Genomic DNA, 230,686 nt, shown 5'->3' with positions numbered 1-230,686 from the left:
TTTTTGGTGAAAACAAAATTGACACGCAAGCATTGAAAAGCTTCTCAACCATTACGAATATATATGGAGAAAGTAAGATTAAACTTAGCACACAAGACGAGCTTCGTGTAAATTCCTTTGGAGAGTCACGGGTTTCTTACAACGGAGATGCTCAGGTGAGCAGAGGATTGATCTTCGGAAAAACTCACATCGATAAAATCAATTAATGTTTACTGTCCTACACCTGTTTTCTGTAGACAACCGGTGTAGGACAAGTAAAACTAAATCTTCTTCATCCCCAGCTTCTCGACAGCAAATTTTTCTATTGCTTGGTATATTTCCTCATAATGCTTATTCGTAAGTGATGAGCCTATCACGTGACCACCTGCATCGGGGAAAGGTATAGCTTGCTTGAGATCAGCAGGCGTACTCAGTTTATCATTCATATCCAGCATCGCGCTCACCTTCACCTGAGGGTCCTGCTCCTGTTCATTCTTAAAATAATACAGCGTGAGGCAAGGTTGCTTGATCTTTTCAAAAGTCTCCTTCACCATTGTACTCTCTACCAATTCTTCTAATTGTGGTGTAGCCTCGAGTCGGTATTTGCTATACCAGTATTTCGATTCCTCTTCAGTGTCTTCCGTGGATATACTGTATTTCCCGCCTTTCACCAATCGTACGATATATAGTCCCCAGGGATCGTTCAGTAAAAACGCGGCACCATTGTTAATAGCAACGTTAGGTGACATATTGATCAGCGCATGCACATCGTCAGGATACTCTGCGGCCAGCTTCAACGCCAACGTACCGCCTGTAGATGTACTTACCAGAATTACCTTATTGCCAAGCTGCTTGCCGATGGCCAACGCTTGCTTGGCGCTCTCCCAGAGTCTGTCAGGGGTGAAGTTCACCAACGCATCCGTTGTATCGATACCGTGATCGGCCAACCGCGATAAATATAGATTACAGCCAAAGGTCTTCGCGAATTTCTGGTGTGTCGGAAACCCCTCCATTTTGCTGGCAGAAAATCCGTGCAGGTATACTATAGCATATTCAGTTTTTTGACGGGTACTGTCATGCCACACGATCTCTGCTTCGTTGCCAGGTTTTATTTTATGCTGTGCTTCAGCCGTTGCCACATACTGCTCTAATGCCAGAGGGCTGGCAGGTGCCTGTGGCAGCGTAAGGTTAAACACAGGAGTTTTAGGCTCGGGGCCGAGAAAATAAAGGGCCAACAACAGCAGGATCGGGAAGGTGATTCTTATAATGCGCTTCGAGTTCATAAGGGTAGATTTAAGTAAAGATACTGAAATGCATGTATCATGCTATCCGCCCCCTGTATTACATTTATGTGAATTGCCGCTCATGAATCCGAAGCGAATTATAGCATTTAGAATTTGAAAGCCACGTCCACCATGAAATTGGCAGTCTTCCTGCGTACCAATAAAACCATCGCTTACCAGTACATTTCTTCCGCAAGGTTATAATGTCTACACCCAAAAAAAACAGTACCTATCCCGTTGTAACTGGTTTCACTTACCGAAGGTTGCCACTTTAGTACACACATACACGGAGCAACACTAAACCAGGTACAACAGTCATTCTCCAAATTAAAATTATACGTTTTAAAAGAATACAATAAGATACTTTCGCAGATAGGACTTTGAGTGAGTAAATATATAGTTCACGCAAAATTATCAGGTCTACTCCATGCGATTCAACATACCAGGCGATACCCTTGAGAGATTGGACGATCATCAGCTGGGAGTTGTTAATCATTCAATGGGTGTTGATGACACTTGAAACATATCCGACAAAAATATATTTCGCGCTTCACACGATTTCGATTGTCAGGTGTAATAAAATGTTAAAAGTTTCACTGCACAATGCGAACCTTAAGTGTTTTCTTTGCGTATGGTTAAGTGTAGGGATTTTTTAACCGATGTTACTAACAGAGAGATATATACCCCGCACAAAAGATTGTAGTGAACTTGGACCAAGCGCCAAACAATCTTTTAAACTTAAACGCTGTGTACAATTTTATCACTAAGAAAATGAACTGGACAACATTATATATCACAGGAAAGTCAGACTTCAGAAATGAAGTCATGAAAAAGCTTGAGCACTCACGTCTCAACTTTATGCCAGGCTACACCGGTGGTACTTCCGACAAGGATGTACATGACATGTATTGGGTTGATGACGAAATCGATGTTCGGGAATTTAAAGAAGCTATCGGCAGCAAGCTGATCTGGAAATACAGACTCAGATTCTACGTTTGCCTGGAAGACTTCATCGAATCAAAGAACATGAAGGATCAAGATAAATTCACTCCGGACGAAATTGATCTGATCAATTACATGCAGGAACACGAAGTGTAAAGTCACTCCACCCGGCTTTGCATTTCGCGTTCGCTGATCATCCAATACCTCGCTTCACTTACGATATACATTTGTATATCAATCTATAGAATTCTTAGCTTTCCATTTATCGTATCTTTTCCGAAGCAATATCACTGCGTTAGGACCACCTTTATACTGCCCGAATGTATTTAAATTCAGAGAAGGTTTCTTTGCGTGATCATCCTTTTTATATACCGTGATAAATGCACTCGTAGCACGTTGTTCACCACATCGTTTATCGCCTCCGGCATTTGATCCGGCCTCCAACGCCTGCATCAAGATCAAATCGATACTCAGCGATTCCTTTTGACCAGCAATCACTGCTGCCATTACATCTTTCAAAACCTGTTCACCGGTTAATGTATTGCCTTGCACAGATATACCGGGAGCGGTCAATGCACCACCATACGCATGCGTAGAATCGCCCGTATAGGTTGCAGGGTTTATAATGTCCATCGTAACAACAGCATATTGTTGTCTCTCCGGATCAAAGGAAGGATCGCGCAACGCTTGTATGATTTCTTCAGGTGATGCATTCGCCAACATCATTTGTATACCCTTTGCCCTAGCCTCATTATTACTCATGGCCTGAACAATGATAGCACCCTTGCCGGGAATGATCCTCCCTATACCATAACAGTTTGGAGAACACGATGCACCCGCTGTACCAATGGTTCCTGTTTTTGAATCTATAATGATGATAGACCATGTTGCCTGTGCCTGAACAGACATGAAGACTATAAAAAAAACTGTGATGAAAGATCGAAGTAACACCATATATATATATTGTAAATGACCTTCAAGATACAGTTTAAATCTTTAGTCAATGTATAAAAATCGTTTTCACTGCACTATATACTTTCGATCCGGGCATCGGTGCTATACTTAAAAGCCTAACTTCAAACCCTGCTTCATAGCGCGTTCATATTTCTTTTTATCAAAACGATATAGATAGGGCGCCTTGTGTGCGCCTCCGGTCTTGCGTTCCTTTAACCGTTCGAGTATACCCAGACTCAACATCTTCTTTTGAAAATTCCTCCGGTCGAGTGGTTGATCGAGAATCGTTTCATATAGCCGCTGAAGTTCAGGCATTGTAAACTTCTCGTGGAGTAAATTATATCCTACAGGGTAATCATTCAGGCGGATGCGCAATGTTTCAAGTGCCTTTTCCACCATTTCATTATGGTCATATATCAACGCGGGTACTTTATGGATATCGTACCACTTACATTCATCACTAAGCCAATCGGGTCGCGGACTCACCTTCGAGAATTCTACAAGGGCATAATATCCTACGGAGACAAACCGCTCGCGCATCCAGCTTTTTTTTGTGTCCGGTATATCTTTAAATTTTTTACCACGCTCACGATTCGGTGCTCCAAATGTATGAAACTGCTGCAGGTATATATTGCGTAATGCTGTACGCTCCTGTAACGTGCGCACCGCAGATTCGTCTACGGATTCATCCCACTTTACAAATCCACCGGGTAAACACCAACGGCCATCTTTCCACCGGAGCAGCAACACCTTCAGTTGATCTTCATGAAATCCGAAGATCACACAATCTACTGAAACGCGTGGCACGTAGATCTTATCACCGTTTAGCAAGAAATCCCGAAGTTGCTTTTCTCTATCCATAGTCGCCCAAATATCGCGATTAGCCATCATTTTTTTTGCGATGCTCTGAAATCTTTCATTAAACGGTTCAATGTGTATTGAAAACACATTGAATATTGTATATCATTGTGTACGCATAACACAATAACCAGACGCTATGATAAACCCTTTAAAACTGTTTTACAGTTCGGCAATAGCCTTTACGGTGATGTCGGCCTGCTCTGATAATACGCCCTTCCGGGACTTGAACAAGAATGGTAAACTTGATGTGTATGAAGATTCGCACGAATCTGTCGATAACCGTATTGATGATTTGCTGAAACAGATGACGCTGGAAGAAAAAGCTGGCATGCTGTTCATCAATGGAACACGGATCAATAGCGATGGATCGCTGGATGACAGACCGGGAGAAGGTATGTTTGCCTTCGCTCCTATAGCACCCAAGCTGATGACAGAAAAGTATATGACGCACTTCAACGTGTGGGCTGTGCCGGAGAAGAGAGCGCTGGCCACCTGGTATAACAACCTTCAGAAATTTGCAGAGGAAAAAACACGACTGGGTATACCCGTGACAATTGCCTCTGATCCACGCAATGCTTTCAGCAACAATATATTTTCAATGACCGCCAATGACTTTTCACAATGGCCTGAGCAGCTTGGTTTTGCCGCTATAGGAGATGAAAAGCTAATGGAGCAACATGCAGATATAGCGCGGCAGGAATATATAGCAGTGGGTATACGCGAAGCTTTACATCCCATGGCCGACCTTGCGACAGAGCCGCGGTGGCCACGCATCAGCGGTACCTTTGGTGAAGATGCGCAGTTGTCGGCCAAACTTATCAAGGCCTATATCAAGGGTTTTCAAGGTACTACACTGGATTCAAATGGTGTTGCCTGCATGACAAAACATTTCTCGGGTGGTGGTCCCCAGAAAGAAGGTCTTGATCCGCATTTCGAATTTCAAAAAGGACAGGTATATCCGGGAAAGAATTTCAATTATCATTTGATTCCCTTTGAAGCAGCGTTCGAAGCTAAAACCGCTGCGATCATGCCGTACTATGGTGTGCCGGTTGACCAGACAAACGAGAATGTTGCGTTCTCTTTCAACAAAGATATTATTACGGGATTGCTACGTGACAAGTATAAATTTGATGGTGTGGTTTGCACAGACTGGGGATTGATCACGGATGCAAAGATGGGCGATATAGTATGGCCTGCTCGTGCATGGGGTGTTGAAAAATTATCGGAAGAAGAAAGAGTATTAAAGGTTCTCAATGCCGGCGTTGATCAGTTCGGTGGCGAGAATTGTCCCGAGCATGTTATCAAGCTTGTAAAAGATGGCAAACTTACAGAAGCTCGAATCGATCAATCTGTGAGACGCTTGCTTCGCCAGAAATTTGAATTGGGACTTTTTGAAGATCCCTATATAGATGTTGAGAACGCTATGGCTGTAGTCGGTAAAGATGAGTTTAAAAAAGCGGGTGAAGACGCCCAACGCAGGGCCATCACATTGCTAAAAAATTCAGCGGCGAAGGGCAAGAATATTCTTCCACTCGAAGCGGGTAAACTTAAAATATATATTAAGAATATAAATCCAACGGTAGCGGCGCAATACGGTGAAGTCGTTTCAAAACCTGAACAAGCAGATATAGCGATTGTAAGGCTGAATACTCCATGGTATCCTGTGGAGACAAAAAATTTCTTTGCGCGTGGTTTTCACCATGGTGATCTCGATTTTAAAGGGACACAGAAGGACAGTATATTGATGTTACTGAAAACAGTTCCTACCATTGTTGATATTTACCTTGATCGTCCTGCAGTGATTCCCGAGATCAGCGAGAAAGCAAAAGGTTTAGTAGCAGATTTTGGAGCGAGTGATAATGCTGTGCTGGATGTTCTGTTTGGAAAAGCAAAACCCGAAGGCAAGTTACCTTTCGAATTACCTTCTTCCATGGACGCTGTTCGCAATCAGAAGGAAGATGTTCCATACGATTCCAAAGATCCGCTATATAAGTTCGGACATGGACTTCATTATTAAATATAATAGTTTACAGGTTGTTAGGGCCCGGGTTGTTCCGGGCTTTAATTTTATACTATGCTTTACATAAAAAAGATTGATAGTAGTGGTATAAATGTGTAACATTCAATAACAAATCAACCAACCCAGAAAATGCAATGAAAACAATGCGTTTAATTTTACTGCTCTTCGTGGCAACAGCAATGACAGCAACTGCACAGAAACTTAAAAGTGGTCCTCAGGTATTAACATTCTTTTCAGATGTAGATGATACAGAACAACCTTACGGATTATATCTTCCAAAAAATTATGATGAAAACAAAAAATATCCATTAGTAGTAATGCTGCATGGTGCAGGCTCGAATCACAGGCTATCGTTGCGCAGAGTATTTGGAAAAAGTAATGCGAATGGAGAAAACGATGTTGAAGCAACGCGCTATTTTCCCGAATGGAAAGATGTAGAATATATAGTGGCATCACCGTATGTGAGAGGTACCATGGGCTATCAAGGTGTGGCAGAGAAAGATGTATATGATGTACTCGCCGATGTAAAAAGCCGTTTCTCTATTGATGAAGATCGTATATATCTGACGGGTTTATCCATGGGCGGTGGTGGCACATTGTGGATTGGCCTCACGCGTCCTGATATATGGGCAGCTTTATTTCCGGTATGTCCCGCGCCTCCGAAGGGTACAGATGAACTCGCTCCCAATGCGTTAAACCTTCCGATGTTTTTTCATCATGGTGATCAGGACGCTGCAGTTCCGGTTACAGTATCCCGTGACTGGACGAAACGTTTGAAAGAGATTGGTGTGAATGTATCCTATACGGAGTATCCCGGTGTAAATCACAACAGCTGGGAAAATGCTTATAAAGATGAAGCAGTCTTTGAATGGTTCGGTAAGTTCAAGCGTAATAAATTTCCGGATCGTGTTCTCTTCAATTCAAAGAACTATAAATATAGCAGTGCCTATTGGGTACATTTTGATCAGCTGACTCCGGGTACACTGGCGACTATAGATGCAAAGTTTACAGCACCAAATCAGTTGGAGATTAAAACAACAAATCTTACAGCTTTCACATTACAACTGAAAGGTCATCCGAAATTCAATGCAGCACAAGCATTGCAAGTCACCATCAATGGAAAGAAAGTAAAAACATCTGCCGCTGAAACTGTTTCCTTTACGGAACAACAAGGCAAGTGGGCAGCAACAAAATATGAATTACCTGCCACCGCTAAAAAACCAGGAGCAGAAGGACCGATTGGTGCTGTGTTTTCACAACGGCATGTCTATGTGTACGGCACTGCGGGCAATCCTTCCGAGGCAGAGTTAAAGCTTCGTTCAGAGATCGCTACACAAGCTGCGAACTGGTCTTTCTATCGCAATGCTTTTCTCGGACGCATCATGGTTTTCCCAAGGGTGATGTCGGATAAAGAAGTAAGACCCAGTGATCTTAAAGACGCTAACCTCGTTTTGTTTGGCACGAAAGAAACCAACACAGTCATTGAGAAATATAGCGATCGTCTTCCTTTACAATTGAATGCAGCCTCGGCAAATGATTTTGGATTGCTCTATGTATTTCCGATCGATGGACACTATGTTGCCGTGAGTTCAGGGTTAACCTGGTGGACCGGTGCTCAACCGGGAGCATTGCCTTTCTTGCCTCCTGCATTACTAGCGCTGAATCAATTCAAGGACTATATACTTTTCAAAGGGACTACGGGTGGTGTTATATCGGAAGGTTACTTTGATCAGAACTGGAAGTTACCGGCAGAAGCGAATCAGGCGATGAAGGCTTCAGGGGCTGTGACAGTCAAATAGTTTTTATCCCGCAGAGTTCGCAGATTAACGCAGATTTAAAATACACACTTGTATTTCGTCTACGCTAATCTGTGCGTTCTGCGGATATATTTTCGTTATTTCACAAATATAGCTTCGCTCATTTTTGAAACACCATTCTCATTGAATGCTTCTATCGCAAAGTAATAACTAACGTCTTTCGTCAGCGCCCGAATCTCCAGTGACTCCGGTTGATCTGCAAAAACCTGGTATGTCTGGTATAGTTTATCTTTTGCAATGCCCCAAAGTATATTATAGCCTACGGCACCAGGAACCTTCTGCCATTTGGTAAAAGCATTGCGGGTGTCAAGATCGCGCACTGCCGAAAACTTGAGTGGTGTCTTCGGTATTTTTCCATCCCCATTTCCAAATACACGTATATCGCTGATGGCGAGGTTGGGCGAGGCTACATATACATGCTCATACTTTATATACCGCGCCTGCACTGCATTTGGAAGTTCCAGGTATGCATTGGGGCGATCACGTTTTTCATTGGTAAGATCAACAACTTTGTTCCATTGCTTTCCGTCACGTGAGGTATAAATCCTGAACTGGGTATAGATCTTTTGATCAAAGCCATCGTAGATATTTGATTTATAGTCTGTAAAGTTAACCTGCACCGCCCGCACCTGTTGTTCACGCTGTAAATCAACGATTACAGATTCTCCTTCTTTATTTTGCTTTGCCACCCAGAATGTACGTGGGTTCTCATCCGTAATGTTTGCAACCTTAAACGTATCAAGTAAAGAAGATGCTATAGCAGGTTTCTTATAAGACAGTAACATCCAACCTGTGAAGAGTTCATCTTTATTTTGCCACTTCTTCACCGGCAGATAATGCGGCAGGTCACCAAACCGTGTGTTGGCAAACATCTGTCCGTCCTTATCAAAGCCGGTTGGGAACATCGCGATCCTTCTCTCAAAATTCCAGTTCACAGCAACCCAGGGTGTGCCGGTGTTCCAGTAATTACCATAGTTGTCCTGAAATGTATTACCATGACCCGCCCCGGTTACAAATCCACCTGGCTTGTATGAGATAGGATTATAGGGTGCATATGTAAAAGGGCCGAGCGGATGATCACCTATATATGCACCATTCGCATATACATTATATTCCGTGCCGGGTGCTCCGTATTGCAAATAGTATTTTCCATTGTGTTTTGTCATCCAGGCGCCTTCTGTAAACGGCGTGATCGTAGAGCGATGATCGCGACCGAAGCGCTCCCATCCATGTTCCTCAGGATGCAGATATATAAGTTCTTTATAGCTGCCTTTATACCTGAGGCGGTACTTCTTATCCAACTCACTACCAAAAATGGGATATACGTTGGAAGATCCCCAATACATATACCACTTGTCGAGTTCTTCATCGTAAAACAATGCAGGGTCCCAAGGCCCAATGTCTTTTGGCAAACGTGGCAACCAGCGGTTATAGAAATATAGCTTCCCGGTTTCTGGTGTTGTTGTAAATAAAATTGGTCGCTGTTCAAATGTAGACTGAAACAGATATAGCGTATCACGAACGGAGATTGCAGCCGGGGCGCACATGTCTTCCATCGGCCACTTATCCGGCACTATATATTTCCAGTTCACCAGGTCTTTCGAATGCCAGTAACCTCCGGAGATCGTAACGAATAAAAAGTATTCACCTTTGTGGTTTACGATAACCGGATCTGCTCCGGAGCGATAGGATATACTATCATTCAACTGCTCATAGTTGTAGCGATAATTTATATCCATCGGGTTGCAATACGTCTTTTGTGCGGGCTGTGCACGCAGTATAAAAGCCCCTGCAACTATTAAAAGTGTGATGCTATATTTCATACGTTAAAAACAGGCTAGCAGTCGCGAAATGCGATTTGAAAATCAAAAAAAGAAAAATCAAAAGTAGCAAAAAAGAAAAAGGGGTATACAAAAAAAGGGTATACGGTATAAACTAATGATTAGCGCAATAGATCTTTTCGTAATCATCTTGCTCGTAAATTTCCTTGCGTAACATTTTACCTTCGCTGCTGTAGTAGATCACAACAAAAATAGAAGCCTCCTCCACATGCTTCTCAGTGAAATACATGGGCCGCTCTGCCGAGCCTACATTTACAATATCACTAAAGTTTAACGGGATCACCATACCACGTTTACTATGAATCACACCATAGCTATTGTCTTGCTGGATGATCGCGAGTTTGTCATCTGCCTTGTCTAAAATAAACTTGATACTTCTAATTTTATCAAGCTCCGTTTTTTTTGTTTTCAGATTGTAAAGCTGCCACTGAAAATTTTTCTTTACCCAAGCGAGCGTATCATTCCAGGGTTGTATTTCGATGAACTCAAATTCACTTAAAGGTTTGTTGTCCCAACCTATAAAACCATACGCGCCAGTCTTAAGTGCTATGAGCACGGAACGATTATAAAGCGAAAGATTTTTGCTATACTCTGGCTTGATCAGTTTTTTCTGATGTACATCAAATAGTCCGAATTTTTTTGCTTTTAATAAGGAGACCGTGCCTTCACTCAGTGTACCGATAGCATTATACTCGGTAGTAAGCAGCACTTTACCATCTGAAGAAACGAGGCCTTTTTTATCCTTGCGTGTAACAATAAATATATCTTTACCTGCATGCTGAATCCGATCATAAAGCACAGCAAAAAGTTTTTGTCCTGAATGATTGAACAATGTTTTCTTATCGCCTTGCTCGAGCAGAAAGAAAGATGAAGAATCCTGTGCCGGTATAAATTCAATTTTAGCGGGTTGCTTTACTTTCAATAAAGGCTTCGCGGATGCGCTGCCATGCACAAACAAACTATCATTTCGCGTGCCTATAGCAAAAGTCCCTACGAAGGAAATGGAATCATAGGTGGCTGTAGCCAATAGATTATACAACGGTCTGAACAGGCGCCACGTGGCTGAAGACTTTGCTGCAACCCAAGGTTTACTGATAAGTATAGTATCATACGAATCGGTTGTATTTCCTGCGTGATTAAAAAAAGCTGATTGAGAATTGGCAAACGCTACTCCACCAAAAAAAGAAGATGACAGCGTTTGTTCTTTGAAGGGAACGACAACATCAAGATGCTGATCGAAGATGCCTTCAAATTTTCCGGCCCGTGCCCACACTTTTCCATTGGGCCAAGATTTTACCTCCTCAAAAGTATCTTTCAGTTTAAACGTCTGGCCATCCGCAATGGCGGATATGGCATCCGTTGTGGCCAACCAAAAATTTTTATCACGTTGAAAAATAATTACGTCTCCGGCAAACGAAATATTATCCCATTCGGAAGCAATCAGTAGTCTTCCTGCAAGAGTCCGTATTGACCAGTGCTCATCATTTTTTATAGCTAAAAGTTTTCCATTCAGAACTTTTGCATCCTGTACACAAAGCTCTCCAGGATTGAAACCGATTTTGTGAATCACTTTCGTGCAATGTTGATTTTCGATCAGCAGAAATCCCGATCCTAAATCATCGACCGAAGCAACTTCACCTTTATATACCAGCGTGCCTTTGCGACTTACTATTTTACCCGGCAACACCAAAACATCCTCATCGATGTTGCCACATTTATATTCTGCATTCAGATCTGCAGCCTCCGCAGAAATTATTTCATTTCCCTCAGAGTCCATAAATCCAAAAAAATTCTTCTCCAGAAAAGGAACAAGATATCGTCTGGGTGAGGGATCATCGTTGGTCAGCGAATCATTTTGTATAGCACCATACAACGGTCGGGCTTGTTGTTCGTCTGCCTGCAAGTAATATAGCAGTCCATGTGCTTGCGAGTAAAAATTACTTTGAGGATATCGCTGCAAATACTCTTTAAAACTTTCAATAGTACCGGGTGCTGTTGAAATCTCGAAAATATTTCGCTCTGCTTCTTTCCTATAGGTTGTCTGCGGATAGTCTTTCAGAAATGCTTCATAACTCGCCAACCGTTTGTCACGCGTCTTATCTTCAAATAATAATTTTTCATATAGCGACTTTGCATCTTCAAGTTCGCGCGCTTCCGGATATCGGATGATGAAAGAAGAAAATGCCTGATATGTATTCATCGTCACGGCGTCAGCAAATGCAGCTTTACTTCGAAGTTCAATTGCCTGTGAGCGTTGCTTAGCGGCAGGAAATTTTTCTATAAAATTGGTATAGGCGGTTTCTGAATTCGATTGTTGTGTGCGGTTAAAGGCTGCACTATCAATCTGTTCAAGCAGACGTATGATAATCATACTGTCTAGTGGAAAACGTTTTATTTTCTCACGTTGCTTCGCCGACAGCTTGCTATAATCGCGAAGTGAAGCCTCCGTATAGTAGTGTGCGGAGTCCAAATGAAAATCCGGGTTGCCCGGAGAAAAAAAATAGCGAGCCATAACATACTGACCTGTAGTATTTATGCTGTCTTTAGTCAGAATTTTTCTTAGTTGTTCATGTGCCCGCGCCCATTTCTGCTTTGCAAGGTTGCTCAATGCATTTCGCTCTTGCGAGATCTGTGCTTTGAGGTATCCTGATAACAGCATGACAACGCATAGTATGGTAAGTTTCCTGATCAATGTGCTAATGTGCTTCGACTCTGGGTAAAACTACAAACCTTCAACGTAAGATTTATTCGTGACAAAGCTTGTCAATATTGGAACATGTAATAAATTTTGTAAATTTTCAGGATGTTAACTGTCCGACATGGCCAAACTTAAGAATATTATCAAGCAATTATCAGAGAAGGACTTTAAAGCAATTCATGATTCGCTCATTGAAAGTAATGCTGAAAAATCCGCGTACCTGCTGAAGTCACTCCGTGAACGACAACTTTCAGACAACAAGATTATGTCGGAGTTGGAGGTAAACGCTAATGCGTATTATACTTTACGCTCACGACTAAATTTGAAGATCGAAGAATATCTGATGGGGCAACTGGAGAGTCCTCGTACAGATGTACTTCGTAAAGTAGCCAACATTACCGAAGTTCTCTTCACTAAAAAGAAAGCGATCTCGGTTGCTACTCTTAAAAAGTTAGAGAAAGAACTTCTCGACTATGATCTTGCCAACGAGCTGACTGTCATTTACAAATCTCTCAAGAAGCTCAACATCAATTCACCAGATTACTTTCAATACTCGCAATTGTATAACCGACATGTTGCCTATATGCTGGCGGTTGACAAAGCAGAAGATCTGTTAGCCGACTATTTTAAAAAGTATGGTGACTATATGTTGAATGGTGGTGATGTTGAAAAGCTCGGCCTTGGCCTCTTGATGAAAGAGATGCAGAATGTTGCCAAGCTCTACGAGTCTCACCGCTTGTACGTTTATCAGAGTTGCATGTATATCTTCCACCGCTTGTTTGTTGAAGTGGATGATAACATGAACCAGGAAGGCGAATCGATCGAAGATATTTTTGACAAAGTTCAGAAGATCTTTGAGAGCTACCACCTCGACTCTATTTATTATCACATCAACCTGGTGTTCGAATTTTTGAAACTCGAATACTATAATCACTACAAAGTATATCGCCAGGCTGAAAAATATTACGAAGAAGTAAACGATGCGTGTGCTAACCTGATGGTGAACTACTCCACGTATACGTTCCCTTCGCAGTTCCTGCTTTCAAAGCTTGATCGCCACTTGCGTACCAACACAGAAGCTGAACTCTATTCTGAAAATGAAAGTATATTCATTGACTACGAAGTAGATACAATGGATATTCCCAAGCATATTGTTTACACAGTATATCGCGCGCTGTCGTCTTACTATATCGGTAAGTTCGAAGAATCGGCACGATTGATCAATGGATTATTGAACGATGTGAGCTTGAAGAAGTATCCGTATGCTCAGCTGGAAATCAAATCTTTACTCGCACTGCAGTATACGCTGATGCGTGATGTTGAACTTTTCAATCAGCTATCGAACAGTATTCAACGTCAGATCCGTTTATTCGGAAAAGACAGCTGCGAGAATATTCAACTCTTTTTAAAGATCCTGAAAATTTCTACGAGTGAGGCGAAGAAAGAAAAAGCCAAGAAGATCACGGCTGTTATTCCAAGACTTAACTCGTTGACAGTTTCTTACTTCGCTCCTACCAAGCTTGTAAAACTGGACGACCGATTTGTAAACTTGCTGACGGAGTTATAAGACAGAAAATATATTCAAGACAAAAGCCCTTTCCGAGATCTCGGAAAGGGCTTTGCTTTTTTGGTGGAATTAAAATATTTGCAAGCTATACCTCAAGCTTCACTATGCTTTCATGTGAAAGCGGCTTGTTCAGGTATAGTTTTACGTTGTCGTATTTTTTTGAGCGATTGAAATCCTGCGGGTTGATAGACGATGTCAGCATTACAATCTTGCACTTCTTCTTTGCCGTGTTCGAAAGTTTCTCGAATTCATCCAGGAATTGGAAGCCATCCATCAGCGGCATATCGATATCGAGGAAAATCACATCTGGCAAAACCTGATCCGCTACATCGAGTTTCTCCATGTTTTTTAAAAACTCAATGGCACTTTTCGCACCGGTATGCGTGTAAATATTTTCAGTTACAGAAGCCGCTTCAATCATCTTCTGATTAATGAGGTTGTCTATCTCATTATCATCAATGAGCATGACGGTACGATATTTTTTTCCTGCCATAATTTTTTAATGCTTTATAAAAATAAGGTATTGATCCTTATTTGCAAAAGGCTCTAAATATCAAATTTGATTCCTTGTGCCAATGGAAGGCTATTTCCGAAATTGATTGTGTTCGTTTGCCTGCGCATGTACACTTTCCAGGCGTCAGAGCCGGACTCTCTTCCTCCACCAGTTTCTTTCTCTCCACCAAATGCTCCACCAATTTCAGCGCCTGATGTTCCGATGTTTACATTCGCAATACCGCAATCAGAACCTTCATTGGACAGGAATCGCTCCATATCATACATACTTGATGTAATTATAGCTGACGACAGACCTTGCTTTACACCATTCTGTAACTCGATGGCTTCCTCTAATGTTTTGTATTTGATGAGATAAAGTATCGGAGCAAAAGTTTCCTGCTGCACAATATCAAGATCATTGCTTACTTCTGCTACTGCTGGTTTTACATAGCAGCCCGATTCATATCCTTTTCCACTAAGGACGCCTCCTTTAATCACAAAAGTACCGCCTTCTTTTTTAATTTTCTTCAATGCATCTTCATAAGACTTCACAGCTTGCTTGTCGATAAGCGGACCAACATGATTTTGTGTATCCAGCGGATTACCGATGTTGAGTTGCGCGTATGCTTTCGACAGACGTTCCTTCACTTCATTATATACACTTTCGTGGATGATCAACCTGCGTGTAGTTGTACAACGTTGTCCTGCAGTACCTACAGCTCCGAAGAGTGAACCACGAATCGCTATATCCAGATTTGCATTTTCCGTTACGATGATGGCGTTGTTACCTCCGAGCTCAAGCAACGCTCTGCCAAGACGCCCGCTCACTGCACTCGCTACTGCTTTACCCATACGCGTAGAACCGGTAGCCGATACCAATGGAATATTTTCATTCTGTGCGAGCCACTGTCCAACGGTATAATCTCCATTTACCAAACCTGAAACACCTTCAGGCACTTCATTCTTTTCGAACACGCGCTGTACTATAAGTTGGCAGGCTACACTGCACAATGGTGTTTTTTCTGAAGGCTTCCAGATACAAACATCACCGCATACCCAGGCAAGCATAGAGTTCCATGACCATACAGCCACCGGAAAATTGAAAGCAGAAATAATTCCTACGGTTCCAATAGGATGCCATTGCTCATACATGCGATGATTAGGACGTTCCGAGTGCATGGTAAGTCCATGAAGCTGACGGGAAAGTCCTACCGCGAAATCGCAGATGTCAATCATCTCTTGTACTTCGCCTAAACCTTCCTGGTATGATTTACCCATCTCGTACGAGACAAGTTTACCCAATGGTTCTTTATACTCGCGCAGCGCTTCTCCGATCTGCCGCACGACTTCACCACGTTTCGGTGCTGGCCATTTACGCCATTCACGAAATGCTATTTGCGATTGCTCTACTACTTTGTTAAATGATTTTTCATCGGTGGTATATACCGAGCCAATGAGTTTGCCATCCGCAGGAGAATATGATTCTATGGATTCACCGGATGCCTTATACCATTTCTTTCCTGTAGAAGTACCCGGATTGTTTTTCTTTAAACCAAGTGTATCGAGTGCTTCTTTGATGCCGAAGTTTTTCATCTGTTAATGATTAATTGTGTTGACAGATGGAATGCCCTGCCATCGTATTTTTTTAAGATCATAGTAGTACAAGTGCTTGGGCATTTCATGTGGTTAATGAGATGAGCGCACAAAGCTAAAAAACTAAATTGAAAATGACTTACATCGTTTTTGCTACCATTCCATGCCGTATGTTCCTTTTTCACCACCAGGATAAAACCCTTCGATGAGGATACCACCTTTTTTGAAATCGAGAATGCGATTGAGATCCTCCACGTTGTCCACCGGAACCTTATCTATATAGGCAATGATAAAATTATCTTTGATGCCGGCTTCTTTCCATTTACCAGCACTAACATTTTTTACGCGAACGCCACCTTCCAATTGAAGGGTTGTTAATTCCTTGTAGGGAACATCTTCAACTGTAAGACCTGTGAGTTCATAAAGTACTTCCTTCTTGGCTACTTCCAGGCTACCATTATTATTCTTGAGTTTGGCTTTCACTTCACTGCGTTCGCCATGGCGCAAATAGATTACGTTTATTTCTTTACCTGGTCTGTTGCGCGCTACCCACTCCTGTAACTCGGAAACGGAATTAACGGCATGACCATCTATACCTATAATAACATCTCCTGTAAGAATACCACTTTGCTCTGCAGCACTTCCTTCGTTAACACGATTTACCAGCACACCCTGGTTTACTTTCAGGTCAAAGTCTTCGGCTACATTTGCATTTACATCTGTGATTACAATTCCTAACAGTCCACGTTGTACTTGTCCGAATTCTAGCAGATCGTCCATCACCTTTTTTACAAGACTCACCGGAATTGCAAATGAATATCCCTGGTAACTTCCGGAAGAAGTAGCAATGGCAGTGTTCACACCAATCAATTCTCCTTTGAGATTTACCAATGCACCTCCGCTGTTACCCGGATTTACTGCGGCATCCGTTTGTATAAAAGATTCTACCTGAAGATTATTACGATCACGAAGTATACCAATGTTACGCGCTTTGGCACTTACTATACCTGCTGTAACAGTAGAGTTAAGATCAAATGGATTTCCCACGGCCAATACCCATTCGCCCGGAGTGATGGCATCTGAATTTCCATATTTTATAAACGGAAGATGATTGCCGCGAATTTTTAACAAGGCAAGGTCTGTGGTTGGATCTGCACCGATAAGCTTAGCATAGTAGCGCTGATTGTTGTTCATCACAATCTCGATGCTACTCGCATCTTCGATCACGTGATTGTTCGTAACAATATAGCCATCATCTGAAATAATTACACCTGAACCTGATGACCTTACCGGAGATTCAAAACGTTGCTGAAGCGGGTTGATACTAAAGTCGCCAGGACCATACGATGTCTGAATATGTACAACTGAAGACGTTACCTTCTTGGCAGTTGCCAGAAAATCCAATTCCTTCGGAACACGATACGCTGTATCGGATGAGTATCCTGCCAACACAAGTTGTTGTCTTCCTTCTATAGATTGATACGAGGCGTTTGAAAAATCAAGAAACCGGATCGTAAAAATTGAACCGATAATGCCTCCTGCACATGCAGCAAAAACAACAATAAGTATCAGAATAGATCTTTTCATAACCCAACAATTTTTAATTCAACAGATATTCTCCCCGGAAAGTTGGCGGCTTACAGAAAGTTAATATTTTCTTTTCGGATCACAGAGGTCTGTGGATCAAAGATGATCCTATTTTCTATTGATAAAGTATGGGAACGATGAAACGTTTAAAAAAATGTATCAACGTGACAACAACACTAAACTTCACAATGAGATACACCTACGATTTATATACCTATAATAAAAAATGACTCCCGGGAAGCCGGGAGTCATAACCACCTAATCTAACCTCAACCCTAATCTTAATTAACCTTGATGGTTGTCTTTAAAGTTTTCTTCTCATCCTTCGGTACATTGATTTCCAGTATACCGTTTTCATATTTCGCTGTGATGTTGCTTGAATCAACATTTTCAGGCAATGTGAACGAACGGCTGAAAGTACCATATTGTGTTTCTATTGAATGGAAGTTATTTTCTTTTTTCTCTTTTGTGAACTTGCGCTCACCACTGATGGTCAACAAGCTGTCATTCAAATCCAGTTTGAAATCTTCTTTTTTCATACCTGGAACCGCCACATGAATTTCGAAAGCTTTCTCAGCTTCAATGATGTCTACACGTGGTACAAAACTGTAGGCAGAACCACCCGAACGACTTACCGATTCGTTGAAGAAACGATCGATCAGATTGCTGAACGATGTAGGTACAAAATCATTCAGTGCGGAGTTATAACGTACGATGCTCATAGTATTTTAATTTTTAGTTGTTTTAAAATCTTTGATAAGCCTATCTGTAAAAAATGTACCGATCCATTTTTTCGGCAAAACCAAGCCATATTGACTTGTTTTTGAAGTAAAAACGACAAAACAAAGACAAAATGTCTTTGTTTTAAATGAAAACTTGTCTCGGATCACTGATTCTCAAGCTTCTTCCAATGTTCATCTGCTTTCAGTATTAGCTTCTCGCGTTGCGGATTCCATTGCTTTTGCACATCGCTGTTATAGTTGAGGTAAAGCTTTCCATCAACAATCGTCCATGCATCGGGTTGCGTGTTGGCTTTGTAGCCATTCGATGTTCCATAAGCACAATAACCTCCGTACTGAGGAGCGTATTGCTGCGGCTTTGCTTTGAACAGATCGAGATTTTTTTGTGATGCGAAGTACCAGGTAGCATCGTTCCACTGAAAGGTATATTTAGCGTTACCTCTCACCGGCTTTGCTTCTGTAAAGTAGGCTACGGGATCGTATCCGTGAATAGCACCTTCATTGGTGGTGAATACTTTCTGCGCCAGCGACATCTGGCTTACCAGCAAGAACAAAGAAAACAAAATTGATTTCATATACATATTCATGATCGTTTAGGAAAGAAAGATGCTTATTACGAGTGACCTGGAATGTCGGCCAACCGTCATTGACATAAATTCTCACAAGCTTTTTTAATGATACAGACCGCCAAATGTGAAATCTTTTATAAGTTTATTTATGCCGCTCTGAGCACACAACTTTATATTCATCCGTGCCAAATCTTCGAGACAGCTATACCTATGGAGAAGGTATATAAAGAAGCGTCTTTATGTTTGAAGAATTCAATTTCACAGACTCGTTTTTAAACACTCATCTTTTTAAAGTATATACTAAAAAAAATTACCGTAGAGTCCAATAATATATCGAACGCTACGGTAACTTAAATAAATGTAAAATTGAATAGCCGTTTACTATCGGATAGCAGTAATGGCCTTCCACATCTGTTCGGCAACAAATTGATTTCCCTTCTCATTGAGGTGAACGCGATCGGAAGTAAGTATACCGGATTCCTTATTCTCTTTGTTGTACTGCTTGTTATACTCCAAAAATGCAGTACGCAGGTCTACCAATGGAAGCGCATTCTTTTTAGCAATGCCACGAATGATATTGCTATATAGATTCAGGTCGCCATCGAGCTCGTTACTCGAATCTGTTCGCTCTCCGATTACAGCCGGTGTACAGATAATAACTTTAGCACCCTGTGCCTGGATTTTTTTAATCAGCGCATTATAGAAGCCTTCAAACTTGTTGGCGTCTGTGCCGGTACCATACGTACGCTTATGCCACACATCGTTTACGCCAATATATAGTATCACTACATCAGGCTTTTTACTCAACACATCATCCTCTAAACGTAAATACAAATCATATACTTTGTTACCACCAATACCTGCACCTATAAAATCATACTGCGCAGCAGTGCCATCTTTAGCAGCCAACTCGCTGATGCGTGTGATATAGCCGCCAGGTTTTACACCAGCTTCGGTAATGGAATCACCAAAAAATATAACTTTCTTTTTTTGAACAGGCATAAACGAAGTCAACGTAAAAAATGCCAGCATGATCATAAAGGTTGTAGTCTGTTTCATGTTCGTGGGTGTTATAGACCTAAATATACATGAATACAAATTAAAGGAACGACCGTTTAAAAAAGCAAAGACATCAAAATACAATCTATACTTTGATGTCTTTGCAGAATTACAAAAAGTGAATGTTACCCTTCTACCAGTTTTATAGAAGCAGAGTTTATACAAAAACGCAGGCCGCTAGGCGGAGGTCCATCCGGAAATACGTGGCCCAGATGTCCATCACATACATTGCACATAACTTCGACACGATGCATGCCATGGCTGCGATCACTTTCATACTTGATCACGTTGTCTTTCACAGATTCTGTAAAACTTGGCCAGCCTGTACCCGACTCAAACTTCTGGCGCGAGTCGAACAAGGGAGTGCCACAGCACCGGCAAGCATATAGTCCCGGGTCGTGTGCCTCACAATATTCCCCGGAAAATGCAAACTCGGTACCCTTTTGCCGGGTGATCCTGAATTCTTCGGCTGTTAACTCCTTCTTCCATTCTTCATTGGTTTTCTCTACCCGTCTGTCGGGAGTAAGGTTGCCTTTCGTGGCATAATTTAAAACGTCAGACCAATTCATACTGTATAGATTTATGCGGATGGTGGTAGCTCCCTGCTACCCGATGTGTAAAAATATATCCTGCCATAATTTTACAGGATATATTCCCATTAGTAACATATTTTTCAGGAATTAGTTTATCCTGACCAATTTATACCTGCGCCATACTATAACTGAAGATAAACAAAAAAGGCCTGGCAAGAAATTCTCACCAGGCCAGCCTTACCAAAACCAAATTAATCCTACGGCTATTTTACAGTGACAGTAGTTCGTATTACCTGGGGATACTCTTTTTGTGAAGTAATCACCATATCGAATACTATAGCAGTACCGGCTGCTGCCGATACGCTATATTGAACTTCGTGCGTAATCTTCTTTTCTTTTGCTGCGCTACTCTCGTCGAAAGATTGTACATCTATATACGCTTCAGAACCTACCTTGGCTTTCAGCACTACGGATTTAACCGGATCATCGGAAGGATTTACAAATGAAACGGTGGTCGTTATCGTCTCTGATACAACCGGTTTAGTATTGGACACCGTTATACTGGCAACGGTAGAGGTAGACGTCCCTTTCATTTCATAATCGGGGACAATCTCATTATCATCGCACGACATGAACGCAACCAGCAAGATTAAGATGCTTAGATTTTTTAAACTATATATTTTCATACTGCAATGCTTTTAATTTTGAACATCCCACCACATCCTGTCTAACTGCGTAACCGGAGGAACATTGGCAACGTTTCGTCCCGTTTCAGAATCGGGATATACCAGGCGCCTTGCAAAATTACCATTCAGATCAGGATTGAGATTTGCAGGAACGGTCATGTCCTTATATTGAAAGTTATACCGTCTTGCATCCGTCCACGCTTCAGGGTGCAGGAACATCGCTATATACTTTTCCTTCATAATCAAGTCGATGGATATATTGTCGCTGCCTACGCTAACGGACTCATCATTTATATAATCATCACGGTCTTCGTCTGCAACGCCTACCATATCCATGTGTGCCTCTATACCTTCCAGGTACGCCTGGTAGGCACGCGGCTTGTTGTCGGCAGCCAACGCAGCTTCCGCTTCTATAAATTTCAACTCGGCATAGGTAATGATCAGCATTGGAGATGTATCACTGGCATAATATGTTCCCCGCTCCAGTACAGAACGTTCGCCACTCACGTCAGCTCCGCCTCTTCCTGCTCCGTTGGGTACCCCTACAAATGTACCTTCATCGGTATCTCCAAACATAAAACCCATGCGTGGATCTGTCACACCATAACTTGTGCCGTCCATGGCTTGCACAAGTTGCTCTGAAATCCATCCATCCAGAATGAGAGACTCCTGATTACGGGCTACAGAGGCCCAGGGATTAAACTCAGTATCAAAATATACTATATCTGCATTATCAGCATTGCTTGAAAAGGAATTGTCCACAGCAGCCAGTACTTCTTCCGGATCATAACCCGGTGTTTTGCTCAAATGCAGCAAGGTGCGCGCCTTCAACGCATATCCCATCTTTATCCATGCCGAAACCTGTGCTGCTTCATCGGGTCTGTCGCCATATATAAAATCCTGTGCGCCCAGCGCGTACGTTGACTCTGCTTTACTTAATTCAGCTATACCATCCGAGATCAACGTAAGAATTACAGGGTATAGATCGCTATCTTCATCATACGCGGGTGTAACGGTTTCAGCAAAAAGCGCTTCGGTATAGGGCACATCTCCCCAGGCATCCACGATCAATTGAAGATGCATAGCTTTCAATAATTTCGCTGCCCCGGTATAATGCGATGCTCCGGATTCTATCGCCTGCTTTTCCATATCTGCAATGTCGCCCAGTGTATGGTATAATAAGAACCAGGCATTGTCATAAGCAACAGGCTCTTGTATATCCGTTGATCCGGAAGGATTCGGTGAGGCCAGGTACTGCACATAATACGAGGTTATCCCTCCTATGGCCTGTATATTTTCACCGGTAGCAAAAGAAGCGGTCGCCATCAGAGAACTCAGCGGTACAGTGGTGGGTTCATTGGGATTATCATTGACATCCAGGTAATCGGAACACCCTGCTATACCAATCGTTGAAAGAATTATGAATATATACTTTGTTATTTTTCTCATACCCATCGCATTAAAGTGTAAGATTCAAAGAGAACACAGTCGTAGCGACACCCGGATAATCAAGTCCTGAAAAACCAGTAACATTTGTACCAGCACCTCCACTAAAGGATTCAGGATCGTATCCGCTCCACGGTGTCCAAAGAATTATATTGTTTACACTGGCTGAAAACGTGACAGCCTGGAACGGTGACTTCGTTAAAATTTTAGCAGGCAGGCTATAGGACAAACTCGCACTGCGAAGCTTTACAAAAGATGCATCCTGTACAAAAGGCTCTGATAATCTTCGTAGTGTATTCCGGTAGAAGCCATCACCATAGCTAACGCCATCAGGTCCTATACCTTGTCCCATCCAAACTGCTTTGGTATTCTTCGTGCCATCTGCTAAATATCCATCGAACACAACAACATCGTTTCGGTTGGAAGTATACTCTTCTTTACCAAACGCAGTGAGGAAATTACCATATTGATTATACTGATCTATATCCCATCGTACATCCAGTACCACAGCGAGATTGAAACCTTTATACCTGAAATTATTACGAAGGCCAGCAAGCCACTTCGGTTGCGCATTGCCCACCACTAACTGCGATGTATTGCGTACCGGAAATCCATCGGCTCCGATCAACAACGGCTTATCGCGATCAAGATACTCAAGTCCTTCAGGTGTACCCTCTGCTCCATAGTAGCGTTGAAAACTTGTTCCATATAAGTTACCATACGGAGCACCTTCCGTCAACGCCATCGTCACTGTACTTCCGGAATAACCGAATTGTGTTCCAATGGTAAAGCCACCTTCAAAACCTTCTGCGAGATCGATCACTTTGTTTCTGTTGCGCGTAAAGTTCAGCGTAACATCCCACGAAAAATCGGTTGTGCGTACGGGTGTTCCGGTCAACGTCAATTCTATACCTCTGTTTTCAATCTCGCCTGCATTGGCAACAAAGCGCGTATAGCCTGTAGTGTTGGATACAGGAACACTAAAGATCTGGTCGCGACTGTTTGCTTTATACCATGTAAACTCAAAGCCGACTCGTTTATCCAGGAACTTCATCTCTGCACCAACTTCAACGTTCGTGGTTCGTTCAGGCTTCAACGTTTCACTTCCTTTTACCTGGCTGCGTGTAAAACCTACTTGTCCATTTAGCGGAAAGCCTTCTGTTTTAGAGTACGTGGTAGAAGTGAGGTATGGATCTGTATCTTTTCCAACTTCACCAAATGATCCTCTGATCTTTCCATAACTTACGAGAGCCGGAAGTTGAAGCGCATCACTAAATACAAAGCTTACGTTTACAGAAGGATAAAAGAAAGAGTTGTTGCCCTTCGGTAATGTTGAAGTCCAATCGTTTCTGCCGGTTACGTTCAGGTATAGATAATCTTTATAGTTCAACACTAAATCACCATATACCCCGATGAGGCGTCTCTGCCTGATCTCTTGCTCTGTCAATACTTCCGTTACGTTGTTAAACTGGTAGTACTCCGGTATCACAAAATTATTACCGGTGTTGATCAACTTGTTCTTGTCTTCCTGGAACAACTCCTGCCCTACGCGAACCGTTGCTTTCAAGTCCGGTATAATTTGCTTATTGATCTCTGCAAAGAAGTTTGAATTAAGAATACGATTTGTAATTCGCGTATGCTCTATATACCCGGTTGTACTCAGTGGCGTTTCCCCTTCTATACCTTTTGGACCGGGGAGTATTTCTTCTCTGAAATCAGAATAGAAATCGGAACCAACCCGATAATTTAAACTGATCCATGAAGCTGGCTTATACGAGAAGAAGAGATTACCCAGCGTTCTGTCCACATCATCTTCGTATGTCCAGAATTTGGCAGCATATATAGGGTTATCCGAGAGTCCTATATACTTCTGCGTTCCATCTTCGTTGATATAGTCAGTTGCATCGCTGGATGTAGGATAGTACATCAACGTTTCTCCAAAGCGATCTCCGGGAACACGGTCTCCTCCTGAATTCGAATACGTAAAAGATCCGGTAACGGTAAATTTATTTTTAAAATTCAGCGTGCCCGAAAGCTTGGCAGAAGTTCTGTCCCATGAGCTGGAAGGTATAACACCAGTTTGTTTTGTATTGGAGACTGAAGTATAAAATGTTGCAAACTCATTTCCACCCGATACACTCAAATAATTATCGAACGACTTACCAGTCTCCATTACATTTCTATAATTATCATAGTATTTATAGGTTGGATCTTGTGATGTCGCAGACTGAAAGGGGGCACCCCATGCAGGGAAAACGCTGGTGCGATCAGCAACACCATACCAGCCTTGACCATATTCTGTTTGAAAATCAGGATAGCGGTTTACCTTTTGAAAGCCGAAAGAACTATTGAGATCAATGCGCACAGCTCCGGCCTTGCCTCTCTTCGTGGTGATCACGATTGCTCCTGCTGCTGCACGTACCCCATACAACGCAGTGGCTGCTGCTCCCTTGAGTATATTTACAGATTCTATATCGTTCGGATTTATATCGGCTGCGCGATTACTCAAACCGCGTGACGTATTCGGAGACTCATCCGTACTGTTGTCCATCGGTATACCATCGATAACAAAAAGTGGTTGATTGTTTCCGGATGTATTCAGCGAAGTTAAACCACGGATAACAATGCGGGCACTCGTACCCGGTGCACCACCGGCATTGGTGATCTGAACACCGGATACCTGGCCTTGCAAGGCGCTGACGACATTGGGCTGACGTGTTTGAATCAAATTCTCTCCTTTTACCGCTTGTGCAGAAAAACCAACAGATCTTTTTTCCTGCTCTATACCAAAGGATGTAACCACTACCTCGGTGAGTTGCGTGACATCGGTTTGCAACGATACGTCTACCGTACTTCTTCCTTCGACTGCCACTTCCGTAGATTTATACCCTATAAACGAGAATACCAGTATAGCATCGCTTCCGGTTGTCGATAAGGAATAATTACCCTGCACATCGGTCACCGTTCCGGTTTGTGTTCCTTTAATCAATACGCTTACACCCGGTAACGGGCTTCCATCTTCAGCAGATGTTGCTTTGCCTGTAACACTTTGTTGTATAGGTGCACCGCTTTCACTTGCCAGCTCGCTTTGGACCGCTATATCTTCTTTGCGCTCAATCAAAATGTTATTATTGATCTGACGAAATGTAAGAGACTTGTTTGCGAGTAAAAGATCGAGTGTCTCCGATACGCTGCGTGTACCCTCGGGTAATGAAAGATGATCGGCCGATTTAATTTCCTTGTTCCGGTATACAAAACGGAACGGAGTTTTGAGTTCAATTTTTTTAAGCGCAGACACCAACGTTTCATCGTTGAGTTCCAGTGTAACCTGCGTGGTCTCCGCGCCTTGCCCTTTGCCTGGCGTGGCCAGAAGCATCGTGAGACACGTAAGTGAAAAAGCCATCAGAAGCAAACTAATGCGCATAAGCTGACGAATAAATGGTTGATGGATCAGCCATGCAAGGTTTGCCGTATGGATAAAACACGGCCTCCCTTCTGCATGAGACACAGAAAAATTCATATTTTTGATATGTTTTAAGTGATTGAGGAATTATTTAAAACACACCTGCTGCCGATGCCAGTCGTGCAACAGGAGCTTTCTGAAGAAGCTCCCTGCCCTTGGCGGGGAGTCTTCGGGATGCTTCAGGTCTCAGCGTATAGTCTTTTCATAGGTTTGGGTTTTGGTCTATCCGTTTAGGTAATCTATATATCTTGATATATCAGCATCCGGCTCCTCCCTGTATAAGAATGTTGCCTGCTGCATCACGGGTAAAATGCGAACCGTTGAATTCACAGATCACCGTTAGTATCTGGTTCAGGTCTTCACCGCGCACAAACGTTGCTGTAAAGCGGCAAGCCTTAATCGCTTCATTATCAAAAGCTATCGCTATATGAAAGCGTTGCTCCAACGCCAGGGCTACATCTGCGAGGGTGTTGTCATCAAAGAAAATATCGTTGTCAGACCACGCTATGGCTACACGACTATCCACCTGTTGTTGCTGTGACTTTTGCTGAAGTTTATCGAATTTTATCTGCTGATCTGGTGTGATGATACCGATCACTTTCTTTTCATCGCTCACTTTTACTTTACCACGTGTTACCGTTACCGTTATATCATTTGCCTGCGGATATGCTTTAATATTAAAGGCTGTACCCAGCACCGTTGTACTCAAATTACCTGTATGTACAATGAAGGGTTGAGAGAGATCATGGATGATATCAAAATATCCTTCGCCCGTAAGTGTAACTTCACGGTTGAGCTTGCCTTTAAAAGATTCCGGAAATTGAAGTGTACTGCCCGCATTAAGCACTACTATACTTCCATCAGGAAGCTTGATAATCTGGTGCTCTGCCGGAGCAGAAGACTGTGCGGCAAGAGCCTTCGTATCCTCCGGACGTAATATATAGTACCCTATAACTGCACTGCATACCATCAGCGTCAGCATCGCTGCTACCTTACTCCAGGCAGGAAAAACAAACCTTCTGCTGTCCAAAGTTTTTTGTTCACCAGCACTCCAGATCTCTTCCAACATTTTTTCAGTCCGCATCAGCGGAATTCCCTCTTCTTGCGGAACTGTATTCCAGAGATTTTTCATAAGATCTTTTACCTGGACTTCATAGTCAGGCTGACTGATCAACAGCAAAAATTCATTTCGCTCATCCTCCGTACAGGTCTGATTTATATAACGGTGAAAAAGATAGGTCAAACGGGCACTGTCCATAGCATGCTGGTTTATAGTATGACAATTGAAAGAGCGGAAAGGAGTAGTGCCGGTGAAAATATTTTTTTTTACGAACGGATCGTGGCGTTAGGTTCCGGCCTTTAGTAGTCAATCTAACTCGTATAGTATACGATTTTCGCTCGTAGTTGAACTGGTACTATTCCCCTGTGAAGTGAGATTTAATCGTGCGGAGCGCCTGCTGCATATGTGTTTTTACGGTGAGGCGTGAGATGTTGAGACGCTGCGCTACTTCTTCGTATTTAAGTCCTTCGTTGTGACAAAGACTATAGACCAGCTTTTGTTGAGGTGGCAGATTGCTCACAACCTGGTTTAGTATCTGTTGTGATTCGCGGTATAATATAGTCTCTTCGGTTTCACGATGTGCTTCTGATAGCTCTTTACTCAAACGGTTTTTAGCCGTTGCTTCGGTAGCGACTTTCTTCAACAGGTTAAAAATATGATTCCGGGTAATGGTAAACAGGTATGCCGAGAACTGCTCAATGGTTACTGCTGATTCGCGGTTGATCCAGATTTTCAAAAATATATCCTGCACTACTTCCTCCGCCATACTATCGGAGCGTGTAAGCCGGAGCGCGAAACTATATACTTTAGGAGAGTACGCGCAGAAGAGGATACGAAAAGCAAGCTGATCGCCAGAAGAGATACGGAATAAAAGGTTTCTGACATCAGCGTGTTCCTGCATCATCATCAGTTTAGGTGGTGATAACCTTTTGTTAATCTAAACTTAATGAAAAGCACGTAATGAAAAAAATTCCACTGAACACTTTTATATTCTTTGCCTTCCGAACTCGTTAACGGAAAATATTATTTGTCCGTCGGGGATATCTTTGTGCATGGAAGAAATCCAATAGTATAAACTTTCTTTGCTGACTTTGTTCCTTTCTGGAATCGTTGTGGTCTTTAATTTTAAGCCGCGTTATCGACTGCAGATATGAAATATGAAAAACCTCCTACACTAGGGTTATCTTATCACACGCCTCAGGCGCAGGCCAGCTAGACATCTAATTATAGAACTTCTTGCCTTGAAACACCTCTTTTATTTCACCGCTCGGATAAAAAATAAAGTGATATATATCTGAGGATCCCTGCCAATTCTTGTCTAAATTATATGAAGTACAAAATTCTTTCTCCTCTGCGGATAAAGTATTCTCAAATACAGATGAGAAAAATATCACTAAACCGATCTCCTTGGTACTAGCAATGCTCTTAACATACGAATGAGCATCATTAGTTTTATCAAACTCAAGCTGCCTGTCAATTTGAACATTTACTGAGTCACGTATCCTCTTAACAAAAAAACTATTTCCTGCCAACAGCTCTCCGCAGCTATCTGATTTATAGATTCTTTTAATCACATCACAAAGTACAAGCCCTGAGCTATTACCGATTGTGGTGTTACTTATTTGAAAGCCTTTAAAATTCTTGACATTTACTCGGTTTGTTAACTTCTCACAATCGGTCCGAAGAGTCTGAAGATAACCTTTCGGATATTTTGACTTCAAGTAGATAATTGCAGTATCATAAAATATTTTTTCATGACCTGGCCTATTCTTCAAACCGAGAAAAAGGAATATTAAAAGGGAAAAGAATATATATCTAAACGAGTTCATTGTGATTTTAAGGACTGTTTTTTTGCGGTGCATATGTGGGGATTCGTCTATAGAATTTTTGTATCGGATCCATCTTGATCATATTTATTTGCTTGCCCTGGATAGGGAAGGAAATAAGATTGTGCTACATGCGGAAGCGTGATATCTACCGATGGACTTGTGGGGAGCTCCGATACTATATCGTAAACACTCACGAGTCCACTCAAATATAGTTGACTTTAAACTCAAATATTTTGTCTTCTGCCAAGCAACAGAACTCCCATAGATTGGAACTTGATAACTTTATCCATTGAGCTATTCCATAGTTGAAATGTGTCTTTTCCTAACAAATCTTTAATTACACCCATGATGGCTTTGGTTTGGTAGCTTCCGGAGTTTCCACGGTTATACACAAAATTCAAATGGTCATCCATCAAAAAATTATTTATTACTTCCGTTACCAACGTAAGATTGACTTCCTGACCTGTACCAAAATGTATTCATTCCTTATCCCATACTACCGTTTCGCTTAAACGCCTTGCCATTATATATAGCAGTCGCGAATCCATTGATTTCTCCATCTGATCACTCCAACGCATCGCTCGCCATTACAGTTTCACAAGGGGTTGTTTCTTCCAATACGTCAGGCTTCGCCAGAGCCACTCTGCCGGGCCATATAAAAAGTAACGCATCCAGAATGTACAGAATATAATTTGAAAGACCCAGATAGCAATGACTATAGTATATATTTCATAACGCTGAAGTTCACCATACAATCCTAAAGCAAATCCATTAAAAATCAAGCAACATATAAACGACTGCGTCAGATAGTTCGTCAGCGCCATTTGCCCGACAGGCTGTAGCATCCTGAAGAACCAGTTGAATACGCCTGATTTATAGAGCAACATCACCAGACCGAGTATGCCTAATGACCGGGCTATCCGGTCCAATTGGTAAAACTGAACATGTACATTCTTTGTATACTCAAACCAGTTAAACGCATATTCAATTTGCGTCTGTATACGCCAGTAAGAAAGTGTAAGCCCTATACCAAGCCCGACAATCGCCATCCAGGTATATACCTTTACAGAAGCTTTGCCCATGAGTATACCGGTTTTAAAGAACGCCATCCCCAACAGGAAACAAATGAATACATCCCACGCCTGGAAATACATGTAGTGTATGAGGCTGTCGAGGTAACTACTGGTCCGTTCCTCATATACACTAGCGTAGTCACCCTGTATTTTTCTTTTCACTTCGTCAGCCCGCTTGAGTTTACCTTCGGGTGAAGTTCTTTTTTTAAAGGCAACCATTTCCTCCAACGCATCTTTTTGTTCCAGGGTAAGTTTCGTCTTCGTAGTATCTATAGCGGCAACCGCTTCACCCTCGGAGATCATACTTTTCCGCTGATAGAAATCTCTATTCTCGCGAACCAACATTAACGCCAGGCAAATAGCAGCACCGATCATTAATTTGCGTGGTGAAAGCTGTCGGAATGTAAACAACATCATTCCATAACAAGCATAATCGAATAGGATATCACCATTCCACAACAAAATAAAAACATCAAACAAGGAGAAGACCATCAGCCAAAGCTGACGTCTGAAAAAATAATCGGCAGGTTGAAGTCCTGTGGTTCTGTCCTCTTGCCGGCCAACAAACAGTATAATGCCTGCACCAAACAACATCGAAAACAATGCCCGCTGTGTACCATCAAAGAACCACGTGACGATATACCACCAGTAATAGTTAATACCTGATTCATTGAGAACAGAAGGATCGTATCCTACCGGGCCAGGTAATGCAAAGAAAGGAATGTTCATCAGCAAGATGCCGAGTATAGCAATACCACGAAGACTGTCAAGCACAATGATCCGTTCCGATTGGCTTACAGGTGCTCCGTTCAAAGATGCGGTAGTAGGTATAGTCATGATGATCGGTTAGTCGTGATCCGTGTGTTTTAAAGAGACAATGTGCAGATGTGTTCACACCCAACGGCCAGCCAGTCTATCGCATCTGAAAATAAATATCGTGATTTTCAAGTATATACAGATTCACATTTATATGCGATGGTATTATTGCGAAACTATACCGTTGGTTTCCGTGTCGTCCCGGGACGGTTCCCGCGGCTATAGTTCATCATGACAGATTTACGATTCCATTTTTTTTGATTGCGCATTCGCGGATAATGATATTTATCAACAGACTATACTTCGTCTTCGCGCAAGAAAAGTTCTATATCGATAAAGTATAAACCCAATATTTCCTTAACTTTAACTAAATGTTACCCGGGAGGCTGATTACTTGTCCTCCTATACTTGTACAAATATTTTTTATTGTAAGCACTATACCGTGTGCACGCAAAACACAGTCTGTGATCGTGAGGGGTGTTGTGACGTAATATTGGGTAATTCACCTTCTGATTTCTTTTGCGGAATCGATACCAATGAAGAATGGTATAGTAAATTAATGCTATAAATCATGTTTAATATATACCGCCCGGCAGATGTATATATATTTAAAGAACACCGGGTATGCTTGCATGCGGCATATCGGGTATAGTTTGAAGCTTAATAGAACGGTAACAATAAAATCCGGGATACACCGATTAGAAGTACTTATTTGGCGCAAAATTTCAGGAGCCTCAGACCCCGCAAAGAACCTAACCATCTATTTATACATATCAATAACTAAAAACGCCTATGCTAAAAATCTATCTTGTTTATCTGCGGAACAATCTTTTGCCCTCCGGGTATAAAAGATTTTTCGTTTCACTCTTATGTATCCTCCTGGCCGGGCCTGTATCACAACATGTTATGGCAACACCTTCCATAGCGTCTATTCAGGCCGTTACAGTATCAGGAAAAATAGTTGACGATACCGGATCAGCCCTTCCGGGTGTGAACGTATTGGAAAAAGGAACTACCAATGGTGCAGTGAGTGACTCGGAAGGTCGCTATACTCTGCAAGTGTCTTCAGGACAGTCTGTTCTTACCTTCAGCTTTGTGGGTATGGAATCGCAAAGTATAGTAGTAGGCACACAGTCTGAGGTAAATGTGACCATGCTATCCGATGCTTCTACACTTTCTGAAGTAATCGTTGTTGGTTATGGAACACAGGAGAAACGCGATGTTACCGGTGCTATGGTGTCTGTAAAAAGCGAAGACTTCAACCGCGGTATCATGAACTCTCCGGAGCAACTTGTACAAGGAAAAGTAGCTGGTGTAAATGTTACTTCTGCCAGTGGTGAACCCGGTGGTACACAATCCATCACGATTCGTGGACCGGGTGGTGTTCGCACCGGTAGCACACCATTGTTTGTGGTTGATGGACTTCCTCTTGACAACTCAAGCACCGGTGGAACTACTAACCCGTTGAATTTTATCAACCCTCAAGATATAGAGTCTATCGATGTTTTGAAAGATGCATCTGCTACCGCGATCTACGGATCCCGTGGTGCAAATGGTGTTGTATTGATTACAACGAAGCGTGGTAAATCCGGAAGCTCAAACCTTACATACTCCGGAAGTATAGGTATATCCAAGATGGCTCGTCCGATCGATGTATTCTCTGCTGATGCATACCGCGAACAAGTAACATCTCTTGGCGGAACACTGGTAGACGGTGGTGCTAATACTGACTGGCAAAAAGAAATCAGCCGCACTGCACTTACAAAAAATCACAACCTTTCATTGAGTGGCGGAGCTGAAAAACTTTCTTACTATGCTTCGTTGGGTATGCAAAACCAGGAAGGTATCATTAAGAACAGCAACATGAAACGCTACAACGGCCGTATCAATGTAACGCAAAAGTTTTTGAATGACCGCTTGTCAGTCGATCTTAACCTGAGTGCTGCCAGCACTACGAATACTCGCCCTCCTTCATCCGGTAATAATGGTTCATCCATTACTATTCTGGGTGGAGCGCTTACAGCGAACCCTACACTTCCAGCCTATGATGAAACGGGGGCACCATACAAGTATCCGGGCAGTGGTACCAATCCATTACGCTCACTACAGTTATGGGAAGATGTCACTACGATTAACCGTATCGTAGGAAATATATCGCCTTCCCTGGAGATTGTTAAGGGACTGGTATATAAATTAAATTTCGGTATCGATAATTCAAATGCGGTTCGCGACCAGGTATCGTTCCCTAGTCTGGAGCCTGCACAGGATGGCTATCTGCAGACCACCTATAATCACAATAATAACAGTCTGATTGAGAACTATCTTACCTATACTATAACGAAAGGCAGCCATACTATATCTGCCTTGGCAGGACAGTCGTATCAGAAATTTTTCATTCAGGAACGTTCCTATAGCATTAATAAATTTGCAATATCAGACATTGATCCACGCTATAATCCAGGGCTCGGACAAGATTTGACGTTGACTAACAACAGGCCTACGGGTTCTGCAACGAAAAATGAACTACAATCTTTCTTCGGAAGAATTAACTATTCACTGAAAGATAAATACCTCCTTACTGCTACTGTGCGTGCCGATGGTTCATCTAAATTCGGAGCCAATAATAAATACGGAACGTTTCCTTCTTTCTCGTTGGGATGGAGAATTTCAGAAGAAGAATTCATGAAGAGTCTTCCGGTGAGTAATTTAAAATTACGCGCAGGTTGGGGACGAACCGGAAATCAGGAGATACCTTCAAAATATACCAAAGCATTATTCACATCACAAGTTACTGCAGGGGCAACATACCCGCTGGACGGAACCAGTGTATATCCTGCGGGAACCACTTTTGTCAGATTGGCTAATCCTGATCTTCAATGGGAAGTTTCTTCACAGACAAACGTAGGCGTTGACTTTGGTTTCCTGGGCGGAGCATTGAGTGGATCGGTTGATTACTTTAATAAAGTATCCAGCCATATTCTGTTGGTAGTATATCCGACTGATCCCATTCAACCGGCTCAAACAACCTATAGAAACGTGGAGGACATGAAGATTAAAAACTCAGGCGTTGAAGTAGCCTTGAACTATGAGTATAGAGCTACGAGTGGCTTTACTGCATCTATAGGTGGTAACGTAACGTTTATCCATAACAAAGTTACCGGCTCACCTTATTCTGTAATTACCTCGGGTACTGCGGAAGGATCAGGCATTACCGGTACGACTGTTAACGGCTATATCAACGGACAGCCTATTGGAACGTTCTTCATGCGCGAGTTCCTTGGCATTAATGAAGCCGGTATAGCGACCTATACAGACCTTAATGGCGATGGAAATACTACGGATGCTGACCGTGTAAAATTAGGAAGTGCTTTACCAACAACGATGTATAACTTCAACCTGGGAAGTTCCTTTAAAGGTTTTGATTTAACAGCAAACTTCAATGGTGTTTCGGGTAACAAGATATTTAACAATACCGCGAACTCTAACTTCATTAAGAATAACATCGCCAATGGTGTGAACACCTCACCGGAAGCTGTGAAATATCCAAACGAAAGCGTAGCCAATGAAAAACCGGTATCATCACGATACCTTGAAAATGGTGCATTCCTGCGATTGAACAACCTCTCCCTCGGCTATAGCATCAGCACATCGAAGCTGGGTATAGATCGTTGGATATCCAAAGTACGGATATCGGTTACCGGGCAGAATCTGTTCGTGATCACCAAATATACCGGCTACGATCCGGAGGTTAATACCGACCGGTCTACCTTTACTAGTTCATCTTCTGGGGTAACATCCCTGGGGATTGATTACCTGAGCTATCCGAAAGCAAAAACTGTGTTGTTCGGACTGAATGTTACATTTTAACAGAATTGATCCATGAAAAGAAAACTATATATATTACTACTATTCCTTGGCTTTATCATTATTGAGGGATGTACCGATCTTGAAGAAGAAATATTGGACGAAACTTCTTCTACAGGTTTGACGGATAAGCAAGTAGCCGATGGAATTATAGCTCCGGTATACGCGCCTATGTTCGATTTGTTACTGCACACCACATACTTTACACTTCAGGAAATTTCTACTGACGAAGCTATACTTCCATTTCGAGGTGGTAAAGATTGGGGTGATAATGGAATTTATGTAGGCATGCATCAACATACGCATGGTGCTACGGACCCAAACATCGCCACCACATTTAATACTCTAAACAGAGCCATTTCAAGATCACTTACGGCATTGAATTCTCTTCCTGAAATACAAGATGAAGTGAAGAATGTATACTTAGCCGAAGCTCGTGGTATGAGAGCATTCTATTCCATGGTATCCCTTGATTTATTTGGTTTGATCTTCGTGAAGGAAGATCCTAAAGCAATCTCTACTATCTTGCGTGGCTCAGAAGCAGTCGAGTATATAAAAAGTGAATTGCTGGCAGCGGAGCCTCTGCTATCTACAACTGCAGGACCTGGCCGATTGACGAAAGCTGCCGCCTGGGGACTCCTCGCTCGGCTATATTTGAATTCTGCTGTATATCGTGATCGCTACGCAGCAAACTTCAGCTTTACATCCGATGATATGGATCAAGCTATACTATATTGTGATAAGATCATCAACTCCGGGCAGTATACATTGTCAACTGACTATTTCGCTGTATTCGGCAATGACAACCATACTAATAAAGAATTAATCTTTGCACTTGATCAACGTTTTGATCTACCCGGAAGCCACAATCGTCTGGCATACTTCTCTATCTCTGGCGATATGTTCCCTTTAGCGAATGCGCCCAGCGCCAATGGTACAGATGGTCCTGCTATCACCCCTGACTTCTATCACTCCTGGACGGATGCTTACGGTGCTACCGATCCTGCAGATATAGATCCACGGTTCTATCAGAAGAACCTAGATCCAACTGTAGGCTGTATCTCCGCCGATGCCTATAAAATTGATCGCGGCATTTTACGTGGACAGCAATATGGTTTAGTTAAAGTAAACGGTGCTTTTGTAAAATGTGAAAATGGCAATTACAAGATCGATAAACTTTACAACGTAACCCGTAGCCGTGCAGACTTAGCCGTTGACTTTAAAGAGTTTGTGGATTACTCTGCCGATGGCCGCGATTATGATAAAGGCTATCGCGTTGAAAAATATGAATTCTGCAAAAAGACAACGGACGGTCGCAAGATCGGTGATGCCGACATTTCCATCCTTCGTCTGGCAGATATATACCTGATGCGTGCCGAAGCAAAGTTGCGCAAGAACAACGATGTGTCCAATGCTTTGATAGATGTTAACACAGTGCGTGCTGCACGTACTTCAAGCAATGGCGTAGCGGTAACACCTGCACCTCCCCTGGGAGATATGAACCTCGATATTCTTTTCCGCGAACGCGGCTTTGAACTCTATTGGGAAATGGTGCGCCGTACAGATATGATCCGCTTCGGAAAATATGAAGGTACATGGACAGAGAAAACAGACACGAACCCACAAAAAAGAATTTTCCCAATTCCTCAGACGGCTATCGATGCAGCATCAAATGCTCCTGGATACCTGATACAGAATCAAGGATATTAATTTAAAATTATAGTGTAACACTATACCGCAGCTGACTTTGTTGGCTGCGGTATTTTTTTGCTATTATTATAGTATACGTGCTATGGGCCTGTAGATTCCAATATATACCACTCAGGATATATTTAAAGACTTATATCGACAATATATTCGGCACCACAATGACAAGAAAATGGGTCAAAAAAATCTTGATCTATTCAGTAAAAATACGGAGACTCCATTCCGTGGTTTCATGGATTTAATATTAAATAACTGATCGTAGTTTTAGGGGATAAATTAAAAATTAAAGATACCTATGATTGACTTTATTCGCGACTATGTAAAAATCATTCACAACGCTCAAGCTGCTTGTCTGGAAGTAACGTTCAAAGGTTTTGTGTCTTACGATGAACTTGTCGAAGCTGTGGAATATGAAATTAAATTGATCCAACACTATAAACTAAAAAAATGCCTGATTAACCTTCGTGATATGCGCGTTTACCCAGAGGGCGGAGAGGAGTATATTAAAGCGGTATGGTTTCCTGGAGTGATCAAAAGTGGAATCCGGGCAACTGCATTTATAGTACCTGACGATCTCTTTGGAAAGATGTCAATGCAGGAGGCACACTCCTATACTTTAGAATCTGAGGTTATGAACTATGACCATTTTAACGATCAGGATACTGCCATGAAATGGCTTGAATCTGTAACAATGGCAATGAGTAGTAGTATATAGAACTACATTATCTCAATAAAAAGACTGCATCAAAGCAGTCTTTTTTTATTTAAATGTTTTTATATCAAGGGGCTAATTATCGAAAGTAACCATGTCTATCAGATCACCTATACATTCTTTCGATATCGCTATTTCGCCAGTCGCTTTCCGCACCATGGACAGTGTTCAATACCTATATACGATTGTCCGCCATCATGAACAGGAATTCCATAATCTTTTGACTTCTTATTAAACCTGATCACTGCGTCAGGATTAACATCTTTTGTTTTTTTATCGAAGGTTAAATAGTAAGTCATTTTCGTGCAGCAGTGTTTACCGACTTTAACTTTTGATTTTTTTATTTGCTGCTTCAAATACCAATCTGCGATCACTTCGTTATTGCCGATCGCATCACAATAGTCCGCATACGCCTGGGTCTGCCAGAGAGATCTGTCCAACTTAGGAGAAGTAAATTTCTTATAGAGGACTTTGAATTTTTGTAATTCCATTTTCTATCAGGGATGCTACAGAGATGATGTTTAGTTGTTATCAGCAAGCACACGTGAAATCCCCAATTCCAGCCCGCGCAATTCCGCCAATCCGCGTAAGCGTCCTATAGCAGAGTAGCCTGGATAGGTTTTCTTATTCAGGTCGTCCAGCATCTGGTGACCATGATCAGGGCGCATCGGTAAAGATATACCTCTGCGTTTCATCAGCAATACAATTTCTCTTACCACACTATACATATCGGCATCACCTTCAAGATGGTTTGCTTCGTAGAAATCTCCTTTATAGTCACGCTTCGTACTACGCAAATGTAAAAAGTGGATTCTGTCACCTAACCGCTTAACCATACCAGACAAATCATTATCAGCTCGAGCTCCATACGAACCAGTGCAGAAACAAAGTCCGTTTGCAGGAGACGGCACTGCTGTCAATAGCTCCGTTGCATCCTTCTCTGTGCTCATGATTCTTGGCAATCCTAATATAGAATATGGAGGATCGTCCGGATGGATCGCCAGGTTTACTCCCGCTGCCTCAGCGGTAGGTACAACCGCGTTTAGAAAATAGAACAAATGTTCCTTAAGTTTCTTTGCATCTATACCTTCATATCCTTTCAAGGCGGAAAGAATTTCCGGTGCTGTAAAAGGCTCATCACTGCCCGGTAGCCCTAACGTTGCATTATGAAAAAGACGTTTGCGTTCTTCTTCCGACATGCTGTCCAGTCGTTTTTTTGCCAGCGAAATTTCCTCAGCTGTATAGTCCTTCTCTGCGTTGGGTCTTTTCAACAAGTATAGATCAAACGCCACAAACGCTGACTTCTCAAAGTAAAGCGCCTTGCTACCATCGGGCATGGAGTATGTTATATCGGTACGCATCCAGTCGAGGATTGGCATAAAGTTATAGGTAACAACTTTTAACCCGCAGCGGCCTACATTTACTAAACTCTGTTTATAGTTCTCAATGTATAGTTTATAATTTCCACTTTGCCTTTTGATGTCTTCATGTACCGGTAAACTTTCTATTACCGTCCACGTCATGCCTGCTTTTTCAATAGCAGCTTTCCTTTTCTCAATCTCTTCCACGGTCCATACATCCCCTACAGGTATATGATGTAAAGCCGTTACTACACCGGTGCATCCAGCCTGCAAAAGATCCGATAAACTTACCGCATCATTCGGACCATACCAGCGCATTGTTTGTTCCATTGCCATGTGTATTCTGCTTTATATTTAAAGTTCGTTACAGACTTTTACGAGCCGTTCTTTCCGGCCTGCCATCTCACGTATTGTTGGCTGCAAGCTACTGGCAACGCTCCATATGTGAAAGTATATTTACGCAAAACATATTTCGACCGAAGATTTACACAATCAAAACTTAACCACTTCCCAGTATGCCTTCTTCGGCTTTAAGTTCTGATCGAAGAGCAGTGGGTAGTTTTTTCTTCCTGCCACGGGATACTCATCGAGCCAGCTACGTCTGTCTGATATATTCCAGAATGTGATGCCGGTGATTACGTTCTTATAGTCCCGGAAAACCTTGAAAATCATTTTATAGTGCCCCATCTGCTTGTTCTCTAGCTCAGACGTAAAAACATCCGTCTCACCCTGTCTCCGTTGACGTTTAAATTTTTCCCACTTGTATAGCGACACATCCAGTTCAGTGATCTGTATATCCAGTTTCAAGGACGAATACTTGTCCAGGGTTTCACGAAGCTCTTTTTCAGTAGGTTCGAAGATTGACCAATGGCCCTGGAGCCCGATGCCGTGAATGGGTACATTAGCATCCACCAGTTTCTTCAAAAGGGTATATATACGCTCTCTTTTTTCAGATCGCTCGGTGTTATAGTCATTGTAAAACAGTTTGGCATCCGGATCTGCCGCGTGAGCATATTCGAAAGCCTTGATGATAAAATCCACACCGCAGATCTTATACCATGGTGAGTTGCGCAGCAATCTGGAAGGTTCATCGGCTATCGCCTCGTTCACAACATCCCATGCATATACTTTACCTTTATAGCGCGTTACTACCGCAGTGATATGATCTTTCAGCCGACTCAGCAAAACCTCTTTTGTAACGGTATCACCTTTGGCATCGGTGAAGATCCATGGAGGAGTTTGTTCGTGCCAGCAAAGCGCATGACCCCGAACCTTTATACCGTGTTGTTGCGCAAAGTTTACGATCTGATCAGCGTCATCCCAGAAGTACCGATTCTCTTCCGGATGTATCGGCCCCATCTTCATCGCATTCTCCGGAGTCATACTGTTGAATTGCTGAATAATCAACTCTGCTTCCACACTTTTCAACGCCCGCGGAGATACTGCCACGCCAATGGGAAAGTAATTTTTATAGTAATCCTTTAAACCTTTAGTCTCCGCTTGTTGCCCGTGTACTTTACTTCCTAATGCTATAAGTATAAAGATCGCAGTAAGGTATATCTGTGTTAATGTAATTGATTGTTTCATGATATAGTTAGAGTTTTTTTACTTTTTTGCTATTCTATTTTTTCAAGTAGTAACTTTCCGGTGGCCCCAGATAACTGGGTTTAGTCTCTTTTGTTTCGATGACGATTTTTTGTAACACTACTCCCGGGTCGATGCGCCAGAACTTCAGTGTGTGGTAACCTTGTCGTTGCAAGCTATGTCTCGATACTTTTACGATCACGTTATCACTTACCCATTGCTCCCACGCCTTGAGCGACTTATCTTCATGAAGGTTTATGATCTGTGGAGTTTCATCATCGAATGAGACACCAAAACGAAGCCCGGTGGTATTGTGAAAATTCAGGGTTGGTGACAAGTATACTTTAAGATTTACACTGCCACTGTCTGCTAAATATACTCCGTACTCCAGACGAGGACTTGAAGAGGTGATCGGCTCGGACTTTTCAGTTACCGGAAAAGTTGTTACCGCTGAAAGCGTTCTTCCCAGGTTCGGTATCGTCTTCCATTGTACGCGCTGAGATGGTATAGCGCGGGCATAGTGCTCTGCTTCAATAGAAATATACCCGTTACTCTCAACAAAAGTTTTAGGCTGCGTTATCTTTGGCTTTATATTGTCAATGATGGCCATAACCGTGATACTACTTTTTGCACCGGTTATTGTAATAGGAACCTGGTGCTTGCCGGGGGGTACATTTTTCCAATTCACCAAAATCCATACACGCTGCTCATTATTGACACGACCGCCTTTAGTACTCAACGTTATATAGGGTGCAGTGGCCTGAATCTTAAAATCAAAAAACGTTTGTCCACGATTGAATATATCTATATAATAGAATTGCTGATGAAGCGCATCAAACACCGGGAGAACGGCTTGCTTCCTTTCCTGCGGCCACCATGAATCTGAACCATCTATAGCAACGCCGAGGGAAGCTGCTACCGGGAGTGTAATCGTTTTTACTGTTGGCATCACGTTCTTCTCAGGTTGTTGCCACCCGGTATACCCGATGTGCGTCTGGTCCATCATATGATTCCATTTACCACTTGCCATCTCCTTATTGTAATAATGCGACAATACAGAATCCTGCTGATACAATATCTTCGCGCGCTCAGCCAGTCCGTTGGTCCCTGCGCGACCTTGTGTTGCGTACCAGCGATTCTTCGCTACTGTTACATAAAGCTCATTCAAAACAGCTGATGCTTTTACGGGGTGCAATACAAGCTGATAAAAAGCATCTTTATACTCAGCAGGCATTGCTTCATCGATACGTTCCGCTTCTTTCAACAACTTGTTATACTCTTCTACCACTCTCTCGGCCTCCCGGTAATGAATGATGCTATAGGTTTCTGGTGATAACAACTCCGGTTTCCTGCGTGCATTATACCGTGTATAGTCTGTGAGAATGGAAGCTATAGCAGCAGCATGCTCGCTACCGAATTGCCGTTCTGCCCATAAGTATACATAGGCATCCAGGTTGTCCTGGTTCCATAGCTTTGGGTTCCATGCATAGTCCAGGAAGAACTCGATCGGAAATTCCATAGGTTTTATATCGCCAACATTTACAATCCAGATTTGATTGGCGCCATACTGGTATGCGAGATTCATTTGTTCCCATGTACGTTCAATCTGATTTGTGTTGAGCCATTTATAGTTTCGAGGCCCGCCTACATAATCAAAGTGATAATATATACCATATCCACCTGCTCGTGGTTTGTCTCCGGGTTTGGGAAGCTTTCGGATGTTGCCCCAATTATCATCACACAAGAGTAACGTTACATCATCCGGCACGCGCATGCCTTTATCGTAGTAGTCCTGCACTTCTTTATAGAGTGCCCATAGCTGTGGTGTAGCAGTTGGTTCCTTGCCGGTTACCGACTGAATTATAGCGCGCTGGTCTTTTACGATTTTTTCGAGCAAGGCTATATTTGTATCGTCACTCATCGCCATATCACCATCACCACGCATACCGAGCGATATAATACTTTCCCGGGAGGCCATCCGTTGAATACCTTCTTTCCAAAATTGCTGCAGTACAGCTTCATTCTTTTCATAATTCCAAGGGCCGGTTCCGCTCTTCCTCCATTCTGCATGTGCACGCATCATCGGTTCATGATGCGTTGTGCCCATCACGATTCCATATTCGTCTGCGAGTATAGGATTAAGCGGATCATCACTATTGAAACTTGCCCACCACATCGCAGGCCAGAGATAATTGCCTTTCATCCGCAAAATCAACTCAAAAACCTTTTCATAGAAGACATGGTTAAAGCCGCCATACTTCTCCACCGCCCAGCGGCCCAATGCAGGTTCTTCATCATTGAGAAATATACCTCTATATTTTACTGGTGGTTCGCCTTGTATATATCGCCCTGGTAAAACATACAGACTGCTACTCCTTCTGGGAGGAACGTCCGCCCACCAATGCCAGGGTGATACACCGATCTGCTTTGATAAATCATAAATGCCGAAGATCGTGCCACGCTTGTCGCTTCCCGCTATAACCAATGCCTGATCTACACCTTTCATTGGTTTCTCTACAACCTGGATAAGAAACGTTTCCCATTTGCCAGCTATAGCTGCAACATTCAATTTCTGTGTGCTTATGAGTTTATCAATTAAGATACTCTTCCCGATTGTTCCGATGATGACAATCTCCTTGGCCGATGGCGCTTTATCGTCAAGTAGCGTTACGTTCGCACCAGAAACGTTCTTTATATCAACCTGAAGATTGCGCACGGCACGAATAACACCAGGATAATCAGAATCACTTACATATACCGGTGCCGTCTTTCCAGAAAAGGCCAGGACAAAATTCTTTGCCGTCTTTTTTGTGGTGATATAGGATGCCTGCGCGTTTACGGTATATACTGACACGACACTTCCGCCTGACAACAGGAGGATCATATAGACGAGGTATATACCTTTCAACCTTAAAGTCTTACTTATACGCATATAACTTTAATTTCTGAATTCCACACTCGCCTACCGCAAAGCGCAAGTGTCGCCCCTGATGACTTTGATCACCATTCATTCTTCTGCCAGGTGTCCATTGTCCATCATATACTTTCCTTCATCAATATATGCTATACCAGCTAAAGGTGCATCGGTGAGATTGGACGTAAACGTCACAACAATTCCATTGCCGCAGTTTGTATGATCAGACCTCCCATAAATGACCACTGTTCATCTTTTGACTGTGGCAACCCAATATATAGTCATGCGTAAAGGTGAATGTATAGTTTGCAAGCTTAACAACTTGCCCGGTTAATGTTTATCCAGCAATGAAACTGCCTTAACCATTCGAATTATCCCTCAAAAGAATGTAGCCGCCTGGAAATCATCAATGTTATGACTAAGGTGTGAGATTGAATTAAAAAATACAACCGATTGCAAATATTTATTTAAAGAACATGCATTTTAAATTAATAATGCAGATAATTGCAGTGCAACCGATTTAATTAGTAAGTCCGGATGTTTAGGTTATGAGAATGAGTTTGAACCAATTAGTAATTATAATTTGCGCTCTTCAAAATAGTCTGCTTAAAACCTCATGAGTACTCAAAAGGAAATAACTATATATGATATAGCTGAGGCGCTGGACCTCTCGCCCGCTACGATAAGCCGCGGATTAAAAGATCATCCGACTATACGGAAGGATACGCGCAAAAGAATTTTTGATAAGGCCAAGGAGATGGGTTATCAGCAAAATCTTTTTGCCAGTAATCTCAGACGAAGCAGAAGTAATACGATTGGTGTGATTGTACCCAGATTGAACAGTTATTTTATGTCGGCCGTGATCGCGGGTATGGAAAAGGTGGCGAACGCTGCGGGATACAATTTGATCATCAGTCAATCAACAGAGTCAAAAGAAAAAGAGCTTGCCAACATCAAGACTCTATATAATAGTCGCGTTGACGGTTTACTTGTTTCGCTTGCGTACGATTCAGAAAATATAGATCACTTCGATCTGTTCCTGAATAAAGGTATACCGCTCATTTTCTTTGATCGTGTTTTCGATCATCCACAATGTACCAGCATTGTAATCGACAACTATAAAGCGGGATATGAAATTACCAGTCACCTCATCCGGCAAGGAAGTAAACGCATCGCGCACATTACTGCAAGCATCAAACGAAATGTATACGCTGACCGGTTGAGAGGCTATCGCGATGCATTGGCAGATCATGGTATACTATATGACGAGAAACTCATTTTCTTCTGCAACCTGAGCGAGCAGGCTGGCGCTGAAGCAACGCAACGTATACTAGAGATGGACGAACTACCGGATGGTATATTTGCTGCCAACGATACAACTGCCGTAAGCTGCATTCGTACACTGAAGCAGGCTGGTATAAAAATACCGGAACAAATTACCGTTGCCGGATTCAACAACGATCCTTTATCGAAGGTGATCGAGCCGAATCTCACCACAATGAATTACCCCGGACAGGAAATGGGCGAACTTGCCGCTGCTACGCTGATCCGGAAACTGGATACAAAAGAAGGCACAAGTCTCAATACGATTGTGCTTCATCATAACCTGATCGTACGTGAGTCGTCTCAACGAAAAGGAGCCGATTCGTAATACATTTAAAGCCCCTCTATATAATATGATTTTTACCCGATATTTCCTTCGCGTGTTCCTGATAGCACTGTTTTGCACCAGCGCTTCCGTTGTATATAGCGAAGATGGTTATCGGCTTTGGATGCGGTACGATAAGATCACAACAGTAGCGGTTGCAAAAAAATATCAATCGCTTGCTACTTCAGTGTTACTGGAAAAAGAATCAGCGACATTTGTGATCGCTCAAAAGGAACTTCAACTGGCTTTACAGGGACTTCTGCAAACAACAATCCCGGTTACTAAAACTATTCAGCCGGGCGCTATAGTTTTGGGAACCGCTTCCTCTTCGTCCATCATTTCATCGCTGGGTATATCTGAAAAACTAAAAGCTTTGGGTAAGGAAGGCTTCGTAATTTTTAGCGTTGTTATAAAGAATAAGCCTTGTACCGTGATCGCAGCCAACCATGATATAGGTGTATTATATGGTACATTTCATTTTATACGGCTGCTCCAAACACAACAGTCTATTGAAAAACTATCCGTTGTAAGTAAACCGGCTATCGGTCATCGCCTCCTGAATCATTGGGACAATCTCGACCGAACGGTTGAGCGCGGTTATGCTGGTTTTTCTTTGTGGGATTGGCATAAGCTCCCTGACTATATTGATCCTCGGTATATAGCGTATGCGCGCGCCAATGCATCCATTGGTATAAATGGTACTGTACTTACAAACGTGAATGCAAATGCACAAGTTTTAACAGTGCCCTATCTGAAAAAAGTAGCAGCCCTCGCAAATGTATTCCGGCCGTACGGCATTAAAGTATACCTGACAGCGCGGTTTAGCGCACCGGTAGAAATCGGTGGGCTCACCACGGCTGATCCATTGGACAGTGCCGTACAGGCATGGTGGAAAAAGAAGGTTGATGAAATATATACCTATATACCGGACTTTGGTGGTTTCCTGGTAAAGGCCAACTCAGAAGGACAGCCTGGTCCACAGAATTATGATCGCAATCATGCGGATGGTGCGAATGTTCTGGCCAAGGCACTTGCACCTCACAACGGTATCGTTATGTGGCGCGCTTTTGTATATAGCAATGAAGTTCCGGAAGACCGTGCAAAGCAAGCTTACAACGAATTCAAACCATTGGACGGCACTTTTGAAAAAAATGTATTGGTACAAGTAAAGAACGGCCCTATTGATTTTCAACCCCGCGAACCTTTTCATCCACTCTTTGGCGCTATGCCGAAAACTCCGCTCATGATGGAGTTTCAACTTACACAAGAGTATCTCGGCTTTGCAACGCACCTGGTATATCTTGCTCCGCTGTTTAAAGAATGTCTCGATGCTGATACCTATGCGAAAGGCAAAGGCTCGACAGTCTCACGTGTAATTGACGGTTCCCTTGAAAATCATACGCTCACGGGTATAGCCGGAGTTGCTAACATTGGCAATGATCGTAACTGGACGGGCCATCCTTTTGCACAAGCAAACTGGTATGCCTTAGGAAGATTAGCGTGGAACCCATCGCTGTCTTCTGAAACCATTGCTGAAGAATGGATCCGCGCTACGTTTTCCAATAACGAAAATGTAGTCAGCACATTGAAAAATGTTATGCTCGCTTCACGCGAAGTAACAGTACGCTATATGACACCCTTGGGGTTACATCACATTATGGGATGGAATCATCACTACGGCCCGGGGCCATGGATCAAAGACAAGCCACGCGCGGATTGGACATCGGTATATTACCACCAGGCAGACAGTCTCGGTATAGGATTCAACCGTACAGCTACTGGCAGCAAGGCGTTACTACAATATACACCCGAAGTGCAAAAGATATATAGCACACCGGCTGATTGTCCTGAAGAATATCTATTGTGGTTCAATCATGTCGGGTGGAATCATCGTATGAAATCAGGAAGAACGTTGTGGGATGAACTCTGCCATCATTATTATGCCGGTGCAGATTCTGTGCAGTGGATACAACAACAATGGGATTCTATACATAATCATATCGATGAAGAAAGATATCAGCAGGTTAAAGCACTGCTTGCCATCCAATACCAGGAAGCAATCTGGTGGCGGAATGCGTGTGTACTATACTTTCAGACTTTCTCTAAAAGAGATATACCTACCGGGTTACCCAAACCGGATCAATCACTAGATTATTATCAAAGCCTTGAATTTCCATTTGCACCGGGTATAAAACCGAAGTGGTAGAGGTGGTTATTCATACATCCCAATAACATTCATGAACACAACTACAGCTAAAATTGCTATCGTAACGGGCGGGGGCTCTGGTCTTGGCCTAGCGATTGCCCTTAAATTTGTTCAGCAAAACATTCGCACCATCATCACCGGACGCAATGAAGATAAGTTAAATCATGCAGCAAAAGAGCTTGGAGACCTATGTATACCGCTACCTTTCGATATGAACGATCTTTCACTGATTCCGCAAAAAGTAAAGTATATACAGGAGACGTATGGAACTATTGATGTATTGGTGAACAATGCCGGAATCAATCTAAAAAAAGATTTGATAGACGTTACGGATGAAGAATTCCAAAATATACTTCAAACCAATGTGTTGGGTGTATTTGCAATAAGCCGTGAAGTCGCGAAAATCATGTCAACACAATCTCATGGCTCTATTATCAACATCAGTTCAATGGCATCGCAGTACGGTATACCCAAAGTGATTGCCTATACAGCATCCAAAAGTGCTATAGAAGGAATGACGCGCGCCATGGCTGTTGAACTTTCACCGGCAGGCATTCGCGTCAATTGTATAGCACCCGGTTTTATAGCGACAAAGATGTCGGCCACAGCACTCAACAACGATCCGGAAAGAAAAGATCGTGTATTAAAGCGAACCCCCATGGGCAAACTCGGTATACCTGAAGATATAGCAAACACTGCATTCTTCCTCGCCTCCGATGCATCTGCATTTATTACCGGCACGGTGATACCGGTGGATGGAGGAAATTCAATTGGGTTTTAAGATCTATAGCTTTTTAAATCATAAGCTTTGAGCTGTGAATTTACAGGCAGCTTCTCCTGCCTGCTGATTAGTAATCTATATACCTATATGTATAGCTCGTGAACCTCGCTCCTATGTCCAAAAGTCTATCCTAATTAGGTACAGAGAATTCGTAATCCGTAACTCACAGCTCGTAGCTCAAAGTACGTAACGCGCTACTGATAAACACGCACATAATCTACCACCATGCGCTGCGGCCAGATGTTTGGATCTATACCTTCTTTTCCACCCCAGTTTCCACCAACTGCAATATTCATGATGAGGTAAAAGGGTTGATCGAATGGCCATCCTTTGTAGTCATCCTTCGGATTGCGGGGCACGGAATGATATACTCTATTGTCTATGAGAAAATCCATTTTATTCTCACTCCAATCAACGGCATATACATGAAACGCATCCTGTGCATCTGGTATAGTAATCTTGCCTTCCTTCTGCGTTTGTTTAATGTGATTATAGGCTTCCGTATGAATTGTACCATGGATAACGCCAGGGTCATATCCTACATGCTCCATGATATCGACTTCTCCGCTTGCCGGCCATCCACCATATTTCCAATCGGTAGACAGCATCCATATAGCGGGCCAGGTTCCTTTACCTTTTGGTAACTTCGCTTTTACCTCAATGCGAGCATACTTCCAATCACCTTTTTTCTTTGAAATAATGCGTGAAGATGTATAGGGTTTATTTCCTAAAGAATCACGATGCGCTTCAAGGATGAGCTGCCCGTTTTCTACGCGTACGTTCTTAGATTCTTTCGTATAGTATTGTTGCTCATTATTTCCCCAGCCATCTTTGTCACCTATATCATAGGACCATTTAGTTGTATCCGGGGCACCGGTATATTCGAACTCATCACTCCAGACAAGTTTCCGTCTGCTTTTACTTGCTGACACTAATAGCAGCAGGCAAACTGATAAGGTTAAAATCAAACGCATAGTATTATGGTTAAAATGAGTCTTTACTTATACCTATATAGGCAATCGGATAAAGACATATAGTTTTTATTTGATCCGGCTATTGAAATATCCGGATATAGTCTACAACCATGTGTTGAGGAAAAGATGTGGACGCATCCGGATTTCCGGGCCATTTTCCTCCTACAGCTACATTAAAGATAAAGAAGAATTTCTCTTGAAACTCACTTAGTCCTGCTGGTGTGGTATCGATAACATTGAATTGTACATCATCTACATACCAGGTAATTTTTGAAGCTGTCCAGACAATTGAGAATACATGAAATTGATCGTTAAAAATTCCACTGCTCAATTTATAGGATTTACCATAATCAGCATGGTTGCCACCTTCATCCCAATGGACTGTACCATATACTGTATTATCTTTACCTGTGCCACCTACCAATTCCATAATATCAATCTCACCGCACTTCGGCCAGCTTACCGTATTTATATTCTCGCCTAACATCCACAGTGCAGGCCATATACCTTGTCCTTTTGGCAAGGCTGCACGAATGTCCACTCTGCCATACTTGAATGTTTTCTTTCCATTTGTGATAATGCGTGACGATGTATAGTTACTGCCTTGAAACGATTCCTTCTTGGCCGTGATAATCAGATGACCATCTTTTACGGTAGTATTTTCGGGGCGATAGTATTGCAATTCATTATTTCCCCAACCGTTCGTGCCGTTTCCGATTTCGTGTGTCCAGTCCGTTGTATTGAGCGTTGCTCCGTCAAACTCATCTCGCCATACCAGGGTCATACCATTATAGGTTTCCGGTGTGCTATAACCTGTAGTGGGAATGATAACCTCACCACTATTCGATCCAACGACAACAGTCACCTGCTTCGTCTGTGAAACAAAATCTGAGTTTGTAACGTGTGCCTGAACCAACACTGTGTACGTTCCGGATGATGCATAGGTATGCGTTGCTTTACCATCGGTCACTTTCAAAGGTGTTTCCGAAGTACTTTCACCGAAATATATAGTATAAAAGTTAACATTAGTGGCCGATGCAGCAACCGATACAAGCCCTGAGCCGTTGTCACTTACGGTAACACTCACCTGAAGATTCGATGGCAATGTTAACTGCTGATCTTCATTATCTCCTCCACACCCCATACATACCACCATAGCGATGAGTATATATGTGAATGATGCTTTCAGTCTTTTTATCATTTGATCTACTTTTCAATGTTTAAAAATATCCTGGAGAACAAATTCATTCTCCAGGATAGTATACCCAGCTTACTCTGGCAATAATGAGAAATCGTCTATGAAGAAGATACCACCTGTAAAGATTGCTTCTCCGCCAATCTGTACCACTACTTTATCGAAATCCTCGCGTGCAGCAAATGCACTGAAGTCGAATGTCAGTTCAAGCCATTTATCGGTTTGCAGGTTTTTCTGAATCACCTCTGCCTGCGTTGTATATGCGTTCCCACCCAGTTCCGAGTTCTGTAATTTTACAGAAACTTGTTTTTGCAGTGTATTATACGTCTGCCATGATTCACCTCCTGTAGTGGTATAATCATTATAGCTTGGAATAAACACTTTCAATTTGAATACATGCCGTGTACGGATATCCATTTTGTAATCCAGCTCTACTTGTACGTTAGCGTATTCACCCTCGGGCCCATTGGCCTTCGTATACTTTCCAACTTTTGCAGATTCGTTAATGGGTACAGGCGCGGGGTTATCGTACGTTACGATCGATCCATTACCATTGTTCACAAAGGTAAAGTTGCCGGTGCCATCAAAATTCTGATATATATCTTCGATTTTATACTCTGGTGGATCAACAGGTTCGGTATACCCCTCCGGTATCAGGCGAAGATACCATGCAAAAGCGGCATTCGCAGCATCCGTATAGCGAAGGAAAAGTTGGTTCTCTTCAATGACCAGGATTTCATATGTTGTTGTTCCTGTATAATAACCAATGAATCCTCCGGTAGAGATATTCAGGAATTGTTTTCCATTCGTTTCAGAAACTGACCATGTCAAATCCGTTGGTGCCGTGAACGGAGCAGTGAAATCACCTTTATTCGCGTATGAACCTGGAAAATTACTGGCCTGTTGTGTATTGATGAATACATCGCCATTTGTAGTTTGCGTATAGGAGAAAGCTGCAAGCTTGAAAGTATATTTATCATCATACAAACCCGCACCCTCCTTTTCATTAGCACCGGCCTTATACCAATCCGGGGCGCTAGACTCAACGGGACCTAATCCAAGGTGTGCCGCTTTGAGGGCGTCCACTACCCATGTCTTTCCGCCCGGAGCACTATTGCCACCCGTTAACATATTATATACCGGTATATCCAATAATGTTGGGTCTGTTTCCGCAATGTCTACAGTTTGGGAATAAGATATACTCCCACCGGCCGTATACACTGTAAGTGTAACATCATACGTACCTTTCACTGGAAAAGTACCTTTTACGTTATCACCTTGAGCCGTTGTACCATTGCCAAAGTCCCACTTCTTTAAAAAAGCAGAAGATGTAGCTGTGAAATTTAAGATGTTGTCATTTTCAGTGCTGGGTGAAAATGTGAAGGCTGCATCCGCTTCGGTCGGTACCTGCCCGAGCTCGGCATCGTCTTCCTTACAGGCAAACAGGAATACTTGTATACTCAGTATCCACAGAATGTTATATATTAATTTCTTCATAACTATATTTTCAAAGGTCTGTATTAATAACCATCATTTTGAATCCATCCTGCTCCGGCCAAGTCAATCTCGTCTTGTGGAAGCGGGAACAACTCATTCTTACCCGTCTGAAATCCCTGAATCTCAGTCGCTGCTCTGCCTGTGCGCACGAGGTCAAAGAAGTGAAGGCCTTCGCCTGCAAACTCAACTCTGCGCTCATGATATATAGCTTGCGTCAATGCTGCGCCTGAAAGATTTACCGGATCCATATCAACACGGTCTCTTACTTCATTCAGATATTGTCTGGCCAACGCATCGTTGGGAGATGCTTTACGGTTGTGTGCTTCTGCCGCCATCAGCAATACGTCTGCATAGCGAATCACCTTATGATTCACTGGACTGGTAAGATCATCATCACCAGCACCTAGCTCATCGGCACGCTTGATATATTTATTATTATAGAAGCCGGTATGACCACCACCACCAATAACATATTTTACGGAAGCAGGATCTTCCTGACTATTTTTAAAAGCCTCTATATCCAGGATCGAAGCTGCGAGTCTTGGATCACCTGTTTCAAATTCATTTACCAAATCCTGTGTCGGTAAATTATAGCTGTTACCATCACGGTATATAGGGCCTTCGTATCCACGGATTCCATGAAAACCCACGGCCGCAAAACCTTCGAGGCAAACAAAGCATCCATACCCTCCGCCTTCTATACCTACATATTCAATATCGAATACTGTTTCGCTATTGCCTTCATTCACGACTCTGAAAAGTGTGCTGAAATCACTGAACAATTCATAAGGACCTTCGTTGATCACGCGATCCAATACTTCTGCTGATTCTGTGAATTTATTCTGGTATAGATATACTTTTCCGAGTAATGCCAAAGCTGCACCTTTCGTGATTCTTCCTTTTACAGTAGTTGTCCACGCAAGTGTCTCAGCCGCAGCGGTCAGATCTTTTTCAATCTGTGCATATACTTCTGCTGCAGGTGTACGTTGCTGTGAAGCAATTTCACTTGATGAAAGTCGCTTGTCGATGATCAACGGTACATCGCCAAAGAATTTTACAAGTTCAAAGTAATAATACGCGCGAAGAAATGCAGCTTCTGCCAGAATTCTTTCTTTACCTTCAAATTCCAGTTTGTCTTTATTCTCGTAGATATAGTTTACGCGTGTGATACCGGTATACATCCAACGGAAAATGCTTCGTAACTCGTTGCTTACACCACCGTGTGTCATCGCATCGATTTGGTGAAGTCCTTCGCTATCCGTAACACTTTCACCACCTGCTATAGAATTATCTGAAGCGATCTCGCCGATCCAGATATCAAGATAGGATGTCTGCATCAGGTCGTATGCACCGGTAAGGGCGCGTTCATAATCGCTGGCACTCTTAAAGAAGTTATCTGCATCGATTGAATACTCAGGATCAATGTCTACATAGTTATCGCAGCTCAACGACATCGAGGTAATCGCTGCAATTAATATTGATGTTTTAAAGAAATTCTTCATGGTTTAGAAATTAAGATTTAAACCTGCCATAAACGTTTTTGCCTGTGGATAGAAACCATAGTCTATACCCGAAACGACTGGACTGGATGTTGAGAAATCCGGATCGTATCCTCTATACTTCGTAAAGGTTGCCAGGTTGTTTACGGCTACATATACACGCAGCTTACGCGCACCTATTTTATCGGTTAATGTACCCGGCAAGGTATAGCCCAATTGTATATTCTTGATTCTTGCGAATGACCCGTCTTCAACAAAGTAATCGGAGATTACACCGTTGTTGTTGGCAGCTGTTGTCAACCGTGGGTTTTCATTGGTGGAACCCGGGCCTGTCCAACGCTCCATTTTATAGGACAGTAAATTTGCCAAAGGCTGTTGACGCTCGTAGTTACGAAGTATATCATTGCCAATAGATGCATATAGTGTGGCCGAGAAATCTATTCCCTTGAAGCTCATGCCCACATTTATTCCCATGATCACATCCGGAATCGGAGAACCAATTATAGTCTTATCGCTATCATTGCTGAAGTTGATTGTTCCACTATTATCATTATCAACAAAGCGAAGATCACCGGCTTGCGCACCGGCTTGTGTTATCCCACGTTCCGTAACTTCCTGCGCTGATTGGTATACGCCATCTGTTTTATAGCCGAAGAAATATCCCATTGGGTATCCTACCTGCATACGTGTAGCCGTTCCACCGCCCACACCGAAAGCACCAAATTCATAGAAGTCAACACCTGCAGGCAACGCCGTTACCTTGTTGCGTATAGTAGTAAGGTTGTAACCGATGTTAAAGCGGAAGTCGTCTCCTATAACATCGTTGTAGTTGATTAAAAACTCGAAGCCTGAGTTCTGAACATCACCACCGTTAACCCATGGCGGGCTGCTTCCTGCACCATACGCTCCTGATATAGCAGATATATCTGGCTGGAACAGCAGGTCGTTTGTTTTCTTTATATAGTAGTCCGTAGTGATCTCTACTTTACCATTCAGTAAATTCAGATCTATACCAAAGTTGGTTTGCTTTGTAGTTTCCCATTTCAGATCCTGGTTACCCAATGTACCAATGGCTACACCATTCACGAGTTGGTTATTGAATGGATATACACCTTCGCCTCCAAGCAATGCTCTATAGCGGAACAAGCCGATCTTGTCGTTACCGGAAACACCGTAGCTCGCTCTCACTTTCATAAATTCGATGAGGCCGGTATTGAAGAATGATTCTTCTGATACTACCCACGCTGCAGATACTGCCGGGAAATAACCAAAGCGATTATTCTTACCGAAGTTTGAAGAACCGTCTCTGCGGATAAGCGCTGATAAAAGATATTTACTTCCATATCCGTATTCAGCACGAGCGAAATATGATTGCAGTCTGCTTTCATTCTGCCACGAAGATGTACTGTTCAATAAATTGGTACCATCTGTTGCAGATATATCTGCGAAGTCATTTGAATTATAGGGCACATTATATCCTGTACCGGTAAGGCTCTTGTTTACATCCGCGAATACCGATGCACCAAGTGTAGCTTTCACTTTGTGAAATTCCTGGAATGTTCTGTTATAATTGAGGAACGCTTCCAGGTTATAGTTAAAATATGAGGTGCGTGTTTCTGTAACGTTATTATATATAGGTATACTTACACCCGTGGCGATTTCAGTAGTGCGTGGATCGAGGGCTGCGTTCAACGCTGTATTCTGTGCTTTGCCTGATCCGTAATATACCAGCGGGCTAAACGTCTTATCGTCTACAATCGCATAGTTATATCCTGCACGACCTGATAGTTCAAAATTATTGTTGATCTTATAGGTAAGCTCTTCTTTTCCTACGATCTTGTTTACGTTCGACTCATTAAAGGTGTTGGAGATCTGTGCCAACGGGTTAATCACTTCAGCAACGTCTTCGAGGAATGCATAATCGCCAGAACTGGTATACGGTGTTGCTACCGGAGAAGCATTTATAGTATTGAACAGAACGGAAGATATACCATTCTCAGCAAGCGTCTTTCTCCTCTCATTTGTATAGAGCATAACGCTTTGCAACGTTACTTTGGGAGCAAGCTCTGTAGTAAAATTCAACCGCGCATTGTAGCGTCTATAGCCTGCCTTTGTACCGCCTACTATGCCTTCCTGATTCAGAAATGAACCACCTATGGAGTATGTACTTTTTTCAGAACCACCATTTAAATTCAAATTATAGTTCTGGATCGGAGCATTTTGAAATACTTCATCTTGCCAATCAGTACCATTACCAACATTAGCATTTAAAAAAGGAGGTGCTTGTCCACCGGCTGCAAACGCTTCGTTTTTTAATATAGCAAACTCACGAGCCGTAAGTAGGTTGAGTTTTTTTGTTGTTTGTTGAACACCATAGTATCCGCTAAACTCAAGGCTTGGCTTTGTGTTTTTTCTTCCTTGCTTGGTCGTTACAATGATCACACCGTTCGCTGCGCGTACACCATATATACCGGCTGAAGCATCTTTCAATACGTTGATCGATTCAACATCAGATGGATTCAATGCATTTAATCCATCGGAAGAATACGGAACACCATCCACCAGTATCAGTGGATTGTTATCACCATTCGTTGAGAGCCCGCGGATGCGGATGTTCAACGCACCTCCCGGAGAACCGGAAGCCGAAGAAATCTGAACACCGGCCGCCTGACCTTGCAACGCCTGATCTATGCGCACGGGGTTCAGCGCAGTAAGTTGCTCACCATTTACAACGGATACGGATCCCGTGAGCTCTTTCACGGTGGTTGTTCCATATCCAATCACAACAACTTCTTCCAAGGTTTTGGTATCCGGCACAAGCTTGATATCGACCGTAGTCCTTCCGCCTACAGCAACTTCCTGAGGCGTATATCCAATAAAGCTGAGTACCACAATGGCATCAGGAGTTACACTATTTAAAGAGTATTCACCATTTGCATCCGTCACTGTTCCCTGCGATGTTCCTTTAATAAGGACGTTCACGCCTGGGAGTGCCTGATCATTTTCATCTGTCACGCGCCCTTTTAAGAGGCTTTGGCCGTATCCGACCAGTGACAGCGTCATTAAGAGCGCCAGTAGTTTTGTTTTCATGCGTTAAAAATAATTTGGTTAAGTAGTGCACTTGTTTGCGGATAGATTCAAACCGAAAACGTTTGAGTGCTGTGACAAACTTTGCAAGGATCGATGCGGAATTCAATATTCTGACCCCAACAATACTACATCAGGTGGGCCGTTAAGGCTACATCAAAACTACATCAACAAAGCAGAAACATTAATTTCAGTGGATTTCAAACGATTTGGTAATTAGATTTGACACAACATCAATGCTCCTTAACCTCATCATGAACAGGACCTCACCTTTCCGGATGCGCTGGCTCACTTCAATTTTCCTTGCCGGGATTCTGCTTCTTCCGGCCATGCAGGTGTTTGCACAGTCCTCACTTTCCGGACTTCCCTTTACGCGAAATTTCCAGCCCATAGAATACAAAGCCGGCATTCAGAACTGGGACATCGCGCAAAACCGGCAAGGGCTGGTTTACATCGCCAACAATTTTGGGTTGCTGGAATTTGACGGAGACCAATGGCAAGTGTACGGCGTTAAAAACGGAACGAAGGTCCGGAGTGTGGCCATTGATAGCCGCGGACGGATTTATGCTGGTGGCCAAGGTGACTTCGGTTATTTCTTTCCGAACGACCGCGGTCAGCTCACCTACATATCACTGGCCGATAGTCTTGAAAAGAAATTCAGGAATTTTGATGAGACCTGGAGCGTCTACATTGACAACGACAAAGTGTATTTCTGTACGTTCACTAATATATATGTGTACGATCAACATACGTTCACGATCATCCAGCCTTCAAACGCCATCGACCATTCGTTTTTGGTTAATCGTCAACTCTATGTTAACCAACCTTCGGTTGGGCTGGGAGTTTTGGAAGGCAAGGATATACGTTTTATAAAAGGCGGTGATTTTTATAAAGGAAAGAGTATTGCTGCCGTATTACCGCTTCATGACAATCATTTACTGATTGCAACTTTCCAGGAAGGTATCTATAAATATAGTGAAGGTATATCTCAGCCTTGGCGGGAAGACTTGCAGGCTTTCCTCAAGGGATCGATCGTAAACTGTGTGATCCGGTTACGAAACGGGAACTTTGCTGTAGGTACGCAGAACAACGGATTACTGATACTGGATCCGGATGGCGCTATACTCACACAGTTCACCAGCGGCCGCGGTATAGAGACTACCACCGTACTTAGCGTATACGAAGATGATCTCAACAATTTATGGGTAGGACAAAACAACGGGCTAGCGTATGTTGAGTTAGGTTCTCCCTTCACATTCATTAACAAACAGATCGGTCTGCCCGGATCAGGGTATACCGCTTACCTGCACAACGCCAAGCTATATCTCGGTACGAATACCGGAGTATATATGCGTGAGAAGAATGGAAAGTCAGATTTTAAACTGATCGACAATACACGGGGCCAGGTATATCACATCGGTGAGTATGCAAATAATTTACTGATCGGTCATCACAATGGTGCGCTTCGTCTGCAAGAGCCTGGTGCGGCGCATCTCTCCTACGAACCAGGCTCCTGGATCTTCCATCCTTTGAAGGATCATCCTGCTACATTGATCGAAGGTGTATATGCGGGATTGCAAGTATATGATATGGTAAACGGCCAATGGAAGTTCCGAAAAAAATTGCGCGGCTTCGAAGAGTCCTCGCGGGTTATGGCGCAAGATCCATCTGGCGATCTGTGGGTTACGCATGGCTATAAAGGCGCCTATAAAATTAAATTGAGCACGACTCTCGACAGCATCACCGGTGTTAAATTTTATGGCGAGGATAAAGGATTCCCTTCAAATTTACTGATCAACGTTTTTAAAGTGCGGAATGAATTACTCTTTACCAGTTCCAGTGGTGTTTACAAATATGATCCGAAAGCTGATCGATTTATACCGGATGATTTCTTTTCGACACGCCTCGGTAAAACGGATCAGGTTTGGTTTATACGGGAAGACGCCATGGGGAATATATATTTCATCAGTAAAAATCACATTGGTGTGTTCCGGAAGAATTCATTGGGAGAATATATATTGGAAGAAAATGTCTTCAACAAGATCAGAAAGTATCTTAATGATGACTTGGTCAGTATAGCTATTCTTCAGAATAACGAAGTGCTCTTCGGAGCCAAGGATGGTTTCATTCACTATGATCCCACGATGAAAGCAGACCGCACCCTGATCTTCCAGACGCTGATTCGGAAAGTGGGCACCACGTACAACGGTGACTCTACCCTGTTTTTTGGAAATTATAGCGTGCATGATTCCATCACCGGAGAACAACAGCTGGAATATCAACCGGAGTTACCTTACAAAAGTAACTCTATGCATTTTACATTTGCGGCTACATCTTATGAAGGAAACGCAGATCTCACGTATCAATACTACCTGGAGAACTACGAAAAAGATTGGTCGGAATGGAATACCAAAACATTGAAGGAATATACCAATCTAAAAGAAGGCAACTATATATTCCATGTACACGCCCGCAATGTAAATGGCGAGATCAGTCGTGAAGCAACGTACACATTTACTATACTTCCACCCTGGTATCGTTCCGTCTGGGCATATTCGGTGTATGGCATTTCCATCATTGCGCTTCTGTTTACAGGCTTCAATTTACTGGACCGCAAATATCAGCGGGAGCAAAAACTATTGGAGCAAAAGCAGCAGGAAGAACTAAACCAAAAAGATACCGCGTTGGAAAAGCTTTCGCAGCAGTCGCATGAAGAAATAACGCGGCTTCAAAATGAAAAGCTGGAATCGGAACTTCAACACATGAATAACGAACTGGCCACATCCACTATGCATCTGCTGAACAAGAATGAATTTATAACCGGAATCAAAAACCAGCTTGCGCATATACTCAAGAAAAACGGAAATGAAGATGTAAAAAAAGAACTGACACAAATCACTCGCAACATTGAGCAGAATATTTCTGCAGATGCTGACTGGGAACATTTTCAATTTCACTTCGATCGCGTTCATGGTGATTTTACGAATCGCTTTAAAGCAGCGTTTCCTACCTTAAGTCCGCAGGAAATAAAACTAAGTGCCTATTTGCGCATGAACTTATCCTCGAAGGAAATAGCGCAGTTGCTTAACATCTCCGTTCGTGGCGTGGAAATCAGTCGGTATAGGTTACGGAAAAAGATACAGCTCGATCGAAATAAAAATCTCCAGGATTTTATTCTAAACTTTTAACGTCCGCAAAATTAAAAGTGTCAGGCACTCTACCTGACACTTTTTTGAATTACTGGTATAACTGACGTTTTACTCCACCACAATTTTCTTCGTTACAATCCGCGTGTTGGTTTTCATTCGTACAATATATATTCCGGATGAAAGTTTATTTACAGGCAGTACATCCTTCACCTCCGACTTCAGAATGGTCTTTCCGGATGTTGTGATAATACTTATTGTACCTGGCTTCGAAACGCGTATGGTAAATATACCCGACGATGGATTCGGATATATATCAAGACCATCTGTTTCCGCGGCCGGTGCCGATGTATCAGTTTCCGGAGCAGCTGAACGTGCACCTGAACCGGTACCATAACTAAAGGCCTCCCATCCTGATATAGTGGTTCGCGAACACGTCATGGCAGCTGCACCGTTTTCAGAAGATATATATCTTCCATTATTTCCCCGAAAGGATACTTTACCATCAGGATTTACCACCCAGTCAAATTTCTCCCAATCACCTATGGTGGTACGACTACACGTAATGGCAGCAACTCCATTCTCGGATGAAACATATTTACTCATGCTGCGCAACGCAATCTTACCCGCACCAGCATCCACTACAGTAAATTGTTCCCAGGTTCCAGGCGATGGACGATTGCAGTTCATTGCTGTTGTTCCGTTCTCTCCGCTCACATAGAGGTTGTTGATGCCGCGAAGCCAGATGGTTTGTCCTATAGGTGCAGATGTACTATTGCCCGTTACCCGAAACCAGTTGAGGTTAAATCCTCCGGCAGTAATTGCTATACCTACCTCTTGCGATCCAGCCGGCAGTTGAACAGTATGCGATATAGTCTGCCAGGTTTGCCAGCCGCCTGTGGCCGGCACATTGATTGTTCCATACACGGCAGTGCCGCCAAACTGTTCGAGACGTATAGCACCACCGCCACTCTGGCTCGCCACACGATACTCAACGGTATAGGTACCCGCTGTCGGCACATTAATCCGAAAACCCAGCCAATCACCAGCATCGGTATACCCTATATTTTGGCCACCGCCTGTATCGGTAGTGGTCTCGGTTTGTATACCACTCATTGAACAATATCCTTCTGCCTGAATGGTTGCCGGTACAGAAGTATAATTACCCGAGCAGGATGAAGAACTTCCGCGCCTCGGATCAACAGCCGCTAACGGCCCGGAATTCACTACGGTGTTTGCAAACTTTATATTATTCAATACACCACTCATCGCCGATACACCATCGGTGAGATAAGGAGGCCCTACAATTCTTCGTAGTGCTGCATTCGCAGAAGAACTTGTTCGCTTGTATGTCCAGTGAGCCCAACCTATACCATTTGCATTTAACTTGTCTACATTTTGCCGGAGCCATTCATCCGAGTTCTCTCCGGTCTCACCAACCCATACGGGTACATTATGTCGCGTTCGGAATTCAGTCAGATTTATAAGTCGGTTAATCTGGTTGGGATTTCCATCACGGATATAGTCATCTCCTTCCGCAATCCAGTAGCGGTGCGCGTTGTATACCAAGTTAGAGTTGTTCGTGAACGTATAGGGCTCCAGGTAATCATAATTATTTCCCCAGCCATTTCCTTCCACCATAATTAAATGTGTATCACCTAAAGCACGTATAGCATTGATAAGACGATTCGTAAGTGCATGTATACTTTGATTTTGAGGAACGTTATTCGGCTCGTTGATCAAGTCCCAAAAAGCAACTGTGTTGTTATTTATATACCGGGACACAATCTTTTCCCACAGCCGAACGGTCATGTCCTGAAAAATTGTTCTGTTCCAGAGATCATTACCGACAAGAGCATCCGATATATTTGAATCTGTTCCCTGTGCTCCAGGAGCAGCGTGCAAGTCTACAATGACATACATGCCGCGTGCAGCACACCAGTTCAAGCAGTTTTCAAGCGTTCTGAATCCTTCCAGGTTAGGATCAACGAAAAGCTGATTGTTATTATACCACGTGGTCAATGAATTTATATAGTTTGTATAGTTTCCGGAATTTCGAATCACGTTGTTTCGTGCTGTTCGCTGTGCAGCCGTTAAAAATAAATCGTAGTGCATAGGGATACGCACGCAATTGAATCCCTGATCAGCGATCCAGTTAATATCAGCTTGGGTAATAAAGTTATCACGCCAACTTTGATAGAAAGCTTCTACCTGTGCTTCAGTTTGGCCCTGATCGTAAAGTCTTTTCTTAAACGATCCTTGTGTTCCTCCGCTATTCGGATTTAACATATAGCCTTCTTGCAAAAGCCATCCTCCCAATCCAACTCCTTTTAAAATTACTTCCTGGTTGGAAGCATTTACAATACGTGTTCCATCCGCCCGAAGACGGCTTTGAGCGTTCGCCTGTACAAGGCCCAGCAGCAATAACAGAAACAATGTTCTCCTCAGTAAAACTTGTAGCATCATGGTTTATTTGGGTTTAATGAAAAAGTGTGTAAACGTCATTTTTGTATCAATTCAAACGTTTACATGAAAATACCAACAACCTCCAACCAACTCTGCAAAAGCGAATACACTTCAGCCTCTACAATACGTTTCCGACATACGTCCTCACTACGTCAGCATAGATTTTTCAATTGAGGATCAAGACTTTGAATGATGAGGGATTCATCCTGAAAGTATATATAGAGATATAAACTCCTGGAAATGAAGAAGCCGTTTCGATGAAACGGCTTCTTTATAACAAACATAAAATAAGATACTACTGAAAGGCGTTTCGTCATTAAAACGTTTTGCCTTCGCTTAATGTAAATTTACTTTTTAATGTACCAACATTTACTTCGTAGTCACCTTTCTCAACGGTCCATCGCAGATCTTTTGCGACAAACGCTATATCTCGAGCCGCAATTGTAAAGGATACCTTTTTTGATTCACCAGACTTCAATGAAATCTTTTCAAAGCCACGAAGTCGTTTTACATCCGGTGTTACCGAGGCATAGAGATCGGAAATAAAAAGCTGTACCACTTCTTTACCTTCACGTGCTCCGGTATTCTTTACCGTTAGCGAAATAGTAACTTTTTCAGCAGGCGATAATGTTGTCTTGCTAAGTTGAAGATCACTGTATTGAAATGTAGTATAACTTAAGCCAAAGCCGAAAGGATATTGAACCGCAAAGTCGGATTCATAATCATATACACCTTGCATTTTATTTTGTTCTTCCGATGGCTTGTGGTCATAGGTAACCAATGTATTCGCATACATCGGATAAGTATAGGGAAGTTTACCACTTGGATTCACATTACCATATAGTACATCCGCTATAGCATCACCGCCAAAGTTTCCAGGCAGGTATGACTGGATAACGCCTTGTAATTCTTTTTCAATAGAACTGATCAAGCGCGGGCGGCCTTCGTTCAAAACCAGTATAACGGGCTTGCCTGTTTTGATTAAAGCTTTTGCCAAGGCTAACTGATTTTCAGAAAGTGTGAGATCATGAAGATCCCCTGGCTTCTCGGTATATGAATTCTCACCAGCACAAAGAATAATATAGTCAACTTTAGCAGCAGCTTTCACTGCAGCCTCTATATCTACATCCTTCTCTTCCCAATATTTACCATCGTCTTTATAGGCTACACCTTGTACAAAGGTGATGTTGTCTTTACCACCTTTTTGTTGAAGCGCTTCGAGAATGGTGTTATACTTTCCGGCAAACTCATTTACCCTTTCACCCTGCCAAGAATAAGACCAGCCACCATTCAGTGCGCGCATTGAATTTGCATTCGGTCCGGTGACCAATATTTTAGCATTTTTCTGTAACGGCAAAACGCTATTGTTATTCTTGAGAAGTGTTATTGCTTCGGAAGCTGCTTGATAGGCAGATTGTTCAAAAGCTTTGCTCCCAAACTCCGGATAATCTTTATAGTTTGTCACCGGTGTTTCAAACAATCCAAGTTCGAACTTCAGGGTTAATATCCTGCGCACAGCATCATCGATACGACTCATTGGCACTTCACCTTCTTTTACCAATGCAATCAGGTAATCACAGAATTTAAAATTATAGGGGATCATCGACATATCTATACCGGCATTGATTGCAAGCTTCACAGCTTCCTTCGGAGATGAAGCTACTTTATCACGTTCATACAGGTTATCTATATCTTTCCAATCTGTAACGGCTACACCTTTGAAACCAAGTTCTTCTTTCAAGAGTTTAGTCAAGATAGTATAGTCAGCATGTACAGGTATACCGTTGATCAAACCGGAGTTGATCATTACTGACCGTGCCCCTGCATCGATCGCAGCTTTAAAGGCAGGTATATGTCTTTCGCGAAGTTCAAGCTCTGGTATAAAAGCAGGCGTTCTGTCTTTGCCAGACTGCGTAACCTGGTATCCCAGAAAGTGTTTTATGGTAGACGCTACACGGTATGGATTTTTTACTTCATTACCTTCGCCTTCATATCCATCTACCATCTGCTTGCCAAGTTCAGAAGTAAGGTATACATCTTCACCGAAGGTTTCCCACAAACGCGGGAAGCGTGCATCACGCCCCAAGTCAAGTACAGGCGAAAAATTCCAGGGTATAGAAGATGCTCTTGTTTCATAGGCACAAATTTCCGCACCGCGTTTTACCAGCGCGCGATTCCAAGTTGCAGCTTGCGCAATCTGCTGTGGAAAGAATGTAGCGCCCGCAGTATAGGTTGTTCCATGAATAGCATCTATACCGTAAATCACCGGAATCTTCAAACGCGTTTCCTTCGTTGCGACTTCCTGTAGCTGGCTGATGATCTCATGCCATTTCTCTACAGTACGGGCGCGGTTGTTGGCGGTGTTAAGAACCGAACCAAGTTTATAGTCAACGAGTGCTTTTCTTACGAGCGCCATGTCCAGTTGCAGTGGCTCATCACTTACGTATTCATTTTTACCTTTTGTGATGACATCAAGCGTGACCTGTGCCATTTGTCCAACTTTTTCTTCCAGGGTCATTTTCGCTAACAGCGCTTCCACCTTTTCATCTATAGGAACAGGTCTAACAGGTGCTTGTGCCTGGAATAAAAAGATCAACACTACAGAAAGGCAACAGGTGCCCATAATTTTTTTCATATACTATACAGGTTAAGTTTTATAGGCTTGTCAGGATTACGATCAGCTATTAATTGAAACAAGCTGCCAATGATACACTGGCAGCTTGTAATTGCAAAGGGAACCGAAGTTATTTTGTTCCGCAAAATCTCTTTGTTTCGCGGAACTGATTTTTACTTTGTTCCGCGGAATTCTATGTTATCAATAGATATACCAGTAGTACCTAAATTGGAACCACCTGTTCGTATGAAAAGATACACCGTTCCACTTTCAGGGAATGATACTACACCTCCACCGGTTCCGGCACATGACAGCGATGATAGTTTACCACTGAATGCAGTCTTACCACATCCCGCCCAGGTATTTAGTCCCAGGCGTGTACCGCCATCGTTGTAATCCTTTCCGTCTACCGGGGCAGCAGTACCTACATATACTTCAAACCACACATCCGTAGCACCGCTTCCGGATACGTTCATATCTACTTTATACTTTTTACCACCTTCTACTTCAAGCGTCTGATATATACCGGCATGGCCACCGCTTCCACCGCTGGCAATCATTTTACCATCCATGATACCAAAGGTAACTGCGGGATTATAGGTTACAAAGGTCCATTTACTTTCATCACCTTCATTCATCTTACCACCTACTACCAGGTTTCCTGCCGCAGGGTCGGACGTATCTACCGTGAATGATTGCGTAGAAACCGCTGAGATTCCCCCTCTTCCGAAAGCTTTCAATGCTATACTATATATACCTGCATCCGGATAAAAAACAGTATCTATAGCCTTGCCCAATGTTTTTGGAAAACCAACGCCATCACCTTTGTCCCATTGCACACCAATCAAATCAGTTTGATCTGCCTTGAATACATAGGTGTTGTTTCTACCTTCTACCGGTGTAATCGTAAAAGAAGCCGAAACACCTGGGTCGCTTAAGCCGTTGCCATCTTCAAATTCCTCAGGCTGGCATGCTGTCAATACTGCTATCGTTACTATACTGAACCATAGCGAGTATACCTTCATTTTATTATTCGTGAATTTCATACTTGTCTTTTTTGATTTTATTTGGTGCCACCGTACTCTTTGCTTTGTTCCAGTTTCGTATTGTTCAATTCGTTTAATGGAATTGGCAAGATCTCATGTTTACCTGCAACAAATCCGCGGTCACCCAAAGCAGCAGGAGCATCACCCCAACGCACCAGGTCAAACCAGCGATGTCCTTCACCTGCAAGCTCTAGGCGTCTCTCTGTTTTTATATTCTCAAGTGTTGCAGGAACAGCAGCGAGTCCTACACGCGCACGAACTGCATTCAAAAGTTGCCCGGCTCTGTCGAGATCACCACCACCCCGTACCAGTGCTTCGGCTTCCAATAAGTATGTATCTGCTAATCGGATCTCATACATATTCTGTGGGTAGTTCAATTCTGGCGCACCCGCTGCACCCACTGGTGTATTTGATTTTCTTCCTGCAAATTTTTCGAGGAAGTAACCTGTATTCTGCGCACCAGGAGTATAGTCAGCTATACCATATTGCTTGAGGCTATCGAGGTTTGCTATAGTATATTTATAGCGTGGATCATAATGAATAGCATCAAATAAACTTTGTGTTACCGGGAAATAACTCCAGCCTGAAATATAGTCTGGCGCGTTCGCAGTTTTAGTAGTATATCCTCTTGGTCCTGCCATGATGTTCAGGATATTACCTTCTGTACAGGCAATGCAACCCCAACCACCAGCCGATGTACTGGTATAGCCTACTTCGAAAATTGATTCACTATTAAACTTAACATCGCTTGTTGATTTCCAGAGATCGCCAAAATTAGCAACGAGGTTATAGCCATACGTTGGGTTTACCTGTCCGGGAGTAGCGCCGTTAACTTCGCGAAGTTCTGCTGCGGCTTCCGCCCACTTCTGCTCGTATACATATACTTTACCAAGCAGCGCATGCGCTATGCCTTTTGTAATACGGCCTCCTTCGGTTGCTGCCGGAACGGTGTTTGGAAGATTCGGTTCGTCAATAGCAGCTTTCAGATCGAGTTCAATTTGTGCATATACTTCTTCCGGTGCAGCCTGTACTACACTATACATTTCATCAGGCGTAATCGTTTTGGTAGAGAGTGGTATATTTTTAAACAAACGAACCAGATCGAAGTAAAAATGAGCGCGTAACACAAGTGCTTCAGCAGTATACCTCTTCTTCAGGCTTTCGTCCATCGGTACATCCGGCAGCTTCTGAAGCAGTGTATTTGCTCTGAAGATTCCCGAAAACCCTTTTTTCCAAAGATCTTCCTGAGGACCAACCGCTGGAGTAAGCGTATAGTCAGACCATGACGTAAATGTTTTATCACCGGTTCCTTCACCTCCACCCAAGTGATCATCGGATGCCGCTGATGTAGCACCAACTTTCGTAGTCAGGTTACCACCTTGCCAGCCCACTACATCGTATACCGCTATCAGACCATTGAATGCCTGCTGCTGGTTTTGATAATAGTTTGCTTCGAGGTCAAGACCTTTGGGCTTTACTTCCAAAAAATCATTACAAGATGTCAGCGGCTGCAGCGCTACTGCGATAACAGCCATATACTTTATATATCTTTTCATACTTTTCTTCATCGTTTAAAATCCAACCGTTAAACCCACCATAAAGGAACGTGCTTGCGGATATATACCACGATCTATACTCATGGTGCCTCCACCAATTTCCGGGTCGTAGCCGTTATACTTGGTAAACGTTGCGAGGTTCTCGCTCATCACATATATTCTTGTTTTCTCAAGACCTGCCTTGGCAACCAGAGCCTTCGGTAAAGTATAGCCGATCTGCAGTGTTTTGATGCGGAAATAATTTCCATTCTTCAAATAGAAATCAGAAGGATTGTTCAGGTTATTGTTCGGATCATTGGTTATGAGCCGAGGATATGTATTCGATGTCCCAGGACCTGTCCATCTGCCCAGAGCTTCTGTCTGCCAGTTGGAACTTGGAATACCAAAACGTCTTAGTCCCTGGAAGATCTTGTTGCCTGCAACACCTTGAGCAAACAATACAACATCAAATCCTTTATAGGCAGCACTCAATGTAAATCCGAAAGTATATTTAGGCATCGGGTTGCCAAGGAACTTGCGGTCATTCTCATTGATCACGCCATCACCATTTATATCTTCCCATCTGAAATCACCCGGACGAGCGTTGGGCTGAATTTTCCCTTTTGGACCAACATACGCTTCTATTTCTTCTTGTGTCTGGAATATACCTTGTGTCTGGAATCCATAGAATGAATTATAGGTATGACCTACTTCAGTGCGTGTTATACTATAGGCACTTCCCTGGAAACCGGCATTACCATCTGTGAGGAATTCTATACCATTGCCGAGAAACGTAACTTTATTTTTGAGATAAGAGAAGTTACCATTGAATCCAAGGTTCACTTCACCAACTTGTTTACGCCATCCTAATTCCAGTTCTATACCACTGTTCTCCATATCAGCAACATTGGCTGCAGGGTTGGATATAGCGCCCACATAAAAAGGTATGCGTGGGTTTTGAAGTATATCTTTCGTAGCCTTCTTATACCAGTCGAATGTAAGTGTGAAATCTTCCAGGATCGTTGCTTCGAAACCGATGTTGGTAGAAGTCGTTTCTTCCCAACGCAGATCCGGGTTAGCCGGTGCATTCGGACTGAAACCATTCAGGTAACTTCCTGATGTTCCTATAGTATAGTTCCTTCCACTGCCAATCGTTGAGAGGAAAGAGAAGTTGCCAATGTTATCATTCCCTACAACGCCATAGCTACCGCGTATCTTCAGGAAATTAACTACGTTGTTTTCGATCCAGAAATTCTCCAGTGATGGGACCCATCCCAGAGAGAACGATGGAAATATACCGAAGCGGTAATTTTGTCCAAAGCGTGATGATCCATCTCTGCGAACCAATGCGCTCACCAGGTATTTTTCTTTATAGTCATAGTTCACGCGCGCGAACAACGAGCTCACGGTATGGTCTTGTCCTTCGGAAGCATCGGAAGTACGTTGCGTTGCCGGCACTTTATAGTTAAAGGAAGCGTCATCAAAATTATCAGCAGGTATACCATTAAAAGTAACGCGCGTCATTTTCGTATTATCATCCAGGTATGCGCCTTGGCCTATAAGAGCCGTCACGTTATGATCACCAATGGATCTGGTATAGGAAATTGTATTCTCCAGGTTCCAGTCGAGGCGTGTATTATTTTCTCTGCTGAATGAATTCTGCGAAACAATGTTTGAAGAGTTCAGGAAATATTCCGGTGTGAATGACTCATTACCATAGAAGGCAAGTTTTGCACCTACGGTAGATCTGAACTTCAATCCAGTTACAGGTTCTGCTTCCAAAAAGAAGTTACCAATAATGTTGTGTGCCCAGCCATAGTTGCCTAATTGTTTTGAAATATAGGCGAGCGGGTTTGTCATTTCCTGGCCAACTGTAGTGGAAATGCCGTACGGATTTCCATTCTCATCTCTGCGTACAGGATTATTCGCATATAGCGGTAAACTTGCTACTGCAGGATCTGTAATAACAGCAGGAGTGATAGGATCAAGATTAATTGCTGAACTCAATGGTCCACCAAATTCACTGTTGGTATTACCGAGCCCTATAGACTTATTATAGGCATAGCCCAGATTTTGTCCGATCGTTAACCATTTTTTCGCTTTATGTGTAGAGTTCAGGCGAATATTGAAACGCTTATACTTCGATATATCTGTAGCTACTATGCCTTCCTGGCTTAAGTATCCGAAGGAAGTATAGAAGGTAGACTTCTCATTTCCTCCGCTGATGCTGAACTCATGGTTCTGACGTTTTGCACTTTTGTTGAAGATCAATGATTGCCAATCTGTGCCTTCACCATACGACTCAGGATTTGCATACGGCAACGGGTCGCCATTGGCAGCCGCAGCTTCGTTACGAAGTGTTGCGTATTGTGATGCATTCAGCAGGTCAAGTTTTCGGGCCGGTTCAGATATACCATAGTATCCGTTGTAATTCATCTTCAGTGTACCGGCTTTTCCTTTTTTGGTTGTAACCAGTATAACACCGGCGGCCGCACGTGCACCATATATAGCTTGTGATGCGGCATCTTTCAACACTTCAATAGACTCTATATCGGATTGATTGAGATATCCTATACCTCCATTGTCGATGATCACACCATCTACTACCCAAAGCGGCTGATTGTTTCCACCACCATCGCGGTTGAAGGAAGTTATACCCCGTAGGCGTACCGTTGCGCCTTCACCCGGTTGCCCGGAATTGGCAGCGATGGTTAGTCCGGAAGTCCGGCCCTGCAACGCTTGCTCTATACGGTTGATCGGCATAGACTCCAGGTCTGAAGCTTTCACACTCGAGATCGATCCGGACACTACACTTTTCTTTTGTGTTCCGTATCCCACTACCACTACTTCATCTAGTGTAGATACATCAGAAGCCAGTAGTATATCAATGGAACTTCTTCCTGCTACTGGCACTTCTGTTTTAGCATATCCAACAAATGAAAAGATCAGTATAGCATCGGAAGAAGAAACCTCCAATGAGTATTTTCCGTCACCATCCGAAATGGTTCCGGTACTGGTTCCTTTCAACACCACGTTCACACCAGGCAGCAGTTCACCTGTTTTTTCATCCTTTACTGTTCCGCTTACCACTTGCTGCGCGTGTGCATAACTGCAAGCGATGACGAAGCACAGCATGAGGAAGTATTTAATCTGCTTCCCACTCTGTAGAAATTCTCTCATAGGTTTAACATTAAGGTTAATTGGGTTAAAGTGTCACGAATACGTTTGCTATTTCAGTGAAACAGAAATCGTTTCCGGATTAAACCAAAAGTATATGTACAACCATGCGTGAATGAAAAAATCGACTACGGTTCGATTACTGCACCCGAAAATGTGAGCACGTCAGCACTACGTCACGACTGGAAAAGGAATTGATTTTCAATTTGTTAGTTGATCGGCTGGCGGAAAGAAATAATGGTGCCGAAGGCGGAAAGCCGATGACAATTTTTTGCTGATCAGAGTATATAGTATAGTGGGAGTCGTAAATCTATCTGCGGAGAGTTTGCACAACGGAACCCATACCCGCTCATTCAGACGGTTTCGTCCGGAACATCGGCTGGAGATCGCTCGCTGGATGAATATAGTTTTTCGAGGAAGGCTGCCATATCCTGTTCATGGCTCATGCCCAGTCTTTTTCGCAGGCGGTACCGTGCCGTTTCAACACCGCGCACGGAAATATTCAAGATGGAAGCAATTTCTTTGTTGGTCAGATTCATCCGTACAAACGCGCAAAGCTGAAGTTCTTTTTGCGTAAGATCCGAGAATGTCGATTTCAGTTGCGCAAAGAATTCGTGATGTACACGCTCAAAGTTTGCTTCGAACACCTGGATGTGTTCTTCATTCTGAAGGTTAGCGTTTATCTTCTTGATGAGGTCACGCACAATTTGCTTCGATGCATCGCTGCGCACAGATTCTTTCAAGCCTTTCAACTCATCAAGCATTTCAGAAAGCAACTCGCGTTTTTTTACCAGGAGCATGGTATAATTAGCAAGCTCTTTACTCTTGTGAATAACGTCTTCTTCGAGTTGCTCTTTATCTTTAATGATCTGTTCTTTCTCCTGCTTCAGTTTGATCTGTTGTATTTCTAGTTCCAGCACCTTCCGTTTCTTCTCTTCTTCGTCACGTGTTTTTTGTTTCTCAAGGTTGATCTTGCGCTTCACCATCGTGGCAATTGTCACTACAATAAACACTGCTGCCAGACTATATACTATATAGGCCCATATAGTTTGATACCAGGCAGGAAGGATCTCAAAATAGTATACCGCTTCACGCGAACTCTCTCCCAGTAAGCTTCGCGCCTTAACATGAAATGCATATCGGCCGGAACGGAGGTATGTAAATTCCTTATAGGGAGTTTCCTGCCAGTCAGACCATTTTTCATCCACAGCTTCCAGCCTATAGCTATACTGTATATTCATCCTGTCCTGGAAATCAGGTGCTGCAAAATCAAAACGAATGCTGCCGGTACTGTTCGAAAGCTGAAGTCGTGCTTCGCGCGAAGCATCCAACGTACCCAACACTTCATTGTCCTTTTGTTGTGCCGTCACTTTCATGATCAGCATGTTAGCCGATGTTCTTTTGGATGGGTTATAGGTGAGATCAAAAGCATATAGCCCTGTGATGGTGCCCATGAAAACATTCTCTGCACTTAACGGCACAATGCATTCCATGCTCTGATTAAATGAACCTTTCAGGTTGAGGAAGAGTCCTTTTTCCAAAACAGGTTTAGGTGAATCCGTTAAAAAATACCCGGCTTCATCATCATGAATAAACCAGGTTTTATCATCACGCTGAAGTAATTTCCGCACATTGCGATCAGTGCCAAACAATTCTGTAAGTAAACGATGTGGCTCAAAACGATTCGCATCTTCATTAAAAGTAAATATACCTTTGTTGGTCGTGAAGACTGTTTCATCTTTCCAGCGAAATACATTTATATTAAACGGTGACGGCAAACCATTCTGATCTTTAAAATGCTCAAGGCTCACCACGCGGCTGAGACTTTCATCAACCTTAATTCTGAATACTCCTTTATAACCATGACAAACCCAAAATATACCGGTCTCGTTGCTTTGTAAAATATCACGGCTTGATTCCTGGAAGCCCTCTATCTTATGACGCAGTATAAATCCTTTTGCATTATCATCGTAATGAAGTAAATATAGCCCCTCATAGGTACACACCAGAAAATCATCTGGGCGTCCTTTGACTTCAATGATCTTCCAGATACCGGTGATGCCTGGTATTTTATGAACACCATTTTTAGATATGGTAAATATACCCCTGTCGTGACTGCATAGAATCGTTTCTTTAAAGAACTGCAACGACCACGCCTGCCCTTCCAGTCCATCAATCTTGTTAAAGCTTGCACGGGAAAAATTATTTTCATTGGCATCATCACGCGATACAAAAACTCCTTGATTCGTTGCCAGATACATCGTCTTCTTTACAGGCAGTACGTCAAAGATGGCAGCATTATCAAATAGCATTGTAACGGGTGAAGACACGTCTATACAATCTATACCGTTGTTCAGCAACACCCATATATTTCCTTCGCGACTTTCGAATAAGTTCAGTACTGTGTTGTCTTGTAAATTCTGAAACGCTTCGCTGGTCGTTACGTGCTCACCGGATGCATCTAATAAAATTACTTTTGTACTGAGCGTGCCCATGTAATATGTACCCTTTGTAGATTTAATAGCACAGATCACAAGGTTGCTGGAGTTCTCCGGAATAAGACGTTTGCTGAACGTTACCTTTCGTGTAAGCGGATCTATAGTATATGCGCTTCCTTTCTTGGTGATGAGCACCAATGACTCTTTTTTAAAACCTGGAAGAAGTGCAACAATTTCTTCAGAGTTTATTTCACGCTGGTGAATGAGGTCTATAAATTCAAGGGAACTCAGGTCTAGCAGTTTGATCCTTTCATTATCCTGTACGTAAAGCTGGTCATTGATAACATTGCAATATTTAAAAGCATTTGCGGATGGCAATGTTATCGCTTTATTATTGGCGATCGCGATCAGCATGCGCGTACTGCGGAACACCATATACCCTTGCACTTCATGGATCTGCCAGATGTTTTCCAGATTACGATCTTCCGGGCGGAGAAGATCCAGCAGAGATTGATAATAGTATTTACCATACTCATCCCGTTTGATTGTGCCCAGCTCGTTAAAGCCTCCGGCATATACTTCACCTTTTTTATTCATCCGCAAACTTCTTACAGATGAATTGTTGGGCAATGCAACACGCTGCCATCGCTCTCCATCAAAAATGATCACACCATCGTTGTTCCCAAAGTATAAAACACCTTGTAGATCCTGGCACATGGCCCAGAACTGTGGGTCAGAATTGAATTCCTTTTTAGTATAATGAATGATCCGCGGCATTCCGCGCACGCCTGCCAACGGTGTGGGTACTGTCGACTGGCTCCACAATGCCTGGTGGCTACCTGCTATAATCAGGGCAAGACAAAAAATTCTGGTGTATAAAATTCTGAGCGTGGGCATTTTCTGAAGAGACAATATGCGTATATAAATGAGGTCTATCAAACTCCGGACACACGCGAACATGCTCATCAACTTACTTTTCATGGCTTCCCTTCCGTTAAAAGTAAATGGCTGATTTTCAGCAGCTCTGCCATTCATGAAGTATTGAAGACGTAGGCCGCAGAACGCGCTGATGTATTTTAGATGTATCCGCATTGAAAATTTAACTCATCATAACTAATATACTTGAAATCCGAAAACGATTGTTATACAAACTAAACAACAACGCTCTGATATGAAGGTATTTTTACATGGGAAAATCCAAATTGTTCTCTTTTTTTTCGCGTGCGCGACTTTTTTAACTGAAAGCACCTTCGCTCAATATCTCCACGCAAGTGGTAAACAAATTGTGGATAAGGACGGCAATGAAGTGATTTTGAGAGGCATGGGTTTAGGTGGTTGGATGCTGCAGGAAGGATACATGCTGGAAACCAACAGTTTTGCAAATCCACAGCACCAGATTCGCGCGAAGATTCGGGAGCTGGTTGGTGAGGCAAATACCAATCAATTTTATGATGCTTGGCTGGCCAATCATTGCACCGAGCGTGATATTGATTCACTCGCCTCGTGGGGATTCAACTCCGTGCGATTGCCAATGCATTACAACTTGTTCACGTTACCGATCGAGAATGAACCTATAGCGGGACAGAATACCTGGATTGAAAAAGGATTTGCCATGACGGATAATCTTTTGAAATGGTGCGCGAAAAATAAAATATACCTCATCCTCGATCTTCACGCAGCGCCCGGTGGTCAGGGGCACGATGCCGCTATATCTGACTATGACGCAACAAAACCATCGCTTTGGGAAAGTGATGCAAATAAACAAAAGACGATCGCGCTGTGGAAAAAATTAGCAGAGCGCTATGCGAACGAACCCTGGATCGGTGGATATGACTTGATCAATGAACCCAACTGGAATTTCACGCCTGGAGCAAATCAAAATGGATGTGATGAAACAACCAATGTTCCGCTTCGTCAGCTATATATAGCGATTACGGCTGCGATTCGCGAAGTGGACAAGAACCATATCATTTTCATTGAAGGAAATTGCTGGGCCAATAACTACAACGGTATATTACCCAAGTGGGACTCCAACATGGCTGCGAGTTTTCACAAGTACTGGAATAATAACGACCAAGGCTCGGTTCAGTTTGCTGTTAATATCCGCGAGCAAAATAACCTACCGGTATGGCTAGGCGAATCGGGTGAAAACTCGAATACGTGGTTTACCAATGCCATTGCCTTAATGGAAGCAAATAAAATAGGATGGGCATGGTGGCCACTTAAAAAAGTAAACTCCATTGTAAATCCCATGACTGTTGTTAAAAATAACGACTACAACACCTTGCTGAACTATTGGAAGAATGGTGGCACAAAGCCTACCGTTGATTTCGCGAAAAATGCATTGATGCAACTGACCGAGAACCTGAAAATCGGTAACACTATATATCGCAAAGATGTGATCGATGCGATGTTTCGTCAGGTTACAAGCAAAACGACTATACCCTTTGCGAACAACAAGGTGCCGGGTATAATTTATGCGTCAGATTTTGACTTGGGTAGAAATGGATTTGCTTACGCGGATACTGACACTGCAAATTACCAGGTGACTACGGGAAGCTATAGTGCCTGGAACAGCGGTTTCAGTTACCGGAATGATGGTGTGGATATTCAGCCAACTTCTGATACGGATGCGGCATCAAATGGATATAATATAGGATGGACAAAGGATGGCGAGTGGCTCCAATATACTGTACGCGTGGACTCAAGTGCCGCATACAATGTTATACTTCGCTATGCTACTTTAGATAACACCGGAAAGATCAGATTATCTGTAGATGGTATAGATATAGTTGATCCTGTAACGCTTGCCTCCAGCGGAGGGTTTCAAACCTGGGCGAATCAAACCCTTAGTAACGTTGTGCTGTATAAAGGTACCCATAAACTCAAATTCCGTTTCGAAAAAGGAGGAGCCAATGTGGGCTATATGAAATTCGTGCTCAGTAAAAAGATAAATGAGATTCCATTCAAAGCGCTCTTCTCCGAAACAGCACCCAGTGGTAAAACAGTATATATTACCGTAAATAAAAAAGTGGAAGCAGCAACGCTTGCAAGTGCCAACGGCTTTACCGCCAAAGTCAACGGAATAGATACTCCCATTAGTAATGTTCAACTTGATGTCGCAAATCCAAGCCGTATATTCGTTACACTGGGACAAGATGTATTCGATAACAATACGATCACGGTAAGTTACCAGGCAGACGTTGTGAAGGCTACGGACGGAACTATACTGGAAGACTTTAGCGACCTTTCAGTTAAAAGTAATCTTCCCTTTCACTTTGCTATACCGACAAAAATTGAAGCCGAGGCTTTCGTGGTAAACAAAGGGATGGAACTTGAAAACACTACTGATACGGGCGGCGGTCAAAACGTTGGTCATACCAGTGTTGGCGATTACCTTGAGTATCGCATTCGTGTACCACTGGATGGTATATATCCTTTGGAGGCGAGAGTAGCATGCATGAGTCAGGCTGGCAGACTGGAGTTCCAGCAACTTTCTGCAACGGGTGCCCTACTGAACAGCACGGCCATAGATATACCTGTAACGGGCGGATGGCAGACTTGGAAAACTGTAACTGGTAAATTAAAGTTGACTCAGGGTCAGGGAACATTGCGCGTTCGTATCGTACAGCCCGAGTTTAATATAAACTGGTTTCGGTTTCTTGGTGCTGATATCATCAGCGGTACTGAAAAAAGAAAGCAAGGCTCATTGAAGATATACCCTAACCCAGCGGATAAGCGTTTGAATGTTGAGCTTCCCGACTTGGCATATAGTGCAGGCACCAGTTTATCTGTAAGAACGGTAGGTGGTATGCTAGTGAAATGTTGTGATCCGCTTACGAAGGATAAAATTCAGCACATTGCTCTGGATGATTTACCTGCCGGACTATATATAATCGAACTTGCTTTGAAAAACGAAATTTATAGTAACAAGTTTATTGTGAAGTAGTATATATCACAAACAAAAATGGTTCACGCTGTAGAAGGCATGAACCATTTTTTTATCAACTCTCGCTGTCCTGCAGTTCATACTCAATCATGTTGATCGGGATTCCACATTCCTCCTGAAAATCCTCTCCCTCCATCAATATTTCATCATCATCCGGATTGGGATAATACCAGTTTATTATCACTTCGTTGCCACTGTGATGGATATCCTTGAGTACACGCAGTGTCTCCAGAATAGCGCGTGAGGAGCTTGTATTAAAATAACTCAATTTCAGATCTAACACGATCGATTTACCGCCCTGCTTAATGTAATCTGTAAACCACGTGGCGATCTTTTTATAAAACTCATACGGTTCCTCCAAATACGACTCGCCTGAAATACTGCATACACCGGTTGCAGCTTTAAGATTAACGGATGGTGAGAAATATATATCTCTTGATCCTGCTATTGTTAAATCTTCCATAATAATTGGTGTCTTTGCCTCGAATAAAAATTTCTATTTTATGTTGTTAAACGGTTTATACAATGGATATCCGAGTAACATATATGTCCTGTTATTTAAAAATACTCACCGATATAGTGAAGAATGAATGTTGATCATCAATCCTCTTCGCTTCAATGTCCAACGGTGCATCAGACTTTAATGCTACCTGGATCAATCCTATATTTCCTCCTTTATGATCGGCAGGTAACTCTGAACTACGGTACTTCCGTTTCATCGCACGAAGACTCTCATGATCCAAGCCGTTAATCTCCTCACACTTCTTCACGATCTGTTCAAGAACTTCGTTCTTTACCATGTTGCCAGACATCAGTATATAGGACGTGGTGGTTTCATAAACCACGAGTGTACCAACACCCCAGCGATCGACTGACTCCAGTCTGTTTTTCTCGAATGAATACAATGAAACATTCTGGGCGAGCTCCATGAATACAGCAAACAACCGCTTGCCGGCTTTAGGAGAATCAAATGCCTTCCGTCTGATTTTGTTACCGATCTCCGAAAGAATGATATCATCAAATGGCCCTTTATAGTAAACAATTATGTCCTGATCATTCATAGTGCTGTACAAATCAATTAGACTTTTATTCTTCCGTTCTTCCATATGTTACGAGTAATGTGAATCATTAAAGCTTTATACCGATCAACGTAATGTCATCGCGCTGCTCGGCACCTTGCTGGTGTGTAGCTAACGCTTCCTCAAAGGACTGCCTTTGTTCCTGCAAGCTTTGTTGATAAACGTCCACGATGAGCGCCCGCAGACGCTTCTTGTTAAACCTGACACGGTCAGGACTATTCTGATCTGTAAATCCGTCTGTTGTCAGATATAGTATATCTCCTTTTTGAAGATCGACTTCATGTCTGGAGAAATCACGCGATGATCCGGAATTTGCACCGCCTATAGATTTACGATCACCTTCTATCTCCAGTAACTCGCCACTCGAAATAATATATAGGGTTTGCTTGGCACCTGAAAATTTCAATCGTATCGATCCGTTGTCGTTTTGCTCTAGCGTGCATATACCAAGGTCCATCCCATCGTGGTTCTGACTTTCTTCCTGACTCAGTTTATGCCGAACGCCCTCGTGTAGCTGGTTGAGAATCTGTGCAGGATCCGTAAAGTTCTTTTCATTTACCAACTCACTTAGCGTATTACTTCCGACAATCGACATCAAGGCACCGGGCACTCCGTGACCTGTACAATCAACCACCGAAAGAATTTTCACGTTGCCTTTCTCTGCTGCCCAGTAAAAATCACCAGACACTATATCTTTCGGCAGATAGGTAATAAAATGTTCAGGGAATACTTTCTTCATGAACGCGTCAGAAGGAAGTATAGAATGCTGAATGCGCTGGGCATACCGAATGCTATGCGTTATCTTTTGATGTTGTACTTCAAGCTGATCTTTCTGCTCGCTCAATACTTCCTGAGTTGAACGAAGCTCTTCCATGTTTTGAACCAGTGCTTCATTCTTCTCTTGTATCTCGTGCTGCTGCCGTTGCAGTAACCGGTTTGCTTTACGTTTCTGTATCCAACTGATCGCGATAATGCCAAGCACCAAAGCAAACAAGCCGAAAATCCAGTAACTATTTTTTAACTGCTCATCTTTCAGTTTCTTATCTGCTTCGAGAAGCTGAATAGTTTTCTTCTGCTTTTCATCTTCCAATGCTTTTCGCTTCAACTTCTGATCCTGAATTTCCTTTTCCTTTTCAAGCATCTCTAACTCACGATTGCGCTTCTCCGCTTCAAGCTGTTGCTGTGCCAGCACCAGTGCCTGCTCAGCATGTTCCTTTTCCAGTTCCTGATTTTTATACTCAATCGCTTTCAATTCCTGATCACGCTTTAGTATAGCAAGCTCTTTCGCTTTAAGCTTTATCTCATTCTCCTGTAGTTTTAATTTACTCTCCTTGCGCTCAGACTCTACTACTTCACGTTCCTGCTCTGCCAGTAATGTTTTAATTTCTTCTTCATTCTTTTCAATCTCCAACTGCCGTTCCAGCATCTGCTGTTTTCGCGCTTTCGCTTCTTTCGAAAGCTTGTCTTTTAATGCTTTATGCTTTTCAAGATAGGCCTGGGCTTTGGCAGCGTTGTTGTCTTTATCGTGAATGAGATGCAGAATCTGGTAACTTGTTACTAGCACTTCTTCTGCATTGTTTGCCTCTCCTAATTTTATTGCGTCATTCACTGCTTTCAATGCGCGCGAAGTATTTCCACTCACATAGTAGCTCGATGCTATATAATTGTCCGTGTTGGCAATCTCGATTTCATCCTTTTGCCGTTCGCGGATTTTCAGTGCAACAGCATAGTGTTCCTTCGCGCGAGTATATAATTTCAGGTTTGTATAGGCTACACCTATATTAACGTGTAGAATTGCTTTATCACCTTCACTTAGATTTTTAGGTTGCCGATTTACAAGTTCGATAACCTTGCTGAAGTAATCCATCGATGACTTCATATCACCGGTACGCTTATAAATAAACCCTATATTATTGTAGGTTGTTGATAAGCCGCCTACATCGTTACTCTTTTCATAGATGGATGCAAGTTCTGTGTTATACTTTTGCGCGAGCCTGTACTGCTTGGTCTGTTCGCAAAGTGAAGAAAGTTCTTTATAGGTCGCTATAGTCTTATCTCTGTTTGCCTGTTGGTTATAGACAGACAAAAGCCGGATTTTATATTGAATCGTTTGCTGATAATCTTCAACCTGTTCATAGGAGTATGCAATGTTTTCAAGAAGAATCGCATTCAATTTCAAATCATAATTACCCGCCTCTACTTTTTTCAAAGCCAGGTCGAAATATTTTATGGCCTGTACATGAGCATTTTGCTGCTGATACAAGGTTCCAATGGAAGTATATACATTAATGATCGAACGATCCTGTTTCAAAATATCAAATGCCTTGAGCGATGACAGATAGCATTTCAGAGCTTCGATATATTCTTTCTTCTCGCTGTGGGCATCACCAAGAAGTTGATAACTACGAGCTTCTCCTGCCAGATATGAATTCTTTTTAGACGCGGCCAGGCCTTCTTTCGCGATGGATATAGACTTATCGGTTTCGTGTTCTTTTAACAATGCTGCAGCCTGTGAGATAAGTGTATTCACCTTCACAGAATCCTGAGACTGATGCTCCTGCGCATACGTTACTGTGCTCGTTGCAATGCATGACACCAGCAAATAAAAAGCAACCCATCGTTTCGTTCCTTGAATCATGGTATCAAAGTCTATCATTTAAAAATTCAGGTTAACGCCTACGAGGTACATGGCCGGTACATCGTCTGAAAATATATACTCTTTACTCTGGTCATTCAGGAAATTCCGTGCATTGATATATACCGTACTTTCTTGCCAGAATTTGTAAGATACCTTCAGGTTTGGTATAACTTTAGAAGGCAGAACAACTTCGCCTCGTGTTGTTTTCATAGTATACGAATCGTACAGGTATACACTTGCACCAACAGTGAGCTTCTCGAGTAATGTCCGAAAAGTTCCGGTGATACCGCCAAAGTATTTTGGTGTATAGTTATTATGATTCACCGTTGTATCACTCTGAAAGTTGGTATGCTGTAGCGTAGCAAATGCGCGGAGTTTGAATTTACTCGAGAAGTTAGCCGTTACACTGGGCGTAATTCCATTCCGTTTTAATACTGTTGTTGCGTTCACCCGCTCATATGTATTTGAACCGCTTGAGTCAGTTGAAGAAAGACCTTGTATAAGGTTCGTTGTGCGGGTCATGAAGTAATCTATACTTACCAGTATCTTGTCAGTAGCCTGAACGCGGGTGCCCACCTCTATATTCCGGACGGTTGAACCTGTAAGCGCAGGATTGATTACTCTTTGTATGGAAACTCCTTGCACCGTGGTGCTGATGCTTTCGTCAAATATATCCCTGGCAAAATTACCAGTACCTCCTTTGGCGTATGCCGCGCGAAGCAAGATCCGCTCAATTGGATTGTAAGCCACTGCACCCTGATAACTCAACAGTGATTGGTCGTTAGAACTGAAAAAATCCTTGCGAACACCGCCATCTACTACGAGTTTATCTTCCAGGAAAGATGCGCCACCCTTCAAAAAGAAACCATAATTTGAAAGTTTTCTATTACCATGAATAATATCGGGATATACCGCATCGGTTGAATGATATCCTTCATCGTTAAAACCTGTTTCCTGATAACTCGCTCCGGGCATAATCCGGAAGTTCTTGATATTGATGGTATAGTATATTCTGCTATTCAACTTATGAATATCGAACTGGTAACCCGGATACCCGGTGGCCAGGTTTTGATCACCAAACGTATAGGAAGCCTGCACATTCAGTTTGTAAATTCTCGCATTGAAATTCGCAAAGTTTGTTACAGAGGTTCTGCGGCTTAATGCAAATTCTTCAAAGCCCTCATATATAGTCTGCGCTTCTGAATTTTGGTTCGCCAATGCCGCGGTCACTTCTACATTTTCATTTGGAACAAAACGAAGAAAAGCATTGACCGCGTAATCTTGTCGTGCAAGACTTCCATAGAGATTGGTTTTGTCTGCAGTCGATCGGTAGAAAAGTAGTGAATCACTCGGAACGTACCTTTGTACACCAAAAACATAAAGTTCATCCTGAAAGCGTCTCGTGCTATTGTAATTGCCCGAGAGTCTCACAAAGAATTTGTCTCGTATACCAAGGCTCACAGATGCATTGCTAAAGGTTGTCTTGGCGGCATTCGGAGCAAAACTCCGTTGCGCTGAACCTTGTACGCTGATCTTATTACTCTCCGGAGTTCTGGTGATGATGTTGATCACACCACTCGCAGCATCGCGTCCGAAAAATACATTTGCCGGACTTCGTACAATCTCGATCCTTTCAACATCGTTCAGACTTACCGGCAAAGTCTCCCACAACACGCCTGCGTCAAAATAATTATTAACCGGCATGTTATCAATCATTACCAATACCATTTTGCTTCTTGCATCGCTTAGGTTACTGACCGTTGGTAATGCTTCTGTACCTTGTATATATACTTCATACAAACCATTAACAGTTTGCTGCACGAATAATCCGGGTGCCAAACGAAGAGCCTCTGGTATGGTTAACGCTCCTGCATTTTCAATTTCCTCGCGGGTAAGAACAGTAGCGGTATAGGGAGTTTTGTTTACATCCTCCTGCTTACCTGAAGCGCCCTGAATGTTGACGGTGGCATCTCCTTCAAACTTTAAATTAAGTATATCCTGGTCAACGGTGAATTTGTATGGATCACCCGATGACGTATTATCTTCAGTGGTCTGTGCCCATAGTGACCCTGATAATAACATAAAACACAATGCTAAATATTTATACTGCATAGCTTTTTTACTGTTAAAAATCACAGCCTGTAAATTCATAGGTCAACTTATAAAACCCTTTGCGGGCGAGCGCAACATTGCACTCGTTGAGGTCATAGATAAATACCTCTTCTTCGTCATAGTCCGCCTGAAAATTTCCTTTCGCATAGATGGGATTGTTGATACGGGAATAAGGAACCACATCGAATCCCGAGAAAAAATCCCAGATATAGGGACGCAATGCTTCAGGTATAAGCATCTTTGGATTGAAGTGTTCATCATATCTTAATTCCCCTTTCTGTGTACCGTTTTCGTCAAGAATTTTCACCACATTACCAGCTTCATCAACTTCATAATCCTGGTACTTATAGAATGAAGTCCTTGACTCGTCTTTATAATTTCGGAAGCCAACAATTTGCTGGAGTTCATTATATATATAGTCTTTTACAGCGAATTGTACGTCATCATAATCGTATAAATAAACAGTTGCAAGATTGCCACTGCTGTTGTAAGTCAGTGCATGCTTCTCATACATCTCCCCATTTATAAAAAACAACACCGTGTCAGCAAGTCCGTTATCTGCATACCCAACGTTGTAGTCATACTGATCACCATAGTACATTATGTCTATAGTTGATAACCTCCCTCCATTTTCATATAAAAATGTAATGATGAAATCGGACGAGTATGTAATTTTTGAAAGCTTGCATTGCTCCGAGACACAAGGCTTCACCGCGATAATGTTTGAGTAGCCCGATGTTTTCTCAAGGCGTTTTGATTTAACTCTGTAGTAGTACGATTTCGTATAGTCAAGTCCTTTGACTTCAAGTGAAAGGCCCACCACCTCTAAAGCATTGTATCCAGGTAGTATATTGTTAAAATCAGGATCGGTTGCAACCTCTATCAGATAACTGGCAGCTTCCTCAATGGCGGTCCAGTTTGCAGTAAAATTAAAAACTTGGGTAGCTGTTGGCTGACTCGCCACCGGTGAATTGAGTGCTGCTGTTGTAACAGCAATGACATTTGAGTTATCAGAGAACGTGTGCTCTTTTTGACCTCTTACCCTATAGTAATATGTAACTTCCGCTGCAAGGCCTGTAACCTGTAGAGCGTTGCCTTCTATTTCTCTGGATTGATATCCTGTAACATAACTTGAAAATAACGGGTCGATGGATACATCTACTATATATACCGAGCTTCCTAATACCGGCTTCCAATTCGCCACAAAACTAGTCGATTGAATGTCCGATGCTTCGATTGCCACCGGTATAGGCTTAATAAAGTCAGTCTCTGGTACACTGCAGCCTATAGCAAAAATATAAATGATTGCTCTATAACAACCTTTCCAGCGCTTAAAATAAAGGTAAATATTCTTCATGTGTATTTACGGGAACATTTATACTTGCATTCTTCTCCTCTGCTGAGCTATACTACTAATTGCAGTACATAACTACAGTAATTGAAGCAGAATTATCCACGCCTCAAAAGTACATTCAATTTGAGTAATGGGTTTTTAAAAGATTACAGAGAGATACCTCCGTAAGATTACGGAGCATGGCTTCGGTAGCTGTTGTGCTGCTATAGGATTGTCATTAACATTGTATATATGAGCCCTGAAGAATACCCCTACCGCAATAAAATCTTAAAAAATATATCTGGTGAACGATGGCTTGATATACCCGGTTTTGAAGGATTATATAAAGCTTCTAACCTTGGACGAGTAAAGTCTATCGATAGAACTATACCCCATCCAAGGTTGAAAGAACAATTTGTCGCTGGGAGAATACTGAGTCAGTCTATCGCGAAGAACAAAAATGTCAAAACCGGTGAGCCGATGGTCGATCTCCGTGTTTCGCTTTCACGCGAGGGTCGTCAATACTATTTTAACACCCGGAGAATAATTTATAGCACGTTTGTAAAAAATATTGACTACGAAAAAGACGGGTTGTATGTGATCAATAAAGATGGTGATGGCTATAACAATGCTGTGAAGAATCTAAAGCTCGTTACGAAAAGTGAAAAGAGTCAACGCGTATTTAAGCGCGAGCGCGCTGATTCGTATTTAAAAATTGCTGACCGCTCTGACTGGAAAAATTATGGTGGTTATAGCAGACGTAAACCTGTAAAGCAATATTCAGCAAAAGGTAAATTGTTGGCTCGATACGAAAGTATCCGTGAAGCAGCACAAATAACAGGATGTGGCGAGAAGGAAATCATACTCGTAGCGCGCGGTATACATCGTCACACAAAGGGGTTCAAATGGAAGTACGCCTGACTATACCTTAATGATACCCTATAGCGAATTAGCTTTGATCACAGTCTCACGGATCACGTCATCAAGTTTGTGGGCAGTTTCTTCAAGCAGGGAAACAATCTTCCGGTTGTCTTCCGTTAGCGAAGATTTCTCCAGTATATTAATTAAGCCAAGAATGGTAGCGACAGGTTGCCGGGTTTGATGTGATTGAATCCACGAGATTTCCTGTAACACTTCGGTTTGCATTTCTATTTGCAACTCGTAATGTTTTCGGTCGGTTATATCCACACTTCGAAGTGCTACACCAATAAGGGTGCCACGGTCGTATACAGGCGTATATTCTGAACGAAGCCAGGACGAAGTCATGTTGGGATAGAGTATCTCACGTTCTTCTACAACGGTGTGGCCGGTGGCAATGGCTTTTGTAAAATTTTCTTCAAAGCTACGCAAGTCCATCTCATCAACATCCGATTTATATTCCAGGATACTATCGCCCAACATCATCTCTCTGTCGTACAACTCTCTGCTTCCCTCTTGTGCACGCCTATTAAAAAAAATAATTCGATACTCCGGGTCAACCAATAAAATATAGGATTGCGTGCTATCAAATATAGCCTGCAGAATATGTCTTGAAGTTTCAAGTTGGGCATGTATAGCCTTAATCTCCTTTACCTGCTCTGCAACTTCTTTTTCCAGTTCTCTTCTTTTCGTTTTCACAAATTCCAGGAGATCGTTTTTAAATATAAGCCCTTCAAATTGCCCATCCTTGTATACAGGAAGCACTTCCGATTGCTCTGACTGCATGATCTGCAACGCCTCGTCTACTGTGCCGGGCAACGACAGTACTGGTTTTGTGGTGATGCAATCTATCACGAGGTTATGCGGGTGTTGTACTATATCCAGCGGAGTTAGAATACCGATGTGATTTTGGTCTTCATCCTGAACAACAAGGGCTGCTTGCTGAATCAAATTGTCTTTTATAGCGCGTATACCTTCATACGCTTGTATTGTTTGAAAATCACGCTTGATAAAAAATGATATATTCATCAGAGTTTTCGTTCAATGTTGCTATACAAAACGGATATTCTGAAGTCTACCGGGAAGGGTGGCAATTTTATTTCCTCAAATGAAAGATTGACAGAGTACTCAAGACCTTTGCCCTTATTCATCACCTTAAAGCGTATAGACCAAGCGTCAAATATACACCTATAAAAAGGAATCTAATAACACGTTTCTCATTTGAGGCCGCAGTGTGATTGCCCGATAGCAGGCTATTCTCTAGAGATATAGTATAGAAGTGTAAGTCGATTAACGTTTACCGTGGCCGTGTGATACGAGAATCTATTTACAACATCTTGCAAGTCAGTATAGTTAATTTTTGATGTGTCCCAAATATTTTTGCAACTACAATATAAGAATGATGAATATGTTGCCACACTCATTAGATTAAGAGTATGCAGTTTTTTCTGAAAGTATATGGAAATATTTTATTACAGATTTCTTTGGCATCGTTAGCGGTATACAACACTGAAGTGATAGAGTTTTGAGGAATACTACTCCCATTCACGAACGCGAGACTGTTTATTTACGCGAACTGCTTTCTGGCAATAAACTTTTTACGGGACTTTGTAATTGCATCATAGTTTTTTAATGCCCATTGCGTCAGTCCATTAATGTGTGGTAAAAGGCCTTTACCAAGCTCGGTTAATTCATATTCTACCCGGGGCGGAATCTCAGGATAATGTTTTCGATGAACCATTCCGTCTGCCTCCAATGTACGTAATGTAACGGTGAGCATTTTTTGAGATATATCTCCTATCGTTTGTGCCAGTTCATTAAAACGCATAGGCCCTTTGTGTTCACCCAACAAAAGTATTACCAATATAGACCACTTGTCACCGAAGCGGTCCAATACGTTTCGTATCGGACAAGCTTTGGAAAAGTCATAATCCTCTAGCTTTTTTTTCATACGCAACGCATTGATTTCCAACTATAGTTACCTCCAGGTAAGTGAGTATTATTACAGTGCCTTATTGCACATCCATTAAGTATCCATTTACCTTTGAGTATCCAAAAGTAACTAAATACCCTTACGATTGCAACTACCCCACAATGCAGGGGATTAACTATATATAGAACCTACACAATGATTTTAATAACAGGAGCCACAGGCCATCTCGGAAGAGCAACCGCCCAATATTTACTACAGAAAACAGCATCGTCAAACATTGCTGTACTGGTACGGGATGTTGCAAAAGCAGCTGACCTTGCAGCACAAGGTGTTGATGTACGCGAAGGTGACTACAATGATGTCGCTTCACTCGTAAAGGCGTTTACCGGTATAGATAAACTTTTTTTCGTATCGGGTAATGATGTCCAACATCGTTTAGGACAGCAAGCCAATGTAGTGGCTGCTGCTAAAACAGCGGGTGTAAAACATATAGTATATACGAGCTTTCAACGGAAAAATGAAACAGAGACTTCACCCATCTATTTCATTGCCAAGTCGCATCTTAACACGGAAGCGCTTTTGAAAGATTCCGGGATCACCTATACTATTTTAAAGCATGGACTTTATATGGACATTCTACCGATGTTTATAGGTGATAAAGTATTGGAGACCGGAACTATATTTCAACCGGCAGGAACCGGAAGAGCAGCGTTTACGTTACGCGCTGATATGGCTGAAGCAGCTGCAAACATACTTACCACTTCAGGACATGATAATAAGAGCTACGATATTTCGGGTAGCACTTCGTATTCATATCAGGAGGTTGCTGATGGTATCAGTGAAATAACTGGAAAGAAAATTGCATATGTATCGCCTACCCAGGAAGTATTTCACCAGGAACTTAGCAAAGCGGGTGTTCCCTCAGAATATATTGGTATGTTTGGGGCATTCAATGAAGCGATCAGGCAAGGAGAGTTTGATATGATGGATACAACCCTGGAAAAATTGCTGGGAAGAAAGTCAACTCCTTTGAAAGACTATTTGAAGACTGTATATTCCAATTAACTAGCACACATTATACATTAACCATAAATAAAACAGTTTCACTAAAAATTTAATTATCAAAATGAAAAAACTTACTTTATCCGTTATCGCTTTAGCATTTGCAGTTTCAGCTTTTGCTCAATCATGGTCATTAGACAAAGCTCACTCTAAACTTGGCTTTGGTGTAACCCACTTGTTGATCTCTACAGTAGATGGTTCTTTCAAATCATTTGATGCGAAAATCACTTCTTCTAAAGAAGATTTCTCCGATGCGGTTATCGAATTAACAGCAGACGTTAACTCTATTAACACAGACAACGACCAACGTGATGGACATTTGAAAGGCGCTGATTTCTTTGATGCAGAGAAATTTCCTACGCTTACTTTCAAAAGCACATCTTTCAAGAAAAAAGGTAAGAACGCTTATACATTAGTTGGTAACCTGACATTACATGGTGTTACTAAACCAGTTACATTGGAAGCTGTTTTTAACGGTACTGCCGTTCATCCTTACACGAAGAAAACTATCGGTGCTTTCAAAGTTACTGGTACAATAAAGCGTTCTGATTTCGGTATCGGAGCTGGTACACCTTCAGGTGTTGTTAGCGATGAAGTTACTATTACTGCTAACACTGAATTTGCTAAAGACTAATTTCAGATAGTTCTTAAAGTTCTAAAGGATAGCGTTGCTGAATGTTTTACAGGAAGCAGCGCTATTCTGTTTTTATAGTATTATCTTTTGATTAAGTTATTTTTACACAAGCTTAATCTCTGTTGTATACTTTCCTTCTTTTTTGCTGCTCTATAGTGTAACTCAGTATAGATGCGCAGGCGAGTGCCACAATAATCCACGATGCATACGCTGCTATCTTTTCAACAAGCATTGTTAACGGATTTGTTTTTTGCAGGATCCGCTCTGTCATCCACGCAAGGGCAGCTATAGCGGCCACAATCGCTCCTGTAATTCTGAAAGAAGAATATAAGGATGTACGGCTTAACAGAATGAGCCACGGAACGGTGAGCATAATCACAAACAGCTGCATCAATTCTATACCGATATTAAAGCCTAATATACTCAGCGTCATGTATGCGGGTGCGAGGTTCAGGTTAACCAGTGTACCTGCGAACGCCATACCATGTATCAAACCAAATCCTGCAGCAACATATACTTCGCGTCCCGGAAATATAGGACAAAAGGCATGTACCGCGGATACGAGAATAGAAAACGCTATCAGAATTTCTATTGGTTGACCCGGAAACTGAAGCCACCCGATAACACCGGCAAGCAGTGTGATAGAATGACCTACTGTAAAGGCAGTGACTACCCGAAGCAGGTGAGCAATGCTATACCGGATGCCACCGAAGTTTCTCCAACGTTTTTTCGTAGCCAATAGCGGTGCAGGTAACAATAAAGTCAGAAGAAATAAAAGATGATCTGTGCCCGCTGCAATATGATCTATACCCAGGCGTACCATGTTGCTGAATCCATTCCACCAACTGCCCTCCTCAAGGTTGACCTTTAATGGATAGATCTGGTTACTGCCGGTGTCAACGCGAATCACGCCAGCTTCAACCTGATGTTCTGCGGTAATGCCAGTCTCCCAATCATTACGGATCGATACCAACGCTGTATGCGTCACAACCTGATGCATGATCACATCATAGTTCAATGTAAAATTTCTGCTGCTGGCTCCCGTGGGTGGCTGCATCCATAGGCGTATCGTTATCTCCTGGAATGGACCGCTATAGGTCTGTTCTGCTGGGGCGACCTTCATATATACTATAGATACATTCCACAAGCGGCCATCTGCTGTTTGCGGATTTATATGGGCTTTTAAATATGCTTGCAGTTGAGCGCCAAGTCTTGCCACCAGCGTTTCCGGATTTTTAGTCACATCATTTCCAAAGGCAAGCTCCAGCTCTCCTAACGGTAACTGCAATTCTGCGGCTACACCATCAGGGCGTATATCAAGCAATACAATGGTGTTGGGCGTCTGATGCGCTTGCACAGATACTGAAGCAAAGGTAAAGATGAATACAGATGCGAGTATGAAAATAAACAGCCGCCCTGCTATTGCAGAGCGGTTGTTTAAAATGAATTTGTCGTTCATAGATTGATCAGGATTATAGTCCTATATAATCACGCTTGTGATCGCGGAACACGGTGTGATAGTGAATTTCTGAAGGATATACCACGCCTGTCTGACAGATAAACTCAATCCATACACTGGGTCCATCGATTCGCACATAGTCTGTATTGGCTGTGAAAAATGTGCTGGCATTGCCGGACGTACCACTTGCGTTGCTGGCATACGTCACATGGGTATCCGCAAGTTCAGATGTATATATAGCGAGGAAACTTTCAGCCGATGTAGCATCGAGATCGTTAACCCAGGGAGCCATGGCTGCCAACACTTTTAATTGTGCCGCGCTGCTCAATGTACTTACCTTAATACCTTGCTTGGTAGCGGGCATTGTGTTAGAAGTGCTTCCGGGTACCATCAGCACATCAGAGAATGTAGAGGAATTCTTCGCGCTTGCTAGTTCAGCGGTTGTAAAGGATGCCAGCATCTCGGCCATACCAGAACGTTCTGAAGCAAGAGGCGCATACGTTGTCCCATTGGTTGTCCACGTCTTAGGCTCTATACCTTGATGAGAAGGCGTGATGCTTACGACAGCGCCCGCAGTATAAGTTATATTTTGTGCATAGTGATGACCACCGAACTGCAGCATCCACGTACCGGCAGTACTGGGTGCGCCTAAAAATGCAATGATATAGTTTCCGGACGAATAGCTGCTGGTATTACCACTCTTTGTTCCCAATACATCATCGGCTGCATTCACTTGTAAAAATTCGCTATACCCTTCATCTGTAGAAGTACCTGATGCAGCAGCTATAACGGCTTTGGCTGCTGCCAACTGCGTTGTTGTAAGCGAGCTGAAAGCTAATCCGTTCCGGCAACTTAATCCGCAAGGAAGATTAGACCATCTGATTGCATTTGCTTTTGTATAAGCAATTTGAAGAGAAGCAATCTGTGTTGATGTAAGTGTAGCTTTAAAAGCTTCCGCTAAACATACTACCTTCTCTGCTGTTGTTGTAGCAGAACTGCAGTCGGCAGTGGTGGCAGCGGTAACGGTGAAATCATCCGTTGATGTCGCTGTTGTGCTGCTTGTATTCACGGACACAGCAACCTTGCCCGTAGTAGCACCGGTCGGAACGGTAACGGTAAGTTGTGTAGCTGTAGCTGCAGTGACAGTAGCCGCGGTGCCATTGAATGTAACTGTGTTACTGGCTGATGTGGTACTGAAATTTGTACCCGTAATAGTTACGGTTGTACCCTCGGCTCCACTCGTTGGTGTAAAGCTTGTTATCGTAGGTGCACTTGTGGACGTTGTCGTTATGGTAAAATCACTGGTTGATGTTACTGTAACACTATTCACTGTAACTGCAATTTTACCAGTAGTAGCACTGGTTGGCACCGTAACCGTAAGCTGTGTTTCAGTTGCAGCCGTAACGGTAGCAGTTATACCATTAAAAGTTACCGTGTTGGCAGAAATTGATGTACTGAAATTAGTGCCGGTAATAATAACCGTAGTGCCAACTACACCACTGGCGGGGGTAAAGCTTGTAATGGTTGGCGATGCTGTTGCATCGTCATCATCATTACAGGCCGAAACTGTAAACAAACACACAGCTATAATAGCTGCGCCAATTACCATGGCGGTTAATGTCCGCATGGATTCTTTCATTTTTTCCATCATCATTAGTTTAACATACTTTAAGGTTGATTTACAGCAGCGGTTACTACTGCAACTTTGTATACACCCTAAACGTGCGCAGTAAGTGGAATCTTTAGCACACATGATTGCTTTGCGATGAATGGATGTTATTCTGCGAAGAATCAAATCATTTGGGTTCACTTACGGAACGTTGCTGTCCAATTGTATTGTAAGTGACCAGGAAAACTATTTGCGACAAAGATGCTTTATTCCGCGATGAACAAGTATACTTATATACCGTGTTTATATATGCAGATACTTTACAAACAAAATATAGTACAACGTAACTCCATATGGCACAGCTTCTAACAATCTATATTTATTCGACAAGACATTCCAAATATTATAGAGTATTAATATTCAAGCTATGAGAAGGCTTAAAAAAACAAAAGCCATTCGATGGGTATCGAATGGCTTTCAATAAATATTACTATATATGCTATTTCACGAGTTCCATGTCCTTGATGGCTTCAAATGTAGGTTTGATAACCCACTCTCCCTGTGTATTGATGATGCCCCACTTATCTCCTTGCTTTGCGGCTGCGTAGCCATTCTTAAAATCACGTGATCCATCAAATTTAGCTTCGATTACCCACTCGCCCTTCACGTTATAGAAACCGAACTTGCCATTCTTTTTACCTTGTGCTAAACCGTTGGAGAAATCACCAAACAAATCAGTGTCTACATGTGTAACATTACCGGTTTTGGAAACATATCCCCAAACATCTCCAGTCTTAACGCGTGCCACACCACTTTTAACATCGAATTCTTTTCCAACATCAAACTGTGGTTTGATTACCCATTCACCTTTCGTATTAATATAGCCTAACTTTTTATCTGCAGTTTTAGCCCACGCTAATCCATCTTTAAAATAACCAACACTCTCAAACTGTGCAGGTATAGCAACTTTTCCGTTCTCTGCTATAAATCCAAATTTTTTATCGGCAGCCCTATAGGGAGCAAGGCCTTCTGAAAAAGGTTTAACATCCAGCACAGAGCCTTCTACCGGAAACTCCTCGCCTTTTGTATTCAATACAATGTACGAGGTTCCACTCTTTACAACAGCATGGCCTCCATTAAACACGGTAGGGTCTTCATACTTCGCCAGAATGGCCAGCTTCCCACTGGTATTCATATACCCCCACTTCTCGCCATTCTTTACTGGCACCAATCCATTTTCAAAACCTTTGACATCTATACCGAAACCATCAATCAATTTAAAGCCGCTAATCTCTGTTTGTAACTTTTCACCTTTTACATTGATGAAATAATATTGTCGGTTTTTAGTATCGTAAATAGGTGCATATCCATCGCTGGAAAATTCATAACATTTTTCAAACTGAGGCTGAATGATGATCTCTCCTTTCAGATTGACATAACCCCATTTTTTACTGGCGTCTTTAATTTGTGTAACATATTGCTGAGACCATGCGCTCGATGCTATAAGAACAGCGAACGCAAAACTAAGAAGGGTTTTCTTTTTCATTATTTTGTATTTATGTAGAGTCGTGTTACAAGTTAGTTTTTTTCCAGTTAAATTCATCCACCTGAAGGCATTCGTACAGGAAATGAATATACGTAACGCCATACGATAAGTTCTGTAATCCGGTTTCAAAATTTAATCAAAAGAATTACAACACTGATTTCCACAACGAATAAGATGAACAATTCTTACTTTGATTAACTATGTTTGTTAAATAATTCAGACTCTCTCTATGCGCATCGCCTATTCTTTCATTCTCATTATAGCGTTGTTTCTGTCACAGTCCACATACGCTCAAAAGGTTGACGAAATTGTGAACAAGTATATAGCGTTCACCGGCGGAAAAAAACAATGGGAAAAAGTAAAGACGATCACCGCTACCGGAGAATACGACTATGGCGGAATGAAATTTCCATTCAACTCGTATGCTAAATCACCAGACCGGTATAAATTCAGTGTTGCTGCAAATGGCAAATATTATGCGCAGGCGTTTGACGGAACACGAGGCTGGAAGATTGACGTTTTCAATGGCGAGACCAACGCCACAATTCTCACGGGAAAGGATGCGCGTGCTATGGCAAATGAGGCTGATGTTGAAACGGAAAGTGTGCTGATCGACTATCGTAAAAAAGGACATCGCGCAATTTTAGAAGGAGCCGATACCGTGCAGGGAAGAAATTGCTTTCGGGTAAAGTTCATTCACAAAGATGGTGATACAGCACTATATTATTTTGATCGCATTACTTCAGAATTATTCATGAAGGCGAGTGAGTCAAAAAATGCAGAAATGAAAGGTACTCTACTTCATACGATCTATAGCGACTACCGGGATGTAAACGGACTAAAATTTCCTTTTAAGATAATCAGTAAAGCAAATGACCAGGCGATCCTTGTCGTTACCTTCGAACGCATTGAATTGAACAAAGCGATCGATGATGCAGAGTTTCAACCGTGACATACTCTTGCTTTGAAAGTCATTGACATATCAACGGCTGCTTACGAATTTTGATTTCAACACTCGTATACTATATGCTGCACCCCCACCTGCAAGCAAGACGAGTCCGGGTTCCATAGGGATATAAAAACGGTTATCCCAATCCACGGAAGAGATTCCTATCAAGCAACAGTTGAGCACAATCACAACGGCTGTAAAAACCTTTGTGGAATCAGTAGCTCTCATAGAGCCAGCAACTGTGTTTCGCCATCCAAAATAATATAGTATATAGATCAACGTTACCCATGTTAATGCATAAAGATTGTGTACTGTAGAATAATAGGGTCGCACCGCAGAAACCAGGTACCATACTTTCAGTCCTGCTGATTTCAAAAAGTAAACAGGGTTATCCAACGCGAAAAACAGCATCCTTAACACGGGCGGCTTGTCAGAAGAAATTACCAGGCTATCAATTTCTATGCGCATACTTTCGGAATATAGCGCACCTCCCTGTATGTCATCCATATAGGTTACAATATTTCCTTTTCGATATTGCTCTGAAAAATCCCAACGCGTAAACATGAAGTCCGCAGAGATATAGGCGATAACAAACAAACAGGGTATAATTACGAATCTCCAAAAAAATCTATAGCGTATGGCATGCCAGTGATAGTGTACTAAAAATGCTATGGTGGAGACTATAATTAAAATACCTGTAGGGCGTGTAAAGAAAGCAATTACTAACAAGGCTATAATCCAGAGATAATCCGCTATGGAATCTTTGAAGGAGGCTAATCGAAGAATCAGAAAACAAATTATACTACACGCCAGCGATTCGGTCATGGCTGTTGTGTTCCAATGGATATTGTCCCACCAGATCAAAAAGATTATACCCGACATCAAGCCTGCCTTTGGATCATTGAAAATCTTTGCGCTGGCACGGTATAAAGCTACAGTAGCAAACGCAGAGATAACGCATTGAAAAACCAGGTAGGGCACGAGTTGTCCTGGAAACATCCTCCGAAAAAAAGCCATTAAATTGATAGGCACTGAATAGAAAATATAATGTGAATCTTCCAATGCTCCATCTTGTATTAAAGCGTCAGCGCAGTGTATATAAACCTTCGCATCATACAGGCTTCGTATTCCATAATAAAAAAATAAAAAGGCATGTACTATTCCCCAAACAGCAACCAATATCGTGACGTGATATTTGCCTGTACTATATTTACCTGGTTGCTGCACGCTACTTATAAATCTTATCGGTGATGATTATACCACTATGTGGCTTTTGCAGAAAGATACAATGACCTATCGCAACTTAGCAATACGTGATTTCTATGGTTCGGAAAAATGACAAAGGCTCTCACGCAGTAAGGGCCTTCCTGATTATTATGTATGTATTTTGAGGATGTCTCAGGTTTTACTCCTTTGCATCGTTGATCTCGATCCAATAGCCATCCGGGTCCTGTAACCAAAGTTGTTTAACGCCATCTACGCGTGTAGTGATTGCCTGCTTTGCTCCATCCCGGTCTTCCCACGGTATATTATTTTTCTTCAGCACGGAGACAAAAGCTTCAACCGATGCTACACTGAAGCACGTATGCTGATTTTTATAATATTCTTTATTTTCTGTGGCCCCTTGAATAATATGCATCGCCACACCTGGGGCAATTCTAAGCCACGCATGTTTTCCATCATGAAACGGCTCAGGTATTGTATCCACGCCAATGATATTTTGATAGAAGGCAGCACTTGTCTTTGCGTCTTTCACATAGATCGCCGTGTGGTTGAGTGTAGCTTTTGCTTTCGTATTTTTTGCTTGCGTGTATCCGTCAGTGGCAATGCATAATGCTAAAATCAGGGATACCAGCAAATAGAGTTTCTTCATGATAGCGTTGTTTATCCTTTCAAAGATATATGTACAAAATCACAACGGTGAGCCTGGATATCAAATACTTCTACCACAAAAGCGTACAAATATTTGATGGAAGGAGAAAAAGCGACTCACGGATAACGTAAAATCCAGTCATTACCCTTACAAAAGGGCTGAAAAAATATTCACAATAACGTTTCAACGTATAATAGGTTTAATATTTGTTTGTCTGATATGTTGTTATATACCCTTAGTTTACACACAAAAATTCCTGAAAATTTAGTTAATTACCTAAAGTTCATTGCTCTTAAATAGCTGAACTGGTAAGCGAGGGAGAGAAACATGTTACGAAAGAACTTTATATACATCGTTGTGTTCGTCATCGGGATTCTATTGCTTGTAAATTCACTCTTCACCAAGTATAACAATGATATTATTACGCGTAATAAAGCGCTGCAGGAAGAGACTGAAAAAGTAAAGATATATTATGATCAGATAGGGAAGATATTGATCCATGCGCTCGACATTGGATTGAGAGGATATGCGATTATCCCGGAGGAGCGGTTCGCAGCACCCTTGCATAATGCAATCCGTTGGCAAGACAGTATCCTGCATCACGTAGAGGTACCTCTCAAAAAACTGGGATACGATATGCACGAGTTCTATATATTCAAGGATTCCCTTGACTCCTATGCTCGCTATTGCCTCGAATTAAAACAACTTATTCAAGCCGGAAACCGAAATGAGTTTCTGAACCGTTTCACATCGGATAAGGGAGGACATCTATACTGGCAATACATAGAATGCGAAAAACATATGATCGCATTTATGGATAGCATCGATGTAGAAGCTGAAAACCAATACCAGGCTGCGCTCACGCGTAACTATATATTACAGATTGTATTTTTTCTGATTTGTTTTCCTACATTACTCTATACTGCTTATTATACTCAGAAAACATTTAAGTTATCGGAGTTGCTGCGTGAATCGGAAGCTGATAAAAATAAAATTCTAAAAGAACAAAACGTTGGTCTTGAACATCTGGTGAAGGAGCGAACGGCAGAGATTGCCTCACAAAACGAAGAGCTAGCTTCTCAGCGCGATATACTTACGCTACAGAACAAACAACTTCACGAAGCACAGATTACCATTGCTTTGCAGAACAACGAGATCCAATCTAAAAATGAACAATTGGAAATTGATGTAGCGAGTCGAACGCAGGAGTTACAAAATGCGAACCGCGAGCTGATCCAGCAAAACAATCAGCTAGAGCAATTTGCTTTTATAGCAGCCCATAATTTACGCGCACCCTTGGCGCGTATTCTTGGTTTGTCAAACGTTATTCAGATCAGCACCAATCAAGCAGACAAAGATCATGCTATCGAAAAACTGGTAAAGTCTACATATGATATGGATCATGTTATAAAAGATTTAGCGGTGATCCTGGAAATAAAAAAGCATACGAGTAATCTCGTTGAGATCGATTTACATTTTGTACTGACACGAGTACTGAAGGTACTTGAAAAAGAGATTGAAGATACCCAAGCAAAGATCGTCAGCGATTTCACTGAAACAGATAGACTATATTCTGTTTTACCATACGTTGAAAGTATACTATATAATCTGATCAGCAATGCTATTAAGTACCGCGATCCGAATCGCACGCCTGTTATCACGCTCGTCACAACAATACAAGATGAATATATACGGTTAAGCGTTACAGACAATGGTCTCGGCATTGATCTTTCCTTGCATGGGCAAAGTATGTTTAATCTCTATAAACGTTTTCATCTTCACATGGAAGGCAAGGGACTCGGCTTATACCTGGTACGCTCTCAGCTCACAGCCTTGGGAGGAAAAATAGAAGTACAAAGTCAGCCCGATGTCGGTACAACGTTCCATGTATATATTAAAAGACAATTTACCGAAGTATATATTCATTCACAATAAATAGAGGATATCAGCTTGAAAATACCAATCCGGATAAAAAATATACTTAAATCTTCGTTAAAAACATTACGTCCGTGCAAACCGATACGCCAGTTTGATTTAGGGTCATTTTACGAATAGCAAAGAAAAATTTACCGGAATCGTTCATTTCTGGAATCAACCTTACGCTTCACTTTCTGCACGACTTAAATTGAAGGTACAAACGGCTTTTCTCTGACAGAATAAATACCTATTTTGATATATTAAATTATATACCTAACCTAAATAACCTACCTATGATCGGCTTAGTTTTTATCTATTTCATCGGAAAAGCATTTTATGATCTTGCTGAATTGCATCACAAAAGTAAATGGGGCTTTGGCATTTTGGGTGTTGTGTCATACTACCTCGGTGTAGTTATCGGTGGTGTCATTCTGGGAGTACTTTCTGAATTACAGGTTATAGCCATCGATGATATTCCAGAGATAGTTGTAGGATTGATGGCACTTCCAATGGGAATATTATTATGCTGGGGTTTCTATAAACTTCTTCAAAAACAATGGAGTAAAGCAGCAGTCCCAGAAACCACTGATGTATTGGATGGTGACCTTATAAAATAGTTTGCGTACAACAATCTCTCACATAAATAAAGCTTAAACAGAAATCGCTTCTACCTGAGAAGCAATTTCTGTTTGTGTCGCCTCAAGGATTTCGAAGCGGTATACTGAATGAGAATATACTTCCGCTGCCTACTGTACTCTCTATCGTTAGCTTGCCACCATTTTTCTCTATGAACTCACGGCAGAGCATAAGCCCAAGGCCTGAACCCTTCTCTCCTGCTGTACCGTATTTCGTGAAATATACTTTATCAAATATTTTCGAGATATCTTCTTCTGTAAGGCCTGTTCCTTTATCAGTGACAGATACATATACAAATGCCGGATCTGTCTCTGCGCTGACGGTGACCTCTCCGTTGGCAAGCGTAAATTTAATTGCATTGCTCAAAAGATTCCGCAACACCAGTCTGAGCATTTCTATATCAGCATACACGGTATATTTCACATTGCCAATTACAGCAAGTCGTATATCTTTCTTCTTTGCCTGCAGACTAAACAGGTTGATATTCTCTTCCACAATTTCACCGAGCTCAAAGGCCGATGGTTTCACCTGAATTCCCTCCATCTGGTCTCTCGCCCACTGCAATAGGTTGTCCGTGAGTGACGCCACATAGCCAATGCGCTCTTTTAGATCAGGCATCAATACCCTTTGAAATTCATCTGTTGATATATATCCAGAATCGATCATCGTAAAGATCTCGCGAAGCTGATTCACGGGACCACGAAGATCATGTGAGATAATAGAAAAGAGCTTGTCTTTTGTAACGTTCGACTGCAACAGTATCTGTGCCTGGCACTCTATCTCTATATTTTTCCGGTGTATATCTTCATTTATATCCAGTATCTCTTCATTTTGGGCCCTGATCTCTTCATTCATTGCAAGCAGTTCTCTCGTCTTCTCGTTCACTTCTTTTTCAAGCAATTTTTTTTGATGATTTACCCGCCTCGTATTGAGGAGTGTTAACAGGTATACGGTAAAGCCAAATGCTATAACATAAAGCATATATGCCCATATCGTTCTATAAATGGGTGGATCAATATGAAAGGAAAAGGTGACAAACCGGCTTTCTGTGGCATACACAGTTTTTGCCTGTAGTATAAAAACATAGTCGCCTTCCGGCAAATTGGTAAAGCGGGCTTCATGCAAATTGGTCCAGTCAGACCACTCTGTATTAAAACCATCCAGCTTATATCTAAACTTAACCCGTTCTTCGTTCTCAAAGTAAGGCAGGTTGAAATAAAAATGTATACTGTTATTTCGATAGGCCAGATTAATGTCTGTGGTTTTTTGACCGTAACTATAAATAAGAGAATCTTGTGCTAACACTTTTTTCAGATACGGCTGAAGTGATTTACCATATTCCGTTTTTGCGGACGAGTCGTATACAAAGATTTTGTTGTGATCCGAGATCCAGACACCATATTCAGTAGCAAGCATTGTTGGTTCGGTATCCGACCAGGTAACTTTGCGGAAAGGTGCAGTTAACAACGAATAAGTACCGTCTTGTTTTTTAGAAAGCTTTCCTACAATGTCTTCCTCATTGTGCTTATGATCCCTGCCGCGAAAATATAAATCACCATTTATATTCGTAGTTAACTCGTGGACCAACTTGCCATCCATGACTTTGGCAAATCGTTGATCGGGTTCGAACGCATCGTGTACTGGCTGGTAACTATATATTCCATTTTCAGTTGTTGCGACTATACTTTGATCGCTGAGTTTATAGATGCGATTATTTAAATTGGATGGAAGCCCATGATCTATAGAATAAAATTTCTTGCCTACAACAGAATCCATTGCTTCATTAAGAGTAAGCTTCCATATACCTTTTCCATAATGCGCAATCCAAAGATTTCTGTCTCCGTCCCGCTCCATAAAGCGCACTTCTTCTTCAAATCCTACTATCTTGTGTTCACTCCATCCCGTAAGATTTTTTTTCAAAAGCCATATGCCCGATGAATATGTACCCATGATAAAATGATCTTTCCGTTCGTTCACGATGCAAAGCGTCTGTGCTGCAGGTTGTTCTAATATTCGTTTTGATTCCTTTCCCGTTACTTCATATATACCGGATTCGGCAACAGCATATAATTTCTCATTGTAATTATATAGATTGCCAACACCATCATAAATCAACGGTACGCGTAGAAATGTATCCTTATCATCCCTGTAGAATAGTCCACGATCTGTGCCAACATATTGATGCCTACCACACTCACCTAATGCAACCACTATACCGCTCACGCCATTCATTTTATCGAAGTAAGAAAGTGGAGCGCTCATCGCGATCATACCTATCGATTCATCTGTAGAAAACCACAAATTATGTTGTGCATCTTCAAATAGCAGCCGGATCCATAAATTACCATGCAACATTTCATTGGTCACTTTAAAAAGAATTTCCCCATGGCTACCTACGATCACAATTTCCGTATCCGTAAGAATTGCAATCCTTCGCTCTGATAGCATCGTAACCTTAATTAATTTCGCATGTTCGAGATATCTGTCAATGGTTTCTGAAAAAGGGCGCGCTTTGCTTGTAGTGGAAAACTTTTTATTGATTCTCCAAAACTTAAGTTTGGAATCCACAAGCACATATTCATCATCATCGTAACTGCTCATCCATCTAATGTCATGAGACGGAAAATTGAATTCAATCTTTTGAAATTCTCCATTCTTATAACTAAATATACCTTTCGCGTTCATAACACAGAGAAACTCGGGAAGCACTATAAATCCAGAGTTCGCCTCATTGAACACCTTTATCTTTGACTTCTCATATACATAGCTGTGTTTATAATCGTTAAAGAAAACGGTAGCGCCTTTCACCTTTACATCGCGCACTTCACCAAGATCTGCCTGCTCTTTTTCTGATAGTAAAGAAAGTAATGAGTGGTATTGAAACTGCCCGTTTGCATCTCGTTGCATATAACCGAAATCCCCGAGCAATCCGATATATATTTTCCCCTGGGCATCACCTGCCACTGACAATACAAAGGCGTTATTAGGCAGTGTGACCAGCTTCCACTCCTCTCCATCATACATAAGAAGTCCATCGGTATTGGCTATATATAGTATTCCCTGTGGGTCTTGCCACATCGACCAGTTCTGTGAAGAACCCTTGTATGAATCAACAGGATACTGCTGCACAAAAAGTTGCTGCGCCAGTCCTTTAGAACAGGTAAATGCAATAAAAAAAGTAAATAATATCGATAGCCGTATATGCATATCTTCCTTGATCACAATACTGTAATTTAAATCAGATGTAGAATCTTTTCCCGGAATTATATATTCCTAATATTTTGATAATTATTAAATGAAGATGATCAATTTCTGAGAGGAGAACTGTGAAAAATCGGTCTGGCAAGAACATTGATACACTTACATTCCAATGCACTAATAAAATAACAGATTAAATTCCTTCACCATTCATCGAGTTAATTCTTTCATCACCGTGAGCAACGCTAACCTGAAGGATTATAACATGCTGCCAGCACATACCTTCATTCAAAGGTAACAGATTAATAGTGTCACTTTTACAACTCTTGTCTATTAAATTAATACACCACAATAAGTGGTATTACTTCACAAATATTATATGATTGAAATAGGTACTACTAACCAGTGTAGTATTATTCCAGAATAAAGTATAAACCATCGCTTCAGCAGCTTTGTATCAATGCCTGTAATAAGGCTAGGATATAGCGCATTTTAATGTCGCTCTATGTTGAGAGTGCAGAGGTATAAATTAATCTATATTATGATATACTGAATCCGGTGAGTTGATCTTGTTTCAGAGGTTTCTCTATATAGTTAATAACCTCTGTATATTGGCCTGCCTTTTCACGGTCGCTTGAATTAATAGAAGATGAGATCACGATAACTTTTACTTGCATCGCTAACGAGGTTGATTTAATTGAATCCAAAAATTCCCATCCATTCATAACGGGCATATTTATATCGAGAAGGATGAGATACCGGCTAGCTTCCTGAACGTGTGCATGAAGATATTCTAAAGCAGTTTTTCCATTTGAAAAAACCATTGGATCAGAACAGAGACCACTGTTCATTATAATTCTCTTATGAAGTAAGACTATAACACCGTCATCATCAACAATCAATACTCTTAAACTCATCGTATAAGTTAATTTTCCAATCGTTCAGTCTTCTTGACAATTTCATGTATGATCGTGTCAAGTTCGTCTGCCGATATAATGATATTATTCAATAACTCGGGCAGTTCTATTTCTTCGTCAGGTAAATGTTTAAGCAAATCGATCAACCCTTTTATGCGTGCTAATGGAGCCCGTACTACATGCGATTGTATCCACGCTATTTCCTTTAGCCTTTTATTCTTCTCCTCGATGTCCTGTATATATAGTATACGCTTGCTGATGTCAGTAGCAAGAACCAGCCGGGCTTTGACACCATCCAACTCTATCAGATTGCTTTGTATATCTACGAATATACGCTCTCCGTTCTTCTTCACATGCGTAAAAACCCCTTGACTGAAAACACCCGTTTTTTTTGTTTGCGTCACAATCTCCTCTATCTTTTGTACATCTTCGGGGGGGCGTATATCTTTAATGGACATCGCCATAAATTCTTCACGGCTATATCCGTAATGCTTAATGGCTGCATAATTCACATTCAAAAAGCGAAACGTCTCTACATCAAACAGCCACATGGGGAACGGACTCATATCAAACAATGTCCTATACTTTTCTTCACTTTCGTGAATGATTATTTGCGACAACTTTCGCTCGGTGATATCCCTGTAATGCGCAATGATCGCTCCTACTGCCTGCTCCTGTAGAAGGTTTTGAAAATTCAACTCGATCCAGCGATAGGTACCCCCTGGCAACAGCGAACGATACTCCAATGTGATGATATTATCAGGATGGGTAATAACGTTTTCAAAAGCTTTCTTTACCTCGCCCTGATCTTCAGGATGAATGATAGCGAATGCAGATATACCTGCTAATGTATCTGCTTTATATCCCAGTATTTTTTGTCCTGATTCGCTTACTTCCAGAATAATACCTTCCTGATTGAGAATCGTTAATCCATCGGTGCTATTTTCAAGAAGCGCTTTAAATCGCTTCTCGCTATTTTTAATTAAGATCTCTGCTTGTTTTTTTTCTGTTGCATCGCGTGCTACGCAGTACGCTACGTTTTCATTTGCATCCCACTTGGCTGTCCAGAACAACCAAACGATGCGACCATCTTTTGCCAAGTAACGGTTCTCATAATATCGAACCTCTATACCCTGGAATACGCTCTCTGAAAGTTCCTGTGTTTTCTTAAAATCTTCAGGATGTATAAATTCCCACGCCTTTCGTCCGATGAGTTCATCCGGTCTATATCCCAAAATAGTTAAAGAAGCCGCACCTACATTTAAAAATGTTCCTTCATTGTTTACTGCACAAATTAAATCCAGCGATTGATCCATAATCCGCTGAAGCTGTTCACGGCTTTGTCGCAGATTCTCTTCTGCCAATTTTTTCTCTCTTCGTTCGCTTGTTTCTTTTAATGCGCGAATGATTTTGGGAGCGATCTGGTATATCTTTTCTTTTAAAACGTAATCTGTTACTCCACTCTTGATGAGCTCCACAGCATTTTCATCTCCAATTGTTCCGGATACAATCATAAATGGTGTATCAGGTGCAATTTCTTGTTTGAGTTGAAACGCAGAAAGGCCGTTAAAGGAAGGAAGCGAATAGTCTGAAAGAATTAATTCGGGATTGAAGTGGACAAGTTCATTTTCAAAATCCTGCCTTGTCTGCACTGTTCTTGAAGTGAAATCAAATCCACTTCTTCTTAGTTCGTACAAAAGGAGTTCTGTATCCTCAGCACTGTCCTCAAGCATCAGAATGCGAATTTTCTTTGGCTTTGCGAACAGTGCTTTTTCGGCACTATGCGAAGTCCTGGATGAAGGAATTTGATCGCTTCTATTCATACTACACCTTCTACCTTACTTCCTTGATTTTGACAAACACTTCTATTAAAAATTATGAGCAAAGGTCAAAAACAAAGAAGAATCATCCTTCAGGACTTTCCTGATTTAAGCTCAGTAGTTTTCTTAGGAGGTCATAATTTTTCCGATAACGCTGATAATCTTAGGCTACACCCCATAGACTAAACGTTGTAAAATAAAATTCCGGATCGTGACGAGTCCGGAATTTTAAAGTCACAACAAAATACTGCTATTTGATATCTGTTATTTGCTTATATACTCCTCTATCGGAAACTATATTTAGTCTTTTCATCATTTCGGCTATATCAAATCCTTGTTCTCTATACTCTGCCTGCACAGCGTCTTTTGCTTTTTGAAGCGCCTCCACGTTTTCCCATAAGGCTACCGTTACGCAAATTAAATTCCCATCCTTATCTGTATATTCGTAAGCTGCATCGTGTACAAACCCAGGTATTTTTTTTATGAAGTTTCTGTTTATACGCATCCGTTCGTGGAATTCATTTTTAGCAGCTGATGGAACAAAGAACTTGTCTATAAAATTAACCTGGTCTTTATTATTTGGTCTGTTAGATAAAGTAGCCAGGTTCGCGGGCAACACTTCTAACTGTTGTAAAAAACCTAGTCGATCGGTCTGTACCAACGACCTTATAATTTTTCCATTCTTTAATTCATAAATTACCATCCCATCACTTGAGACCGCCTTACCCGTTGCCTCTATATATTGAAATTGCTCGGTATGTGTTCCGCTAAATTTTTGCCTTACCATAACCTTATCTCCATCGGCAATCAGTTCCTCTATATTCCACTTTGCATCCGGAAAAGAATTAATCAATGCAACTAAAGGTTCTTTAAATCCGGCAGCTCCTCTCGTTCCATTTATACCTATATAGTCGTCTGCTACAAATTCAGAAAGCAACTCCATGTTTCGTTTGTTCATTGATTGCTCATACAGTTTCTGTATAACCTCTTTGTTTTTTTCCGTTGTAGACATTTTAACCTCCTCCTTTTTACTGATTTTTTTACTTTCATTGCCTGACTGGCCATACACTAGTATTCCTGAAATCAGGAGCATCGCCAACAGCAGACCTCTCCTGATGTACTCTGTTTTTGTTTCGTTCATTAATTTCATCGCGTTAATTTTAAGCAAATGTATTTCCTGGCTTAAGCAGAGAATTGTAAAAATTCATTGATCTGAGAATACTATAGATCGAAGTAAAACAGAAAATCAGCGTAGTGATGATACCTGACCGCGGAGGTACTAATAGAGCAAATGCTCGATAAAACCTTGTGAGGTTACTGTTAGAATGAACAGCCAACAATCAGGCGCATAATTCTCAAAAACGCCAACAATGCCCAGTTAAAATCTTAGCGAAAGATACAGAGTCATACAGATAGAATGATCTCCGTTAATATATACTAAGGACAATTACATGAAAGGAAGTAAGGGTTGCATATCAAATATACTATATATCTATAAATGATAATGATCAACCCTGAGACGAGCTCAATTAAGCACAAAAAAAGACCAATGAAGTTCATTGATCTTCCGCAGTAGCCCCGACAGGAATCGAACCTGCATCAAAAGTTTAGGAAACTCCTATTCTATCCATTGAACTACGGGGCCATTAGATAACCTAACGGGGCGCAAATATAAAAAATATTCGCTCTTCTAAGTTGTCTCCGTAGGCCAAGGCGAAAATTCATATCCGTCCTTCATAAAATTAGGATATATCTGTAGGTGTCTCTCTTTTATTCTCTCAAAGAGAAGCTGCTTCAGTGCATTGATGTTTTCATTCGCTGTCGCGGAAACAAAAATTACATCCACAAAACCTTTCTGCCTGTAAAAGCCACGCATTTCTTCGAGGTTAACATCGGGATGCTGCTCACGGAATAAATCTATCTTATTCAATACTAAAACTGTCGGTATGGATGCTGCACCGATTTCCTCCAATGTCTTCATCACTACTTCAATCTGATTGTCATGAAATGGATGCGCGAGATCTACAACGTGTAAAAGCAAATCTGCCTCACGCACCTCATCCAGTGTCGATTTAAAAGACTCAATTAAATGATGAGGGAGTTTCCTAATAAACCCTACAGTATCAGAAAGCAAGAATGGTATAGTTCCGAAAACAACTTTGCGTACGGTTGAGTCTACGGTGGCAAAGAGTTTATTTTCTGCAAGCACTCCGGAGCCCGAAAGTAAGTTCATCAATGTAGACTTGCCTACGTTGGTGTAGCCCACTAACGCTACACGTACTACATTTGTACGCGCCTTACGTTGTGTCGCACGTTGCTTTTCTATCTTCTCTAATTTTTCTTTTAGCAGCGTTATTTGAAAGCGAATATTCCTGCGGTCAGTTTCTATTTCTTTTTCACCAGCACCACCACGGGTGCCTGTTCCGCCTCGCTGACGTTCCAAGTGAGTCCACAGACGTGTTAACCGTGGTAACAAATATTGATTGCGTGCGAGCTCTACCTGCGTACGTGCCTGAGCTGTTTGAGCTCTCCAAAGAAATATATCAAGGATCAGCAAACTGCGATCGTAAATACGAATTTTGAAATCTTCTTCTTGTAACTCTTTTGTGTTGAGTTCACGCTCGAGATTTTTTAACTGCGATGGAGTTAAATCTTCATCAAATATTACATTCCCTATTTTACCGGAATGTACATAGGCTTTTAACTCCCCTATTTTGCCTTTCCCAAGAAAAGTACGAGGGTCTGGATGCGGCAAATTCTGAACGAATCTGTTAACCGTCTTGATTCCCATGGTTTCAGCCAAAAAGGCCAATTCATCGAGATGCTCATCGGTTTCCTCCTGAGCACGCGTACTGCTTAAGGCTACTAAAACTGCTTTATCTGAATTCTCTTTCATAAGGTTGTTAAACGGTATTAACAAAGGGCGAACATACGTGATAAAAATTTATACAGGATACCGGTCATGGTTACTTTTTTCTATCTTTGATGAATCCAAACCAGAGATTTTACAAAGCCGTCTAAAAATTCGACCATTTGTCGATAAGTAGGAATGTGAATGTTCTCATAACCAGAGCCAAATAATGAGAATTGCTATCGTCCTCAATACGTCCTGGAATATCTACAATTTCAGGATGAATTTCGTTCGTGCCCTGCTTGAGCAAGGTTACGAAGTGCATACGATTGCACCTGAAGATGAATACACTCACCTTCTTGAGCAAAGCGGATGTGTTCATCATAAAGTAAAAATGGATAGTCGCGGGGCAAATCCCATCAAGGACTCCGCACTCATCGTAGAACTTTACTCTATCTACAAGAGAGTAAAACCCGACATCATTCTCCATTACACTATTAAGCCTAATGTATATGGAACACTGGCAGCATCTATGCTTGGCATTCCTGTAGTAAACAATGTCTGTGGGTTAGGCACCGTATTCCTTAAGAAAAATTTAGTATCCGCGATAGCGATCTTCCTATATAAAATTAGTTTTCGCTTCGCGAAAAAGGTATACTTCCAAAATCCTGACGACCTTAATTTATTCGTTAACCAGAAACTTGTTCCGGCAGACGCTGTTGATCTGTTACCTGGATCTGGAATTGACTTGAAGAAATTTCAGCCTGCTGCCTTTAAACGCAACGATAAATTTACCTTCTTATTAATATCACGACTGATAACTGATAAAGGAGTAATGGAATACATTGAAGCCGTTAGAAAACTTCAATCATCGGGTGTAAACGCTCACTTCCAGGTATTAGGCGCGATGGACCCCGAGCATAAACGAGGTATAAAAACTGAGGTCATTCAAAACTGGATTGATACTAAAACGATCGAGTACCTCGGTACTACGGATAACGTTCAAAAATTTATTCACCAGGCTGACTGTATAGTATTGCCCTCCTATCGCGAAGGTACACCGCGTACACTGTTAGAAGCTGCAAGTTCATCCAAACCTATTATAGCTACGGATGTGCCGGGCTGTAATCATGTTGTGAAAAACAATTTTAATGGACTTCTTTGCAAATTGAAAGACGCTGATGATCTGGCTGAAAAGATGAAGATGATGGCAGGTTTTGAAAACACCACGCTAAAACTTTTCGGAGAAAACGGTAGAGCTAAAATGGAAGCGGAGTATAACGAATCCGTTGTCATTGATAAATACCTTCAGACCATCTGCGAGTTAAGAAAGGTTTCTTAAAACTTACAGATCACAATTTCATGGAAGTAAAACAAACCGGCATCGAAGGGCTGGTAGAAATTATCCCTGCTGTTTATCATGACAACCGCGGTTGGTTTTATGAATTCTATCGCGAAGACAACTTTGCAAAGGCAGGCATTCCCTACAAATTTTTACAAGAAAACAGGTCTTTCTCCAAAAAAGGCGTAGTGCGAGGACTGCACATGCAGCTGGCACCCCACGCTCAGGCCAAGCTCGTCACGGCTTTATCCGGTAAAGTCTTGGATGTAGTGGTTGATCTCCGCAAGGGCTCCAAGACCTTTGGGCAGGTATATTACTGCCTGCTGGAATCTGAGAAATGCAATATGCTAATGGTGCCAGAAGGCTTTGCACACGGGTTTGCTGCACTCGAGGACTCCGTATTCTTCTACAAGTGTTCCAATATATATAATCGTGAATCGGAAAATGGTATCCGTTGGAACGATCCTGAACTGAAAATCGACTGGCAAGTAAAAGAGCCAAACGTATCTGATAAAGATCAAGTGTTGCCAACACTGGAAGAATTACTGAGAAATTCAGTAATTTCACGGTAATTACTTGAATAACTTTTTTAGAAGTTGAGACTCTTACACTTTTTCTATTCTGTACTGATACTTTCCGTTGCGAGCCTCCTGACGTCTTCATGTGCTTCGTATCGCCAAAACATAATGTTTCAGGCTAACAATACGCAAGCTGTACAAGCTCAGGTTCAAAAAACAGAGAAGAACTATGTCATTCAAAAAAATGACAGATTAGAATTAGAAGTATATACCAATCAAGGTGAACGCCTAATCGATCCCAACAATTTTATTTCAAAAGAAGGTGCCGAGGGTGCTGCTCAAAAGCCAGTAGTTAACACCTATCTGGTTGACCAGGAGGGGCTGGTTAAGTTACCAATGGTAGGAACAATAAACCTGGAAGGCTTAACGATCAGGCAGGCAGAAGAAATCCTTCAAAAAGAATATTTAAAGTTTTACAAAGAGACTTTCGTTGTCTTGAAGTTTACAAACAAACGAGTTGTGGTACTAGGCGCACCGGGTGGACAAGTTATTCCGCTGTTGCATGATAACATGAGGCTTACAGAAGTTCTGGCACTTGCTAAAGGAATTAACAACGATGCCAAAGCATTCAATATTCGGGTGATGCGAGGAGAAACTTTGTTTATAGCAGATCTTACCACTTTTGAAGGATATAAGAAAAATGATATACTGATTGAGCCTGGAGATATAGTATATGTTGAGCCAATCCGAAGACCTTTACTTGAAAGTCTGCGGGATTATGGCCCGGTGATAAGCATTATCACCAGCATGACAACTCTTCTTGTGGTCCTTACACAACTATAATTTCATCTGTGGAGTTAGCGAAAAACAATATTCATCATCAACCTCTGCCGAGTGAAGGTATTGACTTTAACAAGCTTAAGGTCATTGTGCGGAACAACCTGGTATGGATTGCTTTGATATTTCTTGTTATCAACCTCACAGCATATCTTATCATTCGCTATACCCAAGATCGCTACGAATCCTTTTCAGAGATTAAACTCGATGTGAAGGATGAAGCTTCTGAGCTTGGAATTAGTATACTCGCAGGGAAAGATCAACAAAACACAGATTTGATTTCGGGTGAAATCGAAATGATTCGCTCCCGGCTTTTTCTGGATCAGGTTCTTGATTCGTTGAATATAGACGTGACCTATTATAGTAAAGGCGAAGTTTTGAACCATGAGTTGTTTGGAAACTCTCCCATACTGGTTAGTTATAAAATAGAAAATCCCGCCTTTTTTAATCAACCTTTTTTTTTAGAAAAAGAGTCACCTGAAACATTTTCACTGGTATGGGGCGAAGGCACTCAAAAAATTAGTGGGCGTTATGGTGCCCCTGTTCACATATCTGGAATAGAGCTCACGTTAAGAAAAAATGAAAACTTTCTAGATGAAAATGATATAGACCTGTTCTTTATCATAAACAGTCCGGATGCATTGTTAGGATACCTTATTTCAGGCCTTTCAGTTGAGCCCCTTAACTACGCTGCTCAAACCATTCGTATAGCATTTCAGGATAACAATCCACTTAAAGCACATGCTATTGTTGATGCGATCAACAAAACGTATTTGCACTATAGCTACGAACAGAAGAAGCTCACTACCAAGCAAAAGATCGACTGGCTCAATAACGAACTACAACAGATCGAATTAAAGATGGAAGGCTTTGAAGATTATTTCGAGCGTTTCACACTTAAAAATAAAACCAACGATCTACAGGAAGACCTCCGTAAAACCATTGAGAGTATAAATAAGATTGATTCACAACGCTACGAGCTTTCGCGCAGGCTTGATGAAATCAATAAATTGATGGATGGTTTACAAACTGGAAATTTCTCTGTCAATCCCTCTATCCGGCAGGCACTGCCAGAGTATATGTTCAAAGATATAGATGAAGTGCAATCACTGTTACTTCAACAAGAAAGATTAAAATTATCGTATAATGAAAATACGTTGGCATATCGCGAGAAGCAACAAGAGATAGAAAACCGAACTGATAAGACAAGTCAGCAATTGGCAGAACTGAAAAAAGAATGGATGCGAAGGCTTCAGGAAATGAATCAGCAAAAATCCAGTATGGAATCTGCATTTGTTAACATGCCTGATCTCAATACACAGTACTCCAAGAACCAACGCTTTTATAAACTGTATGAGGAGTTCTATCTATCGCTGATGCAAACCAAATCCGGTTTTGAAATAGCACAGGCCGGTACAACTCCTGACTTTAAAATCTTATCACCTGCAACACTTCCATTCACTCCTATTTCACCTAACCGACTTATTGTTTTAGGTATAGGTTTCGTTACCAGCCTGGTATCTATATTCTTTTTCATCGGTGTTTTATACTTGATGCATAACAAGATCACCAACATTCATGAGCTTGAACGATTAACCGGAGTTCCGGTACTTGGCGTTGTGCCTTCATCACGTTACTCTGCCAACGAAGGTCTTCATGTAATCAGTCACCCCAAATCGATGGTGAGCGAAGCGATTCGTACCATTCGAACCAATCTTGATTTCTTTAAAATCAACGGCTCACAACGCGTTATAGCTATATCCTCTACCATATCCGGTGAGGGTAAATCATTTCTAGCACTAAACCTTGGTGGAGCAATGGCTCTCTCCAGAAAAAGAGTGTTGCTCATTGATCTCGATATGCGTAAAGCAAAAACATATTTACCAGTACACATTCCCGACCCTTCCAAAGGAATGAGTACTGTACTTATCCGAAGAGACCGATGGGAAGATTGTGTTCTTCAAACCAATCTTGATTTCCTTCACTATATTCCTTCTGGTCCTATACCTCCAAATCCTTCCGAGCTTTTGCTCAATGGCGAGTTCACAAACTTGCTTGAGGAATTAAAGAAGCAATATGATATCATTATTCTCGATACACCACCCGTTGGATTAGTGACCGATGGCATCCAGGCTATGATGCGTGCTGATATTTCGATCTATATTTTCAGGGCAAATTATTCGAAGCGTGAATCCATTTCGAATCTCCAACGTATCGTTTCTATAAATAAGATTGTAAATGTTACTACCTTGCTCAACGCGTTACCTTCTACTAAAAAGTCGAGCAGTTATGGCTATGGATATTATGAAGACGAAGGACAAAGTAATGTTGACAGGATCAAATCTCTGTTTAAAATAAAAGCGTGATAAGCTGGTTTCGAAAAAAAAAGCAATCCATTGTAAATACCATTACAACGGACGTACACTCTCATCTCCTGCCTGGACTGGATGATGGTGTGCAGACTTTTGAGCAAGCCGAAAGTATCATTCTGCAATTCATAAACCTCGGATATAAAAAGGTAATTACATCGCCTCACGTTATGAGCGATACATACCGTAACACGACAATCGGAATACAGGAAAAATTAGCAGAGCTAAGGCGTTATCTGAAAGAAAAAAATATAGCCATTGAAGTAGAGACAGCTGCCGAATATTACCTGGACGAACATACTTTTAGCATGGTTAAAACAAAAGAGCCCATGCTCACCTTCGGGAAAAATTATTTACTGTTTGAGACAAATTTTTTGAATGAACCTTTCAATTTAAAAGAGTTTATTTTTCTTTCTACTACCAATGGATACAAACCTGTTCTTGCACACCCTGAACGGTATATCTACCTGCAAAACGATCTGAAAAAACTGGAGGACTTGCTTCAACGTGGTGTGCTTTTCCAATTGAACATAAGTTCTATTACAGGCTATTATTCAAGAGAAGCACAAGCTACTGCACATAAGCTTATCGATAAAGGCTGGGTACATTTCCTTGGAAGTGATTGCCATTCCATGCAGCATGCTAAATTAATCAGTACCGCTCAATCGATGAAGTACTTTCAAAAAGCTCTATCTTTACCGCTGTTAAATAACAGCCTATAGCAGTAGCACTTTGTTTTCTGAAAACTCAGAACAACGTTCTCTATGCGTGGTTGAGAAAATGATTCACAATAATATAGTTTAAAAATGATTGCGATCACCGGTGCTAACGGACTTCTTGGAAGTTTTATCATCCGCAAACTTATCGAAAGTAAAGAACCGTTCGTTGCACTTAAACGCAAAAACAGCGATACCTCTCTGCTTGCAGATGTAGCACAGTATATAACATGGCGTGATGCTGATGTAGCTGATGAAGTTGCACTAGCAGAAGCCTTTGAAGATGTGACTCACGTAATCCATGCAGCTGCTATAGTTTCATTCAATCCACGAAAAACGGATGAGTTAATGGACATCAACGTGATGGGTACACGTAACGTTGTGAATGCATGTCTGGTAAAAAATATTAAGCGATTGGTCCACATCAGTTCCGTAGCGGCACTTGGTCGGCAAAAAGGACAACATCATATTGACGAAAAGAATAAATGGATAAGCAGTTCCATCAACAGTACATATGCCGAATCAAAATACTTTGCCGAGCTTGAAGTGTTTCGCGGTCAGGAAGAAGGATTGAGTACAGTCATTGTTAACCCGTCTGTTATACTTGCACCTGCAAATTGGAACAACAGCAGTGCAAAACTTTTTAAGTATATATGGGATGAAAAACCTTTTTATACCGACGGCTTCCTCAATTATGTAGACGTACGTGATGTTGCTGCTATAGCATGTCGCTTGCTATATAGTCCGGTAGAAGGTGAACGTTATATTGCTAACGCAGGAAATATATCTTTCGGAAATTTCTTTAGCAGACTTGCAAGTGCATTTCAAAAAAAAGCGCCACGGATTAAACTCAACGCAACGACTCTCAAAATTATTGCATGGATAGAGAACTTTAGAACCTGGTTTACAGGCACAGAACCTTTAATTACACGTGAGACTGCCAGAATTGCCGGAACCGAATTCTTATATGATAATAAGAAAATCCGTCAGTTATTTTCATTCGAATTTCAACCGATTGATGCCAGTATTGAATGGTGTTGCCAATATTACAGGGAAAAAATGGCCGGTAAAAAATAGAATGAAAGGTCGTAGCTTTGCGTTAAAATTACCTATTTTAGGAAAACCTTTTGATACATGGCGAGAGAATACCGCAAACGAGAAGAAGAAGGAAACGAGCTGATTAGAAGATTTGAAGACCATCTCCGAAAAAAGAAAGCCGAATTTTTTGACTTAGATGCCTATGAACAGATCATTGATTTTTATATGTTCCGTGGCAAACATAATAAAGCATTACAAGCTGTTAATCAGGCCATCAGTCAATATCCTTTTTCAACCGAACTAATAACGGTCAAAGCACAGATTCTTTCAAACCTGGAAGAGTATGAAGAGGCTCTTGATTTACTTGATCAGGCAAATGCACTTCAACCGAATGATCCTGAAATATTTTTAACAAAAGGATCTATACTATCCCTGCAGGGAAATCATAAAGAAGCGATCGAAAATTTCGAGCAGGCACTCATCTTTGCTGATGACAAAGACGAAGTATACTATAACATTGGCCTTGCGTACCAAAGCATGGAGAATTATACGCACGCTATTGATGCATACAAGCAAGCCATTGAAATCAATATAAACCATGACGGTGCTTTATATGAACTTGCTTTTTGTCTGGATGTAACCGGACAACTTGAGAGTAGTATTGAGTACTATCAGAAATTTATAGACGAAGATCCTTACTCTGCCGCTGCATGGTATAATCTAGGTATAGTATATAACAAACTTGAAAAATTCCAGGAAGCACTCAATGCCTACGACTACGCTATAACGATTGATGAAACATTCGCATCAGCGTACTTCAATACTGGTAACACCTATATGAATATGGGTGAGTATACTAAAGCGCTTGATTCTTTTAGAAAAACAATTGATATAGAAGGACCTAGTCCGGAAGTATACTGTTGCCTGGGGGCTGCGTATGAAAGCCTTGAGCAATATGAACTTGGTTTGAAGTATTTTCAAAAAGCATCCAAGCTCGACACACTATATGATGAAGCGTGGTTTGGTGCAGGTGCATGCCTTGAGAAACAGGAGAAGTGGTATCAGGCGTTACACTTTTATAATAAAGCATTAAAAATTCACCCTGAAAATTCTGAATACTGGAAAGCAGTAGCACATGCAGAATTTAAAGTAGGGAACACCGTTTCAAGCATTGATGCCTACGAAGAAGCAAGCAAGCTTGATCCGAATGATAAAGAAATCTGGCTGAACTGGTCATTTATCTATTATGAACAAGGCGATCACGATAAGGCAATTGAAACTTTATTGACAGGTTTTGACGAGATTCCAGATGATGCAGAGCTCTTTTATCGCATGACGGTATACCTCATAGAATCAGGTCGTTTTAAAGAAGCCTTTAATTATTTGGAAAATGCCTTAATTTTGGACTTCGATGGTCATACATCCTTATTTGATTTCTTTCCGAAGATGGAAACGCAAAAGGCTCTGTACAAGATCATTGAGCAGTTTAGAAAAGACAATAATTAATGAATTACGACCTTAACAATCTGCCTGAGCGTACCATAAAGCCCAGGCAATACGGTTTTACCATGGCCATGGATAAGGGCCTGAGTATCCGTGAAGCCGAAGATTTTGTTAGCACCTGTGCAGATCATGTTGATATTGTAAAGCTTGGATGGGCAACATCGTTTGTCACACCCAATCTGAAAGATAAACTTCAGGTTTTCAAAGATGCCGGACTACCGGTATACTTCGGAGGAACACTCTTCGAAGCTTTTGTTATTCGCGATCAGTTTGATGACTACAGAAGACTACTCGATAAATTCGACATGTCGTTCGCTGAAGTATCCGATGGATCAATGGACATTGATCACGACAAGAAATGCGATTACATTACAAAACTTTCTGAACAAGTAACCGTACTCTCAGAAGTGGGCTCTAAGGATGCAGACAAAATCATTCCGCCATACCAGTGGATTGAATTGATGCAAAAAGAATTAGATGCTGGCGCCTGGAAAGTTATTGGTGAAGCGCGTGAAGGTGGTAATGTTGGATTATTCCGCTCGACTGGCGAAGTTCGTTCAGGACTTGTACAAGAGATCTTAACAAAGATTCCATTCGAGAAAATAATATGGGAAGCTCCTCAAAAAGCACAGCAGGTATGGTTCATTAAATTACTGGGTGCTAACGTAAACCTGGGCAACATTGCCCCGGAAGAAGTTATACCGTTGGAAACCATTCGACTCGGACTACGCGGTGATACCTTTTTACATTTTCTCGGTATAGAAAAGAAGAAGACGAACACAGCTCCGCCTTTTGAAATCGACTAAGCAAACAGCGTATTGAAGAAACCTCTGGATTATATTCTCCTCTATGTAAAAGGACTAAGCATGGGAGCAGTGGATGTTATTCCAGGAATTTCCGGAGGAACAGTCGCTTTCATAACAGGAATTTATCAAGAACTGATACGCTCGATCTGTGCTATAGATCGTGAAGCTATTCAACTGCTCATCAAATTTCGTTTTGCAGATGTCTGGAAGAAAATCAATGGAGATTTTCTGGCCACCGTATTTGCTGGCATCTTCACGAGCGTATTTTTTCTGGCGAAAGCCATGGCTTTTCTCTTACGCTATTATCCTATACAACTCTGGTCATTTTTTTTCGGAGTAATTCTTATTGCTGCACCCCTCGCCTTACGAAGAATCACTAAGTGGAGCATCGGTACGGTGCTAAGTTTTTTATTCGGTATTGTAATCATGTACGGATTAACCCGACTTAATGCATTACAATTACCTGCTGCTTTATGGATGATATTTGTGGCCGGTATACTTTGTAGCTGCGGAATGTTACTGCCTGGAGTGTCTGGAGCATTTTTCCTCGTGTTGATCAATCGCTACCAAGCTGTTATCAATGCGGTATCAAAATTTAATGGTACTGTATTACTAACCTTCCTACTGGGTGGTGTAGTAGGGTTATTAGGGATTTCCAGGATTTTAAAACGGGTGATTGATAATTATCACAACGCTGCCGTAGCTTTGATGGCCGGGCTCATGCTGGGCTCACTGAATAAAGTATGGCCGTGGCGACAAGTTTTGCGATATGTTACAAATGGCTCGGGTGAGCAAGTGCCCGTAGCAGAGAAAAGTGTTTTACCATGGGATTATGTTACCTTGACGGGTAAAGATCCCCAAGTGTTTCAGGCGATATTGATGGTAGCACTGGGAGTGTTTATAGTGGTTTTGATAGAAAGAATAACGGCAAGATTTAAAACAAATATCTAACATGGAAAAAGTATTCGGACTAATCGGAGGAACGGTTAGTCATTCGTTCTCAAAGTCATATTTTGATGAAAAGTTTTTTCGCGAAGGTCTGCGCGACTATCGTTACGAATTATTTCCGTTAGGCAACATCACTGAAATTGAAGCTCTTCTGAAAGACACAAAAGGTCTCACAGGTCTTAACGTTACCATTCCATACAAAGAACAAATCATGAAGTACCTCGATGAAGTCGATGGCTTTGCAAAAAAGATCGGGGCGGTAAATGTGATAAAGATTAAAGACGGCAAACTCAAAGGATTCAATACTGACTCAGATGCATTTTTTGAGACAATCGAAAAGTGGCTGCCGAAAGACAAAACATTTAATGCATTGATTCTTGGAACAGGTGGTTCATCCAAAGCTGTACAGGAAGCATTGAAGAAACTAAAGATTGAATACACACTTGTTTCGCGAGAAGCAAGAAAAGGATTGATCGCCTATACCGATCTTGAAAAAGATCCTTCGATCATTACTAACACAAAATTGATCATCAATACAACCCCGCTGGGTATGAGTCCTAAAACGGAAGCCATGCCTCCAATAAATTATGAACTCCTCGGCAGTGAGCATTATGTATACGATCTGATCTACAATCCAGCCCGCACGCTGTTTCTTCAAAAATCAGAAATGCGTGGAACCATCATTAAGAATGGTTTGGAAATGCTACATGTGCAAGCGGAAAAGTCCTGGACAATCTGGAATAACTAAGCATCGTTACGCTAAACGTGAATTGCTAAAGCGTTGGCCGATGGCAATAAATGATTACGCATTAAGCTCAATAGATAAACAAAGAGTCGCTCGAATTGAGCGACTCTTTGTTTTTACGCGAATGAGAAACAAGGAGAGTACTATATTCGTTAAACTATATTTTGTTCCCTGCGAATTAAGTCATCCATTTTTTGAATGAACTATTTTCATGGAAGCAACGATTAACTATTAACAGATAAACGGCTAACTTCCCCTATGGATTTCAAACTCAGCAGTGAATACGTACCGACAGGCGATCAGCCAAAAGCAATCAAACAATTACTCCAGGGGCTTAATGATGGCGAAGAGCATCAGACGTTGCTCGGTGTAACAGGCTCCGGTAAAACGTTTACCATGGCGAATGTTATTGCGCAAAGCAATAAACCTACATTGGTTTTGAGTCACAATAAAACACTGGCAGCGCAGCTCTATGGAGAGTTCAAACAGTTCTTTCCAGAAAATGCTGTTGAGTATTTTATATCGTATTACGACTACTATCAGCCGGAAGCATTTATACCTTCCTCCAACCTATATATCGAAAAAGATCTTTCCATCAACGAAGAGATTGAAAAGCTCCGGTTGAGTGCCACCTCTTCCCTCCTCACGGGTCGAAGAGATGTTATCGTAGTAGCATCTGTATCCTGTATATATGGTATAGGCAACCCGGATGAGTTTGGTAAGAATGTGATCAAGTTAAAAAAAGGCGAAGTGATCGCCCGCAATAAATTACTTTTTGCATTAGTAGATATACTATATCACCGTACTGAGGCTGAATTTAAACGCGGAACATTCCGTGTGAAAGGCGATACTGTAGATGTATTTCTCGCGTATGCGGATTATGCTATACGTATTTATTTCTGGGGCGATGAAATTGAATCCATTCAGCGGATCGATCCGGGTACTGGAAAGAAAATTTCTGACGAAACGGTAGTAACAATCTTCCCGGCCAATCTTTTCGTAACAGCAAAGTCGCAGCTTCACCAGGCGATGCGCGATATACAGGACGATATGGTGGCACAGGTAAAAATGTTTGAATCAGAACTTCGCCACCTGGAAGCGAAGCGTTTGAAAGAACGTACCGAGTTTGACCTGGAGATGATGCGCGAGTTAGGATACTGTTCTGGTATCGAAAACTATTCGCGCTACTTTGATGGACGTCTGCCGGGTGCGCGACCTTTCTGCCTGATCGATTATTTCCCCGATGATTTTCTATTGGTGATTGACGAAAGCCACGTAACGGTGCCACAGGTACGTGCTATGTGGGGCGGTGACCGTTCTCGTAAAGTAAATCTTGTTGACTATGGGTTTCGCCTACCCTCTGCGTTGGATAACCGTCCACTTACCTTCAACGAGTTTGAATCGTTAATGGGCCAGGTGGTATATGTAAGTGCGACACCCGCAGAATATGAATTGAGAAAATCCGAAGGTGTAGTGGTCGAACAATTGATTCGTCCTACAGGTTTGCTTGATCCGGAAATTGATGTGCGGCCAAGTAAAAATCAGATCGATGATCTGCTGGAAGAAATCGATGAGCGCGTTAAGAAAAACGAACGCGTGCTGGTAACAACACTTACCAAACGCATGGCCGAAGAACTTACCAAGTATATGGATCGTGTTGGTATCAAATGCCGCTATATACATTCAGAAGTACATACGCTGGAGCGCGTTGAACTATTGCGTGAGCTACGTCTGGGGGTATATGATGTGCTGGTGGGTGTAAACTTGCTGCGCGAAGGACTCGATCTTCCTGAAGTATCGTTGGTTGCTATACTTGATGCGGATAAAGAAGGTTTTCTCCGCAATCAACGGTCACTGGTTCAAACGATTGGTCGCGCTGCGCGGAATGCAAACGGCCGCGTTATCATGTATGCTGATAATATGACTGAATCAATGCAGGTCGCGATTGAAGAAACGAATCGCAGAAGGCAAGTACAGATAGAGTATAATACGAAACACGGGATCACTCCAAAAACTGTTCTGAAATCCAAAGAAGCTATACTTGGACAAACTAAAGTTGCTGACTCTAAAAAATCTACTCGCAATTATTATGTAGAGAATGAGGAGGTATCATTAGCTGCTGATCCCGTGGTTGCCTATCTCAGCAAAGATGAACTGAACAAGATGGCAGAACGCACGCGTAAAGCGATGGAGAAAGCTGCGAAAGAACTGGAGTTCATGGAAGCTGCTAAACTTCGCGATGAATATCTGGCGATTCAAAAAATGATAGAAGAAAAAAAATAAACATTGCTATAGTATATATAGCATTTATTTATTCCGGGTCAGATCGCGGTTGTAAAAACCTCCGCGGTTCTCTTTCCTTTCCAATGATTGCCGTGTGATGACATACGCAATCGTAATGAGGTTTCGAAGTTCACAAAGCTGCGGAGACAAAACTGCTTCATCGTACAACTTTTCGGTTTCATGATAGAGCACATCGATTCTTCGCAGTGCACGTTGTAACCGTTCATTAGAACGTACGATAGCAACGTAATCACTCATCAGGTCGCGTAACTCCTTCCGGTTGTGCGTAATGAGAATTTGCTCGCGCGGAACAGTCGTTCCTTCCGCATTCCAGTCGGGTATATTTTGTGGCGTTGAAATTGAATCCAGCTTACGCTCAACATCTGCAAAACAACGATGCGCGAATACAATCGCTTCCAGCAATGAGTTTGATGCCAGGCGATTTGCACCATGCAAGCCAGTGCGCGAACATTCACCGCAAGCATATAGATTAGCAATCGATGTTCTTCCAAAAGTATCGACATCAATTCCTCCACACTGATAATGTGCAGCCGGCACTACCGGAATCATTTCTTTGGTGATATCTATACCTTTACTCAGGCACTTCTCATATATATTCGGGAAATGCGAGATGAAATCCTCCTTCGGCAAATGCGTGCAATCCAGGTATACACATTCATCTCCCCGCGTGATCAATTCATTATCTATAGCCTGGGCAACGATATCGCGTGAAGCAAGCTCTGCACGATCATCGTACTTGAACATGAACCGCTCACCATCTTTGGCGCGAAGGTATGCTCCATGCCCGCGTATAGCTTCGGTAATTAAAAATGAAGGATTATCATCCTTGGAATAAAATGCAGTCGGATGAAATTGTACAAACTCCATGTCACGCACTTTCGCCATAGCACGGTACGCCATCGCCACACCATCTCCGGTTGCAATCAACGGATTCGTGGTAGTGCGGTATACTTGCCCGGACCCACCGGTAGCCAGCATGGTAACTTTTGAAGTATACTTCTCAATTTTACAAGTATACTGATCCATCACATACGCACCGTAGCAGGTAATGCCAGGCTGCGGCTGTGAAATCCTATTCTTGAAATGATGCTCAGTGATCAGGTCTATCGAAAAATGATGTGATAGCAGCGTGATGTTTGGCAGTGTACTAACTTCGCGCAGCAATCCTTTTTCAATCTGCCAGCCTGTAATATCTTTATAGTGAATGATGCGCTTCGCCGTGTGACCACCTTCACGCCCCAATGCCAGGTTGCCCGCTTCATCCTGATCAAATTCAACACCCCATCCTATAATTTCGAGTAAACGTTCAGGCCCTTCCTTTACTACTAACTCCACTACGGCAGGATCGCACAAGCCATCGCCAGCACGCAACGTATCCTCTATATGTTTTTGAAAGGAGTCCGTGATCTCATCCAGCACAACTGCTATACCACCTTGTGCATACTTCGTGTTTGATTCACTGTCGTCAGCTTTCGTAATAACAGTAATGGATTGATCTGGAAAACGTTTGGCTGTTTTAATAGCAAACGAAAGCCCGGCTATACCCGAGCCAATGATGAGAACGTCTGTTTGCGGCATGATTAGTTTTTGGAGATTTCCAGCATGCGCTGAATCGGAATCAATGCTTTCTGACGGATATCTTCCGGCACCAGTATTTCAGGTAACTCGTATTTCAGGCAGAGGTATAATTTTTCCATGGTGTTCATCCGCATAAAAGCACATTCACTGCACGCACAGGTATTATCCTCGTGACTCGGTGCAGGTATTAAAGTTTTATGAGGAACTTCCTTCGACATCTGGTGAAGTATACCTGCTTCGGTTGCAATGATATATTCTGCGTTGTCATCGTTCTTCACAAAGTTTATCATGCCAGTTGTTGAACCTACATAGTGTGCTACTTTCAGAATATGTGTTTCTGATTCCGGGTGCGCTACGATCTTCGCCTTTGGATGTTGCTTGTGGAGCTCTAGTAATTTATCTATAGCGAAAGCTTCATGCACAATGCAAGCGCCATCCCACAACAACATATCTCTTCCGGTTTTATTGATCAGATACCGACCCAGATTTTTATCAGGAGCAAAAATTATAGGTTGATCTTTCGGTACAGAGTTTACGATCTTTTCTGCGTTGGCAGATGTACAGATGATATCACTCATCGCCTTGATCTCGGCTGTACAGTTAATATAGGTTATAACGATGTGATCGGGATGCTGATCTTTAAATTTTTTGAACAAGTCCGGAGGCGCGGACTCAGCCAGCGAGCAACCTGCCTTCAGATCAGGCAGCAAAACTTTCTTATGAGGATTGAGTATCTTGGCCGTCTCGCCCATGAAATGTACACCAGCAAAAACGATCATATCTGCAGTGGTAGCAGCCGCTTGTTGTGAAAGCCCGAGGCTGTCGCCTACATAATCTGCTATATCCTGAATGTCTGGAGTCTGATAATAATGCGCCAGGATCACGGCATTCTTTTCCTTCTTCAAGCGGGTTATCTCTGCTGCCAGATTCACCTGCTTATCTACCGGGATGTTGAGAAAACCCTTTTGCTGAAGCCTCTCGGTGGCTTTTGCTACGATTTCGTCTGTTACCATTTTTGTTTGCACTTGGCCGTGCGAAAATAGTGTTAAATGTTCATAGTTCTTATTCAATTCCCTGTTCACATTTTAACCGACTGTAAAACAGAGAACAAAAAATGCTATTGAAAACTATTCTAACAACCCCAACTTATGCTGAAAAATTCCAGCAATGCTAAACGCTCGTTGCTTTGCCTCCAATGCTTTCTCACCTTCAAAATTTTCGTCTACAGTTTTTGTGAAATGGGAAAGCCAGCGATCAAAATGTTCTGGCGTTACCGGTAAATGTATATGCTTCTCAAACGGATTACGTTTATAGCTTTGATCGCCTAACAAAATGGAAGCCCAGAAGTTATACAAAATCGGGAGATGATGCGGCCAATCCACATGACTGAAAAGCGGTGCCAGTAAATCGTCCATCTTTACCTTCTCGTAAAATTTATTTACCAGTACTTCTATATCTTCACGGCTCTCAAGCGTTTTCATATATCTCGTTTATATACCTAAACGTTGCAATATTTCCTGTGTGTGCTCTCCTAAATGTGGAGGCGTTGTTAATGCATGGGATTCAAAATTTTCACTCCGCGCTACAAAGCTTTTCACACCCACTATATTTTCTGCTTGTAATAACAATGCGGTTGCCTCCGGTGTCTCAAAAACCTGTTGCATATTCCGAATAAATCCTGCAGGAATTTTTGCCTTATGGATAGCCATTATCAAAGCATCGGAAGTATATATTACGATACGGGCCTGCAGTATAGAATTTAATTCAGCACGGTGTAGCACACGTGAAGCATTTGTTTTAAAACGATCATCGTAACCTACAGCAGCAATTTCCAGCAGTATACATAAGTCCTGGAATTGTCTGTCACTGCCAACCGCCAGCAGTATTTCTTTTCCATCGGAGGTTTTAAACACATCGCCGTAAGGCGCTATATTGGGATGCGATGATCCCTGTTTCTGCGGAAGCACTCCGGCCACCAGCCAGTTCGTTGCCTGGTTTACAAGCGAAGCAACAGCAGCCTGTATCAAGGACACTTCAATAACATCCCCCCTACCGGTTCGTTCACGATTCAATAGCGCCAGTAATATACCTTCCTTCAAATGATGCGCAGCCAATACATCTACAAGCGCTACCGGCATCTTTAACGATGGGCCACCCGGTAATCCATTCATAAACATATACCCAGCCTCTGCCTGTATAATTGCATCGTAGCCTACTCGATTGTTAGTCGAGCCATATCCTGTGATTTGCCCGTAGATAATTCGAGCATTCAAATTGGACAATGTCCTATAATCAACACCAAGTTTTTCAGCATCGCCTGGTTTGTAACTGGCAATAACTATATCCGATTGTTGTGCCAGCGTATATACTACATCGCGGTCTTTGAGATTCGTTAAGTCTAATGCTACAGATTTCTTGCCCCAGTTAACAGAGCAAAAATATGCTGACTGATCTCCGGTTTGCTCCGTTGCTGATTTCCAGCTTCGCGTAACGTCTCCGCCTATAGCCGGATTTTCAACTTTGATAACCTCTGCTCCCAACTCGGCAAAAAATTGTCCGACACTCGGGCCGGCCAGCACAGAAGCCAATTCGAGCACTCTTAAATCAGAAAACATACGATTGAACTATCATTTGAAACCAAAAATCACACTTCTCCTCCAATTGTTAATCATTTGTAGCATTTTTGTGACGGACTCAAATAAAAATAATTCCATGAGGAGACTTCTCATTGTTGCTACACTTATAATGCTCATTGGCGCTTGTAAGCAGAAAGCTGAAAACACGACTGTCTTGAAAACAGGAATTTGGCGAGCTACGATTGAAATACAAGGGCAACAACTGCCATTTAATTTTGAGTTGGTGAAGGACACTGATGACGGGTATGACATTTACCTACGCAATGCCGATGAGCGATTGCTACTGGATGAAGTAAAAATCTACGGTGATTCAGTAGATATAGGGCTTCACATTTTTGATGCGAATATCAAGGCTCACGTCAAGGGTGATACACTGCAAGGTGAATTCATCAAAAATTATGAAAAGGATTTTAATATACCATTCACGGCTGTATATGGACAATCTTTTCGCTTTGAGAAAGCTGGCGCACAGAAAGATATACCGGACTTCTCGGGAAAATATGCTGTTACTTTTATACATGAATTTGATACAACAAAAGCAGTGGGTATATTTCATCAACAGGGTGATAGCGTTACCGGAACTTTTCTTACGCCTACAGGCGACTATCGCTACCTGCAGGGTAACGTTGTAAACAGCTTAATGCAGCTGAGTACATTCGATGGTAATCATGCCTATATATTCAGGGCTACAAAAAAAGATGATGGTAAACTGATCGGAGAATTTATATCCGGTAAAAATCACATGGAATTTTGGGAGGCTGAGAAAGATGAAAACGCATCGTTACCAGACCCGGAATCACTTACTTATTTAAAACCTGGTTATGAACGGATCGAGTTTAACTTCCCTGATGTAAATGGTAAACCTGTTAGTCTCAACGATGAGAAGTATAAAAACAAAGTAGTGATCCTGCAGATGTTCGGCACATGGTGTCCTAATTGTTTGGATGAAACTATGTTTCTCTCTCCCTGGTATAATGAAAATAAAAAAAGAGGTGTAGAAATTATAGGGCTTGCCTACGAGCGCAAACCTGATTTTGATTACGCTAGCGGTCGCGTAAAAAAAATGATCGATAAGTTAAAAGTGAATTACGATTTCGTAATTGCCGGAACAAACAATAAAGCACAAGCCGCTGAAACGCTTCCAATGCTTAATAAAGTCGTTGCATTTCCAACCACCATTTTTATTGGTAAAGATGGAAAAGTAAAGAAGATCCATACAGGCTATTCAGGTCCTGGTACCGGCTTCTACTATGAAGTGGGTATTCAAAAGTTTAATGAGACAGTCAATGAACTTTTGAACGAGAATTTAACTTCTAAGAAATAATGAAACCTGCAGTCCATACACAATCGACAGAAACAAGCACAACCACCTCCAGCCATGCACTTCCTGGTCAGGGCAAACGTGTTGTCGTTGGTTTATCGGGAGGTGTGGACTCCAGCGTAGCAGCTTATCTTCTTCAAAAAGAAGGATATGAAGTGATCGGCATGTTCATGAAGAACTGGCATGACGATTCCGTAACCATCAGCAATGAATGTCCATGGCTCGATGATAGTAATGATGCAATGATCGTAGCGCAACATCTGGGTATTCCGTTTCAGGCTATAGATCTTAGCACAGAGTATAAAGCACGCATCGTTGACTATATGTTTGCTGAGTACCAACGCGGCCGTACGCCAAATCCAGATGTACTTTGTAATCGCGAAATAAAGTTTGATGTTTTCCTGAATGCTGCACTCAAGCTTGGCGCTGATTATGTAGCCACGGGACACTACTGTCGCAGAGCACAGCATGAACAAAATGGTAAAGCAGTATATCAATTGCTTTCCGGAAAAGATCCCAATAAAGATCAGAGCTATTTTTTGTGTCAGCTTACGCAGGAACAATTGTCCAAATCGCTTTTCCCGATAGGTGAATTATTAAAACCTGAAGTAAGAGCTATAGCCAAAGAGATCGGGTTGGTAACGGCTGACAAAAAAGATTCACAAGGATTATGCTTTGTCGGCAAAGTACATTTACCTGATTTTTTACAACAACGTCTCATTCCAAAAAAAGGAAAGGTTGTGAATGTACCGGCTGATGCTTCTGCTTTTAAAAATGGCTTTGACAAAAATGATCTCGAACTGATTACAGCGCCGTATCATTTTGAACCATCGGCAGGTAGTGTTGTGGGTGAACACAACGGTGCGCATTATTATACCATTGGCCAGCGCAGGGGATTAAACCTCGGTGGGTTTGCCGAGCCGTTGTTTGTGATTGGCACCGATACAAATGAAAATGTGATCTATACCGGCATGGGCGAGGAGCATCCCGGACTATACCGAAAAGGGTTATTCGTTCCTAACGAAGATGAGCATTGGATTCGAAACGATCTGAAATTAAACGTTGGAGAGTCAGCCCAATACAACGCACGCATCCGTTATCGCCAGCCGTTGGCCGGGTGCACGCTTTATAAACGAGAAGAAGGACTATATATCATTTTCGATGTCCCAATGAAAAGTATCACCCCAGGACAGTTTGCTGCCTGGTATAATGGGGAGGAATTGATCGGATCTGGCGTAATAAGTTAGTTGGCATAATATTATAGCATGAAACCTGTCATGTAGTTTAGCCGTAGTATCGTGCTATAAATAACTATGGCGACTTTTACTGCTAATATTATACATATACATTCTTGTGTTGATTTCGGCTATTAAAAGTCTTTGCTTAATTTTAACCCAAACAAAACTCTTATTATGAAAAAAGACATTCGTTTTTTGGTAGTAATTTCTTTTTTACTGCTTTCATTTTCGCAATTCAGTGTTTCAGCCCAAGTAAGAAAAGGAGACTTTTTATTAAGCCCCAACCTTGGTTTGGGTTATTACTATGCCGGTAGTGGCTTAGCTGTAACGCTAGGTGTTAATGGAGAGTATGCCTTTACAGATGAGATCAGCGGTGGTGGATATATAGCATATACCCGTTGGACTACTGATTACGGATACCAGGGTAACAATTATGATTATTCTTACAACTTCATCGACTTTGGAGCTCGTGCTTCTTATCATTTTGCCAAACTTCTTCGTGTATCCAACAAGAAATTTGACCCATACGCAGGTGCATTCTTAGGTTTTGTAACATCAAGCTATAGCCATGATGGCAATGGCGTAGTTGGCTACGATGACAATTATGGAAGCGATCTTCGGCCTGGTATCTTTGCAGGTGCGCGTTATTTCTTCCAACCTAATATAGGTGTCTTTGGTGAGGTTAGTATAGGATTAACTCCGATCTCCGGAGGTGTAACCTTCAAGTTCTAGTTAAAGAAACAACATTATTTTATACGGGTGCCTGCTAACAAGGCATCCGTTTTTTTTAGAAATTTTCCTTAAATCCACTTATACCACCTGATACTATATATTTCATTGCTATAGGTCCTGATATATTCAGTGGTGTAATTCTGTTTCTCTGCACAATGTAATGCCATCCGGACACGGCATACGAGTGCGGCAGGTAAACGGAAACCATATCGTTCAATCCCAGTTCCGATAAATCTGCCTGTGTTATAAAACCGATCTGGTATAGTTTATTCTCTTCGTTCATCAACACCAGCACAGGTTTATTGAATTTCTTTTTATCACCCACAAAAGCATTTAGCAAATCTTTTAAGGATGAATAAATAAGTTTCACCAGAGGAATACGATTCATGCCATGATCGAACCATGTTGTAAAAGCTTTGAATGCAAAATTTGTGGTCAGGTATCCGAAGATCGTAATGGCAAACAGAATGATCAGAAAGCCAAGACCGGGATAAGGAAGTTTGAGGAGACTATCGAGCCAGCTAAAAGCTATAAAGATAAAATATACAGTAGCTACCAACGGAACGATAAACAAGGTACCACTAAAGAAATAGCGGATGATTCGTCTGAACGTACTTTCCATGAAACGCAGGGGTTAGAATACAGGAGTAAGGAGGTAAGAATGCAGTACTCCTGTAACAAAATTAAGGAAGCCTTTCAGGTTTTTCTTTGAAAGCGTATTATTTTATTAAGAAACTACAATACGAGCCAGTGCCATGCGGATTACTTCGTCTACCTGCTCGTCAAACGCTATATGTGTCGTGTCAACCTCAACGGCATCGTCCGCTTTTCGTAGCGGGCTCTCTGCACGTGTTGTATCAATCTCATCGCGCTGCCGGATGTTTTCAACTACATCATCAAGGTCTACAAGCTGCCCGCGTTCAAGCAATTCTTTTTGCCTGCGGAAAGCCCTCACTTGCATATCGGCTTTCATAAAAAGCTTCAGTTCTGCGGTAGGAAACACTACGGTGCCAATATCGCGGCCATCCATAACGATGCCTCTCTCTTTTCCCATTCTGCGTTGCTGATCAACCATCGCTGTACGCACATGCTTGATCGTACTTACCTGGCTCACCATTTCAGAGACACGCATCTTACGGATCTCCTTTTCAACATTCAGTCCATTCAGAAAAGTATCTGTACCGTTCTTGGGATTTACTTTAAAAGAGATATGGATTTGTTCCAGCGCACGAGCCACCTCTTTGGGATTGGTTAGCGCCACATGGTGGTCCATAAAATAAAATGTTACCGCGCGGTACATAGCACCTGAATCTATATAGCGGTATCCTAAAATAGAAGCAACTTCTTTTGCTGTTGAACTCTTGCCACAAGCAGAGTATCCGTCAATCGCGATTACTATTTTGCGCAGGTTCATTAGCAGTCTTTATGAGGACAAGGAATCGGTCTTCCAGGCTTGAGTTTCTTATGATGTTTGGATGAACCGCAGGATGAAATGATCAAACTAAAAAAAATTAAAGTGCAAATAAATCTTACCATTGAGTGAGGTTTAAGATTTTTTCTCATGTTGATTTCGTAACTGCTCTATCATAGAATGAAACTCGCTCATTTTCATTTTCTTTTTCAAATGAGGAGGCGTACTACGAATGATATCGAAATAGTTCTTCTTCGTCTCAGAAGAATCCACACCAGTTTTGTCTAATATCCTTTTCATACGGTAAATCAACTTGAAGAACTTCTATTTCAAAATTAGCATTTTTAGAAATGCGATAAGCCATCTGAAGGAATTTTCTTCCGGTGCTGAATCCTAGAACGTAAATAAAGTCGTCATTGTATTCAAAATATGAACTTTGGTTATTCAAAATGCTTACAATTTCATCGCGTGTGATGTTCAGATTTCTTAATTCAATGAAATCAATCATTGAAAAATCAATATTAAAATCCATTTAGCTAACGTTTTGACGCAAATATATTTAATGAATAGACACCGGCAAGAACGCAACTTGTTAGTACGCATCGGCACTTTATAGTATCTTTAATATCGTATAAAAAATATCACCCAATGGAAACGCAAGAAGAAGGAAAGACAGAAAAGACTTTCAAAAATTTCGGTAAACGTGTAGATGATTTTTTAGTGGAGTTTAATGAAGCCGGAGAAAGGCTTCGGAAAGAATTCGAAGTAAAACTGGAAGAACTCAAAGTCTCTGCTGAAAAAATCAAAAAGGAAGCTGAAAATAACGAACGTTGGAAAGAGGTAGAGGACAACCTTAAGAAAGCTGGCGATGAATTTGGCAATGCTTTTAAGGCAGCCTTCAAAAAAAGAAATCCGTAGATGTAATTATACTGTGAGTCTTGATAACCAGACTCACAGTATATATACTTATACCTTCACGGCTTTCCACTTCCCTTGGCGGAAAATAAAAATACCGGCTAAGGCCATGAGCGATTCTGCAATGGCAATGGCTGCATATACACCAACAGGCCCTGTATGAAACCACATGGCCAGTATATATGCAAATGGAATCTGGAAGATCCAGAAACCAAAGAAGCTTATAATGATCGGAGTCCGTGTGTCCCCTGCCCCATTGAAGGATTGGTTAATCACCATACCATACGCATAGAAGATATACCCCAGTGACACGATTTGCAAACACTGAATGCCATTCTTCAATACAACTTCATCGGTTGTAAAGAAATGTAGAATAGGGGTAGCCAGACTAAAGAATAATATAGTCACCAGAGCGAGGAAAATCATATTAAAGAACGCTGCTCTCCACACCGATTTTTCCGCACGATCGGGATGCCCTGCACCAAGGTTTTGCCCTACCAATGTTGCCGATGCATTGGCCATTCCCCATGCAGGAAGTATAGCAAAAACAATTACGCGGATAGCAATGGTATAGCCTGCCTGTGCTGCGCTTCCAAAGTCGGACATGATTCGCATTAGAAAGATCCAGCTTGCTGAACCAATCAGAAATTGTCCGGTAGACCCAGCCGATATTTTTAACAGCCTTCCGATGATGGACAAATCTACCATTAGATTTTCCGCTCGCAGTTTGATGATTCCTTTGGCTTTCAACAAGTGATAAAGCTGATACATTACACCTATACCACGTCCTATATTTGTAGCAATTGCCGCACCCTCTACTCCGAAGGCCGGTATAGGACCAAGACCAAAAATAAAAATCGGGTCCAGTACAATGTTCAATATGTTCGCCAACAACAAAGAACGCATCGCTAATGAAGCATCGCCTGCACCGCGAAAGACGGCATTGATAATAAACAGCAACATGATGGTTACGTTACCCGTCAGCATCCAGCGTGTATACCCTACGTTGTTTGCAATCAATGTTTCACTTCCACCCATTAACCGCAGAATATTTTCGGAAAAGAAAATCCCAACGATACTGATCAGTGCTGCCATGGCGAGCCCTATATAGATCGCTTGTGCTGCTGCAATTTCTGCAGATTTGATATCCTTCTCTCCTACTCTGCGCGCCACCATAGCAGTTGCTGCCATGCTCAACCCCATGGCCAACGAGTATATTAATGCAAGCACTGACTCGGTAAGACCTATAACAGAGATAGCATCATTGTCATGCAGGCGCCCTACGAAATAAACATCGACGATGGCAAAGATCGCTTCCATCGACATTTCGAAGATCATGGGCACGGAAAGAAGAAATATAGCCCTGTCTATACTTCCGGATGTATATTCTTGCTCCCCACCTTTAATGGCTTTTTTAAAAAGACTTATAAATGAACTGACTTTTGTAATAACCGACATACTAAAAGTTTAGACGTTAAAAAATATATACCTATTGGCTCCAGGGATGGAGCTCTAAAAAAAAGATGCTTGGACGTACCAAACTTAAAATATGAGAAACATAGGCTTAAATGTTTGGAATCTGTAAAGGCTCCAGAAACCAAAGTTCACGTAAAAAAATGAAAATGGTTGTATGATTACACAAAAAGTTTTTTTGAAATCTGTTCGTTTTTATTTGTAGTAAACTATTCTATAGCACAAAAAAAGGGGCGAACCCCTTTTTAATTATTTATACTTTTTGATGATGTCAGTCTCAATCTTTCTCTACTGTGCTGCTGCCGGATACATTCGTAGTAATAGATGGGTTACCCCTATAAAGTATAGAACTTGCACCAGTCGCTGTAACATCTAAATCATCAGACACGGTAACTTTTGCATGGCTGGCACCGGAGGCATCGAGTATAGACTCACGCACCGGATAATCAAATGCTGAGAGTGTTGATGCGCCGGAAACTTTCGCTTCCAGTTCGTCACCTAATCCATATAGTCTCAAACTGGATCCTCCGGATATATCCAGGTTCAATTGCCTGTAGCCTGCATCTAATTGAGATACCGATGCACCGGATAAAATGAAATCAAGATCATCATCGCTTTCAAATCCTTTTATAGTGGAGACACTCGCACCGGAAAAATTAACAGCCTCCAGACGCGGCATGCGAATGGTAATATAGGTGTCATGTTTACGATTCGCATTGTCTTCATATTTAATGACGAGCGTTGAACCACTCTTATATACTTCGAGGTCATCTATATTTCTGCGATCGCCCTCCACGTGAATGCTGAATGTATTGGACTGCTCCACATCAATATGAAAGGCGCTGCCCATTTCAAGCCTATCAAAATCTACCAATGAATAATCTTTTTCTTTATCCTGAAGAGGACCCGGATCTTCTTCATCACAGGAAGTAAATATACCCGCACACGCTACCAGCGTTGCAAAAAGGAAGGTCTTAAAATGTTTAATCATAATCATAGAGGTTGTTTCATGATCAAGACAACTCATTTTTAAAATACCCCCACGACACCGTTAAATAATTTATGATTCACGGCAATGTGCATAACAGCTTTGCCTGGTGTCAATTCTACATCTAAATAAAAGAGAAGGGAATCCCTAATGGTTTACGCAATAGAGATTGTTTTTATATTGACGAATTCATGGATACCTTCTTCTGATAATTCGCGGCCATAGCCGGATTTCTTTATACCTCCGAATGGTAATCGCACATCAGATTTCATAAGTGAATTAATGAATACAGAACCTGCTTCCACTTCGCGTGCTACACGTTCTCCACGATCGCGATCCGTTGTCCAAATCGAAGCCCCCAATCCATAGCGACTCGCATTTGCAAAGGCAATAGCTTCCTGTTCTGAACATGCTGATGTTACTGCCGCCAACGGCCCAAAAGTTTCTTCATCAAACGCAATGATGCCAGGCTTTACATGATCAAGCAATGCCGGTTGAAAATTACCTTCATTTCTTTCGCCTCCTGTTACTATACGAGCGCCCTGCTGTATAGATTGCTTTAGTTGCTTTTCGAGATCTTCTGCCAGATCAATTCGTGCGAGCGGTCCCGTTGTTATTTTTTCATCGAAAGGATTCCCCTGACGCAAAGCCTCTATACTTATCCGAAAGCGTTCAACAAATTCTTCTTTTATTTTTTCATGTACTATAAATCGTTTTGCAGCTATACATGATTGTCCTGCATTTTGCATGCGCGATTGTGTGGCAACTTTTACAGTAAGATCAAGGTCTGCATCTTCAAGCACTATAAATGGATCACTGCCTCCTAACTCAAGCACTGATTTTTTAATATTCTTTCCTGCCAGTGCACCAACCTTAGCACCAGCAGACTCACTCCCCGTTAGAGCAACACCCTGCACAATGCGCGATTCAAGTATACTTTCAATAGCAGTATTCTGAATAATGAGTGATTGAAATACTCCATCCGGGAAACCGGCTTCGTGGAAAATCTTTTCGATTGTCATGGAACATTTGGTTACGTTGGAAGAGTGTTTCAGTAAGCCAACGTTACCCGCCATTAACGCGGGCGCCGCATATCGGAATACTTGCCAGAAAGGAAAATTCCATGGCATAATAGCAAGTACTGCACCTATTGGTTGATATGCAACAAGGCTCTTGTATGCATCTGTATCAATTCGTTTATCAGCCAGAAAATTCTCTGCGTGCTTTGCAAAGTACTCGCATCCTACTGCACATTTTTCAATTTCTGCGCGCGACTCTGAAATTACTTTGCCCATCTCCCAGGTAATGGTGCGTGCATACTCTTCTTTGTTCTTTCGAAGAACTGCGGCAACACGCAACATCATTTCACTCCGTTGCACGAGCGTTGTTTTTTTCCAGAGACTGAACGCCAATGAAGCCTTGTCGAGCTTGGCTTGTATATCATGTGGCGTATGCAGCGGAAACTCATCAATAACAGATTGATCAAAAGGATGAATGGACTTTAGCATAATAAATATCTTTCATGGTCAACACGAACCTACGTGGTGAAGGTTCTGAGATAACTAAAAAATTGATGCCAACGAAGTTAAAAAAGCAGGTATGGTAAAATGAGAATGGATTTATATTAAATCCACTCGAGGTTCTCTACAGTTTGAGCAACTACTATATCACCGGTATGTTTGAGACTTTTCGGTTCGATTAACATGATACGGACCTCTTCATCGTTTGTCCACGGGCGATGTTCAACACCTTTCGGAACGATCAGAATCTCTCCCGGCTTTGTAGCGATCGTTGGCTTGTCTCTGAAGTCCATCATCAACGTACCGGCAAGCACTACAAATAATTCGTCTTCACCATCATGTTTATGCCAGATAAGTTCGCCTTTTACTTTAGCGATCTTTACATAGTTATCATTTAATTCACCTACTATATAAGGATGCCAATGTTCGGTGAACTTCGTGAATTTCTGTTCCAGGTCAATATGCATATATAATTGGCTATTCAGATTTATACTCCAATAAAATACTTATATCATACGTAAACGGATACAGTCTGGTATTCGTTACTCAAATAATTCTGATACCGGGTTTCCGGTACAACCACTTGGAAACTTGATATTCAGCAGTGCAGATATAGTGGGTGCTATATCTGTTATCGGATGATATTGAACCGATACACCCTTTTTTATTCCTTTACCATAAAATAACATCGGCACGTTTGTATCATATGTATAGGGCGATCCGTGTGTTGTTCCTTGAATAGAGCCTGATTCAAACCATCCTGGCTCCAACACTACCACTACATCACCGGAGCGCTTCGGATGATATCCGCGAATGACAGAACCCTTCACACCTCCATCATTATAATTACCCTGACGAAGCAAGCCTTCTGTATAATAGTTCGCTACACCTTCTACCGTTAGAAGATATTTACCGATCAACTCGGATACTATAAACATATCAAGACCTGTTGATTTCGGATTGCCCTGAAAAGCATCTTGATTTAAAAATATTTGCTCGTTGCTTACGTTGGCAATCAATTTCTTTCCCGGAAAATATCCGTTCAGGTATTCATTTAGCTTAGCCTGAACATAATTCTCATTATAATAACCTGCAGGCATTTTGTTATCCTTCAGATATTGTGGTACATCAGCCACAGCGTGATCTGCCGTGAGAAATAATGTATAGTTACCGGCACCAACTTCCTTGTCCAATGTTTTCAGCAAGTCTGCTATATTTCTATCAAGGCGCAAGTACGTATCTTCCACTTCAATGGCATTCGGGCCAACCGCATGCCCTATAGCATCCGTAGTAGAATAGGAAACACAAAGAAAATCACTGATATCATCTTTCCCCATCTTCTCTCCTTCAAGAGCAGCTTTGGCAAATTCCGTCAGGTAATCATTCGCAAAAGGCGTCATATATAGCAGGTCGAAATTTCCATTCTGCTTTCGCATCTGCGGCAAGTTATAGGGGAAAGTCGGTTTGGTTTTACCTGCATATTTTTTTTCATAAGGAGAATCGTCAGGTCCGCTCTCTGTATACTGTTCGATGGGCAACAACGTATTCCACTCCTGTGACAAGTATTTGTCAGGAAGATTAAGCGAATTGAATTTCTCTGTCCAATCCGGAAGCTTGCTCATATAGTATGAACTCGAAACAAAGCGACCCGTGCCACTATCAAACCAGAATGCAGCATCACCAAGATGGCCTGCCGGCAATACAGCACCGCGATCTTTGAATGATAGTCCTATAACTTTGGCGCGTTTCTGCGTAAACAATTCCAATTCATCCGTAACGGTTGATGACAGCAATCTCCAGGGAGAAACATCACCGTTACCGGAAGCAACTCCTACAATTTTTTGTAAGGAATCCTCCACACAGTTCACCATCTTACCATTCTTCTTGTTATAGAAGTCGTTCCCGATAATTCCGTGCACTGCAGGTGTTGTACCGGTATATACAGAGGCATGGCCAGGGCCGGTATAGGTTGGAGTATAGTTATAGTGCGCATTCTTCACCATGAAGCCATCGCCTATCAATCTTTTAAAACCATCGTTACCAAATTTGTTATAGTAGCGATAGAGATATTCCTGACGCATCTGGTCAACCACAATTCCCACTACCAGTTTTGGACGGTCGCTGATGCTTACCGTTGTCTGCGCAGATGCTGCACCAAAGATGATGAAGGTCAGTGCAAAAATGTATACTCTCATAGCTTGAAATAAAGTCAGCAAGATAATTAATGATCCTGTGCGCGAAATTAATCTTTTATGAATGGTTTGTTAACACACCATACCTTTTTAACAACTGGTTACTGTTGCACCAACCGGTTCATTTCCGTACAACACATCTGATCAGAATTGAACATCGCCATGGGTGCAAACCTTTTTTTTATAGCTCCATGCAGCTTCTTACAAAATGCATGGTCTTTGTGTAACCAGCACAGAATTTAAAAGTTACTCCTTTTGCCATGATCAAAAACTATATAAAAGTAGCCTTACGTTCCATCTTCCGGAACAAGCTAACAGCGTTTATCAATATAGCCGGTCTCGCACTGGCCATTGCCAGCGCCATTCTTATTTTCCTGTTTGTAACCGATGAGATCAGTTATGACAAGTATCATACAAAAGCAGAAAGGATCTATCGCGTTACGCGGAGTTTTCATTCTCAGGAGGGAGAAGTAAGTCTTCGCCTGGCAAACGTTGCACCGCCCATTGGTCCATTGCTAAAAAATGATTTTGGAGAGCTTGAAGTGATGGCCCGCACCATCAATTTCGGAACAGTGATTGGACTCGAAGAAAACGGGGAACTGAAAATATCCAACTCTGAAGACAATGTATTTGTAGCTGAGCCGAACATCTTCCGGATTTTCGACATTGATATTAAATCCGGTGATCCTTTAAAAGCTATTGAGCGTCCTTTTACCGTAATGCTTTCAGAGAAAGCTGCGAAGAAATATTTTAACAGTGAAAATATTATAGGGAAACGCCTTCGTGCCAACAATGCATTTGATCTTGAGGTTACCGGAGTATATAAAGACTTTCCGAAGCAATCGCATTGGCATCCGGAGTTCCTCATTTCCTTTAGCACTTTGGAGAATGACAATATCTATGGACGCAGACAATTGGAAACAAATTGGGGCAACAATTCTTTCGGCACATATATACTTCTGGAAAAAGGTGCTGATCCTAAAAAAACAGAAGCGGCATTTCCTGCATTCCTGGATAAGCATTTTGGCAATTATGCACGCGCCAACTGGGGAGTGCCAGCGGATTGGGTAGCATCAAAATCAACAACACTTTCCCTGCAAAAGCTTACCGACATTCACCTTCGCTCACACCTCGATGATGAACTTGAAACCAATGGTGACATCAATAGTGTATATATGATGAGTGTGATCGGATTGTTTATTATTCTGATCGCTTGCTTCAACTTCATTAATCTTTCTACAGCACGGGCCACAAAACGCGCGAAAGAAGTTGGTTTACGAAAAGTAGTAGGCGCTTTTAAAACTCAATTGGTTGGCCAATACTTGAGCGAATCGATACTGATCACATTTTTCTCCTTGATACTCGCATTGTTTTTATCCGTGCGTGGTATACTTTGGTTGAATGAATTTACAGGGAAAGAAATTTCCATGAATATATTCTCGAATATAGCACTGATCGGAGGGCTTATCGTATTTGCACTCGTGATCGGTGTGTTGGCAGGTATATATCCTGCATTTGTAATTTCTTCTTTCAATCCTGCGCTTGCCCTTAAGGGACAACAGGGTTCTGCTACCGGTAAATCTGCTATTCGCAAAACACTGGTTATTGTGCAGTTTTCCATTTCTATTGTATTGATCATTGCTACACTCATAACGTTTCAACAACTCGCATTTCTGAATAACCGTGACCTTGGTTACAAGAAAGACCAGGTGGTTACACTTTCATATTATGAAGATCTGAATAACACATATGATGCGTTTCATCATGCGCTAACACAATCATCGCTTATTCAAAATGTAGGGCGATCATCGCGCATCCCAACCGGAAGACTGCTCGATTCATACGGTGATGCCAGCGTTATGAAAGGAGATAGCCTGGTAAGTATACCTATGAATTTAAAATCCATTTCTACGGATGAAGATTTTTTTGACACCTATAGTATACAAGTGGCTGCAGGAAGAAATTTCTCGAAGGCAATTCCTACTGATGATTCTTTAGCGTTTATCATCAATGAAGCGGCTGCCAAAGCCATCGGGTGGACCAACGTTGAACAAAATATTGACAAGGATTTTCATTATGCCGATGTACAGGGAAAGCTGATTGGTGTAGTAAAGGATTTTCATTTTGAATCGCTACATCAACAAATTGTACCAATGATATTTTTGATGCGGAGAGATAATTATAATCGTCTGTCTGTAAAGATTGCGGGAAACTCGCTGCGGGAAGGACTGGCACATCTTGAGAAAACATGGGAATCGTTTTTACCGGGCAGACCTTTTGAATATGAATTTTTGAGTGACCGCTATAGGAAGCTATATGAGGCGGAGCAAAAACAGAGTCAGTTGTTTACAACGTTCGCGGCACTCGCCATTTTTATAGCCAGCCTTGGATTATTCGGACTTGCTACGTTCAGTACATTGCAGCGAATGAAAGAAATTGGCATCCGTAAAATTCTGGGTGCCTCGGTGGGAAGTATACTTCAACTTTTGTCAAAGGAAATTCTGATACTGGTTGCTATAGCAAACCTGGTTGCGTGGCCAATCGCCTGGTATAGTATGAGTCGCTGGCTTGACACGTTTGCCTATAGAGTGGATATGAATCCAGCAATTTTTGTAGCAGGTGCAGCATGCGCTATACTAATAGCACTGGTTACGGTAAGTACTCAAACCATACGGGCAGCTTTGGGAAATCCGGCAAAGACCCTGCGATATGAATAACTTCAGGAAAAGGGGTATTACTCCTGTTGGCCAGGAGATCGAATACAAAGTAGGGATTAAAAAATCATGATTGCCAAAAGAGTCATCGAAACGATGGAACTGGCAAACATAATGGCTAAGCCCAAGAAATGATATACATTAATCTGCTTCATAAAAAATGTTGGTTTAAAAGCTAGATTTTGGGCCGACTTTAGACATGGCGATCTGCAGATTATTCTTCTTTTTGACAGTCTTCCTTGGTAACCAACTTTTTTAAAGCCTTAAAAGCAGGTTGTGGGATTATTAGACTGCTAACGTTTGAAGGTCGTTCTGCAAACCATTGCAATATCCAAAAAAAATTTGTTTTTCAAACTGGTCAACGAAATTTTTTCATCAGAAATTTTTCAAATGGTTCCTCAAATCGCTTTCCGGGTCGTAGCGATTTTTATCGGATAAATCCAAAAATCGGTAACAATGGAGCTTTTATTCCTGGATTTATAGGGCATACCAGCCAACTTGGCTTTCTGTTTTTATAGACACAAGCCATTTTAACCTGTTCTTCGGCATGGACAGTTTTTTGACGCGCCCTATACTTTAAGGAAAAATTTATGGATGCTTTTTCAACGATGATTATTGAGGCCGTAGAAAAAACCAAAAATGCGGTCGTCAGAATAGATGTCTTCAAGCGAGACAAGAATAATGTACTTCGTCCTGCCGGCTCCGGTTCAGGGTTTATCTTTTCATCAGACGGACTCATTTTTACCAACAGCCATGTAGTGGATGGTGCCGAAAAAATAATGGTGAGCCTGCTGAATGAGAATGAGATTGAAGGTGTGCTGATCGGCAAAGACCCCGACACAGACTTAGCGATACTCAAGATATATAGTGAAGGTTACTCCGTAGCCAAACTCGGAGATGCTCAGCAACTGCAGATCGGTCAGTTTATAATTGCTATCGGTAATCCATATGGTTATCAGCATACCGTTACAACGGGGGTGGTAAGCGCATTGGGCAGAACCTTGCAGACGCAATCCGGAAGGCTGGTTGATAACGTTATTCAGTCGGATGCCGCATTAAATCCTGGTAATTCCGGTGGGCCTATGATTACAACAGATGGTGAAGTGATTGGTGTGAATACAGCGATCATACAGGGGGCACAAGGGCTAAGTTTTTCAGTGGATATAAATACAGCGAAAGAGATCGCGCAGCAATTACTGAAAGATGGAAAAGTATTCAAGGCTTACCTCGGACTCATGCTACAGGAAGTCCCCATTAATCCAAAGGTAAAACAACACTATAATCTGAAGAACAAGAAAGGGCTGTTCATCACGAAGATCGAAGAGAACTCACCGGCTTCACGTTCACAGTTGCAGGAAGGAGATATAGTCATATCGTTTCACGACAAGATCATCAATTCCTCACATGAACTCTTTAAAGAATTAAGTAAACGGGAGATCGTGAACGTTACAGATATCACTGTGATTCGTCATACGGAGTTGTTAAACTTCACGGTTTTTCCAACGGATAAACGTCCTTAAAAGAAAGAGGCTTTGTAAGAAATAAATCTCACAAAGCCTCTTTTATACTATATATAGCACAGCGCTATATTATCTCCATTTCTTCTTCTGATCAGAAGATGAAGAGCGGGATCTGCTTCCACCTCCGGAGCTTCTGCCGGAAGATCTGCCTCCACCGCCTCCGCGGTTGTTGTCGCGGCTTGAAGATGAAGAAGAGCGGCTACGTGAACCAAACTCTTTTTGCTCCGTTACTTCAACGCGTACCTGGCGGCCTTTATACTCTATACCACTAAATCCTTTTAAGATTTGATCAGCTTTCTCTGTATCAACTTCGAAAAACGAGTAAGCACCTTTCAAATCAATTCTGCCGATATCGCTTTTTCCTAAACCTGAAGCATCATCGATAACTTCAATGAGTTTAGAAACATCTATACCATCCATTTTACCAAGGTTGATAAAGAAGCGGGCACCTGATGATGAATGACGATCCTCGCCACCTTCACTTGCACCACGTCTGCCTTCTACGTTCAGGTCTGGAGCATTACGGTAGTAATCAAAGAAGCGGTTGAATTCCAGTGAAGCAAAACGCTTGATAAGCTCTTGCTTGGTAAGGCTCTTCAATTCTGCTTCGATAGCAGGAAGGAACTCTGCGATCTCATCTTCATTTACTTTCACTTCGTTTACCTTGTGCATAAAGGCCAGCAATTGCTTCTGGCAAACTTCTGCACCGGTAGGTATAGTCATCCGTTTAAACGGTGACTTCAATGTTTTTTCGATCTGCTTTACTTTACCAAGTTCGCGTTTAGAAATCATCGCGATCGAAACACCTTTCTTACCTGCACGGGCTGTTCTTCCACTACGGTGCGTGTAGAACTCCATTTCGTCAGGTATATTCAGGTGAATTACGTGCGAGATGTCTTCTACATCTATACCACGGGCGGCAACATCTGTAGCCACCAGTATCTGTAAAGAACGTTGACGGAATTTCAACATCACACGATCACGTTGTTGCTGTGTAAGGTCACCGTGAAGTGCATCGGCATTATAGCCATCTTTCATCAGCATCTCAGCAATTTTCTGTGTATCGATACGCGTACGGCAGAAGATCAAACCAAAAATATCCGGATTGTAATCGAGGATACGTTTCAGTGCGAGATAACGATCTTTATCCTGAATGATCACATAATGATGTTCGATGTTAACATTCCCGGTATTCTGCTCACCTACCGTAAGTTCGAACGGATCGCTCATGTAGTTTTTCATGATCGAGCGAACTTCACGTGGCATGGTTGCTGAAAACAACCAGGTCGCTTTATCTTCCGGTGTAAAGGAAAGTATTTTATCAAGGTCATCCTTAAAGCCCATGTTCAGCATTTCATCGGCTTCATCCAATACTATATATTTTATAGTTTTAAGATTGATCGCTTTACGATCGATGAGGTCAATGAGGCGGCCAGGAGTTGCTACAATAATTTGTGCTCCTTTTTTTACTTTACGGATCTGTTCACTGATACTTGATCCGCCATACACCGCCACGATGTTGAAGGACTTAAATTTTTCAGAGAAGTTTTCAAGGTCATTGGCAATCTGCAAACCAAGTTCGCGTGTAGGTGCCAATACAAGTGCCTGCGTATCGCGGCTTTTATCATCAACCAGTTCAAGCAACGGCAATCCGAAGGCAGCAGTTTTACCGGTACCGGTTTGTGCGAGTCCGACAAAATCGCGGTTTCCGTTCAGTAAAACAGGGATTGCTTTTTCCTGTATGGGTGTAGGCGTTTCAAAGCCGATTTGTAAAACCGACTCCACCAAGCCCTTGGACAGGCCCAGGGTTTCAAAAGATTTCATTCTATATTATTGTGTAAGGTGCAAAGGTACTGCTATTAATCGAGATTAATTGCGGAGTTGCAAATTACAAGCATTTCTCTCTGTTCTTTGAGACAAAGCACAACATAATAAAGGCTAAACAACTTTTCACTGTTTCAAATTGATGTATGCACAGCGCTATAGAGTTGATTTTTTCTGGAACTCCTCTATATTTGCTGCCCGTTCGGGGGATTAGCTCAGCTGGCTAGAGCGCTTCCATGGCATGGAAGAGGTCATCGGTTCGACTCCGATATTCTCCACAAAAAAACAAAGTCTGCTTTTTATGGGCAGACTTTTTCTATTTATAACCTTCGGAATTGTTTCAATAGGTTGTTTGGCTCACACTTTCCTCGCTCTTCTCCTTTTGTTTTTTAGACTCTCTTCGATCTTCTTTCACACGTTTACCCAATGTGCCTCGGAAACGCTGCCAGAATCCTTCGCGCTCTAGTATAGATACAAAACCATCGGCATGACAAGATGTAGTGTCGATTACGGGCAAAGACTTATTGCTGATGTCGAGCATCCCAAATACAATAGGTATAGCTTTTACACCGGGGCAATAACGCCTGGTGAAGCTTCGTAATAAACCGGATTGATATGGATCGGTGGCCAGTGCTATTTTTTTGAAGCCGAGTTCCTTCGCCAGCCTCCAAGAGTAATAGATATTTTCCGTGCTATGTTCTGCTTTTGTTTCTGCAAAAGTATGTTCGGCAGGAATCCCCAATGAGTCAGCAATTGTTTTCATAGCTAGTGCTTCCACGAACGGACTATATACTGCGGCTCCCGAGAAGATTATATTCTTGGTATAGCCACTGTCATATAAATGCTTGGCCCAGAAAATTCTCATCTTCATAACCATGGTGGTGTTCTCTTTTTCATAGGGAACTCCCGGCACAATGATAACATCGTATGGCTTGTCTTTTTTTGCACGCGCATATGATTTTTCAGCATAACGTTTAAATGTACAATGCGTCAGCAATAGCGAAACTGCCAAAAATATATGTACATAAATAAAAATCCTGACAAACTTCTTCAATCCTTTTCGCATAATGGTATATAACATACAATCAGTTTCTTTGTTCAGAAAGTTGCAGTCGCCAGCTGTCGTCATACTTCAGCAAGCCTTCATCCACGAGGTCGCGCACTACATCTGCAAATAATTCATGGTCCGTTGGCTCAATATATTCTTCAAGCTCTTCGATGGTCATGGAAGCACCCTTCATGATAGTAACGATTTCTGCGCGTAATAATTCGAAAGCCGAGTGATTATTCGCTTTTCGTTGCTCAATACAAACATCACAAAGGCCACATACCGTAAAAGTTTCCTCACCGAAATAGGCCTGAATAACCTGCATGCGGCAGCGATGTGTTTCAGTAGTGAAATTCACAATCGCCTTCATTTTATCGGTAATCAGCTTTTTGCGTTCTTCAAGCCGCTGATTGTTCAGAGGAAGTTTGTCGGCATCCTGCCGCGGCATTACAAATGTAATCTGCGGTTTATTTTTCATGGGCTGATACACTACAATGTTCAGTTCGTGAAGATGCTGAAGAATCGTGATCATTTCTCTATCAGAAACCTTCAATCCTCTGGCGAGATACGGTTCGGAGATCTTTACAAAATCTGCAAACAACTCGCCACCATACAGGCGAAGCAACATTTTTATAACCGGATCGAATCGTGCATTTGCAATTTGGAATTCATATAGCTTCGCTTTATCAACCGCGAGAAAAAGATGTGAAGGATTGTAAAAACTTTCGTTGAACTGAATGAATCCCTCCTCCTCCAGTTTCTTCAGTGCTATATATACTTCAGCCTGATGATATTTGAACCGTTCTGCAAAATCGTGCAGGTCAAAATCGTAACTCTCTCCGCCACTGCTGCCAATGGCGAGTTGATAATAATTGGCAAGCGCCTGGTATACCTTCTTTAAAACTTCGGGAGAGGGATGTGCCTGCTCCGTTTTGAATTGAAGACTAACAACATCTGAATCCTGGTATAGTATAACAGCAAACGACCGTATACCATCGCGCCCGGCACGACCCGCTTCCTGATAATATGATTCGATATTTTCCGGTATATCCAGATGGACAACGAGTCGTACATTGGGCTTATCTATACCCATACCAAAAGCGTTGGTTGCTACCATTACACGACTCTTATCATGGATCCACTCCTCTTGTCTTTTGGAACGATCTTCGAAATCCAGTCCGGCATGATAATACGAAGCGCTGATACCTCTCTTGGAAAGCCACTCAGCAATCTGTTGTGTAGCCTTGCGCGAGCGGACATATATAATTGCACTGCCTTTTACCTTCTGCAGAATATCCAGCAACTTCTTCTCTTTGTTTTCAGTTTTGCGAACAACAAAAGAAAGATTTTCACGCGCGAAAGATTTCTGAAAAACTGCTGCCGGTTGCCGGAATGCCAGCTTCTCCATGATGTCTTCTTTTACCAGTAGCGTAGCCGTTGCAGTGAGCGCAATCACGGGAGCATCGGGTTTCAATTCCCGCAAGGAAGGGATCTGCAGGTAAGGCGGTCTGAAATCATATCCCCATTGCGATATACAGTGCGCTTCATCAATCGCGATCAGCGCGATCTTCATTTGCTTTGCACGTGCTATAAATAATTCGGTTTGCAGGCGTTCGGGAGAAACGTATAAAAACTTTACCGGCCCATATATACAGTTATCCAACAGTATATCTATTTCCCTGCGATGCATACCCGAGTGGATAGCAACGGCCAGGATGCCACGCCTTTTTAATTGCTCCACCTGGTCTTTCATCAAAGCAATAAGGGGAGTGATCACGATACAAATTCCGTCCAGCAATAAAGCAGGTACCTGAAAGCATACCGATTTTCCACCGCCGGTCGGGAGCAACGCCAGGGTATCATGCCCTTGCAGTACCGATGTAATAATATCTTCCTGCAACGGTCTGAACTGACCATGTTGCCAGTACTTTTTTAATATCGAAACGGGTGTCTCCAACAGAGACGAATATAGTACCGTTATCCGTTATACGTTCACTGTTAATCGTTAATTGGAACAAATTTTTAGTTTGCTGCTGCTACGAGTAACAGTGAACGCGTTCCTCCAACGGTTAGGGCTACTGCTTGGAAGCAGATTGCATGAGCTTCATACCGGCTTCTCCCAGGTGTTTCAACAAAATAGATTTATACTTTGCTGTGGTGGTATAGCCGCCGTTCGCTTTTAGAAATTCGTCTAGCACGGGAGTCCAATCGCTATTGAGGGGCATGATAAAACCGAATTGCTCAGCAGCCTTATCAGCGATGGGATGACGCTTGATGCCTTTCTTCATTTGTACCGCTTCGAGATAAAATGCCAGGTCAAGGTATCCGACTCCTTTAGGATCTTCGAATATTTTTTCAAGCGTTTCCTGGCTGGTGGTCGTATATACTATCTTAAGATCCGAATAGTAATTGTTCTTTAAATCGAGAATGCGTTTTTCATTTAAGGTACCCTTCGCAGTATAGGCCGTCAGGTCAACGAAAGTCTTGGGCATATCTTCAAATTTTGCCAGCGTAGGTACTTTGGATTGTGTAATGAGTATAGCAAAGTTTGTAATGAAGGGCTGACTGAATTTTACTTCCTTCCTCCGCTCTTCGGTGATGGTGATGTTACCAAGTCCGAACACGCCACCTTTCGAATTTTTTACTTTGTCGAACATGCCGCGAAAGTTAGATCCATCGCCCACAAATTTAGGACTGATTTCCACCTTTTTGCTTTCCTTCAGCCACACTACAAAGTCATTCATGATATCTACACAAATGCCGGTAAGTTTTCCGGAGTCATCTATATAGGCAAAACTTGGGGTTTCAACATAGGCAAAAGAAACATTGCCTTTTCCTTTTTTACTGGCGTCCTTCCAGGTATCACCGGAATACGATTGCGCGGAGAGCGATATAGATATCGCGCTCCATAGAATACACATTAAAATTCGCATGGATTTGTTTTGGGTTCAAAATATACCCTGAGTATATACTTTTCATGCGATAAATATACTATCCCTGTAATATTGATGTCCTATTTATAGCGAGATTCAATAATTTACCATTGAATTTTCTCCTTATTCAAAAATGCCTGAATACCTTTTATACAATCTTCACTGGTACGAGCTTTAGCGTTCATCGTTGACGCAAACGTTAGCGCATCATCTAAGTGCAGGGATTGTATAGATGCTATCATTTGCTTGGTAAGCTCCATGGAATTAGACGAATTTGTATGGATCAACCGATAAGAAAACTCCAACACTTCATTTTCTATCTTTTCTTTGTCTACTATATAATTGATGAGCCCTATACGATATGCGTCTTCGGCTGTTATCAGATCTCCGCTTAACAAAAGTTGCTTTGCTTTCGCCTCACCAATCTTGCGCAGCAAAAATACCATGACGATGGCGGGTATAAAACCGATCTTCACTTCAGTATACCCAAACTTCGCTTCCGGCACTGCGAATATAAAATCGCATACCGATGCAAGACCACAGCCGCCAGCGAGAGCATGACCTTGTACTTGCGCGATCACTACTTTTTTCAAAGTATATATCTTGAGGAATAATTCCTTCAGGTGGTTTGAGTCAGCCAAATTTTCTTCGTAGGAGAACTTTTGTAACTGTTGCAGATACCCGAGGTCGGCTCCGGCACAAAACGCTTCACCGTTTGCCCGCAGTATAATTATTTTTACCGCGGTGTCATCCTCTGCTTTGGTGAAAGCTTCCTTCAACGCTGCTACCAATTCAAAACTTAATGCATTGCGTTTCTCCGGACGATTCAGTGTGATATATCCTATGCGATCCTTTACAGTATATTCAATTTGGTTCATGCTATATGATGTTTGAAGTATAGTATTAAATCCTATTAACGAATGCACCTTCGTGCCATACCGAGTACAAGTTGATATTCAGCTTTGCGGCCTGGTCCAGCAATCTGCCTGCAAAATAGTAAGAGTTACTGCTATCCAGAATTATTTGGGAAGCATGTATCGAAGCCAGCGATGAAAGATTTTTCACTGCGTTATTGGAAACGATGAGATAGTCGACTGTCATTCCCCTGGGTATTGCATTGCCTTTCAGTATCTGCAGGATAGATTTACCATGCCAGGTAAAGCTTCGGTAACCTCGTGCTATACCTGGATCTATAGCGTTTACAATGGCAACGCCATGTTGCAACCTGTTGGGATGAATGTGAAACCGGATAGAGGAAGCACTTTGTATCAGTACGGAGTCGGTAATAAAGTAGGCCTGACCATGATCTATAAGATCCATAGCACTATGGTGAGGCACTTTGTATATAGCAATTCCGGTATCTTCTACGTCTTCATAAAAATGATTCCATTGCCCGACAACAAACAAAATAGCACAGGCAAAGGCCGATACTAAATATGGAAATTTTCTATACTGAAAAAGAAGTACACCACCTGTGATTACACCCATCAACATCCAGCTTTGAAATGTATTGATATAAATATTATCAACCAGACTAAATGGAAATGCCTCCACTGTAAACACCACTATGTTCAGCGCCTGTATAGTCCATTGAAGTAATAGTCCTAAGAAGCTGGCCAATGGGTTGATAAAACTAACGACCAGTACCAGTAAGCCTATGACCAATACAAGAAATGAACCTGGTATAACCAATAAGTTCGAGAGTAAAAAATAATTGGGAAACTGATGAAAGTATAACAAGCCCAGTGATAGTGTAGCAAGTTGTGCAGCGATGGAAACGCTTGTGATCTTCCAGACCTCGTCCCATAAGCGTGAATTAGGCTCCCAAAGATTATAGAGGCCCGGCTGCAAATATACTATACCCAATACCGCCAGGTAGGAAAGCTGGAAGGCGACCGACATGATCATATAGGGTTCGTATACCAATAAACAAAGTGCAGACGATGCGAGTATATTATAAATATTCGTCTGCCGGTTCCAGGTCTTGGCAACCACTATAAATGTAAACATGGTTACGGCTCGCAGCACAGAAGGTGAAAGACCGGTAACAAACGCATATCCCCAGAGGATAACAAGACTCAATATAGCCTGGATCAATCGACCCGATTTTGATTTACCGAGTGGATGTAGCAGCCAGAGTATAATCATATAAATGATGCTGATATGCAGACCCGATACCGCGAGCACGTGCATGGCACCGGTAGCAGCATACGCATTTAGCAAATCATTATCGAGACCATCGGTTACACCGAGTACGAGTGCAGAGGCAATGGCTTGCTCCCGTTCACCTGTAACAAATTTCGTTAATGTAGTATCAGCCCATATTCGGGCTTTGATAGCATAGTATAAAATTACAGAGGATGGATCGCTCGCAATATATTTTACATCGTTTTGTCGCACGAACTGCTGGTGATATACCTTACGAAATGACAGAAAACGTTTATAGTCAAACTCTCCCGGATTACCAGGAGCCGGAACAATCTGCGGATTGCCTTTCACCAGGAGTATATCTCCGTATTGATACGGTTTCTTGAAATCAGTCTTCGGAAAATACAGTACTATATTACCATGATATTTCTCCCAGCCATCTTTTGTTTTTACACATCTTACAGTGGCTTCTGCTTTCCACGACCGATCCTTACTCTGAGCATTGCTGATTATAGCAGCCTCGTAAAATTCTACAGGTGTTTGGAGATTGATGAGGTTATCTTTCCTTCTTGCATCCGTACTGTTGATCAGGTGGAGGTAGCCCGCCAGAAATATAATCAACAGTCCTAAAAACCCGGGATTGAAAAATGGTCTCTTATATACTTGCTGTAAAATAAAACGCATCACATAGCACCCCAGCAATATGAGAAAGAGAATTACAAGACTTTTTTCAGGAAGAAAATCAGGTAGGTATATCCCCAGTAATATACCGGCAATAAAAAACACAACCATGCGAACAACGGCATACGGAATCCAACGGAGCATACTGATATAGTAAGAAGGAAAGTTAGGAAAATTCTGATGAGCGTTCCTAACTTCCTCTGTACTTATCTATCGAATGTCATTTGCTTCGCGGTGGTATGCTTCTATAATATCACGTACAAGCCGGTGGCGCACTACATCTTTCTCATTCAACTCAACCATACCAATTCCTTTTACTTCACGCAGTATACGGATGGCTTCCTTCAGTCCGGAACTTTGCCGTGACGGTAAATCGATCTGTGACGTATCTCCCGTTACAATCATTTTAGAATCCGGCCCCATACGGGTGAGGAACATCTTCATCTGCATCGGGGTAGTATTCTGTGCTTCATCGAGCAAGATAAAAGCATTGTTCAGCGTACGTCCACGCATATAGGCCAGCGGTGCAATCTCGATGATCTCGCGCTCCATATAGTATCGGAGCTTTTCAAATGGAATCATATCGTTCAGTCCATCATAGATGGGACGAAGGTATGGATCAATCTTCTCCTTTAAATCACCGGGAAGAAAACCAAGGTTCTCTCCTGCTTCTACTGCCGGACGCGTAATAATAATTTTCTTGACCTGTTTATTCTTCAAGGCGCGTACTGCCAGTGCTACCGAGATATAGGTCTTCCCTGTACCGGCAGGACCAAGCGCAAAGACAAGATCATTTTCCTTTACTGCATCAACGAGTTTTTGCTGATTGACCGTTTTAGGTTTTATAGGATTACCCTTCGTTCCGTAGATGATAATATCTTCTGCGGGTTGTTGATTGTCCGGAAGCATGATCTCATGCTCATGCGAAATGTAATTTTGGACATTCTCCTCCGTTACCTTACCATATTTATGATAGTGCTCTATAAGCGAAGCCAGGATGTCATCGATCTGTACAATCTCTGAAGTAGATCCTTTTATATGTATCTGGTTTCCGCGTGATATGATACGACTCTTGGGGAATGCAGCAGCCAGTGTATCAATAGTTTTATTGGCAACTCCCAGGAAATCGATCAGGGAAATATTTTCAAGTGTTACTGTTTTTTCTATCAACTATTTCGTTGTTAAATGTTAGACATCAGATAATGTTCTCAAAGTGTATCGGGTTTGCTTCAGCTTCTTTTACATGGTATTAAATTTAACCAAGAGGGTCTTCACAAAGTTCAATACACTATATGCTCTAAAAATGTTTACTTTGCCAAATCAAAATTAATGAATATCTGCCGCAGCATCAACCATGGCCATCGTTACACTTCTTACGGACTCAGGTGAAAGTGACCATTACGTGGCAGCGATCAAAGCCCGCATCATTACCATCAACCCGGGCATTCGGGTTGAAGACATCAGCCATAAAATAAAACCATCAGACATTGGGCATGCTGCCTTTGTACTTCGGGCGGTGTTCCGCGATTTCCCGAAAGGGACAGTACACCTGGTAGGCGTTGACTCAACCGGAAATCGTGGTGATGCTTTTATCGCACTCCAACTCGAAGATCATTTTTTTGTAGGATGTGATAATGGTTTATTCGGATTGATCAGTGATCGATCGCATCAGCAATTAGTCGAGCTTAATACCATTAATGCCATCAGCACTACATTTCCCGAGCGTGATGTTTTTGCGCCAGCTGCCGTGAAGTTGGCCAGCGGTGTTTCGATTACCAACCTTGGTAAGCCGATGCCGAACTTTAGGAAAATGATCGACCGCCAGGTTAAGGCTACGAAGAAACAAATTACAGGCACCGTTATTCGCGTTGATGGAATGGGTAATCTTATCACGAACATCCCCAAAGATGCGTTTGATATTTTAAGCAACGGCAAGCAGTATACTGTACAGTTTGGAGGAGAAAAATTCAGAAGAATTCACACACAATATAACCAGGCGGAACAAGGCGAATGCTTCATTGTATTCAACAGCCTTGGCTTGCTTGAAGTAGGCATATATAAAGGGAATGCCGCCGAATTACTTGGACTGGATTACGACAGTACTGTAAGCATTCTCTTCGAAGAATAATCAGAGATCAGCGCGTCTGCGTCTCACCAAACGATTAACACCGTAACCAAACAACGCCAAGGCTACCCCCATAAGCATGATGCTTACAACGTAAGCGCTAACATAACCTACCTTCCAGTTTATTCTATGAAGAACACCTTGAGAGAATAAAGCAACAACGCTAACAAAGACAATCAGAAATACACTAACTTTTTTCATCATAACGATTTGACATTGCAAGGTAAAGAAACGAGCATGATTATAAGAATTGTAAGAATGCATTTTACGGAAACGGGCGTTGAAGAATTTTTATCCATCTTTCATCAGCATAAAAATGCGATCAGAAATTTTGAAGGATGCACTCATCTTGAACTCTTAAAAGATACCAGCGCCCCAACCATCTATACAACGCTTAGCCATTGGAACAGCACACAGGATCTTGACCGGTATAGAAAGTCTGAATTGTTCGGAACGGTTTGGGTGCCCGTCAAAACACTTTTCGCGGAACGTCCACAGGCCTTTTCATTTGAAAAATTTATCGAGTTGTAAAGCATTTACGGGTACAAATATTTAAAAGAAGAACAACGGAACTGTTGACGTGCTTAATTTTTCAATTATATTTGCAGTCCGATTTTAAAAACACAAGCCAAAGTGGCGGAATTGGTAGACGCGCACGACTCAAAATCGTGTATCGCAAGATGTGTGGGTTCGATTCCCACCTTTGGTACAGATCTAAACCCGACTCTCAAGGTCGGGTTTTTCTTTTCCTAAATAAAGGTGACAATTCAGATTCCATTGAGTTTCTTCTTAATAATATCCAATCCATCCTCACCAAACGCTATTTTCAAACTGTTACTTGAAGTTTATACTTAAACGGAGCATACGGTTAAGCTATCCTTAATGTATTTAATCTAAGGAAGGCCCGATTATCATAACCTTGATGGCTTGTTCAACGCCTCCCAACTATATATAGCTAAGAGAATATTACTTCGCATCAAAATTAGGTATTTGTAAAGACAATGCGATCAATCCTATAGTGATATATACCTCACGCGCCTTGTTGAATAAAATACCCATCAGCCCGATACTGACGGGGTAAGATTATTCGTTATATATTTTTAAGACTATACCTTTAAGACTGCAACGAGTCAATGTTGTATACTTTCTTATCTAATCCATCTTCAGCGAATCCACCGGATTACTTTTTGATGCCCGAAGAGTTTGTGATCCAATGGTAATCAATCCCAATGTCAGAAGAATGAGCGTTCCTAAAAAGACAGTACCAAAGCCGAAGTCGACACGGTTAGGAAGCTTCTGCAGCCAAAGATTATTAAGTGCATAGCTCAACGGTGCTCCTATACTTATCGCTATCATCAACACTTTTAAAAATTCCCGGGAAAGTAAAAAAGCAATCTTCAATGTCTCTGCCCCTAAAACTTTTCGAATGCCGATTTCTTTCTTTTTTCGTTCAGCTGTATACATGGCCATTCCCAGCATTCCGAGACAGGCGATAACCACAGAGAGAAACGCGATGAAGCCGAGGATAGAGACTATATCCAGAATTCCCTGGTGGGTGGTTGCCAGCTGATCATCAAAGAATTCATACTTGAATGGATGTATCGGATCTATATGCTTCCATCGCTCTTCCATCTTTGCAACTGTCCCCATCAGATCTTCCGAAACAACTTTGACATTTATATACATGAAATTCTGTTGATTACGCAACACCAGTGGACCAATGTCGTGTGAGTTGATCAATAGCTTATACCGGAAATCTTCTACTACTACGATTACTTCAAGCGATTCTTTGCCCCACTTGGTTTCGAACACTTCACCTATAATTTCCGCAGGGTATTTATAGCCAAGCTTTTCCACTGCCTCCTTGTTCACTACTATAAATCTGTCAGAAGACTCACCTGCCTTTGGCAGATTTTTTCCTGCTATAATTTTTAATCCCAGGTTCCCAATAAAATTATCATCGGTCAGTAATATTCCAGCTGGTGCATATTCTACCTCGCTATCAGCTTTCTTAATTTCAATATTATTATTTTCCCCTGTAGCTGGGATGATATTACAGGAGGAAACTCCAACAACACCTGGCACAGTACTTAACTCGTTTGCCAGCTTCTGATGATCTATACCTTGCAACTGTATATTTACAATGTTACTGGAAGTGAAACCATAGTCAAACGCTAGAAAATGCTTGAATTGGTTGAATATTAAAATAGAAGTTGTGATAAAGAGTAGTGATATAACAAATTGGGAAACACTTAATACTTTCCGGAGCCCAAGCTTGCCCGGATTAATATTATTTAATTTTTTAAGCACACTTACCGGTTGGTATCTCGATAAGTGGAAAGCAGGATATATACCGGCAAGTATACCGATCAGCAGTGCAAAGCCGATGAAAATCAAATATACCGGGACAGTGGAAGGAAGTTCAAAATTCAAGTGTTTGTTAATCCAGAGCCCTTTAAAAGCAGGCTTAATAAAAAGCAGCATGATTATAGCCATGGTTACAGCAAGCAATGCTGTAATAACCGACTCACTTAAAAATTGAAAGACCAGTGCTTTTCTGTTTGCTCCGGTAACCTTGCGTACGCCTATCTCCTTCGCTCTTGTTAATGCACGGGCTATTGAGAGGTTGGTATAATTTAAACAAGCAGATATCATGATCACCAGTGCGAGCACTATCAAAAAATAATAACCCGCCAATGGCATTCTATCACTGGTATCATTTCCTTGTAAACCAAGTTGTACATCACCTAATGGCTGGGCTTCGAGGCGGAAGCCTTTTGTTTGTTCTGCTTTAATCGTGGCATACTTGTGCGCAACAAGATCGTTTAAAGCGTCAGCCAGATCATTATGTGTTTTATCGGGAGCCAGCACGATATAGGTATAGGTGCGAAAATACCACTCCCAGTTATTCGATAAGTCTTCCAGTTTCTTTTCTGCATAGAGGGCTGGCCGAGAGGCCATCGAAACCAGTATATCAAATTTTAAATGCGATCTATACTTGGTTTCATCCAGCACACCTGTAATGGTAAAACTTCCCCATGATACGGGAGTAGCACCTCCACCATTGTGCTTTAAAGGGAATGGCAATTGCCGATCAGAGAATTCAACTGTCTTTCCGATGGGATTTTCGCTTCGGAATAATTGATATGCCAAAGCCTTTGATATAACAATCGTATTGGGTGCTGTCAATGCTTTATCTGCGTTACCCTGCTCTAATTCAAAACTGAATACACGAAAGAAAGAAGGTTCTGCAAAATAGCCACCGGCTTCGACAACCTGGTGATTATATAGTATATCTCCTCCTACTCCGGGAGTAACGTTGGTTGACTCTTCAATGATCGGATATTCAGCTTTCAATGTATTTGCCAATGGAAACGGACTTGTGGCATACGGATGTCGCGAGCCTTCCTGATCTGAAAGTATACGGTATATCCTATCTTTTTTTTCATGAAACTGATCATAACTTTTTTGATCGGCAATCATCAGTATAATCAACATACATACTGACATGGCTACTGCCAGACCAAAAACATTGATAAAGGAAAACATCTTATACTTGAGTATATTCCGAATGCCTACTTTAAAGTAATTTCTAAACATATCGTAGTTGTTTATGTGATTATATTCCTGTACAGGTTTAATAATGCCTGGTCTGCAGAGCAGTAAAACATCTATAGCAAAATTTCGATCCGCTTTTCTTTTTCCAGCTTCATGGTACCGTTCGTGGTATAGCTCCATCAAGTCACCTTCGATACTGTCTCTCAATTCAGGATGGCAAAACCATCTGAAGAAGTGTAGAAAGATGCGCGGAGGGACTGGTTTATCATTCATCATATCATCCTGCAATTTTAAGGTTCAATGCTACCTTCGGAATATCACGCCACAAATCATCGCGTGTACTCTTGGTATATTCCATCGCCCGTTTACCCAATGCAGTAATACTAAAATATCGCTTTGGCCGTCCTGCACGTTCCTGTGTTGACTCACCATCAAACGATTTGAGATATCCTTTCTGTTCGAGTCTTTTAAGTGCAGATTGCAACGCACCAACACTCACCTTTCGTGATAGTCTTGTCTCAATTTCTTTTTTTATAGATACTCCGTATGCGTCATTATATAGTACACCTACGGTAAGCATGACTACTTCTTCAAACTCGCCCAATTGATATTTTTTCATCCGGCATAATTAATTCCTAATTGTAGTATTAATATTTATGCCAAAGTGAAAACAAGCGAAGATTGTCCTTATTGGCCCATCGGCAGATAAAGATTGTTCACATCCGTACATTTTTTGATTCAATGCGGTCAATAGCTTCTTATAACAAATTGGATGAGTAACTCTAAAAAATAGCGCGAAGGTCCGACACATTAATTCAACCCTCCCTAAGGAGTTTAACACTTTCAGTCGTTCTCCTATAGATTTCAAGAGAAGCGGGCTGAAGTTGAAACCAATAAAAAAGCTGTCTCAAAATTCGAGACAGCTTTTTTTATAAACTATATTCTTCAAAGGCTACCATGGATAGTATTACCCCAGAGCTGTAAAATTTGAAACGCTCCAGATGTCTCATGCATTATCTAACCCGTGAAGAATCAATCATACTATAAACTATATACCTTCTATCACTTCACGATTGTTTAGCGGTTGCGTGGGGCGTGAGTTATCAGGGTGTATATCGGAGAATTTTTTAATCTGCTCCGATGAAATCTCCATCGGTTCCTTTATAATGATCCAATCAATGCCCTGGCTACAAGGAGGTGTAGTAAGGGAGCCGGTATAGGTGTAGTATTTCTTGTCGGATGGAAAAGCATCGATTATATTTATACTATCTGTAGATATACTTTCTTTGTTTTCTGCTGTTGGCATCAAACTCCATATTTTTTCCAGAAAGGGATTTACATCACCTTCTTTTAAAAATATACCTATAACCACAAGGTTGCTGGTTACAGGATCCTGGTGCACAATGTGCATTTCCATATCATACGACTCACCATTAACCTTATGCTCACTCTCCCTGTGAAAATGAAATTGCGCTACATTAAACTCCGTTCCATTGATAGTTAGTTTATTCGACTGCTTGAGATTTACCTGGATTGTGTGACCATTATCCACAATTCCCCAGGCCGAATTTATATATGCAGTTTGCAACTCAGAAAGACTCGCCTTAACAGTATTTTCGGTTTCAATATCAATAGGAGATTGTACCTTTCCCGAGCAATCCGTGTATCCAATCGATCCCCAAGTATCGGCACCTTCATAGTTCCATTCGGCAGCAGCCGATTTTTTCTCATCGTCATCATCGCAACCTATAACAATGACAAAGGCAATAAAATATACTATAGAGAATAAAAAATTTTTATTCATAACTGAAAAACAATTTAAAATGAATGAAGAATGATTAATTATACCAATGAATAAGAAGAAGGCCTCGTTCTATGTTCTGAGGTTGAGGTATACAATATATTTTCGAATGATCCGGGCAAACTGGTTTTTTGCTGAAGCAAACCTGCCATGGTAACCACCATGATCTAAACGGGGTAGTGCAACAGAGGAGTTTTGCCCCTTACTATTTTCATACTCATCTTCTTCACCAACCTGCCAAATTATTGATGGCACGAGAGCATCTTCTACAGGGGATGAAATATCATTAAGAGGAGTCTCATTTATGATAATTGTAGTATTAGAAGCTTCCTGGCTATAAAACTGAATAAGAAATAAAAAAAGAATTCTCATTGAGTCTTACCGAAAAGAGATGACTATAGAATAGAAGTTTAGGGACACCGAGTTATTTTTTTTGTGAGAACTACATTTTTAAGAATATAGAGTATTCAAAATTTGAATTGCTTCGTAAAGATACTATTCCCTAATGTCCAAGTCTCTCACCCATTTTTGAAAATATAGGCATGCGCGATACCCCAAATAAACTATCAAATATCTGCCTTAACTGAATCCGCCAGATTGTTATTTGACGCCGGAATCGTTTGCCAACGATTGCAATCAATTCCTTCAATACTTAGTTATCGGGCTATGAGAAAGTCCGTATAGGTATAAATAATCCGGATTAATTCGGTGAGTAATGGTTCGTGACGAATGCGATCGGTTAGCTATAGATTAAATTAGGAGTAATTTAATTCAGACGACTATATCTACTCCTGTATTGAACCGGAGATAAGCCCGTGATCTTTTTGAATGTCACGCGAAAGGCTTTGCTATCCGTATAGCCTACTTTATACATCACTTCATTTACATTTTCACGCGAAGACTCGAGGCTGATCTTGGCAGCTTCAATTTTTACACGCTGTATATATTCCACGGTGGTATTGGAGGTAGCCTTCTTGAATCTGCGTTCAAGATTCCTACGACTCAACGCCAGCATAGAGGCCAATTGGTCAACAGTTATCTTTTGTTGAAAGTTATTTTCAATGAACGACTGTGCCTTTTTTATAGATTCATCATCATGATCTTTTTGTCCGTTGAAAATTGTAAAAGGCGACTGACTTCCTCTGTCCACTTCAATTTCAAAAATCTTGGCGCAGAGTATTGCCATATCGCGACCCACATATTTCTCCACGAGGTATAAAAGGAGATTAAGAAAAGAGTAGGCGCCTCCGCTCGAATAAATTCCGCACTCATCTGTAATAATTTTTTCGGCTACGAGATTAACCTCCGGAAACATCTTACGGAAATCATTGGCAAATAGCCAGTGCGTTGCGCACTTCTTTCCCTGAAGTAAACCTGTCGAAGCCAGCAAAAAAGCACCGACACACAGACTCGCTATTTCAGCACCTTGTTTATATTGGTTAGCAACCCATTGCGTCATCTCATAATTCTGCTTGATAACTTTTTTGAAATCGCCATGCACAGCCGGTATAAAAATAAGATCTGTTTTAAAGGAGTCGGCAAGCGTTCGATGCGTATTGAGCGTATACATCCCGTTGTCCAATAGAGATTCGCGTGAAAATCCTACCAACTCAATTTTAAAAGCCGGAGGTTTGCCTTCACGCTGTAGAAACTCATTTACATGTGAGAACATTTTATAAGGCCCCTCAATACTCGCGACAGCAACATCGCCCTTCGGAACCAACACAGATATATGTTTCATAATGATTATCGTTTGTGGATTTCTACGTGCTCAAAATTGTGAGAAATAAATGTCGCGATCAACCCCAGAGATTGCCGTAATTACCCCCTGTGAGTTCCATAAAACCATACTATATTCGGCTTCATTTATATCCGCTTCACCTCTATTATGATTAGAAAAAGTATCAAACTGATTTTGCTGACAGCAGCCTTTGCCATGGCATCCGTATGGAATACAGCGAAAGCTCAGCTTACTAAGAATATCTCCAGTGCTGAAAAGGGAATTGTCACAGGTTCATTAAAAAGCGCAGGCATGGATTCCATCCGGCTCAACGCCATGACTAATACTATCATTGATCAGCTATATCCTAATATACATAGTGTGCTAATTGTGAAGAATGGAACACTGGTATATGAACAGTACTTTACCGGAAACGATGAGATCTGGGGAAATTCTATTGGTGTAGTGAAGCATATAAAAGATAGTCTTCATGATGTGCGGAGTATATCTAAAAGTGTCGTTTCGGCTTGCATAGGTGTAGCGATCAAACAAGGGCGAATTAAAAGTGAAGCACAAAAGATCTGGGATTTCTTTCCAGAATATAAAGACCTTAACACAGGAGAAAAATCCAACATTACGATTAAGCATCTGCTAACGATGAGTGTCGGGCTGGAATGGAATGAGAACATTCCCTATACCGATCCTGCAAACAGTGAAATTCAAATGGACGCGAGTGTTGATCCGATACGATTTATTCTGAGCAGACCTGTAGTCGCAACACCTGGCACTGTCTGGAATTACAACGGAGGCTGCACGCAGGTATTGGCTACCATTATACAGAAAACAACGGGAATGGAAGTTGATGCATTTGCCAAAGAACATCTTTTCGGACCCCTTGGCATCAGCGATTTCTACTGGACTAAATTTAGCCCTCTGCCCGGACGAAAAGATATACTTGCAGCGGCATCCGGGCTCAGGCTTCGCTCACGTGACATGGTAAAGTTTGGACTCCTATATATGAATAAGGGTATATGGAATGGGAAAGTAATTCTCTCCGAAAAATGGATCGCGGATTCCCACAACCCCCAGATACAACGAGACAACTCCGGTGGCTATGGCTATCAGTTCTGGACCTGGAATTTATCTGTCAATAACAAATCTATACCACTGGCCGTTGCCGTTGGAAATGGCGATCAACGTATATTCTTTGATCATCAAAATGATTTGCTCGTTGTGGTTACAGCCGGTAACTATAATCAGTGGACTATCAAGAACAATTCCGAAGCACTGCTGAAAGACTATATATATCCTGCACTAAAAAAATAGAAGTATACTGTTACTGTATACTTCTATTTTGAACGCGCTGTTATTCCGCACTTCTATTTTGCAACGGTAGCTTGCTCTACATGTCCCTTCAGTAATGAACCGATAAGTTCTGTCCATCCTTTTGCAAAGCTGTCTTTCCCGAAACTTGGATCGTCTGATGGGAAAGTATCTAAACCAGCATGCGTTAGCCTGAGCCTGGTCTTGTCTGCCTCCGCGAATAATTCAAAGGTTACAAATGAATTTCCAGGGAAGCCATCGTAACGCCAGCTATAGGTCAGCTTCTTGTTCACTATAACTTCCGTTACTTTACACAGATGTAAAAAAGTTCTCTTGCCATCGTTGCCTTCAAACTGAAATTCAAAACCAACTTCAGGTTTGAATGAAGCTATATCAAAGTACCACTGCTTCATATCGTTTTTATCGGTGATGGCTTTCCATACTTTTTCAACGGGTGCGTTGTAGGTCCGTTCAATTACAAAAGGTTCACTTTTCATTTTCGTTTTGCTTTTTTGGTTGATTTGTGTTTGCGTGATGCTGGTGCCGCAGCATCTTTGTTTAAAAACCGTTCGAGCGCATCTAACTTGCTCGTCCAGAAAACACGGTACTGCTCTATCCAATGAGACACTTCACCCAGTGATTTCAGATTGGCTTCACAATACCGCTCTCGCCCCTGTTGCGTTATAACAACAAGTCCGCATTCAGTAAGAATCTTGATGTGCTTCGAAATAGCCGGCCGGCTTACATCAAAACTTTCTGCAATAGCATTCAGGTTCATGGTTTTATACGCAATCAGATTTATAATCTCTCTGCGTGTAGGGTCCGCGATAGCCTGAAAAACATCTCTTCTCATAAAAAACAATTACGTAACCGATCAGTTACAAATTTATAGGATACCGTTTGGTTACACAATTTTTTTATTGGATTTTTATTTAACGACTTCATGAGCGTATTTTTGCGATCTTCTTTCCCGAACCCAACGCTCTCGCCTCTATGAACATTTTTCCTGCACAGTACTCTACTCTATCCACCGGGGCTCTCAAAGACCATATTGAAAAGAGCTACGGCTTAAAAAATCTTGCTGGTAAGTTTCACTTGCGTGGAGTAAGCGATACATACATTCTGGAGAATGATGATGCTAAGTATATATTTAAAGTCTACCGGAGCTCGCATCGCTCGTTGACAGAGATTAAAGGAGAAGTACAGTTGCTCACGCTGTTAAAAGAGCGAGGGGCAAAAGTATCGTATCCTATAGCAGACCTTACCGGCAATGAAGTACAAGAATTCAATGCTGTCGAAGGAATACGCCACGGTGTGCTGTTCAGTTTTGCGCCCGGCAAAAATATACCGGATCTTACAGATAAGCACTTGAATATTCTGGGGTATGAAATGGCATTCAATCACAACATTACATCGCAGATAGAACTTTCATACGAACGAAAGATATATTCCATCGATACAACGCTTACACAACCTATCGAACTGCTAGCACCTGCCTTTAAGGACTATCCCGAGGGATATACTTATTTGAAAGAGGCTGCCTCGCAAGCGATCGTTACACTGAATTCGTTGGACACAAAAACATTTAGCTACGGTTATTGTCATTATGATTATCTCCCGAAGAACTTTCATTTCGATGATCAGGATACATTAACATTATTCGACTTCGACTTTGCGGGGAAAGGGTTCCTGGTAAATGACCTGGCCTCCTTCACGGTACATCTATACTTTCACATTACCTTCCAAAACATGCCAGTAGCAGAAGCTAAACGTGCCTTTGAAATAGTAGTGAACGCCTATAGGAAACTGCGTCCGCTTTCAAATGAAGAGATACAAGCTATACCTTCACTGGGGGTTATGTTCTGGATTTTCTATCTCGGCTTTCAGTACGCGAACTTCGATGATTGGTCAAATTTCTTCTTCGGACCGCGGTATCTGAAGGACCGGGTAAAGACGATACAACGGTATATTGAAATTATACCACACATTCTTTAAAATAAAAACACCTGCAATCAGCATTACCGATTGCAGGTGTTTTCATATATACTGTACTATACTATTATTTTTTACTCATCAAGTTTTTTACCTAAACCTGATACCGCAGATACGTTGAAGAAACCAAGTGCCTTGCTTCCATTGGGATCAACGTTTACAATATTGGTAGATACATTAGCCAACGGTGTTGAGAATAATTCAGCAAAGCCACCGGGTCTGTCGGTTTGAATGATCACTTCATTTAGAAAATTATAGGCTGCGAGCGTAACAGAATGAATCTCTACATATACTGAATCGCCAGGCTCATAGGGAGATATAGCGACATCATCTTCGTCTACTTCATCCGGGTTAACGCTTCGCAGTGGCGGCAGAAATGTAACACCATCGAAATTTCCACCAGCTGTAAAACCTGCATCGTACGCCACATTTATTTCACTGGGCTTATTCAACGCTACGCCATTTTTATATGATCGTATCCAATATGTATCGCCTTTGCCTACCGGATCAGTCGCCCAGAATTCTGCTGTATAGGAATTATCCGGATACTGCGGATCGTTCTCTTCGAATTTAAACGTAATACTGTCAATAGGAACCGTACGGTTTATGCGCGATGTTGCTTCAAACGTTTCATTGCCCGTTACAATGCGCAATGTATAGTTGCGTCCTATAGCACCAAATACTTCTGCCGATGTAGCCTCTGTCGGAGTCCAGCGATATGTACCGGTCTCTTCAGCATCTTCTGTAAAAGTAATTTCACCGCCATCGTACGTTACCACCACCGTTGCTCCGGAAATCCCGGTAGGTAAAGCATTTTCAAGATATGGTTGAGTCCATGAGAGTTTTACAAATTGATCTTCTACCTTGTTGGTGAGCCACGCATCTACTACCAGCCTTGGCTCGGCATCTTCAAGATCCGGATTGACTGTTTCTTCACAGGAATAAAATAATGACGCTGTCAATACTATACCGAGCAGTTGTTTATATAAAGATTTCAGTATCATTTCTGTTAAAATTTAAAGTTGTAAGAAATAGCTGGCACCATGCTTCCTATAATGGAAAGCTGTGTAGCTTCCGATTGAAGTGGTTGCCCTGCACTTACACGATCGTTGGATTGTGAAAAGTAAGTAGAGAAAGCATTCTTCCGCGCATATACATTATATACTGAGAACACCCAGTAGTCACGATTCTTTCTTTCTTTACCTTTTCGGTTAAATTGTTTGCCTTCTAATCGGAATGAGACATCCAGGCGATTATAGTTTGACAGGCGAACGTTGTTACGCGAACCGGAAGCATTGTCTGGTATTAATATACCCTGCACTACATAGCGGGAAGTTGGAAATGTAGTCGGTGTACCGGTGATGAAAACAAAGTCAGCCGATACAGACCATCGTTTTGTCATTTCGTAGAACGCAGCAATTTTCAAGTTGTGTGTTTGATCATAACGTGCTGCATACCATTCGCCATGATTGATACCGTCTACTTTCAGTTCCGTTCTACCCAAGGTATAACTTACCCATCCATTCAGTCGCCCTGTTTTTTTCTGAAGATAAAACTCAAGACCGTATGCGCGGCCTTTACCACTTAGCAGATCACCTTCCAGGTACTCGTTGATCAGCAGATCGGCACCATCTATATAGTCAATCTGGTTTTGTGTTTTTCTATAATATCCTTCCACCGATGCTTCCCAATTCTTCGATTCGCCTATAGTTCTGAAATAGCCCAAGGTAAACTGATCGGCAATCTCAGGTTTTATATTGTTAGACGTTGGTGTCCATACATCGAGTGGGTTGGATGCTGTTGTATTAGAAATAAGATGCAGGTACTGCACCATGCGGTTATAGCTTGCTTTTACAGAGCTCACTTCCGAAAGACCTGCTTTTACAGATAAGCGCGGTTCCAGATTATTGAAGTTGACAATGGATTTACCGCGTTTATACTTTGTTTCCGATGCTACAGTTTTACGCTCTCCGGGAATGGTGTCGTTATAGGTATATACTGTGCCGGGACCGAAATATTGGAAGTTAGAAAAACGAAGCCCATACTCTACCGCCCAGGTATCATTGATTTTTAAGTTGTTGTTAATATATAGTGATGTTTCAAGATTATACTTTTTATCCAGGCTGATATCGGTTGGTTGCCCATTGGAGATACCGTTGGCATTAGCAGGCTCGAAGAAGTAGTAAATGGCTTCAGCACCGAAGTTCACTTCATTGTTACTGCTGATAAAATAACTGAACTCAGGCTTTACAATAAAATTAGAAATGGATGAATTCCATCGGAACCTGTTTCGGGAATCATCACCAAACTGAAGCTCGTATTTATAGCTGCTGTAAACACCTGTAATATTCGAGAACAGCTTTTCGTTGAAGAGGTGGTTCCATCGCACAGTAGCCGTTGCGTTGCCCCAGTTAAAGCCCTGGTTGCTGTCGAAGTAAAAATTGTCGCGACCAAAGTATCCCGAAAGGTAAACCCTGTTTTTGTCATTCACCGTATAGTTAGCTTTCGCGGTGAGATCGTAAAAATTCAAGGCACCGCCATCTTTCAGTATATCTACAAAAGGTCGTGCGAGTATATCTATATAAGATCTGCGGCCAGACACAATGAAAGACCCTTTGTCCTTTACAATAGGACCTTCAAAGGAAAGCCTGCTGAATATAGTGCCGATCCCTCCCGTTGTTTCATATTCCTTGCTGTTACCATCTTTCATGCGCACATCGAGAATCGAAGCAAGGCGTCCGCCATACCGTGCAGGCACCGCGCCTTTATATAGCTTGGCATCTTTTACAGCATCCGGATTAAAGGCAGAGAAAAAACCCAGCATGTGCGATGAATTATATACCGGAGCTTCATCTTGTAACACCAGGTTCTGGCCGACACTACCGCCCCGCACATTAAAACCTGAAGCACCCTCACCTACCGTACTGACACCAGGCAAAAGCTGCAAGCTTTTAATCACATCTACTTCGCCCAGAAACGCTGGTATACGTTGAATTGTTTTGATGTCGAGTTTGGCCGTGCTCATCTCTACATTTTGCACTTTGGAAGTTTGATCATCTTCTGCGGTCACTACAACTTCCTGGAGTTGTTCACTGTCGGCCTGTAATTCTATATTCTGACGAATATCTTTATCCAATGTAAATTCCCTTACAACTTTCTGATATCCTATAAAGCTGTACTCAACGGTATAGCTGGAGGCCGGAATAGTGATCGAATAAAATCCATAAACATTGGTTGTTGCTCCACGGCCCGCTTCTTTTATATAAACGGTTGCCCCAACAAGTACTTCCCCGTCTGATGCATCTTTAATGTAACCACTTAGCGTGTACCGTGACTGTGCCCACCCATGTTGAGACATCAGTATGCTCAAGGCGATAATGAAGACTGGTAATTTTCGAATCATGCTTTGTTTGTTATTATTTATCAATGACAGTTAATATCCTCTAAACCCCCAGTCGTTGCCAGTGTTTATTTTATTCTAATTTTTCTTTTAGTTTCTATCAAATATGCACACGATTGATACCGTTAGAACATGCTACCCATTAGGCTGATACCGGTTGAGTATTTATTTTTGCTATCAATTATGAAGGTCTTCACCATTCCCAACGATATATTTTCGGACAATGTTACGAAGCTACCGGAACTCATCCTTCATGATTATTACAATACACATGAATCCATCAAAGGCAAGATCTCTGCCGGTAAACATATATTTAGCTTCCTTCAGGAAGGACAAAAGGAAGTACATTTTTATGATAAGTCGATCAGCCTCACATCAACGCAGGCAGTGTTGATACCGGCCGGTAACTGTCTGATGACAGAGAAACGGGTGTTACACGACAAACAATACAGGAGTTTTCTATTCTTTTTTTCAGATGCCAACCTGATTGCTTTTCGGAAAAAGTATTCATTCCTGTTTAAGGTACCGGATAAAAACAGACCAGAAGATTCATCATTCTTTTTGTTTGAACAGGATGAGTTCATCAAGAACTTTATCCAGTCGCTGCAGCAGATCTTTCAATATCATACAACAACTGCGGCACTATCAGAACATTTGCTGGTAGTAAAATTCGAAGAGATCATGTTGTACTTATGCGATCGGTATGGCAATCATTTTCTGCCACTACTCGCTTCGCTTGCCGGGAGCCCGTTGGATTTACCATTGAGACAAGTGGTAGAAAATAATATATACCGGAACCTTTCGGTTGAAGAACTTGCGTTTCTGTGCAACATGAGCTTGTCAACCTTCAAACGTAAATTTGAAGAAATATACGGCACCGCTCCTTCACGTTGGTTCCATTTAAAGAAGATGCAGCAGGCAGCATTTTTGTTAAAGCATGAGAAAGCCAATGCAAGTGAAATACACCATGAGCTAGGCTATGAGAGCCTATCCAGTTTTGTACAGGCTTTCAAAAAAGAGTTTGGAAAAACTCCGAAGGTCTATCAACAAAGTGTTTGAACTGTTTAAAACATTTTTTGGTCTTTCTGCGATAGTCGTTGTTCGCGACTGATTGTAATTTTGCTCTCAATAACAAACCAAATAATACGCGTTATGAAAAGAATATTTATTTCCATGCTGGCAATGTGCAGTATCACGTTCGCTTTTGCACAGACATTTACTTTAAAGAGCAAGGATGTTGGCGGACAAGCCACGAACAAAGAATTCTTTAACGGCTTTGGATGTAGCGGAGAAAACATTTCACCACAATTGTCGTGGGAGAATGCGCCACAAGGCACGCAAAGTTTTGCCGTTACCATCTATGATAAAGATGCACCTACGGGCAGTGGTTTTTGGCACTGGGTAATTTTTAATATACCAGCCAATGTAACAGAATTGAAAAGTAATGCCGGTGATATAACAAAAGCCATTGCTCCTGCTGGCGTTATTCAAAGCATCACCGACTATGGTAAATTTGGTTACGGTGGTCCTTGCCCTCCTCCCGGCCCTATTCATGAATACCTCATCACGGTATATGCTTTGAAAAACAAACTTGAACTGGATAAAAATACAACGCCAGCGGTAGTTGGTTTTAACCTCAACCAATCCGTTATAGGTAAAGCCTCTATTGTGATGTACGGCAAACGATAAGCCGCTATATAGATTTTAAAATGTATACAAAGCCCTGTGACCAAGCTCACAGGGCTTTGTATTTTGAGGGTTCCTAATCGTTGACTTATAATTTATTGACAAGCGGATTGGAAGATTCTATCTTTCTATACATTTTACATATAAATGTTCCCGTATGAAAAAACTACTCTCTGTCGTATGCCTGGTGTTTCTGCTGAACACCGTAATGGCACAACAACTTCCTGCAAACTTTCACTTGACAAAACTGAAGAACGGACTGGAAGTATTAGTGATCGAAGACCGCACTGTCCCATTGATCACAATCGAAGTCTGTGTGAAGAATGGTGCCTATACTGAAGACCCCGAATACAACGGGCTATCGCATTTATATGAGCACATGTTCTTCAAGGCAAATAAAGATCTGCCATCACAGGAAGCTTTTCTTAACCGTGTGAATGAACTTGGCATTGTGTTCAACGGCACAACCTCCGATGAACGCGTGAATTATTTCTTCACGTTGAACAAGAAATTTTTAGAAGAAGGATTGTCCTTCATGAACTCCGCTATTCGCTTTCCATTGTTTGATGAGAAAGAAATGAAAAATGAAAATCCCGTGGTGGATGGTGAGTTTCAGCGGAACGAATCCAACCCGGGGTTCTGGCTCTTTCAGGATATGCAAAAGAAGTTATGGGGAGATCTATATAGTCGTAAAAATGCCATTGGTAATCACGACATCATTCTGACAGCTACTACGCAGAAGATGCAGACTATCCAAAAGAAATATTATTACCCTAACAATTCTATACTTGTTATAGCCGGTGATGTAAATCATGACGAAGCGGTCAAGAAAGCAGCCGCGCTCTTTGAAAGCTGGCAACCTTCAGACTTCGATCCGTTTGTGAAGTATCCTATACCTGAATTCAAGCCGCTGCAAGGCACTACGGTTTTCATTACAGAAAATGCAAACACGCGCAATCCTTTCCTCATGATGGCATGGCACGGTCCGGATACACGTCATGATTTGAAAGCAACCTATGCGGCAGATGTATTCTCCTATATATTAAAGCAGCAGTCCTCTAAACTTCAACAAGAGCTTGTTGATAGCGGTTTGGCATTTAATGTGAATGTTGGATATCAAACCTGTAAATATACCGGACCGATAACCGTGTTCGCGGTGCCACATCCTGATAAGATCAAGGAGGTAATTGAAAAACTGGAAGAGCACGCTAATCAATGGGACAGCGATAGTTATTTTACCGATGAACAACTCGCTACTGCTAAAAATCTGTTGGCCATTGACGATGCTCACAGCCGTGAGAAAACTTCTGATTTTATTCACACCGTAACCTATTGGTGGGCTTCTGCTACTATAGATTACTATACTTCCTATGTTGACAATTTGAAAAAAGTTACACGCGAAGACATCAAGCGTTATGTACAGACCTATATTAAAGGTAAACCAAAAGTTATAGGGGTGCTTTCCACTCCACAAAACAAACCTGCACTGGAAGCCAATCTGAAAACCCTCAAAAAATAGAGTATGAAGAAATTTATTTGTTATATACTGGTAGCCGTAGCGTGTATAGCGCAAAGCTTTACCTTCCCGCCTGACGACAAGCCTCGCGAGTTCGTTGTGGAAGGTATCAAAGTAATTTTCAAACCTTCCGTTAAAGAAATTGTAAGCGCACGTTTCTTTATTAAAGGAGGTACAGCAAACTATACCAAAGAACAGGAAGGTATAGAAGCCCTTGCGCTTTCCGTAGTGACCGAAGGAGGAACGAAGAGTCTGAACAAAACTGCATTTGCCACAGCGCTGGAAAAGATCGGCACGAACATCGGGTCGAGCACAGCATTGGATTATAGCGAAATCAATTTGTCATGTATAAAAGATTTCTGGGATCCATCATGGAAACTGTTCGCTGATGCGATTGTAAATCCAGCGTTCGATGCAAAAGAATTCGAGTTGATAAAAGGAAAGGCTGTATCAGCAGCTAAAGAATCGGAATCTAATCCCGATGTACATCTAAAAAATAAAAGCCTCGAAAACACTTTTGCCGGACGAAACTATAGCAAGATCACAACGGGCACAGCAGCAAGTCTGGAGAAACTTACCGTTGACCAGGTCGCTGCCCACTATAAATCTATACTCGGCAAGAAAAATGCATTCATTGTAGTAGTCGGTAATATTTCTGAGGAAGATCTCAAGCAAAAAGTTGCTGCAGCATTTAAAGGATTAGGAGCTGGCAAAACACTTCAGCCTGAAAAGAAGATCGAGTTTAAACCGCAGGCTACAATAGAAAATCGAGATATAGCTACAAACTATATTCGTGGTCTCATGAGTGCTCCGTCTATGAATGATAAAGAAGGCACTGCCATGATGCTGTCAACAGCTATTCTATACGACCGTTTCTTTGTTGAGCTGCGTACCAAGCGAAGCCTCTCGTATGCACCGGCTGTAAATTATGCTTCGAGTGCTATAACAAATCCGTACGCGTTGTTCTATATATCTACCACTGACCCGAAGCAATCGCTTCAAGTGATGATGGATGAAATTAACAAAGTGAAGAACCAGGGCTTTTCTGAAAAGGAATTGAAGGACATGAAAGAGAGCTATCTCACTACATTTTTTATGGGACTTGAAACAAACGACTCGCAGACCTTCACACTCGGCACGCGAGAGGTTGCTGGTGATTGGAAAAAAGCTGAGAGCTTCATGAGTGATGTTGAAAAGATAACCGTGCAGGATTTGAACGCTGTGTTTAAAAAGTATTCAAGCTCTATAAACTGGACTTATCTTGGAAAAGAAAGCGCTGTGAGTAAAGATGATTTCAAACAGCCGCAGCTTTTCCCGGACAACACCAAAATCTCTCCTAAAAAGTAAAATTCTTAAATTTTCTTTCCTGTCTGATTTTCCATAATAAGACGCAGGATGGCTTCAAAAAGCCATTTGAGCTCATTTAGAAATCAGACAGGAATAATTTTTTCAACTTCAGCTTGCACACCACAACCTTTAGAGGTTTATTTGCGTTAACAAAATTGTTAATCATTTTTGATAATGACTACAGAAAACATCCAGACTGAAGAATTGATCAAGGAAACCGCGAAGCGGCTATTCTTTCAGAAAGGCCATATTCATGCAACAACGCAGGAAATTGCCAATGAAGCGGGTGTGAATAGGGCATTGATCCATTATTATTTTAGAAGTCGCGACCTACTTTTTGAAAAAGTGCTCGATGAAACGATTGGCGTTATGCACAAAAAAATGGATTCGATTTTTCTAACGAATGATTCCCTGCGCGTAAAAATCAGTCGCTTTATTGATGCTTTCATTGATCAGAATATTGACTATCCGTACTTGGAAAACTTCTTGATAACGGAAATGGCAAAAAGCCCTGAAAAGATTAAGCAATTACCCAATCAAGAGAAAAAGGAAGAATTTAAAAAGTTTATCGAGAAGCAATTGTCGGATGAAATTGCCGCAGGAACAATGGCTCCTATTAAGCTGGAACACTTCATCGTAAATCTGATGTCGATGTGCAATTATCCTCTTTTAGCAAAGCCGCTTATACAGAATGCATTCGGGTTTGATGAACATACCTACAAGAACTTTTTACTCGAGCGAAAACGCGTGGTGTACAGAACCATCTTTAATGAAGATCTCCCGGAATAAAATTTTTAATTGAATTGATAGACTAAATATTTTTTTGCCTCGTCCTTAACTAAAATGTTAAACAATATAATTAAACTATAATGATAAGTAGAATTTCGTTTTTTCTGGTCGCTATACTCCTGATAGTCAGATCGCAAAGTTATGGTCAGCAGCTCACGCTGGAGGAGTGCATTAGAATATCGCTCGAGAACAATCTCGATGTAAAAAACAGTAAGCTGGAAGTTCAGTCGACTGAGTACAAAGTAAGCGAAGCGAAAAGTGGTCTGTTGCCTACCGTGGATGTGAACGGGCAGTATCAATACTACTTCGAAGTACCTGCACAGCTTATTCCATCTTCAACGTTTGGCGGACCTGCCGGAGAATATACCGCTGCAAAGTTCAGCATGCCACAGACTACCTCGGCCAACGTACAGGCTACACAAACACTGTATAATCAGAAGGTGATGGTAGGACTTAAAGCTGCAAAAGCCGCACGCTCCTATTCAAGCGTACAGCTTACACTCACCAAAGAAGATATCATCTACAACATCACTTCTACTTATTATAACATCCAGGTATTGTCTGATAATCTTAACCTTCTGCAAAGCAACATTACCAATCTTGAAAAAACTGTAAAGACGAATGAGGCGCTGAAGAACAATGAAATTGTTTCAAGCAGTACCTATAAACGTTTACTTATTAATCTGGAGAACCTGCGCAACGAATATGAAAACCAAAAGCTCAGCCAGACCAAGTACTATAACCTTTTAAAATACCTGATGAACGTTCCGCTTACGGAACCTATAGAAGTAACAGCCTTCGACTTTAATACTACACTCGAAGAACTTCAAGCGGGAGACGTCAACCAACGTGCTGATATACGCCTGCAGCAAGAACAGATAAAATTATACGAGCTCGATAAAAAGAGCACTCAATCCGGATACTACCCAACATTGTCTGCCAATCTATACTATGGATATAGCGGATACTATAACAAATTCTCACCGGCTGAAACAATCAACAACCAATGGATCAACAGCAGCTATTTTTCGCTGTCGCTGAAAATACCCGTATTCGATGGGTTCAGTAAAAAATACCAGGTAAAACAAAAATCTGTGACGGTACAAAAGAGTATAAATTCACTTACAGCCATGAAACAGAAAGCTGATCGTGATATACAGGACGCGCTGAATAATTATACCAGCAATAAAAACCTGTTAACAAACAGCAAGCGCAGCCTTGATCTGGCGGAGCAACTCTTCAAAGATGCAAACATCGAATATAGCAACGGGTTGATCACCATTACAGAACTACTGGATGTTCAGGACGATCTTTCAGACGCTCGTAGCAATTATAGCACTGCGCTGATCAACCTGAAAATTGCCGAGCTCGATGTTAAAAAAGCCAATGGCGAATTAGTTAAAGAATAACCATACCATGCATTTATAGTATATATGAAAAAGAAAATTATCATTACCGTCCTTGTTATACTGGTTGTAAGCTTTACGGCCGTGAAACTCTTTAGTAACCAGAAAACTGTTCAGGAGAAAGTATACCGACCTGATCCTGACAAGAAAGTACTTGTGAAAGCACAGGTAGTGGAACCGAAAGACCTCGACAAGACTTTCGTTTATACCGGAACCCTTCAACCCTTCCGTGAAATCATGTTGATACCACAGTCAGAAGGTGAAGTGACTTCAGTATACTTCAACGAAGGCGATGTTGTTCAGCAAGGTAAACTCCTCCTGCAGATCGATGACGAAATGTTGCGTGCCAAGTATATATCGTCTCAAGCAACATATGAAACTGCCAAGCGAAATTTCGAGCGCTATGAAAAAGCGTCTGAAAGTGAAGGCGTCAGCAAAATGCAATACGACAATTACTGGCAGTTATATAAAGATGCCGAATCTCAATTAAAACAATTGGATAAAAACATTCGCCTCAGCAAACTTACCGCTCCGTTCAGCGGCACCGTTACTGCTAAAGATGTAGAGGTTGGTACTGTTGTAAACAAGAATGGAAACGTAGGGAGATTAACAGACCTTTCCCAACTGAAACTTGAGATAGCCGTGCCCGAAAATGAGATCACTCTATTTAAAGAAGGTGAAACGGCTTCTGTAAAAACAGATCTATACCCGACCCAGATCCTAACCGGGAAAATTGATTATGTATCAGATCGTGCGGATGACTCTCATAACTATATAGTAAAGATACTTCTCAAGAATAACAATAAGGGCATAGCACTGAAAGCAGGTATGTATGGAACAGCCATCATGAAAAAAGATTTGCAGGCTCCCACACTAATTATACCGCGTTCGGCTTTGTTAGGCTCTGCCAAAAATCCACAGGTATTTGTGGTTGAAAATAATATAGCAACACTTCGCAACATACATACCGGTAGCAGCAATGGACTGGAAGTAGAGGTAATCGAAGGATTGAAACAAGGAGAACAAGTAATTCTCAGCGGACAGATAAACCTGTCGGAAGGTTCTAAAGTACAGGTCGCTCAATAATAAACGAACGCATTATGTCATTAACAGAAATTGCTGTCAAAAGACCTTCGCTCATCATCGTTATCTTTTTGGTGTTGATGCTGGGAGGATTGTTTTCGTACACGAAGCTCAACTATGAGCTCATGCCTGACTTTGATATACCTACACTTGTAATCGTAACGTCTTATCCGGGTGCTGCACCTACAGATGTAGAGCAATCGGTTACTAAAAAGATCGAAGACGTAGTAGCCGGTATAGATCGCGTTAAAAGTATATTATCACAATCCTACGAAGGTGCTTCTGTGATCTCAGTTGAGTTTTCAGTAGGAACCGACATGGATGACAAACAGCAGGAAACACAACGCAAGATCAACAATATACTATCCGATCTTCCGGATGATGCTGAATCTCCTTCTATATCGAAAGTATCACCAAGCGATCGTCCTATACTTCAACTGACAGCTGTATCAAAAATGGGTACACAGGAATTTTATGACCTGGTGGATGATGAGATTCTTCCGCAGCTACAACAAGTAGAAGGCATCGGAGAAACGCAATTGCTGGGTGGACAGGAACGTGAAATCAAAGTAAGTGTTAACAAGGACAAACTTATATACTATGGCATTTCGTTATCGCAGGTTACACAAGCGATCAACAATGCGAACCTTGATTTTCCTACAGGAAAAGTAAAAAGTAAAAATGAACAGATGACGGTGCGCCTGGCTGGTAAGTTTACTGACCTGGAGCAAATCAAGTCACTGGGCATTACAACAACTGCCAACGGTAGCGCTATTCGCGTAGGCGATGTAGCCGATGTAGAAGATGGTACAAAAGAACAAACCGTTCTAAACCGCTTCAACGGACAAGATGGTATAGGTATAACCATAAAAAAACAAAGTGACGCTAATGCTGTAGAGATCAGCAAACAGGTAAAAGCGCGAATCGCATTGCTTGAGAAAAAATATGCTGACAAAGATCTGAAGATTATTGTTGCTGATGATACCTCTGATTTCACACTTGAGTCTGCTGATGCCGTTACTCATGATTTGATTATTGCTGTTGTGCTTGTGGCCGCGGTGATGTTGCTCTTCCTGCACAGTCTTCGTGATTCACTCATCGTTTTGGTTGCTATACCTGCTTCATTGCTGTCAACCTTTATAGCCATGTATTTCTTCGGCTATTCGCTGAACCTGATGACGCTGCTTGCCATGTCCCTGGTGATTGGTATTCTGGTAGACGACTCGATCGTTGTTCTTGAAAATATACACCGCCATCTCCACATGGGAAAAGATAAAGTACGCGCCTCTATTGAAGGACGTGCTGAAATTGGTTTCTCCGCTATCGCCATTACGATGGTTGACGTTGTGGTATTCGCCCCTATAGCCATGATCAATACAACCATCGGTGATTTGCTGCGTCAATATTCCGTTACGATTGTAGTCTCTACGCTCATGAGCTTGTTTGTTTGTTTTACGCTTACACCTTGGCTCGCTTCACGATTTGGTAAAGTAACACACCTGAATCCTTCCAATTGGTTTCATAAGCCGTTGATCTGGTTTGAATCCTTTGTAACATGGCTTACCAACGGGTATGTAAAGCAGCTGCAATGGACACTTCGTCATAAAATAATTACAGGAGCAGCTATACTCGCAGCCTTTGTAGTAACAGGCTATATTATGGGTCTTGGTATACTTGGACAGGAAATGGTAGCTGCTGGCGACCGTGGTAAGTTTACCCTAAGTCTGGAATACGACAAGAGTATACCCATCACCGAGAACAATATTCACACCCGTGAAATTGAAAACTATCTTCTTTCAGAACCCGAAGTATCCACTGTATTCTCCAATGTAGGAGGTGCAAGTTCAGCAGGCTTTGCTTCCGTTGCCAATGTAGGAAGTGAAAATAAAGCCGAGCTTACTATAGGACTTGTTGATAAAGAACAGCGCACGCGCACTACCGAGCAGTATATGCTCGATGTTCGGAAAGTTATCGAAACAAAGTATCCGGGTGTTGAAGTAAATACATCTGTGGTAGGTATAACCAGTTCGGATGAACCGATTCAAATTGTACTGAACAGCGAAGACAGAACGGCCTTAATGGAGTCTGCCAGGAAGATGGAAGACCTCATAAAAAAAATGCCAGGTGCGAATGACGTAAGCGTAAGCGTTGAAGACGGCAATCCGGAATTGACCGTAGACATCAACCGTGAGAAAATGGCACAACTGGGGTTGAATATATTTACAGTAGGCGGTACGTTGCAAAATGCCTATACCGGTAACACGGATGCTAAATTTCGAGTGGGCACGAATGAATATGATATCAATGTCCGCCTCGATGAATTCGATCGTAACAACGTTGACGATGTAGAAGACATCACGTTTGTAAACAATAGCGGTCAACTGATTCCGCTAACACAATTTGCTGACATTCGCCAGAGCAGTGGACCTTCCATGCTGGAACGCAAAAACCGCAGAACATCGGTTACTATTAAAAGCAATGTATTGGGAATTACTTCCGGAGTATTAGCCGCCAACATCGACCAGGCATTATTGAAAGATCCTTTGCCCGCTTCTGTTGAAATGAAATGGACAGGAGACATCGAACGTCAGGCTGATTCATTCGCAGCGTTGGGAGTAGCGCTCATCGCCGGTATATTATTAGTATACCTGGTGATGGTTGCTCTATACGACAGCTTTATATACCCGTTCGTAGTATTGTTCTCTATACCGGTGTCATTGATCGGTGCATTCATTGCATTGAATCTTGCCATGAGCTCCATGAGCATCTTTACCATGCTGGGTATGATCATGCTGCTGGGTCTGGTACTCAAGAACGGAATTCTGTTGGTCGATTTTACAAACCAAAAAAAGGAAGAAGGCTATACAACCTATAATGCATTGATTGCGTCTGGGAAAGCACGTCTCCGTCCGATATTGATGACCACTATTGCCATGGTGATTGGTATGTTGCCGATCGCGCTTGCAAAAGGTGCTGGTGCAGAATGGAAAAACGGGTTGGCAATTGTTATGATCGGTGGTCTGCTGTCGTCCCTTATACTTACCATCTTCATAGTGCCTATGGTATACTATATGGTGGATCGCGTGAAGGAAAAATGGAACCATCGCCAGAGCAAAAAAAGAAATGCCAATGAAACTCTGCACGAAGAAGCAGAAAAGGTTCTTGACAATTCGACTACCTATAAAGAAGTACTAAATTAAGCTATACCGGTAACTATAGTATATATGAATGCTCAATTTGTTTTTCAAAACGCACATTGTGAGGTTACACAACCCAATCCATATACGTTAACGATCAAGCTAAAAGGTTTCATGAAAATCGAACATCTCCTTGATATTACCCGGTTCATGGATACGTTTATCAAAAAGCACACGATCACTGCCTTACTGGTAGATCAGTCAGAACTAAAAGTACTTTCGAAAGATGTACTGGAGCAAATGATGAAGATGATCTCCGCTATATCACGGGATGGTATACAGCGAATCGCCATTGTAGATGCGGAAGATATTTTCGCGAAAGCATCGTTCGCCAAAATCAACAAAGAAGCGGACTTACTTACTGATCGTGTAACACGAGCGCATTTCATGCATGAGAGAGGTGCCAGGGAGTGGCTGCAGCTGAATGAATCAACACCTGCTGCACACTGAAAATAGTAAAGATTAATGATAGAGGAGTCCGGACGCGGTGACTCAGGGGGTGTGTTGCACGTCTGCGATTCCTCTCATTAATCATTTCAAAGAATAACTGTTTCTGATCTGGTGGCGACAGTCTAGCTTTACCTGACCAGCATCCATAAATCAACCGATTATGAAAGAAGTCTACAACAGAGTAACAGAGCTATTCGCGCTCGTTGTTATATATATAGTCGGACTGGTTTTCTTCCGCTTTCTGATGTTCCTGGGTACTGTGGATACCGTTTGGATTGATTCTGTACCACCGCTGATTTTAAACCTGGCCATTGCGTTGAATGGACTGGTAGTAGGTATAGGCATGGCATTTATAGAGTTCAGAATATTTCCACGTATGGTGAACTTACCCACACACACCTTCATGGCACTGCGATTCCTAATCACCATTACAACCATAACTCTGGGTATTGCCGTTGTTCACCATCTTTTTGTCATGCTATATTTCGGCCAGTCATTCGGCGAGGCTTATCTATATACTTTAAGATTCCTGGAAACAGGTGTATTCTGGGCCTTATTTATTTACCTGGTATTTCTAAGCGTTATACTCAATATATTTAAAGTAGTGCATCACCACATCGGTCCGAATGCTTTCATCAATTATGTAACCGGGAAATATAGAATTCCTCAGGAGGAGAATCGCGTTTTTATTTTTATTGATCTGAAATCATCCACTTCTATAGCCGAGCAACTGGGGCATGTGAAATATAGCCGGTTTCTCAATACATTCTTCAACGACCTCACCGAAATTATAGCACGACACCAGGGTGAAGTATATCAATTCGTAGGCGATGAAGCTGTGGTTACGTGGCGAATAGAAAAAGATGAACAGTGCCTGAAGTGTATCCAACTCTTTTACGATTTCAAGAATAAGCTATACCGAAACCGAAGCCTGTACGAGGAAAAATTTGGCGTGTTTCCAGAATTTAAAGCATCGATCCATGTTGGTTTGGTATCTGCATCAGAGTCGCAGGGAAGAAAGCGCGAATTGGTATACCATGGCGATGTGTTGAATACCTGTGCGCGTATATTGGAATTATGTAGCAGATTAAAAAAGGACCTTTTGCTATCCGAACCTGTAGCCCAATGGATCATCGATTCCTCTGACTATACCATTCACCCGCTGGATGCCATCATGCTTCGCGGCAAAGGCGAATATACTTCCGTTTTTGAGGTGGTCTCTGCAAATGAGGCAAAGCAAGCACAAGCCGTTCCATTACCTTAAATTCCACATACTATTCCCATTGTTGTGTAAACAAATTAACATAGTCTTTCTTCATCACTACTTTAAATTCCGGCACAAAAGCCTTAATTATCGCAATTATTTCGGAATAATATAATCACCCTGCTATGTTTGGGATGGATTGGAAATCAGACACAACGATCTTCATTCACAACGGCTATGCAGCTTTCAATCTCTCATACCTTTAACCATACTCTGCGATGATCACCAACAGAAAACACCTGGTATGGCATATCACCGGATGTATCCTGTTTTTGGCGTTGCCCCTCTTTTTGTTTCCACATCCACCCGGAGAAAAAGATTTTATTTTCTCAAAACCTACACAACGCGATTTTATAGGGAACATCATTATGTTGGCGTTCTTCTATATCAATTACTTTCTGCTTATTCCCAAGCTTTACTACAAGCAGAAGTATATATTGTATACTATCGCCATCATTACAGGTTTTTTGATTATTACACTTGTACCATCATTCCTTACCGGGCATAATCCCTTCAGTAAATCTATGGACATTTCACTGCCTCCTGGCATGCACCCAATGCCCGGTGTAAAACCTGACGGCTTTACATTCATAGAAGAAATACGGCACCATATATTCCTATATGTAACAGTCATTTTATTTTCGGTGTTGCTGCGTGTAAGAAGCCGGTTGTTTAAAACAGAGATAGCCCGCAACAATGCAGAGATCTTATCGCTGAAAGCGCAGATCAATCCGCACTTTTTGTTCAATACCATGAACAATATATATGCATTGTCTGTGCGTGAAAAGGCATCTGCTACTGCCAGCAGCATTCTTAAACTGTCAGGATTAATGCGTTACGTTGTCACAGAAACCGGACATGGTTTTGTATCGCTTGATAAAGAGATCAGCTATATCAACGACTATATAGAACTTCAACGGATGCGTCTTGATAAACGCGTGGCGCTGTCCTATAAAGTAAGCGGCAATATTACAGGCCAGCAGATCGCACCATTGTTAATGATTCCATTCATTGAAAACGCGTTCAAGCATGGCGTTAATCCGGATGAGGATTCTTCAATCAATATCCACATCGAAATAACAGCGCTTGAATTAAAGATCATCGTAGAAAACAACAAAGTAAAAGTTGCCCTTGACCCGCACATGAAGAGCGGTCATGGTATTGAAAATACAAAATCAAGGCTACAGCTTTTGTATCCTTCACGTCACTTCTTAATTTTAAGTGAGGATGACAATCACTTCCGCGTTCACTTAACCATCCACTTAACGTGATAAAGGCAATTGCTATTGATGATGAACCTCTTCCTTTGGAAATACTGGAAGCGTATTGTAATGACATCAACTTTCTGAAATTAGAAAAGACCTTTACACAAACCGGAGAAGCAAAAAAATATCTTCAGAAACATCCAGTTGATTTGATCTTTCTGGATATACACATGCCCGCTATATCGGGTATCGAATTCTATAAAGGCATCGAGCAGGATACCATGGTAATCTTTACCACAGCGTACAGTGAGTATGCTATTGATGGCTTTAATCTCAGCGCGGTAGATTATTTATTGAAACCTTACTCGCAGGAGCGCTTTGAAATAGCGGTGAACAAAGCAAACGACTACTATAATTTCCTACACCAAAAAGAAACGAAGGAACAAAAACATATTTTTATCCGGGCTGAATATAGTCTGCTTAAAATCCCGATAGCAGATATATTCTATATTGAAGGATTAGCAGATTATTTGAAAATACATTTGCTGAATGCAAAAACGATATTGACCCGGATGACCATGAAGACCATGCTCACCAAACTTTCCCCTAAAGAATTTATCCGGGTGCATCGTTCCTTTATTATTCCGTTCAGTCTGATCACCGGGGTTCGCAATAAAATAATAACCTTACGGGATAAAGAAATACCAATCGGCTCCAGCTTCGAAGAATCATTCTTCCAGGAGTTCAAGGATCGGTAAGACAGTATCCTGTACATACGATACATACATCTATAGTATAGATCGTATATAACGCTACTTCGTGATCTCCGTACTGTATAAAACGGCTCCCGTATAGTCTATAACCTGTACAATCATCTTATCGCGCGTTACGGTAAACGTCATGAAACCATACTGTGAAGCAGCAAATTTACTTTCTGGTAATTTACCAACCTGCGTGGCTTCTGAAGCAGAGCCCGAAATAAAATGCTGTGTAGTACCTGCAGGAACAATATGTTGCAAACTGTGTTCGTGCCCTGCTATATAGGCGTGTACTTTATGTTTCGCCAAAACGCTTTTCAACGAGCCGCGTACTGCTCGGGTATCATAACTGTTCTTACGTTTGTCGCTGCCTGTATATAGTGGATGATGACCAACAACGATTTTCCACTTGATGTTCGGTGAAGGATTGGACAATACTTTATCGAGCCATTTCTTTTGTGCCGTTGTATCCTGCGACTTAACATTTGGTCCGTATTCCGAATTGCTATAAAACTCTTTGATCAATGGATTTGTATCAATGAATGCAATCAATACCTGGTTCGTGGTATCACCGTTAATCGGGAATCGCTTCTCGTAATAGCGCGATGGCATAATCCATCTGCGACTGATCTTCGTATAGGCAACCTGTGCATCCGGATTGGATTTATAGTCGTGATTGCCCAACACCGGGTACCAATCCCACTGAAGTGAAAAGGCAGTATAAATATCTTCAAATGAATACTTCCACAACGGATCAAATTCACTCCGCACACCACTTGGATAAAAGTTATCTCCGGTGGAAATGATAAAATCAACACTAAGCTTTTCCGCTGACTTTCCCATTTGGTCAGCAACTTGCTTTTGATGGTCGGCTCCATTTCGCCCCCAGTCACCCATCACAATAAAGTTAAGGGCTTCGTGATTTACTTTCAACGTGGGCTGCGCGAGCAGACTCTGGCAAACCAAAATCAAAGTGAGGGTCAGAACTTTCGTTATAATTATACTATTTTTTTTCATGAATACTTCTTTATATGTATTGGGTCAAGATCTTAAAGCAACCTTACGTGTATTGCTCAAGAATACAAAAACTCAATAGTTGAATCCGGGAGTCTTTTGCAATGAGGCGCAAAAGTAAAGATACATGGAATTGATCAAAACAGATTATTATGTCTTTACAAAGACTTCACATGGAGTTAACGTTAATTGCCGGAAGGAACTCCGATATCAGTATATATAAAGGAACAGTGGCGTTATAACGTGATCACTATATACTGGAAGGCAATAAAAAAAGGGAGAAAGCTTTTATGCGCATACACAAATTGCTTTCTGCCCCTTTACCTACCAAACCAAAAATCAAACGCCCGTTTGAAGTGACGCTACCAGATTAAGATCCAGCTCAAATTCATTTGAGATTGCCTTGTTACCGAGGTTATCAAAGAAGCTTGAAGAACCATAGCGGATGTCGTACTTCGTACGATCAACTATAATTTTTGCTGTTGCTGTAAGCTTCTTGCCATCGTTTTTGATAGTTGCAGGAAACTCAACATCATTGGTAATACCTTTGATGGTAAGTTTACCTTTCACCAGATATTCATCACCGGCCTTTGGTGTAACAGAAGTAACTTCAAAAGTAGATTTTGGAAATTTAGCAACGTTGAAAAAGTCTTCGTTTTTCAAGTGCCCAACCAATTTTGCATTAGAGCCTTCGTCTTTAACATCAGTAACCGTAAGTGACGTAAGATCGATCTCAAACGTTCCTTGCTTTACCAGTTTACCTTCTGTTGTGATTTCACCTGATGTAATGGTAACGTTACCCGTGTGCTGGCCTGTTACTTTTTTACCTATCCAAACCAGTGTGCTGGCTTTTGGATCTACTTTAAATTTTACCGGAGCCGGTGTGGTGAATGATAAAAGTGTTACTACCGCCAAAGCGACAAGTGCTGTTCGTAGTATCTGGGCATTTCTCATAATTATAAAATTTTAGGTTAATGGTTAATATTAATGAGTTTCTTAATCGTTTTTAAACCATCTCTGTCAACTGCCATACGATATATATAGACGGTTTTTTTCCGAGGTAAATAACAGGAAGATGGTGGATTTTATTTTGTAATGTGAATGATCTGCGGTCAACAACACGGTATACTACAGACCAAAGTTCTTGATCCATAATTTCTTCTCTGCTGCTCGTTGACTATAGACTTCATGTTGACCTATTATTAGATTCCTTCTAATACCAATATCGTACCAGGATTCAGAATGATATCCTGATTGGCATTCTATGAGGCAAAAGTATAAATTAATCCAACAATTCCAAAAGTCTATAGATTTAATATACTAATGGATTATATTTGTCGTTCCACCACAAGCTCAGACACAATTTTTTATTTCATGGATAGCAAAGTCAATTTTGTCGCTTTCATTATTCCTGCTTTCTTTCTTTTCCTGGTGCTGGAATATTTCCTTGCCCGAAAACAAGGCAAGGGTAATTTATTCACCTATAAAAATTCAGTCGCGAACATTTCTATTGGAATTGCCGAGCGCCTGCTCAACCTTCTGATCACCGGAAGCTTCTATAGTTTATACTACTATATATATGAGCACTTCGCGATGTTTAAAATTTCAAATGCATGGCCAACATGGATATTGTTGTTGCTTGCAACGGATTTGATCTGGTATTGGTATCATCGGCTTGGGCATGAGATCAACGTGATGTGGGGTGCACACATCGTGCATCATCATAGCGAGGAATTTAATTATACCGTCTCGGCACGCATCACAACACTTCAGGCAGTGATCCGAAATTCATTCTGGTGCATCCTTCCGTTCATCGGCTTTCATCCCGCCATGGTTATCGCTATACTCGTGGTACACGGCACGTACTCATTCTTTACGCATACACAACTGATTCTTAAACTTGGGTGGATTGAAAATATACTCGTTACTCCCTCCCATCACAGAGTACACCATGCTTCCAACGAAAAATACCTGAATAAAAATTACGGTGATATCTTTATATTCTGGGACAAACTCTTTGGTACCTTTCAAAAGGAAGAAGAAGAACCTGCCTATGGCCTAACGCATCCTTTGAAGAGTCGTAGCTTTCTGTGGCAACACTTTCATTATTATTTTGAATTGGCAGAAGCCTGCCGCAGAAGCGGAAGCATACTTAAATCATTGCAGATAATTTTTGGCAGACCTGAAGATCTGGATCAAAGTATACGCCACGACCTCGAAGTAACCTTGTTACCCGAAAAGAAATCGTTCCGCTCAACATTACGCTTCAAAGTATATTTAAACACGCAGTTGCTTGCTGCTATACTTGGTCTGTTTTTCTTTACGCTATACTATTTTCAACTGAACAATATCGAGATCGCTTTTGTGGTCACGTTAATTCTGATCACACTGATCAACTGTGGTGCTTTACTGGAACAACAAGAGTGGATTTACTTCCTTGAAATCGCCCGGCTCTTCGTTGCGTGCGCCTATATCAGTTACATGGCAGAAAGCTTTGGATTATTTGGCATCAGTATAATCGCAGTACTGATCATCGCTACCATGACGTCCTTCGAGCGCATGTACTTCAGGTTTGTTTACGACTCGCAGTAAAGATTAAAAGTATATTTAGTAAGGACCCTCTCTAAAAATAAAGAGACTGCCGATCAAGCAGTCTCTTATCCTAACAAACGGCTCTAACCTTATACTAAACCAAATTTTCAACAAGCTCAATTCGTGACATTCCAATCACCGAATAACTCTGCAAGCGTGCCGATCCGCTATATTTTAGAATCGCTTTATCCTGGAGGTTTGCGCGGCTGATCACTTTCGTAGGCCCTACAATAGTCTGTGAGTTATCACGCAGTGACACGCAACATACTTCTTTACTGGTAAGCTTGCTGAAGTCTAGTGTACAGTCGCCCTTTACCAGGTGAATGATAATCTTCTTGCACACACCATGAAACCGGATTATACCGTTACCGATGATGGTGAACTCTACATTCTTCTTCGAGTATATCATTCCTGAAAGATCAAACACACCCTTCGCGGTAAACTCTACATCGCCAAAATTACCAATGAGCAATGAATCATTCTTATGCTCGCCGTCAAACTCGATCTTACGAGCTTTCACCAGACTCTTCGTTTCAGGTATATTTTTTACTTGCATAGTCTTTAAATTTATTTAACCTCCGAAAAACGAATTGCGGCACCACCACCTTTCGCCAGTGGAAGCTTCAATATAGTGCCTGCATCTACCACCTGCGTTGTAATCGCGATCGGCAGCGGGTTTGTAGTAACATCTGCATCTTTACCATCCTGGTATATTTCTGCCGTATACTTTTTACCCGGTGACAGAAAATTCAACCTGACTTCTACTGTACGAGATTCTTCATTGGTAATACTTCCCAGGTACCAATCATTACTACTACGATCTTTACGAACTGTGATAACGTACTTACCGATCTGTGCATCGGGTATAATTGTCTGCTCCCAATCAGTAGGTACATCTTCAATGAATTTAAAAGCCGGGTTCCCTTCGTAATTCTGTGGCAAGTCTGCCGCCATGTGCAGCGGACTATATAGTATAACATATAGCGCGAGTTGTTTTGCCAGCGTGGTATGGACGCGAAATGTTCCTGTCGTTTTAAACTGGATATCAAATATACCGGGAGTATAATCCAACGGTCCGCCCAGGCAACGCGTAAACGGAAGTATAGCAGTATGCTCCGGAGGATTCCCTTCGCTCCACGCTTCATACTCTGTGCCACGAGCACCTTCGCGCGTCATCATGTTGGGATACGTTCTGCGCAAGCCGGTATCTTTTACAGGCTCATGTACATCCAGCATAACTTTGTACCGGGCTGCAGTCTCCATTACCTTGTGATAGTGACGCACCATATATTGGCCCTGATGATGTTCACCACCCGGGCGCCTGTTTACATATCCTGTTTTCAACCGGTGTATATCATACTGCGCACAGAATTTGAAAGCATCTTCAAGTTGCTGTTCATAATTCCTGATGTTCCCACCGGTTTCGTGATGCGCGATCAACCCTATATTTCGCTCCTTCGCGTAGCGGCTTACTTCTGCAATATCATAGTCTGTATAGGGCTTAGTGAAATTAAAATTCCCGGCAGCAGTCCAGTCGCCTTCCCATCCTTCATTCCAGCCTTCCGCTAATACAGCAGCGAATTTATGTTTGCTTGCAAAGTCAATCTGCGCTTTCATGTTTTCAGTAGTAGCACCGTGGTGCGGCCCGCTCTCCCACGTATGTGTTTTAATATGCATGCCCCACCATATACCAGTATATTTTCCGGGTTTGATCCAGGATACATCACCAAGTTTATTGGGCTCGTTCAAATTTAAAATGAGATACGATGTAGCCAGGTCACCCGGCTTACTTGCAATCTGTATAGTACGCCATGGAGTTTTCATAGGAGCAGTGGCTACCACTCTATCACCATTGGTCCATGGCACAAGATCACACTTCAATGTCTTGTTTCCCTGGTTGAACAAAGTCATCGATGCATAGTCTACCAACGCTGCTTCGTGAATACTGATATATAGACTAGTACTCTCAAGTGTCAGTGGTGTATGCATCTTCTCTTTAAGCTCGCTTACTTTATTTTTCCGGAAGAGGCATTCGGAGTCCATATCATCACTATAGGCCGGAATCCACCACGCAGCAGGATCTTGCGCGATAGCAAACTCGGTGAGCTCATCCATGATCACAAAATCTTTCAGATTAGGTTGTTGAGGAAATTCATACCGGAAGCCGACACCGTCATTGTATACTCGGAATTCAACGATCACGGTACGCGTCAAATTTGTCTGCTCTCCGAGCGTTACCAGGAGACTGTTATAGTGGTTTCGAATTGTTTTTACTTCTCCCCAAGGCTGCGTCCAGGTTTCGTCAAAGGAAGATTTCCTGACGTCAGCAACCTTGAAATCCGTTGCCAGGGCCGGTTGATTTTTCAGTATAAAACCAAGTTTTGAATCGGTGATAATCGTCTGCCCATTCCGTTGTACGGTATACACGGGAGCGCCACCTTTCAATTTTACCTGCACCCGGACGGAGCCATCCGGTGATTTAGTTTCGAGAAGTTGATTTTTGTCCTTACCAAAACCTGGAGCCGGTAAACAAAGACAAATTGTAAACAGAATCAGAAAGGCCTTCATGGGTTAGGGAGTCAGAAATTGCACACGTTAAACCAACCTGTACGCTAGGCTGCTATCGTTTGCAAAGCAAGCAGGTCTATGCCTGATGGAGAAGGAATCCAAAAAAAATGTAAATATTTTTCAGGGTATATAAAGATCAACGCCCTATATTTCAACTACTTGCCTATGCGCACAAGCAAAAAAAATATAAACGAATTGTGAACAAAAAGGTGATTAAAGCGCCCTAACCTCCATAATTTTTGATTCAAATTCATCGTTCGGCAAAATAGACTTGCTCTTGATGCGGGCTTTGTAATTGTAAATGGTGTGAATAGAGTAGTCGAGGATTTTCGCAATCTTCTCCGAGTCATGGATGCCCATCCGGATCAGTGCGAAGATGCGAAGCTCTGTGTTCAACAGCTGTCCTTCCTTCAGCACAATGCGGTCTTCTTCTTTAAAATACGAATTGAATGTGGTGACAAAATCCGGAAACAGCTTCAGGAAAACCTTGTCGAAGCTGATGTATAAATCTTCGCGTTCTTTTTTCAGGTTGATGTTATTCACAACATACCGGATGTCGTCATACTTCTTGGTCATCAACTTATTCTCGACCGCCTGCTTGAACGCCTGGATCTTTACCAGGTATTCTGAATTGATGTTGAAATAATAGCCGATATACTCTTCCTTGATTTTGTTTGCTTCCATCAAGTGATCGTTTACCTGCTGTAACAACACGTTTGCTCCCTGTAAATTCGTATTCGCTTTTTTGATGTTCTCGTCCGCTTCTTTCAATTTTTTAAACTGCCGGTAGATGATGACGGCAGAGGTGATCGTGATCGCTGAAAGTATAGTGATGACAATCGCGTAGGCAAACAACAACTTCCGCTGGCGTTCTGCGGTGTTGAGTTTATTTCCTTCTATGATCGGAAATATAGCCGCTATCTGAATCTTGCGATGACGCGCGCCATAAAAATTAGCATCGTCCAAGGCGACTTTCACATACTCGTAGGCATGCACGACATCGCCTTTTTTATACAGCAACTCTGCCAGGTTGAGGATGGCCAGCGTCTCTTTGGTCGATGAACGATTATCAGCTTTTGAAGCCTCAATCAACATATCGATCGCATCGTCTTCTCTGCCTATATTCAGATAAATAAAACCCAATGTACTGGCAGCGATAGCGAGTTCGCGATCCGTGAGATTGGATCGCGATAACACAAAGGCCAGGTCCTTGGTTGCTGTTTCAAAGTCTTTCATCCGAACATGCTTCATGGCCTGTAGCGCAAAATAATTTGTTGATGTTTTTTTGCATAACAGCAAAGCAGAATCTACATACTGATTTCCCAATATAGTATAGCGTTCCGTAAAGTACTGATCACGGTTAAAATCCACGAGGTCGTAATAGGTTCTTGCTATAGCCGCATAGAATTCGATCTTCATGCTATCCGATAAATTTTTTACCTGTATAGAATGTAGCGTGTCCAGTGCTTCATTAAACATACCGGAGGAGAGCAGTATAAATCCTAACTTTACCTTTGCGGAAGCAATCTTGGACGGATCTTTACTTTGATATGCTTCGTCCTGTAACTTTCGTCCATAGGTAAAAGCAGAATCATATATAAATGTTTTATACTCTTCGTATAGGCCGAGGTATAGATCGTAGCGTTCAGAAGCGCGTGCCTGTTTAAGCACTGCCTTTAACCGATCGATCCGTATATTCTTTTCACGAACATAACTGTCTCTCCGCTCAATGATATCATCGAGCTCACGCAACAGTTTATCGGTATGCGAATCTGCAAAAACAAAAACAGCTGAAAGCAAAAAAACTCCTACAAATGCCAGACGCATAATCACAGGTTGAGTACAGGGTACAAGCCATTAAAATACAAATTTTAAGCTGGCTATTCTCCGGGAGTTATACGCACGGTTGTTAACCATTTCTTCGCGGGCAGAATTTTTTAAAAGATACTTTCACACTTATCCAACATCGTATGGAAGCTACTGCAACACGAACTGCAAAGAGCCCGAGAAAGAAAGTCGTTTCGCCTTCCAACCAAACGGCCAAAAAAGGGAAACCGAAAAGGATCTGGCCGAAAGCTATGATCAATTTAAAAATTTCGAAGGCCACCAGTATACCGGGACGAAAGTCGGGCGAAGCCATGAAGTGGTATTATGACAAAGGCGAATGGAAAGAGAAAAATAGAGCACCACCGCTGCTACGCAACGCAAGAGGTTAATACAATTTTTACAGGACGTGATCAAAGATCTTCAAAAAGACCCTATACCATTGGAGATCGAATACAAAGGTAAATCGTATAAAGGAGAGGCTATGCCCATTACACAAACTTGCTATAACGGCGTATGCACCAAAATGAACGTAACCCTCAATGACAAATATGTAGTCACTCTTCGTTACCTGAAGAGTGGCTGGAAGATGAGCGGATCAGAAGTTTATCAATGCTATTGGTAAAGCAATTCTCGCATGGTATAGTTTATGATATATATACCAGTTCGCTTATCCTTGCCAAATATATACATATACTTATAATATTTCAGGTCTATGACGATACCTTACTCGGATATTGCGCCTGCATTTCCGGTATTTGAACGTTCAACGAATGTTTCGCGAACACGTACAGATGTATTGAAGTAAGGCACCCAGATGGCTGTCATAATCAGACTTCTGAAAACCTCCTTAAAGGCATCATTTCTTTCATTGGCATCTACCATATAGTACCATGCTACAAAGCCATCCAATACTACCATCGCGAGGTTGAGACAATAAAATATAATAATGAGTTTGGGTAGCGATGATCTTCTTTCGAAGAAGAGAACAATCAGTAATGCTGAAAAAATAGTATTCATTACATTGTAAACAAGCTCTATAAACATAACGAATAACAGCCCGAAGCTTTCTGTCTGCACAAGGTTGGACCATATTTTCTGTTCAAAAAATTCCGCAGTTGTCATTAAACCATAGAGTGTTTTCAAAGGAGTGAACACAAGACCAATGGCGACAAGAATGAGCCATCCACCAATTGGCTGGCCGGTAGCCCACGGCAATTCTGGTTCCGGATCAAATTGATGATAAAGCCTTAGAGCAAACCACGCTGAAGCAGCCAACGTTATAAATGATACGATGATCGCAAACCAGCATGTTCCATCTGCGCTTGATACACTGTTGGTACTTGCTGTACTATATAGCAGACTATAGGAAAGATTGCTCATCATTACACCATGGTCATCAATAAACTTCGTCAACGCATGTACCGGTATATGATCACTTTTTGTTTTATATAAAGTCTGAAGGATCAGCACATGGTCATGATCATCGTATGACACATAGTAATCGTACTTGTAGTATGGCGTTTCTATATTCTTATTGTCGGGAGTAATCGTCCATGTTTCCGGTAAGTTCACGCGTATAGTATGCTCGTATGTTAACGGATATGTAATCCGATAAGGAATCTTGCGTGACGATGACTTGGAAACACTAAAATATGTTTCCAAGGTTTGCCCATAAAAGTTGCAGTATATTTTTTGAGAATCGGCTTCCTGTGGTTTCCAAAACGCGGTAACTTTATACTTCTCTTCTATTGTAAGTATACTTTCCTGCCGGTTATCTCTCATATGCACAGTATCTTCTACCTGTATATCCGGGTATTGATTTGCATAAAAAGTAACATACCCCTTTTGAATGGCATCTATACTCTTGCTTGCAAATTCACTCCTCTGGATGTCTGCCTCAATGCCTTTATAGGTTGTCTGTACAGTAAGTATAGCTTCGCCACCTACTTTGTTCAGATCAAATGTCTGCTCTTCTACAATAGAAGATGGAGCAGGATCGGGCAACTCCAGCAGGTCTTTTGAGGCTTCCGAAACAACGAGTCCCTGTCCATAAGGAGGAAAATAGTTATTCGTGAGCATACCACCCTGGTTATTTATAGTTGGATCTACAAAGAAAGATTTTCCACCGTGAGTGATTTGTACAACACAATGATTAAAAACAGTATTGGAAGGAAGCCTTTCGGAAGTATGACTCCTCAAACTCGTATTTACCAGCATCGGGTATGCTTCTATATCATACAAGTTCAGCATGGTGCTTAGTAAAAGAGACTTATCCTTACAATCTCCAAACCGTTGATCGAAGACCTGCACCGGTGCATGAGGTTTATGTGAATTTAATCCTGCTTCAAATCCCAGGTATCGCACTTCATCCTGTACAAAACGGATAGCGTGCAACAGAATATCTTCTTCCTTCACACCTTTAAACAACTCGTCCAGTTTCTTTTTCAGTGCCAGCCGTTCTGCATCACGAATGGCAAATTGTTTAACAGCCCACGATGAAACTTCACGCCAGTTCTTAAAATCACTGATCAACACATGACGATACGGATCATACCAGTCTGGCTCATTATTTTCATATGTAATTCCGTTAACACGATGAAGCGACCAATTATATTCAACGGAAGATCCGTACGTCTTTATCTCGGGCTTTACCTCACCGTTATTATACTTGGTATATATCTCTTTCGTTGCCGGAAAAATAATGCGCTGTTTAAAGTCTTCGTATGGAACAGAGAAATCAAAACTGATCTTGCACGCATAGTGTCCTTCAAATACTGGGTTATATCCTCGAATGGAGTATGTATACTCTACAACGTCACCGACACGAACATCCTGGAGATTTACAATGGCTGAGAATGATCCATCATATAGATAGCGATCCATACTCTCCTCGCGTTGAATGGTGCGAATACCGGAAGATGTAAGTTTGTCAATTATTTTTCCATCACGATGTATAACGAGTTGGTGGAATGTCAGCTTCTGAAAAGACGGATCAAAATTTACCGTAATGTCCGCCATTTCCTGTATACCTTCATTCGTCAGTAATCTATAGGCGTAATGCCGATACTCACATTGCTTTTGTACATCTTCCTGAGCATCTATTAATAGATAATAATAAGCCGCTGCGTTTTTAGCATCCGGTTTCGCGTGAAGATCTGGTTTATATACTGTAACCCATTCTGGTATAGGCTTTATTAATACATGTTGGGCTTGAATGAAGATTGGAATAAGTAGCATGGTTGCCACAACGATCTTGCTACAGGAAAGCGTTCTCATCAGGTTAGGATTAAAGCAGCCCGAAAGGTAGCAAGTTTACCGTTATGGATGATAAGAAGAGAGGCTAATTATCTTTTAAAACTCAAGAATTAACAGATCTTTTCCTGGAGCTTGTATTCTTGGTTTTACCCAATTTTTCCATAATCCACATCTTGATTTTTGAAGGCTTTTTCGCATCGGGATCACCGATAATATAGCCTAGTGGTTTCAGTGGTTCAACGTGATCGAATATAATTTTAGCTATACCCAGAACCGGGATGAAGAGGATCATACCTGCAACGCCCCAGATTAAACCGCCTACTAAAATGGTAAGTATAGATGCCTGGGCACTCAACGCCACTTCGCCTCCCACAACATTAGGTTCTATAAAGTAATTATCCATCGCTTGTATAAAGATGATGACACCGGCAACGCCAAGTGCAGGTCGAAATGAATCTTCCGTGATCAACGCCATCATAAAAGGAAACATGCCGCCAAGTGTAGAACCTACGTATGGTATAACCGTTAACAACGCTGCTACACCTGCAAGCAATATTGCATTCTTCACACCAACAATTAACAACCCGATGGAATATAAAAACCATAATATCATGATAGAGGTAGCACGACCAGTAAGGTATTTTTGAGCGACCACTGTAATCTCTCCCACGACTTTTTTTATTTTCCCCGGCTCCTCATCTTTATATAGCTTCAGTATAAATTGCTCATACCGCTCTTTGTTGTATAGAAATAAAAAGGTGAACACTAATGTAAGCAGCAAGCCTGCAATAGTGCTGGTAAGACCCGCTACAAGTTTACCGGCATACGAACCTGCAGATTTACCAAACGATTTGATCTGTTCCTTTACAATAACAATTTGCCTTTCAGGCTCTACACCAAATGTACTCTCGACAAACTCCTGCGCCTGGGAAAGTAAATCGTCAGCCTTCTTCTCTATAGTTGCAAACTCATCGGCAAACGATGAAATCTCGGCAATGACAATGAGAAGCATACCAGATAATACAATGAGCAAAATGAAAATGCATACAAACGATGATACGCCCCGATGTGCTCCCCATTTGTCCAGGCGTCTGCAAATGGGAGCCATCAACATGGCTAGCATGGCAGCAAATACGATTGGTATTAAAACAACTTTACCATAGAGCAGTACGATCACTAACAGTATCGCTAATAAAAGGTATTGATTGACACGGCTGGCGATTTCTTTCATGGTTAATTTTATTCACGAAGTGTTGGCTGACTTGTTCAGAAACTTTCATTTCAGTCATTTCCATCTCATTCGAAAAAATCAATCCCACTGATTGTTCACATTTGTGGAAATACTTCACAGGTCGCAGCCTTTTTCATTACCAAATAGTGAGGAAAGTTGTCCGCAATTCGTAAATCGCAAGTGGCATAATTTTATTCTATTGTTTGAACGGAACGCGGTAAAATGAATTCGGTTTGGAAGCCCAAAAAAATTTTCGTCAAGATTGCAAAGGTGGTAGGGTGGATTATCCTTTCCATTGTATTGCTGTTGATAACTATCTCCCTGGTTATACAGATACCGGCCGTACAAAATAGAATTGTACAAGAGGCAGTCTCTTTTCTCAAAAACAAAATAGGCACTGAAGTCCGGCTTGCACATGTAGGCTTATCATTTCCGAAAAAAGTTGTGCTGGAAGGACTATACCTTGAAGACCAGAAAAAAGATACGCTGCTATACCTCGGGAAGCTGGCTATTGATACCGACCTCTGGGGACTAACACAAAAACAAATTGAACTGAACGATGTCCAAATCGATACACTATATGGCAACATCAGCCGTAAGTCACTCGACAGTACGTTTAACTTCAGCTATATCATTAACGCATTTGCAGGGACTGACACGGTAACAACACCTGTAGATACCACTGCAACACCGTGGGAGTTTTCAATTGAAGATGTCGGGCTTACACAAACAGAACTTACATTTTACGATTCACTTGAAAAAAACGACATCAGGCTAAATGTTGGCGAACTTGAAGTCAGTATGGACGAGTTCGATCTTGCTCAATCCATCTATCGCGTAGATGAAATTCTTTTATCCAACGTTGCGGCTACTGTAATACAACGTCCCGCTATAAAAGCTGACAGCAGTGTAACGGCATCAAACGATTCTACAGTTCTTCCATTTACCATCGGCGTGAATACGGTACGGTTACAATCCATTATAGCATCCTATACCAATCATACTACACGTCAGGTTATCGACCTGAACTTAACAGAAGCCAAACTCGATGCAGATGAAATCGATCTTCAGAAGCAGATCATCCGGCTCGATGAATTCACGTTGACAAAAACGAACATTGTATACCACCAAATGGCTTTCAGTAAAGCCGCTGCCCCCGTTAAGGAACCTGCATCACCAAACACAAGTGCTCCCACAAAGCCGTGGACTATATCTCTGGACGAATTAAACCTGGCAGACAACAGTATTCAGTATTATGATTTTAATAAACCGGTGGTAAACGGTGCTTTGGACTTTAATCATCTGTGGCTTACGCGATGGATGATTCAGGCGGAAGATCTAAAACTGGAGGGCTCAAAAATTTCAGGCGTGTTGAAAGACCTGGCGCTGCAGGATAAAAGTGGTTTTACAATCTCTTCTTTCAAAACTGATTTCGCTTTGACCGATGATGCCGTTCGTGTTGAAGATTTCAGTTTCAATACACCGAACAGTACAATCAACCTCGAAGCGAAGGCAACCTTTCCATCCTTTGCTACGCTTGCAGAACAATACCCGGAAGCATCAATTGATTTAGCCATTGCACCTTCCTCTTTGTCCATGCGGGATATACTATATCTCGCCCCTGCGATCATGGACAGTATACCGCTCACGCTGTCAAAAGATACGCGTGTGGATATGGAGACTTCATGCTCCGGCAAAGTAAAGGATCTCAACATTCAGCAACTCACTGTACGAACGTTGACACAAACCACGCTTCAGGCGAATGGTACGATTAAGGGCCTTCCGGATTTTCAACATGCTGTTCTGGATATAGCATTACAGAAATTTTATACATCCTCACGGGATATAAACAGCATTCTACCTGATACAATGCTTCCAAAATCAATCGCACTTCCCCAGTGGATCAATCTCGCAGGCTCTGTGAAAGGCACTCCAAATGCTCCTGCTACCAAAGCCACGCTTACCAGTAATATAGGGAGTATAGATATACTAGCTGATCTGAACTTTGATAGCACTGCTGCCGAAAATTATGATGCTAAAGTGAAGATCAAGAAATTTCATGTAGGCAAATTATTGAAGCAGGAACAAACGATGGGAACGATTGACCTGGATGCTTCTGCGAAAGGTGCCGGGTTTACAATAGAAGATATAGATGCCGCCGTGAAACTCGTCATGCATGAATTTACCTATAATAAGTATAGCTACCGCGACTTCATTGTTAATGGTAACTTAAAAAAATATTTTTTCTCGGGAGATGCGCAGCTGCATGATAAAAATCTAGACTTTAAACTGGAAGGCGACCTGGATTATCATGAAGATATACCACGTTACGATTTCACATTTGATTTACTAAACGTTGATTTCAAAGCACTCAATCTTTCGCAGCGAGCGTTGCGTGCTCGTGGTACTGTAGATGTCAAACTTGCTACTTCAGATTTTCAGGTGATCAACGGCAACCTGAGTATTCGCAAAGTAGCGGTGTTCAACGGTACTAAACTATATGCCGTGGATTCACTGTTGTTTGCTTCCATCGACCAGAAAGGACAAAGCGAAATCACCATTCAATCAGATATACTCTCAGGCGATTTCAAAGGCAACATCAACATCTTTACCTTACCGGAAGCATTAAAGCGTCACATCAATCAATACTTCACCTTGCATGATTCTACTTTTAAAAAACCGGCTGGTCCGCAGAATTTTAATTTCAACCTCGTCATAAAAAATACTGATCTGCTTACAGAAGTTCTTATACCCGACCTTGAGCCTTTTGTGCCCGGTGAAATTGCAGGCGAATTCGATAGCGAACAACACCGGCTGTGGCTCTCCATGAAAGTTGCAAAAATAAAGTATGCGGGTCTGTCAATGGATTCTATCGGATTGAAAGTTATTTCAGATGAGCAATCACTGGACTATACCTTCCTGGTCCAAAAAATAAACTTCGATACCCTGCGCATGGAAGCCCTGAAGCTTTCAGGCAACATCATGAACGATTCCATTTACTCACGCTTTGTTGTTTATGATTCGACACAGCAAGAGAAGTATATGTTGGGCGGTGTCTTTAACAGCTATGAGGATGCATTTCAATTCCGGTTTTTACGAAACCAGGTCGTGTTAAACTATGAAGCCTGGACAACGCCCCTCTATAATACACTGCGTTTCACCAGCAACGGCATGACGCCTAATAACTTCTATATATCGAAAGGCCAGGAGCGGATTCTGCTATTGAAACGCGAAGACCGTGACACTACGATGACGGTGGTTTTCAATGAAGTTGATCTTAAAAATATTACAAGCCTCATTGAAGGCACTACACCTATCGCGGGCACGATAGACGGTGATCTAAATATAGGGGTTGCCAAACAAGGTTCTTTTAACTCTACACTATATATACGGGACCTTGCCATTCTTGAGCAGCCGTGGGGCGACCTCGCGCTCGCGCTTGGAAAAACTTCAACCGGTCCGTTTAATATAGACTTAAGAATTGATGGAACGAACATGGAATTACTCGCGGCAGGGTATATAACTTCAAATGAACCGAAGCCGCAAATTCACTTTACGACTACGTTAACCAAACTGGACCTTGCTGCAATCGAACCGCTTACTATGAAGCAGGTAAAAAATATGAAAGGTCAGCTCGTAGGCGAGGTCAAAATTGAAGGCTATACGGACGATCCTGAAATTGATGGTATATTAACTTTTAAGAATGCGGAGCTCACTCCTACCATCGTTGGTAGTAAATTTTTATTGGAGGATGAAAGCATTCGCCTAACAGGCTCCGGCCTCACGCTGAATAAATTTAAAATCAAGGATGAGCAAAATAATATAGCGCTCATTGATGGCTCGGTGAAAACAAACGCATTCAAGTCTTTTGATCTGGCCCTTACATTTAACGCTGATAACTTTCAACTTATCAATACAAAAGAAGGCGACAACGAACTTTTCTACGGTGACGTACGTATCAACACGCGTGCGCGCATAACCGGTACTTCCGATTTTCCAAAAGTTGAAGTGAATGCAAGCCTCAGTAAAGGAAGTGAGTTTACCTATGTAGTACCCGAAACACAGAAAACTATATTGGAGCAGGAAGGCATCGTACGGTTTGTAGATCGCGATGCTGTGAAAGATCCATTCCTGGCATCGACCCAACCGAAGGATACTATATCTTCCAAGTTTACAGGCATCGATCTTTCCGCAAATATAGAGCTGAATGGTGAAGAAACTTTCAACATTGTTATAGACCCTATAACAGGGGACAAGCTTTCGGTAAAAGGAAATTCTACGCTTACGCTCGATATAGATGAAACCGGTGATATGCAATTATCCGGACGCTATGAAATCACAGAAGGTTCTTATAACCTTTCATTTTACAAATTGGTAAAACGTCAGTTTTCCATTGAGAAAGGTAGTACGATCACCTGGTCTGGAAATATGCTGCAGCCTGAGATGAATATCCGTGCGCTGTTCAAAGTGGAGACCTCCCCTATCGATCTTGTTGCCAATCAGTCAACGGCAAGCACGCAGGACATGAACCCTTATAAACAGCGGTTGCCCTTCCTGGTATATCTGATCATTGAGGGAAATTTACTGACACCTGATATTAGTTTTCAATTGGACATGCCGCAGGATAAACAAAATGCTTTTGGCGGAAGTATATATGCAAAGATAAAAGATATAAATACACGCGAGTCGGACCTGAACAAACAGGTATTTGCATTGTTGATACTGAAGCGATTTATCTCCGACAATCCATTTGATAGTCAGGGCGGATCGGATGTAGCCAGCACTGCACGCACGAGTGTGAGTAAGATTCTGACAGATCAGTTGAACCGTCTTTCCGAAAATATAAAAGGCGTTCAGTTGACGTTTGATGTGAAGTCATACGAAGACTATACCACTGGTACAGCAGAAGGGCAAACCGAACTACAGCTGGGTGTTTCAAAGTCGTTAATGAATGACAGGCTCATTGTAAAAGTCGCGGGCAACGTAGATGTGGAAGGTAACACATCGAACCAACGTTCATTTGAAGATTACATAGGAGACCTTGCGCTTGAGTATAAACTTACTGAAGATGGACGACTCCGCATCACGGGTTTCCGCAACAGTAATTATGACATGATTGATGGGGAATTGACTGAGACCGGTGCTGGTTTCATATATATAAAAGATTACGATGCATTCCGGGAATTATTTAAAGCCAATGCAAAGCAGAACTGATATCTACAGAAAGTATCCATCATCGTTCGTGATCTATAGTATAGTGTTCACGATCATGCTGCTGACTTCCTGTACAGCTACAAAATATCTAAAGGAAGGTGAATCATTCTATAACGGTGCGAATATAAACTTCGAAACACCACAGGGACGTGTGGGCAGAAAAAAGATATTGGCGAAAGAACTTCATACCTATATTAATCCGAAGCCCAATAGCAGGTTTTTTGCTGCGCGTCCTGGTGTTTGGCTATATTTTGTAGCGGGTACTCCTAAAAAGAAAAAGGGAGGACTTCGGAATTTTCTAAAGCATAAATTAGGACAGCCTCCTGTACTACTCTCGGAAGCAACGCCAAGTCGCACTGCTAAGTTATTGGAAGGTCAGCTAAATAATGAAGGATACTTTAGATCTACGGTTACTGAAGAAGTAATCACAAAAGGTAAAAACAGCAAAGTAAATTACAACGTAACACTATACCGGCCGTACCGCATTCGCAGCATTCAATATCCACAGGTAAAGGACAGTGTATATGCATCGATCATCAAGTCGCTTCAGGAAGAGTCGCTGCTCGATACCGGAAGGAGATATGATCTTGAACGGATGCAAGCCGAACAAGTGAGGATAGAAGAAGAAGTAGAGAACTTTGGATTTTATTATTTCGATGACCGTTACCTGGTATTTGAAGCGGATAGTACCGTTGGCAAACGTAAGGTAGACTTAACGCTTAAACTGGAAGAAGATATACCGGCACGTGCGCGAAAAATATTTCACCTCGACCAGGTAAATGTATATCCAAACTACTCCTTGTCTACGGACAGTGTTCAGGCACGACCAGATACTACCCGTATAAATGGTTATAACTATATAGATAACAAACACTTTTTTCGCCCGGAGATCATTACTGATGTTATCAATTTAAAAAAAGGCAATATCTATAGTCGCGAAGCGCAAGAGCTCACGTTGAGTCACTTGATGGGACTGGGTGCTTTCAAATTTGTAAACGTTAAATTCTCTGAATCGCCCCGCAAGGATTCTGCGATGCTAAATGCAGATATATACCTCACTCCGTTAAAGAAGAAATCGCTTCGTGCAGAAATTCAAGCGGTGTCGAAATCGAACAACTTTGTAGGACCGGGTATAGCATTCACATTTACAAACCGAAATTTTTTACGAGGCGCGGAATTGTTTCAATTGAAACTCAATACATCATACGAAGTACAGATCAGTAACCAGACCTCAGGAGCACTGAATTCATTTGAAGCCGGATTGGAATCAAGTCTCACCGTACCACGGTTCATATCACCAATCCACATAGACTATACCTCAAGAAAATATTTACCCAAAACACAATTCAAGCTCGCCCTCAATTTTCAAAATCGCGTAAGCTTTTTCCGGATCAGTTCGTTCAATGCTGCCTATGGGTATACATGGAAAGAAAGTATTGCCAAATCGCACGAGTTCTTCCCGATCGACCTGACCTTTATTAAAACCGATAAAAAGTCAGCAGAATTTGAAAAACGATTAAATGAAAACCCGGTATTATCCAATTCTTTCGAAGATCAATTTATACTCGGCACCCGCTATTCGTATACTATCAACACGCAACTCACAGAAGACAAAGCACAACAATATGAAGAACGCCAATACCGTAAACATAACTTTTATTTCAATGGTACTATAGATGTAGCTGGCAACCTGCTCAACAGTGTACAACGCGCGATCAAGAACACTGAAGACAGTGTCTACAAGATTTTAAACTTACCATATTCACAATATGTACGCGGAGATGTAGACTTTCGCTACTATTGGGCAATGGACGAGCATAACAAGATTGCATCTCGCATTATTGTAGGAACGGGGTATGCCTATGGCAATTCTACAACCATGCCTTATATTAAGCAATTTGCTATTGGAGGTTCGAACAGTATACGCGCTTTTCCCGCACGTTCCATTGGTCCGGGTACATACGATGTACTCCGGGAACAATCTTCTGATACTGTACGCTTCATTGACCAGCGGGGCGATATTAAACTTGAAGGGAACCTGGAGTATAGATTCGATCTGATCAAATCCCTGAAGGGCGCTATATTTATAGACGCTGGTAATATCTGGTTATTGAAAAAAGATGACCAGGAGAGACCGGGCGGTGTATTTGACAAAGATACTTTTCTCAATCAACTAGCAGTAGGCACAGGTGCAGGGCTTCGTTTCGATTTCAGTTTTTTTGTACTCCGTGTTGATGTTGCTTTCCCGTTGCGCAGGCCTGCCGAAGGCTGGGTAGCACGTGATATTGATTTTGGAAGCCCTTCCTGGAGAGGTGACAATATTGTATTTAATATCGCCATCGGTTATCCGTTCTAAAATAGTATCTCTGAAAGTATAGATATACCTTCAGAGATACGGCATAATTACTTCACCACCGGAAATGCCACGATCCGTACCTTCGTACATCCATACGGAATCAGTGAAATTGTCTCAACGTCTTTACCTACCTCACCCTGGTATACATTAGAACGGTTTGTTACCGGCTGATGCGCCACACCATCGACTGCTTTCCAATTTGGAATCCTGCGAGCAGGTGCGGTTATCGTGATTGGCGCATTCTTCTGATTCCAGACAAAAGATTCAGGCATCGGCTTCGCAACAACGCTATAATGTTCTACAGGTTTCTTAACGCCTTCTTCAGTTAACCCGTAATTCCAAGGGCCAACCGGATATATACTGAAGTAGTCACCTTCTGTTGGCTCGTTGCCTTTCTCCCACCGTTCTTCCAGCTTCAGCGCATATACCAGCGGGCCACGTTCTATGGCACGCGAGTTCTTCGCCCAGGTAGAAGTTGTTACCTCCATGGGAAAATGAAGGGTAAGTATATCTTTATCTTTCCACGTTCTCTCTATGGTAATGATCTGTCCGCCTTTCTCAGAACGAAGCTTCTGACCATTGACTGAAATCCCGGCTTCCTTGCACCAACCCGGGATTCGAAATTGCAACGGCACGGCTACAGCATTTTTAGTTGCGAACTTAAAACTGACTACATCATCGAACGGATAGTTTGTCACCTCGGTAATCCTAATATCCTGCCCTTTTACTTTTGTCTTTAATTCACACGGACTATATTCTAATGCAGCGAGCGCACCCGCTGGAGTAGTATACCATAGATGGGTTGCAAATTTTGTCCAGCCCTGGTGCATGTTTGCTGTACAGCATGTGTAGCCGCTCCGCAGGCCAAATACGTTATTCATGCCGCGATCGAATGGCAATGAAAAATCAAATACACCGCGTGATACCTGTACCTGATTTGCAATCTGGAAGTATTGCTTGTTGTTATAGTCGTCTGTTGTTTGCGTGGGCAGCGCATTAAACGTCATGCGCTCCAGTGCATCCATATAGTGTATATCACCGGTTATGGCAACAATCTTTTCGAGGGAGTACATGGATTCAACAATCGCACAAAGTTCAACGCCTTGTGTTGGATCGTTTCCGTGAAGATCTTCATCCCCTGAAAATATACCCATGGGCAAACCGTGCAGCAGCATCAAATCATTCCAGCCTGTTTTGAGTTGCCTGAGATATAGTGAATCACCTGTGCGCTGATAGTTCACAGCCGGTGATTTAAGTGCCATCCCTATATTTACCGCATGACGCGTCATCCAGTTCTGATCCGTTTGATTGGCGGCAGCATGCATCACCCAGTCTCGATTACCAAACCATGTACTCCAGGTAAACGCCTGCGATTCGATAAGCCCAGCCAGTTCCAATAATGCTTTATCCTTGGTAATGGTATATAGCCACTGAATTACCAGTTCATTTTCTGCACCCCGTGAAGTTGCCCATTCGGTCCATTTACCAATGGGGCATGTCTTCAACGTTTTCATCTGATACTTAAAATAATTGGTCATGAACGTAATGACCCGCAGATCGTTGGTGGCTTCATAATACTGTTGAAGTACTTTCAGCATAACCATCTTGGGCCACCAGTCTTCACCCGATTCACAATGGTCAGTTGTGATATGTATACCTTTCTCACGTTCGTCTTTGGTGAGCGGACCAAAATATCCTGAGGGTCGTTGCGTTCTTAATGTCCAATCTATATACTTCAGCACTTTTGCTTTCAGCACAGCATCGTCCAGTAAATATGCCAATGGCACAGCGCCATCGAGCCAATACGGAGTTTCCTCCCAGCCATCACCTTTGCCACCAAGCCAACCATTGTCCCTGGCAATCTTGGGATGAACCTCATCCAGGTGTCCTGTTGATCCGTTGCGCATGATCTGCAGTTGCTGCAAAAGCCAGCCCCGCGGTTTTATACTTCCCAACGGAAGTTCCTGGTAAACATCCGGTACAAAAGTATATAGTTCCTCTTCCACTTTGAAAGACTGGAACGAGGTTAATACCACTATACCTAAAACCAGCAATGCTACTCGTAGTATATACATTGGTTATTCCAGTAATTTTATGAAATAACCTCCTACTACACTTCGAGCCTGAAAGCCTACTTGTTTCCCATCTGTGGTTTCATGCCAGTCGCAGAGTGGAACCCGCGTTGGTGTTTCGGTCGCAAATTTATAGATAGGCTTTATCAGCGCCTCGAAATCTTTCTGATCTTTCGCTAATGTAGCCGTCCATACAATCCAATCTGATTTCGTATAGGACTTACGACTATCGAGCGGTAATCCGAAAGCGTTTTGCTTCGTGATATAGTATTTAATCTCTGTGTCATATACTTCCTGTGGGAATAAATTCAAGCCTAGTAATTTATCCCACACCAAATTATACTTCTGACTCCACGTTCCCGGTTTCTCAAACGCCAATGTATAGTGATCACCGTCTTTCGCAATCGCCACCCACTTCTGTGCATATTCTTTTGCTATAGCTTTGTACTTTGTGGCCACATCTTTCTCACCTAATTTTTCAGCGAGCATCGCATAGGCTCCAATGCCTACAATTGCTTTCATGGAAAGATTCACATTGCGCGCCAGGTGTCCGGCAAAATCATCTGTGCATAATTGGTTAGCCGGATCAAATCCATCCTTCTCCAGAAATTGAACCCACTGTGTCAGCGTCTTCCAATGTTGTTTTGCATACGTTGTATTACCTTCTGCTTTAGCAATGGCTGCGGTGAGGATAATCATATTACCGGATTCCTCCACCGGCATGTCTTCACCATACACTTGCGCATTCGCTATCGGATATGTCCCTAAATCGTGCGCTGCCCAAGGCTTTGTCCATTTACCGCTCTCGCTATAGTAGAAGATTCCATTCAACATTCCTTTTAACAAATCAGGATTATATACCAGGAACAACGGAGCGGAAGGATACGTAACATCTACAGTATTAATACAACCATTACTATAGTTCTCTTTGGAGAGAAACAGAATTTCTCCCTCAGGGCTCTTCACAAGTTTATGTGCAGCAATTGCCTGGCGATAGGCAAGCGCACAAAGTTTGGCATACTCCTCACCCCCTGCTTTGGATGCACGGGTATATACTTCACCATCGAAAGCATTACATTTCCCGATAACCGAGTTATAGTCTGTAAGTGCTTGTGTGAGCTGTTTTTCTATAGTCTGCGATTCGTCTTGTTTCCACCACGGCTTCAGGTTCTTGTTAAAGTATTGAACCGCATAAACATCATCATACCCGATCATGAATACTTGTTCTTTCACTTCGCTCCCAACATTGCCTAATGATACCGCAGTATTCAACGAAAGGCTTTTGCCCAAAGCTATATCCTTAACCGCTGAAGACGTCTTGGAAGCAAACTGTGTTGCACCCTCCGCAGTAGGCGTAATGCTTTGCCGCGCATTCACAGTCTTGGGAACCGCTATATATACATATCCCCAGTCAATGCGCAGGTCATCGCCCTTCTTGGCTAACACAGGCTGTTCAGTTGTTCCTGCCTTTAAGATTGTGAGTTTATCCGTTGCATATTTTTGTGCTTTTACTTCCTGTGCCGGAACATTTACCGCGAGCGCTGTTGACGCTCCGAAATATACTTCGACAGCATGCTGCGCTCCGTCATTGGATTTTACCGCATACGATATATAGGTCACAGGCCGTGCTAACAAATTCAGATCGCTCATCAGCAATGGTGACGTGAACGTAAGCGCTACATCTGCCTTGCCGCACCTAAATTCATACTTCGTTTGGGTAGCGGTAACATATACATGTTTCTGTACCGCTGGCAGTATATTTATATCCTTCTTTTCCGGCAGTTCATTTACCATACCTGCGTCCAGCCACGCACCACCGGCCGTATTCTCAACATGTATAGTGAGTATATTTTTACCTTTCTTCAGGAGTTTTTTGGACGCTTCATCCAAGGGAAAATATTGAAATTTGCTAAGCCATCCTGCATAGCTATATATTTGTTTTCCATTGAGATATACTTCAGCATTATCATCGTGCTGGAGCTTCAGAAACAAGTTATTGAAATCAAGCTGGTCTAATGTAAATGTTCTGCGTACCCAAATGTTTTTCGAGAGCCACATGGTTTTCGATACCCTTTGGTCATCTCCGTAGGGAGCTTTCCCTGTTTTCCATGCGCTGTCATTGAAATCGGCATTCATCCAGTTTTCGGCAGGCGCGGTTTCAGTATATTTACTTTCATACGCTACTTCATCGGAAGCAGGCAAAACCGTTTGAAAAACTTTCTCCTTCGTACCCAATATCCGGTAGGTTGTTCCATCTACTTTTACCAAACCTGTGATAGATTGATCAGAGCCAGTCCAGTGTTTGGTTGGTGATTCATTCAGTTTATCTGAAAATGACCAGACACTAAAATAAGGATCATGTGTTATCAGTGGATAGGCCGGAGCTTTCTCGATCTGTGCCCGCACTGATACTGAAATTGAAAAAAAGAACAGGATTAACGTCAGTCTTCGATGAAAAGAAAAATGGTGTGATAAAAATTGTAGGGTCATGGGTATTTAATGATAGTTGTATGTATAGTGAATGTGAAGTCATTTATAGTATGTTGTATAGACCCGCACTTTCCCCTATTGCCTAAAAAAATTCAAATATTTTTTTAAGATTGATTTCGATTCCAGCACACGGGCACGAGTATGACTAACAGAATGCAGGTTGTGGACGATAAACGTTGAATAAACCGCTGGTCGCTTTATCTAAAAGTAGAAGTGAAATACAAAAACCAAAAACCGCTTATAAATTAAAATTTGTTAAAGGCATCGACTTAAGAAACTTTTGTTTACGCATCGCGTTGTAAAAGAAGTTTACAGGTAATATTAAATATTGTACTAGTGCCTCCGGCTATCGGGGGCACTTTTGCGTATACCTGAGATTTACTAAATTCAAACCAAAACAAGCCATGAAAAGAATCGCATTCTTAACACTCGCATTCGCAACCATGATCACGTGGTCGTTTGCGCAAGACAAGCCTGCTAGTCCCAAAGCAGAAACTTCAGGAAAAGTTGGTGCTGCCACTGTTAAAATTGTTTACTGCCAACCTTCTGCAAGAGGCCGTAAAGTTGTAGGCGGACTTGTTCCTTACGGAGAAGTATGGAGAACAGGAGCCAACGAAGCCACAACGATTGAATTTGACAAGCCTGTAAAAATCGAAGGAAAAGATTTAGCTGCCGGTAAATATGCACTCTTTACTATACCTGGTGAAAATGAGTGGACGGTAATTTTCAACAGCGATAGCAAACAGTGGGGCGCTTATAATTATAAAGACAAAGATGATGTGCTGCGTGTAAATGTAAAACCTACTAAAACGCCTGCTGCAGTAGAAACTTTTAACATTGCAGTTGTAAAAGATGAAGTGGTATTAAAGTGGGAAAACACAGCCGTTGCCTTCAAGGTTAAAGGCTAATAATTACACTTCTAAAAAATATTATAGCGAATTAAAGGTGCCACTGCCATATTGCAGTGGCACAACTTTTTTAAACACATTCAGGCTATTATATTTCAGCCAGCAACCATCTGTCATGCAAAAGATTCTTGGCCGCTACGACCGCGTTGACCTTCCCGAGCTTGGCTTGAATAACATCCATGCTAAAATTGATACCGGTGCCTATACTTCCAGTTTACATTGCCACCGTGCAGAAATCAATAATGGTGTACTGGAATTTATATTGCTGGATGAAGAACATCCGGAATTTACAGGCATGAAATTTACATGCTCTGATTTCCAAATAAGGAACATTAAAAATTCTTTTGGGGAAGTTGAGCGGAGATTTGTGATTGTTACAACGTTAAAAATTTTTAACGAAGAAATAACGACAGAATTCTCGCTCAGCAACAGAGGTTCACTTAAATTTCCGATCTTAATAGGACGAAAAATCTTGCGCGACCGTTTTATCATTGACGTAAAAAAGAGAAACCTTTCTTATCTGGAAAAACGCAAACTGCAACGTGCCTTAAAACAAAACAGAGGTTAGACGATCGTATGAACATTGCTATATTATCACGCAATCCAAAATTATATTCGACTCTTCGTATAAAAGAAGCCGGTGAAGCACGTGGTCACACCGTAGAAATTATTGATCACATGAAGTGTGTGCTGTTCATCGAAAAGAAAAATCCGGTGGTGCTATACCAGGGACGCAAGCTTGATTATTTTGATGCCATTATACCACGTATCGGTGCATCGGTAACATTTTATGGAGCTGCAGTAGTACGTCAGTTCGAAATGATGAAAGTCTTTTCTGCTGTCGAGTCACAAGCCTTGATACGCTCACGCGATAAACTTAGAAGTCTGCAAATACTTTCACGCGCAGGACTCGGATTACCGAAAACTATATTTATGGATTACTCAGCAGATGCTGAAGATTCGATCGATGCGGTTGGCGGTGCTCCGGTAATTATCAAGTTGCTGGAAGGAACACAAGGCCTTGGCGTTGTTCTTGCGGAAAATAAAAAAGCTGCACAATCAGTGATCGAAGCGTTTCATGGTGTACATGCCCGCATCATTATACAAGAGTTTGTAAAAGAAGCGAAAGGTGCCGACATCAGAGCATTCGTTGTTGAAGGTGAAGTTGTAGGCGCCATGCGCAGACAAGCTAAAGATGGCGAGTTCCGCTCAAACCTCCACCGCGGTGGTGTAGCAGAAGTAATAAAGCTTAGCCGCACAGAAAAACATGCCGCAATCACGGCAGCAAAAAAAGTAGGACTAAGTATAGCAGGTGTCGATATGCTTCCCTCGAAACGCGGCCCCCTCATCATTGAGGTAAACTCTTCTCCTGGCCTCGAAGGAATAGAGGCCGCCACCAAAGTCGATATAGCAGGCAAAGTGATTCGCTTCGTTGAGAAGCACGCCATGAAGAAAAAAATCCAGAAGGATAAAGTAAATGCGTAGCCGTTTATCGATGAATTGTTAATCATTTCCCCGTATCACAATCAACGATTAACCGATAACTTTAGCAGACAACCAACCAAAGTGCTTAACTTTCGGTTGACTGTATACGTGGATTTATGAAAGAATTTAAGATTGCCGGTCATGCAATTCTTCCCGGGGAGTTCAAAGAGATCGATATTAACATTGCAAGACTCCCTTCGCATACCATTATTGATACCCCTATATATGTTTCGCGTGGTCTGGAGGAAGGCCCTATACTCGCGCTCATTGCCGGCATGCATGGCGATGAGATCAACGGTATGGAGATCGTCCGCAGAATATTGGATGGTGGCTTGCATCAGCCTAAACGCGGTACTGTCATTTGCATGCCCATTATTAATATGTACGGGTTCCTGAATTACTCGCGCGATGTTCCGGATGGTAAAGATATAAATCGTTCTTTTCCCGGCTCACGAAACGGGTCACTCGCAAGCCGCGTAGCCTATCATTTGATGCACGATGTCATTCCATTCATCGACTACGGCATTGACTTCCATACGGGTGGTGCCATGCGGGCCAACTATCCACAGGTACGGGCATTGCTTACCGATGAAAAAAATATAGAGCTCGCACAGGCCTTTCATGCTCCCTTCACGCTCAACTCACCTTTCCGTCCAAACTCGTTGCGCAAGGAAGCTTCGAGGCGCGGCAAGAATATTATTGTATATGAAGGAGGTGAATCGTTGCGCTTTGATCAGAATGCGATCAAGGAAGGTATAGCAGGGACGTTGCGACTGATGAAACATCTCAACATGATTGATGAGGCTCCTCTGCCGGATGTTGAAAATAAAATCATCTGGAGCACCACCTGGATTCGTGCAAAAAATGCGGGGTTGTTTCAAACAAATGTATACTGTGGGCAGTTAGTACAGAAGGATGAGTGGGTAGGTACAATCACCGATCCGTTCGGAGAATTTAAAGAAAAGGTAATGACTCCGGTAACGGGTTATGTAGTGGGATTGAATAATATTCCGGTAATTAATGCGGGAGATGCACTCATGCACATTGGCATGGACAATATGTGCAGACTTGAAAACTTCGGAGAACAATAGCGTGGAGAAATTTCTGGATGAATACGGATATATAGCCCTGATGATAGGCACTTTTTTCGAAGGAGAGACTTCTATACTGGTAGCCTCATCGTTGATCCATCGTGGATTATTCGAAGGTCCCTATACTGTACTCTTCGGCTTTGCCGGTTCCTTTATCAGCGACTGGCTATATTATCTCATTGGTAGATTGAATGGAAAATATTTTATTGAACGCAGACCAAAACTGAAAGAGAAATTTCAACCGGTAGTTCGTTTTTTCCTTCACCATAAAATCCAGATCCTGTTTACCTATCGTTTTTTATATGGCTTCCGGATTATCATTCCGCTAATCATCGGGATGAGCAATATAAAACCTTTTCAGTTTTTGATCTATAGTATCGTCAGTGGATTAATCTGGTCTACCACCGTGAGCACGGTGGGTTATTTTGTCGGGAGATTTTTAAACCTGAAGACCGAAGTATATGAAGAAAATATACTCTTCATTGTACTAGGCTTTGCATGCTTTGGAGCACTGGTGGGATTTATAGTAAAACGCGTAACGATGAAAGAGATTGCTGCGGAAGCCAACTCGAACGCTTAAGCCAGCGATTTCATCTCGCTGATCAGCGAAGCAAACACACCTTCTTTTAATGAATAGGTAGAAACGCGAATACGCGTAAAAGGGTGATGCTCCAACAGGTAACGGATCAAACAACTCGCCACAACGATCATGTCTACACGCATCTCGATCATACCGGGAATGTGCAGGCGCTCTTCGCGATTTTTCCGAAGGAGTTCACTATAGATCTCGTAGAAACCCGGAATTGACAATGGCGTTTCGATCTCTTCGGAAGTTTTATGAATATCGTGCTGAATACAGAAAATATCGCTCAACGTATCAAATGTACCCGAGGAACCAATGAGGATTTCGGGCTTGTGAATTTTCACGGCATCGAACACAGGGATTAAAGCTTGTTCAAAATATACATCGAGTGCTTTGATCTCTTCCGGTGAGATCGGGTCATGCCGATGAAACTGCTCGAGCAGACGCTGCGCGCCAATTTCCAGGCTTCGCTTCCAGAAAATATGATCGTTATCTCCGATAATAAATTCTACGCTGCCTCCTCCTATATCTATGATCAGCGATTTTTCATTCTCCATGTGCAGGGCCGCCTTCACGCCCATGTATATATATTCAGCTTCCTTATCGCCTGAAATTATACTGACATCTATACCGGTAAGCGTTTTTATTTTTGACACAACGTCACCGCTATTCTTTGCATTCCGCAGCGCGCTGGTTCCGAACGCAAAAACTTTGTTTACACCGGATAGCTCCATCGAGTTCTTAAAACTCTGCATCGCAAGCAATGCGCGGTGTATACCCTCTTCTGTAATAATTCCTTGATTGATCCCCCCCATTCCGATCTTCACTGCCAATCGTTCACGCGAAATAATGTGGTAGCCGCGCTCGTCTGCTTCAGCGATTAGCAGGTGAAACGTGTTCGTTCCCATGTCAATAATGGCAATCTTATTATTCATAAGGGGTAGGAGGCGCGTGAAGATACTAATTTATTGTCCACTGTCAACCAACCAGGTGAAGACTGTTGTCCGTTGTCTGTGGACTATTATATTTAAGACAAAATCTCAATCAGATGGCCAAGCGAACAACCAAAGAACCTGCATTACAACAAAAATTTGATGAACTGGAAAGACAAAATCAGGAAGCATTAACGGGGGGTGGTGAAAAACGGATCGAACAACAGCACGCGAAAGGAAAACTAACTGCGCGTGAGCGGATTCACTTGTTGCTTGATGAAGGTTCATTTGAAGAACTGGGGAAATTCGTAATGCACCGAAGCAAAGATTTTGGTCTCGATAAAGAATATTACCTGGGCGATGGTGTCGTGACGGGCTATGGAACGATCAGCGGCAGACTGGTTTATGTTTTCTCACAGGACTTCACCGTGTTCGGTGGTTCGCTTTCTGAAACACATGCCGAAAAGATTGTAAAGATCATGGACCTCGCCATGAAAAACGGAGCGCCTGTTATAGGGCTTAACGATTCTGGTGGCGCGCGTATACAGGAGGGCGTTGTATCCCTGGGAGGCTATGCCGATATATTTTACAGAAATACATTAGCGTCTGGAGTTATTCCACAGATCTCCGCGATCATGGGCCCGTGTGCCGGTGGCGCGGTATACTCTCCCGCGATTACTGATTTTGTTTTAATGGTGGAGAATACTTCGTTCATGTTTGTAACCGGACCGAACGTTGTAAAAACCGTAACGCATGAAAATGTGACGGCAGAAGAACTCGGTGGCGCGCAGACACACAGTTCAAAAAGTGGTGTTACGCATTTCGCTTGTGCGAATGAAGTCGAGTGCATCACCTATATTAAAAAATTGCTCAGCTATATTCCGCAAAACTGTGAAGACAGCGCACCACGGTTGCCCTATACGATCGCCAATGAAAAGCGTCCCGCACTGAATGACATCATCCCGGTGCATCCCAATCAACCCTACGACATGCGTGAGGTAATTACCGGTGTAGTGGATGATGGAAGTTTCTTTGAGGTGCATAAAAATTTTGCTGAAAATATAGTAGTAGGTTTTGCGCGCATCGCTGGTCGCAGTATAGGTATTGTTGGCAATCAACCTGCATCGCTCGCCGGTGTACTCGATATAAATTCAAGTGTAAAGGGAGCGCGCTTTGTTCGCTTCTGCGATTGCTTTAATATACCGTTGCTGGTATTCGAAGATGTACCCGGCTTTTTACCGGGCACCGATCAGGAGTGGCACGGAATCATTACTAACGGTGCTAAATTATTGTTCGCATTTTCAGAGGCCACCGTGCCTCGTGTTACCGTGATCACACGGAAAGCATACGGAGGTGCTTATGATGTTATGAATTCCAAACACATTGGTGCAGACATGAACTATGCATGGCCCACTGCGGAAATTGCTGTAATGGGAGCTAAAGGAGCATCCGAAATTATTTTTAAGAAAGAAATTTCAGAAGCGGCCGACCCTGAAGCTAAATTAGCAGAGAAGGTGGATGACTATACCCTTAAGTTTGCAAACCCGTATCGTGCTGCGCACCGCGGATATATTGATGAAGTTATATATCCCGACCAGACACGTGAAAAATTGATCCGTGCGTTTGAAATGCTGGAGAACAAAGTAGCGAAGCTTCCCCGGAAAAAACACGGAAATATACCCTTGTAAAAACCAACTATATAAAAAGGTTAGGGCATGGACTTTGCATCGTTTATACTTAAACCGGAATAGAAATCTTAACCACCGAAAATATACAATGACTACCCGCAGAAAATTCATCCAGCTCTCAGCACTTGGCGCATCTCTTTTTCCATTTGGCAAAAGCCTGGCAAAGGGAATTGAAGGCCAGAAGCCAATCGTGCTTTCTACCTGGAACTTCGGTCTCGAAGCCAATGTAGAAGCATGGAAAGTCCTTTCAGGCGGAGGCCGGGCGTTGGATGCTGTTGAAGCTGGTGCCCGTGTGCCGGAAGGTGATCCAAAAGAAACATCAGTAGGGCTGGGCGGTCTTCCCGATCGTGATGGTCATGTTACGTTGGATGCCTGCATCATGGATGAGCATGGCAACTGCGGCTCTGTAGCTTTCCTCGAACATATAGTACACCCCATTTCAGTAGCACGTAAAGTGATGGAGAAGACACCACACGTTATGCTGGCAGGTGAAGGTGCTTTACAGTTTGCACTTGCAAATGGTTTTAAAAAAGAAAAGCTTCTCACCAAAGAATCCGAAAAGGCATGGAAAGAATGGATGAAGAAAGCGGAGTATAAACCTGTTGCCAACATTGAAAATCACGACACGATTGGTATCATCGCATTGGATGCACAGGGAAATTTATCAGGAGCATGTACTACGAGCGGTATGGCCTATAAAATGCGCGGCCGTATAGGCGACTCTCCTATTATCGGTGCAGGCCTATATGTTGACAACGAGATTGGTGCTGCTACCTCTACCGGTGTAGGTGAAGAAGTAATCCGTATCGTTGGCTGCCACCTTGTAGTGGAACTTATGCGTCAGGGGCATTCCCCGGGTGATGCGTGCCGACTAGCCGTAGAACGTATACTCAAGAAAAGTCCTCAAAAAGCAAAACAGGTACAAGTAGGCTTTCTTGCATTAAATAAAAATGGTGAGTATGGAGCGTACTGCCTGCAAAAAGGATTTACGTATGCCGTGCATACCAGCGCAGGCAACAAACTATACGATGGGTTGAGTCATTTTTAAAGGTATATATCTTACAAGCTGGAATATATCTCCCGTGAGGATATAGTATATATACCAGCACAACGGAGAGCGTACCCGCTATAGCATAAAAAAAGCCCGGATTGCTCCGGGCTTTTTCCTTTCTCAACATTTATCAATATAAACTAACTAGTAAACTACTTTAGTCAAGCTTGTGATTACAGCGCCAAGGCGAACTGCTTCAAAAATGCGTTCTTCTTTTGCACCTAATTCGATCAAAGATGCTTCGTGCGCTTTCACACACATTTCGCAACCATTTACAGCGCTTACTGCCAGGCTTATAAGTTCAAAGAACTCTTTGCCGGTAACAGGTCTCGCCATAATGTTCATCTTGATACGAGCAGGTATCTCGTTATACTTCTCCTTGTTCAGGAAGTGACGAAAGCGATAGAACACATTGTTCGCGCTCAGCAGCGATGCACATGCAACAGCTTCTGCAATCTCTTCAGCAGTGGCACCTTCCTGGCGCGCATTGTCTGAAAAGAATGCACGCAATATCTTGTTGGTAGCATTCACAGCAAGTGAAACTCCCAACAAAGAAATCTCCTTCTTCGAGAGATATTCACTCTCGAAAGAATTCTTAAAGTTTAGTTTCAGATCAGCGAGATAACGTGACTTGCCTTCTTCCAGCAGATCAAGTGTATAGGTGCTGTAATCTTTTTCCAGCTTTAAAAATTCCAGGAACTCCTGCGTGGTTTCTGAATATGTTACGGTTGATTCCATTGTTCAACTATACTTTCAATGTTTCCTTACCTTTTTCCCAGTTACATGGGCAAAGTTCATCGGTTTGCAAAGCATCCAGTACACGGATAACTTCTTTTACATTACGACCTACGTTCAGATCGTATACACTCACCCAACGAATGATACCTTGAGGATCAACAATAAACGTTGCACGGTAAGCGATCTTTTCGTTCGGCTCCAGTATACCAAGCTCTTCAGCCAATGATTTAGAAGTATCTGCAAGCATCGGGAATTTCAAATCGCGAAGGTCATCGTGATTTTTTCTCCATGCCAAGTGTACAAATTCAGAATCGGTAGAAGCACCGATCAGGTTCGCGCTACGATCGCGGAATTCACCAAAGTTTTTGTTGAACTCTGCAATTTCTGTAGGACATACGAATGTAAAATCTTTTGGCCACCAGAAGATAACAGTCCAGCGACCTTCTTCATTAATCAAGTCTTCAGAACTGATATCAAAAAATTCTTTTCCTTTTTCAAGTGATACAACAGCAGCCTTCTTAAATACCGGGAAGGGCTGACCAACTGAAAGAATACCTTTACTCATATGATTTTAAAAATTGTTTGATTGTGAATAACACAAAAATATATTTGTAAACATTATAAATCATATCGATAATACTTATCAGATTATTGGTAGTGTTTATTATAACGTTTTAACCGATCTTTGCAAACGAATGAATCTTCAGCAACTGGAATATATTATTGCCCTTGATATTCACCGAAACCATTCAAAGGCTGCGGAGCACTGTCATGTAACACAGCCAACGCTGAGCATGATGGTGAAAAAATTAGAGGACGAACTGGAAGTAAAGATCTTTCAGAAAACGCAGCCGCTCAAGCCAACACCTTCCGGAGAAATCATCATCAGTCGCGCGCGACAGATTTTACAAGAGGTAAAAAATCTGAAAGAATTTATCCGCAGTGAAAAGGATTCAATTGAAGGAGAGTTCAGGTTGGGTGTGATTCCGACCCTCGCTCCATACCTGCTTCCACGATTCCTGAATGAGTTCCTGCAAAAACATCCGGGTACATCTTTTACGGTGATGGAACTTCAGACACACGAGATCATCAATTACCTGAAAACAAACCGGCTTGATGTTGCTATACTCGTGACTCCGCTCGATGATAAAGATATTCGTGAAGTGCCTATATTTTACGAACCGATACTGCTATATACTTCCGAAAATCTGAAGTATTACCAGCAGGAAAGAATCAATCTAAAAACGCTTAGCTATGATAACCTGCTTTTGCTCGAAGAAGGTCATTGCTTTCGCGGCCAAGTGGAGAATTTATGTTCAGCAAAAAATGGCAAAGTACATCACCAGCTAAACTATCAAAGCGGATCATTTGAGACGTTGAAAGCGATGGTCGATAATAACTATGGCTATACCTTGATTCCTGAACTTGCCGTGAACAGCAAGAGTAAACATGTAAAACGATTTGTTTCACCAGAACCCGTTCGGGAAGTTAGTCTCGCAGTGCATAGTGGTTTTGTAAAAGAGAATCTTCTCTTCAAACTACGCGAAGCTATTATGAAAGTTATACCACCTCATTTCAAAAAGAACGACAAGTATATACGTGTACGTTGGGATTGATATACTATAACATAAGCACGTCTTTGTGCCGATAAAAAATGACGCAAAGGGTTTAGTGCCCTGTTATGAATGAAAGCCGTGCAAAAGCCGGCTTTTTATTTTTTGTAATTCTGACAAATTAAGTTGGCACACTTAGTTTAGCTCTCTTTCAACGTAGCTTCACGTATTTAGGAATGGCTACCCCTATTATTTCAAAACAGTGTATGGATAACGTCCCCGAGATCTTTTTTAACTTTTCAATTGTAACCTTTACACCACCTTCCGGTAACTAACACGAAAATTGACAAAAAGCGCGTATCTGATGACAGACGAACTACTTATGGAGGCCGTGAAAAACGGTGATCTTCAGCAGGTTTCTGCACTTTTTGAGCGCTATAACAAACGCATCTTCAATTTTCTGGCGCGCATGACGATGGACCGCGCATTGGCTGAAGACCTGACACAAAATGTTTTCCTGAGAATTATAAAATACAGGAACAGCTATAAAGAAGGTGCCCGGTTTCAGTCGTGGATATACCAGGTAGCCCGGAATGTTTTTTCGGATCATTACCAGGTGCACAAAAATAAGTTCTCTGATTTTGTAGACATCGAAAAAGTGAGCGACCATTTACAGGATAGTGAAGAGAATGAAACTATTCATGAACAGGAAAAACTTCTTCAAAAATCAATGTCGCTGCTCTCGGAAGAACAACGGGAGCTCTTGATACTGACTCGGTTTCAGCACATGAAATATGAAGAAGTGGCCGTCATTATGGATACAACTGTCGCGAATATAAAAGTGAAAGTGCATCGCGCGATTCTGAAACTACGCGAGCATTATTTTGAACTGGAAAAAATATAACCAAGATTTCTCTTCGGAGAGTTTTGAACTGCTTTATGAACAAGGAAACATTGGAGACACTTCTGATTGATTACATCGATGGAAAGCTTACGCACGAAGAGAAACTTCAGGTGGAGCAGGAGCTTGTTAACAACAAAGATGCATATATACTATATGAACAATTGAAGGAAGTGATGCACGCGATGGATCGCTCTTCGAAGCTCGAGCCATCAGCGTCCCTTCAGTCATCTTTCAATACATTGCTGCAAGAAGAGATCAAGGCTGTTAAAAAACCAAAAGTGATTTTTCTGCAGCCTTCCTTCTATCGCGTAGCTGCTGCAGTAACGTTGCTTATACTGGGCGCTGGTTTAGGTTACTGGATCAGTAAATATCAACGCCAGCAACAAGAGATCGCGCTCATTCAAAAGCAACTGGAAGAAAACAAGCTGATGATGATGTCGATGCTCGACAATGAGGGCTCAGCAAGTCAGCGTGTATTGGGAGCAACGGTTGCACTAAAGATGGAGCGCCCGGATGATGAAATTGTCATGGCACTTGGCAAAGCGATGAATGAAGATCCGAATACCAATGTACGCCTTGCCGCACTTGACGCCTTGAGTAAATTTAATAAAGAGCGACATGTGCGTGGTATACTGATCGCCTCGCTTGCTACACAAAAAGATCCGCTGGTTCAAATTGCTCTGATTAGAATACTGGTGGAAATGAAAGTGCAGGGTGCTGTGAAAGAATTGGAGCGTATCTCCAATGACGAAGAAGTATTGAAGGAAGTAAAAGATGAAGCACACGCAGGACTGCTAAAACTTTCCTGATAAAGAATATATAAAGCATGCTTTTCACACGCACACGAATTATAGCCGAGGCTTAAAGCTCGAGGCCGAATGTTAAGGTTGGCGTATAAGACAAAAAGACTAAGGTATACATGTCGACTTTATGCTGGATGTTTTATACTGAATGAACCTATCTCAAGTACAACGAAATTAAATTAAACGACTTACAACAATGAAAAAAGTATTTGCAACGGTAGCCCTGGCGTTTATAGCAGGGTTCATACAGGCTCAGGAATATAAATTGGCTAAAAGCACCGGACGCCTGGAAATAAAAGAAGTGAACCATGTGGAGATTGAGGGATATAGTGGAAGCGAAATTGTTTTCACTTCACGCAATGGCAAAAAAGATGATGACGAACGTGCAAAGGGCTTACGCTCTATCAGCAGCATGGGTCTTGAAGATAATACAGGTATAGGTTTGTCGGTAGTAGAAAAAGGTGGCACCATTGAAGTGCAACAACTCAAGAAAATGGATGGACCGGATATTCTTATTAAAGTTCCCAAAGGTGTTGTCGTATCCTATACGCATACATCACCGTATGGCGATGAGATTGAGTTCAAAAACTTTGAAGGCGAAATTGAAGTATCGACTGTACACAACGGTGTAGTACTCACGAACACCACCGGTCCGATGACTATAAAAACTGTTCACGGTGATATAGATGCATCTCTGAGTCCGAATATTAAAAACCCGGTATCGATCGTCTCTGTACATGGTCACGTTGATGTAGCGTTCCCGACAACAATCAAAGCCAATTTAAAATTAGGTACAGTATACGGAGAGATCTTTGTTGATCCTGATTTCAAACTTGAGATAGAGAAATCTGGTAACATGATCAAGTATAGCGATAATGTGAGTGGTAAGCTTAATGGTGGTGGCCTGGATATAAACTTGTCATCTACACATAACAATGTATACCTGCGAAAGAAATAGATCTGAAGCGCTGGCTGGTATCGGTCCGATACCAGCCAGCAATAAAGACATATCTCTTTACTATACACTAAAACTTCCTCACTATGAAAACCAATATACTGTTCGTCATAGTCGCGCTCATCGCACCGCTGAAAGACTATGCTCAAACAGCTATCAATAAATCGGTAGCTATACAACCGGGACAAAAAATAGTAATGCACTTTGATTATCCCGAGTTGGTTCGTGTCAGCACCTGGGACAAAAATGAAATCTCGATCCAGGGAACTGCCAGCATTAACAACGGAGAAAATGACGATGCATTTATACTTGAAGCGTCAACCCAGGGAAACACCGTTACCATTCGTAATCAGATTGTCAATTTAAAAGGCTTGCCACAACGCTATACCATTAAAGACGGCTCGCAAACAATCACATTTAAAAGTAAAGAAGAGTTACATAAATATCAGGAGCAGAATGGCAAAGGTAAATTTGACATGATGTCATCCGGTGTTGATATGGATATACAACTGGAGATTAAAGTTCCCCGCAATTTTGAAACGCGTATCGAATCTGTATATGGCACGGTAGAGATTAAAGAATTTATAGGTCCTCTTGCTGTAACATCAACGTATGGCGCTGTAGATGCCGCGCTTTCAGAAAAAGCAACGGGAGAGCTGAGCGCAGAAACAAACTATGGTGAGATCTATACAAACCTGGAGACCAAGTTTGGTGGTGCACCCGGCAAGCAGGAAAACTTCCACACCTATGTTTCTGCAAAACCTGGTAATGGGCCACGCTATAGCTTTGAATCAAAATATGGTAACGTGTACTTACGCAAGGCGAACTGACTCTTTCCTGATTTCAATATTGTCCTTTATAATCTTTGTATAATAAAGAGCCTGCACATTGCAGGCTCTTTTGTTTTACCTCCCTGCTATTAAAAATTTTTTAAATATTTTTTCAGAAAGTATTGTGCATTAAAAATCAATACCTACATTTGTCTATCGATTTAGTAGACAAATCAATTCTCACCAGATTGATTTTATACAGAAGGGAGTAGAGAATAGGCTCAGCGATCCCCTAGCAACCTATCAGCTGCCAAGCTGAAAAGGTGCTAATTCCTACCAATAAAAAAATTGGAACTATAAAATTTTAACTAACATGAAACACAGAAAAGAATTCTCCGTTCGTAGTAGTATGCATCCACAGGCTATCTATACAAATCGTTGCATGCACAACTGTTGTTGTTGATTCGGCCTTTTGAAATTCCCCTATTAAAATTTAAGACGAGTAAAATACATTCTCCTAAAGAGAATGTGACCGGGACTTATTGTTCCAAAAGATGAGACATGTAAATGGTTCATATACTATCAACATGTCGATGTTGAACGGATCGATTCAACATACTGCTAACTATAACAAAAACTTAAAATTTAAAATATCATGGCTACTTATAAAAAATTTACTTTCGAAGGTATATTAACAGAAGAACAAATTAATTTCTTCCAGAAGAATGGCTTCATTCATTTTGAAAAATATGCATCGCAGGAAACTGTAGACGCGATCATACAATCGACTGAGCAGGTTCAACGCAGATGGGTGAAAGAAAATGTTCAGAAAATAAATGGTGTTCCTATTAAATATGGTGTTGATGAAAATGGAGAAACCATCGTACAACGATTTGCATTTACAAATCAACATAGTGAAGCGGTTAACCAATTTGCAAATAACCCTGCACTTGATGCGCTTCGCGTTTTAATGCCCAAAGGCGCACGCCTTGGTCTTGAAGAAAAAGATGGTGTAGTGTTCAATCACTATGTAAATAGTGAAGGAAGTAATTTTTACCACATGGGCTGGCATACGGATAGCGCTCGTGATATATTTTATGGCAAGAAAGTAGCGCCTATGCTTAACATCGGTTTTTATCTCGATGACTCCACTGCTGATAAAGGTGGACTGCGTGTTTTGCCTGGCACGCATAAACAAGGACTTTGGGATCTACTCTTTCGCAAGAAATACTATTTGAATAATTATGACGACAAGAATGAAGTGCTTGTTGAAGCAAACGCTGGCGACCTGGTTATTCATGACGGAAGAATCTGGCATCGTGTGGCGCCATCACCTTTAACAGGCGCTGCAAGCCGCAGAAGAGTAATGTATATACCGATGATCGTTGGTAAATACAATCCTAAAACTGAAAAGAGTACTACTCCCCTATACCTGCACTTGTTGCCACTCGTAGGCAGTAAGAAGCACAAAAACCTGATCCCTGCTTTCAGAAGAGCAGCATAAATTTTAGAAGACGCACGCTATATTTTTGTTAGAAAAAACTACAACCATGCTTTCATTTTTTGATAAACCAATTGGTATTATTTACGGGCACTCGGAGCAATACAACCCTTTGTTTGAAAAACTTTATAACCGGGGAATTGCGTTTGACATCATTAATCCGGCGGATCATTTATATGACCCTGCCCAATACGAAGTTCCCTATAGTCTTGTATTTAACGACATGAGCTCTCCGCCATACCTCACACACAACGCACTGGGTATAGCACAGACTATAGAATATGTAAAACATGTGGAGAAGTTAAATGGTATACACAACAGCAGTAAAATAATTAATGGAGCCCGTGTTACGGAAATCCTTAGCACGAAGTCGCGGCAGCTGGCAGTATTTGCTTCGCTGGGTATATCTTTTCCGAAAACACGTGTTGTCAGCAGTATCGATCAACTGCTTGCAGCCGGCAATGAACTTAACTTTCCTATTCTTATAAAGAGTAACGGCATTAACGACCACATTGCTACGCAGCGGTTTGAGTCTATCAGTGAATTGGTCAATGTACTCATCAACGATGAATTGCGTTTGAATGGAGATAAGTCGTTGGTCGTGCAAGAGTATATTCAGCCGAAAGGAAACCATATTCTGCGAGCAGAAATTTTGAATGGCCAGGTTCTATACGCGGTAAAAGTTTTTCATGCAGGCGATCAACCCGATGCCTGGTCTATCGAAGTCAAGGCGAATATATTTACGCCGTCTATAGAGATTACCCAGGCATTGGAAAAAATTGCTCATGCGGCACTCATTGATGTTGGCAGCATTGAGTATATCATTGACCGCAAAACAAACAACGTTTACTTCTATGCTATCCGCCCACATACCAGTTCGTTGAGCATTGGTGTGGATGGTTTGGATTTTAATCCGTTCGATCAACTGACCAACTACCTGGAACAACGGCTCCAGAAAATAAAAGAAATAGCACTCACTATTTAAAAAAAAATTCGCGAATGCTTGTACATAAAATTATCCAACATATATTTGTCTATAGATTTAGTAGAGATCAAAAAAGGAACAAGTATATATTTATCTTATCAGGTTCGTGTTTGTAAGCTGATCATGTAAATCCCTTACTGATTGGTTAAAAGTAAATGGCTTCCGGATGCACCGGTCTTAAAGATTTTTTGGTGGAATTTCTCTAAAGACATTGGTGCATTCCGTAGCCGCCAATCCTCTGGCCGTTAACCGTAATCCTTCTACATCAATCACCGGGAATCTCACTTCCTCTCTGATCGTTTGCTCCCGTATTTTTACTTTCTATCTATTGCAGAGTTGATTACATTTATAAGGTTTTAATAAAATCATTCTTCTAAAAATGGATACGACTACAGCGCAGACTATAGGTACAAAGAAAAGCGTTTCACTACACGAAGATTGGACGGCCGTTATATTGGGAGGAATCACCATCCTGTTTTCGCTTGTCTTGTTTATTATTCCAACACCATCCTTCTCCTGGAAAGAGGGCCATGATCTTACCAAAAAAATATTTTCCACTCATAATATAGGGAGTATTGGTGCACAGTTCATATATACTTTCCTGATTGCCATAGTGGGTGCATTGCTCACCGGAAAACCATGGAAGAATTTCCTGATCGTTTTTCCTATACTATATATCTTAACCATAATCGCAGTGTTACTGGCAGGTAACAGTGCGATAAAATCACTTAACCTGGAAGCTGTAATCTTCAGCTTATCCATCGGCTTGTTGATCAGCAATACCATCAATCTTCCCGAGTGGTTTCGCGCAACGCTTTCTACAGAGTTATTTGTAAAGATTGGTCTTGTATTGCTGGGCACCGGTGTAATCTTTTCAGACATTCTTAAGGCGGGTGCGCTTGGCCTTGTTCAGGCTCTAGCCGTTGTACTCAGTGTATGGTACTTCGCATATTGGGTTTGTAAAAAATTCAAACTAGACGATGAATTAACCATGATGATTTCAAGTGCTGTATCGATCTGTGGGGTATCCGCTGCTATAGCAACCGCAGGAGCTATACAGGGAGATTCAAAAAAACTGTCATATGTCATTTCATTGGTATTGATTGTAGCTATCCCCATGATGATTTTCATGCCCTATATCGCCAACTATTTTCACTTTTCGCAGGAGGTAACCGGTGCATGGCTTGGTGGAAGTATAGATACAACGGGTGCAGTAGTGGCCTCTGGTACATTGGTGGGCGAAACTGCATTAAAGATCAGCACCATTGTAAAATTCTCGCAAAATGTTTTACTGGGTGTAGCAGCTTTTGTGATCAGTATATATTGGACCTATACCGGCAAAAGTCAGGCGGATGGCAAAGTAACAAAACCTTCGTTGGGATTAATCTGGGAGCGCTTTCCGAAATTTGTCATCGGATTTGTAGCGGCATCGCTCATCTTCTCTTTTGCGCTTAGTCCTGAAGCTGTGAGTTCTGTAAAAGATAGTTTGAAGAGTATACAAACGCTTTGGTTCGTACTTGCCTTTACCAGCATCGGACTGGAAACAAAGTTCTCAGACTTGTTCAACGAAAATAGCAAAAAGCCCTTATACGCTTTCCTGATCGCACAAGGGTTCAACATTATTGTCACGCTGATTATAGCGTATCTCCTCTTCAGTTAACATACTATATAAGGAATCACGTAGTGCTATAAACATCAAGATTCAACGGCTATATCGGCTTTATGGTGCGATATAGCCGTTTTTTTCTATTGCCTGCTGGTCGTTAGGCCTGTCATTCTTAAATAAATCCCTTAACTCTATTGACTTAGTAGGAAATAGTTCTACTTTTGCCATAAATCTACCAATACTATAGAGTTAAAATTGTATGAAAAGATACTACCACCAGGTTCTCGTTTTATTTTTTCTCATCTCAGCCAGCTCCCTCGCACAGGCACAAAATCAAATCAGCGGAAGCATCACCGATGGTGAAACACAGGATGCTCTTCCCGGTGTAAACATCGCTGTAAAAGGTACTGTGCTTGGTACAGTAACAGATGCATCCGGTAAGTTCTCACTTACTGTCAAGCAACTTCCGGTTACGTTGATGGCTTCTTTCGTAGGGTATAGAACAGAAGAAATTACTGTGTCATCACCCAATGATGTAATCAACCTGAAATTAAATCCAAGTGCTTTACTAGGCGAAGAAGTTGTGATCACTGCTTCACGCGTAGAAGAGTCTCAACTTAAATCTCCTGTAGCCATAGAAAAACTGGATATACGGGCGATCAGAGAAACACCGGCTCCAAGTTTTTATGATGCCCTTGAAAATGTAAAGGGTGTGCAGATGACAACTTCGAGTATCACTTTTAAAGTACCGAACACCAGAGGATTTAATATACCCAACAACTTTCGTTTCGTGCAGGTTGTAGATGGTGTTGATATGCAAGCCGCTACACTTGGTGTACCACTGGGAAATGCCATCGGCCCGACAGAGCTCGATATAGAAAGCGTTGAGATAACACCTGGTGCTGCCTCTGCCCTATATGGTATGAATGCAATCAACGGTATGGCTAACCTCATTACCAAAAGTCCATTTTTATACCAGGGTCTAAGTATATATCAGAAGACGGGTGTAAACCATGTAGATGGTATAGATTACGATCCCAGTGTTTTAACGGAGACAGCAGTCCGCTATGCAAAAGCATTCAATAATAAATTCGCTTTTAAAATAAATGCAAGTTACCTGCGTGCTACTGACTGGCGTGGAAATACAAAAACGGATCAGAATCCAAACGGAACAGCAGGCACAGGTAATCCTTCCTATCCCGAACTAAATGTAGCCGATCATCCTGCTTATGATGCCTGGAATAAATATGGTGATGACAGTGGTAGCAACGCTGTTACAGTGAGTGGTATAAACTATGACGGGGTAGCTAATCAATCTTTTGTTGTAAGAAGAACTGGCTATTGGGAAAAAGATCTTGTCCCTGGCAAGGTTGACAATATAAAAGTTGATGCTGCGCTTCACTATAAAATCGGAAGTAACGCTGAATTAAGCTATAGCTATAGATTTGGTTTACTCGATGGTTTATTTCAACGCGGTAATAAAATACAACTTGATAACACGAGGGTACAAAATCACAAGCTTGAATTGAAAGGTGCTAACTACTCCATTCGTTCGTATGTTTCTCTTGAGAATACAGGAGACTCTTACAACCTGAAACCATTGTCTGATAACCTTGATCTTTCACATCTTTCGAATAACGCATGGCGTGATAAATTTAAAGCTTCACTGCAGGGTACACTCAATGCGAATCCGGATATAGAGTTGGCAGAAGCCATGCGAATTGCAAGAGCTGCTGCCGATGCTGGCCGATACGAGCCGGGTACATATCGCTTTGACTCTATGAAGAATGTGATCAAAGGTATCAACAACTGGGATCACATCAGCGCTGTTCCTACCGGTACATCTTCCGGTGGTGCAAAGCTTCACCAGATGAGTCGCATGTATCACACCGATGCTCAGTGGGATCTTTCCAAAAAAGTGAAGTTCATCGACCTGTTGGTTGGCGCTGATCTTCGTGTATATGAAATTATACCGGATGGAAATAACTTCGTTGACTTCAAAAGACCGGTTGCCGAACGCAATACTCCATTAGAAGATGGCAGCTATGGAAGCAATGTACACTATACCAAATATGGCTTCTTCACACAGATAACAAAAACATTGTTCAACGAAAAATTGAAACTGTTTGGATCCCTTCGCCTCGATCATAACCTTGAATTCAATCCAAAAATAAATCCACGCATTGCTGCAGTATATACTGTAGCGGAGAAGCATAACTTCCGTGCATCCTTTCAGAATGGTTTCCGCTTCCCTTCTTTATTCGAAGCGTTATCTTTTGTGAATAATGGAAATATCAGACGCGTGGGTGGATTGTCCTATATCAATGAAGGTTTGAACTACCTGGACAATTCCTATACTCTTGCATCGATCAATACATTCAATGCCGCTGTAAACGCGGATGTAAAGGCTGGTCTTACTACCAACGATGCGGCTTTTAAAAACAGAGCTCTGCTTCAGAATACCAATTTGTCTCCAACTCGCCCGGAGCGTATTAACTCCTTCGAAGTAGGATATAAAAGCGTATTGTTCAACAACACACTGGTAATCGACATTGATGCCTATACCAATGTATACGATGGCTTTTTAGGACAAGTAGAAGTTGCTGTGCCATACCTTGCAGATGCTACCGGTAAATATCCTGATCCTGCAAAACAGGTTGAAGTAGGAACCGATGATGCTGTTATCTCTATGCTTGCAGCAAACAGAACACCTCGTCAGGTTCGCTATCGTGTATATACCAATGCGAAACAGAAGTATAAGAACTACGGCTCTTCACTCGGTGTAACCTATAACTTCTACAAGAAATTTACGATCTCCGGAAATGTAAACTATAACAACATTTCGAAGAACAAAGAGAAAGATGTATTCGTTACCGGCTTCAACACACCGACTTGGGCAACCAACATTTCGTTTGGAAATCGTGAAGTGATCACCAACCTGGGCTTTAACATTGTGTGGAGATGGCAAGAGTCGTTCCTGTGGGAAAGCCCATTGGCGAACGGATCGATCCCTGCGTATAGCACCGTGGATGCACAGGTTACGTATCGCCTGCCAGCCATCAAGACCAGTGTGAAAGTAGGTGGAACAAACTTATTCAACAATCGCTATATCCAGTATGCGGCAGGTCCTACGATCGGAGGACTATACTATGTATCCGTTACACTGGATGGTTTGTTAACAAAATAACCCGGGCGGAAATTTCTTCCACGACTATCACTTCATCATGAATGTCTGAAAGAAATTTAAAGGGCAAAAAGTCCGGGTATGTATTCTGGTTGTAAAGCTTGCTGTCTATAACAGGACAGCAAGCTTTTTTATAGGGAGCAATCGTTGGCTGGCATAATTCTTTAAAGTTTATACCGGGGTGATGGGAGAAAGAAAATAGCGAGAGGCAATCATCACTCCTGTCTCCAAGCTCCAACCTTATCCTTTCAAAAGAAGCAGAAGATACTGGCTGCTATGCCGGTGATGGCATCCGTGATTTTTTTGGAATGCTATTTATTTTATCTTCACGCACTTTAATTTACAGATTAACATTTGAATGGCACTCCTGGAAAAACAACTTTACGTTAAGAAGTCAACGATCCCCAATGCGGGAAAAGGTTTATTCACTAAAAAATTTATACCGAAGGGCGCACGTGTACTGGAGTATAAGGGTATAATCTCCACCTGGAAAGACGTTAAAGATGAAGATGGCCGTAATGGCTATATCTTTTATGTGAAGCGTCATCATGTGATCAACGCAGCGCCTACGCTAAAAGCATTGGCGCGCTATGCGAATGATGCAAACGGACTGACCAAGGTAAAAGGTCTTAAAAACAATTGTGATTATGAAACTGAAGATCTGCGAGCGTTTATCGTTGCTCTCAGAGATATACCAGCAGGTTCTGAGATCCTTGTAGACTACGGAAAAGATTACTGGAAAGTAATTCGTGAGAACCGGAAACTCTGGGCTAAAGAGGCTAAAGACAAAGAGAAGAAGGAAATAGCGAAGGCTAAAAAAGAAGCAGCGAAAGCGAAGAAAGCTGAAGCCAAAGCCAAAAAGAACGGCAAAACTTCCAAGCATGCCGGCAAAGTGAATGCGCGCAAAGTAAAGAAGACGGCTGGCAAGCGCGTAGCAGCTTAAGTCTATATCAACTATTGCCTCGGAATTAATCCGGGGCAATAGCTATATATACCTATCAGAAACCTCGCTCCAATTCCTGGAGCCGCTGCCGGGCGCTGGCAGCATATAGATCAAATCCCTGACGTATTGCTTCTTCAGCGTAAGCTTTCAGCAAGCGATATGAATTTCCGTTAACCTGTATAGCTTCCGAAAGAATTGTATAAGGCTTCATACTTTTAGCATCCTTCTCGCGGAAAAAATCGGCTGCGGCCAATATACCTTCTTCGAAGTAGGGATTATAGCGGCTTACAATTTCAAAGTTCTTTCCGGCATTCAATGTATCGCCATTGGATGCGTTGATCAATGCCGTATACAGAATCTTCTCCAATGTACGCGATCCGTTAAATTCAACACCCTTGTTAATCTGTGTTGCCAGTGACCGCAGCTCCAGACGTGATGCCAGCATTCGTAATTCAAAGTGCTGTACATTTTCATATAGTGTTTTATCCGTCAACTCCAGGCCTGCAATGCGATTGAAGAATCGTATAGCCGGTACATATTGTTCAGCCCTATAATACTTGTTACTGATGTCGAGTAAAGCCTGGGCCTTATAGTTTGCATTCTGAAATGTATTTACAAGGCGGTCGAACACAATAGAATCGCGCAGGCTGATGCGATAGCGACAGAATTGATATTTCTCTGCATCTGTTAAGGATATAGCTTCCTGTGTCGACAGTGTTAATATCTTTCTGATACGCGTTGCAATTTTTTGCTGTGCTTCATCTTTCCCGGCAGCCACTGTGTCCCAGGCTACCAACGCATCGGGTATACGCGAAGCTTCGGTGAGTGCAATGGCGTGATAGAAACGCGCGTCTTTATAATCATACGTATCAGCATAACTAAAATAATCAGCAGCAACAGCAGGATTGGCTTGCTCCAGAGCCCAAAGTCCCATGATATAATTATACTTTCCCTGGTTGGCTTGGCCCAGGTATAGTTGTTCCGCCATGATCTCAAGTGCCTTGGCTACATTTCCCTGGTGATAAAACGCATAGGCCAGCGCAGATTTCAATGAGATGCTATAGTCTACATTCATAGTATCGGACGCAATGGTGTAGGCACGTTTTGTAAAGGCGGTGTCCAATGTCTTTGCGTTCTTAATGATATAGTTATTCATTAAAGTAGCAGACTTTAAATCCAATATGCGCACTGCGAGCGGGTCGTTCTTTACGGTTAGTGGCTGGCCATACAAGGATGATAACGCCAATGCATTTGCCATCGTAGCCGATGAATTGGTATTGAAAACACCGAGGATAGAATCGGCTTGCAGGGGAAGCAATTCACCGGTAGCCATAGCAAAGAAGTTTGTCTCAGCAGCATCTTTGGAAACATCATGTTCACGAGCCTTGCTGAAATATACCAGGGCAGAATCCAGGTTATGTACTTTAGCATATGCTAAGCCGAGGTTGTTGGCAATCGTACCGGACTCCGGCATAATCCTAATGCCATTATGATATTGTTCTATAGCATCGAATACTTCATTCTGCCATATTAAAATGTTTCCGGCATTGGCAAGTGAATATTCAGATGCCCTCTTAAAATTGGCAGCGTTATAATTTTCCTGAGCACCTTCAAAATTGAAACGCATTCCTTTTATAACTCCCAAAGCGTAGTTCGAGCGATGATTTCCTGCGCCCTGCGCTCTTCCCTGATCGTAGAATGATTCCGTGTATACTTCGTTGCCTTGCAATGCATATAGGTCACCCGCGCTGTTGTAGAATCCAGCCATACCGTTGTATACATAGCCTTTCCAATCGGATACGAATATAAAGGCGAGCATGGCAATCAGTCCTGCAAAGCGATACGTGAAGTATGGCATCCGGTTCGGCTTATACAGGATTTTGTAGATGGGCATATTCTGCGCCAGCATCACGATATAGTTCGAAAACACATAGGTGAGGAAAATGATACCAAAGCCTGCATGGCTAAAGATTATAACATCACGGATGATCTTCAGAGCAGGATCATTGGCATTGCCCAATAGCTGTCCCGTGGTAGCAAAACATATTGCACCCATCGCCAGGTAGAAGTATGCTCCGAATGGATAAAACGAAAGCACATTTCCATATATAGCTTCTCTGCCACGATATCCCCAGATGCCCAATATAGCAGAGATCGTCAACAGCAAGTAAAGATTGATGTATATAAAATTCCACCGGATAACATCCATTTCATGCAGCGCAGTTATGACAACGTTCGCCATGTAGATGACACTGATGATGGAAAGATGTCGTAAGCTTTTAGAAGACCCCTGGCTGATTACGTTGATGAATGCTGCAAGTACCTCGTGGGCGATCATGATAATAAACAATACTGAAATGATCAGGCCCGGTGTATATCCCGTGAGGGTAAGGTGATACAAGGGATATTCTACTTCAGAAAAAAATGCAACTGTCAGCGCTAACAGTAACGTGATGCTCGCAAACAGCAGTAACCGTTTCATGAACGATACCGAAGTTTTAAAGCGGTTAAAATAAAACGCGGGCACTATATATAGCACTAACGCCATCACTACCGGTATGCGGTTAAACTGACCGAATATACCCAACACCTCGAGCCGGAGACTTACTACAAAAAGAATGAACAGTGCCATTCCGAAGAAATACCAGAAGCGCTCAATGGTGGTAATGACGGTAAGCAGTATAATCGCGCTGGCGATAAGAACAAACAGGAATATATAGGATGCCGTTGTATTCGGTTCAACACTACTACCGTTAAAGTATTCCAGTATGGTATAGCTCTCGGCTGGTATATTTAGTACAAAAGGTCCCAGCCGGAAATTATGGACGGTCGTTTCAACCGTTCTTTGCTCTTGTATGGTATCCCAATGTATAACACCATCAACTCCCTGAAAATACGAAAACCACAAAAAGAATAAGGAGAGGAAAAATACAGCGGCAGTGGCGTAGCCGATCCAGCGATAATCTTTCAGCCAATTCTTCCAGAAGAAAAGTGATTGCATTTTGGTTACAGAATCAAATGTTAAAGCGTACAAGTTTAAAAAAATAAACCCGGAAGGCTTTCACAATCTTCCGGGTTCACTCCTCAACAGGAAACGATTATTCCAATACTTTTGGTACTCTGAAATAGTCGGAATCTTTTTTAGGTGCATTGCGCAGCGCACGTTCATGGCTCAGGTGTTCTTTCACCTCGTCTTCACGCAGTGCATTTATTTCGTGGCTCATGGTAGTAAGCGGTTCAACACCATCTGTGTTTACTTCCTTCAGTTTCTCAACCCAATCTACAATGGCGGTCATGTCTTTCATCATCTTCTCGGCATCCTTCTCATCAAATTCAAGACGTGAAAGGTGAGCGATTTTATCCAGCAGGGCGCGATCTATATTCATTATTTATGATGTTCGTTGGTATATGCAGATTTGCTAAATTCCTTTTCAATTCCTCATCAATAATCCGGAACACTTTTTCCTTCAAAGAATCTACGTCTTGCAACGTAAGCCCGGTCGTTTCAATGGGCTCATGAAAGATGACTTTAAGCGGATGCCAGTGTAACAGAAACTGATCAGCGGGCAAAATTATCCAATTATATGGAATGGTGACAGGTACAATGGCAATTTGTTTCTCGATCGCGATGCGAAATGCTCCGTCCTTAAAACGTCCCATCACCGGATCGCGTTCTGTTACCACCCCTCCTTCCGGAAAGATTACAAGGCTTTTTCCCTCATCAACGGCTTCGAGCGACCGCTTCACAGAGGTATAGCGGCTTTTTAGTTTATTCCGATCTACGGTAATATGAAGCTTGCCGTACATATAGCCAAAGAGTGGAATTTTTTGTATTTCATTCTTCCCGACAAAAATGGTGTTGTAATGATTCAACCCCGCGGTAGGAATGTCCATATATGAAAAATGATTCGGACAAAAGATGTACTGCTTTTTTGGATCCGGTTTCTTTCTGTACTCTACCCGGAAAGGAATAAATACAAAGAACAATAGCAGTCGCGCCCACCAGCGATTGATGATGCCGGTTAGTTTGTACTGACTGGGGAAAATAATTGGAATCAGCAGAAACGGAAATAAGAGCAGGAACAGTATGGCAAACACCAGCACCCCGTAGGAGGTATGTATAACTCGCAGTATTTTCATGATCTTACCTCACCTGACGCTTCAAAGAAATCATCTTTGAAAATCACATCTATAAAAATAATTAACTGGCTGAATTTATTCTATTCCCAAGAGTAAATATTCCCGGTTTCCGCATTATGTTTTCTGGAAAATTCTGTTAACAAACCAAACGCATAACGCACAGAACAAGACCCTTCAACACGCAGCATTTTTATAAACGCTACTATCTATAGTCTTCATTATCGGTTAATCTTGCTCTGCTTTGGGATTACGATCAGTTCGGTCTGCCGCCCATCGATATAGCGGAAACCGGTTTCATCAAAATATCCATCCTCTTCAAGCTTGATCTGAATATCTTTTTTCCATTCAGCAATAGATACTGTAACGTTTAGCTCGATGGAATACGCGGTGTTATAGTATAGCGGATAATCGCCTTGCACCAGTACACCTTGCTGCATATCCCACATACCAATAGTTGGACCAGCAGCGTGTCCGTGATAACCGATAGGATGAGTATATATAGAAGGACGTAATCCCTCATCTATAGCTTGCTTGCGCGATTCCGACAGCATGGCGTTGCCACTTTTTCCCAACACAAAACTGTGGGTGAGTATATCTTGTAATCTGTTTCCTTTCGCCAATGCACTCTTCAAATATTCAGGTGCATCGGTTTCACCAGGTTTTAATATATAGGCATGTTGTTGTGTATCGGTATTGAGCCGCAGGTATGTAATACCAAAATCAACGTGCAGCAAATCACCGGGCATGATCACCACCGGTTGTGGACGCCTTGCAAATATAGCCTCCGGTTCATTTCGCTGAATCGATACGGAAGGATGAAACCAGGTATCGAGC

The 230,686-nt window shown here is 41.9% G+C and carries 173 protein-coding genes, 3 tRNA genes and 1 riboswitch (2 of these 177 running past the window's edge); of the genes, 76 read left to right on the top strand and 100 right to left on the bottom strand.

Annotated elements, in window-relative coordinates; all coding sequences use genetic code 11:
• Window positions 1–206, top strand: the 3' end of a protein-coding gene (locus B5Y40_RS29060) for a GIN domain-containing protein (RefSeq protein WP_079690403.1). The gene continues 538 nt to the left of window position 1, outside the view; 206 of the gene's 744 nt are visible here — the last part of the coding sequence; the start codon falls outside the window, past its left edge; its stop codon occupies window positions 204–206.
• A gap of 54 nt (window positions 207–260) precedes the next feature.
• Here B5Y40_RS29060 and B5Y40_RS29055 read toward each other — a convergent pair whose 3' ends face one another.
• On the bottom strand, window positions 261–1,262 hold the full coding sequence (locus tag B5Y40_RS29055) for an alpha/beta hydrolase (protein ID WP_079690402.1): 1,002 nt from the start codon (window positions 1,260–1,262) through the stop codon (window positions 261–263).
• Between the two features lie 771 nt (window positions 1,263–2,033).
• Here B5Y40_RS29055 and B5Y40_RS29050 point away from each other — a divergent pair.
• The gene (locus B5Y40_RS29050) at window positions 2,034–2,360 is read left to right on the top strand and encodes a hypothetical protein (protein WP_079690401.1); all 327 of its coding nucleotides are present in this window, start codon (window positions 2,034–2,036) and stop codon (window positions 2,358–2,360) included.
• 78 nt (window positions 2,361–2,438) lie between these two features.
• Here B5Y40_RS29050 and B5Y40_RS29045 read toward each other — a convergent pair whose 3' ends face one another.
• Window positions 2,439–3,158: a DUF1028 domain-containing protein gene (locus tag B5Y40_RS29045; protein ID WP_079690400.1), complete on the bottom strand. Its 720-nt coding sequence runs from the start codon at window positions 3,156–3,158 to the stop codon at window positions 2,439–2,441.
• Window positions 3,159–3,266: 108 nt separating this feature from the next.
• Window positions 3,267–4,019: an NUDIX hydrolase gene (locus B5Y40_RS29040; RefSeq protein ID WP_079690466.1), complete on the bottom strand. Its 753-nt coding sequence runs from the start codon at window positions 4,017–4,019 to the stop codon at window positions 3,267–3,269.
• Between the two features lie 136 nt (window positions 4,020–4,155).
• On the opposite strand from B5Y40_RS29040, the gene B5Y40_RS29035 reads away from it, so the two are divergent.
• Entirely contained in the window at window positions 4,156–6,036 is a 1,881-nt protein-coding gene (locus B5Y40_RS29035; RefSeq protein WP_143785988.1) for a glycoside hydrolase family 3 protein, read from the top strand.
• 137 nt (window positions 6,037–6,173) lie between these two features.
• Entirely contained in the window at window positions 6,174–7,838 is a 1,665-nt protein-coding gene (locus B5Y40_RS29030) for a carboxylesterase family protein (protein WP_079690398.1), read from the top strand.
• 95 nt (window positions 7,839–7,933) lie between these two features.
• Here B5Y40_RS29030 and B5Y40_RS29025 read toward each other — a convergent pair whose 3' ends face one another.
• Window positions 7,934–9,679: a family 43 glycosylhydrolase gene (locus tag B5Y40_RS29025; protein ID WP_079690397.1), complete on the bottom strand. Its 1,746-nt coding sequence runs from the start codon at window positions 9,677–9,679 to the stop codon at window positions 7,934–7,936.
• 112 nt (window positions 9,680–9,791) lie between these two features.
• On the bottom strand, window positions 9,792–12,356 hold the full coding sequence (locus B5Y40_RS29020; protein WP_079690396.1) for a WG repeat-containing protein: 2,565 nt from the start codon (window positions 12,354–12,356) through the stop codon (window positions 9,792–9,794).
• A gap of 160 nt (window positions 12,357–12,516) precedes the next feature.
• Between B5Y40_RS29020 and B5Y40_RS29015 the strand changes: the two genes are divergently transcribed.
• Window positions 12,517–13,962, top strand: coding sequence for a hypothetical protein (locus B5Y40_RS29015; protein WP_079690395.1), 1,446 nt, complete (start codon window positions 12,517–12,519; stop codon window positions 13,960–13,962).
• Between the two features lie 85 nt (window positions 13,963–14,047).
• Here B5Y40_RS29015 and B5Y40_RS29010 read toward each other — a convergent pair whose 3' ends face one another.
• From B5Y40_RS29010 to B5Y40_RS28940, 15 genes are all read right to left on the bottom strand, one after another.
• A complete protein-coding gene (locus tag B5Y40_RS29010; protein ID WP_079690394.1) occupies window positions 14,048–14,455 on the bottom strand; it encodes a response regulator in 408 nt (135 codons plus the stop codon).
• A 53-nt stretch (window positions 14,456–14,508) separates the two neighbouring features.
• Complete coding sequence (gene amaB / locus B5Y40_RS29005; RefSeq protein WP_079690393.1) at window positions 14,509–16,050, bottom strand: L-piperidine-6-carboxylate dehydrogenase; 1,542 nt, start codon at window positions 16,048–16,050, stop codon at window positions 14,509–14,511.
• A gap of 153 nt (window positions 16,051–16,203) precedes the next feature.
• Window positions 16,204–17,637 carry a trypsin-like peptidase domain-containing protein gene (locus tag B5Y40_RS29000; protein WP_079690392.1) on the bottom strand — a complete coding sequence of 478 codons (1,434 nt, stop codon included), beginning with the start codon at window positions 17,635–17,637 and terminating at the stop codon, window positions 16,204–16,206.
• Window positions 17,638–17,918: 281 nt separating this feature from the next.
• On the bottom strand, window positions 17,919–18,359 hold the full coding sequence (locus B5Y40_RS28995) for an Hsp20/alpha crystallin family protein (RefSeq protein ID WP_079690391.1): 441 nt from the start codon (window positions 18,357–18,359) through the stop codon (window positions 17,919–17,921).
• Window positions 18,360–18,523: 164 nt separating this feature from the next.
• A complete protein-coding gene (locus B5Y40_RS28990) occupies window positions 18,524–18,958 on the bottom strand; it encodes a YHS domain-containing (seleno)protein (protein WP_394333201.1) in 435 nt (144 codons plus the stop codon).
• Window positions 18,959–19,327: 369 nt separating this feature from the next.
• On the bottom strand, window positions 19,328–20,005 hold the full coding sequence (locus B5Y40_RS28985; RefSeq protein ID WP_079690390.1) for an SGNH/GDSL hydrolase family protein: 678 nt from the start codon (window positions 20,003–20,005) through the stop codon (window positions 19,328–19,330).
• 125 nt (window positions 20,006–20,130) lie between these two features.
• Window positions 20,131–20,574, bottom strand: coding sequence for a peptide-methionine (R)-S-oxide reductase MsrB (gene msrB, locus B5Y40_RS28980; RefSeq protein WP_079690389.1), 444 nt, complete (start codon window positions 20,572–20,574; stop codon window positions 20,131–20,133).
• Window positions 20,575–20,801: 227 nt separating this feature from the next.
• On the bottom strand, window positions 20,802–21,224 hold the full coding sequence (locus B5Y40_RS28975; protein ID WP_079690388.1) for a hypothetical protein: 423 nt from the start codon (window positions 21,222–21,224) through the stop codon (window positions 20,802–20,804).
• 12 nt (window positions 21,225–21,236) lie between these two features.
• Window positions 21,237–22,673: a SusD/RagB family nutrient-binding outer membrane lipoprotein gene (locus B5Y40_RS28970; RefSeq protein WP_079690464.1), complete on the bottom strand. Its 1,437-nt coding sequence runs from the start codon at window positions 22,671–22,673 to the stop codon at window positions 21,237–21,239.
• Between the two features lie 10 nt (window positions 22,674–22,683).
• Window positions 22,684–26,190, bottom strand: a complete 3,507-nt coding sequence (locus B5Y40_RS28965; RefSeq protein WP_245840877.1) for a SusC/RagA family TonB-linked outer membrane protein — start codon at window positions 26,188–26,190, stop codon at window positions 22,684–22,686.
• 199 nt (window positions 26,191–26,389) lie between these two features.
• Window positions 26,390–27,391 (bottom strand): FecR family protein, encoded by a 1,002-nt coding sequence (locus tag B5Y40_RS28960; RefSeq protein WP_079690387.1) that lies wholly within the window; start codon window positions 27,389–27,391, stop codon window positions 26,390–26,392.
• Window positions 27,392–27,548: 157 nt separating this feature from the next.
• Window positions 27,549–28,100, bottom strand: a complete 552-nt coding sequence (locus tag B5Y40_RS28955) for an RNA polymerase sigma factor (RefSeq protein ID WP_079690386.1) — start codon at window positions 28,098–28,100, stop codon at window positions 27,549–27,551.
• A 313-nt stretch (window positions 28,101–28,413) separates the two neighbouring features.
• Complete coding sequence (locus B5Y40_RS28950; RefSeq protein ID WP_079690385.1) at window positions 28,414–29,022, bottom strand: hypothetical protein; 609 nt, start codon at window positions 29,020–29,022, stop codon at window positions 28,414–28,416.
• 224 nt (window positions 29,023–29,246) lie between these two features.
• Window positions 29,247–29,435, bottom strand: a complete 189-nt coding sequence (locus B5Y40_RS28945) for a hypothetical protein (RefSeq protein WP_079690384.1) — start codon at window positions 29,433–29,435, stop codon at window positions 29,247–29,249.
• Window positions 29,436–29,609: 174 nt separating this feature from the next.
• On the bottom strand, window positions 29,610–30,932 hold the full coding sequence (locus tag B5Y40_RS28940; RefSeq protein ID WP_079690383.1) for a DUF418 domain-containing protein: 1,323 nt from the start codon (window positions 30,930–30,932) through the stop codon (window positions 29,610–29,612).
• A gap of 885 nt (window positions 30,933–31,817) precedes the next feature.
• Between B5Y40_RS28940 and B5Y40_RS28935 the strand changes: the two genes are divergently transcribed.
• From B5Y40_RS28935 to B5Y40_RS28925, 3 genes are all read left to right on the top strand, one after another.
• Window positions 31,818–34,778, top strand: coding sequence for a SusC/RagA family TonB-linked outer membrane protein (locus B5Y40_RS28935; RefSeq protein WP_143785995.1), 2,961 nt, complete (start codon window positions 31,818–31,820; stop codon window positions 34,776–34,778).
• A gap of 12 nt (window positions 34,779–34,790) precedes the next feature.
• On the top strand, window positions 34,791–36,485 hold the full coding sequence (locus B5Y40_RS28930; RefSeq protein ID WP_079690381.1) for a RagB/SusD family nutrient uptake outer membrane protein: 1,695 nt from the start codon (window positions 34,791–34,793) through the stop codon (window positions 36,483–36,485).
• A gap of 292 nt (window positions 36,486–36,777) precedes the next feature.
• Entirely contained in the window at window positions 36,778–37,197 is a 420-nt protein-coding gene (locus B5Y40_RS28925) for a hypothetical protein (RefSeq protein WP_079690380.1), read from the top strand.
• A gap of 128 nt (window positions 37,198–37,325) precedes the next feature.
• Here B5Y40_RS28925 and B5Y40_RS28920 read toward each other — a convergent pair whose 3' ends face one another.
• The 6 genes from B5Y40_RS28920 to B5Y40_RS29740 all read right to left on the bottom strand — a co-directional run bounded on the left by B5Y40_RS28920 (window position 37,326) and on the right by B5Y40_RS29740 (window position 43,299).
• A complete protein-coding gene (locus B5Y40_RS28920; protein ID WP_079690379.1) occupies window positions 37,326–37,685 on the bottom strand; it encodes a DUF6980 family protein in 360 nt (119 codons plus the stop codon).
• Window positions 37,686–37,715: 30 nt separating this feature from the next.
• The gene (gene uxuA / locus B5Y40_RS28915; RefSeq protein ID WP_221409006.1) at window positions 37,716–38,891 is read right to left on the bottom strand and encodes a mannonate dehydratase; all 1,176 of its coding nucleotides are present in this window, start codon (window positions 38,889–38,891) and stop codon (window positions 37,716–37,718) included.
• A 156-nt stretch (window positions 38,892–39,047) separates the two neighbouring features.
• Window positions 39,048–40,142, bottom strand: coding sequence for an endo-1,4-beta-xylanase (locus B5Y40_RS28910; protein WP_079690378.1), 1,095 nt, complete (start codon window positions 40,140–40,142; stop codon window positions 39,048–39,050).
• Between the two features lie 34 nt (window positions 40,143–40,176).
• Entirely contained in the window at window positions 40,177–43,023 is a 2,847-nt protein-coding gene (locus B5Y40_RS28905; protein WP_221409005.1) for a glycosyl hydrolase 115 family protein, read from the bottom strand.
• A gap of 34 nt (window positions 43,024–43,057) precedes the next feature.
• Window positions 43,058–43,150: a hypothetical protein gene (locus B5Y40_RS30160; protein ID WP_394333200.1), complete on the bottom strand. Its 93-nt coding sequence runs from the start codon at window positions 43,148–43,150 to the stop codon at window positions 43,058–43,060.
• On the bottom strand, window positions 43,147–43,299 hold the full coding sequence (locus B5Y40_RS29740) for a hypothetical protein (RefSeq protein ID WP_159453839.1): 153 nt from the start codon (window positions 43,297–43,299) through the stop codon (window positions 43,147–43,149). Before B5Y40_RS29740 ends, B5Y40_RS30160 begins: the two co-directional genes overlap by 4 nt.
• A gap of 370 nt (window positions 43,300–43,669) precedes the next feature.
• Here B5Y40_RS29740 and B5Y40_RS28900 point away from each other — a divergent pair, with 370 nt between their 5' ends.
• The 3 genes from B5Y40_RS28900 to B5Y40_RS28890 are packed head-to-tail and all read left to right on the top strand — an operon-like array spanning window position 43,670 to window position 47,688.
• A complete protein-coding gene (locus B5Y40_RS28900; protein WP_079690376.1) occupies window positions 43,670–44,704 on the top strand; it encodes a LacI family DNA-binding transcriptional regulator in 1,035 nt (344 codons plus the stop codon).
• Window positions 44,705–44,729: 25 nt separating this feature from the next.
• A complete protein-coding gene (locus tag B5Y40_RS28895) occupies window positions 44,730–46,907 on the top strand; it encodes an alpha-glucuronidase family glycosyl hydrolase (protein WP_079690375.1) in 2,178 nt (725 codons plus the stop codon).
• 31 nt (window positions 46,908–46,938) lie between these two features.
• Complete coding sequence (locus tag B5Y40_RS28890) at window positions 46,939–47,688, top strand: SDR family NAD(P)-dependent oxidoreductase (protein ID WP_079690374.1); 750 nt, start codon at window positions 46,939–46,941, stop codon at window positions 47,686–47,688.
• Window positions 47,689–47,882: 194 nt separating this feature from the next.
• Here B5Y40_RS28890 and B5Y40_RS28885 read toward each other — a convergent pair whose 3' ends face one another.
• The 5 genes from B5Y40_RS28885 to B5Y40_RS28865 form a co-directional block, all read right to left on the bottom strand.
• Window positions 47,883–48,662 carry a glycoside hydrolase family 16 protein gene (locus B5Y40_RS28885; RefSeq protein ID WP_079690373.1) on the bottom strand — a complete coding sequence of 260 codons (780 nt, stop codon included), beginning with the start codon at window positions 48,660–48,662 and terminating at the stop codon, window positions 47,883–47,885.
• A gap of 79 nt (window positions 48,663–48,741) precedes the next feature.
• On the bottom strand, window positions 48,742–49,863 hold the full coding sequence (locus B5Y40_RS28880) for a family 16 glycosylhydrolase (protein WP_079690372.1): 1,122 nt from the start codon (window positions 49,861–49,863) through the stop codon (window positions 48,742–48,744).
• A 69-nt stretch (window positions 49,864–49,932) separates the two neighbouring features.
• On the bottom strand, window positions 49,933–51,354 hold the full coding sequence (locus B5Y40_RS28875) for a PKD domain-containing protein (protein ID WP_079690371.1): 1,422 nt from the start codon (window positions 51,352–51,354) through the stop codon (window positions 49,933–49,935).
• A gap of 23 nt (window positions 51,355–51,377) precedes the next feature.
• A complete protein-coding gene (locus B5Y40_RS28870; protein WP_079690370.1) occupies window positions 51,378–52,856 on the bottom strand; it encodes a RagB/SusD family nutrient uptake outer membrane protein in 1,479 nt (492 codons plus the stop codon).
• Between the two features lie 3 nt (window positions 52,857–52,859).
• Window positions 52,860–55,943, bottom strand: coding sequence for a SusC/RagA family TonB-linked outer membrane protein (locus B5Y40_RS28865; RefSeq protein WP_079690369.1), 3,084 nt, complete (start codon window positions 55,941–55,943; stop codon window positions 52,860–52,862).
• A 251-nt stretch (window positions 55,944–56,194) separates the two neighbouring features.
• Here B5Y40_RS28865 and B5Y40_RS28860 point away from each other — a divergent pair, with 251 nt between their 5' ends.
• Window positions 56,195–59,128, top strand: a complete 2,934-nt coding sequence (locus tag B5Y40_RS28860) for a ligand-binding sensor domain-containing protein (protein WP_159453838.1) — start codon at window positions 56,195–56,197, stop codon at window positions 59,126–59,128.
• 69 nt (window positions 59,129–59,197) lie between these two features.
• On the opposite strand, the gene B5Y40_RS28855 is transcribed toward B5Y40_RS28860, so the two are convergent.
• From B5Y40_RS28855 to B5Y40_RS28830, 6 genes are all read right to left on the bottom strand, one after another.
• A complete protein-coding gene (locus tag B5Y40_RS28855; protein WP_079690368.1) occupies window positions 59,198–61,552 on the bottom strand; it encodes a carbohydrate-binding protein in 2,355 nt (784 codons plus the stop codon).
• A 316-nt stretch (window positions 61,553–61,868) separates the two neighbouring features.
• A complete protein-coding gene (locus B5Y40_RS28850) occupies window positions 61,869–64,187 on the bottom strand; it encodes a glycoside hydrolase family 3 N-terminal domain-containing protein (protein ID WP_079690367.1) in 2,319 nt (772 codons plus the stop codon).
• Window positions 64,188–64,339: 152 nt separating this feature from the next.
• Window positions 64,340–65,212 (bottom strand): PKD domain-containing protein, encoded by an 873-nt coding sequence (locus B5Y40_RS28845; protein ID WP_143785986.1) that lies wholly within the window; start codon window positions 65,210–65,212, stop codon window positions 64,340–64,342.
• Window positions 65,213–65,229: 17 nt separating this feature from the next.
• Window positions 65,230–66,768, bottom strand: coding sequence for a RagB/SusD family nutrient uptake outer membrane protein (locus B5Y40_RS28840; RefSeq protein WP_079690460.1), 1,539 nt, complete (start codon window positions 66,766–66,768; stop codon window positions 65,230–65,232).
• A gap of 15 nt (window positions 66,769–66,783) precedes the next feature.
• Window positions 66,784–69,927 (bottom strand): SusC/RagA family TonB-linked outer membrane protein, encoded by a 3,144-nt coding sequence (locus B5Y40_RS28835; RefSeq protein WP_245840876.1) that lies wholly within the window; start codon window positions 69,925–69,927, stop codon window positions 66,784–66,786.
• A 350-nt stretch (window positions 69,928–70,277) separates the two neighbouring features.
• A complete protein-coding gene (locus B5Y40_RS28830; protein ID WP_079690365.1) occupies window positions 70,278–73,454 on the bottom strand; it encodes a helix-turn-helix and ligand-binding sensor domain-containing protein in 3,177 nt (1,058 codons plus the stop codon).
• Window positions 73,455–73,533: 79 nt separating this feature from the next.
• Between B5Y40_RS28830 and B5Y40_RS28825 the strand changes: the two genes are divergently transcribed.
• Window positions 73,534–76,311 carry a carbohydrate-binding protein gene (locus B5Y40_RS28825; protein WP_079690364.1) on the top strand — a complete coding sequence of 926 codons (2,778 nt, stop codon included), beginning with the start codon at window positions 73,534–73,536 and terminating at the stop codon, window positions 76,309–76,311.
• Between the two features lie 55 nt (window positions 76,312–76,366).
• Here the strand turns inward: B5Y40_RS28825 and B5Y40_RS28820 are convergent, their stop codons facing one another.
• The 5 genes from B5Y40_RS28820 to B5Y40_RS28800 all read right to left on the bottom strand — a co-directional run bounded on the left by B5Y40_RS28820 (window position 76,367) and on the right by B5Y40_RS28800 (window position 83,497).
• Window positions 76,367–76,774 carry a DUF1987 domain-containing protein gene (locus B5Y40_RS28820; RefSeq protein ID WP_079690363.1) on the bottom strand — a complete coding sequence of 136 codons (408 nt, stop codon included), beginning with the start codon at window positions 76,772–76,774 and terminating at the stop codon, window positions 76,367–76,369.
• Window positions 76,775–76,865: 91 nt separating this feature from the next.
• The gene (locus B5Y40_RS28815; protein ID WP_079690362.1) at window positions 76,866–77,417 is read right to left on the bottom strand and encodes a SiaB family protein kinase; all 552 of its coding nucleotides are present in this window, start codon (window positions 77,415–77,417) and stop codon (window positions 76,866–76,868) included.
• A gap of 22 nt (window positions 77,418–77,439) precedes the next feature.
• Window positions 77,440–80,046 (bottom strand): SpoIIE family protein phosphatase, encoded by a 2,607-nt coding sequence (locus tag B5Y40_RS28810; protein WP_079690361.1) that lies wholly within the window; start codon window positions 80,044–80,046, stop codon window positions 77,440–77,442.
• On the bottom strand, window positions 80,047–82,179 hold the full coding sequence (locus B5Y40_RS28805) for a TonB-dependent receptor plug domain-containing protein (protein WP_079690360.1): 2,133 nt from the start codon (window positions 82,177–82,179) through the stop codon (window positions 80,047–80,049). It abuts the gene before it with no gap.
• Window positions 82,154–83,497, bottom strand: a complete 1,344-nt coding sequence (locus B5Y40_RS28800) for a fibronectin type III domain-containing protein (protein ID WP_079690359.1) — start codon at window positions 83,495–83,497, stop codon at window positions 82,154–82,156. Before B5Y40_RS28800 ends, B5Y40_RS28805 begins: the two co-directional genes overlap by 26 nt.
• 228 nt (window positions 83,498–83,725) lie before the next feature.
• Between B5Y40_RS28800 and B5Y40_RS28795 the strand changes: the two genes are divergently transcribed.
• On the top strand, window positions 83,726–84,394 hold the full coding sequence (locus B5Y40_RS28795) for an NUMOD4 domain-containing protein (RefSeq protein ID WP_079690358.1): 669 nt from the start codon (window positions 83,726–83,728) through the stop codon (window positions 84,392–84,394).
• Between the two features lie 18 nt (window positions 84,395–84,412).
• Here B5Y40_RS28795 and B5Y40_RS28790 read toward each other — a convergent pair whose 3' ends face one another.
• A complete protein-coding gene (locus tag B5Y40_RS28790) occupies window positions 84,413–85,420 on the bottom strand; it encodes a PAS domain-containing protein (protein ID WP_079690357.1) in 1,008 nt (335 codons plus the stop codon).
• Between the two features lie 538 nt (window positions 85,421–85,958).
• Complete coding sequence (locus tag B5Y40_RS28785) at window positions 85,959–86,342, bottom strand: winged helix-turn-helix transcriptional regulator (protein WP_185145750.1); 384 nt, start codon at window positions 86,340–86,342, stop codon at window positions 85,959–85,961.
• A gap of 177 nt (window positions 86,343–86,519) precedes the next feature.
• On the opposite strand from B5Y40_RS28785, the gene B5Y40_RS28780 reads away from it, so the two are divergent.
• Window positions 86,520–87,389, top strand: a complete 870-nt coding sequence (locus B5Y40_RS28780) for an SDR family oxidoreductase (protein ID WP_079690355.1) — start codon at window positions 86,520–86,522, stop codon at window positions 87,387–87,389.
• 61 nt (window positions 87,390–87,450) lie between these two features.
• A complete protein-coding gene (locus B5Y40_RS28775; RefSeq protein WP_079690354.1) occupies window positions 87,451–88,020 on the top strand; it encodes a YceI family protein in 570 nt (189 codons plus the stop codon).
• A 112-nt stretch (window positions 88,021–88,132) separates the two neighbouring features.
• Here B5Y40_RS28775 and B5Y40_RS28770 read toward each other — a convergent pair whose 3' ends face one another.
• From B5Y40_RS28770 to B5Y40_RS28760, 3 genes are all read right to left on the bottom strand, one after another.
• Complete coding sequence (locus B5Y40_RS28770; RefSeq protein WP_079690353.1) at window positions 88,133–89,479, bottom strand: HupE/UreJ family protein; 1,347 nt, start codon at window positions 89,477–89,479, stop codon at window positions 88,133–88,135.
• A 13-nt stretch (window positions 89,480–89,492) separates the two neighbouring features.
• On the bottom strand, window positions 89,493–91,133 hold the full coding sequence (locus B5Y40_RS28765; protein ID WP_245840874.1) for a DUF3500 domain-containing protein: 1,641 nt from the start codon (window positions 91,131–91,133) through the stop codon (window positions 89,493–89,495).
• Window positions 91,134–91,587: 454 nt separating this feature from the next.
• A complete protein-coding gene (locus B5Y40_RS28760) occupies window positions 91,588–92,634 on the bottom strand; it encodes a WG repeat-containing protein (RefSeq protein ID WP_159453837.1) in 1,047 nt (348 codons plus the stop codon).
• Between the two features lie 229 nt (window positions 92,635–92,863).
• Between B5Y40_RS28760 and B5Y40_RS28755 the strand changes: the two genes are divergently transcribed.
• Window positions 92,864–93,586 (top strand): LolA-like protein, encoded by a 723-nt coding sequence (locus B5Y40_RS28755; protein ID WP_079690351.1) that lies wholly within the window; start codon window positions 92,864–92,866, stop codon window positions 93,584–93,586.
• 30 nt (window positions 93,587–93,616) lie between these two features.
• Here the strand turns inward: B5Y40_RS28755 and B5Y40_RS28750 are convergent, their stop codons facing one another.
• Both B5Y40_RS28750 and B5Y40_RS28745 read right to left on the bottom strand, forming a co-directional pair.
• Window positions 93,617–94,600 carry a glycosyltransferase family 39 protein gene (locus B5Y40_RS28750; RefSeq protein ID WP_143785984.1) on the bottom strand — a complete coding sequence of 328 codons (984 nt, stop codon included), beginning with the start codon at window positions 94,598–94,600 and terminating at the stop codon, window positions 93,617–93,619.
• Between the two features lie 388 nt (window positions 94,601–94,988).
• A complete protein-coding gene (locus tag B5Y40_RS28745) occupies window positions 94,989–95,456 on the bottom strand; it encodes a VOC family protein (RefSeq protein WP_079690349.1) in 468 nt (155 codons plus the stop codon).
• 327 nt (window positions 95,457–95,783) lie between these two features.
• Between B5Y40_RS28745 and B5Y40_RS28740 the strand changes: the two genes are divergently transcribed.
• Both B5Y40_RS28740 and B5Y40_RS28735 read left to right on the top strand, forming a co-directional pair.
• Entirely contained in the window at window positions 95,784–97,391 is a 1,608-nt protein-coding gene (locus tag B5Y40_RS28740; RefSeq protein ID WP_079690348.1) for a sensor histidine kinase, read from the top strand.
• A gap of 275 nt (window positions 97,392–97,666) precedes the next feature.
• Window positions 97,667–97,990: a hypothetical protein gene (locus B5Y40_RS28735; protein ID WP_079690347.1), complete on the top strand. Its 324-nt coding sequence runs from the start codon at window positions 97,667–97,669 to the stop codon at window positions 97,988–97,990.
• A gap of 82 nt (window positions 97,991–98,072) precedes the next feature.
• Here B5Y40_RS28735 and B5Y40_RS28730 read toward each other — a convergent pair whose 3' ends face one another.
• The 6 genes from B5Y40_RS28730 to hflX form a co-directional block, all read right to left on the bottom strand.
• Window positions 98,073–101,231, bottom strand: a complete 3,159-nt coding sequence (locus B5Y40_RS28730; RefSeq protein ID WP_079690346.1) for a sensor histidine kinase — start codon at window positions 101,229–101,231, stop codon at window positions 98,073–98,075.
• A 515-nt stretch (window positions 101,232–101,746) separates the two neighbouring features.
• Complete coding sequence (locus B5Y40_RS28725) at window positions 101,747–102,124, bottom strand: response regulator (RefSeq protein ID WP_079690345.1); 378 nt, start codon at window positions 102,122–102,124, stop codon at window positions 101,747–101,749.
• 8 nt (window positions 102,125–102,132) lie between these two features.
• The gene (locus tag B5Y40_RS28720; RefSeq protein WP_079690344.1) at window positions 102,133–103,947 is read right to left on the bottom strand and encodes a PAS domain S-box protein; all 1,815 of its coding nucleotides are present in this window, start codon (window positions 103,945–103,947) and stop codon (window positions 102,133–102,135) included.
• A gap of 247 nt (window positions 103,948–104,194) precedes the next feature.
• On the bottom strand, window positions 104,195–105,085 hold the full coding sequence (locus tag B5Y40_RS28715) for an ester cyclase (RefSeq protein ID WP_159453836.1): 891 nt from the start codon (window positions 105,083–105,085) through the stop codon (window positions 104,195–104,197).
• 432 nt (window positions 105,086–105,517) lie between these two features.
• Window positions 105,518–105,589: transfer RNA gene (locus B5Y40_RS28710), tRNA-Arg, on the bottom strand.
• A 45-nt stretch (window positions 105,590–105,634) separates the two neighbouring features.
• Window positions 105,635–106,840, bottom strand: a complete 1,206-nt coding sequence (gene hflX / locus B5Y40_RS28705) for a GTPase HflX (protein ID WP_079690342.1) — start codon at window positions 106,838–106,840, stop codon at window positions 105,635–105,637.
• A gap of 184 nt (window positions 106,841–107,024) precedes the next feature.
• Here hflX and B5Y40_RS28700 point away from each other — a divergent pair, with 184 nt between their 5' ends.
• The 11 genes from B5Y40_RS28700 to uvrB all read left to right on the top strand — a co-directional run bounded on the left by B5Y40_RS28700 (window position 107,025) and on the right by uvrB (window position 119,900).
• Window positions 107,025–108,137 carry a glycosyltransferase family 4 protein gene (locus B5Y40_RS28700; RefSeq protein WP_079690341.1) on the top strand — a complete coding sequence of 371 codons (1,113 nt, stop codon included), beginning with the start codon at window positions 107,025–107,027 and terminating at the stop codon, window positions 108,135–108,137.
• A gap of 20 nt (window positions 108,138–108,157) precedes the next feature.
• Window positions 108,158–108,709, top strand: coding sequence for a dTDP-4-dehydrorhamnose 3,5-epimerase (gene rfbC / locus B5Y40_RS28695; RefSeq protein WP_079690340.1), 552 nt, complete (start codon window positions 108,158–108,160; stop codon window positions 108,707–108,709).
• A gap of 114 nt (window positions 108,710–108,823) precedes the next feature.
• Window positions 108,824–109,498, top strand: coding sequence for a polysaccharide biosynthesis/export family protein (locus B5Y40_RS28690; RefSeq protein WP_079690339.1), 675 nt, complete (start codon window positions 108,824–108,826; stop codon window positions 109,496–109,498).
• 8 nt (window positions 109,499–109,506) lie between these two features.
• Window positions 109,507–111,858: a GumC family protein gene (locus B5Y40_RS28685; protein ID WP_079690338.1), complete on the top strand. Its 2,352-nt coding sequence runs from the start codon at window positions 109,507–109,509 to the stop codon at window positions 111,856–111,858.
• Entirely contained in the window at window positions 111,855–112,583 is a 729-nt protein-coding gene (locus B5Y40_RS28680) for a tyrosine-protein phosphatase (RefSeq protein WP_079690337.1), read from the top strand. Before B5Y40_RS28685 ends, B5Y40_RS28680 begins: the two co-directional genes overlap by 4 nt.
• 84 nt (window positions 112,584–112,667) lie before the next feature.
• Window positions 112,668–113,654: an NAD-dependent epimerase/dehydratase family protein gene (locus tag B5Y40_RS28675; protein ID WP_079690336.1), complete on the top strand. Its 987-nt coding sequence runs from the start codon at window positions 112,668–112,670 to the stop codon at window positions 113,652–113,654.
• Window positions 113,655–113,711: 57 nt separating this feature from the next.
• Window positions 113,712–115,121: a tetratricopeptide repeat protein gene (locus B5Y40_RS28670; RefSeq protein WP_079690335.1), complete on the top strand. Its 1,410-nt coding sequence runs from the start codon at window positions 113,712–113,714 to the stop codon at window positions 115,119–115,121.
• Window positions 115,121–115,924, top strand: coding sequence for a phosphosulfolactate synthase (locus B5Y40_RS28665; RefSeq protein ID WP_079690334.1), 804 nt, complete (start codon window positions 115,121–115,123; stop codon window positions 115,922–115,924). Before B5Y40_RS28670 ends, B5Y40_RS28665 begins: the two co-directional genes overlap by 1 nt.
• Before the next feature lie 12 nt (window positions 115,925–115,936).
• Complete coding sequence (locus B5Y40_RS28660) at window positions 115,937–116,875, top strand: DUF368 domain-containing protein (protein WP_079690333.1); 939 nt, start codon at window positions 115,937–115,939, stop codon at window positions 116,873–116,875.
• Between the two features lies 1 nt (window position 116,876).
• Window positions 116,877–117,620: a shikimate dehydrogenase family protein gene (locus B5Y40_RS28655; RefSeq protein WP_079690332.1), complete on the top strand. Its 744-nt coding sequence runs from the start codon at window positions 116,877–116,879 to the stop codon at window positions 117,618–117,620.
• A 255-nt stretch (window positions 117,621–117,875) separates the two neighbouring features.
• On the top strand, window positions 117,876–119,900 hold the full coding sequence (gene uvrB, locus B5Y40_RS28650) for an excinuclease ABC subunit UvrB (protein WP_079690331.1): 2,025 nt from the start codon (window positions 117,876–117,878) through the stop codon (window positions 119,898–119,900).
• A 24-nt stretch (window positions 119,901–119,924) separates the two neighbouring features.
• On the opposite strand, the gene nadB is transcribed toward uvrB, so the two are convergent.
• The 4 genes from nadB to B5Y40_RS28630 form a co-directional block, all read right to left on the bottom strand.
• Window positions 119,925–121,499 (bottom strand): L-aspartate oxidase, encoded by a 1,575-nt coding sequence (nadB, locus tag B5Y40_RS28645; RefSeq protein ID WP_079690330.1) that lies wholly within the window; start codon window positions 121,497–121,499, stop codon window positions 119,925–119,927.
• A gap of 2 nt (window positions 121,500–121,501) precedes the next feature.
• Entirely contained in the window at window positions 121,502–122,512 is a 1,011-nt protein-coding gene (nadA, locus tag B5Y40_RS28640; protein ID WP_079690329.1) for a quinolinate synthase NadA, read from the bottom strand.
• Between the two features lie 114 nt (window positions 122,513–122,626).
• On the bottom strand, window positions 122,627–122,980 hold the full coding sequence (locus B5Y40_RS28635) for a group III truncated hemoglobin (RefSeq protein ID WP_079690328.1): 354 nt from the start codon (window positions 122,978–122,980) through the stop codon (window positions 122,627–122,629).
• Window positions 122,981–122,989: 9 nt separating this feature from the next.
• Window positions 122,990–124,114, bottom strand: coding sequence for a CaiB/BaiF CoA transferase family protein (locus tag B5Y40_RS28630; RefSeq protein ID WP_079690327.1), 1,125 nt, complete (start codon window positions 124,112–124,114; stop codon window positions 122,990–122,992).
• Between the two features lie 97 nt (window positions 124,115–124,211).
• On the opposite strand from B5Y40_RS28630, the gene B5Y40_RS28625 reads away from it, so the two are divergent.
• The 3 genes from B5Y40_RS28625 (at window position 124,212) to B5Y40_RS28615 (ending at window position 127,426) form a co-directional block, all read left to right on the top strand.
• Window positions 124,212–125,459: a TlpA disulfide reductase family protein gene (locus tag B5Y40_RS28625; protein WP_079690326.1), complete on the top strand. Its 1,248-nt coding sequence runs from the start codon at window positions 124,212–124,214 to the stop codon at window positions 125,457–125,459.
• Window positions 125,459–126,703, top strand: a complete 1,245-nt coding sequence (gene mnmA, locus B5Y40_RS28620; RefSeq protein ID WP_079690325.1) for a tRNA 2-thiouridine(34) synthase MnmA — start codon at window positions 125,459–125,461, stop codon at window positions 126,701–126,703. The genes B5Y40_RS28625 and mnmA overlap by 1 nt, the downstream gene beginning before the upstream one ends.
• Window positions 126,704–126,868: 165 nt before the next feature.
• Entirely contained in the window at window positions 126,869–127,426 is a 558-nt protein-coding gene (locus B5Y40_RS28615) for an outer membrane beta-barrel protein (protein ID WP_079690324.1), read from the top strand.
• Window positions 127,427–127,481: 55 nt separating this feature from the next.
• On the opposite strand, the gene B5Y40_RS28610 is transcribed toward B5Y40_RS28615, so the two are convergent.
• The 3 genes from B5Y40_RS28610 to B5Y40_RS28600 form a co-directional block, all read right to left on the bottom strand.
• Complete coding sequence (locus B5Y40_RS28610; RefSeq protein WP_079690323.1) at window positions 127,482–128,048, bottom strand: DUF502 domain-containing protein; 567 nt, start codon at window positions 128,046–128,048, stop codon at window positions 127,482–127,484.
• 105 nt (window positions 128,049–128,153) lie between these two features.
• Complete coding sequence (gene cmk, locus B5Y40_RS28605) at window positions 128,154–128,834, bottom strand: (d)CMP kinase (RefSeq protein ID WP_079690457.1); 681 nt, start codon at window positions 128,832–128,834, stop codon at window positions 128,154–128,156.
• A gap of 262 nt (window positions 128,835–129,096) precedes the next feature.
• Window positions 129,097–129,369, bottom strand: a complete 273-nt coding sequence (locus tag B5Y40_RS28600; protein WP_079690322.1) for a hypothetical protein — start codon at window positions 129,367–129,369, stop codon at window positions 129,097–129,099.
• 116 nt (window positions 129,370–129,485) lie between these two features.
• Here B5Y40_RS28600 and B5Y40_RS28595 point away from each other — a divergent pair, with 116 nt between their 5' ends.
• The gene (locus tag B5Y40_RS28595) at window positions 129,486–129,755 is read left to right on the top strand and encodes a hypothetical protein (RefSeq protein WP_079690321.1); all 270 of its coding nucleotides are present in this window, start codon (window positions 129,486–129,488) and stop codon (window positions 129,753–129,755) included.
• A gap of 48 nt (window positions 129,756–129,803) precedes the next feature.
• Here B5Y40_RS28595 and B5Y40_RS28590 read toward each other — a convergent pair whose 3' ends face one another.
• The 5 genes from B5Y40_RS28590 to pafA all read right to left on the bottom strand — a co-directional run bounded on the left by B5Y40_RS28590 (window position 129,804) and on the right by pafA (window position 135,928).
• A complete protein-coding gene (locus tag B5Y40_RS28590) occupies window positions 129,804–131,210 on the bottom strand; it encodes an MATE family efflux transporter (protein WP_079690320.1) in 1,407 nt (468 codons plus the stop codon).
• Between the two features lie 292 nt (window positions 131,211–131,502).
• On the bottom strand, window positions 131,503–132,216 hold the full coding sequence (locus B5Y40_RS28585) for a head GIN domain-containing protein (RefSeq protein WP_079690456.1): 714 nt from the start codon (window positions 132,214–132,216) through the stop codon (window positions 131,503–131,505).
• Between the two features lie 152 nt (window positions 132,217–132,368).
• Window positions 132,369–133,721, bottom strand: coding sequence for an NAD-dependent succinate-semialdehyde dehydrogenase (locus B5Y40_RS28580; RefSeq protein WP_079690319.1), 1,353 nt, complete (start codon window positions 133,719–133,721; stop codon window positions 132,369–132,371).
• A gap of 116 nt (window positions 133,722–133,837) precedes the next feature.
• Complete coding sequence (locus B5Y40_RS28575) at window positions 133,838–134,200, bottom strand: cupin domain-containing protein (protein ID WP_079690318.1); 363 nt, start codon at window positions 134,198–134,200, stop codon at window positions 133,838–133,840.
• A 75-nt stretch (window positions 134,201–134,275) separates the two neighbouring features.
• On the bottom strand, window positions 134,276–135,928 hold the full coding sequence (gene pafA / locus B5Y40_RS28570; protein ID WP_079690317.1) for an alkaline phosphatase PafA: 1,653 nt from the start codon (window positions 135,926–135,928) through the stop codon (window positions 134,276–134,278).
• Window positions 135,929–136,185: 257 nt separating this feature from the next.
• Between pafA and B5Y40_RS28565 the strand changes: the two genes are divergently transcribed.
• Window positions 136,186–138,642, top strand: a complete 2,457-nt coding sequence (locus B5Y40_RS28565) for an ABC transporter permease (protein WP_079690316.1) — start codon at window positions 136,186–136,188, stop codon at window positions 138,640–138,642.
• A 587-nt stretch (window positions 138,643–139,229) separates the two neighbouring features.
• Window positions 139,230–140,159 (top strand): S1C family serine protease, encoded by a 930-nt coding sequence (locus tag B5Y40_RS28555; protein ID WP_079690314.1) that lies wholly within the window; start codon window positions 139,230–139,232, stop codon window positions 140,157–140,159.
• Between the two features lie 69 nt (window positions 140,160–140,228).
• On the opposite strand, the gene B5Y40_RS28550 is transcribed toward B5Y40_RS28555, so the two are convergent.
• Window positions 140,229–141,983 (bottom strand): DEAD/DEAH box helicase, encoded by a 1,755-nt coding sequence (locus B5Y40_RS28550; protein WP_079690313.1) that lies wholly within the window; start codon window positions 141,981–141,983, stop codon window positions 140,229–140,231.
• A 204-nt stretch (window positions 141,984–142,187) separates the two neighbouring features.
• On the opposite strand from B5Y40_RS28550, the gene B5Y40_RS28545 reads away from it, so the two are divergent.
• A tRNA-Ala gene (locus B5Y40_RS28545) sits at window positions 142,188–142,261 on the top strand.
• A gap of 62 nt (window positions 142,262–142,323) precedes the next feature.
• On the opposite strand, the gene B5Y40_RS28540 is transcribed toward B5Y40_RS28545, so the two are convergent.
• The 6 genes from B5Y40_RS28540 to B5Y40_RS28515 form a co-directional block, all read right to left on the bottom strand.
• On the bottom strand, window positions 142,324–143,049 hold the full coding sequence (locus tag B5Y40_RS28540; protein ID WP_159453834.1) for a YdcF family protein: 726 nt from the start codon (window positions 143,047–143,049) through the stop codon (window positions 142,324–142,326).
• Between the two features lie 19 nt (window positions 143,050–143,068).
• Window positions 143,069–144,988, bottom strand: a complete 1,920-nt coding sequence (locus tag B5Y40_RS28535) for a RecQ family ATP-dependent DNA helicase (protein WP_079690311.1) — start codon at window positions 144,986–144,988, stop codon at window positions 143,069–143,071.
• A gap of 118 nt (window positions 144,989–145,106) precedes the next feature.
• On the bottom strand, window positions 145,107–145,964 hold the full coding sequence (locus B5Y40_RS28530) for a substrate-binding periplasmic protein (RefSeq protein WP_079690310.1): 858 nt from the start codon (window positions 145,962–145,964) through the stop codon (window positions 145,107–145,109).
• Window positions 145,965–146,068: 104 nt separating this feature from the next.
• Complete coding sequence (locus B5Y40_RS28525; protein WP_079690309.1) at window positions 146,069–146,842, bottom strand: enoyl-CoA hydratase/isomerase family protein; 774 nt, start codon at window positions 146,840–146,842, stop codon at window positions 146,069–146,071.
• Window positions 146,843–146,867: 25 nt separating this feature from the next.
• Window positions 146,868–148,937, bottom strand: a complete 2,070-nt coding sequence (locus B5Y40_RS28520; RefSeq protein ID WP_079690308.1) for a ComEC/Rec2 family competence protein — start codon at window positions 148,935–148,937, stop codon at window positions 146,868–146,870.
• Between the two features lie 66 nt (window positions 148,938–149,003).
• Window positions 149,004–149,963, bottom strand: a complete 960-nt coding sequence (locus tag B5Y40_RS28515; RefSeq protein ID WP_079690307.1) for a PhoH family protein — start codon at window positions 149,961–149,963, stop codon at window positions 149,004–149,006.
• Between the two features lie 184 nt (window positions 149,964–150,147).
• On the opposite strand from B5Y40_RS28515, the gene B5Y40_RS28510 reads away from it, so the two are divergent.
• The gene (locus B5Y40_RS28510; RefSeq protein WP_079690306.1) at window positions 150,148–150,921 is read left to right on the top strand and encodes an SAM hydrolase/SAM-dependent halogenase family protein; all 774 of its coding nucleotides are present in this window, start codon (window positions 150,148–150,150) and stop codon (window positions 150,919–150,921) included.
• Here the strand turns inward: B5Y40_RS28510 and B5Y40_RS28505 are convergent, their stop codons facing one another.
• Entirely contained in the window at window positions 150,922–151,122 is a 201-nt protein-coding gene (locus B5Y40_RS28505) for a hypothetical protein (protein WP_079690305.1), read from the bottom strand.
• A gap of 33 nt (window positions 151,123–151,155) precedes the next feature.
• On the opposite strand from B5Y40_RS28505, the gene B5Y40_RS28500 reads away from it, so the two are divergent.
• Together B5Y40_RS28500 and B5Y40_RS28495 are read left to right on the top strand one after the other, a co-directional pair.
• On the top strand, window positions 151,156–151,449 hold the full coding sequence (locus B5Y40_RS28500; RefSeq protein WP_079690304.1) for a putative quinol monooxygenase: 294 nt from the start codon (window positions 151,156–151,158) through the stop codon (window positions 151,447–151,449).
• Window positions 151,450–151,545: 96 nt separating this feature from the next.
• Window positions 151,546–151,627, top strand: a tRNA-Leu gene (locus B5Y40_RS28495).
• Window positions 151,628–152,070: 443 nt separating this feature from the next.
• Here the strand turns inward: B5Y40_RS28495 and B5Y40_RS28490 are convergent.
• The 5 genes from B5Y40_RS28490 to B5Y40_RS28470 form a co-directional block, all read right to left on the bottom strand.
• Window positions 152,071–154,752 (bottom strand): ABC transporter permease, encoded by a 2,682-nt coding sequence (locus B5Y40_RS28490; protein ID WP_079690303.1) that lies wholly within the window; start codon window positions 154,750–154,752, stop codon window positions 152,071–152,073.
• Window position 154,753: 1 nt separating this feature from the next.
• Window positions 154,754–155,095, bottom strand: a complete 342-nt coding sequence (locus tag B5Y40_RS28485; RefSeq protein WP_079690302.1) for a PadR family transcriptional regulator — start codon at window positions 155,093–155,095, stop codon at window positions 154,754–154,756.
• A 429-nt stretch (window positions 155,096–155,524) separates the two neighbouring features.
• Window positions 155,525–156,280 (bottom strand): carbonic anhydrase, encoded by a 756-nt coding sequence (locus tag B5Y40_RS28480; protein ID WP_079690301.1) that lies wholly within the window; start codon window positions 156,278–156,280, stop codon window positions 155,525–155,527.
• Window positions 156,281–156,349: 69 nt separating this feature from the next.
• Window positions 156,350–156,649 carry a hypothetical protein gene (locus B5Y40_RS28475; protein ID WP_079690300.1) on the bottom strand — a complete coding sequence of 100 codons (300 nt, stop codon included), beginning with the start codon at window positions 156,647–156,649 and terminating at the stop codon, window positions 156,350–156,352.
• Between the two features lie 394 nt (window positions 156,650–157,043).
• A complete protein-coding gene (locus B5Y40_RS28470) occupies window positions 157,044–158,018 on the bottom strand; it encodes a GlxA family transcriptional regulator (RefSeq protein ID WP_079690299.1) in 975 nt (324 codons plus the stop codon).
• A gap of 147 nt (window positions 158,019–158,165) precedes the next feature.
• Between B5Y40_RS28470 and B5Y40_RS28465 the strand changes: the two genes are divergently transcribed.
• On the top strand, window positions 158,166–159,323 hold the full coding sequence (locus B5Y40_RS28465) for a serine hydrolase domain-containing protein (RefSeq protein WP_143785982.1): 1,158 nt from the start codon (window positions 158,166–158,168) through the stop codon (window positions 159,321–159,323).
• Window positions 159,324–159,376: 53 nt separating this feature from the next.
• Here the strand turns inward: B5Y40_RS28465 and B5Y40_RS28460 are convergent, their stop codons facing one another.
• Both B5Y40_RS28460 and B5Y40_RS28455 read right to left on the bottom strand, forming a co-directional pair.
• Window positions 159,377–159,817 (bottom strand): SRPBCC family protein, encoded by a 441-nt coding sequence (locus tag B5Y40_RS28460; RefSeq protein ID WP_079690298.1) that lies wholly within the window; start codon window positions 159,815–159,817, stop codon window positions 159,377–159,379.
• Entirely contained in the window at window positions 159,814–160,173 is a 360-nt protein-coding gene (locus B5Y40_RS28455) for an ArsR/SmtB family transcription factor (protein WP_079690297.1), read from the bottom strand. Before B5Y40_RS28455 ends, B5Y40_RS28460 begins: the two co-directional genes overlap by 4 nt.
• A 140-nt stretch (window positions 160,174–160,313) precedes the next feature.
• Here B5Y40_RS28455 and B5Y40_RS28450 point away from each other — a divergent pair, with 140 nt between their 5' ends.
• Window positions 160,314–161,315: a phosphotransferase enzyme family protein gene (locus B5Y40_RS28450; RefSeq protein ID WP_079690296.1), complete on the top strand. Its 1,002-nt coding sequence runs from the start codon at window positions 160,314–160,316 to the stop codon at window positions 161,313–161,315.
• A 71-nt stretch (window positions 161,316–161,386) separates the two neighbouring features.
• Here B5Y40_RS28450 and B5Y40_RS28445 read toward each other — a convergent pair whose 3' ends face one another.
• Both B5Y40_RS28445 and B5Y40_RS28440 read right to left on the bottom strand, forming a co-directional pair.
• A complete protein-coding gene (locus tag B5Y40_RS28445; protein WP_079690295.1) occupies window positions 161,387–162,316 on the bottom strand; it encodes a DUF4249 domain-containing protein in 930 nt (309 codons plus the stop codon).
• 5 nt (window positions 162,317–162,321) lie between these two features.
• Window positions 162,322–164,715 carry a TonB-dependent receptor gene (locus B5Y40_RS28440; protein WP_079690294.1) on the bottom strand — a complete coding sequence of 798 codons (2,394 nt, stop codon included), beginning with the start codon at window positions 164,713–164,715 and terminating at the stop codon, window positions 162,322–162,324.
• 180 nt (window positions 164,716–164,895) lie between these two features.
• Between B5Y40_RS28440 and B5Y40_RS28435 the strand changes: the two genes are divergently transcribed.
• From B5Y40_RS28435 to B5Y40_RS28380, 12 genes are all read left to right on the top strand, one after another.
• Window positions 164,896–165,771: a helix-turn-helix domain-containing protein gene (locus B5Y40_RS28435; protein WP_159453833.1), complete on the top strand. Its 876-nt coding sequence runs from the start codon at window positions 164,896–164,898 to the stop codon at window positions 165,769–165,771.
• A gap of 93 nt (window positions 165,772–165,864) precedes the next feature.
• Window positions 165,865–166,401, top strand: coding sequence for a YbhB/YbcL family Raf kinase inhibitor-like protein (locus B5Y40_RS28430; protein ID WP_079690292.1), 537 nt, complete (start codon window positions 165,865–165,867; stop codon window positions 166,399–166,401).
• Window positions 166,402–166,555: 154 nt separating this feature from the next.
• Window positions 166,556–167,917 carry a M16 family metallopeptidase gene (locus B5Y40_RS28425; RefSeq protein WP_079690291.1) on the top strand — a complete coding sequence of 454 codons (1,362 nt, stop codon included), beginning with the start codon at window positions 166,556–166,558 and terminating at the stop codon, window positions 167,915–167,917.
• A 3-nt stretch (window positions 167,918–167,920) separates the two neighbouring features.
• A complete protein-coding gene (locus B5Y40_RS28420) occupies window positions 167,921–169,261 on the top strand; it encodes a M16 family metallopeptidase (RefSeq protein ID WP_079690290.1) in 1,341 nt (446 codons plus the stop codon).
• A gap of 174 nt (window positions 169,262–169,435) precedes the next feature.
• The gene (locus B5Y40_RS28415; protein ID WP_079690289.1) at window positions 169,436–170,050 is read left to right on the top strand and encodes a TetR/AcrR family transcriptional regulator; all 615 of its coding nucleotides are present in this window, start codon (window positions 169,436–169,438) and stop codon (window positions 170,048–170,050) included.
• A gap of 80 nt (window positions 170,051–170,130) precedes the next feature.
• Window positions 170,131–171,459 (top strand): TolC family protein, encoded by a 1,329-nt coding sequence (locus B5Y40_RS28410; RefSeq protein ID WP_079690288.1) that lies wholly within the window; start codon window positions 170,131–170,133, stop codon window positions 171,457–171,459.
• A 24-nt stretch (window positions 171,460–171,483) separates the two neighbouring features.
• Complete coding sequence (locus tag B5Y40_RS28405; protein WP_079690287.1) at window positions 171,484–172,542, top strand: efflux RND transporter periplasmic adaptor subunit; 1,059 nt, start codon at window positions 171,484–171,486, stop codon at window positions 172,540–172,542.
• A 14-nt stretch (window positions 172,543–172,556) separates the two neighbouring features.
• Window positions 172,557–175,739, top strand: a complete 3,183-nt coding sequence (locus B5Y40_RS28400) for an efflux RND transporter permease subunit (RefSeq protein ID WP_079690286.1) — start codon at window positions 172,557–172,559, stop codon at window positions 175,737–175,739.
• 24 nt (window positions 175,740–175,763) lie between these two features.
• Window positions 175,764–176,186 (top strand): hypothetical protein, encoded by a 423-nt coding sequence (locus B5Y40_RS28395; protein WP_079690285.1) that lies wholly within the window; start codon window positions 175,764–175,766, stop codon window positions 176,184–176,186.
• Between the two features lie 160 nt (window positions 176,187–176,346).
• The gene (locus B5Y40_RS28390; protein ID WP_079690284.1) at window positions 176,347–177,450 is read left to right on the top strand and encodes an adenylate/guanylate cyclase domain-containing protein; all 1,104 of its coding nucleotides are present in this window, start codon (window positions 176,347–176,349) and stop codon (window positions 177,448–177,450) included.
• Window positions 177,451–177,668: 218 nt separating this feature from the next.
• Window positions 177,669–178,721, top strand: a complete 1,053-nt coding sequence (locus B5Y40_RS28385; RefSeq protein ID WP_079690283.1) for a sensor histidine kinase — start codon at window positions 177,669–177,671, stop codon at window positions 178,719–178,721.
• Window positions 178,718–179,413 carry a LytR/AlgR family response regulator transcription factor gene (locus B5Y40_RS28380; RefSeq protein WP_079690282.1) on the top strand — a complete coding sequence of 232 codons (696 nt, stop codon included), beginning with the start codon at window positions 178,718–178,720 and terminating at the stop codon, window positions 179,411–179,413. Before B5Y40_RS28385 ends, B5Y40_RS28380 begins: the two co-directional genes overlap by 4 nt.
• Before the next feature lie 54 nt (window positions 179,414–179,467).
• Here B5Y40_RS28380 and B5Y40_RS28375 read toward each other — a convergent pair whose 3' ends face one another.
• Entirely contained in the window at window positions 179,468–180,430 is a 963-nt protein-coding gene (locus B5Y40_RS28375; RefSeq protein ID WP_079690281.1) for a purple acid phosphatase family protein, read from the bottom strand.
• A gap of 336 nt (window positions 180,431–180,766) precedes the next feature.
• Window positions 180,767–181,381: a YceI family protein gene (locus B5Y40_RS28370; protein ID WP_079690280.1), complete on the bottom strand. Its 615-nt coding sequence runs from the start codon at window positions 181,379–181,381 to the stop codon at window positions 180,767–180,769.
• A 420-nt stretch (window positions 181,382–181,801) separates the two neighbouring features.
• On the opposite strand from B5Y40_RS28370, the gene B5Y40_RS28365 reads away from it, so the two are divergent.
• On the top strand, window positions 181,802–183,019 hold the full coding sequence (locus tag B5Y40_RS28365; RefSeq protein WP_079690279.1) for a sterol desaturase family protein: 1,218 nt from the start codon (window positions 181,802–181,804) through the stop codon (window positions 183,017–183,019).
• Window positions 183,020–183,113: 94 nt separating this feature from the next.
• On the opposite strand, the gene B5Y40_RS28360 is transcribed toward B5Y40_RS28365, so the two are convergent.
• The 3 genes from B5Y40_RS28360 to B5Y40_RS28350 all read right to left on the bottom strand — a co-directional run bounded on the left by B5Y40_RS28360 (window position 183,114) and on the right by B5Y40_RS28350 (window position 187,414).
• On the bottom strand, window positions 183,114–183,575 hold the full coding sequence (locus B5Y40_RS28360) for a hypothetical protein (RefSeq protein WP_079690278.1): 462 nt from the start codon (window positions 183,573–183,575) through the stop codon (window positions 183,114–183,116).
• An 11-nt stretch (window positions 183,576–183,586) separates the two neighbouring features.
• Window positions 183,587–185,587, bottom strand: coding sequence for a glycoside hydrolase family 97 protein (locus tag B5Y40_RS28355; RefSeq protein WP_079690277.1), 2,001 nt, complete (start codon window positions 185,585–185,587; stop codon window positions 183,587–183,589).
• A gap of 213 nt (window positions 185,588–185,800) precedes the next feature.
• Entirely contained in the window at window positions 185,801–187,414 is a 1,614-nt protein-coding gene (locus B5Y40_RS28350; protein ID WP_079690276.1) for a DUF6377 domain-containing protein, read from the bottom strand.
• Window positions 187,415–187,557: 143 nt separating this feature from the next.
• Between B5Y40_RS28350 and B5Y40_RS28345 the strand changes: the two genes are divergently transcribed.
• Both B5Y40_RS28345 and B5Y40_RS28340 read left to right on the top strand, forming a co-directional pair.
• Entirely contained in the window at window positions 187,558–187,803 is a 246-nt protein-coding gene (locus tag B5Y40_RS28345; protein WP_079690275.1) for a hypothetical protein, read from the top strand.
• Window positions 187,804–187,820: 17 nt separating this feature from the next.
• Window positions 187,821–188,036, top strand: a complete 216-nt coding sequence (locus B5Y40_RS28340) for a hypothetical protein (RefSeq protein ID WP_079690274.1) — start codon at window positions 187,821–187,823, stop codon at window positions 188,034–188,036.
• 101 nt (window positions 188,037–188,137) lie between these two features.
• On the opposite strand, the gene B5Y40_RS28335 is transcribed toward B5Y40_RS28340, so the two are convergent.
• Both B5Y40_RS28335 and B5Y40_RS28330 read right to left on the bottom strand, forming a co-directional pair.
• Complete coding sequence (locus tag B5Y40_RS28335; protein ID WP_079690273.1) at window positions 188,138–190,690, bottom strand: DUF3857 domain-containing protein; 2,553 nt, start codon at window positions 190,688–190,690, stop codon at window positions 188,138–188,140.
• 82 nt (window positions 190,691–190,772) lie between these two features.
• The gene (locus tag B5Y40_RS28330) at window positions 190,773–191,900 is read right to left on the bottom strand and encodes an AI-2E family transporter (RefSeq protein WP_079690272.1); all 1,128 of its coding nucleotides are present in this window, start codon (window positions 191,898–191,900) and stop codon (window positions 190,773–190,775) included.
• Between the two features lie 222 nt (window positions 191,901–192,122).
• Between B5Y40_RS28330 and B5Y40_RS28325 the strand changes: the two genes are divergently transcribed.
• Both B5Y40_RS28325 and tamL read left to right on the top strand, forming a co-directional pair.
• Window positions 192,123–197,114 carry a translocation/assembly module TamB domain-containing protein gene (locus tag B5Y40_RS28325; protein WP_079690271.1) on the top strand — a complete coding sequence of 1,664 codons (4,992 nt, stop codon included), beginning with the start codon at window positions 192,123–192,125 and terminating at the stop codon, window positions 197,112–197,114.
• Window positions 197,098–199,470, top strand: coding sequence for a translocation and assembly module lipoprotein TamL (tamL, locus tag B5Y40_RS28320; RefSeq protein WP_159453832.1), 2,373 nt, complete (start codon window positions 197,098–197,100; stop codon window positions 199,468–199,470). Before B5Y40_RS28325 ends, tamL begins: the two co-directional genes overlap by 17 nt.
• Before the next feature lie 47 nt (window positions 199,471–199,517).
• Here tamL and B5Y40_RS28315 read toward each other — a convergent pair whose 3' ends face one another.
• Complete coding sequence (locus B5Y40_RS28315; protein ID WP_079690269.1) at window positions 199,518–201,545, bottom strand: beta-L-arabinofuranosidase domain-containing protein; 2,028 nt, start codon at window positions 201,543–201,545, stop codon at window positions 199,518–199,520.
• A gap of 3 nt (window positions 201,546–201,548) precedes the next feature.
• Window positions 201,549–204,032 (bottom strand): glutaminase family protein, encoded by a 2,484-nt coding sequence (locus tag B5Y40_RS28310; protein WP_079690268.1) that lies wholly within the window; start codon window positions 204,030–204,032, stop codon window positions 201,549–201,551.
• 404 nt (window positions 204,033–204,436) lie between these two features.
• On the opposite strand from B5Y40_RS28310, the gene B5Y40_RS28305 reads away from it, so the two are divergent.
• The 5 genes from B5Y40_RS28305 to B5Y40_RS28285 all read left to right on the top strand — a co-directional run bounded on the left by B5Y40_RS28305 (window position 204,437) and on the right by B5Y40_RS28285 (window position 208,096).
• The gene (locus tag B5Y40_RS28305) at window positions 204,437–204,940 is read left to right on the top strand and encodes a DUF2911 domain-containing protein (RefSeq protein WP_079690267.1); all 504 of its coding nucleotides are present in this window, start codon (window positions 204,437–204,439) and stop codon (window positions 204,938–204,940) included.
• Between the two features lie 115 nt (window positions 204,941–205,055).
• On the top strand, window positions 205,056–205,508 hold the full coding sequence (locus B5Y40_RS28300) for an ATP-dependent zinc protease family protein (protein ID WP_079690266.1): 453 nt from the start codon (window positions 205,056–205,058) through the stop codon (window positions 205,506–205,508).
• Between the two features lie 8 nt (window positions 205,509–205,516).
• A complete protein-coding gene (gene rimK / locus B5Y40_RS28295; RefSeq protein ID WP_079690265.1) occupies window positions 205,517–206,425 on the top strand; it encodes a 30S ribosomal protein S6--L-glutamate ligase in 909 nt (302 codons plus the stop codon).
• A gap of 116 nt (window positions 206,426–206,541) precedes the next feature.
• Window positions 206,542–207,516 carry a succinylglutamate desuccinylase/aspartoacylase family protein gene (locus B5Y40_RS28290; RefSeq protein ID WP_079690264.1) on the top strand — a complete coding sequence of 325 codons (975 nt, stop codon included), beginning with the start codon at window positions 206,542–206,544 and terminating at the stop codon, window positions 207,514–207,516.
• On the top strand, window positions 207,494–208,096 hold the full coding sequence (locus tag B5Y40_RS28285) for a DedA family protein (RefSeq protein ID WP_159453831.1): 603 nt from the start codon (window positions 207,494–207,496) through the stop codon (window positions 208,094–208,096). Before B5Y40_RS28290 ends, B5Y40_RS28285 begins: the two co-directional genes overlap by 23 nt.
• On the opposite strand, the gene B5Y40_RS28280 is transcribed toward B5Y40_RS28285, so the two are convergent.
• On the bottom strand, window positions 208,093–209,034 hold the full coding sequence (locus B5Y40_RS28280) for a Ppx/GppA phosphatase family protein (protein WP_079690262.1): 942 nt from the start codon (window positions 209,032–209,034) through the stop codon (window positions 208,093–208,095). The genes B5Y40_RS28285 and B5Y40_RS28280 overlap by 4 nt on opposite strands.
• 113 nt (window positions 209,035–209,147) lie before the next feature.
• On the opposite strand from B5Y40_RS28280, the gene B5Y40_RS28275 reads away from it, so the two are divergent.
• The gene (locus tag B5Y40_RS28275) at window positions 209,148–210,719 is read left to right on the top strand and encodes an acyl-CoA carboxylase subunit beta (protein WP_079690261.1); all 1,572 of its coding nucleotides are present in this window, start codon (window positions 209,148–209,150) and stop codon (window positions 210,717–210,719) included.
• Between the two features lie 88 nt (window positions 210,720–210,807).
• A complete protein-coding gene (locus B5Y40_RS28270; RefSeq protein ID WP_079690260.1) occupies window positions 210,808–211,767 on the top strand; it encodes an isoaspartyl peptidase/L-asparaginase family protein in 960 nt (319 codons plus the stop codon).
• A 147-nt stretch (window positions 211,768–211,914) separates the two neighbouring features.
• On the opposite strand, the gene B5Y40_RS28265 is transcribed toward B5Y40_RS28270, so the two are convergent.
• Window positions 211,915–212,508 carry a carboxymuconolactone decarboxylase family protein gene (locus B5Y40_RS28265; RefSeq protein ID WP_079690259.1) on the bottom strand — a complete coding sequence of 198 codons (594 nt, stop codon included), beginning with the start codon at window positions 212,506–212,508 and terminating at the stop codon, window positions 211,915–211,917.
• Between the two features lie 7 nt (window positions 212,509–212,515).
• Complete coding sequence (locus tag B5Y40_RS28260) at window positions 212,516–213,073, bottom strand: peroxiredoxin (RefSeq protein ID WP_079690258.1); 558 nt, start codon at window positions 213,071–213,073, stop codon at window positions 212,516–212,518.
• Between the two features lie 130 nt (window positions 213,074–213,203).
• On the opposite strand from B5Y40_RS28260, the gene B5Y40_RS28255 reads away from it, so the two are divergent.
• The 10 genes from B5Y40_RS28255 to B5Y40_RS28210 all read left to right on the top strand — a co-directional run bounded on the left by B5Y40_RS28255 (window position 213,204) and on the right by B5Y40_RS28210 (window position 225,712).
• Entirely contained in the window at window positions 213,204–214,124 is a 921-nt protein-coding gene (locus tag B5Y40_RS28255) for a hydrogen peroxide-inducible genes activator (RefSeq protein ID WP_079690257.1), read from the top strand.
• A gap of 301 nt (window positions 214,125–214,425) precedes the next feature.
• A complete protein-coding gene (locus B5Y40_RS28250) occupies window positions 214,426–214,965 on the top strand; it encodes an RNA polymerase sigma factor (RefSeq protein ID WP_079690454.1) in 540 nt (179 codons plus the stop codon).
• A 35-nt stretch (window positions 214,966–215,000) separates the two neighbouring features.
• Window positions 215,001–215,774, top strand: coding sequence for a HEAT repeat domain-containing protein (locus B5Y40_RS28245; RefSeq protein ID WP_079690256.1), 774 nt, complete (start codon window positions 215,001–215,003; stop codon window positions 215,772–215,774).
• A gap of 190 nt (window positions 215,775–215,964) precedes the next feature.
• A complete protein-coding gene (locus B5Y40_RS28240) occupies window positions 215,965–216,726 on the top strand; it encodes a DUF4097 family beta strand repeat-containing protein (protein WP_079690255.1) in 762 nt (253 codons plus the stop codon).
• A gap of 83 nt (window positions 216,727–216,809) precedes the next feature.
• The gene (locus B5Y40_RS28235; RefSeq protein ID WP_079690254.1) at window positions 216,810–217,553 is read left to right on the top strand and encodes a DUF4097 family beta strand repeat-containing protein; all 744 of its coding nucleotides are present in this window, start codon (window positions 216,810–216,812) and stop codon (window positions 217,551–217,553) included.
• Between the two features lie 191 nt (window positions 217,554–217,744).
• Window positions 217,745–217,856, top strand: a riboswitch (SAM riboswitch).
• A gap of 292 nt (window positions 217,857–218,148) precedes the next feature.
• The gene (locus tag B5Y40_RS28230; protein ID WP_221409004.1) at window positions 218,149–218,997 is read left to right on the top strand and encodes a phytanoyl-CoA dioxygenase family protein; all 849 of its coding nucleotides are present in this window, start codon (window positions 218,149–218,151) and stop codon (window positions 218,995–218,997) included.
• Window positions 218,998–219,043: 46 nt separating this feature from the next.
• A complete protein-coding gene (locus tag B5Y40_RS28225) occupies window positions 219,044–219,979 on the top strand; it encodes an ATP-grasp domain-containing protein (RefSeq protein WP_079690252.1) in 936 nt (311 codons plus the stop codon).
• Between the two features lie 379 nt (window positions 219,980–220,358).
• Entirely contained in the window at window positions 220,359–221,639 is a 1,281-nt protein-coding gene (locus tag B5Y40_RS28220; RefSeq protein ID WP_079690251.1) for a YeiH family protein, read from the top strand.
• Between the two features lie 205 nt (window positions 221,640–221,844).
• Complete coding sequence (locus tag B5Y40_RS28215) at window positions 221,845–224,772, top strand: TonB-dependent receptor (RefSeq protein ID WP_079690250.1); 2,928 nt, start codon at window positions 221,845–221,847, stop codon at window positions 224,770–224,772.
• A 355-nt stretch (window positions 224,773–225,127) separates the two neighbouring features.
• Entirely contained in the window at window positions 225,128–225,712 is a 585-nt protein-coding gene (locus tag B5Y40_RS28210; RefSeq protein ID WP_143785981.1) for an SET domain-containing protein, read from the top strand.
• 55 nt (window positions 225,713–225,767) lie between these two features.
• Here the strand turns inward: B5Y40_RS28210 and B5Y40_RS28205 are convergent, their stop codons facing one another.
• The 4 genes from B5Y40_RS28205 to B5Y40_RS28190 form a co-directional block, all read right to left on the bottom strand.
• A complete protein-coding gene (locus B5Y40_RS28205) occupies window positions 225,768–228,713 on the bottom strand; it encodes a tetratricopeptide repeat protein (protein ID WP_079690249.1) in 2,946 nt (981 codons plus the stop codon).
• 97 nt (window positions 228,714–228,810) lie between these two features.
• A complete protein-coding gene (gene gatC, locus B5Y40_RS28200; RefSeq protein ID WP_079690248.1) occupies window positions 228,811–229,098 on the bottom strand; it encodes an Asp-tRNA(Asn)/Glu-tRNA(Gln) amidotransferase subunit GatC in 288 nt (95 codons plus the stop codon).
• Window positions 229,070–229,852 carry a lysophospholipid acyltransferase family protein gene (locus B5Y40_RS28195; RefSeq protein WP_079690247.1) on the bottom strand — a complete coding sequence of 261 codons (783 nt, stop codon included), beginning with the start codon at window positions 229,850–229,852 and terminating at the stop codon, window positions 229,070–229,072. The genes gatC and B5Y40_RS28195 overlap by 29 nt, the downstream gene beginning before the upstream one ends.
• Before the next feature lie 218 nt (window positions 229,853–230,070).
• On the bottom strand, window positions 230,071–230,686 hold the 3' portion of the coding sequence (locus tag B5Y40_RS28190) for a M24 family metallopeptidase (protein ID WP_079690246.1). Its footprint extends 716 nt past the window's final position; only the last 616 of its 1,332 coding nucleotides appear in the window; its start codon lies off the right edge, out of view; it ends in the stop codon at window positions 230,071–230,073.

The sequence above is a fragment of the Ohtaekwangia koreensis genome (genome assembly GCF_900167975.1).
Classification (GTDB): Bacteria; Bacteroidota; Bacteroidia; order Cytophagales; family Cyclobacteriaceae; genus Ohtaekwangia; species Ohtaekwangia koreensis.
This window is presented reverse-complemented; position numbering and strand designations above follow the sequence as displayed.

Bases quoted from the DNA above. Each gene is read 5' to 3' on its own strand.
- B5Y40_RS29055 (WP_079690402.1), bottom strand. From the start codon at position 1,262: ATGAACTCGAAGCGCATTATAAGAATCACCTTCCCGATCCTGCTGTTG.
- B5Y40_RS29050 (WP_079690401.1), top strand. From the start codon at position 2,034: ATGAACTGGACAACATTATATATCACAGGAAAGTCAGACTTCAGAAAT.
- B5Y40_RS29045 (WP_079690400.1), bottom strand. From the start codon at position 3,158: ATGGTGTTACTTCGATCTTTCATCACAGTTTTTTTTATAGTCTTCATG.
- B5Y40_RS29040 (WP_079690466.1), bottom strand. From the start codon at position 4,019: ATGGATAGAGAAAAGCAACTTCGGGATTTCTTGCTAAACGGTGATAAG.
- B5Y40_RS29035 (WP_143785988.1), top strand. From the start codon at position 4,156: ATGATAAACCCTTTAAAACTGTTTTACAGTTCGGCAATAGCCTTTACG.
- B5Y40_RS29030 (WP_079690398.1), top strand. From the start codon at position 6,174: ATGAAAACAATGCGTTTAATTTTACTGCTCTTCGTGGCAACAGCAATG.
- B5Y40_RS29025 (WP_079690397.1), bottom strand. From the start codon at position 9,679: ATGAAATATAGCATCACACTTTTAATAGTTGCAGGGGCTTTTATACTG.
- B5Y40_RS29020 (WP_079690396.1), bottom strand. From the start codon at position 12,356: ATGCTGTTATCAGGATACCTCAAAGCACAGATCTCGCAAGAGCGAAAT.
- B5Y40_RS29015 (WP_079690395.1), top strand. From the start codon at position 12,517: ATGGCCAAACTTAAGAATATTATCAAGCAATTATCAGAGAAGGACTTT.
- B5Y40_RS29010 (WP_079690394.1), bottom strand. From the start codon at position 14,455: ATGGCAGGAAAAAAATATCGTACCGTCATGCTCATTGATGATAATGAG.
- amaB (WP_079690393.1), bottom strand. From the start codon at position 16,050: ATGAAAAACTTCGGCATCAAAGAAGCACTCGATACACTTGGTTTAAAG.
- B5Y40_RS29000 (WP_079690392.1), bottom strand. From the start codon at position 17,637: ATGAAAAGATCTATTCTGATACTTATTGTTGTTTTTGCTGCATGTGCA.
- B5Y40_RS28995 (WP_079690391.1), bottom strand. From the start codon at position 18,359: ATGAGCATCGTACGTTATAACTCCGCACTGAATGATTTTGTACCTACA.
- B5Y40_RS28990 (WP_394333201.1), bottom strand. From the start codon at position 18,958: ATGTATATGAAATCAATTTTGTTTTCTTTGTTCTTGCTGGTAAGCCAG.
- B5Y40_RS28985 (WP_079690390.1), bottom strand. From the start codon at position 20,005: ATGAAACAGACTACAACCTTTATGATCATGCTGGCATTTTTTACGTTG.
- msrB (WP_079690389.1), bottom strand. From the start codon at position 20,574: ATGAATTGGTCTGACGTTTTAAATTATGCCACGAAAGGCAACCTTACT.
- B5Y40_RS28975 (WP_079690388.1), bottom strand. From the start codon at position 21,224: ATGAAAATATATAGTTTAAAAAATCTAAGCATCTTAATCTTGCTGGTT.
- B5Y40_RS28970 (WP_079690464.1), bottom strand. From the start codon at position 22,673: ATGAGAAAAATAACAAAGTATATATTCATAATTCTTTCAACGATTGGT.
- B5Y40_RS28965 (WP_245840877.1), bottom strand. From the start codon at position 26,190: ATGAATTTTTCTGTGTCTCATGCAGAAGGGAGGCCGTGTTTTATCCAT.
- B5Y40_RS28960 (WP_079690387.1), bottom strand. From the start codon at position 27,391: ATGGACAGTGCCCGTTTGACCTATCTTTTTCACCGTTATATAAATCAG.
- B5Y40_RS28955 (WP_079690386.1), bottom strand. From the start codon at position 28,100: ATGATGATGCAGGAACACGCTGATGTCAGAAACCTTTTATTCCGTATC.
- B5Y40_RS28950 (WP_079690385.1), bottom strand. From the start codon at position 29,022: ATGAACTCGTTTAGATATATATTCTTTTCCCTTTTAATATTCCTTTTT.
- B5Y40_RS28945 (WP_079690384.1), bottom strand. From the start codon at position 29,435: ATGGATGACCATTTGAATTTTGTGTATAACCGTGGAAACTCCGGAAGC.
- B5Y40_RS28940 (WP_079690383.1), bottom strand. From the start codon at position 30,932: ATGACTATACCTACTACCGCATCTTTGAACGGAGCACCTGTAAGCCAA.
- B5Y40_RS28935 (WP_143785995.1), top strand. From the start codon at position 31,818: ATGGCAACACCTTCCATAGCGTCTATTCAGGCCGTTACAGTATCAGGA.
- B5Y40_RS28930 (WP_079690381.1), top strand. From the start codon at position 34,791: ATGAAAAGAAAACTATATATATTACTACTATTCCTTGGCTTTATCATT.
- B5Y40_RS28925 (WP_079690380.1), top strand. From the start codon at position 36,778: ATGATTGACTTTATTCGCGACTATGTAAAAATCATTCACAACGCTCAA.
- B5Y40_RS28920 (WP_079690379.1), bottom strand. From the start codon at position 37,685: ATGGAATTACAAAAATTCAAAGTCCTCTATAAGAAATTTACTTCTCCT.
- uxuA (WP_221409006.1), bottom strand. From the start codon at position 38,891: ATGGCAATGGAACAAACAATGCGCTGGTATGGTCCGAATGATGCGGTA.
- B5Y40_RS28910 (WP_079690378.1), bottom strand. From the start codon at position 40,142: ATGAAACAATCAATTACATTAACACAGATATACCTTACTGCGATCTTT.
- B5Y40_RS28905 (WP_221409005.1), bottom strand. From the start codon at position 43,023: ATGATCCTCCTGTTGTCAGGCGGAAGTGTCGTGTCAGTATATACCGTA.
- B5Y40_RS30160 (WP_394333200.1), bottom strand. From the start codon at position 43,150: ATGAATGGTGATCAAAGTCATCAGGGGCGACACTTGCGCTTTGCGGTA.
- B5Y40_RS28900 (WP_079690376.1), top strand. From the start codon at position 43,670: ATGAGTACTCAAAAGGAAATAACTATATATGATATAGCTGAGGCGCTG.
- B5Y40_RS28895 (WP_079690375.1), top strand. From the start codon at position 44,730: ATGATTTTTACCCGATATTTCCTTCGCGTGTTCCTGATAGCACTGTTT.
- B5Y40_RS28890 (WP_079690374.1), top strand. From the start codon at position 46,939: ATGAACACAACTACAGCTAAAATTGCTATCGTAACGGGCGGGGGCTCT.
- B5Y40_RS28885 (WP_079690373.1), bottom strand. From the start codon at position 48,662: ATGCGTTTGATTTTAACCTTATCAGTTTGCCTGCTGCTATTAGTGTCA.
- B5Y40_RS28880 (WP_079690372.1), bottom strand. From the start codon at position 49,863: ATGATAAAAAGACTGAAAGCATCATTCACATATATACTCATCGCTATG.
- B5Y40_RS28875 (WP_079690371.1), bottom strand. From the start codon at position 51,354: ATGAAGAAATTAATATATAACATTCTGTGGATACTGAGTATACAAGTA.
- B5Y40_RS28870 (WP_079690370.1), bottom strand. From the start codon at position 52,856: ATGAAGAATTTCTTTAAAACATCAATATTAATTGCAGCGATTACCTCG.
- B5Y40_RS28865 (WP_079690369.1), bottom strand. From the start codon at position 55,943: ATGAAAACAAAACTACTGGCGCTCTTAATGACGCTGTCACTGGTCGGA.
- B5Y40_RS28860 (WP_159453838.1), top strand. From the start codon at position 56,195: ATGAACAGGACCTCACCTTTCCGGATGCGCTGGCTCACTTCAATTTTC.
- B5Y40_RS28855 (WP_079690368.1), bottom strand. From the start codon at position 61,552: ATGATGCTACAAGTTTTACTGAGGAGAACATTGTTTCTGTTATTGCTG.
- B5Y40_RS28850 (WP_079690367.1), bottom strand. From the start codon at position 64,187: ATGAAAAAAATTATGGGCACCTGTTGCCTTTCTGTAGTGTTGATCTTT.
- B5Y40_RS28845 (WP_143785986.1), bottom strand. From the start codon at position 65,212: ATGAAATTCACGAATAATAAAATGAAGGTATACTCGCTATGGTTCAGT.
- B5Y40_RS28840 (WP_079690460.1), bottom strand. From the start codon at position 66,768: ATGAAAAGATATATAAAGTATATGGCTGTTATCGCAGTAGCGCTGCAG.
- B5Y40_RS28835 (WP_245840876.1), bottom strand. From the start codon at position 69,927: ATGAGAGAATTTCTACAGAGTGGGAAGCAGATTAAATACTTCCTCATG.
- B5Y40_RS28830 (WP_079690365.1), bottom strand. From the start codon at position 73,454: ATGCGGATACATCTAAAATACATCAGCGCGTTCTGCGGCCTACGTCTT.
- B5Y40_RS28825 (WP_079690364.1), top strand. From the start codon at position 73,534: ATGAAGGTATTTTTACATGGGAAAATCCAAATTGTTCTCTTTTTTTTC.
- B5Y40_RS28820 (WP_079690363.1), bottom strand. From the start codon at position 76,774: ATGGAAGATTTAACAATAGCAGGATCAAGAGATATATATTTCTCACCA.
- B5Y40_RS28815 (WP_079690362.1), bottom strand. From the start codon at position 77,417: ATGGAAGAACGGAAGAATAAAAGTCTAATTGATTTGTACAGCACTATG.
- B5Y40_RS28810 (WP_079690361.1), bottom strand. From the start codon at position 80,046: ATGATAGACTTTGATACCATGATTCAAGGAACGAAACGATGGGTTGCT.
- B5Y40_RS28805 (WP_079690360.1), bottom strand. From the start codon at position 82,179: ATGAATTTACAGGCTGTGATTTTTAACAGTAAAAAAGCTATGCAGTAT.
- B5Y40_RS28800 (WP_079690359.1), bottom strand. From the start codon at position 83,497: ATGAAGAATATTTACCTTTATTTTAAGCGCTGGAAAGGTTGTTATAGA.
- B5Y40_RS28795 (WP_079690358.1), top strand. From the start codon at position 83,726: ATGAGCCCTGAAGAATACCCCTACCGCAATAAAATCTTAAAAAATATA.
- B5Y40_RS28790 (WP_079690357.1), bottom strand. From the start codon at position 85,420: ATGAATATATCATTTTTTATCAAGCGTGATTTTCAAACAATACAAGCG.
- B5Y40_RS28785 (WP_185145750.1), bottom strand. From the start codon at position 86,342: ATGAAAAAAAAGCTAGAGGATTATGACTTTTCCAAAGCTTGTCCGATA.
- B5Y40_RS28780 (WP_079690355.1), top strand. From the start codon at position 86,520: ATGATTTTAATAACAGGAGCCACAGGCCATCTCGGAAGAGCAACCGCC.
- B5Y40_RS28775 (WP_079690354.1), top strand. From the start codon at position 87,451: ATGAAAAAACTTACTTTATCCGTTATCGCTTTAGCATTTGCAGTTTCA.
- B5Y40_RS28770 (WP_079690353.1), bottom strand. From the start codon at position 89,479: ATGAACGACAAATTCATTTTAAACAACCGCTCTGCAATAGCAGGGCGG.
- B5Y40_RS28765 (WP_245840874.1), bottom strand. From the start codon at position 91,133: ATGATGATGGAAAAAATGAAAGAATCCATGCGGACATTAACCGCCATG.
- B5Y40_RS28760 (WP_159453837.1), bottom strand. From the start codon at position 92,634: ATGAAAAAGAAAACCCTTCTTAGTTTTGCGTTCGCTGTTCTTATAGCA.
- B5Y40_RS28755 (WP_079690351.1), top strand. From the start codon at position 92,864: ATGCGCATCGCCTATTCTTTCATTCTCATTATAGCGTTGTTTCTGTCA.
- B5Y40_RS28750 (WP_143785984.1), bottom strand. From the start codon at position 94,600: ATGGCTTTTTTTCGGAGGATGTTTCCAGGACAACTCGTGCCCTACCTG.
- B5Y40_RS28745 (WP_079690349.1), bottom strand. From the start codon at position 95,456: ATGAAGAAACTCTATTTGCTGGTATCCCTGATTTTAGCATTATGCATT.
- B5Y40_RS28740 (WP_079690348.1), top strand. From the start codon at position 95,784: ATGTTACGAAAGAACTTTATATACATCGTTGTGTTCGTCATCGGGATT.
- B5Y40_RS28735 (WP_079690347.1), top strand. From the start codon at position 97,667: ATGATCGGCTTAGTTTTTATCTATTTCATCGGAAAAGCATTTTATGAT.
- B5Y40_RS28725 (WP_079690345.1), bottom strand. From the start codon at position 102,124: ATGAGTTTAAGAGTATTGATTGTTGATGATGACGGTGTTATAGTCTTA.
- B5Y40_RS28720 (WP_079690344.1), bottom strand. From the start codon at position 103,947: ATGAATAGAAGCGATCAAATTCCTTCATCCAGGACTTCGCATAGTGCC.
- B5Y40_RS28715 (WP_159453836.1), bottom strand. From the start codon at position 105,085: ATGAACGAAACAAAAACAGAGTACATCAGGAGAGGTCTGCTGTTGGCG.
- hflX (WP_079690342.1), bottom strand. From the start codon at position 106,840: ATGAAAGAGAATTCAGATAAAGCAGTTTTAGTAGCCTTAAGCAGTACG.
- B5Y40_RS28700 (WP_079690341.1), top strand. From the start codon at position 107,025: ATGAGAATTGCTATCGTCCTCAATACGTCCTGGAATATCTACAATTTC.
- rfbC (WP_079690340.1), top strand. From the start codon at position 108,158: ATGGAAGTAAAACAAACCGGCATCGAAGGGCTGGTAGAAATTATCCCT.
- B5Y40_RS28690 (WP_079690339.1), top strand. From the start codon at position 108,824: ATGTTTCAGGCTAACAATACGCAAGCTGTACAAGCTCAGGTTCAAAAA.
- B5Y40_RS28675 (WP_079690336.1), top strand. From the start codon at position 112,668: ATGATTGCGATCACCGGTGCTAACGGACTTCTTGGAAGTTTTATCATC.
- B5Y40_RS28670 (WP_079690335.1), top strand. From the start codon at position 113,712: ATGGCGAGAGAATACCGCAAACGAGAAGAAGAAGGAAACGAGCTGATT.
- B5Y40_RS28665 (WP_079690334.1), top strand. From the start codon at position 115,121: ATGAATTACGACCTTAACAATCTGCCTGAGCGTACCATAAAGCCCAGG.
- B5Y40_RS28655 (WP_079690332.1), top strand. From the start codon at position 116,877: ATGGAAAAAGTATTCGGACTAATCGGAGGAACGGTTAGTCATTCGTTC.
- uvrB (WP_079690331.1), top strand. From the start codon at position 117,876: ATGGATTTCAAACTCAGCAGTGAATACGTACCGACAGGCGATCAGCCA.
- nadB (WP_079690330.1), bottom strand. From the start codon at position 121,499: ATGCCGCAAACAGACGTTCTCATCATTGGCTCGGGTATAGCCGGGCTT.
- nadA (WP_079690329.1), bottom strand. From the start codon at position 122,512: ATGGTAACAGACGAAATCGTAGCAAAAGCCACCGAGAGGCTTCAGCAA.
- B5Y40_RS28635 (WP_079690328.1), bottom strand. From the start codon at position 122,980: ATGAAAACGCTTGAGAGCCGTGAAGATATAGAAGTACTGGTAAATAAA.
- B5Y40_RS28630 (WP_079690327.1), bottom strand. From the start codon at position 124,114: ATGTTTTCTGATTTAAGAGTGCTCGAATTGGCTTCTGTGCTGGCCGGC.
- B5Y40_RS28625 (WP_079690326.1), top strand. From the start codon at position 124,212: ATGAGGAGACTTCTCATTGTTGCTACACTTATAATGCTCATTGGCGCT.
- mnmA (WP_079690325.1), top strand. From the start codon at position 125,459: ATGAAACCTGCAGTCCATACACAATCGACAGAAACAAGCACAACCACC.
- B5Y40_RS28615 (WP_079690324.1), top strand. From the start codon at position 126,869: ATGAAAAAAGACATTCGTTTTTTGGTAGTAATTTCTTTTTTACTGCTT.
- B5Y40_RS28610 (WP_079690323.1), bottom strand. From the start codon at position 128,048: ATGGAAAGTACGTTCAGACGAATCATCCGCTATTTCTTTAGTGGTACC.
- B5Y40_RS28600 (WP_079690322.1), bottom strand. From the start codon at position 129,369: ATGGATTTTAATATTGATTTTTCAATGATTGATTTCATTGAATTAAGA.
- B5Y40_RS28595 (WP_079690321.1), top strand. From the start codon at position 129,486: ATGGAAACGCAAGAAGAAGGAAAGACAGAAAAGACTTTCAAAAATTTC.
- B5Y40_RS28590 (WP_079690320.1), bottom strand. From the start codon at position 131,210: ATGTCGGTTATTACAAAAGTCAGTTCATTTATAAGTCTTTTTAAAAAA.
- B5Y40_RS28585 (WP_079690456.1), bottom strand. From the start codon at position 132,216: ATGATTAAACATTTTAAGACCTTCCTTTTTGCAACGCTGGTAGCGTGT.
- B5Y40_RS28580 (WP_079690319.1), bottom strand. From the start codon at position 133,721: ATGCTAAAGTCCATTCATCCTTTTGATCAATCTGTTATTGATGAGTTT.
- B5Y40_RS28575 (WP_079690318.1), bottom strand. From the start codon at position 134,200: ATGCATATTGACCTGGAACAGAAATTCACGAAGTTCACCGAACATTGG.
- pafA (WP_079690317.1), bottom strand. From the start codon at position 135,928: ATGAGAGTATACATTTTTGCACTGACCTTCATCATCTTTGGTGCAGCA.
- B5Y40_RS28565 (WP_079690316.1), top strand. From the start codon at position 136,186: ATGATCAAAAACTATATAAAAGTAGCCTTACGTTCCATCTTCCGGAAC.
- B5Y40_RS28555 (WP_079690314.1), top strand. From the start codon at position 139,230: ATGGATGCTTTTTCAACGATGATTATTGAGGCCGTAGAAAAAACCAAA.
- B5Y40_RS28550 (WP_079690313.1), bottom strand. From the start codon at position 141,983: ATGAAATCTTTTGAAACCCTGGGCCTGTCCAAGGGCTTGGTGGAGTCG.
- B5Y40_RS28540 (WP_159453834.1), bottom strand. From the start codon at position 143,049: ATGCGAAAAGGATTGAAGAAGTTTGTCAGGATTTTTATTTATGTACAT.
- B5Y40_RS28530 (WP_079690310.1), bottom strand. From the start codon at position 145,964: ATGCGAATTTTAATGTGTATTCTATGGAGCGCGATATCTATATCGCTC.
- B5Y40_RS28525 (WP_079690309.1), bottom strand. From the start codon at position 146,842: ATGAACCAAATTGAATATACTGTAAAGGATCGCATAGGATATATCACA.
- B5Y40_RS28520 (WP_079690308.1), bottom strand. From the start codon at position 148,937: ATGCTCCGTTGGATTCCGTATGCCGTTGTTCGCATGGTTGTGTTTTTT.
- B5Y40_RS28510 (WP_079690306.1), top strand. From the start codon at position 150,148: ATGGCCATCGTTACACTTCTTACGGACTCAGGTGAAAGTGACCATTAC.
- B5Y40_RS28505 (WP_079690305.1), bottom strand. From the start codon at position 151,122: ATGATGAAAAAAGTTAGTGTATTTCTGATTGTCTTTGTTAGCGTTGTT.
- B5Y40_RS28500 (WP_079690304.1), top strand. From the start codon at position 151,156: ATGATTATAAGAATTGTAAGAATGCATTTTACGGAAACGGGCGTTGAA.
- B5Y40_RS28490 (WP_079690303.1), bottom strand. From the start codon at position 154,752: ATGATGAATGATAAACCAGTCCCTCCGCGCATCTTTCTACACTTCTTC.
- B5Y40_RS28485 (WP_079690302.1), bottom strand. From the start codon at position 155,095: ATGAAAAAATATCAATTGGGCGAGTTTGAAGAAGTAGTCATGCTTACC.
- B5Y40_RS28480 (WP_079690301.1), bottom strand. From the start codon at position 156,280: ATGAATAAAAATTTTTTATTCTCTATAGTATATTTTATTGCCTTTGTC.
- B5Y40_RS28475 (WP_079690300.1), bottom strand. From the start codon at position 156,649: ATGAGAATTCTTTTTTTATTTCTTATTCAGTTTTATAGCCAGGAAGCT.
- B5Y40_RS28470 (WP_079690299.1), bottom strand. From the start codon at position 158,018: ATGAAACATATATCTGTGTTGGTTCCGAAGGGCGATGTTGCTGTCGCG.
- B5Y40_RS28465 (WP_143785982.1), top strand. From the start codon at position 158,166: ATGATTAGAAAAAGTATCAAACTGATTTTGCTGACAGCAGCCTTTGCC.
- B5Y40_RS28460 (WP_079690298.1), bottom strand. From the start codon at position 159,817: ATGAAAAGTGAACCTTTTGTAATTGAACGGACCTACAACGCACCCGTT.
- B5Y40_RS28455 (WP_079690297.1), bottom strand. From the start codon at position 160,173: ATGAGAAGAGATGTTTTTCAGGCTATCGCGGACCCTACACGCAGAGAG.
- B5Y40_RS28450 (WP_079690296.1), top strand. From the start codon at position 160,314: ATGAACATTTTTCCTGCACAGTACTCTACTCTATCCACCGGGGCTCTC.
- B5Y40_RS28445 (WP_079690295.1), bottom strand. From the start codon at position 162,316: ATGATACTGAAATCTTTATATAAACAACTGCTCGGTATAGTATTGACA.
- B5Y40_RS28440 (WP_079690294.1), bottom strand. From the start codon at position 164,715: ATGATTCGAAAATTACCAGTCTTCATTATCGCCTTGAGCATACTGATG.
- B5Y40_RS28435 (WP_159453833.1), top strand. From the start codon at position 164,896: ATGAAGGTCTTCACCATTCCCAACGATATATTTTCGGACAATGTTACG.
- B5Y40_RS28430 (WP_079690292.1), top strand. From the start codon at position 165,865: ATGAAAAGAATATTTATTTCCATGCTGGCAATGTGCAGTATCACGTTC.
- B5Y40_RS28425 (WP_079690291.1), top strand. From the start codon at position 166,556: ATGAAAAAACTACTCTCTGTCGTATGCCTGGTGTTTCTGCTGAACACC.
- B5Y40_RS28420 (WP_079690290.1), top strand. From the start codon at position 167,921: ATGAAGAAATTTATTTGTTATATACTGGTAGCCGTAGCGTGTATAGCG.
- B5Y40_RS28415 (WP_079690289.1), top strand. From the start codon at position 169,436: ATGACTACAGAAAACATCCAGACTGAAGAATTGATCAAGGAAACCGCG.
- B5Y40_RS28410 (WP_079690288.1), top strand. From the start codon at position 170,131: ATGATAAGTAGAATTTCGTTTTTTCTGGTCGCTATACTCCTGATAGTC.
- B5Y40_RS28405 (WP_079690287.1), top strand. From the start codon at position 171,484: ATGAAAAAGAAAATTATCATTACCGTCCTTGTTATACTGGTTGTAAGC.
- B5Y40_RS28400 (WP_079690286.1), top strand. From the start codon at position 172,557: ATGTCATTAACAGAAATTGCTGTCAAAAGACCTTCGCTCATCATCGTT.
- B5Y40_RS28395 (WP_079690285.1), top strand. From the start codon at position 175,764: ATGAATGCTCAATTTGTTTTTCAAAACGCACATTGTGAGGTTACACAA.
- B5Y40_RS28390 (WP_079690284.1), top strand. From the start codon at position 176,347: ATGAAAGAAGTCTACAACAGAGTAACAGAGCTATTCGCGCTCGTTGTT.
- B5Y40_RS28385 (WP_079690283.1), top strand. From the start codon at position 177,669: ATGATCACCAACAGAAAACACCTGGTATGGCATATCACCGGATGTATC.
- B5Y40_RS28375 (WP_079690281.1), bottom strand. From the start codon at position 180,430: ATGAAAAAAAATAGTATAATTATAACGAAAGTTCTGACCCTCACTTTG.
- B5Y40_RS28370 (WP_079690280.1), bottom strand. From the start codon at position 181,381: ATGAGAAATGCCCAGATACTACGAACAGCACTTGTCGCTTTGGCGGTA.
- B5Y40_RS28365 (WP_079690279.1), top strand. From the start codon at position 181,802: ATGGATAGCAAAGTCAATTTTGTCGCTTTCATTATTCCTGCTTTCTTT.
- B5Y40_RS28360 (WP_079690278.1), bottom strand. From the start codon at position 183,575: ATGCAAGTAAAAAATATACCTGAAACGAAGAGTCTGGTGAAAGCTCGT.
- B5Y40_RS28355 (WP_079690277.1), bottom strand. From the start codon at position 185,587: ATGAAGGCCTTTCTGATTCTGTTTACAATTTGTCTTTGTTTACCGGCT.
- B5Y40_RS28350 (WP_079690276.1), bottom strand. From the start codon at position 187,414: ATGCGTCTGGCATTTGTAGGAGTTTTTTTGCTTTCAGCTGTTTTTGTT.
- B5Y40_RS28345 (WP_079690275.1), top strand. From the start codon at position 187,558: ATGGAAGCTACTGCAACACGAACTGCAAAGAGCCCGAGAAAGAAAGTC.
- B5Y40_RS28335 (WP_079690273.1), bottom strand. From the start codon at position 190,690: ATGAGAACGCTTTCCTGTAGCAAGATCGTTGTGGCAACCATGCTACTT.
- B5Y40_RS28330 (WP_079690272.1), bottom strand. From the start codon at position 191,900: ATGAAAGAAATCGCCAGCCGTGTCAATCAATACCTTTTATTAGCGATA.
- B5Y40_RS28325 (WP_079690271.1), top strand. From the start codon at position 192,123: ATGAATTCGGTTTGGAAGCCCAAAAAAATTTTCGTCAAGATTGCAAAG.
- tamL (WP_159453832.1), top strand. From the start codon at position 197,098: ATGCAAAGCAGAACTGATATCTACAGAAAGTATCCATCATCGTTCGTG.
- B5Y40_RS28315 (WP_079690269.1), bottom strand. From the start codon at position 201,545: ATGTATATACTACGAGTAGCATTGCTGGTTTTAGGTATAGTGGTATTA.
- B5Y40_RS28310 (WP_079690268.1), bottom strand. From the start codon at position 204,032: ATGACCCTACAATTTTTATCACACCATTTTTCTTTTCATCGAAGACTG.
- B5Y40_RS28305 (WP_079690267.1), top strand. From the start codon at position 204,437: ATGAAAAGAATCGCATTCTTAACACTCGCATTCGCAACCATGATCACG.
- B5Y40_RS28300 (WP_079690266.1), top strand. From the start codon at position 205,056: ATGCAAAAGATTCTTGGCCGCTACGACCGCGTTGACCTTCCCGAGCTT.
- rimK (WP_079690265.1), top strand. From the start codon at position 205,517: ATGAACATTGCTATATTATCACGCAATCCAAAATTATATTCGACTCTT.
- B5Y40_RS28290 (WP_079690264.1), top strand. From the start codon at position 206,542: ATGAAAGAATTTAAGATTGCCGGTCATGCAATTCTTCCCGGGGAGTTC.
- B5Y40_RS28280 (WP_079690262.1), bottom strand. From the start codon at position 209,034: ATGAATAATAAGATTGCCATTATTGACATGGGAACGAACACGTTTCAC.
- B5Y40_RS28275 (WP_079690261.1), top strand. From the start codon at position 209,148: ATGGCCAAGCGAACAACCAAAGAACCTGCATTACAACAAAAATTTGAT.
- B5Y40_RS28270 (WP_079690260.1), top strand. From the start codon at position 210,808: ATGACTACCCGCAGAAAATTCATCCAGCTCTCAGCACTTGGCGCATCT.
- B5Y40_RS28265 (WP_079690259.1), bottom strand. From the start codon at position 212,508: ATGGAATCAACCGTAACATATTCAGAAACCACGCAGGAGTTCCTGGAA.
- B5Y40_RS28260 (WP_079690258.1), bottom strand. From the start codon at position 213,073: ATGAGTAAAGGTATTCTTTCAGTTGGTCAGCCCTTCCCGGTATTTAAG.
- B5Y40_RS28255 (WP_079690257.1), top strand. From the start codon at position 213,204: ATGAATCTTCAGCAACTGGAATATATTATTGCCCTTGATATTCACCGA.
- B5Y40_RS28250 (WP_079690454.1), top strand. From the start codon at position 214,426: ATGACAGACGAACTACTTATGGAGGCCGTGAAAAACGGTGATCTTCAG.
- B5Y40_RS28245 (WP_079690256.1), top strand. From the start codon at position 215,001: ATGAACAAGGAAACATTGGAGACACTTCTGATTGATTACATCGATGGA.
- B5Y40_RS28240 (WP_079690255.1), top strand. From the start codon at position 215,965: ATGAAAAAAGTATTTGCAACGGTAGCCCTGGCGTTTATAGCAGGGTTC.
- B5Y40_RS28235 (WP_079690254.1), top strand. From the start codon at position 216,810: ATGAAAACCAATATACTGTTCGTCATAGTCGCGCTCATCGCACCGCTG.
- B5Y40_RS28230 (WP_221409004.1), top strand. From the start codon at position 218,149: ATGGCTACTTATAAAAAATTTACTTTCGAAGGTATATTAACAGAAGAA.
- B5Y40_RS28225 (WP_079690252.1), top strand. From the start codon at position 219,044: ATGCTTTCATTTTTTGATAAACCAATTGGTATTATTTACGGGCACTCG.
- B5Y40_RS28220 (WP_079690251.1), top strand. From the start codon at position 220,359: ATGGATACGACTACAGCGCAGACTATAGGTACAAAGAAAAGCGTTTCA.
- B5Y40_RS28215 (WP_079690250.1), top strand. From the start codon at position 221,845: ATGAAAAGATACTACCACCAGGTTCTCGTTTTATTTTTTCTCATCTCA.
- B5Y40_RS28210 (WP_143785981.1), top strand. From the start codon at position 225,128: ATGGCACTCCTGGAAAAACAACTTTACGTTAAGAAGTCAACGATCCCC.
- B5Y40_RS28205 (WP_079690249.1), bottom strand. From the start codon at position 228,713: ATGCAATCACTTTTCTTCTGGAAGAATTGGCTGAAAGATTATCGCTGG.
- gatC (WP_079690248.1), bottom strand. From the start codon at position 229,098: ATGAATATAGATCGCGCCCTGCTGGATAAAATCGCTCACCTTTCACGT.
- B5Y40_RS28195 (WP_079690247.1), bottom strand. From the start codon at position 229,852: ATGAAAATACTGCGAGTTATACATACCTCCTACGGGGTGCTGGTGTTT.